The sequence below is a fragment of the Fuscovulum sp. genome (assembly GCA_035192965.1).
GTDB lineage: Bacteria > Pseudomonadota > Alphaproteobacteria > Rhodobacterales > Rhodobacteraceae > Paragemmobacter.
The window spans coordinates 1,840,396-2,068,824 of sequence record CP136571.1 but is presented as its reverse complement, the minus strand read 5'-3'; the positions used below and the strand labels follow the sequence as shown (position 1 = coordinate 2,068,824).

At 63.7% G+C, this 228,429-nt stretch carries 217 protein-coding genes and 1 pseudogene (2 of these 218 cut by a window edge); 94 read left to right on the top strand and 124 right to left on the bottom strand.

The features are described from left to right. From glmS to RSE12_10135, 5 genes are all read left to right on the top strand, one after another. Nucleotides 1-1,524 carry the 3' portion of a glutamine--fructose-6-phosphate transaminase (isomerizing) gene (gene glmS, locus RSE12_10155; protein ID WRH64657.1) on the top strand. 300 nt of this gene lie to the left of the window's left edge, so 1,524 of the gene's 1,824 nt are visible here — the last part of the coding sequence; the start codon falls outside the window, past its left edge; the stop codon is at nt 1,522-1,524. After that, nucleotides 1,521-2,192: a DNA alkylation repair protein gene (locus tag RSE12_10150; protein WRH64656.1), complete on the top strand. Its 672-nt coding sequence runs from the start codon at nt 1,521-1,523 to the stop codon at nt 2,190-2,192. Before glmS ends, RSE12_10150 begins: the two co-directional genes overlap by 4 nt. A gap of 295 nt (nt 2,193-2,487) precedes the next feature. Beyond that, entirely contained in the window at nt 2,488-3,501 is a 1,014-nt protein-coding gene (moaA, locus tag RSE12_10145; protein ID WRH64655.1) for a GTP 3',8-cyclase MoaA, read from the top strand. 237 nt (nt 3,502-3,738) lie between these two features. Next, nucleotides 3,739-5,097, top strand: a complete 1,359-nt coding sequence (locus RSE12_10140; protein ID WRH64654.1) for a cytochrome ubiquinol oxidase subunit I — start codon at nt 3,739-3,741, stop codon at nt 5,095-5,097. Beyond that, nucleotides 5,097-6,101, top strand: coding sequence for a cytochrome d ubiquinol oxidase subunit II (locus tag RSE12_10135; GenBank protein WRH64783.1), 1,005 nt, complete (start codon nt 5,097-5,099; stop codon nt 6,099-6,101). Before RSE12_10140 ends, RSE12_10135 begins: the two co-directional genes overlap by 1 nt. On the opposite strand, the gene RSE12_10130 is transcribed toward RSE12_10135, so the two are convergent. The 5 genes from RSE12_10130 to argE all read right to left on the bottom strand — a co-directional run bounded on the left by RSE12_10130 (nt 6,098) and on the right by argE (nt 11,635). Continuing rightward, a complete protein-coding gene (locus RSE12_10130; protein ID WRH64653.1) occupies nt 6,098-6,457 on the bottom strand; it encodes a DUF1304 domain-containing protein in 360 nt (119 codons plus the stop codon). The two genes, RSE12_10135 and RSE12_10130, sit on opposite strands and share 4 nt — an antisense overlap. Then, nucleotides 6,454-7,620 (bottom strand): M20 aminoacylase family protein, encoded by a 1,167-nt coding sequence (locus RSE12_10125; protein WRH64652.1) that lies wholly within the window; start codon nt 7,618-7,620, stop codon nt 6,454-6,456. Before RSE12_10125 ends, RSE12_10130 begins: the two co-directional genes overlap by 4 nt. A gap of 54 nt (nt 7,621-7,674) precedes the next feature. Further along, entirely contained in the window at nt 7,675-8,928 is a 1,254-nt protein-coding gene (locus RSE12_10120) for an Hsp70 family protein (protein WRH64651.1), read from the bottom strand. Between the two features lie 194 nt (nt 8,929-9,122). Next, nucleotides 9,123-10,466: an FAD-binding oxidoreductase gene (locus RSE12_10115; GenBank protein ID WRH64782.1), complete on the bottom strand. Its 1,344-nt coding sequence runs from the start codon at nt 10,464-10,466 to the stop codon at nt 9,123-9,125. Beyond that, on the bottom strand, nt 10,466-11,635 hold the full coding sequence (gene argE, locus RSE12_10110) for an acetylornithine deacetylase (protein WRH64650.1): 1,170 nt from the start codon (nt 11,633-11,635) through the stop codon (nt 10,466-10,468). The genes RSE12_10115 and argE overlap by 1 nt, the downstream gene beginning before the upstream one ends. Before the next feature lie 201 nt (nt 11,636-11,836). On the opposite strand from argE, the gene RSE12_10105 reads away from it, so the two are divergent. From RSE12_10105 to RSE12_10085, 5 genes are all read left to right on the top strand, one after another. Then, complete coding sequence (locus tag RSE12_10105) at nt 11,837-12,847, top strand: ABC transporter ATP-binding protein (protein ID WRH64649.1); 1,011 nt, start codon at nt 11,837-11,839, stop codon at nt 12,845-12,847. Further along, nucleotides 12,840-13,910: a dipeptide ABC transporter ATP-binding protein gene (locus RSE12_10100; GenBank protein ID WRH64648.1), complete on the top strand. Its 1,071-nt coding sequence runs from the start codon at nt 12,840-12,842 to the stop codon at nt 13,908-13,910. The genes RSE12_10105 and RSE12_10100 overlap by 8 nt, the downstream gene beginning before the upstream one ends. Next, on the top strand, nt 13,907-15,610 hold the full coding sequence (locus RSE12_10095) for a peptide ABC transporter substrate-binding protein (protein WRH64647.1): 1,704 nt from the start codon (nt 13,907-13,909) through the stop codon (nt 15,608-15,610). The genes RSE12_10100 and RSE12_10095 overlap by 4 nt, the downstream gene beginning before the upstream one ends. A 105-nt stretch (nt 15,611-15,715) precedes the next feature. Further along, complete coding sequence (locus RSE12_10090; GenBank protein ID WRH64646.1) at nt 15,716-16,723, top strand: ABC transporter permease; 1,008 nt, start codon at nt 15,716-15,718, stop codon at nt 16,721-16,723. Next, nucleotides 16,716-17,663 (top strand): ABC transporter permease, encoded by a 948-nt coding sequence (locus tag RSE12_10085; protein ID WRH64645.1) that lies wholly within the window; start codon nt 16,716-16,718, stop codon nt 17,661-17,663. The genes RSE12_10090 and RSE12_10085 overlap by 8 nt, the downstream gene beginning before the upstream one ends. 3 nt (nt 17,664-17,666) lie before the next feature. Here the strand turns inward: RSE12_10085 and RSE12_10080 are convergent, their stop codons facing one another. The 5 genes from RSE12_10080 to RSE12_10060 form a co-directional block, all read right to left on the bottom strand. Then, a complete protein-coding gene (locus tag RSE12_10080; GenBank protein ID WRH64644.1) occupies nt 17,667-18,518 on the bottom strand; it encodes a DUF6544 family protein in 852 nt (283 codons plus the stop codon). A gap of 81 nt (nt 18,519-18,599) precedes the next feature. Then, on the bottom strand, nt 18,600-19,883 hold the full coding sequence (locus tag RSE12_10075) for a DUF3422 domain-containing protein (protein ID WRH64643.1): 1,284 nt from the start codon (nt 19,881-19,883) through the stop codon (nt 18,600-18,602). A gap of 270 nt (nt 19,884-20,153) precedes the next feature. Beyond that, nucleotides 20,154-21,599, bottom strand: a complete 1,446-nt coding sequence (locus RSE12_10070; protein WRH64642.1) for an NAD(P)(+) transhydrogenase (Re/Si-specific) subunit beta — start codon at nt 21,597-21,599, stop codon at nt 20,154-20,156. 13 nt (nt 21,600-21,612) lie between these two features. Beyond that, nucleotides 21,613-23,190 (bottom strand): Re/Si-specific NAD(P)(+) transhydrogenase subunit alpha, encoded by a 1,578-nt coding sequence (locus RSE12_10065; GenBank protein WRH64641.1) that lies wholly within the window; start codon nt 23,188-23,190, stop codon nt 21,613-21,615. Nucleotides 23,191-23,323: 133 nt separating this feature from the next. After that, entirely contained in the window at nt 23,324-23,887 is a 564-nt protein-coding gene (locus tag RSE12_10060; GenBank protein ID WRH64640.1) for an isoprenylcysteine carboxylmethyltransferase family protein, read from the bottom strand. Nucleotides 23,888-23,949: 62 nt separating this feature from the next. On the opposite strand from RSE12_10060, the gene kynU reads away from it, so the two are divergent. The 5 genes from kynU (at nt 23,950) to RSE12_10035 (ending at nt 28,720) form a co-directional block, all read left to right on the top strand. Further along, the gene (gene kynU / locus RSE12_10055; GenBank protein ID WRH64639.1) at nt 23,950-25,146 is read left to right on the top strand and encodes a kynureninase; all 1,197 of its coding nucleotides are present in this window, start codon (nt 23,950-23,952) and stop codon (nt 25,144-25,146) included. Between the two features lie 43 nt (nt 25,147-25,189). After that, on the top strand, nt 25,190-25,588 hold the full coding sequence (locus RSE12_10050) for a RidA family protein (protein WRH64638.1): 399 nt from the start codon (nt 25,190-25,192) through the stop codon (nt 25,586-25,588). Continuing rightward, a complete protein-coding gene (locus tag RSE12_10045; protein WRH64637.1) occupies nt 25,575-26,819 on the top strand; it encodes a cellulase family glycosylhydrolase in 1,245 nt (414 codons plus the stop codon). Before RSE12_10050 ends, RSE12_10045 begins: the two co-directional genes overlap by 14 nt. Nucleotides 26,820-26,963: 144 nt before the next feature. Beyond that, nucleotides 26,964-27,803, top strand: a complete 840-nt coding sequence (kynA, locus tag RSE12_10040) for a tryptophan 2,3-dioxygenase (protein ID WRH64636.1) — start codon at nt 26,964-26,966, stop codon at nt 27,801-27,803. 95 nt (nt 27,804-27,898) lie between these two features. Beyond that, nucleotides 27,899-28,720 carry a L,D-transpeptidase gene (locus RSE12_10035; GenBank protein ID WRH64635.1) on the top strand — a complete coding sequence of 274 codons (822 nt, stop codon included), beginning with the start codon at nt 27,899-27,901 and terminating at the stop codon, nt 28,718-28,720. A gap of 75 nt (nt 28,721-28,795) precedes the next feature. On the opposite strand, the gene RSE12_10030 is transcribed toward RSE12_10035, so the two are convergent. Further along, nucleotides 28,796-29,485: a D-lyxose/D-mannose family sugar isomerase gene (locus RSE12_10030; protein WRH64634.1), complete on the bottom strand. Its 690-nt coding sequence runs from the start codon at nt 29,483-29,485 to the stop codon at nt 28,796-28,798. Between the two features lie 34 nt (nt 29,486-29,519). Then, nucleotides 29,520-30,899 (bottom strand): MATE family efflux transporter, encoded by a 1,380-nt coding sequence (locus tag RSE12_10025; GenBank protein ID WRH64633.1) that lies wholly within the window; start codon nt 30,897-30,899, stop codon nt 29,520-29,522. 11 nt (nt 30,900-30,910) lie between these two features. Here RSE12_10025 and RSE12_10020 point away from each other — a divergent pair, with 11 nt between their 5' ends. Continuing rightward, nucleotides 30,911-31,567 carry a TetR/AcrR family transcriptional regulator gene (locus RSE12_10020; protein WRH64632.1) on the top strand — a complete coding sequence of 219 codons (657 nt, stop codon included), beginning with the start codon at nt 30,911-30,913 and terminating at the stop codon, nt 31,565-31,567. Between the two features lie 5 nt (nt 31,568-31,572). Here the strand turns inward: RSE12_10020 and RSE12_10015 are convergent, their stop codons facing one another. Beyond that, nucleotides 31,573-32,382: a gamma-glutamyl-gamma-aminobutyrate hydrolase family protein gene (locus RSE12_10015; GenBank protein ID WRH64631.1), complete on the bottom strand. Its 810-nt coding sequence runs from the start codon at nt 32,380-32,382 to the stop codon at nt 31,573-31,575. Between the two features lie 231 nt (nt 32,383-32,613). Here RSE12_10015 and RSE12_10010 point away from each other — a divergent pair, with 231 nt between their 5' ends. Further along, nucleotides 32,614-32,985: a DUF305 domain-containing protein gene (locus RSE12_10010; protein WRH64630.1), complete on the top strand. Its 372-nt coding sequence runs from the start codon at nt 32,614-32,616 to the stop codon at nt 32,983-32,985. Here RSE12_10010 and RSE12_10005 read toward each other — a convergent pair. Further along, nucleotides 32,982-34,190, bottom strand: coding sequence for an aminotransferase class V-fold PLP-dependent enzyme (locus RSE12_10005; protein WRH64781.1), 1,209 nt, complete (start codon nt 34,188-34,190; stop codon nt 32,982-32,984). The two genes, RSE12_10010 and RSE12_10005, sit on opposite strands and share 4 nt — an antisense overlap. Nucleotides 34,191-34,507: 317 nt before the next feature. Here RSE12_10005 and RSE12_10000 point away from each other — a divergent pair, with 317 nt between their 5' ends. Next, nucleotides 34,508-36,175, top strand: a complete 1,668-nt coding sequence (locus RSE12_10000; protein WRH64780.1) for an ABC transporter ATP-binding protein — start codon at nt 34,508-34,510, stop codon at nt 36,173-36,175. 29 nt (nt 36,176-36,204) lie between these two features. Further along, complete coding sequence (locus RSE12_09995; protein WRH64629.1) at nt 36,205-36,993, top strand: folate-binding protein; 789 nt, start codon at nt 36,205-36,207, stop codon at nt 36,991-36,993. Nucleotides 36,994-37,003: 10 nt separating this feature from the next. Here the strand turns inward: RSE12_09995 and RSE12_09990 are convergent, their stop codons facing one another. Further along, nucleotides 37,004-37,768, bottom strand: coding sequence for a glycosyltransferase family A protein (locus tag RSE12_09990; protein WRH64628.1), 765 nt, complete (start codon nt 37,766-37,768; stop codon nt 37,004-37,006). A gap of 99 nt (nt 37,769-37,867) precedes the next feature. Continuing rightward, a complete protein-coding gene (gene efp, locus RSE12_09985; GenBank protein ID WRH64627.1) occupies nt 37,868-38,431 on the bottom strand; it encodes an elongation factor P in 564 nt (187 codons plus the stop codon). Nucleotides 38,432-38,654: 223 nt separating this feature from the next. Between efp and RSE12_09980 the strand changes: the two genes are divergently transcribed. Continuing rightward, on the top strand, nt 38,655-38,981 hold the full coding sequence (locus tag RSE12_09980) for a DUF6280 family protein (GenBank protein ID WRH64626.1): 327 nt from the start codon (nt 38,655-38,657) through the stop codon (nt 38,979-38,981). Nucleotides 38,982-39,081: 100 nt separating this feature from the next. On the opposite strand, the gene RSE12_09975 is transcribed toward RSE12_09980, so the two are convergent. The 3 genes from RSE12_09975 to RSE12_09965 form a co-directional block, all read right to left on the bottom strand. After that, nucleotides 39,082-40,356: a hypothetical protein gene (locus RSE12_09975; protein ID WRH64625.1), complete on the bottom strand. Its 1,275-nt coding sequence runs from the start codon at nt 40,354-40,356 to the stop codon at nt 39,082-39,084. A gap of 129 nt (nt 40,357-40,485) precedes the next feature. Beyond that, nucleotides 40,486-41,805, bottom strand: a complete 1,320-nt coding sequence (locus RSE12_09970; protein WRH64624.1) for a TolC family outer membrane protein — start codon at nt 41,803-41,805, stop codon at nt 40,486-40,488. A gap of 139 nt (nt 41,806-41,944) precedes the next feature. Beyond that, nucleotides 41,945-42,598: a protein-L-isoaspartate O-methyltransferase gene (locus tag RSE12_09965; protein WRH64623.1), complete on the bottom strand. Its 654-nt coding sequence runs from the start codon at nt 42,596-42,598 to the stop codon at nt 41,945-41,947. Between the two features lie 219 nt (nt 42,599-42,817). Here RSE12_09965 and RSE12_09960 point away from each other — a divergent pair, with 219 nt between their 5' ends. Continuing rightward, nucleotides 42,818-43,663: a fumarylacetoacetate hydrolase family protein gene (locus tag RSE12_09960; protein WRH64622.1), complete on the top strand. Its 846-nt coding sequence runs from the start codon at nt 42,818-42,820 to the stop codon at nt 43,661-43,663. Nucleotides 43,664-43,742: 79 nt separating this feature from the next. On the opposite strand, the gene dxs is transcribed toward RSE12_09960, so the two are convergent. The 13 genes from dxs to RSE12_09895 all read right to left on the bottom strand — a co-directional run bounded on the left by dxs (nt 43,743) and on the right by RSE12_09895 (nt 55,865). Beyond that, nucleotides 43,743-45,662 (bottom strand): 1-deoxy-D-xylulose-5-phosphate synthase, encoded by a 1,920-nt coding sequence (gene dxs, locus RSE12_09955; GenBank protein ID WRH64621.1) that lies wholly within the window; start codon nt 45,660-45,662, stop codon nt 43,743-43,745. A gap of 173 nt (nt 45,663-45,835) precedes the next feature. Then, entirely contained in the window at nt 45,836-46,060 is a 225-nt protein-coding gene (pufX, locus tag RSE12_09950; protein ID WRH64620.1) for an RC-LH1 core complex protein PufX, read from the bottom strand. A 10-nt stretch (nt 46,061-46,070) separates the two neighbouring features. Next, nucleotides 46,071-46,994, bottom strand: coding sequence for a photosynthetic reaction center subunit M (gene pufM / locus RSE12_09945; protein ID WRH64619.1), 924 nt, complete (start codon nt 46,992-46,994; stop codon nt 46,071-46,073). After that, on the bottom strand, nt 46,987-47,835 hold the full coding sequence (pufL, locus tag RSE12_09940; GenBank protein WRH64618.1) for a photosynthetic reaction center subunit L: 849 nt from the start codon (nt 47,833-47,835) through the stop codon (nt 46,987-46,989). The genes pufM and pufL overlap by 8 nt, the downstream gene beginning before the upstream one ends. Nucleotides 47,836-47,956: 121 nt before the next feature. Continuing rightward, on the bottom strand, nt 47,957-48,133 hold the full coding sequence (gene pufA, locus RSE12_09935; GenBank protein ID WRH64617.1) for a light-harvesting antenna LH1, alpha subunit: 177 nt from the start codon (nt 48,131-48,133) through the stop codon (nt 47,957-47,959). Nucleotides 48,134-48,146: 13 nt separating this feature from the next. Continuing rightward, nucleotides 48,147-48,296 carry a light-harvesting antenna LH1, beta subunit gene (gene pufB / locus RSE12_09930; protein WRH64616.1) on the bottom strand — a complete coding sequence of 50 codons (150 nt, stop codon included), beginning with the start codon at nt 48,294-48,296 and terminating at the stop codon, nt 48,147-48,149. Between the two features lie 155 nt (nt 48,297-48,451). Beyond that, entirely contained in the window at nt 48,452-48,673 is a 222-nt protein-coding gene (pufQ, locus tag RSE12_09925) for a cytochrome PufQ (protein ID WRH64615.1), read from the bottom strand. Continuing rightward, nucleotides 48,670-50,145 carry a chlorophyllide a reductase subunit Z gene (gene bchZ, locus RSE12_09920; GenBank protein WRH64614.1) on the bottom strand — a complete coding sequence of 492 codons (1,476 nt, stop codon included), beginning with the start codon at nt 50,143-50,145 and terminating at the stop codon, nt 48,670-48,672. Before bchZ ends, pufQ begins: the two co-directional genes overlap by 4 nt. Then, on the bottom strand, nt 50,145-51,716 hold the full coding sequence (gene bchY / locus RSE12_09915; GenBank protein WRH64613.1) for a chlorophyllide a reductase subunit Y: 1,572 nt from the start codon (nt 51,714-51,716) through the stop codon (nt 50,145-50,147). Before bchY ends, bchZ begins: the two co-directional genes overlap by 1 nt. Nucleotides 51,717-51,779: 63 nt before the next feature. After that, nucleotides 51,780-52,781 (bottom strand): chlorophyllide a reductase iron protein subunit X, encoded by a 1,002-nt coding sequence (locus tag RSE12_09910; protein ID WRH64612.1) that lies wholly within the window; start codon nt 52,779-52,781, stop codon nt 51,780-51,782. After that, nucleotides 52,778-53,722, bottom strand: a complete 945-nt coding sequence (gene bchC / locus RSE12_09905) for a chlorophyll synthesis pathway protein BchC (GenBank protein WRH64779.1) — start codon at nt 53,720-53,722, stop codon at nt 52,778-52,780. Before bchC ends, RSE12_09910 begins: the two co-directional genes overlap by 4 nt. Nucleotides 53,723-53,835: 113 nt before the next feature. After that, nucleotides 53,836-54,975, bottom strand: coding sequence for a methyltransferase (locus tag RSE12_09900; protein ID WRH64611.1), 1,140 nt, complete (start codon nt 54,973-54,975; stop codon nt 53,836-53,838). Then, the gene (locus RSE12_09895; GenBank protein ID WRH64610.1) at nt 54,972-55,865 is read right to left on the bottom strand and encodes a polyprenyl synthetase family protein; all 894 of its coding nucleotides are present in this window, start codon (nt 55,863-55,865) and stop codon (nt 54,972-54,974) included. Before RSE12_09895 ends, RSE12_09900 begins: the two co-directional genes overlap by 4 nt. 124 nt (nt 55,866-55,989) lie before the next feature. On the opposite strand from RSE12_09895, the gene crtI reads away from it, so the two are divergent. After that, on the top strand, nt 55,990-57,588 hold the full coding sequence (gene crtI, locus RSE12_09890; GenBank protein ID WRH64609.1) for a phytoene desaturase family protein: 1,599 nt from the start codon (nt 55,990-55,992) through the stop codon (nt 57,586-57,588). A 14-nt stretch (nt 57,589-57,602) separates the two neighbouring features. After that, nucleotides 57,603-58,412, top strand: a complete 810-nt coding sequence (locus tag RSE12_09885; GenBank protein ID WRH64608.1) for a carotenoid 1,2-hydratase — start codon at nt 57,603-57,605, stop codon at nt 58,410-58,412. A 184-nt stretch (nt 58,413-58,596) separates the two neighbouring features. Here the strand turns inward: RSE12_09885 and RSE12_09880 are convergent, their stop codons facing one another. The 3 genes from RSE12_09880 to RSE12_09870 form a co-directional block, all read right to left on the bottom strand. Further along, the gene (locus RSE12_09880) at nt 58,597-59,058 is read right to left on the bottom strand and encodes a TspO/MBR family protein (protein WRH64607.1); all 462 of its coding nucleotides are present in this window, start codon (nt 59,056-59,058) and stop codon (nt 58,597-58,599) included. A 107-nt stretch (nt 59,059-59,165) separates the two neighbouring features. Next, entirely contained in the window at nt 59,166-60,170 is a 1,005-nt protein-coding gene (locus tag RSE12_09875) for a phytoene/squalene synthase family protein (GenBank protein ID WRH64606.1), read from the bottom strand. Next, nucleotides 60,167-61,741, bottom strand: coding sequence for a phytoene desaturase (locus RSE12_09870; protein WRH64605.1), 1,575 nt, complete (start codon nt 61,739-61,741; stop codon nt 60,167-60,169). The genes RSE12_09875 and RSE12_09870 overlap by 4 nt, the downstream gene beginning before the upstream one ends. A gap of 100 nt (nt 61,742-61,841) precedes the next feature. Between RSE12_09870 and RSE12_09865 the strand changes: the two genes are divergently transcribed. The 4 genes from RSE12_09865 to RSE12_09850 all read left to right on the top strand — a co-directional run bounded on the left by RSE12_09865 (nt 61,842) and on the right by RSE12_09850 (nt 66,237). After that, the gene (locus RSE12_09865) at nt 61,842-62,594 is read left to right on the top strand and encodes a spheroidene monooxygenase (GenBank protein WRH64604.1); all 753 of its coding nucleotides are present in this window, start codon (nt 61,842-61,844) and stop codon (nt 62,592-62,594) included. 94 nt (nt 62,595-62,688) lie between these two features. Continuing rightward, complete coding sequence (gene bchI / locus RSE12_09860) at nt 62,689-63,693, top strand: magnesium chelatase ATPase subunit I (protein ID WRH64603.1); 1,005 nt, start codon at nt 62,689-62,691, stop codon at nt 63,691-63,693. Next, the gene (locus tag RSE12_09855) at nt 63,690-65,372 is read left to right on the top strand and encodes a magnesium chelatase subunit D (protein ID WRH64778.1); all 1,683 of its coding nucleotides are present in this window, start codon (nt 63,690-63,692) and stop codon (nt 65,370-65,372) included. Before bchI ends, RSE12_09855 begins: the two co-directional genes overlap by 4 nt. 1 nt (nt 65,373) lies before the next feature. Further along, on the top strand, nt 65,374-66,237 hold the full coding sequence (locus tag RSE12_09850; protein ID WRH64602.1) for an alpha/beta fold hydrolase: 864 nt from the start codon (nt 65,374-65,376) through the stop codon (nt 66,235-66,237). 128 nt (nt 66,238-66,365) lie between these two features. Here RSE12_09850 and idi read toward each other — a convergent pair whose 3' ends face one another. The 8 genes from idi to RSE12_09810 form a co-directional block, all read right to left on the bottom strand. Beyond that, on the bottom strand, nt 66,366-66,929 hold the full coding sequence (idi, locus tag RSE12_09845; protein WRH64601.1) for an isopentenyl-diphosphate Delta-isomerase: 564 nt from the start codon (nt 66,927-66,929) through the stop codon (nt 66,366-66,368). A 7-nt stretch (nt 66,930-66,936) separates the two neighbouring features. Then, nucleotides 66,937-68,118 (bottom strand): geranylgeranyl diphosphate reductase, encoded by a 1,182-nt coding sequence (locus tag RSE12_09840; protein ID WRH64600.1) that lies wholly within the window; start codon nt 68,116-68,118, stop codon nt 66,937-66,939. Between the two features lie 3 nt (nt 68,119-68,121). Then, entirely contained in the window at nt 68,122-69,411 is a 1,290-nt protein-coding gene (locus RSE12_09835; GenBank protein WRH64599.1) for a BCD family MFS transporter, read from the bottom strand. Next, nucleotides 69,408-70,307, bottom strand: coding sequence for a chlorophyll synthase ChlG (gene chlG / locus RSE12_09830; GenBank protein ID WRH64598.1), 900 nt, complete (start codon nt 70,305-70,307; stop codon nt 69,408-69,410). The genes RSE12_09835 and chlG overlap by 4 nt, the downstream gene beginning before the upstream one ends. Nucleotides 70,308-70,437: 130 nt before the next feature. Continuing rightward, a complete protein-coding gene (bchJ, locus tag RSE12_09825) occupies nt 70,438-71,043 on the bottom strand; it encodes a bacteriochlorophyll 4-vinyl reductase (protein ID WRH64597.1) in 606 nt (201 codons plus the stop codon). A 3-nt stretch (nt 71,044-71,046) separates the two neighbouring features. Then, complete coding sequence (gene bchE, locus RSE12_09820) at nt 71,047-72,705, bottom strand: magnesium-protoporphyrin IX monomethyl ester anaerobic oxidative cyclase (GenBank protein ID WRH64596.1); 1,659 nt, start codon at nt 72,703-72,705, stop codon at nt 71,047-71,049. 177 nt (nt 72,706-72,882) lie between these two features. Further along, nucleotides 72,883-74,277 (bottom strand): transcriptional regulator PpsR, encoded by a 1,395-nt coding sequence (gene ppsR / locus RSE12_09815; protein ID WRH64595.1) that lies wholly within the window; start codon nt 74,275-74,277, stop codon nt 72,883-72,885. Between the two features lie 71 nt (nt 74,278-74,348). Further along, on the bottom strand, nt 74,349-75,140 hold the full coding sequence (locus RSE12_09810) for a cobalamin-dependent protein (GenBank protein ID WRH64594.1): 792 nt from the start codon (nt 75,138-75,140) through the stop codon (nt 74,349-74,351). A 315-nt stretch (nt 75,141-75,455) separates the two neighbouring features. On the opposite strand from RSE12_09810, the gene bchF reads away from it, so the two are divergent. The 15 genes from bchF to RSE12_09735 all read left to right on the top strand — a co-directional run bounded on the left by bchF (nt 75,456) and on the right by RSE12_09735 (nt 91,598). Next, entirely contained in the window at nt 75,456-75,977 is a 522-nt protein-coding gene (bchF, locus tag RSE12_09805; protein WRH64593.1) for a 2-vinyl bacteriochlorophyllide hydratase, read from the top strand. Then, nucleotides 75,974-77,251 carry a ferredoxin:protochlorophyllide reductase (ATP-dependent) subunit N gene (locus RSE12_09800; protein ID WRH64592.1) on the top strand — a complete coding sequence of 426 codons (1,278 nt, stop codon included), beginning with the start codon at nt 75,974-75,976 and terminating at the stop codon, nt 77,249-77,251. The genes bchF and RSE12_09800 overlap by 4 nt, the downstream gene beginning before the upstream one ends. Then, nucleotides 77,248-78,816 carry a ferredoxin:protochlorophyllide reductase (ATP-dependent) subunit B gene (bchB, locus tag RSE12_09795; GenBank protein ID WRH64591.1) on the top strand — a complete coding sequence of 523 codons (1,569 nt, stop codon included), beginning with the start codon at nt 77,248-77,250 and terminating at the stop codon, nt 78,814-78,816. The genes RSE12_09800 and bchB overlap by 4 nt, the downstream gene beginning before the upstream one ends. Before the next feature lie 22 nt (nt 78,817-78,838). Then, nucleotides 78,839-82,402, top strand: coding sequence for a magnesium chelatase subunit H (locus RSE12_09790; protein WRH64777.1), 3,564 nt, complete (start codon nt 78,839-78,841; stop codon nt 82,400-82,402). 67 nt (nt 82,403-82,469) lie between these two features. Beyond that, nucleotides 82,470-83,372, top strand: a complete 903-nt coding sequence (gene bchL, locus RSE12_09785; protein WRH64590.1) for a ferredoxin:protochlorophyllide reductase (ATP-dependent) iron-sulfur ATP-binding protein — start codon at nt 82,470-82,472, stop codon at nt 83,370-83,372. 2 nt (nt 83,373-83,374) lie between these two features. After that, nucleotides 83,375-84,043 (top strand): magnesium protoporphyrin IX methyltransferase, encoded by a 669-nt coding sequence (gene bchM / locus RSE12_09780; protein WRH64589.1) that lies wholly within the window; start codon nt 83,375-83,377, stop codon nt 84,041-84,043. Further along, nucleotides 84,040-85,488: a PucC family protein gene (locus tag RSE12_09775; GenBank protein ID WRH64588.1), complete on the top strand. Its 1,449-nt coding sequence runs from the start codon at nt 84,040-84,042 to the stop codon at nt 85,486-85,488. The genes bchM and RSE12_09775 overlap by 4 nt, the downstream gene beginning before the upstream one ends. A gap of 16 nt (nt 85,489-85,504) precedes the next feature. Next, nucleotides 85,505-86,275: a photosynthetic reaction center subunit H gene (gene puhA / locus RSE12_09770; protein WRH64587.1), complete on the top strand. Its 771-nt coding sequence runs from the start codon at nt 85,505-85,507 to the stop codon at nt 86,273-86,275. Nucleotides 86,276-86,339: 64 nt separating this feature from the next. Then, nucleotides 86,340-86,987, top strand: coding sequence for a photosynthetic complex putative assembly protein PuhB (puhB, locus tag RSE12_09765; GenBank protein ID WRH64586.1), 648 nt, complete (start codon nt 86,340-86,342; stop codon nt 86,985-86,987). 13 nt (nt 86,988-87,000) lie between these two features. Beyond that, nucleotides 87,001-87,459 (top strand): photosynthetic complex assembly protein PuhC, encoded by a 459-nt coding sequence (gene puhC, locus RSE12_09760; protein ID WRH64585.1) that lies wholly within the window; start codon nt 87,001-87,003, stop codon nt 87,457-87,459. A gap of 12 nt (nt 87,460-87,471) precedes the next feature. Next, complete coding sequence (locus RSE12_09755; protein ID WRH64584.1) at nt 87,472-87,768, top strand: hypothetical protein; 297 nt, start codon at nt 87,472-87,474, stop codon at nt 87,766-87,768. A gap of 53 nt (nt 87,769-87,821) precedes the next feature. After that, a complete protein-coding gene (acsF, locus tag RSE12_09750) occupies nt 87,822-88,874 on the top strand; it encodes a magnesium-protoporphyrin IX monomethyl ester (oxidative) cyclase (GenBank protein WRH64776.1) in 1,053 nt (350 codons plus the stop codon). Between the two features lie 99 nt (nt 88,875-88,973). Continuing rightward, a complete protein-coding gene (gene puhE, locus RSE12_09745) occupies nt 88,974-89,810 on the top strand; it encodes a putative photosynthetic complex assembly protein PuhE (GenBank protein ID WRH64583.1) in 837 nt (278 codons plus the stop codon). A gap of 4 nt (nt 89,811-89,814) precedes the next feature. Then, nucleotides 89,815-91,026, top strand: a complete 1,212-nt coding sequence (gene hemA, locus RSE12_09740) for a 5-aminolevulinate synthase (GenBank protein ID WRH64582.1) — start codon at nt 89,815-89,817, stop codon at nt 91,024-91,026. 92 nt (nt 91,027-91,118) lie between these two features. After that, entirely contained in the window at nt 91,119-91,598 is a 480-nt protein-coding gene (locus RSE12_09735; protein ID WRH64581.1) for a c-type cytochrome, read from the top strand. Between the two features lie 67 nt (nt 91,599-91,665). On the opposite strand, the gene urtE is transcribed toward RSE12_09735, so the two are convergent. From urtE to urtA, 5 genes are all read right to left on the bottom strand, one after another. After that, nucleotides 91,666-92,361, bottom strand: coding sequence for an urea ABC transporter ATP-binding subunit UrtE (gene urtE, locus RSE12_09730; GenBank protein WRH64580.1), 696 nt, complete (start codon nt 92,359-92,361; stop codon nt 91,666-91,668). Between the two features lies 1 nt (nt 92,362). Then, entirely contained in the window at nt 92,363-93,106 is a 744-nt protein-coding gene (gene urtD, locus RSE12_09725) for an urea ABC transporter ATP-binding protein UrtD (GenBank protein WRH64579.1), read from the bottom strand. Then, on the bottom strand, nt 93,103-94,335 hold the full coding sequence (urtC, locus tag RSE12_09720; GenBank protein WRH64578.1) for an urea ABC transporter permease subunit UrtC: 1,233 nt from the start codon (nt 94,333-94,335) through the stop codon (nt 93,103-93,105). Before urtC ends, urtD begins: the two co-directional genes overlap by 4 nt. 109 nt (nt 94,336-94,444) lie before the next feature. Next, nucleotides 94,445-96,391, bottom strand: a complete 1,947-nt coding sequence (gene urtB / locus RSE12_09715) for an urea ABC transporter permease subunit UrtB (protein WRH64577.1) — start codon at nt 96,389-96,391, stop codon at nt 94,445-94,447. A gap of 60 nt (nt 96,392-96,451) precedes the next feature. Then, nucleotides 96,452-97,732 (bottom strand): urea ABC transporter substrate-binding protein, encoded by a 1,281-nt coding sequence (urtA, locus tag RSE12_09710; protein WRH64576.1) that lies wholly within the window; start codon nt 97,730-97,732, stop codon nt 96,452-96,454. 460 nt (nt 97,733-98,192) lie between these two features. Between urtA and RSE12_09705 the strand changes: the two genes are divergently transcribed. Further along, a complete protein-coding gene (locus RSE12_09705) occupies nt 98,193-98,513 on the top strand; it encodes a hypothetical protein (GenBank protein WRH64575.1) in 321 nt (106 codons plus the stop codon). 15 nt (nt 98,514-98,528) lie between these two features. On the opposite strand, the gene ureG is transcribed toward RSE12_09705, so the two are convergent. From ureG to RSE12_09690, 3 genes are read right to left on the bottom strand one after another with little or no spacing between them, the layout of a single operon-like run. Beyond that, nucleotides 98,529-99,149, bottom strand: coding sequence for an urease accessory protein UreG (gene ureG, locus RSE12_09700; GenBank protein WRH64574.1), 621 nt, complete (start codon nt 99,147-99,149; stop codon nt 98,529-98,531). Then, nucleotides 99,146-99,784 (bottom strand): urease accessory UreF family protein, encoded by a 639-nt coding sequence (locus tag RSE12_09695; protein ID WRH64573.1) that lies wholly within the window; start codon nt 99,782-99,784, stop codon nt 99,146-99,148. The genes ureG and RSE12_09695 overlap by 4 nt, the downstream gene beginning before the upstream one ends. Beyond that, nucleotides 99,781-100,356, bottom strand: a complete 576-nt coding sequence (locus RSE12_09690; protein ID WRH64572.1) for an urease accessory protein UreE — start codon at nt 100,354-100,356, stop codon at nt 99,781-99,783. Before RSE12_09690 ends, RSE12_09695 begins: the two co-directional genes overlap by 4 nt. A gap of 121 nt (nt 100,357-100,477) precedes the next feature. Here RSE12_09690 and RSE12_09685 point away from each other — a divergent pair, with 121 nt between their 5' ends. Continuing rightward, nucleotides 100,478-100,798, top strand: a complete 321-nt coding sequence (locus RSE12_09685) for a hypothetical protein (GenBank protein WRH64571.1) — start codon at nt 100,478-100,480, stop codon at nt 100,796-100,798. A 36-nt stretch (nt 100,799-100,834) separates the two neighbouring features. Here the strand turns inward: RSE12_09685 and ureC are convergent, their stop codons facing one another. The 7 genes from ureC to RSE12_09650 form a co-directional block, all read right to left on the bottom strand. Then, nucleotides 100,835-102,577: an urease subunit alpha gene (ureC, locus tag RSE12_09680; GenBank protein WRH64570.1), complete on the bottom strand. Its 1,743-nt coding sequence runs from the start codon at nt 102,575-102,577 to the stop codon at nt 100,835-100,837. A gap of 21 nt (nt 102,578-102,598) precedes the next feature. Further along, a complete protein-coding gene (locus tag RSE12_09675; GenBank protein ID WRH64569.1) occupies nt 102,599-103,024 on the bottom strand; it encodes a carboxymuconolactone decarboxylase family protein in 426 nt (141 codons plus the stop codon). Continuing rightward, complete coding sequence (locus RSE12_09670; GenBank protein WRH64568.1) at nt 103,024-103,839, bottom strand: cyclase family protein; 816 nt, start codon at nt 103,837-103,839, stop codon at nt 103,024-103,026. The genes RSE12_09675 and RSE12_09670 overlap by 1 nt, the downstream gene beginning before the upstream one ends. 112 nt (nt 103,840-103,951) lie before the next feature. Next, nucleotides 103,952-104,257: an urease subunit beta gene (locus RSE12_09665; GenBank protein WRH64567.1), complete on the bottom strand. Its 306-nt coding sequence runs from the start codon at nt 104,255-104,257 to the stop codon at nt 103,952-103,954. Continuing rightward, on the bottom strand, nt 104,254-104,418 hold the full coding sequence (locus tag RSE12_09660) for a hypothetical protein (GenBank protein ID WRH64566.1): 165 nt from the start codon (nt 104,416-104,418) through the stop codon (nt 104,254-104,256). Before RSE12_09660 ends, RSE12_09665 begins: the two co-directional genes overlap by 4 nt. 10 nt (nt 104,419-104,428) lie before the next feature. Beyond that, entirely contained in the window at nt 104,429-104,731 is a 303-nt protein-coding gene (locus RSE12_09655) for an urease subunit gamma (protein WRH64565.1), read from the bottom strand. Then, entirely contained in the window at nt 104,728-105,561 is an 834-nt protein-coding gene (locus RSE12_09650; GenBank protein WRH64564.1) for an urease accessory protein UreD, read from the bottom strand. The genes RSE12_09655 and RSE12_09650 overlap by 4 nt, the downstream gene beginning before the upstream one ends. A 298-nt stretch (nt 105,562-105,859) precedes the next feature. Here RSE12_09650 and RSE12_09645 point away from each other — a divergent pair, with 298 nt between their 5' ends. Then, a complete protein-coding gene (locus tag RSE12_09645; protein ID WRH64563.1) occupies nt 105,860-106,072 on the top strand; it encodes a hypothetical protein in 213 nt (70 codons plus the stop codon). A gap of 32 nt (nt 106,073-106,104) precedes the next feature. Here the strand turns inward: RSE12_09645 and RSE12_09640 are convergent, their stop codons facing one another. The 11 genes from RSE12_09640 to ugpC all read right to left on the bottom strand — a co-directional run bounded on the left by RSE12_09640 (nt 106,105) and on the right by ugpC (nt 117,399). Next, nucleotides 106,105-107,550: a mannitol dehydrogenase family protein gene (locus RSE12_09640; GenBank protein ID WRH64562.1), complete on the bottom strand. Its 1,446-nt coding sequence runs from the start codon at nt 107,548-107,550 to the stop codon at nt 106,105-106,107. Between the two features lie 70 nt (nt 107,551-107,620). Continuing rightward, nucleotides 107,621-108,391: an L-iditol 2-dehydrogenase gene (locus RSE12_09635; GenBank protein ID WRH64561.1), complete on the bottom strand. Its 771-nt coding sequence runs from the start codon at nt 108,389-108,391 to the stop codon at nt 107,621-107,623. Next, nucleotides 108,388-109,386 carry an ABC transporter ATP-binding protein gene (locus tag RSE12_09630; GenBank protein WRH64560.1) on the bottom strand — a complete coding sequence of 333 codons (999 nt, stop codon included), beginning with the start codon at nt 109,384-109,386 and terminating at the stop codon, nt 108,388-108,390. The genes RSE12_09635 and RSE12_09630 overlap by 4 nt, the downstream gene beginning before the upstream one ends. A gap of 7 nt (nt 109,387-109,393) precedes the next feature. After that, nucleotides 109,394-110,224 (bottom strand): carbohydrate ABC transporter permease, encoded by an 831-nt coding sequence (locus RSE12_09625; protein ID WRH64559.1) that lies wholly within the window; start codon nt 110,222-110,224, stop codon nt 109,394-109,396. 8 nt (nt 110,225-110,232) lie between these two features. Beyond that, nucleotides 110,233-111,105, bottom strand: a complete 873-nt coding sequence (locus tag RSE12_09620) for a sugar ABC transporter permease (GenBank protein WRH64558.1) — start codon at nt 111,103-111,105, stop codon at nt 110,233-110,235. A gap of 136 nt (nt 111,106-111,241) precedes the next feature. Further along, nucleotides 111,242-112,552: a sugar ABC transporter substrate-binding protein gene (locus RSE12_09615; GenBank protein ID WRH64557.1), complete on the bottom strand. Its 1,311-nt coding sequence runs from the start codon at nt 112,550-112,552 to the stop codon at nt 111,242-111,244. Nucleotides 112,553-112,775: 223 nt separating this feature from the next. Next, nucleotides 112,776-113,735: a sugar-binding transcriptional regulator gene (locus RSE12_09610; protein ID WRH64556.1), complete on the bottom strand. Its 960-nt coding sequence runs from the start codon at nt 113,733-113,735 to the stop codon at nt 112,776-112,778. A 1-nt stretch (nt 113,736) separates the two neighbouring features. Beyond that, nucleotides 113,737-114,420, bottom strand: coding sequence for an HAD family hydrolase (locus RSE12_09605; GenBank protein ID WRH64555.1), 684 nt, complete (start codon nt 114,418-114,420; stop codon nt 113,737-113,739). A gap of 405 nt (nt 114,421-114,825) precedes the next feature. After that, nucleotides 114,826-115,749, bottom strand: coding sequence for a ribokinase (gene rbsK / locus RSE12_09600; protein WRH64554.1), 924 nt, complete (start codon nt 115,747-115,749; stop codon nt 114,826-114,828). Between the two features lie 55 nt (nt 115,750-115,804). Beyond that, nucleotides 115,805-116,257, bottom strand: a complete 453-nt coding sequence (locus RSE12_09595) for an RbsD/FucU family protein (protein ID WRH64553.1) — start codon at nt 116,255-116,257, stop codon at nt 115,805-115,807. Between the two features lie 89 nt (nt 116,258-116,346). Then, complete coding sequence (gene ugpC / locus RSE12_09590) at nt 116,347-117,399, bottom strand: sn-glycerol-3-phosphate ABC transporter ATP-binding protein UgpC (protein ID WRH64552.1); 1,053 nt, start codon at nt 117,397-117,399, stop codon at nt 116,347-116,349. A 265-nt stretch (nt 117,400-117,664) separates the two neighbouring features. On the opposite strand from ugpC, the gene RSE12_09585 reads away from it, so the two are divergent. Further along, nucleotides 117,665-119,299: an extracellular solute-binding protein gene (locus tag RSE12_09585; GenBank protein ID WRH64551.1), complete on the top strand. Its 1,635-nt coding sequence runs from the start codon at nt 117,665-117,667 to the stop codon at nt 119,297-119,299. Between the two features lie 97 nt (nt 119,300-119,396). Here the strand turns inward: RSE12_09585 and RSE12_09580 are convergent, their stop codons facing one another. The 4 genes from RSE12_09580 to pufB (RSE12_09565) all read right to left on the bottom strand — a co-directional run bounded on the left by RSE12_09580 (nt 119,397) and on the right by pufB (RSE12_09565) (nt 122,167). Further along, the gene (locus tag RSE12_09580; protein WRH64550.1) at nt 119,397-120,026 is read right to left on the bottom strand and encodes a hypothetical protein; all 630 of its coding nucleotides are present in this window, start codon (nt 120,024-120,026) and stop codon (nt 119,397-119,399) included. A gap of 41 nt (nt 120,027-120,067) precedes the next feature. Then, nucleotides 120,068-121,546 carry a PucC family protein gene (locus RSE12_09575; GenBank protein WRH64549.1) on the bottom strand — a complete coding sequence of 493 codons (1,479 nt, stop codon included), beginning with the start codon at nt 121,544-121,546 and terminating at the stop codon, nt 120,068-120,070. A 143-nt stretch (nt 121,547-121,689) separates the two neighbouring features. Further along, nucleotides 121,690-122,001, bottom strand: a complete 312-nt coding sequence (locus RSE12_09570; GenBank protein ID WRH64548.1) for a light-harvesting protein — start codon at nt 121,999-122,001, stop codon at nt 121,690-121,692. Nucleotides 122,002-122,011: 10 nt separating this feature from the next. Further along, complete coding sequence (pufB, locus tag RSE12_09565; protein WRH64547.1) at nt 122,012-122,167, bottom strand: light-harvesting antenna LH1, beta subunit; 156 nt, start codon at nt 122,165-122,167, stop codon at nt 122,012-122,014. A 442-nt stretch (nt 122,168-122,609) separates the two neighbouring features. Between pufB (RSE12_09565) and RSE12_09560 the strand changes: the two genes are divergently transcribed. The 3 genes from RSE12_09560 (at nt 122,610) to RSE12_09550 (ending at nt 125,182) form a co-directional block, all read left to right on the top strand. Further along, nucleotides 122,610-123,713, top strand: a complete 1,104-nt coding sequence (locus RSE12_09560; protein WRH64546.1) for a sugar ABC transporter permease — start codon at nt 122,610-122,612, stop codon at nt 123,711-123,713. Further along, nucleotides 123,710-124,633, top strand: a complete 924-nt coding sequence (locus tag RSE12_09555) for a carbohydrate ABC transporter permease (GenBank protein ID WRH64545.1) — start codon at nt 123,710-123,712, stop codon at nt 124,631-124,633. The genes RSE12_09560 and RSE12_09555 overlap by 4 nt, the downstream gene beginning before the upstream one ends. A gap of 90 nt (nt 124,634-124,723) precedes the next feature. Beyond that, nucleotides 124,724-125,182 (top strand): RbsD/FucU domain-containing protein, encoded by a 459-nt coding sequence (locus tag RSE12_09550; GenBank protein ID WRH64544.1) that lies wholly within the window; start codon nt 124,724-124,726, stop codon nt 125,180-125,182. Nucleotides 125,183-125,184: 2 nt separating this feature from the next. Here the strand turns inward: RSE12_09550 and RSE12_09545 are convergent, their stop codons facing one another. The 4 genes from RSE12_09545 to RSE12_09530 all read right to left on the bottom strand — a co-directional run bounded on the left by RSE12_09545 (nt 125,185) and on the right by RSE12_09530 (nt 129,508). After that, a complete protein-coding gene (locus RSE12_09545) occupies nt 125,185-125,919 on the bottom strand; it encodes a creatininase family protein (protein ID WRH64543.1) in 735 nt (244 codons plus the stop codon). Further along, nucleotides 125,919-127,424, bottom strand: coding sequence for an FGGY-family carbohydrate kinase (locus RSE12_09540; protein WRH64542.1), 1,506 nt, complete (start codon nt 127,422-127,424; stop codon nt 125,919-125,921). The genes RSE12_09545 and RSE12_09540 overlap by 1 nt, the downstream gene beginning before the upstream one ends. A gap of 7 nt (nt 127,425-127,431) precedes the next feature. Next, nucleotides 127,432-128,514: a M42 family metallopeptidase gene (locus tag RSE12_09535; protein ID WRH64541.1), complete on the bottom strand. Its 1,083-nt coding sequence runs from the start codon at nt 128,512-128,514 to the stop codon at nt 127,432-127,434. A gap of 181 nt (nt 128,515-128,695) precedes the next feature. Then, nucleotides 128,696-129,508, bottom strand: coding sequence for a BtpA/SgcQ family protein (locus RSE12_09530; protein WRH64540.1), 813 nt, complete (start codon nt 129,506-129,508; stop codon nt 128,696-128,698). A gap of 106 nt (nt 129,509-129,614) precedes the next feature. On the opposite strand from RSE12_09530, the gene RSE12_09525 reads away from it, so the two are divergent. Both RSE12_09525 and RSE12_09520 read left to right on the top strand, forming a co-directional pair. After that, the gene (locus RSE12_09525; protein ID WRH64539.1) at nt 129,615-130,637 is read left to right on the top strand and encodes an aldo/keto reductase; all 1,023 of its coding nucleotides are present in this window, start codon (nt 129,615-129,617) and stop codon (nt 130,635-130,637) included. A 12-nt stretch (nt 130,638-130,649) separates the two neighbouring features. Next, a complete protein-coding gene (locus tag RSE12_09520; GenBank protein ID WRH64538.1) occupies nt 130,650-131,483 on the top strand; it encodes an amidohydrolase family protein in 834 nt (277 codons plus the stop codon). Between the two features lie 148 nt (nt 131,484-131,631). Here RSE12_09520 and RSE12_09515 read toward each other — a convergent pair whose 3' ends face one another. Next, nucleotides 131,632-132,597 carry a sugar phosphate isomerase/epimerase family protein gene (locus RSE12_09515; GenBank protein ID WRH64537.1) on the bottom strand — a complete coding sequence of 322 codons (966 nt, stop codon included), beginning with the start codon at nt 132,595-132,597 and terminating at the stop codon, nt 131,632-131,634. Between the two features lie 14 nt (nt 132,598-132,611). Beyond that, the gene (locus tag RSE12_09510) at nt 132,612-133,340 is read right to left on the bottom strand and encodes a GntR family transcriptional regulator (protein WRH64536.1); all 729 of its coding nucleotides are present in this window, start codon (nt 133,338-133,340) and stop codon (nt 132,612-132,614) included. A 65-nt stretch (nt 133,341-133,405) separates the two neighbouring features. Here RSE12_09510 and RSE12_09505 point away from each other — a divergent pair, with 65 nt between their 5' ends. Further along, complete coding sequence (locus tag RSE12_09505; protein WRH64535.1) at nt 133,406-134,923, top strand: altronate dehydratase family protein; 1,518 nt, start codon at nt 133,406-133,408, stop codon at nt 134,921-134,923. Between the two features lie 130 nt (nt 134,924-135,053). Here the strand turns inward: RSE12_09505 and RSE12_09500 are convergent, their stop codons facing one another. Next, nucleotides 135,054-136,424 carry a phosphomannomutase gene (locus tag RSE12_09500; protein WRH64534.1) on the bottom strand — a complete coding sequence of 457 codons (1,371 nt, stop codon included), beginning with the start codon at nt 136,422-136,424 and terminating at the stop codon, nt 135,054-135,056. Between the two features lie 198 nt (nt 136,425-136,622). On the opposite strand from RSE12_09500, the gene RSE12_09495 reads away from it, so the two are divergent. The 3 genes from RSE12_09495 to RSE12_09485 are packed head-to-tail and all read left to right on the top strand — an operon-like array spanning nt 136,623 to nt 138,367. After that, nucleotides 136,623-136,784, top strand: a complete 162-nt coding sequence (locus tag RSE12_09495) for a hypothetical protein (GenBank protein WRH64533.1) — start codon at nt 136,623-136,625, stop codon at nt 136,782-136,784. Continuing rightward, nucleotides 136,781-136,987, top strand: a complete 207-nt coding sequence (locus tag RSE12_09490) for a hemin uptake protein HemP (GenBank protein WRH64532.1) — start codon at nt 136,781-136,783, stop codon at nt 136,985-136,987. Before RSE12_09495 ends, RSE12_09490 begins: the two co-directional genes overlap by 4 nt. A 54-nt stretch (nt 136,988-137,041) precedes the next feature. Continuing rightward, nucleotides 137,042-138,367, top strand: a complete 1,326-nt coding sequence (locus RSE12_09485; GenBank protein WRH64531.1) for a 3-deoxy-D-manno-octulosonic acid transferase — start codon at nt 137,042-137,044, stop codon at nt 138,365-138,367. 4 nt (nt 138,368-138,371) lie between these two features. On the opposite strand, the gene RSE12_09480 is transcribed toward RSE12_09485, so the two are convergent. Continuing rightward, nucleotides 138,372-139,262 (bottom strand): lysophospholipid acyltransferase family protein, encoded by an 891-nt coding sequence (locus RSE12_09480; protein WRH64530.1) that lies wholly within the window; start codon nt 139,260-139,262, stop codon nt 138,372-138,374. A gap of 172 nt (nt 139,263-139,434) precedes the next feature. On the opposite strand from RSE12_09480, the gene RSE12_09475 reads away from it, so the two are divergent. Then, nucleotides 139,435-140,517, top strand: coding sequence for a glycosyltransferase family 4 protein (locus RSE12_09475; protein ID WRH64529.1), 1,083 nt, complete (start codon nt 139,435-139,437; stop codon nt 140,515-140,517). A gap of 72 nt (nt 140,518-140,589) precedes the next feature. Here RSE12_09475 and RSE12_09470 read toward each other — a convergent pair whose 3' ends face one another. From RSE12_09470 to RSE12_09445, 6 genes are all read right to left on the bottom strand, one after another. Next, nucleotides 140,590-142,020, bottom strand: coding sequence for a mannose-1-phosphate guanylyltransferase/mannose-6-phosphate isomerase (locus RSE12_09470; GenBank protein WRH64528.1), 1,431 nt, complete (start codon nt 142,018-142,020; stop codon nt 140,590-140,592). Between the two features lie 174 nt (nt 142,021-142,194). Continuing rightward, a complete protein-coding gene (locus RSE12_09465) occupies nt 142,195-142,806 on the bottom strand; it encodes an ABC-type transport auxiliary lipoprotein family protein (protein WRH64527.1) in 612 nt (203 codons plus the stop codon). A gap of 5 nt (nt 142,807-142,811) precedes the next feature. Continuing rightward, nucleotides 142,812-143,717: an MlaD family protein gene (locus RSE12_09460; GenBank protein ID WRH64526.1), complete on the bottom strand. Its 906-nt coding sequence runs from the start codon at nt 143,715-143,717 to the stop codon at nt 142,812-142,814. Then, complete coding sequence (locus RSE12_09455) at nt 143,717-144,502, bottom strand: ABC transporter ATP-binding protein (GenBank protein WRH64525.1); 786 nt, start codon at nt 144,500-144,502, stop codon at nt 143,717-143,719. Before RSE12_09455 ends, RSE12_09460 begins: the two co-directional genes overlap by 1 nt. Beyond that, nucleotides 144,502-145,614, bottom strand: a complete 1,113-nt coding sequence (locus RSE12_09450) for an ABC transporter permease (GenBank protein ID WRH64524.1) — start codon at nt 145,612-145,614, stop codon at nt 144,502-144,504. Before RSE12_09450 ends, RSE12_09455 begins: the two co-directional genes overlap by 1 nt. Beyond that, nucleotides 145,592-145,783 carry a Thivi_2564 family membrane protein gene (locus RSE12_09445; GenBank protein WRH64523.1) on the bottom strand — a complete coding sequence of 64 codons (192 nt, stop codon included), beginning with the start codon at nt 145,781-145,783 and terminating at the stop codon, nt 145,592-145,594. The genes RSE12_09450 and RSE12_09445 overlap by 23 nt, the downstream gene beginning before the upstream one ends. A 69-nt stretch (nt 145,784-145,852) precedes the next feature. Here RSE12_09445 and RSE12_09440 point away from each other — a divergent pair, with 69 nt between their 5' ends. Then, nucleotides 145,853-145,996 carry a hypothetical protein gene (locus tag RSE12_09440; GenBank protein ID WRH64522.1) on the top strand — a complete coding sequence of 48 codons (144 nt, stop codon included), beginning with the start codon at nt 145,853-145,855 and terminating at the stop codon, nt 145,994-145,996. Nucleotides 145,997-146,080: 84 nt separating this feature from the next. On the opposite strand, the gene RSE12_09435 is transcribed toward RSE12_09440, so the two are convergent. Then, nucleotides 146,081-146,710, bottom strand: coding sequence for an RNA polymerase sigma factor (locus tag RSE12_09435; GenBank protein ID WRH64521.1), 630 nt, complete (start codon nt 146,708-146,710; stop codon nt 146,081-146,083). A 622-nt stretch (nt 146,711-147,332) separates the two neighbouring features. Here RSE12_09435 and RSE12_09430 point away from each other — a divergent pair. Further along, complete coding sequence (locus RSE12_09430; GenBank protein WRH64520.1) at nt 147,333-148,073, top strand: Crp/Fnr family transcriptional regulator; 741 nt, start codon at nt 147,333-147,335, stop codon at nt 148,071-148,073. 64 nt (nt 148,074-148,137) lie between these two features. Here the strand turns inward: RSE12_09430 and RSE12_09425 are convergent, their stop codons facing one another. The 3 genes from RSE12_09425 to RSE12_09415 all read right to left on the bottom strand — a co-directional run bounded on the left by RSE12_09425 (nt 148,138) and on the right by RSE12_09415 (nt 157,473). Continuing rightward, nucleotides 148,138-148,602: a pyridoxamine 5'-phosphate oxidase family protein gene (locus RSE12_09425; GenBank protein WRH64519.1), complete on the bottom strand. Its 465-nt coding sequence runs from the start codon at nt 148,600-148,602 to the stop codon at nt 148,138-148,140. A gap of 268 nt (nt 148,603-148,870) precedes the next feature. After that, entirely contained in the window at nt 148,871-157,261 is an 8,391-nt protein-coding gene (locus RSE12_09420; GenBank protein WRH64518.1) for a glucoamylase family protein, read from the bottom strand. Then, a complete protein-coding gene (locus RSE12_09415; protein WRH64517.1) occupies nt 157,258-157,473 on the bottom strand; it encodes a hypothetical protein in 216 nt (71 codons plus the stop codon). Before RSE12_09415 ends, RSE12_09420 begins: the two co-directional genes overlap by 4 nt. 307 nt (nt 157,474-157,780) lie before the next feature. On the opposite strand from RSE12_09415, the gene RSE12_09410 reads away from it, so the two are divergent. Together RSE12_09410 and RSE12_09405 are read left to right on the top strand one after the other, a co-directional pair. Continuing rightward, nucleotides 157,781-158,668: a sugar phosphate nucleotidyltransferase gene (locus RSE12_09410; protein ID WRH64516.1), complete on the top strand. Its 888-nt coding sequence runs from the start codon at nt 157,781-157,783 to the stop codon at nt 158,666-158,668. A 234-nt stretch (nt 158,669-158,902) separates the two neighbouring features. Then, the gene (locus RSE12_09405; GenBank protein WRH64515.1) at nt 158,903-159,922 is read left to right on the top strand and encodes a hypothetical protein; all 1,020 of its coding nucleotides are present in this window, start codon (nt 158,903-158,905) and stop codon (nt 159,920-159,922) included. 168 nt (nt 159,923-160,090) lie between these two features. Here the strand turns inward: RSE12_09405 and RSE12_09400 are convergent, their stop codons facing one another. Continuing rightward, nucleotides 160,091-160,288 (bottom strand): CsbD family protein, encoded by a 198-nt coding sequence (locus tag RSE12_09400; protein ID WRH64514.1) that lies wholly within the window; start codon nt 160,286-160,288, stop codon nt 160,091-160,093. 483 nt (nt 160,289-160,771) lie between these two features. On the opposite strand from RSE12_09400, the gene RSE12_09395 reads away from it, so the two are divergent. The 6 genes from RSE12_09395 to RSE12_09370 all read left to right on the top strand — a co-directional run bounded on the left by RSE12_09395 (nt 160,772) and on the right by RSE12_09370 (nt 165,076). After that, complete coding sequence (locus tag RSE12_09395) at nt 160,772-161,863, top strand: AI-2E family transporter (protein WRH64513.1); 1,092 nt, start codon at nt 160,772-160,774, stop codon at nt 161,861-161,863. A gap of 62 nt (nt 161,864-161,925) precedes the next feature. Then, nucleotides 161,926-162,354 (top strand): CopG family transcriptional regulator, encoded by a 429-nt coding sequence (locus RSE12_09390; GenBank protein ID WRH64512.1) that lies wholly within the window; start codon nt 161,926-161,928, stop codon nt 162,352-162,354. Between the two features lie 62 nt (nt 162,355-162,416). Continuing rightward, nucleotides 162,417-163,610, top strand: coding sequence for a PHB depolymerase family esterase (locus RSE12_09385; GenBank protein WRH64511.1), 1,194 nt, complete (start codon nt 162,417-162,419; stop codon nt 163,608-163,610). 154 nt (nt 163,611-163,764) lie between these two features. Then, nucleotides 163,765-164,016, top strand: a complete 252-nt coding sequence (locus RSE12_09380; protein ID WRH64510.1) for a GlsB/YeaQ/YmgE family stress response membrane protein — start codon at nt 163,765-163,767, stop codon at nt 164,014-164,016. 35 nt (nt 164,017-164,051) lie between these two features. Beyond that, complete coding sequence (locus RSE12_09375) at nt 164,052-164,558, top strand: YidB family protein (protein ID WRH64509.1); 507 nt, start codon at nt 164,052-164,054, stop codon at nt 164,556-164,558. Nucleotides 164,559-164,590: 32 nt separating this feature from the next. Further along, complete coding sequence (locus RSE12_09370) at nt 164,591-165,076, top strand: ferritin-like domain-containing protein (GenBank protein ID WRH64508.1); 486 nt, start codon at nt 164,591-164,593, stop codon at nt 165,074-165,076. 56 nt (nt 165,077-165,132) lie between these two features. Here RSE12_09370 and RSE12_09365 read toward each other — a convergent pair whose 3' ends face one another. The 6 genes from RSE12_09365 to RSE12_09340 all read right to left on the bottom strand — a co-directional run bounded on the left by RSE12_09365 (nt 165,133) and on the right by RSE12_09340 (nt 171,676). Further along, a complete protein-coding gene (locus RSE12_09365; protein ID WRH64507.1) occupies nt 165,133-166,026 on the bottom strand; it encodes a transglutaminase family protein in 894 nt (297 codons plus the stop codon). Nucleotides 166,027-166,213: 187 nt separating this feature from the next. Next, a complete protein-coding gene (locus RSE12_09360) occupies nt 166,214-166,684 on the bottom strand; it encodes a hypothetical protein (GenBank protein WRH64506.1) in 471 nt (156 codons plus the stop codon). 59 nt (nt 166,685-166,743) lie between these two features. Beyond that, on the bottom strand, nt 166,744-167,964 hold the full coding sequence (locus tag RSE12_09355; protein ID WRH64505.1) for a glycosyltransferase: 1,221 nt from the start codon (nt 167,962-167,964) through the stop codon (nt 166,744-166,746). Beyond that, nucleotides 167,961-169,088, bottom strand: coding sequence for a glycosyltransferase (locus RSE12_09350; protein WRH64504.1), 1,128 nt, complete (start codon nt 169,086-169,088; stop codon nt 167,961-167,963). Before RSE12_09350 ends, RSE12_09355 begins: the two co-directional genes overlap by 4 nt. After that, on the bottom strand, nt 169,085-170,062 hold the full coding sequence (locus RSE12_09345) for a glycosyltransferase family 2 protein (GenBank protein ID WRH64503.1): 978 nt from the start codon (nt 170,060-170,062) through the stop codon (nt 169,085-169,087). Before RSE12_09345 ends, RSE12_09350 begins: the two co-directional genes overlap by 4 nt. Before the next feature lie 249 nt (nt 170,063-170,311). Continuing rightward, complete coding sequence (locus tag RSE12_09340) at nt 170,312-171,676, bottom strand: four-carbon acid sugar kinase family protein (GenBank protein ID WRH64502.1); 1,365 nt, start codon at nt 171,674-171,676, stop codon at nt 170,312-170,314. 102 nt (nt 171,677-171,778) lie between these two features. Between RSE12_09340 and RSE12_09335 the strand changes: the two genes are divergently transcribed. The 3 genes from RSE12_09335 to RSE12_09325 are packed head-to-tail and all read left to right on the top strand — an operon-like array spanning nt 171,779 to nt 175,513. Continuing rightward, on the top strand, nt 171,779-172,609 hold the full coding sequence (locus tag RSE12_09335; protein ID WRH64501.1) for a phosphogluconate dehydrogenase C-terminal domain-containing protein: 831 nt from the start codon (nt 171,779-171,781) through the stop codon (nt 172,607-172,609). A 13-nt stretch (nt 172,610-172,622) separates the two neighbouring features. After that, nucleotides 172,623-174,269: a hypothetical protein gene (locus RSE12_09330; protein ID WRH64500.1), complete on the top strand. Its 1,647-nt coding sequence runs from the start codon at nt 172,623-172,625 to the stop codon at nt 174,267-174,269. Continuing rightward, complete coding sequence (locus RSE12_09325) at nt 174,266-175,513, top strand: ribulose-bisphosphate carboxylase large subunit family protein (protein WRH64499.1); 1,248 nt, start codon at nt 174,266-174,268, stop codon at nt 175,511-175,513. Before RSE12_09330 ends, RSE12_09325 begins: the two co-directional genes overlap by 4 nt. Nucleotides 175,514-175,573: 60 nt before the next feature. On the opposite strand, the gene nanR is transcribed toward RSE12_09325, so the two are convergent. The 3 genes from nanR to RSE12_09310 all read right to left on the bottom strand — a co-directional run bounded on the left by nanR (nt 175,574) and on the right by RSE12_09310 (nt 180,093). After that, nucleotides 175,574-176,305 carry a transcriptional regulator NanR gene (gene nanR, locus RSE12_09320; GenBank protein WRH64498.1) on the bottom strand — a complete coding sequence of 244 codons (732 nt, stop codon included), beginning with the start codon at nt 176,303-176,305 and terminating at the stop codon, nt 175,574-175,576. 155 nt (nt 176,306-176,460) lie between these two features. Then, nucleotides 176,461-178,440: an ATP-binding protein gene (locus RSE12_09315; GenBank protein ID WRH64497.1), complete on the bottom strand. Its 1,980-nt coding sequence runs from the start codon at nt 178,438-178,440 to the stop codon at nt 176,461-176,463. A gap of 660 nt (nt 178,441-179,100) precedes the next feature. Then, complete coding sequence (locus tag RSE12_09310) at nt 179,101-180,093, bottom strand: AraC family transcriptional regulator (protein WRH64496.1); 993 nt, start codon at nt 180,091-180,093, stop codon at nt 179,101-179,103. A 102-nt stretch (nt 180,094-180,195) separates the two neighbouring features. Here RSE12_09310 and RSE12_09305 point away from each other — a divergent pair, with 102 nt between their 5' ends. Further along, nucleotides 180,196-180,798 (top strand): nuclear transport factor 2 family protein, encoded by a 603-nt coding sequence (locus RSE12_09305; protein ID WRH64495.1) that lies wholly within the window; start codon nt 180,196-180,198, stop codon nt 180,796-180,798. A gap of 38 nt (nt 180,799-180,836) precedes the next feature. After that, the gene (locus RSE12_09300) at nt 180,837-181,709 is read left to right on the top strand and encodes an NAD(P)H-binding protein (GenBank protein WRH64494.1); all 873 of its coding nucleotides are present in this window, start codon (nt 180,837-180,839) and stop codon (nt 181,707-181,709) included. 171 nt (nt 181,710-181,880) lie between these two features. On the opposite strand, the gene RSE12_09295 is transcribed toward RSE12_09300, so the two are convergent. Both RSE12_09295 and RSE12_09290 read right to left on the bottom strand, forming a co-directional pair. Then, a complete protein-coding gene (locus RSE12_09295) occupies nt 181,881-182,279 on the bottom strand; it encodes a RidA family protein (protein WRH64493.1) in 399 nt (132 codons plus the stop codon). A gap of 68 nt (nt 182,280-182,347) precedes the next feature. Continuing rightward, on the bottom strand, nt 182,348-183,334 hold the full coding sequence (locus RSE12_09290) for an alpha/beta hydrolase (GenBank protein ID WRH64492.1): 987 nt from the start codon (nt 183,332-183,334) through the stop codon (nt 182,348-182,350). Nucleotides 183,335-183,539: 205 nt separating this feature from the next. Between RSE12_09290 and RSE12_09285 the strand changes: the two genes are divergently transcribed. Continuing rightward, nucleotides 183,540-184,499, top strand: a complete 960-nt coding sequence (locus RSE12_09285; protein WRH64491.1) for a LysR family transcriptional regulator — start codon at nt 183,540-183,542, stop codon at nt 184,497-184,499. Between the two features lie 59 nt (nt 184,500-184,558). On the opposite strand, the gene RSE12_09280 is transcribed toward RSE12_09285, so the two are convergent. Then, the gene (locus RSE12_09280) at nt 184,559-185,488 is read right to left on the bottom strand and encodes a LysR family transcriptional regulator (protein ID WRH64490.1); all 930 of its coding nucleotides are present in this window, start codon (nt 185,486-185,488) and stop codon (nt 184,559-184,561) included. 91 nt (nt 185,489-185,579) lie between these two features. Between RSE12_09280 and RSE12_09275 the strand changes: the two genes are divergently transcribed. The 4 genes from RSE12_09275 (at nt 185,580) to RSE12_09260 (ending at nt 188,749) form a co-directional block, all read left to right on the top strand. Further along, complete coding sequence (locus RSE12_09275) at nt 185,580-186,158, top strand: NAD(P)H-dependent oxidoreductase (GenBank protein WRH64489.1); 579 nt, start codon at nt 185,580-185,582, stop codon at nt 186,156-186,158. A gap of 3 nt (nt 186,159-186,161) precedes the next feature. Next, on the top strand, nt 186,162-186,569 hold the full coding sequence (locus RSE12_09270) for a DUF6220 domain-containing protein (protein ID WRH64488.1): 408 nt from the start codon (nt 186,162-186,164) through the stop codon (nt 186,567-186,569). 192 nt (nt 186,570-186,761) lie between these two features. Then, entirely contained in the window at nt 186,762-187,436 is a 675-nt protein-coding gene (locus RSE12_09265) for a response regulator transcription factor (protein WRH64487.1), read from the top strand. After that, on the top strand, nt 187,436-188,749 hold the full coding sequence (locus RSE12_09260; protein ID WRH64486.1) for a HAMP domain-containing sensor histidine kinase: 1,314 nt from the start codon (nt 187,436-187,438) through the stop codon (nt 188,747-188,749). Before RSE12_09265 ends, RSE12_09260 begins: the two co-directional genes overlap by 1 nt. Before the next feature lie 633 nt (nt 188,750-189,382). Here the strand turns inward: RSE12_09260 and RSE12_09255 are convergent. Then, nucleotides 189,383-190,315, bottom strand: a complete 933-nt coding sequence (locus tag RSE12_09255) for an AraC family transcriptional regulator (GenBank protein WRH64485.1) — start codon at nt 190,313-190,315, stop codon at nt 189,383-189,385. Between the two features lie 96 nt (nt 190,316-190,411). On the opposite strand from RSE12_09255, the gene RSE12_09250 reads away from it, so the two are divergent. Then, nucleotides 190,412-191,170, top strand: a complete 759-nt coding sequence (locus tag RSE12_09250; GenBank protein WRH64484.1) for an SDR family oxidoreductase — start codon at nt 190,412-190,414, stop codon at nt 191,168-191,170. 67 nt (nt 191,171-191,237) lie between these two features. Then, a complete protein-coding gene (locus tag RSE12_09245; protein ID WRH64483.1) occupies nt 191,238-192,194 on the top strand; it encodes a dienelactone hydrolase in 957 nt (318 codons plus the stop codon). A 135-nt stretch (nt 192,195-192,329) separates the two neighbouring features. Here the strand turns inward: RSE12_09245 and RSE12_09240 are convergent, their stop codons facing one another. Then, nucleotides 192,330-192,536, bottom strand: coding sequence for a ParD-like family protein (locus RSE12_09240; protein WRH64482.1), 207 nt, complete (start codon nt 192,534-192,536; stop codon nt 192,330-192,332). 209 nt (nt 192,537-192,745) lie between these two features. Between RSE12_09240 and map the strand changes: the two genes are divergently transcribed. Both map and RSE12_09230 read left to right on the top strand, forming a co-directional pair. Further along, nucleotides 192,746-193,504 (top strand): type I methionyl aminopeptidase, encoded by a 759-nt coding sequence (gene map / locus RSE12_09235; GenBank protein ID WRH64775.1) that lies wholly within the window; start codon nt 192,746-192,748, stop codon nt 193,502-193,504. Beyond that, a complete protein-coding gene (locus RSE12_09230) occupies nt 193,467-194,510 on the top strand; it encodes an alpha/beta fold hydrolase (GenBank protein ID WRH64481.1) in 1,044 nt (347 codons plus the stop codon). Before map ends, RSE12_09230 begins: the two co-directional genes overlap by 38 nt. Before the next feature lie 9 nt (nt 194,511-194,519). Here the strand turns inward: RSE12_09230 and RSE12_09225 are convergent, their stop codons facing one another. Beyond that, nucleotides 194,520-195,089, bottom strand: coding sequence for a TetR-like C-terminal domain-containing protein (locus tag RSE12_09225; GenBank protein ID WRH64480.1), 570 nt, complete (start codon nt 195,087-195,089; stop codon nt 194,520-194,522). A gap of 110 nt (nt 195,090-195,199) precedes the next feature. Here RSE12_09225 and RSE12_09220 point away from each other — a divergent pair, with 110 nt between their 5' ends. Both RSE12_09220 and RSE12_09215 read left to right on the top strand, forming a co-directional pair. Beyond that, the gene (locus tag RSE12_09220) at nt 195,200-195,640 is read left to right on the top strand and encodes a nuclear transport factor 2 family protein (GenBank protein WRH64479.1); all 441 of its coding nucleotides are present in this window, start codon (nt 195,200-195,202) and stop codon (nt 195,638-195,640) included. Next, entirely contained in the window at nt 195,637-196,470 is an 834-nt protein-coding gene (locus RSE12_09215) for an NAD(P)H-binding protein (GenBank protein WRH64478.1), read from the top strand. The genes RSE12_09220 and RSE12_09215 overlap by 4 nt, the downstream gene beginning before the upstream one ends. 249 nt (nt 196,471-196,719) lie before the next feature. On the opposite strand, the gene RSE12_09210 is transcribed toward RSE12_09215, so the two are convergent. After that, nucleotides 196,720-197,709 carry an aldo/keto reductase gene (locus RSE12_09210; GenBank protein WRH64477.1) on the bottom strand — a complete coding sequence of 330 codons (990 nt, stop codon included), beginning with the start codon at nt 197,707-197,709 and terminating at the stop codon, nt 196,720-196,722. An 83-nt stretch (nt 197,710-197,792) separates the two neighbouring features. Between RSE12_09210 and RSE12_09205 the strand changes: the two genes are divergently transcribed. Further along, on the top strand, nt 197,793-198,401 hold the full coding sequence (locus RSE12_09205) for a TetR family transcriptional regulator (protein WRH64476.1): 609 nt from the start codon (nt 197,793-197,795) through the stop codon (nt 198,399-198,401). A gap of 38 nt (nt 198,402-198,439) precedes the next feature. On the opposite strand, the gene RSE12_09200 is transcribed toward RSE12_09205, so the two are convergent. The 4 genes from RSE12_09200 to RSE12_09185 all read right to left on the bottom strand — a co-directional run bounded on the left by RSE12_09200 (nt 198,440) and on the right by RSE12_09185 (nt 203,024). Further along, nucleotides 198,440-199,342, bottom strand: a complete 903-nt coding sequence (locus RSE12_09200; protein WRH64475.1) for a CPBP family intramembrane glutamic endopeptidase — start codon at nt 199,340-199,342, stop codon at nt 198,440-198,442. Nucleotides 199,343-199,432: 90 nt separating this feature from the next. Continuing rightward, nucleotides 199,433-199,852 (bottom strand): GNAT family N-acetyltransferase, encoded by a 420-nt coding sequence (locus RSE12_09195; protein WRH64474.1) that lies wholly within the window; start codon nt 199,850-199,852, stop codon nt 199,433-199,435. Nucleotides 199,853-200,111: 259 nt separating this feature from the next. Then, complete coding sequence (locus RSE12_09190; GenBank protein ID WRH64473.1) at nt 200,112-202,256, bottom strand: prolyl oligopeptidase family serine peptidase; 2,145 nt, start codon at nt 202,254-202,256, stop codon at nt 200,112-200,114. 150 nt (nt 202,257-202,406) lie between these two features. Beyond that, the gene (locus tag RSE12_09185; protein ID WRH64472.1) at nt 202,407-203,024 is read right to left on the bottom strand and encodes a TetR family transcriptional regulator; all 618 of its coding nucleotides are present in this window, start codon (nt 203,022-203,024) and stop codon (nt 202,407-202,409) included. Nucleotides 203,025-203,461: 437 nt separating this feature from the next. Here RSE12_09185 and RSE12_09180 point away from each other — a divergent pair, with 437 nt between their 5' ends. Next, nucleotides 203,462-204,010, top strand: coding sequence for a hypothetical protein (locus tag RSE12_09180; GenBank protein ID WRH64471.1), 549 nt, complete (start codon nt 203,462-203,464; stop codon nt 204,008-204,010). Nucleotides 204,011-204,237: 227 nt separating this feature from the next. Here RSE12_09180 and RSE12_09175 read toward each other — a convergent pair whose 3' ends face one another. Next, on the bottom strand, nt 204,238-205,128 hold the full coding sequence (locus RSE12_09175; protein WRH64470.1) for a LysR family transcriptional regulator: 891 nt from the start codon (nt 205,126-205,128) through the stop codon (nt 204,238-204,240). A gap of 192 nt (nt 205,129-205,320) precedes the next feature. Between RSE12_09175 and bla the strand changes: the two genes are divergently transcribed. Then, complete coding sequence (bla, locus tag RSE12_09170) at nt 205,321-206,205, top strand: class A beta-lactamase (protein WRH64469.1); 885 nt, start codon at nt 205,321-205,323, stop codon at nt 206,203-206,205. Between the two features lie 151 nt (nt 206,206-206,356). On the opposite strand, the gene RSE12_09165 is transcribed toward bla, so the two are convergent. Next, nucleotides 206,357-207,295, bottom strand: coding sequence for a LysR substrate-binding domain-containing protein (locus tag RSE12_09165; protein WRH64468.1), 939 nt, complete (start codon nt 207,293-207,295; stop codon nt 206,357-206,359). Nucleotides 207,296-207,355: 60 nt separating this feature from the next. On the opposite strand from RSE12_09165, the gene RSE12_09160 reads away from it, so the two are divergent. Beyond that, nucleotides 207,356-208,078 (top strand): SDR family oxidoreductase, encoded by a 723-nt coding sequence (locus tag RSE12_09160; protein ID WRH64467.1) that lies wholly within the window; start codon nt 207,356-207,358, stop codon nt 208,076-208,078. An 8-nt stretch (nt 208,079-208,086) separates the two neighbouring features. Beyond that, entirely contained in the window at nt 208,087-208,392 is a 306-nt protein-coding gene (locus tag RSE12_09155) for an Atu4866 domain-containing protein (protein WRH64466.1), read from the top strand. An 84-nt stretch (nt 208,393-208,476) separates the two neighbouring features. Here RSE12_09155 and RSE12_09150 read toward each other — a convergent pair whose 3' ends face one another. Next, the gene (locus RSE12_09150; protein ID WRH64465.1) at nt 208,477-209,376 is read right to left on the bottom strand and encodes a LysR family transcriptional regulator; all 900 of its coding nucleotides are present in this window, start codon (nt 209,374-209,376) and stop codon (nt 208,477-208,479) included. 131 nt (nt 209,377-209,507) lie between these two features. Here RSE12_09150 and RSE12_09145 point away from each other — a divergent pair, with 131 nt between their 5' ends. The 3 genes and pseudogenes from RSE12_09145 to RSE12_09135 all read left to right on the top strand — a co-directional run bounded on the left by RSE12_09145 (nt 209,508) and on the right by RSE12_09135 (nt 211,998). Further along, nucleotides 209,508-210,134, top strand: a complete 627-nt coding sequence (locus tag RSE12_09145; protein WRH64464.1) for a glutathione S-transferase — start codon at nt 209,508-209,510, stop codon at nt 210,132-210,134. A gap of 58 nt (nt 210,135-210,192) precedes the next feature. After that, nucleotides 210,193-211,824 carry a pyridoxamine 5'-phosphate oxidase family protein gene (locus tag RSE12_09140; GenBank protein WRH64463.1) on the top strand — a complete coding sequence of 544 codons (1,632 nt, stop codon included), beginning with the start codon at nt 210,193-210,195 and terminating at the stop codon, nt 211,822-211,824. Nucleotides 211,825-211,866: 42 nt separating this feature from the next. After that, nucleotides 211,867-211,998: pseudogene (locus tag RSE12_09135) on the top strand (transposase). 268 nt (nt 211,999-212,266) lie between these two features. Here RSE12_09135 and RSE12_09130 read toward each other — a convergent pair. The 7 genes from RSE12_09130 to RSE12_09100 all read right to left on the bottom strand — a co-directional run bounded on the left by RSE12_09130 (nt 212,267) and on the right by RSE12_09100 (nt 219,995). Then, nucleotides 212,267-213,616, bottom strand: coding sequence for an autotransporter domain-containing protein (locus RSE12_09130; GenBank protein WRH64462.1), 1,350 nt, complete (start codon nt 213,614-213,616; stop codon nt 212,267-212,269). Nucleotides 213,617-214,972: 1,356 nt separating this feature from the next. Next, the gene (locus RSE12_09125) at nt 214,973-215,662 is read right to left on the bottom strand and encodes a GntR family transcriptional regulator (GenBank protein ID WRH64461.1); all 690 of its coding nucleotides are present in this window, start codon (nt 215,660-215,662) and stop codon (nt 214,973-214,975) included. Between the two features lie 474 nt (nt 215,663-216,136). Further along, complete coding sequence (locus RSE12_09120; GenBank protein WRH64460.1) at nt 216,137-217,030, bottom strand: dihydrodipicolinate synthase family protein; 894 nt, start codon at nt 217,028-217,030, stop codon at nt 216,137-216,139. 44 nt (nt 217,031-217,074) lie between these two features. Next, nucleotides 217,075-217,800, bottom strand: coding sequence for an amino acid ABC transporter ATP-binding protein (locus RSE12_09115; protein WRH64459.1), 726 nt, complete (start codon nt 217,798-217,800; stop codon nt 217,075-217,077). Beyond that, nucleotides 217,793-218,452, bottom strand: coding sequence for an amino acid ABC transporter permease (locus RSE12_09110; GenBank protein ID WRH64458.1), 660 nt, complete (start codon nt 218,450-218,452; stop codon nt 217,793-217,795). The genes RSE12_09115 and RSE12_09110 overlap by 8 nt, the downstream gene beginning before the upstream one ends. Nucleotides 218,453-218,455: 3 nt before the next feature. Next, complete coding sequence (locus RSE12_09105; protein ID WRH64457.1) at nt 218,456-219,115, bottom strand: amino acid ABC transporter permease; 660 nt, start codon at nt 219,113-219,115, stop codon at nt 218,456-218,458. A 58-nt stretch (nt 219,116-219,173) separates the two neighbouring features. Continuing rightward, nucleotides 219,174-219,995 carry a transporter substrate-binding domain-containing protein gene (locus RSE12_09100; GenBank protein ID WRH64456.1) on the bottom strand — a complete coding sequence of 274 codons (822 nt, stop codon included), beginning with the start codon at nt 219,993-219,995 and terminating at the stop codon, nt 219,174-219,176. 135 nt (nt 219,996-220,130) lie between these two features. Here RSE12_09100 and RSE12_09095 point away from each other — a divergent pair, with 135 nt between their 5' ends. Continuing rightward, nucleotides 220,131-221,372, top strand: coding sequence for an FAD-binding oxidoreductase (locus tag RSE12_09095; GenBank protein WRH64455.1), 1,242 nt, complete (start codon nt 220,131-220,133; stop codon nt 221,370-221,372). 15 nt (nt 221,373-221,387) lie between these two features. Continuing rightward, nucleotides 221,388-222,386: a 4-hydroxyproline epimerase gene (locus tag RSE12_09090; protein ID WRH64454.1), complete on the top strand. Its 999-nt coding sequence runs from the start codon at nt 221,388-221,390 to the stop codon at nt 222,384-222,386. A 901-nt stretch (nt 222,387-223,287) separates the two neighbouring features. Here RSE12_09090 and RSE12_09085 read toward each other — a convergent pair. Continuing rightward, nucleotides 223,288-224,157 (bottom strand): LysR substrate-binding domain-containing protein, encoded by an 870-nt coding sequence (locus RSE12_09085; GenBank protein ID WRH64453.1) that lies wholly within the window; start codon nt 224,155-224,157, stop codon nt 223,288-223,290. Between the two features lie 140 nt (nt 224,158-224,297). Here RSE12_09085 and RSE12_09080 point away from each other — a divergent pair, with 140 nt between their 5' ends. Next, nucleotides 224,298-225,824, top strand: a complete 1,527-nt coding sequence (locus tag RSE12_09080; GenBank protein ID WRH64452.1) for a trimethylamine methyltransferase family protein — start codon at nt 224,298-224,300, stop codon at nt 225,822-225,824. A gap of 7 nt (nt 225,825-225,831) precedes the next feature. Beyond that, a complete protein-coding gene (locus RSE12_09075) occupies nt 225,832-228,246 on the top strand; it encodes an FAD-dependent oxidoreductase (protein ID WRH64774.1) in 2,415 nt (804 codons plus the stop codon). Between the two features lie 93 nt (nt 228,247-228,339). Here the strand turns inward: RSE12_09075 and RSE12_09070 are convergent, their stop codons facing one another. Next, nucleotides 228,340-228,429: the end of an MmgE/PrpD family protein gene (locus tag RSE12_09070; protein ID WRH64451.1), read on the bottom strand. 1,299 nt of this gene lie beyond the right edge of the window; 90 of the gene's 1,389 nt are visible here — the last part of the coding sequence; its start codon lies off the right edge, out of view; it ends in the stop codon at nt 228,340-228,342.

The window sequence follows — 228,429 nt, the reverse complement described above, 5'->3', positions numbered from 1 at the left end:
ATCGAGAACTTTCGCGAATTGCGCGAGGAGTTGGCGACCGCCGGCTATGTGCAGGAAAGCCAGACCGATACAGAGACCATCGCCCTGCTGGCGCAGATGCACATGGCGCGGGGGATGACGCCGGTCGAGGCCGCGCGCGCGACGCTGCACCGGCTGCATGGGGCCTTTGCGCTGTGCTTCCTGTTCGATGGCGAGGATGATCTGATGATCGCTGCCCGCAAGGGCAGCCCCTTGGCCATCGGCCATGGCACGGGCGAGATGTTCGTGGGATCGGACGCCATTGCGCTGGCGCCGATGACGGACCGGATCACCTATCTGGAAGAGGGCGACTGGGCGGTGATCACCCGCAAGGGGGCTGAGATCTTTGACTCCGCCGACCGCCGGGCGAACCGGTCCGAAACGCGGATCCAGATTGATCAGACGCGCGTCGAGAAGGCGGGCTACAAACATTTCATGGCCAAGGAGATTGCCGAGCAGCCGGTGGTGATCGCGGATGCGCTGAAGCACTATACCGGCGGCAAAGCAGTGCCCGCGCTGAACCTGCCTGAAGGGGTGGATTTCACCGGGGTGGACCGGGTGGTGATGGTGGCCTGCGGGACGGCGTCCTTTGCCTGTCATGTGGCGAAATATTGGTTCGAACAGATCGCCGGACTGCCCGCCGAAATCGACATCGCGTCGGAGTTCCGCTATCGCGAACCTCCCTTGTCGGACAAGGGTTGGGCGATCTTCGTCAGCCAGTCGGGCGAGACGGCGGATACGCTAGCCGCGTTGCGCTATGCCAAGGAAAAGGTGGCGAAGGTCGTTTCGGTGGTGAATGTGCCGACATCTTCGATCGCGCGCGAAAGCGATCTGAGCCTGCCGATCATGGCGGGGGTGGAGGTGGGCGTGGCGTCCACCAAGGCCTTTACCTGCCAGCTGACGGTGTTGGCGTTGCTGGCGATCAAGGCCGGGCTGGACCGGGGGCGGCTGGATGCGGCGGGGGCGGCGGAACTGCTGTCGGGCCTGCGCAATCTGCCGGGGTTGATGAACCACGCGCTGGCCTTGTCGGCCCCGATTGCCGCGATTGCCGAAGAACTGGCCGAGGCGCAGGATGTGCTGTTCCTGGGGCGCGGCGCGATGTATCCGCTGGCGCTGGAAGGGGCGCTGAAACTTAAGGAAATCAGCTATATACATGCCGAAGGTTATGCATCGGGCGAATTGAAGCATGGGCCTATCGCGCTGATTGATGCCCGCGTTCCGGTGATCGTTCTTGCCCCGCGTGACGCGCTGTTCGACAAGACGGTGTCGAACATGCAGGAGGTGATGGCCCGGCATGGCAAGGTGCTGCTGATTTCCGATGCGGCCGGGGTGGCCGAGGCGGGCGCGGGCACCTGGCGGACGCTGACCATGCCTGAGGTGCCGGCGGCCTTTGCGCCAATCCTTTACGCGATTCCGGCGCAGTTGCTGGCCTATCACACGGCGATTGCGAAGGGCACGGATGTGGACCAGCCGCGCAATCTGGCGAAATCGGTGACGGTGGAATGATCCCCGAGGCACTGGCGCAACTGGAGGCTTTGGCCGATGCGGGCAAGGCCGCCGAGATGGCGGCCTATCACAAGGTTTCCCGGCGATATCTGGGGGTTACGGTGCCTCAGGTCGAGGAACTGGTCGCAGAATGGCGGGCAGAGTTGGATGTCGAGGCGCGGGTCGCACTGGCGGCAGGGCTGTGGGAGAGCGGCATCCATGAGGCGATGGTGGCGGCGGCAAAGCTGCTGGCGCAGGCGCGCATCCGGCCCGACGGGGCGGTGTGGGACCTGATCTGCACATGGGTGCCGGGGTTCGAGGGATGGGCCGTGGCCGATCATGCCACGATTGCCGCGCAGAAGCGGCTGGTCGCAGACCCCGCGCGGATCGAGACAGTGGCGGGTTGGACGGCGAGCGAAAACATGTGGACCCGGCGCGCGGCGCTGGTGGTCACCCTGCCCTTTGCCAAGATGAATTTCCTGAAAGAACAAGAGCTTGTCATCCGCGAGCGTGCCTTGGGATGGGCGGCGGACTATGTGGCGGATCGCGATTGGTTCATCCAGAAGGCGGTGGCCTGGTGGGTGCGTGACCTGTCGAAGCACGATGCCGCGCGGGCGCGGGTGTTTCTGGACGGGCCTGGCGCCGGGTTGAAGTCCTTTGCCCGGAAGGAAGCGGCGCGGTACCTGTAACGGTGGTCTTGGTGGGTGGCCCCGGGGGCTTGCCCCCGGACCCCCAGGGTATTTTGGCCAAGATGAATAAGCTTATTTTCCCGGCGCGCGTTAACCTTAACGGCAGGTTAGGGCTGCGTGCGGTCACGGTGTGTTTGGCGGGCGATACCAAGGTCTTGCGGGCGATCCTCCCGGTAGAATGGCTTTTTTACCTGACGCGCATGAGCGTGACCCGCGACGAAGGTCTGACGCGGGCGGGGGGGAAAGCGGCGCTTCGTGACTTGCGAGGGTGGGGGATAGTTCTTAACCTTGTGTCATGGATGCGCGCCCTGCCCCGCTGATTGACCCGTTTGCCCGACCGATTTCCTATTTGCGGGTGTCGGTGACGGATCGCTGCGATTTCCGCTGTGTCTATTGCATGGCGGAGAACATGACTTTTCTGCCCAAGGCGGACCTCTTGTCGCTGGAGGAGCTGGACCGGCTTTGTTCGGCCTTCGTCCGGCTGGGGGTGGAAAAGCTGCGGATCACCGGGGGGGAGCCCTTGGTGCGCAAGGGGATCATGACCTTCTTTCGTGCCATGTCGAGGCATCTGGAGAGCGGCGCGCTGAAGGAATTGACGCTGACGACCAATGGGTCGCAATTGCGCAAACATGCCGCCGAGTTGGCCGAATGTGGGGTGCGGCGGATCAATGTGTCGCTGGACACGCTGGACGCGGACAAGTTCGCCAAGATCACCCGCTGGGGGCGGTTGGCGCAGGTTCTGGACGGGATCGAGGCCGCGAAAGAGGCCGGGCTGCGGGTGAAGATCAACACCGTGGCGCTGAAAGGGTTCAACGAAGATGAGCTTTTTCAACTGGTTGACTGGTGCGCAGCAGAAGGCCACGATCTGACCTTCATCGAGGTCATGCCGATGGGCGATCTGGGCAATGAGGACCGGCTTGATCAGTATTGGTCGTTGAAAGACCTGCGGGCGCGGTTGGCGGAGCGGTTTGCGCTGACCGATCTGGCCGAGCGGTCGGGGGGGCCTGCGCGCTATGTCCGGTTGGGGGAGACGGGGCAGAAGGTGGGCTTCATCACGCCCCTGACGCATAACTTCTGTGAAAGCTGCAACCGGGTGCGGCTGACCTGCACGGGCGAATTGTACATGTGCCTGGGCCAAGAGGATATGGCCGATCTGCGCGGGCCGCTGCGGGCGAGCCCGGAGGATGCGGTGGTGGAGGCGGCGATCCGTGCCGCGATTGCGAAAAAGCCCAAGGGGCATGATTTCGACTATTCCCGCGCCGGGGTGCAGGGGAAGATGTCGCGGCATATGAGCCATACCGGCGGTTAAGGCCGGATCGACGATCTAACCCCCTGAGAACGCTGGGTTTACCTCTGCCTTTTTGCCAGAATTGCGATGCAGCGCCCGGTGCAGATGGCGGTGCAGACAGCTGTGCATACGCGCGGTGCGGAATTTCTTTGTTAACCACGATTCGATCTGACAGGCTGTCGCATGGGGCAGCCCGTCGCAGACCCCTCGTATCCGCCTTTATCGCCCCTAGATCACGGGCAATCAGAAAGGTGAGTCATGGATACCCTGATACTTTCGCGCATGCAGTTTGCAGCCAACATTTCGTTCCACATTCTGTTTCCCACGATCACCATCGCGCTGGGATGGGTGCTCTTGTTCTTCAAGCTGCGCTTTGCCCGGACGGGGGACCGGAAATGGATGAACTTGTACATGTTCTGGGTGAAGGTTTTTGCTTTGTCCTTTGCCCTTGGGGTGGTGTCGGGGATCACCATGTCGTTCCAGTTCGGCACCAACTGGCCGGGCTTCATGGAGACGGTGGGGAATGTGGCGGGGCCGTTGCTGGCCTACGAGGTGCTGACAGCCTTCTTCCTTGAGGCGGTGTTCCTGGGGATCATGCTGTTTGGTGCAAGCCGGGTGCCGGGATGGCTGCACACGTTGGCGACGTTCCTTGTGGCCTTTGGCACCACGATGAGCGCGTTCTGGATTCTGGTGCTGAACAGCTGGATGCATACGCCGGCGGGGTATGAGCTGCGCGACGGGATCGTGTTTGCCACCGACTGGTGGGCGATCATCTTCAACCCGTCGATGCCGTACCGGTTGGTGCATATGCTGTTGGCGAGCGGGTTGACCGTGGCCTTCCTGATTGCCGGTCTGTCGGCCTATCGCATGTTGCGCCATGACCGCGATCCGGCGGTGGCAACGGGGCTGCGCGTGGGGTTGATGATTGGTGCGGTACTGATGCCCATTCAGATTTTGGCGGGCGACATGCACGGGCTGAACACGCTGGAGCATCAGCCGCAGAAAGTGGCGGCGATGGAGGGCAACTGGGAGACGCAGGGCAATGTGCCGTTGCTGCTCTTCGCCCTGCCGGATGAGGCGGCGCGCGAAAACCGGTTCGAGATTGGGATTCCGTCGATGGCATCTGTGATCCTGAAGCATGACCCTGCGGGGGTGGTGCCGGGGCTGAATGATTTCGTGGCCGAGGATGGCACCGTGATGCACCCGCCGGTGGCGCCTGTGTTCTGGTCGTTCCGGGTGATGGTGGCAACGGGCATGGCGATGCTGGTGGTGGCCTGGGCGGGGATGTTCCTGATCTGGCGCCGTGGGGTTGAGGCGCTGCCCCGGCCCTATCTGATGGGGGTGACGGCCATGACCTTTGCCGGGTGGCTGGCGACGCTGGCCGGGTGGTACACGACCGAGATCGGCCGTCAGCCCTGGCTGGTGCAGGGGGTGCTGACGACGAAACAGGCGGTGGGTGACATCGCAGCCGGAATGGTACTGTCGACGCTGCTGGCCTATCTTGCGATCTATGTGGCGCTGCTGGCGGCCTATGTCGGCGTGATCTTTCATCTGGCGCGCAAAGGCGGGGTGCTTTCGGCCCCCGTCACAAGCCCCGGCATGCAGCCTGCGGAGTGATGGGGATGTTTGATCCGGAAGTCCTGCCGTTGATCTTTGCCGCGCTGATGGGGGTGTCCATCCTGCTTTATGTGGTGCTGGACGGGTTCGATCTGGGGGTGGGCCTGTTGTTCCCCTTTGCCGATGAGGCCGAGCGGGATCGCATGGTCGCCTCGATCGGGCCGTTCTGGGATGCGAATGAAACATGGCTGGTGCTGGCCATCGGGTTGCTTTTGGTGGCGTTCCCGGTGGCGCATGGCGATATCCTGACGGCGCTGTATCTGCCGGTGGCGGTGATGCTGATCGGGCTGATCCTGCGCGGGGTGGCGTTCGAGTTCCGCGCCAAGGCGCCGCTGGGGCACAAGCGGCCCTGGGATGTGGCGTTCTGGTCGGGGTCGTTGATGACGGCGCTGTCACAGGGGTTCATGCTGGGCATGTATGTGATGGGGCTGGAATGGACCTGGGCCAAGGTGGGCTTTGCCGCGCTGACGGCGGGGGCGCTGGCGGTGGCCTATTCCTTCATCGGGGCGGCCTGGGTGATCCTGAAAACCGACGGGGTGTTGCAGCGCAAGGCGGTGGATTGGGCCAAGGGCGGCATCTGGGGCGTGGTGCTGGGAATGGGGGCGGTATCTGCTGCGACGCCGCTGGTATCGCAGCGCATCTTTGACAAATGGTTCAGCTTTCCCGAAGTGGTGGCGCTGGCACCGCTGCCGTTGATGTCAGGCCTGCTGGTGGCGCTGTTGTGGCTGGCGTTGCGGCGGTTGCCGACGGCGAATGACAGTTTCGCCTGGTTTCCCTTTGCAGGGGCGACGGTGCTGATGGTGCTGGGGTTCTTCGGGATGGCCTACAGCTTTTACCCCTATATCGTGCCGGAACGGTTGACGATCTGGGAGGCGGCAGCCTCGACCGAGAGCCTGTCGATCATCCTTGTCGGCACGCTGTTCGTGCTGCCCGTGATCATGGGCTACACGGTGCTTGCCTATTTCATCTTCCGCGGCAAGGCCACGAAGCTGAGCTATGACTAGATGCCCGCAAGAACCGCCGCGATGGCCAGCGCGGCGGGGACTGCCTGGATGAACAGGATCCGGCGCGAGGCGGTGGCGGCGCCGTAAAGCCCCGCCACCAGCACGCAGCCAAGAAAGAACAGCGCAAGGGGGCGGCCTGCGCCCCCTGCCCCTTCGATCACGGCCCAGAACAGGCCTGCGGCGAGAAAGCCGTTATAGAGCCCCTGATTGGCGGCAAGAACTTTGGTCGCGCGGGCAAACTCCTCTGTCGTGCCAAAGGCGCGGCGGGTGCGGGGATGTTCCCAGCGGAACATCTCCAGCACGAGGATATAGACATGCAGCGCGGCGATAGCCGCCGTGAGGCCCGCCCCGATCATGCGGCGGGCATCCGGGATTCGACCATGCCGGCATACCAACTGCTGCCAAAGGGGATGACGTTGTCATCAAAGTTGTAGGCCGGGTGATGCACCATCGCCGTGTCGCCGTTGCCCACAAAGATATAGGCTCCGGGGCGTTCGTTCAGCATGAAGCTGAAATCCTCGGCCCCCATCAGGGGGGCGGTGTCGGGATCGACCTGACCGGACACCTGACGCGCCACCTCGACCGCGTAATCGGTGTTTTCCGGCGCATTGACGGTGACGGGATAGCCGCGCGCATAATGCACCTCGGCCCGTGCGCCCAGCGCCATGGCAGTGCCATTGGCAATCTCGGCCAGCCGCTTTTCGACAAAATCCTGCACGCCATGATCCATGGTGCGGACGGTGCCCTTCATCTTTACCACCTGTGGGATGACGTTATGCGCGGTCGAGTCCGTCTCGACCGTGCAGACGGAAACGACGACCTGTTTCAGCGGATCGACATTGCGCGAGGCGATGGTTTGCAGCGCCACGACGATATGGGCGGCAACGACGGTGGTATCGACGCAATCATGCGGTTTGGCGGCATGGCCGCCCTTGCCGGTGACCACGATTTCAAACTGGTCAGCTGCCGCCATCAGCGCGCCCTTGCGGATGGCGAAATGGCCCACGGGGATGCCGGGCATGTTGTGCATGCCGTAAACCTCTTGGATCCCCCAGCGGTCCATCATGCCGTCGGCCACCATTTCGCGCCCGCCACCACCGCCCTCTTCGGCGGGCTGAAAGATCACCACGGTGGTGCCGTCGAAATTGCGTGTCTCGGCCAGGTATTTGGCAGCCCCAAGCAGCATGGCGGTGTGGCCGTCATGGCCGCAGGCATGCATCTTGCCGGGGGTCTTGGAGGCATAGGGGACGCCGGTCTGTTCGATGATGGGCAGCGCGTCCATATCGGCGCGCAGGCCCACGACGCGGCCTGTCGTATCTGTCTTGCCCTTGATCACGCCCACCACGCCGGTGCGACCGATACCTTCGACCACCTCATCACAGCCGAAACCGCGCAGCAGATCGGCCACGCGGGCGGCGGTGCGATGCACGTCGAACAGCAGTTCGGGATGTTCGTGGAAATCGCGCCGCCAGGCGGTGATCTCGGGCAGCAATTCGGCGAAGCGGTTCTTGACGGGCATGGGAGTCTCCTTTGCCAGCAAGCCTAGCGCAGCCGTCCCCCGGCGCAAGTCCTGTCAGGCAAAGCGGCGGCGGGCGTCCAGCGCAAGGCCGGTGCCGACCGATCCCAGCATATCGCCCGTGGCCAGCCGCGCCCGTGGAAGCGCGGCGGCTACCGTGGCGCGCAGCAGCGGAAGTTGTGATGACCCGCCGGTGAGGAAGACCGTGGCGATGCGGTCTGCCGTAAGGCCGGCATCGGCGATGGTGGCGTCGATCAGCGCGCGGATGCGGGCGACGGGGGCGGCGACGGCCTCTTCGAACCGGTCGCGCCGGGCCATGGGGTTGGGGCCGCCGGTCAGCGCCGACAGCGCAAGGCGCGTCGCCTCCAGATCCGACAGGGCGATCTTGGCGCGCTCCACCTCCATCGCAAGGGCGTGGCCGTGGCGATGATCGACCACCTGCATCATGCGGGCGATCAGATCGGGCTGGTCGGCATCGTGCCAGAGCGCCTTGAGATCGGCCATGGTGCGCTGCGAATAAAGCGTGTTGATACGGTGCCACGTCGCCAGATCCAGCCAGTAATGGCGCGGCATGATCCCCTGCCCGCCCCGGCTTGGCGACAGATACCCCAGATGCGGCATCACCTCGGCCAGCGACAGCAGGCGGTCGAAATCTGTCCCGCCCACCCGGATGCCGCCATTGGCAAGGATATCGCCCATGCGATGAGGGGCGCGGGCGCGATCTGGCGACAGGCGCAGGACCGACAGGTCGGACGTGCCGCCGCCAATGTCGAAGACCAGAACGATCTCCTCCTCCGTCAGCCGCTGTTCGTAATCCAGCGCGGCGGCGACGGGTTCGAATTGAAATTCCACCTCGCGAAAGCCGCAGGCGCGGGCGATCTCTTCAAGCACGCCTTGGGCGGCGGCATCGCCTTCGGGATCGTCGTCCACGAAATGCACGGGGCGGCCGAACACCGCCTGCGTCAGGCCGGGCTGGGCCGCATCCAGACGCGCGCGCAGATGGGTGATGAAGCGCTGCACGATGTCGCGAAAGGTGATCGCCCGGTTGCCCACCACAGTGCGGTCATTGACCAGCCCCGATCCCAGCGTGGATTTCAGCCCGCGCATCAGGCGGCCTTCATCGCCTTCCAGATAGGCGCTCAGCGCGGCGCGGCCAAAGGTGGGGGGAAGACCATCGGCATGAAAGAACACGGCCGAGGGAAGCGTGACCTGATCCCCTTCAAGCGCGATCAGCCGCGCGCCCGTCGCATCGGCCAGTCCCACAGTGGAATTGGAGGTGCCAAAGTCGATGCCCGCAAATGCCACGCCCATATCCACTGCCCCCTGATCAAGCCGCGCGGCCTAGCCTGCGCCTACGGGGAAGTAAAGCGCCTAAAGCCCCCTTCAGCTTGGCCCAAATACCCCGGGTGTTTGGGGGCAGCGCCCCCATCAGCCGAGCCAAGCGCGAAGGCGCGCAGGCGAGACAAAAGGAATGCGCGGCCCCCTTGGGGGCGCGCTCATCCAGATTACAGCGAGGGGCCGGGAGTCAGCACCGATCCGTCGGTGAAGCGCGACAGGCGGAAGCGGGACAGGTCATGGCCGGGGTCGTTGCCTGCCACCAGATCGGCCACCACGCGGCCCATGCCCGGGCCGATGCCAAAGCCATGGCCGCTCATCCCCGTGGCGATGGTCAGGCCCGGCAGGGCCGCCACCCGGTCGACCACCGGCACGACATCGGGCATGGTGTCGATCATGCCGCCCCAGGCCGCGCGCAGGCGGGGGCGGCCCATGGCGGGGAAGGCTGCGGCAAAGGCGGATTGCACCTTGGCGATCCGGTCCATGTTCGGGGTGGGATTGAGCACGCGGACGGCTTCGAAGGGCGAGGCTTCATCCCCGCCCCAGCGGCGTTTCGTGCCCCAGGCATCGGGGTAGCCTTTAGGGGCCATGGGGCGGAAACTGGTAGAGCGGAAATCCTTTTTCAGCACCGGCAGATAGGTGCGCAGGTCGCGGAATGCGTCGGGGCCGATATAGAAATCATGCCCCGATCCCGGCGCAATGGAATAGCCGCCGTCCTGTCGGCGGCGGAAAGCGAAGTCGTCGTCGCAGGCATTGCCGGGAAAGATTTCGGCCATCGGTTCGGTCGCGGCGACCGAGGCAAGGACGGAAAGCTGCGGGATATTCACCCCTTCGCTGCGCAGGAACAACGCCGACCATGCCCCGCCCGCCACCACGACCTGATCACAGGCGATGCGGCCCTGTTCGGTATGCACGCCCGTCACCCGGCCCGCCTGCACATCCAGCCGCCGCACGGCACAGTGTTCCACCACCACTGCGCCGCGCGCGATGGCCCCTTCGACAAGGCGCGGCACGGCCTGCCACGGCTCGCCCCGCGCATCGGACGGGGTGTAAAGGCCCGCGACCCAGGTCTTCGCGCTGCCCTTCAGTTTTTCCGCAACGGCGCCTGCGGTAATCATATGGGTGTCGACGCCATGGGGTTTGGCGTCTGACAGCCAGGCTTCGAACCGCCCGACTTCGGCCTCGGTCTTGGCGAGGTAGAGGACGCCTTCCTGTCGGAAGCCAAGGGTTTCGCCAAACTCCTGCGCCAGCGATTTCCACAGGCGCAGGCTTTCCATCATGATGGGCAATTCGCCCATGTCGCGGCCCTGTTGGCGGATCCAGCCCCAGTTGCGGCTGGATTGTTCGCCCGCGATGCGGCCCTTTTCGCAAAGCGTGACCTTGAGGCCCCGTTCGGCAAGAAACCACGCTGTCATCACCCCGATGACCCCGCCACCCAGAACCACCACATCGCAGGCCGCCGGGGGCGGGCCAGGAAAGCGGATCGGAGAGGCATCAGAGATCGGGAAGCGCATCATCGGGCGAGTTCATCCAGCAGGCGGTGCATGAAGCGGTGGCCGGCCTGAAATTCCGACAGGGCCAGCCATTCATCGGCCTGATGCGCCTGTGCGATATCGCCGGGGCCGCAGATGGCGGCAGAGTAGCCCGCCTCTTGGAACTGGCCGGCCTCAGTCCCGTAGGACACGACGCCCGATGCGTTATCACCGGTCAGGCGGCGGGCCAGCGCCTCGGCTGCGCCGCCCTGTTCAGGGGTCAGGGCGGGGACGCCGAAGAAACGGTCCAGGTGGATGGCGGCCTCTGGCCGGATGGCCCGCATCGCGGCTTCAAGCCGTGCCACTTCGGCGATGAAGGTCTGGGCGTGGGCCTCGACCTCTTCGCCCGGGACGACGCGCATTTCCAGCGCGAAGCGGCAATCGGCGGCGGTGATGTTATGGGCGGTGCCGCCCTGAATCATGCCGACATGCAGCGTTGTGAAGGGCGGGTCAAAAGGCAGCGCCTCGGCGGTGCGGGGCTGTGATTGGATCCAGGCGTTGCGGTCATTGGCCCATTGGATGAGACGCGCGCCTTCCATGATGGCCGACACGCCATAGGGCAGCAGCGAGGAATGGACCTCGAACCCTTTGACATGCACATGAAAGCCCGTGCCGCCCTTGTGGCCGTTGATGACCTTCATCAGGGACGGCTCGCCGATGATGGCGGCGGCGCCTTTGGGCAGCACGCCCTGCATGGCGGCGATCATCGGGGGGGCACCGGTGCAGCCGATTTCCTCATCATAGGAGAGCGCGATCTGAAGCGGGCGCTTGACGCCGCGCTGATGCGCCTCGACCAAGGCCCAGATGGACAGGGCATCGAATCCCTTCATGTCGCAGGTGCCGCGCCCGTACAGGCGGCCGTCACGTTCGGTGACCGTCCAAGGGTCAGACGTCCAGCTTTGGCCATCCACGGGGACGACGTCGGTATGGCCCGACAGCACCACCGCCCCCTCCTCCCACGGGCCGACATGGGCGAAAAGCGCGGCCTTGCTGCGGTCTTCATTCCAGTGGCGATGCGAGTCGATTCCCTGCAGGGCGAGGTAATCCTGCACCCAGTCGATGAGCGGAAGGTTGGTGTCGCGGCTGACAGTTGGGAATTTGACCAACTGATCAAGGATTTCGCGGGGCGAAAGAGTCGAGACGGCGGGCATGCGATGCTTTCCTGTGCGGTGCGCGCAGACTGGCGGGGGATTGCCGGGTGGTCAAGGCGTCACCGGGTGACGCAAGGTAAGGGCGAACAAGCGGCTTGCGGCATTGCAAAAAATCTCTAACACTCCCCCCCACACGCCGGGTGACAGCGCAAAGCTGCATCTGAGAAAAACAATAATCCTGTGACCTTGGGGGGTCTACATATGCCCGATGGGGCGGAACCTGTCCTCGATGTGCGGGGGCTCAAGACCGTTTTCAAAACGCGCGGCGGCGAAATCCATGCCGTGAATTCCGTGAGCTTTCACCTGCGGCCCGGCGAATTGCTGGGCGTTGTGGGGGAAAGCGGGTCGGGCAAATCGGTGACCATGATGTCGCTGATCGGACTGCTGCCGTCGCCCCCTGCCGAGGTGCGGGCGGGAGAGGTGCTGCTGGGCGGGCGTGATCTGCTGAAGCTCAGCCCGCGCGATTTGCAGGCGGTGCGGGGCGCGAAGGTGGGGTTCGTGTTTCAGGACCCGATGACGAGCCTGAACCCGGTTTTCACCGTGGGCAACCAGATCATGGAACCGCTGATCAAGCATATGGGCATGACCAAGGCCCAGGCCGAGGATCGGGCGGCAGAGTTGCTGGCGCTGGTGGGCATTCCGGATGCGAAGAAGCGGCTGAAAAGCTATCCGCATCAGTTTTCGGGCGGGATGCGGCAGCGGGTGATGATCGCCATCGCGCTGGCCTGTGACCCGGACGTGCTGATCGCGGATGAACCGACGACGGCGCTGGATGTGACAATTCAGGCGCAGATCATTGAACTGGTCAAAGAGTTGCGCCAGAAGCTTGGCATGGCGATTGTCTGGATCACGCATGATCTGGGCGTGATCGCAGGTATCGCGGACCGTGTGATGGTGATGTATGGTGGACAGGTTGTGGAGCAGGCCCCGGTACGGGAATTGTTCGCCAATCCGCAGCATCCCTATACCCGCGCGTTGCTGAAGACCGTGCCGTCGCTGACCGGGGAACGCGCGGCGCGGCTGGAGGTGATTCAGGGCCAGCCGCCGATCCTGTCGGGGGCGCCTGTGGCCTGCCCCTTCCGTGCGCGCTGCGCCTATAAGCATGACCGCTGCGAGGCGGAAAATCCCCTGCGCCGGGCGGTGGATGGCAAGCCTGTGGGCCAAGGCCATGACGTCGCCTGCCATTGGAGCCCGGAGGTGACCCATGGCTGACGGGGGGCGCGTGACGCAGGGTGAGCCGCTGGTTCGGGTGCGCGATCTGAAGATGCATTTCCCCATCTATGCGGGCATCCTGCGCCGCAGGGTCGGCGCGGTAAAAGCCGTGGACGGTGTCAGCTTTGACATCATGGCGGGCGAGACGCTGGGGCTGGTGGGGGAATCCGGCTGCGGAAAATCCACCGTGGGCCGGGCGCTGCTGCGGCTATATGAGCTGACGGGCGGGTCGGTGGTGATCGACGGCGAGGATGTTGCGACGCTGTCGCCCGATGCGCTGCGCCGCAAGCGGCCCACGATGCAGATGGTGTTCCAAGACCCGCAGGCGAGCCTGAACCCGCGCATGACGCTGGCCGCGATCATCGGCGAGCCGCTGGATGAGCATACCGATTGGTCGGCCGAGAAAAAGACCGCCCGGGTGCATGAGTTGATGGATCAGGTCGGGCTGAACCGCCGCTTTGCCAACCGTTACCCGCATGAGTTTTCCGGCGGGCAGCGGCAGCGCATCGGGATTGCCCGCGCGCTGGCGCTGAACCCGAAATTCATCGTTTGCGATGAACCCATAGCCGCGCTGGACGTGTCGATTCAGGCGCAGGTGGTGAACCTGCTGGAGGATTTGCAGGACAGGCTGGGGCTGACCTATCTGTTCATCAGCCATGACCTTTCCATGGTGCGCCATATCGCGGACCGGGTGGCGGTGATGTATCTGGGCCAGATCGCGGAACTGTCGCCGCGCGAGGCGCTGTATGCGCGCCCGCTGCACCCCTATGCCAAGGCGCTGCTGTCAGCGGTGCCCGAGGCCGACCCCACGCTGGAGGCGACGCGCCAGCGCATCATCCTGACGGGGGATGTGCCATCGCCGGCCAACCCGCCCAAAGGATGCAATTTCTGCACGCGCTGCCCGGTCGTGATGCCGGTCTGCCGCGATGTCGAACCGAAGCTGATCGAGGTGGAAGCCGGGCGCTTTGTCGCCTGCCATCTGGTCAGCCCGAACAATGCCGGGGGGCACGCATCCCCCGGTGCCGAGGTGCGTGAGCACAACCAACAAGGAGAAGTGAAATGAAATTCAGAACCGCCCTTCTGGGCGCTGCGGCGGCCTTTGCGCTGGCCCCGGCGGCCCATGCCGAACGGGGCGCCGATGGCGAGGTCAAGGTATTCTATTACCAGGCCGTCTCGGTGCTGAATGCCTATCTGTCGTCCGGGACCAAGGACGTCGAGGCCGGGTCGCTGGTGCTGGAGCCGCTGGCCGGTTTCGATCAGGACGGCAAGATGTTCCCGCGCCTTGCGGCGGATATTCCGACGGTCGAGAATGGCGGCGTTTCGGCTGACCTGACCTCGATCACCTGGAAGCTGAAGGAAGGCCTGGTTTGGTCGGATGGCACGCCCGTCACCTCGGCTGACGTGAAATTCACCTGGGAATATTGCACCCATCCCGAAGGCGGCTGCGCGCAGGGCGCGAAGTACGAAGGCATCGCGTCGATCGACACGCCCGATGACCTGACCGTCGTCGTCAAATTCGAAGGGCCGAAGCCCTATCCCTATCAGCCGTTCACGGGCGGCACCGCGCCGATCCTGCAAAAGGCGCAGTTCGAGGCCTGCCTTGGCGCTGCGGCGGCATCCTGCACCGAGCAGAATTCCAAGCCCATCGGCACCGGCCCCTTCATCGTCACCGATTTCAAGGTGAATGACGTGGTCACGCTGGAAGCCAACCCGAATTACCGCGATCCGGCGAAGCCTGCCTTTGCCAAGGTCACGCTGAAAGGCGGCGGCGATGCGCTGGCGGCGGCCTCGGCCGTGATGGAAACCGGCGAATTCGATTACGCCTGGAACACCCAGATCAACCCCGAGCAGCAGGCCCAGATGGAAGCCGGCGGCAAGGGCACCTTTGTCAACGCTTTCGGCACGCTGGTGGAGCGGATCGAGATCAACATGACCAACCCCGATCCGGCCCTGCCGGAAGGCGAGCGGTCCACGGTCAAGCATCCGCACCCGATCCTGAGCGATGCGAATGTCCGCAAGGCGCTGTCGATGGCGATTGACCGCCAGACGCTGGTGGATGTGGGCTATGGCGGCGCGGGCCGCCCGACCTGCAACCTGGTGCCGGCCCCGGCGTTCCAGGCATCGGACAACACCGAATGCCTGACCCAGGACATGGAAGGTGCCAAGGCCCTGCTGGAAGGCGCGGGCTGGACCGACAGCGATGGCGACGGCATCCGCGACAAGGACGGCAAGAAGCTGTCTCTCGTGTACCAGACCACCGTCAACCCCGTGCGTCAGGATTTCCAGGCGCTGGTCAAGGGCTGGTGGAATGAGCTGGGCGTGGAAGTCGAGCTGAAGGCGATTGACCCGTCGGTGTTCTTTGGTGGGGATGCGGCGTCGCCCGACACCTTCCAGAAGTTCTACGCGGACGTGGAAATGTACGCCAACAACTTCGATGGCACCGATGCCGAGCCCTACATGGCGCAGTATCTGTGCGACAAGATCCCGGGTCCGGACAACCAGTGGCAGGGCGAGAACATCAACCGCTTCTGCGACCCGGCCTATGACGTGCTGCTGAAGGAACTGTCGGGCACGTCCGGGATCGAGGCACGCGGTGCGTTGGTCATGAAAATGAACGACATGCTGACCAAGGACACGAATGTGATCATCCCGCTGGTGGATCGCGGCCGCTTCTCGGCCAAGTCCAACACGCTGGACGGGTTCATCATGAATTCGTGGGATACCGAACTGTGGAACGCGCAGGACTGGACCCGCGTGAAATAAGCGGATCATGAGTTGGGGCGCGGTGGGGGTCTTCCCTGCCGCGCCCTTCGCTTACCTTGCGTTCCCTCGGGCACATCCCTTGCGTTCATTGCGGACAGGACGTTCATGCTTTCATTCACCATCCGGCGATTGCTTGCGGCGATACCCACGCTGCTGTTGATCAGCCTTGTGATCTTTCTGCTGGTCGATCTGGCCCCGGGGAGCCCGCTTTCCGAGATACCGCTGACGGTTCCCCCTGAGGTGCGGCAGAAGATGCTGGCCGCAATGGGCGCGGATCAGCCGGTGATGGTGCGCTATGTGCTGTGGTTGAAGCAGTTCTTCTGGATCGAGCCGCTTTATGGCATCGACGCGCTGTTCGGCACCGATTTCGCCCAAGGCGCGCAGCGGATCATCAGTTGGCAATCCAAGGTGCCGGTGTTCCAGATCATCGGGGAACGCCTGCCCCAGACGCTGACGGTGGTGGGTACCGCCTATCTGATCGGGGTGCTGATCGCGCTGCCCATCGGCATCTATTCGGCCTATCGCCAGTATTCCTGGTTCGATCAGGCCGGCACTTTCTTTGCCATGGCGGGGTTTTCCGTCCCCACCTTCTTTACCGGCAATATCCTGATCCTGATTTTCGCGGTGAACCTTGGCTGGTTCCCGACGATCTATGACACCAATCTTGAGGTGGTCGACTGGGCCACGTTCAAGACGATGATGTTGCAGATGGCGCTGCCGGTCACCGTGCTGGCGCTGTTCAACGCGGCCGAGATCAGCCGCTATACCCGGTCTTCGGTGCTGGAAAACCTTGGGCAGGATTATGTGCGCACGGCACGGGCCAAGGGGATGGGCGAAGGCAAGGTCGTGATGAAGCACGTGCTGCGCAATTCGCTAATCCCGGTGGTGACGGTGATTGCGCTGGGTCTGCCCACGGTGTTTGGCGGGGCCATCGTGACCGAGCAGATCTTCAAGATCAACGGCATCGGGGCGGCACTGATCAATGCCATCCATGTATCCGACTTGCCCACCGTGCAAACCGTGACCTTCATCTTTGCGGTGCTGATCGTGATGTTCAACCTGATTGCCGATATCCTGTACGGCATCCTTGATCCGAGGATCCGCTATGACTGAGTCGGCCCCCGAAACGGCGAGCGCCACAGTGACACAGGCCGAGCGCGTGCGCGGCCCCTGGGCCGATGTCTGGGCGCAGTTCCGCAAGCACAAGGGCGCCATGACGGCGCTGGTCATGCTGGGCGCGCTGACGCTGTTCTGCCTTGTCGGGCCGCTGATCTGGCGGATCGATCCTAACTTCATCGAAAGCGACACGGTGAAGATGTTCAAGATGCGCAATCAGGGGCCATCCTTGGCGCATCCCTTGGGCACCGATCAGCTGGGCCGCGACATGCTGGCGCGGATGATGTTCGGGGGGCGCATATCCTTGGCCGTGGGGATGGTCGCGATGCTGGTCGCCATTTTCATCGGCACGGCGGTGGGGGTGATCGCGGGGTATTTCCGGCGGCTTGACGGGCTTTTGATGCGGTTGACGGACCTGTTTCTGGCGCTGCCGCTGCTGCCTTTGCTGCTGGTGATGATCTTTCTGTTCCGCGATCCCATCGCGGGTGTGCTGGGGCCGCGGCTGGGCACGTTCCTGCTGATCGTGATGGCGATTGGCCTGACAAGCTGGATGCAGGCGGCGCGCGTTGTGCGGGGCGAGGTGCTGGCGCTGAAGGAGCGGGAGTTCGTGCTGGCGGCGCGGTCCATCGGCACGCCGTCGCGCCGGATCATCACACGCCATATCCTGCCCAACGTCCTGTCGCCTGTGCTGGTGGCGGCGACGCTGGGGATTGCGGCGGCGATCATCACGGAGTCGGTGCTGTCCTTCCTTGGGCTTGGCTTTCCGCCGGATTTCCCGACCTGGGGGCGGCTGCTGTTTGACGGGATCGCCGAGATCCGCACCTATCCGGAACGGGTGATGTGGCCGGGGCTGGCGATTTCGCTGACGGTGCTGAGCGTGAACTATATCGGGGACGGTCTGCGCGATGCGCTGGACCCGCGCATTCGCGGGCGGTGATCATCACTCTGCGTGCAGGGCCGTGACGCGGCCCTGCCAATAGGGTTTGCGCCCTTGTGGCAGGATCCAGCTGACCTCGCCAGATGTCGGGACGACAAATCCGTTGCGGCGTTCATAGCCCCACCAACGCCCTTCCCAAGGCGTAGGGATCATGGCCCCCGCAACGGTACGACTGCGCGCCTCGGCCCGGATGGTGGTGATCAGATCATCAGGGCCGAAGGTGAAGGTCAGTTCAACTTTTACCGCCCCGTCGGTGACCATTGCCCGCGCGCTGTGATCATCGATCGCGGCCCAGGACACTGCACCACCCGGCAGCAGCGCCGTGGGGTACCACGGGGTTTCGGCAAGCCAACGCAACAACTCGCCTTCGGCAATCGCGCCGCCGCCTTCCAGCCGGGTAAGCGGGATCATCCCAAGGATGGCGGGAAGAAGCATGCCTTCGCCCGCCACATAGGCATCGATCACCCGCACTGGCAGGCCGGGAGCCATGGCAATGCGGCCATCCCAGACAAACCCGGGCCGCGCCACGGTAACACTTTGGGTGGAGGTGAAGGGTTTCCAGTTATCGGCCCCCTCGCCCATGTTGAAAAGCCCCTCATGCGCCATTTCAGCCCGGCGGATGCGTGGCTGGCCGGGGGTCAGCACCGCATGCAGATAGCGGGCGACGGGGGCAGGCAGGCCGTCAAGCTGCGCCGGATCATAGGCGGCGTCGGGAAGGTTCTGTTCTGCTGCCGCCAGCCTGCGCTGCATCTCGGCCATGCGTTGCGGCCAGAGCCATGCGCCCAGCAGGGCCAGACTGCCCCAGAGAAGCAGGACAGAGGCCAGACCAATTCCGATGAGTTTCACCCAGATCATGCGCGCGCCCCGGTTTCCAAGTGCGGCCATACTGGCGCAGCGGGTGGGGGCTGTCCTTGATCCTGAGCAAGCCTTGGGTGGTCAGTCGAAATGGTTGCGGATGCGGCGGACCATCAGCCAGACGCCGACAAGGACGATGGGCGTCAGGATGGCGAGCAGCGCGCCGTGGGACAGATGGACCTGATGCGCGAGCGGTTCCAGCGCATAGGCGGCGAGGTTCACGGCATAGTAGCTGATGGCCACCGTTGACAGGCCTTCGACCGTGCGTTGCAGGCGCAGTTGCAGATCGGCGCGTTTGTCCATGCTTTCCAGCAGCTTCTGGTTCTGCGCGCTGCGTTCCACATCGACGCGGGTGCGCAAGAGTTCCGCCGCACGTTGCGCCCGTTCGGCCATGCTTTTGAGCCGCGCCTCGGCGGATTTCACCGTGCGCATGGCGGGATCGTAGCGGCGCATCATGAATTCGCCAAAGGTCTGGCGGCCAAGGATGCGTTGTTCGCGCATCACCTCGATCCGCTGGTTGACGATGGCCTCATAGGCCGCGGTGGCGCCGAAACGGAAGGAAAACTGCACGGCGAGGCTTTCCAGTTCCGAAGAAATGGTCAGCAGTTCGTGCAAGGCCGCCTCGGGCGAGCGCTCAGACGTATCGAGGGCCGAAACGAGTTCCATCAGCTGCGGGTCAAGCGCGTTCAGGCGGCCTGTCAGTTGGCGCGCGCGCATCAGGCCCAGCATGGACATGGAGCGGTAGGTTTCCACCTCGCACAGGCGTTGCACGATGCGGCCCACGCGGCGCGAGCCGGTGCCGGGGCGGACGAAGACGGCAAAGCGCATGTGACCGGCGGGGTCGATGCGGAAATCGCCCGCGACGATGGCCGCGCCATCCACCACGCGGCTGACGGCGAGGCTTTCGGGAACGAACCAGTCTTCGAGCTTGGCCATGACGGCCTCGTCGTCTTCGGGCAGTTCCTCGACCCGGATCAGGACGGAACAGATGCGCTTGCCCGGCGCGGTGGCGAGCCAGTCATCGGGGAAGACCTCGGCCTCGGCCGGATCGAAGGGGCGGGTGGAAAGGCCGGGGCCGAAGGCGGAATAGGTGACGAACTCGGTATGGCTTTCCCATTTCAGATCGGAGCGCCCGATGGGGCCAGAGAAATGGGTGGCATCGGGCTGCGGATGGGCCGAGGCGTGGCGATCCAGCAGGGCCAGAAGGTGCGCGCGGTCGAGGCTGCGGTCACGGTTGGCGGCGTCGAGCGGTTCCTTGAAGGCCATGTAGACGGCGTGACAGGGCACCTCGAGCGCGGGGAAAGGCCGCGCGTGCAATTCATTCACAAGGGAATAGCGAAGCGGGTGGTCCGATACGGTGGGCATGTGTGTCCTGTCAGGCTTTCCAGCGAGGTAGGATGGCGGGGGCGACGCTTCCAGAGAATTGAAGGAATACCGGGGTATGCAAGGCGGATGTTGCAGAAAAGCCCGAAGGTTGTGCGCGGTTGCGCGGGATTGGGGCAGATGAAAACCGGTTTCGGGCTTGATCCGGGGCTTTTTGCCGGGCCGGGCCTCTGGCGGTGATGGCCTTGAAAGGCAAAAGGCCCCGGTCCTGCGACCGGGGCCTTTGGGTGGTTCGTTGAAGCGCAGCGCCTGTTAGTCGATCATCGGCAGCAGCGCGTCGATGCTCTTTTTGGCGTCGCCGTAGAACATCCGCGTGTTTTCCTTGAAGAACAGCGGGTTCTCGATCCCGGAATAGCCGGTGCCCTGCCCGCGCTTGGAGACAAACACCTGCTTCGCCTTCCAGCATTCGAGCACCGGCATCCCGGCGATGGGGCTGTTGGGGTCTTCCTGCGCGGCGGGGTTCACGATGTCATTCGAGCCGATGACGATGGCGACATCGGTTTCGGGGAAGTCATCGTTGATCTCGTCCATTTCCAGAACGATGTCATAGGGAACCTTCGCCTCGGCCAGCAGCACGTTCATGTGGCCCGGCAGACGGCCCGCCACCGGGTGGATGGCGAAGCGGACGTTCTTGCCCTTGGCGCGGAGCTTGCGGGTCAGTTCCGACACCGATTGCTGTGCCTGTGCCACGGCCATGCCATAGCCCGGGATGATGATGACGGAGTCGGCATCGTTCAGCGCTGCGGCCACACCTTCGGCATCAATGGCGATCTGTTCGCCCGTCACCTCCATCGCGGGGCCGGTGGTGCCACCGAAACCGCCGAGGATGACGCTGATGAACGACCGGTTCATCGCCTTGCACATAATGTAAGACAGGATCGCACCCGAAGAGCCGACCAGCGCGCCCACAACGATGAGCAAGTCATTGGAAAGCGAGAAGCCGATCGCCGCCGCTGCCCAGCCGGAATAGCTGTTGAGCATCGACACCACGACGGGCATGTCCGCGCCGCCGATGCCCATGATCAGGTGATAGCCGATGAAGAAGGCGGCCAGCGTCATCAGGATCAGCGCCCAAGTGCCGGCACCTTGCATGTAAAGCACAAGGAGCAGCACCGACAGGATCGCCGCGCCCGCGTTCAGCGCGTGGCCACCTGGCAGTTTCTTGGCCTTGCCATCCACTTTGCCGGCCAGTTTGCCATAGGCGATGACCGACCCGGTGAAGGTGACCGCGCCGATGAAGACGCCGAGGAAAACCTCGATCTTCAGGATGTTGATTTCAGTCGCCGATTTTTCGGCCACTTTCTGGGCAAAGCCGGTCAGGGCGTTCAGGCCATCGGCATCACCTGCGGCGATGAGCGAGGCGATGCGGACCATTTCAATTTCGGCGTTGAAGCCGATGAAAACGGCGGCAAGACCGACGAGGGAGTGCATGGCCGCCACAAGTTGCGGCATTTCGGTCATCTGCACGCGCTGTGCGACGACCCAGCCGATGGCGCCGCCTGCCGCGATCATCACGACAGAGATCAGCCAGTTGCCTGCACCGGGGCCCATGAGCGTGGCGACGACCGCCAGACCCATGCCAAAGATGCCATACCAGACGGCGCGCTTGGCGCTTTCCTGACCCGACAACCCGCCCAGGGATTGGATGATGAGAACAGCCGCAACAACATAGGCGGCGGTGGTGAATCCGTATTCCATCGCGCGCTACTCCTTACGACTTCTGGAACATGGCGAGCATGCGCCGGGTGACCATGAAGCCACCGAAAATGTTGATCCCCGCCATAAAGACCGACAGCGCGGCAAGGATGACGACAAGCCAGTTGCCCGACCCGATCTGCATCAGCGCGCCAAGGATGATGATGGAAGAGATCGCGTTGGTGATCGCCATCAGCGGCGTGTGCAGCGAATGCGAGACGTTCCAGATCACCTGAACACCGACATAGACCGACAGCACGAAGACGATGAAATGCGACATGAAGCTGGCGGGGGTGTAGATGCCCGCGAGCAGGATCAGCGCGCCGCCGCCCAGAAGCATGCCCACCTGATTGCGGGTCTGGGTCTTGAAGGCAGCAACTTCTTTGGCCCGCTTTTCCTCGGGCGTGAGTTCCTTGACCTTTTCCTTGGGCTTGGCTGCCGCGATGGCCGCAATCTTGGGCGGCGGTGGCGGGTAAGTGACTGCGCCGTCATGCGCCACGGTCGCGCCACGGATCACGTCGTCTTCCATGTTGTGGAAGATCACGCCGTCCTTTTTGGGTGTCAGGTCCGTCAGCATGTGGCGGATGTTGGTGGCGTAAAGCGTCGAGGACTGGGTCGCCATCCGGCTGGGGAAATCGGTGTAACCCACGATGGTGACGCCGTTTTCCGTGACGATCTTCTGATCGGCCACCGTCAGGTCGCAGTTGCCGCCGCGTTCGGCCGCAAGGTCGATGATGACAGAGCCGGGCTTCATCATCGCGACCATGTCCGCCGTCCAGAGCTTGGGCGCGGGGCGGCCCGGGATCAGGGCGGTGGTGATGACGATGTCCATTTCCGGCGCAAGTTCGCGGAATTTGGCCAGCTGTTTGGCGGCAAAGGCCGGGCTGGAGGGCGCGGCATAGCCGCCCGTCGCGGCCCCGTCAGGCAGTTCAGAGGCATCAAATTCCAGATAGACGAAGCTGGCGCCCATCGATTCGATCTGTTCGGCCACTTCGGGGCGCACGTCGAAGGCGTTGACGATGGCACCGAGCGAAACTGAGGTGCCGATGGCGGCAAGTCCCGCAACGCCTGCACCAACGATCAGAACCTTGGCCGGGGGCACCTTGCCCGCTGCCGTGACCTGACCGGTGAAGAAGCGGCCAAAGTTGTTCCCGGCCTCGATCACCGCGCGGTAGCCCGCGATATTGGCCATCGACGACAGGGCATCCATCTTTTGCGCGCGGGAAATGCGCGGCACCATGTCCATCGCGACGACCGTGGCGCCTGCGTCGGCAACCTGCTTCAGAAGCGCCTCATTCTGGGCGGGCCAGAAGAAGCTGATCAGGGTCTGGCCGCGCTTGAGCAGCGCCGCCTCTGAAGGTTCGGGACCGCGCACCTTGACCACCACATCGGCAGCGTCAAAGACGGCCTTGGCGTCGGGCAGAACCTCGGCCCCGGCGGCCGCATAGGCGGCGTCGGAAAAGCCGGCCTTGGCCCCTGCCCCGGATTGAACCACGGATGTATGGCCCAGCTTGGCCAGTGCGATCACGGAATCGGGGGTCATTGCCACCCGGTTCTCGCCCTCAAAAATCTCTCTCGGTGCCCCGATCTTCACGCTTTTTCCCCCGTCTGTCGCTGCCAATGCAGCATCCGGTTGCTCAACCTTGCGCCATCTATCACCGCGCAAGAATATTTCAAAGCCCCCGCTGCAACTTTTCCGACTGTTGCCGGAAATTCCATCGGGGGCCTTACAGCCAGCGCCGCACGCGGGCGGACCAATCGTCGAACGCCGCGCCAAAGCCGGCGCGGAGGCGCGCTTCTTCCTGCCTTATGAACCGGTTGCGGATCAGAAGCATGAAGGCGGGCACCAGCGGCAGCGCCTGCGGGACATCCCACCACAGGATCGCCGCCAAGAGAAAGGCCGCATCGCCCAGATAGATCGGGTTGCGGCTGAGGCGGAAGACGCCTGATGTGACAAGCGCCTGCGGGATGCGGTGCGGGATCACGGTCGTCTTGGCCCGCGCCATGGCCCTGATCGCGCCACCGAACAGCCCCGCGCCGACCAGTGCCAGCCCCGCTGCCAGCATATCGCCCAGCGCGCCGAAGAGGTTGAACGGCAGGAGCCGGTCAATCCCCCAGACCGCCGCCAGAAAGGCGGCAAGCCAGATCGGTGGCAGGTCGATCAGTTTCGACACGGGCGGTTCGCCTTTCACGGTGTTGCGCGATTTGTTCCGTTCCGCGCCGGGAATGGCAAGCCCCCAAGGGCCGGTTTTCGACGCATGGCCGCGTGAATGCGGCACTGTGGCCGCCATGGGGGCGGGTTGTGCCTAAGGCTTGGACAGGTCATTCTGCGCGCAATGAGAGGGAGAGTTCCATGACCACCGATTTCGCCGCCACGCGGGCGGCTTTTGTGCTGCCTGAGGGGATCATTTATCTGGACGGTAATTCGCTGGGGCCGTTGCCCAGGGCCGCCGCTGCGCGTGTGACGCAGGCGGTAGAGGCGGAATGGGGCCAGATGCTGATCACCGGGTGGAACAAGGCCGGGTGGATGGAACAGCCCGCCCGCGTGGGCGACCGGATTGCGCGGCTGATCGGGGCAGAACCCGGCACGGTGGTGATGGGGGATACGCTGTCGATCAAGGTGTATCAGGCACTGGCCTCGGCGCTTGAGATGAACCCGACGCGGCGGGTGATCCTGTCGGATACCGGGAACTTCCCGTCTGATCTGTATATGGCCGATGGGTTGGTGCGGACTTTGGGCGATGGGTATTCGTTGCGGACGGTTGCGCCGGAAGAGGTGCTGGATGCGATTGATGAGACTGTCGCCGTCACGTTGATCACCGAGGTGGATTACCGCACGGGCCGCAAGCATGACATGGCGGCGATCACGGCGCGTGCCCATGCGATGGGGGCGTTGACGATCTGGGATCTGGCGCATTCGGCGGGCGCGCTGCCTGTGGATCTGGCCGGGGTGGGCGCGGATTTCGCGGTGGGCTGCACATACAAGTATCTGAATTCCGGCCCCGGTGGCCCGGCTTTCATCTATGTGGCCCCGCGTCATGCCGAAGTGGCGCGACCGGCGCTTTCGGGTTGGTTGGGGCATGAATCCCCCTTTGCCTTTGACCTTGGCTATCGCCCCGGTCGCGGGGTGGAGCGGATGCGCGTCGGCACGCCGCCCGTACTGCAACTGGCCGCGCTGGAAGCGGCGCTCGATGTCTGGGACATGACCAGCATGGCCGACGTGCGCGCGCGGTCGATCGAATTGACCGAAGCCTTCATCAAAGGGGTAGAGGCCGCCTGCCCCACCCTGACATTGGCCAGCCCGCGCGATCCGGCCTTGCGCGGATCGCAGGTCAGTTTCCGCCACTCGGAGGGCTATGCCATCATGCAGGCACTGATTGCGCGCGGTGTGATCGGTGATTTCCGCGCGCCTGATATCCTGCGGTTCGGCTTCACGCCGCTTTACACCACGTTTGACGATGTCAGCGCCGCCGTTCGGATACTGGCCGAAGTGATGGACAAGGCGCTTTGGGACAGGACAGATTACAAGACCAAGGCCCGCGTCACCTGACGCATAACAACGGGCCGCGTCACTGACGCTTGGGAGGACCGCCATGACCACCATTCGCCGCTGGAACCCCGAAGGCATTGCCGCGCCTGCGTCGCGCTATGCCCATGCTGTACTGGTCGAGGGGGCGGCGCGCTGGCTGCATCTGGCAGGTCAGATCGGCACCCTTCCCGATGGGCGGGTGGCCGAAGGGTTGGCGGCGCAGTTGGATGCCTGTTTTGCCAATGTCGATGCGGGGCTGGCGTCGGCCGGAATGACACGGGAGCATCTGGTGAAAGTGACGGTCTATCTGACCCAGAACACGCCCGAGGCCGTGGCCACCTATCGCGCCCGCCGGGATGCCTGGATCGGAGATGGCCCATTGCCTGCGGCGACGCTGTTGATCGTGGCAGGCCTTGCCTCACCGGCGCTGCTGGCCGAGGTGGATATCCATGCGGCCAGCTAGGCGCGGCGCGGCGCTTGCGGCATTGCTGCTGCTGGGCGCGATGCGCCCGGTGGCGGCAGAGACGCCCGATCTGGCGCGGGGGCTGAACCTTGAGATCTGGGTGGAGTGGCTGGCTGTTGATGACATGCTGGCGCGTGAGGGGTTTCTGACGCCCTTTCCCGACTGGCGCCGCTTTGTCGGGAAGGAAGAGTTTGAACGCTATCGCGCCGACGGGTTCGATTTCCTGCGGATGCCGTTTGACCCCGGCCCGATGCTGGCGCTTGGTCCCGGTCCGGCGCAGGACGCGCTGATCGCGGACATCCGCGCGGCGGCCGAGATGGGGCATGAGGCGGGGCTGACGGTGATCGTGGACCTGCATTCCATCCCCCGCCCGGATGAGGTTTGGGGCACCGATGATGTGGTGGGCCGCCTGTGGCCGGACTATCTGCCGCTGGTGGGGCGGGTTGCGGCGGCGCTGGACGGATTGCCGCCCGAGCGGACATTGTTCGAGCCGCTGAACGAACCCACGCTGGATTGCGATGCCATCTGGGATGACAGCGCCGATGCGCCGCCCGAACGCTGGCCCGACATGCTGGCGCAGATGCATGCCGTGGCGCGGGCGGGGGCGCCGGACCTGCCGCTGGTTCTGTCTGGGGCGTGCTGGGGCGGGATTGACGGGTTGGAGCGCGTCGATCCGGAGCGGATCGGCGATGAGAACGTCATCTGGTCCTATCACAGCTATGACCCGTTTCCCTTTACCCATCAGTCGGCGAACTGGACAGGATCACCGCTGAAATACATCTCGCGCCTGCCCTATCCGCCGTCATCGCTGGATGATGTGACGGCGATGGAGCGGGCGGCGGCGGCGGCGCTGCGGATGCAGGCGGCAGAGGGGGCGGCGGACCCAGCAGCGATTGCCGCCGAGATTGCCGCCTATCGCGCGATGCCCGATGACATCGGCCCTGCGGTCAGCGCCCGCGCGGCGGAGTGGGCGGCACGGCATGGTATCCCGGCGCGGCGGCTGATCCTCGGGGAGTTCGGGGCGATCCATACCGATCAGGAGGGCCGTTTTCCGGGCGATGACGCCCTGCGCTATATCGCCGATCAGCGGGCCGGGGCCGAGCAGCAGGGCATTGCCTGGGCGGTCTGGTCGCTGACCGGCGAGATGGCGGTCACCCTGCCCGATGATCCTGCGCGCGTGATGGACCCGGCGGTTTGCGACGCCCTTGGCCTTGCGGGCTGCGCGCCATGACGCCCCCGCTGCACTGCCCCTTGCCACCCGTCTGCCGCCCGCAGGGATGGGCCGCGCTGTGGCGGCGCATGGGCAATCTTTCGGTTCTGAATTGCAGAAAGGCCTTCTCGTCCTGAACCCTTTTCCCGAACAGGAGACCGAGACATGACCACCTGCCCTTTCAACCCATCCGACGACGGCGCGCAAATGTCCTTTGACGGGCGCATGTCCTATGGCGACTACCTTCAGATCGACAAGATCCTGAACGCACAGAATTGCCTGACAGAGGCGCATGACGAGATGCTGTTCATCATCCAGCACCAGACATCCGAGTTGTGGATGCGGCTGGCGCTGCATGAGTTGGACGCCGCGCGGCGGATGATCAGCGCCGACCGGGCGCGGGAGGCCTTCAAGATGCTGGCGCGGGTGTCGCGCATCTTTGAACAGCTCAATTCCGCGTGGGATGTGCTGCGCACCATGACGCCGTCGGACTATTCCACGTTCCGTGATGATCTTGGGCAATCATCGGGGTTTCAAAGCTGGCAATACCGGCTGATCGAATATGCGGTGGGCAATCGCAATGGGGCCATGCTGCGGCCCCATGCGCACCGGCCCGATCTGATGGCGAAGTTGCAGGCCGAACTGGCGCGGCCGTCGCTCTATGATGCCGCGCTGGCCCATGTGGCGCGGCTGGGGCTGCCAGTGCCGGAGGCGGTGCTGACGCGCGACATTGCCGCGCCGTGGGTGGCCGATGATGGCGTGCGGGCGATGTGGGAAATGGTCTATCGCGACCCGGAGCAGCATTGGCAGGCCTATGAGCTTGCCGAAAAGCTGGTGGATTTCGAGGATTACTTCCGCCGTTGGCGATTCAACCATGTGACCACGGTGGAACGGGTGATCGGGTTCAAGCGCGGCACCGGGGGCACATCAGGTGTGGCCTATCTGCGACGCATGCTGGAGGTTCAGCTGTTCCCCGAGCTTTGGCAGGTGCGGACGACGCTTTGATTCTTTGACGCAAGCAACTGCAGCGGATAGATTAACGGGCGGAAACACGCGCAGGCGCTGCTCGCCCTTCGCGAAACATATGGACCGATAGATTGATGCGCCTTCGATTTCACAGCCTTGTCCGCGTTCTGATTGTCGGCGCTTTTGCCGGGTTGATGTCTGCCTGCGTGCCGCATGGCGAAGGCATGTCCACATCGGGCGCGGCCAAGCCCGGCGTCGCGAAAGAGATCGAGGGGGCCTATCTGGCCACCAAAGATGCCAATATCGACATCCCTGCCCTGCCGGTTGAAGAAATCCCGCAGCAATTCCGCCGCCAGTCTGTCTATTTCGAGACAAACGAAGCGCCGGGGACGATCATCGTCAACCCGTCGCAGCGCGTGTTGCACTATGTGACGGGCAAGAACCAGGCGATCCGCTATGGCATCTCTGTGGGCCGCGCCGGGTTTGAATGGGCGGGCACCGCGATTGTCAGCGAAAAGAAGCCCTGGCCGACCTGGACCCCGCCCGCCGAAATGATCGCCCGCGATCCGAAGCTGGCGAAGTGGAAGGACGGGCAGCCGGGCGGACCGTCGAACCCGCTGGGCGCGCGCGCGATCTATCTGACGACGAATGGTGTGGATTACGGCTATCGTATCCACGGCACGCCGGAATGGCGGTCGATCGGGCGGAATGCCTCATCTGGGTGTATCCGCATGATCAATCAGGATGTGATGGATCTGTATAACCGCCTGAAGGGCGGCGAAAAGGTCGTCGTGCTGACGCGGGACGGGCAATACCCCACCCGTCTGGTCCTGCCGCCGCCCGCGCCGAAGCCCAAGGCCGCTGCCGCGCCTGCGGTGGTGCCAGAGCCGGTGATGCCGGCCCTGCCGGCCCCGGTTCCGCTGGACCCCGAGTTGATTGCGCCTTTGCCAGTCTGACAGGACACCTTTGACAGATTGAGAAAGGGGCGCGACGGGTAACCGTCGCGCCCCTTCTCAATTTTCAGCCCGTGATCAGGCGAGCCAGCGGTCGTAATCCGCGACCAGCAGATGGGTGGGAGCGACGTCTTCTTCAATCTGCGAGAAGCGGCCGATCTTTTGCGACACAAAGACATTGTCGGTGACGTCGTCATTCACGGTCGACACTTCGCCGATCAGCACATCGCCGCCTTCGCCCCAGAAGGCGTGCCAGTCGCCCGGCAGGAGCGTGACGCTTTCCCCCGGTGACAGCAGGATCACCTCGCCGCCCGTGAAGGGGCGCGGGACGCCATCACAATAGACCACCCCGCCCTGGGTTTCGGAAAAGCTGCCATCGGGGTTTGATCCGTTCAGCCGTACGGCCAGTTTTGCGCCGCCCCGGTTGATGATGTCTTCGGCCTTGATCACATGGGTGTGGCAGGGCGAATGCTGATCCTTGCGCGAGATCAACAGCTTTTCGGCATAGCACATGCCGCCGCCGCGTTGCAGATCGGCCAGTTTGCCGTTGCGCAGGGTGAACAGGAACAGGCCCAGTTCATCAAACGCGCCCTGCCCGTAATCGGTGATGTCCCAGCCCATGCGCGCAGTGATGATCGCCTGCGCGTCGGCCTTGCGCGCCTTGAACTGGTCCGGGCTCCAATAGGCGAAGGGTGGCAGGACAAAGCCGTAATGGCGGATCATGTCATCCGCTGCTGCCATGATGTCGTTGATGCGCGACCGTTTCATCCGCCCCTCCCCCGTTGCGTGACCGTGGGCGTATCTAGTCTGATGGTGTTTGCGCCAACAAGTGCGTTTTGCGCTGGAAGCGCCATGTCAGTGCCGCACCTGCCCCCGCCAGCGCCACAATGAACCCCGCCCAGATGCCCGCCGGGCCAAGGCCCAGATGATGCGCAAAGACATAGCCCAGCGGCAGCGACACCGCCCAATAGGCGATGGCTGACACGGCGGCGGGCCACATCGTATCGGACAGGCCGCGCAGTGCGCCCAGCATCGCCGATTGCACCCCGTCAGAGATTTGCATCGGCGCGAAGGCGAGGAAGATTGCCGCCGCGACGGTGACCACCTCAGGATCATCGGTGATGAGCCGCGCGATGGCCGTGCCTTGCGTGGCCAGCACCAGCGCCGCGCCCACCAGCCAGATCATCGCCACCGACAGCGCGGCATAGGCGATGGGGCGCAGGGCGGTGACATTGCCCGCGCCACGTTCCTGCGCGACACGGATCGCCACTGCCCCCGCAACGCCCAAAGGCAGCATGTAGAGCAGGCCGCCCACGGATTGCGCCACCTGATTGCCCGCCAGCGCGACCGTGCCGAAGGCCCCGATCATCAGCGTGGCCACCCCCACCGCGGCGGTTTCCACCACATACATCATGCCAAGCGGCGCACCTTCGCGGGCGGTGGCCTGCATATCGGCCAGCGCCACCTTGCGGCGCAACCGCAGCCGCCGCATAGACGGCGCATAGCGCCACCACATAAAGGCCGCGACCAGTGCGAGGGATTCGGCCAGGAACGAGGCCAGCCCTGCCCCGGTCAGCCCCAACATCGGCAAGGGGCCGATGCCCCAGATCAGCGCATAGTTCAGCGGCACGTTGATGAGCACCGCCAGAAAGGCAAAGGCGGTGCCGAGCCAGGGTTTTTCCACTGCCTCGAATGCGGATTTGAAGGCGGTCAGGATCGAGAAGGGAACCATGAAGGCCGCCATGAAACCCCAATAGGCGGGCATGGCCTCTAGCACCTCGGCGGGTTGGCCCAGCATGGGAAGAAGCGGCCAGATCGCCACCATGATCACGGCAGCACAGACCCCAACCACCGCGCCTAGCGCGAGACCCGACCGCAGGATCACCGGGATATCGCGCCCCGCGCCCGCCCCGTGGGCGGCGCCGATGCGCACCGAAAGGGCCGACAGAAGGCCATAGATCGCGGCATAGAACAGCACCGCCACTGCCCCCGTCAGCCCGACCGCCGCCAGCGGCACTGCGCCCAGCGGTGCCAGCATCAGCGAATCCGTCACCCCGATCAGCGTTGATGCGGCCAGCCCGATGACGATGGGCAGCGCCAGCCCCACCAGGGCCGGCACCTGATGCCAGATCGCGCTGATCCTGTCCCGCCGCAGCACTTGCCACCTGTTCGAATTTGACATACGGTTCGTATGTGGAAATCCTTAACTCGGATACGGGTCGTATGTCAACCGGATCGCAGACTGTCAGTCCCCAACCGCGCCCCATCCCACGCGCCGAAGCGGCGGAGCTGACCGCCGCGCGGCTGATCGCCACCGCGCGGCGTGCCTTTGCCGAACAGGGCTTTGCGCAGGTGTCGCTGGATGCGCTGGCGGCCGAGGCGGGGGTGACGCGCGGCGCACTGCATCACCATTTCACCAACAAATCCGGGCTGTTCGAGGCTGTCTTTCGCGCGGTGGACGCGGAGATCGGGCTTGAACTGGACCTAATCTATGATGCCGAACCTGACCCGTGGCGTGCTTTGCGCGCCTGCTATCATGCCTATCTTGACCTAGCGCTGCGCCCGGATCGGGCGCGCATCCTGCTGCGCGACGCGCCGGCTGTGATGGGGGCGCGCGCGATGGAGATTCTGATGGCGTCGGGCTTTGCGACGATTGTCGAAGATCTGGATCACCTGATCTCGGCGGGCAGGATTTCGACCCTGAACCCTGAATCGGTGGCCCATATGCTGAACGGGGCGGTGATGGCGCAGGTGCTGTGGCTGGCGGATGGGGATCGCCCCGATCCGGCACGGTTGCGCGCGGCCCATGCTGTGCTGGACGCGGTGTTTGACGGGTTGAGCGCGGGTTAGGCCGATCAGGCCCGGCGGGCCACGGCAACCGGGGCGCCGCGACGGGCAGCGGCAAAACCGGCCACGGCATCGCCAAAGGCTGTGAACAGCGGGCGCGAGACGGGATCACCCGCCGCGTTCCATTCCGGGTGCCATTGCACCGAAAGGGTGAATCCGGGCGCGTCCTTGACATAGATCGCCTCGGGCGTGCCATCGGGGGCTTCGCCATCAATCACGATGCGCGGGCCGGGGCGTGCGATGCCCTGACCGTGCAGGGTGTTGGTCATCACCTCATCCGCGCCCATCAGGCGATGGAACACGCCGCCCTTGGCAAATCGGACGGGATGGCGCAGGGCGAACTTCTCTTCGATCGTGCCGTCGGGGGGCATGCGGTGGTTCATCCGCCCGGGAAGATCGCGAATCTCTGGGTAGAGTGTGCCACCCATGGCGACGTTGACCTCTTGAAACCCGCGGCAGATGCCAAGGAAGGGCTGGCCACGTTCGACGCAGGCACGGATCAGGGGCAGCACGATGGCATCACGGCAGCGGTCAAAGCAGCCATGGGCAGGGGTTTCATCTTCGCCATATTCGCTGGGGTGGACATTGGGGCGGCCCCCGGTCAGCAGAAAGCCATCGCACAGATCCAGAAGTTCATCGACCGTCACGAAGCGCGGGTCAGAAGGGATGATGAGCGGCAGGCATCCGGCGACACCGGCCACAGCTTCGGAATTCATCGTGCCGCCGGCATGGACCGGGTATTCCTGATTGATCAGGTTCATGTTGCCGATGATCCCGACCACCGGTCGGCGGGGGGCGCATGTTGGGGCGCGTGTCATGGGTCCGTCATTCCTTGGTTACGATAAGGATAGGCGGCCTTGCTGCACAAGCAAAGGGGATAAGCACGCAATCGCTGTGCAGAGGTGCAGGCTTTGGGTGCCGTTCGGGCAGAGCCGGGCCTGTTTGCCTGCAAATGATCCATCCAGAAACTCGCGCGACCGTGACTTGCCTTCCGGCAGCCGGAAGGTTGGACAGTGCGATCAAACAGCCTGTCCGGAACGGAGAATCTTATGAAATACCCCGCCCTTGCCGCCAGCCTTGCCCTGATGCTGGCCCTGCCCCTAACCGCCATGGCGCAAGAGACCGGCCATGATGCCCATGCCGGACATGCCATGTCGGGCAGCGAATCCGCGGCCACGATGGCCTATATGGAGGCCAACGCGAAGATGCATGCCGGGATGGACATCCCCTTTTCCGGCGATGCCGATGTGGATTTCATCCGCGGCATGATCGCCCATCATCAGGGCGCCATCGACATGGCCCGGGTCGTGCTGGAACATGGCAAGGATGCCGAGGTGAAGAAACTCGCCGAAGAAATCATCGCCGCGCAGGAAAGCGAGATCGCCTGGATGACCGACTGGCTGGCCAAGAACGGCGGTTAAGCCGCGCCTTTGCCCACCACAGCGGCGGCGGCGGCAAGGCCGCCCGCGCCAAAGGGTATGGACAGCGCGACCATCCCCGCCTCCATCACCGCCAGCGCGCCCAGCGTCATATGGGCATTCACATGCCCCATATGCGCCACGCGCAGAAAACCGTGATAGGCCGGATCACCGGGCGGGGCCATGCCAAGGCCGATGCCCAGCGTGACCCCTGCCTTGTGTTCGGTCCAATCGCGCAAGCGGGTCGCATGAGGCGCGCCAAAGCGCGCTGCCGTCACCGACCTGCCGCGATGGGCGGGATCGGCGACATTCAGCGCGATGTCGGGGTTGCCGGCTGACCAGCAGTCGAAAGCTGCCCAGACGGCCTGTGCCAGCACCTCATGCCGGGCCCAGACGGCGGGCAGACCCTCCTCATCCAGCAGCATGGTCAGGCTTTCGCGCAGGCCGAACAGGTGGTGGGTGGGCGCGGTGCCGTTCCAGTATTGCCAGAATTCGGTGCCATCCGCGCGCGGCGTCCAATCCCAGTACGGGGTGCGCAGGTCCGAGGGGCGGCACCGTTCGCGCGCTTTTTCCGAGAACCAGACAAAGCCCACGCCGGGCGGCACCATCAGCCCCTTCTGGCTGGCGGCCACCATCACATCGACGCCCCAGGCATCCATGTGAAATTCGTCACACCCGAGCGAGGCGATGCAATCCACCGCCAGAAGCGCGGGATGACCCACGGCATCCATCACCGCGCGCAGGGCGGGCACATCGGTGCGGATCGTGCTGGCCGTATCGACATGGGTGGTCAGCACGGCTTTGTAGGTATGGGCCTTGTCGGCGCGCAGCGCCGCATCGACCCGCGCGAAATCGACGGGAGTGGAGCGGCCAAAATCCAGCACCTCTACCTCAACCCCCAAAGCGCGCACGCTTTCGGCCCAGGACAGGCCGAAACGCCCAGTAGCCAGAACCAGCGCGCGGTCCCCGCGTGAAAACAGGTTCATGTTGGCCGCTTCCCAGACGCCATGCCCGTTGGCGATGTAAAGCGCCACATTCTGCGTCGTGCCCGCCACCCGGCGCAGATCGGGCCAGAGCGTTTCCACCATTGCCGGAAGCGCGCCGTCATAGATGTTCGGCGCGGCCCGGTGCATGGCCGACAGGACCCTGTCGGGCATGACCGACGGGCCGGGGATGGCAAGGTAAGGGCGGCCATTGGCAAGCGTCATCGTCATCTCCGCTGGGGTTCGCCCCAATGGCTATGCCTGCCCGACGGCAAGGTCAACCAGACGACCGGGCGGGCGGGTCGCTTGCCCATGGGGCGCAATCGCGCTAGTCAACAGGTGTAACTGGCCCTGCTGCGGGGCCCGCCAAGCAAAGGCCGCCCTGCCCCGTGCCCGATCCGCACCCCGATCCGCAGATTGCAACCGCCAAGGCGCATGTCAGCCAACCGATCGACCGCACGGGCGATGGGGATGCGGCCTATGCCTCGCGCCCGCTGTTCGGGCGGCTGTGGTCGGGCTATTTGCGCCCGCATGTCTGGCTGATGGCGGCGGCCTTTGTCGTGATGTCCATCGAGGGCAGCACGCTGGGCTTGCTTTCGTGGATGATAAAGCCGCTGTTCGATTCCGTCTTTGCCGCCGGGGGCGAGGCGTCGCTGATCTGGGTCGGCGTGGCGATCCTGAGCCTGTTCCTGTTGCGGGCGGTGACTACGGTCGTGTCGCGGTCGCTGCTGACGATCATCTCGATCCGCATCGCATCGGCTATGCAGGTGGATATGCTGCGCCATATCCTGAAACAGGATGGCGGCTTCTTTCAGCGCAACCCGCCCGGAGCCTTGATGGACCGGGTGCAGGGCGATACCGGCGCGGTTCAGGGCATCTGGCAGACGGTGATCGTGGCGGCGGGGCGCGATATGGTGGCGCTGATCGGGTTGTTCGCAGTGGCGCTGTCAATCGACTGGCGCTGGACGCTGGCCGCGCTGGTGGGGGCGCCGCTGCTGATCGTGCCATCGGTGATCTTGCAGCGCTATCTGCGGCGGAAGTCGGCGCAGATGCGCGATGCGGCGGCGGCGCGATCCACCCGGCTGGACGAAATCTTTCACGGCGTGAACGCGATCAAGCTGAACCGGCAAGAGGCCTATCAGACCGGCCGTTTCATGCAGATCGTGCGGCTGCTGAACCGCACCTATACCAAGGCCGTGGTCGCGGCGCAGACCATGCCCGCGATGATCGACATCGTCACCGGGGTGGGCTTTTTCGCCGTGCTGATGCTGGGCGGGCGTGAGGTGGCGTCGGGCGAGCGGACGGTGGGGGAGTTCATGTCGTTCTTCACCGCCATGACGCTGACCTTTCAGCCGATCCGCCGTCTGGGTGAATTGGCAGGGACTTGGCAGATCGCGGCGGCGAGCCTTGAGCGGATTTTCCGCCTGCTGGACACCGACACCTCCGAGGATCGGCCTGTCGTGGGTGCGTCACTGCCCGAGGGCGTGCCGGGGATCGAGTTGTCGGATGTGCAATTCGCCTATCCAGGTGTGCCGGTTCTGAACGGGCTGAGCTTTTCCGCCGAGGCGGGCAAGATGACCGCCATCGTTGGCCCGTCGGGCGCGGGGAAAAGCACGGTGTTCCATCTGCTGACAGGGCTGGCGGAACCCGATGCCGGGGTTATCCGCATCGGCGGGCAGGATGTGCGGGGCTTTACCCTGCCCGATCAGCGCGCGCTGTTTGCCACCGTATCGCAGGATACGGCGCTGTTTGACGAGTCCCTGCGCGAAAACATCGTGATGGGCCGCGACGGTGTGTCGGCGGATCACCTGTCCGATGTGGTGCGGGCGGCGCATTTGTCGGATGTGGTGGCAGCGATGCCGGGCGGGTTGGATAGCCCCGCCGGACCGCGCGGATCGGCCTTGTCGGGCGGCCAGCGGCAGCGCGTGGCGATTGCGCGCGCGCTGATCGCCGATGCGCCGGTGCTGCTGCTGGATGAGGCGACATCGGCGCTGGATGCCCAATCCGAGGCGGCGGTGGCGGCGGCTTTGGCGACGCTGGCCAAGGGGCGTACGACACTGGTCATCGCGCATCGCCTGTCGACCGTGCGCGAGGCGGACAAGATCGTGGTCATGGACCGGGGTCGCGTGGTGGAACAGGGCCGGCATGAGGAATTGATCGCGCGCGGCGGGCTCTATGCGGGGCTGCACGCGTTGCAGTTCAAGGATTGACGCCTATCTTGGGGCGGCAGGAGGCGGCGATGACAGGCAAGATGGCGACAGGCGAGGCGGCATTAGATCGGCGGGTGATGGCGGTGACCGGCGCGGATGCGCTGCCGTTCTTGCAGGGGCTGGTGTCGAATGATGTGCTGCCGCTTGGCAAGGGGCCGGGGATTGTCTGGGCCGCACTGCTGACGCCGCAGGGCAAGTATCTGGCGGATTTCTTTCTGGTGCGCAGGGGCGATGCTTTGCTGCTAGACCTGCCCGAGGTGCTGGCAGATGCCACCTTGCGGCGGCTGGGCATGTATCGCCTGCGCGCCGATGTGCAATGGGCCCACGCCGCCCTGCATGTGCAGCGCGGGCTGGGCGAGCTACCTGCGGATGCTCTGGCCGATCCGCGCCATCCGGCGCTGGGATGGCGGGCCTATCGGGCCGAGCCGGGGCTGACACCAGTGATCGACTGGGATGCGATCCGTGTGGCGCATGTGATCCCCGAGACGGCGCGGGAACTGGTGGTCGATGACAGCTATATCCTTGAATCGGGGTTCGAGCGCTTGCATGGCGTGGATTTCCGCAAGGGTTGCTATGTCGGGCAAGAGGTCACCGCGCGGATGAAGCACAAGACAGAGCTTCGCAAGGGGCTGGTCCGGGTGCAGGTGACAGGCAGCGCGGGCTTTGGGGATGAGATCACGGCGGGCGGCAAGCCTGCGGGGACGCTGTTCACCCGATCAGGGGACCACGCGATTGCCTATCTGCGGCTGGACCGGGCGACGGGGCCGATGCAGGCGGGTGACGCGGTGGTGACGCTGGACGCGGATCAGCCGGGTTAAGAGCGGCGCTTCAGGCCTTGGCCATCGTCCAGCCGTAGGTTTCGGCGAAATGCGCCTCAAGCGCGGCGACGACGGCACCATTGCCGCCTTCGCGGTTGAAGGCCCGCCAAAGGCTGGGGCCGCCCTTGGCCACTTCGGGCAGGGCCTCCCCCTGCCCCACCACCTGCGCCAGAACGCCCGCCCGGGCCATGTGCCAGCGCAGCCAGAGGTCATCTGCCGTGGGGGCGATGGTTTGTGCGGTGGCGATATCCAGCAGATCGGGCGGAAAATCGCGCCCGGAATAGAGCACCCCATCCTTGCCGATGGGCAGCAGATGCAGCGCGGGGCCGTCCGGCAGGGGCGCGCCGAACCAGCGGCCATAGCCCGCCACACGCGCGCCTTTCAGAACGATTGCGTGCCCGCTCCAGGCCGTGACGGCGCCTGTGGCTTGCCGCGCCGATACGAGCCGCGCCAGCCAATCGGGGGGATAGAGCGTGTCGTCATCCGCCGTGATGACCCAGCGATCGGTGCCCGCATGTTGCGCCGCCCAAGGCAGGATCTTGCGATAGGGGCCGGTGTTTTCAACCCAGACCACCTGCACGCGCGTGCCATCGACCAGTGCGGCCAGATCGGCGGGCAGGTCGGTGATGCCCTGATCCAGCAGATAAGGCGTGCGCGACAGGTGGATCAGCACCCGCGCGGGCGGCATGTCCTGCGCGAGGATTGACCGGATCACGGGGGCCAGGCGGGCGATGCGGGGGCTGATCGTGGTCAGGCTGACGTCGATATCCGGCACCACAGGCATACCCCTTCACTTGCCCGCCGATCATGCCAAAGGCGGCACCAAAGGAAAAGGCCGGTCACGAGAACCGGCCTTGCCACCTACCACAGCCGTTCAGGCGCGTTCGGAATATTCCATCAGTTCGGTATGAACGATGATTTCCTCATCCTGACCGATGAAGGGCGGGATCATGATGCGCACGCCGTTATCGAGGATCGCGGGCTTGAAGCTGTTCGCTGCCGTCTGCCCCTTGACCACCGGTTCGGTTTCCACGATCCGGCAGCGCACCTTTTGCGGCAGGGTGACGGCCAGCGCCTCATCGCCATAATAGCGGATGGTCGCGGTCATGCCGTCCTGCAGGAAAGGGCGGCGGTCGCCCAGCAGTTCGGCATCCAGTTCGATCTGTTCATAGGTTTCCGAATCCATGAACACGAGGCGGCCATCGGTTTCGTACAGAAACTGCTGGTCCTTGTTTTCGAGTTTAACCTCTTCGACCTTGTCTTCAGACCGGAAGCGTTCGTTCAGTTTGCGGCCGTCACGCAGGTTCTTCAGTTCCACCTGCGCGAAGGCCCCGCCCTTGCCGGGTTTGACATGGTTCGCCTTGACTGCCGCCCAGAGGCCACCGTCATGTTCCAGCACCATGCCGGGTTTGATTTCGTTACCGTTGATCTTGGGCATGTCGGTGGGTGTCCGGATTATGGCGGAAATGGTTGAAGAATTCTGAACGTGGCCTATATCTTGCAGGCACATCCAAGGCAAGCCGACGATATATTGTACCGATACAGGAAAGACATGCGGCAAATGCATGGCAGTCCTGTTAAAAGAACAATACCGAATCGTGACCAAATGGTCATATTCGCCGGACGCCAGAAAAGACAAGACAAGAACAGGAAACGACGAGATGCTCGATTTCGTTGATGGCACCGCCTTCAATTACGAACAAGGCCAGCGGGCGCGCAAGCTTTTCGCTGCCGTGGTCCTTGCTGCGCTCGATGATGCGATTGCAGATGACAAGAAGTACGGCAACGGGCCGGAACAGATCGCCCGTTGGGCGCGGTCGCGTGACGGGCGTGAAGTGCTGTCCTGCGCCGGGATCGACCCGAATGAGCGGGTGGTGAAGGGCCTTATGGATTTCGTCGCCAAGGGCGTGCGTACGTCGGTCGCGCTGTCGCGCGAAGAATCCGAACGCCGCCACGCGCTTGAGGCGGATCAGGCCGAAGCCGCCTGATCACTGCCCCGTCGGCAGAATAGAAAACGCGCCCCAAGGGGCGCGTTTTTCGTTGCGGTGTTCCGTGAAGGTCGGGGCGCAAAGGCCCCGCAGGCCGCGCTTATTCGAAATCGCGCACAGCCAGCGCGCGGGCGATTTCGGCCCGGACCAACTTGCGCACATTGCGGGTGATCCGTTCGCCCAAGGCACCCTGCAATTCTTCGCGGATGATGTCGCGCACCAGATCGCGCAGCATATCCTCGTCAAAGGCGCGGTCATCCAGATCATCATCGGCAAAGCGGGCGAAGGCGGAGGCTGTCACCTCATCCTCAAGCTCGCGCCGGATTTCCGCTTCGGCAGCATCTGCCCAGCGGGGATCGGTGCTGCCTTGATGCGCGGCGGCGGCCGGGGTGACGGGCGGTCCGATTTCAACAGGGTCGGCATCGACCGGCTCTGTCTCCATGCGGGCCCAATCCGGCAGATCGGCGGGATCGTCCTTGTCTGTCATCGCGGGCTCCTCGGCCATGGCGACGGGCTGACTGTCGATGGTCGCGGCCTCGGGTTCGGGCCAGCCTGCATCATCGGGCGCGTCTTGCGCGTCCACGTCAAGCAGGATGTCCGGCTCACCCGCTGCGGCCCAATCCTGAACGGGCCAGGCATCGGCAAGGGCATCGCTGGTCATGTCACTGGTTACATCACGGGGGTCGTCGATCACCTGATCCAGCGCATCCATTGCCGGGATCGGATCTGCTTCAAACGGCGCAACGTCAGCGATATCGGCGATCGGATCGGTGCCGAGCACGGCCTCGACCTCGAAATCGCTGTCGAGATCGACAAAGGGCGCTTCGCTTTCGGACACGGTCCAGATGTCTTCGGCCAGCTGCGGATCGCGCAGCGTCAGCGGTTCTGGCATCAGCGGCTCTGGCGCATCGGCCACCGCGTCATCATTTGCGGGCGCCTGCGCAGGCTCTGCCTCTGCCCAATCGGATTCGAACCGCGCGGGCGGCTCTGCCGCCGTTTCCCAATCGCCCGGTCCGGATTCCAGCCCGCGCGCGACCTGCCCCATCACCGCGTCCAGCCGGGCCGCGCCGCGTTCGAGGCGGATGGAATGGAAGGACATGACAGGTTCAGAGGGCGCAGCCTCTTGCATGGGGGGCTGAACGGTGGGCTGAACCGGGGCCGGCGCGGCCTCGGGCTCTGCCATGGGCGCGGGTTCGTCCGGTTCGGGCGCGATGCGCAGGGCGGGGGTCAGGATCAGCTTGTCCGCCTGTGGTGGTTCCACCGGTGCGGCAGGCGGCACGGTGCCCTTTGCGGCAGGGCGCAGATCGTCAGACACCAGACGGCGGATGGATGACAGCACGTCTTCGATATCGACGGAATTCAACCGCTCGGACATTTCGGGTCGAACCTCCTCGGCAATTGGCCGTTTCCAGACGAATCTATTGCCCACAACCAAGGCGAGATCAAGGAACACGCAGCATCAGACAACGCTTCGCGCCCTGCCGTTGCCCGGCTGCACGCCGGATCAATCGTCGATGCGGTCAAGGATGCGTTGCAGTTTCTTGCCCTGCGGGCTGGTCACAGGCGCATTCTTGACCGCGTTATAGTACAGCGCGGGGTCATAGGTCGGCACGCCAAGGTTCAGGTGTTCGACCGACAACAGCCCCATCGCCGCCAGCAGGTTGTAGACACCGACATAACGCTGCGCTTCGGCCTGAAGCTTTGTCGCGCGGGCATCCAGCAGTTCCTGTTCAGCGTTCAGCACATCCAGTGTGGTCCGCGCGCCCAAGGTTGCCTCTTCACGCACCCCGTCAAAGGCCGTTTGCGCCGCCTGCACCTGCAGGCTGCTTGCCTGAATGGAGGCCGCCGCAACTTCGAGTGCGGTCCAGGCGTTGCCGACATTTTCGCCAACCGTGATGGTGGTATTCAGCAGATTCGCCTCGAACGCCTCTTTGTTGGCCAGCGCCGCACGATGTGCCGAGGACAAGCGGCCCCCGGCATAGAGCGTCTGGTTGAAAGACAGGGACAGGCTGTCGCGGCGGACGTCCTGATCAAGGCCCTGCGCGATACTGGCGTTCAGGTCGATTGACGGGCGCATCCCGGCCTTGGCCGCCTCTACCCCGAGTTGGGCGACGGTAACCTGACGCTGGGCCTGCAAGATATCGGGATTGCTGCGCAGACCGATCATCCGCGCCTCTTCCATCGACCGCGCGGTCTTGGGCAGCGGGGGAAGTCCGGCCAGATTGCCCGGATAGGCCCCGGTCACGGCACGATAGCGTTCGCGGGCCACCTGAAAATCACCCTGCGCGGCGGCAAGACCCGACCGGGCAGCCGCTTGCCGCGCTTCGGCGATGGCCACATCGGTGCGCGTCACCTCGCCCACTTCGAACCGGTCCTGCGCGGCGCGCAGTTCCTGCGTGATGAGCCGGACGTTGGATTGGCGCAGGGCCACAATCTCGGCCTGAAGGCGCACCTCGACATAGGCACTGACGGCGGACTGCAGAACCTGCGCCTCAATATCCTTCAGCGCCTCGCGCGTGGCGAGGACGGTTTCCTTGGCAATTTCGACACCCAGCCGCCCGCGCCCGAAATCAAACACCGTCCATTCTGCGGCCAGCGACAGGGTGGATTGCAGGCTGTCATTGCCGGCGACATCGGGGGTGTTGTTGGTGTTCTCCGACTGCGCCACGAAATTGACCACAGGCCGCAGCTTTGCCACGGCATCCGCCACGTCTTCATCGGCGGCGCGCAGCAAGGCCTCGTTCTGATCGAGGAGTTTTGAGTTCTTGTAGGCCGAGGCCAGCGCATCGGCGAGCGTTTCGGCCTGCACCGCCGGGGCGGACATGCCCAGAACGGAGACCGCAACTGCTGCAAGGAAACCACGCATCATAATCCTGCCTATCCGACTTGGGCGATCCGGCCGCCTTTATTGCCTTGCATCCGCGCGCGCCAGAACAGGGCCGGCGCAGATCCCATCCGTCATGTCAGAGCACGAAACCGCGCGCTGCCGAAAACCCCGGCAGCACAGGGGCCGCCGCGTTGAAAACCTGCCGCCAGGACACAACGCCATCAATCTTGTAGCCGATGCGGGCCGTGCCAAGGGCACCTTCCATGAAAACGGCGCCGATGCGACCGCCTTCCTTGAGCTGCGCCAGCAATGCCTCTGGCACCACCTCGACCCCGCCCTGAATGGTAATCACGTCGAACGGCGCATGGCGGGCATCGCCTGCGGCGAGCGGTCCGACAACAACGGCGGCGTTGTCCACACCTTCGGCAGACAGCGTGCGCTGCGCCTCGGCGGCCAGAGATTCGTCTTCTTCAACGGCCACCACGGCATCAGCCAGCCGCGCGATGACGGCGGTCGAATAGCCCAGCCCGCAGCCCAGATCGAGCACCAGTTCCCCAGGCTGCACATCCAGCGCATCGAGCAGTTTTGCCAGCGTGCGGGGCTCCAGAACCACCCGCCCCGGCGCGATGTCGAGGTTTTCGCCAACATAGGCCGCTTCGCGCCGTGCGGAGGGGACAAACACCTCACGCGGGACGGCGAGCATGGCTTCGATGATCGGGAACTTGGTCACGTCTGACGGACGCACCTGCGTGTCTACCATCATCACCCGCCGGGTTGCGAAGTCGCTCATCATCCGAACTCATCTGTATGGTCGCGTTCAATAACTCTCTGCCACACTTCCCGCAGAGGGGCAACGGCCCATGGGCAGACGCGCCGCAAAGTGAAGGCCCTTGTCGTGGCGATGCAACGCTTTGCGAGGGATCCCAGAGGCCGCGGTGAAGCGCCAGTCGGGGGGTTGCAAATGCCCCGGCTTCGGGGTTCCCTGCCCCGGCTGAAACGGGAGGATGGCATGAAACTGTTGCGCGTGGGGAATGCGGGGGCCGAGGTTCCGGCGATGGTCGATGCAGGCGGCGCGATCCGCAGTCTGGCCGGGATCGTTCCCGATATCGCGGGCGATGTGCTGACGCCCGAAGGTCTGGCCCGCATCCGCGCGATCGACCCGGCCACCCTGCCCGTACTGGATGCCGCATCGCGCATCGGCCCCTGCGTCGGGCAGGTGGGCAAGTTCATCTGCATCGGCCTGAACTATGCCGATCACGCGGCAGAATCGGGCCTGCCCGTGCCGAAAGAGCCGGTGATCTTTCTGAAAGCCAATTCCGCCATCGTCGGCCCGAATGACGAGGTGCTGATCCCGCGCGGATCGGTCAAGACGGATTGGGAGGTGGAGCTTGGCGTGGTGATCGGCAAGCGCGCGTCTTATGTCAGCGAGGCAGAGGCAATGGATCATGTCGCGGGCTATTGCGTGATCAATGACGTGTCCGAGCGCGAGTTTCAGATCGAACGCGGCGGCACCTGGGACAAGGGCAAGGGCTGCGATACCTTTGGCCCGCTTGGCCCCTGGCTGGTGACGGCGGATGAGGTGGCTGATCCGCAGGATCTGGGTATGTGGCTGGAGGTGGACGGGCACCGCTATCAGAACGGATCGACCCGGACGATGGTCTTTGGCGTGCGCCATCTGGTGCATTACGTGAGCCAGTTCATGACCCTGCATCCCGGTGATGTGATTTCCACCGGTACCCCGCCCGGCGTGGGCATGGGGCAGAAACCTGCGCCGGTCTATCTGAAAGGTGGCGAGGTGATGCGGCTGGGGATCGACGGGCTGGGCGTGCAGACCCAGCGCGTCGGGCGGGCCTGAGACGCCGCCAACAATTTTTCTGCGAAAAATCAGGCGCCGGACGCCCCTGAATTTTCGCAGGAAATTCGTTGGGGCGGGATCAGACGATCCGCAGACCCGGTCTTGCGACGGTTTCCGCACGGCCAAGGGCTGCGCGCACGGTCATTGCGATATCTGCCGCCGACAATCCGGCCCATTGATACATTTGCGCGGGGCTGGCCTGATCGATGAAGCGATCCGGCAAGGTCATGGTGCGGATCGCGCGGCCCTTTTCCAGCCCACCGGTATTGGCCAGATGGTGCAGGACCAGCGCGCCAAAGCCGCCTGTGGCCCCCGTTTCCAGCGTGATCAATGCCCGGTGATCTTCGACCAGCATGTCGATCAGCCGGGTATCCAGTGGCTTGGCAAAGCGGGCATCGGCCACGGTGATGGAAATCCCCTCGGCCTCGAGCAGTTCCGCCGCGGCCAGGGCTTCGGACAGATGTGCGCCATAGGACAGGATGGCGGCATCCGACCCCACCTTCATCACCCGACCCTTGCCGATCTCCAGCGGCACGCCGCGGACGGGCATGTCGACGCCCATCCCTTCGCCGCGCGGATAGCGGAAGGCGATGGGGCCTTCGTCATGCGCAATGGCGGTGGCGACCATGTGGACAAGCTCTGCCTCATCCCCCGCCGCCATGACGGTAAAGCCCGGCAGATTGGCGAGGAAGCCGATGTCGAAGGCCCCGGCATGGGTGGCCCCGTCCTGCCCCACCAGACCGGCGCGGTCGATGGCAAAGCGCACCGGCAGGCCTTGGAGCGCCACGTCATGGACGATCTGGTCATAGCCGCGCTGCAGGAAGGTGGAGTAGATGGCGCAGACGGGTTTCAGCCCTGCCGCCGCCATGCCGGCGGCAAATGTCACGCCGTGCTGTTCGGCAATGCCCACATCGAAAACGCGGCTCGCAAAGCGTTTCGCCATGATATCTAGCCCGGTGCCCGACGGCATGGCCGCCGTGATCGCCACCACCTTGGGATCGCGCGCGGCCTCGTCCGTCAGGGCATTGCCGAAGACGGTGGTATAGGCAGGGGCGTTGGATTTGGCCTTGGCCTGTTCGCCGGTGACCCGGTCGAATTTCGACACGCCGTGGTATTTGTCGGCCGCGCTTTCCGCCGGGGCAAAGCCCTTGCCCTTGACGGTGACAGCGTGGATCAGCACCGGCCCTGTGGCCCGCGCCCGCGCGGCGCGCAGGGTTTGCAGAACCTGCCCCATGTCATGGCCATCGATCGGGCCGATATAGGAGAAGCCCAGTTCCTCGAACAATGTGCCGCCGCCGGGCATCCCGGTGACGAGTTGCCGCGCGCGGCGCGCGCCGTCGCGCATGGGGCCGGGCAGATGGGATTCGAACTCTTCCGCCGCCGCCTTGAACAGCGCAAGCGGCCCCTTGGCCGCGATTTCATTGAGGTATTTCGACAAGGCCCCCACCGGAGGCGCGATGCTCATGTCATTGTCGTTCAGGATCACGAACAGCCGCTTGCCCAGATGGCCTGCGTGGTTCATCGCCTCATAGGCCATGCCGGCTGTGATGGCCCCGTCGCCGATCACGGCGATGGTATCACCCACGGGCATGCCCATCTCGCGCCCCATGGCATAGCCCAGCGCGGCAGAGATGGAGGTGGAGCTGTGCGCCGCCCCGAACGGATCGAATTCGGATTCCGCGCGTTTGGTAAAGCCTGAAAGGCCGCCGCTTTGGCGCAGGGTGGACATGCGTTCCCGCCGCCCGGTCAGGATCTTGTGCGGATAGCATTGATGGCCCACGTCCCAGATCAGTTTGTCGCGCGGGGTGTCAAAGACGGCATGAATGGCGACGGTCAGTTCCACCACGCCCAGCGATGATCCCAGATGCCCCCCGGTCTGCGAGACGGTGTTGATCACCTCGCGCCGCACCTCATGGGCCAGACGCGCCAGATCGGTATCTGTCAGCGCCTTCATGTCGGCGGGGCCGGAGACACGGTCGAGAAGCGGGGTATCGGTCATCGTCATGCTCCGTGTGAAAAAAAGATGCCGTGTGAGCAAACCCACACGGCACCAGGTCCCTGTCGCCAACAGGAAGGGAACCGGGCAGTGGTTGCGCCCCGGATCCGGGCCGGCGTATGGCCCGAATGTAATGGCCCGGGCGGAGCGTTGGTCCCGCCCGGGCAAAGATTGTGTCAGGCCGTCTGCGTTTCCGCCGGGGCCGTGATCAGAAAGGCGTTGGGATCAGGGGCCTGCTTGCTTTCCTCGGGCAGCAGGAGGCCGATGCCCCAGACTGCCAGAAGGATCGCGCCTACCGAGAGGAGGAACAAAGCCGCCCATCCCGCACCCGCCAGCATCTGATAGAGCGCCCAGGAACGCAGGGCAGTGCCGGGTTTCTGTTCAAAGAAATTGTCTGACATGGTTATCCCCTCAATCCAGCGGCGCGTAGCCGTGGTCTTGCGCCCACACGAACCAGTTGTCGACGACTGTACCGGTCAGAAGGATACCGATACCGCCTGTCAGCGTGACCAGCACCGCAAACCACCAGGCCCAACGGTGAATGCCTTCCATCGTGGCATTGAAGCCCATGGTCCAGCGCCAGAAGAGCGCTGCACGTTCGGACGCGGTGCCACGATCGGCGATCTGTTCCAGTTCACGGTCGCCACCGAAGCGCGACACCGCAAGAATGGTGGCCCCGTGCATCGCAAACAAGAGGGCCGACCCGTAAAGGAAGACGATCGAGAGTGCGTGGAAGGGGTTGTAGAACAAGTTGCCGTAGGTCAGCGAGAAGTTGTTGGTCCAGTCGAGGTGGCTGAAGATGCCGTAGGGCACGGCTTCCGACCACGATCCCATCAGGATCGGGCGGAACAGGCCCAGCACGAGGAACAACCAGATGGCGCTGGCAAAGGCCCAGCTCACATGTTTGCCCATGCCCAGCGCTTCGGCGCGCAGATAGGTGCGCACCCACCAAGCCAGAACCGAGACCAGCAGGAAGAAGGACGCGATCAGCCACAGCCCGCCTTCGGCGATGGGCGCGAAGCCCAGGCCATAGTCGGACGACGGCGGTTCGAGCGAGAACCAGAACAGATCCCGCATGAAGACCGCCGGGTTGAAGCCGGCCTGATACCAGTACCAAGCCCCCACCAACATGAACCAGACCGCGCCGGACATCAGCGAGATCACCCCCATCGTGCCCAGATAGACGGGCCCGAGTTGGGCGTTTCCGAACCAGCCGGCCAGGGTGGAGAAACTTGCCCCCTTGGTCCGGTTGGAGAGTTCGACCGCTTCGACCATCCCCATTTCGGGGGAAGCCTGTACCTGCACTTGCGTGAAGATGTTCTGATACTCAGCCATTTACGCCTCCTGCGATATCAGCCCACCACGGCAGCTGCAGCCACCAATCCCACCAGACAACCCACTGGTCGAACCAGATGGTGCCAGAGATGATGATGCAGACCGCGCTCCAGAAGCCCGCATTCAGCGCCAAGAGAAGGCCAAGACGGTGGATCCCGAGGGTGCCAACGGAGTAACCGATCAGATCGCGGAAATAGGTGTCTTCATGGTCCGGCGTCCGCATTTCCTTGCCCTTTTCGGGGTTCGCTGCGGACAGGATCAAGGCGCCGTGCAGGGAAAGCGCGAGCGCGTTCGTGAAAAAGAACGACACGGCAATCATGTGGGCGGGGTTGTAGTGGAAGTTGCCGTATTGATAGCCCGTGTTCGACACCCAATCGAGGTGCGTCCAGATGCCATAGGGGAACGCATATCCCCAGGCACCCATCATCAGCGGGCGAAAGACGACAAGTGTGGAATAGGCAAGAATGGCCACGGCAAAGGCAAAGGGCACATGAAAGCCCATACCCAGCTTGCGGCAGATCTCTACCTCGCGCAGCGCCCATGAGATGAAGGCACCATGCGCGCAGATCGTGATGAGCTGCCACAGGCCCCCCTCCATCAGGGGTGCAAATCCCAGCCCATATTCGACGGGCGGCGGATCAATCGAAATGAGCCACGGGTTCCAGACGCCTTCCATGGCGGTGCCATAGAAAATCAGGATCGTGCCCAGCGCCGCGAAAAAGAACGTCGTGACGCCAAAGAAACCGACGAAGAAAGGCCCGACCCAGAAGTCGAACAAGTTCCCGCCGATCAGCGTGCCACCTGGCACGCGGTATTTTCGTTCGAAGCTGAGCAGTGCCATGCTTCCCTCTCCGCTGTGTTGCGCCCGGCGGTCGTCGCTGGTGCCGTCGGAATAACCCGTTCAGGGTCGCCGCGGGCGAAGGAGTATTGCCTCCGCCCGCAGCCAGTGCCTTGCGGCATCGTTACTCGGTCGCAACCACAGATGCGCCACCGGCGCTTGCTGCGGTTTGGAACCAGTTCAGCCCGTTGCTCAGAACCACGAGGTGGATCATCGCAGCGAGAAGGAACAGGAAGACGCCCTGAGCCACGAACACGCGGCGGGGGTCGAAGATCAGCCAGATTTTGTAGAATTTCGACATGGTATGATCCTCCTCAGAACCAGGGGCGCCAGATGTACGTGGCGATATGCGCGACAACGGCGATGGCAACGAAGAGCCAAAGCCCGCTCATATACACCGAGTGCAGTTCCTGCGCCTGCTCGTCGGTCAGACCTGTGAAACTCAGGTCGCTCTTATCAGCCATAACAATCCTCCGGATGGATTAGCTGAGCCGCAATCCCTGCGGCGGGGTTACGGTCGGGCGGAATGCCGTTCCGTTTTTTTCACCGCCCCACGATGGTCTGCGGGGCGGCGAAGCGGTGACGGGCTGGGCGCAACCCGGTGAAGTCGTCCGCCGTGTTACGGGCGGAAGATATTGGGCGTGATCGACCCCGCCTCGCGCCAAGCGCGGGCCAGGGGGCCATTCACGGGCAGCCGCCGTTCGGTGATCGTCTGCACGATCCAGGCGACGGCGGCGAAGGGGATCACCACCAGGAAGATGACGGCGAAGTAGGCGTAAAACTCGACGCGCGGCGCACGGTGGGCGTGATGGCCCTGTCCGTCTGCGGAATGATCGCTCATGCAGTTCCTCCCTTGGTGATTGTGCCGAACGCGCCACGCAGCGCTTCGACGGTTTCCTTGACCACCCGTTCGTCCCCTTGGTCGAGCGCGGCCTTTTCGGCTGCGTCGCGCAGAGAACGTGCCGCAGAAATGCGGGTCAGGATCGGATGTTCGGAAACGATCCGGTCCAGTTCTGCCTGTGCGTCGACATCCCAAGGGAAGTCACGGCGCAGGGTCGTGGGGGTGGCAGCGGCGCTGTCCATGTCCGTGCCAAGCGGCAGGATGTGGAAGAGCGCTTCGAACAGACCGTTGCAGACTTCCTGCAACAGCCAGACACAGCCGGCATAGCCCATGAAGGGCGTGCCGGTATGGCGGCGGATGGCGGCGCCGGGGAACGAGGCCGCGATGAAATGCGGCTGCGGTCCGTGGCCTGCCTTCAATTCGGCGAGGTACATCTTTTCGTTGATCGACCCCATCACCACCAGCGGGCGGTGTTGGCGGATCAGGGCGCGCACCTGTTCGTTGTTCGTCTTGGTCCCCGCCGTGCGTGCCACGGCAAAGGCGCAGGGCAGGCCCAGATCGGTTTCCAGATAGTTGCGGATGCCACGGGCATAGGTTTCATTCGCCACGATGGCAAAGTTCGCCGTGCCGAAGAAATCCTGCGTCACCGACCGCCACAGATCCCAGACGGGCTTGAGCGTGGAATGCTTTTCCTGGGCGATGAACGGTTCCGGGTCCAGACCCAGCAATTCACCCAGCTTGCGCAGGAATTTCGTCGTGCTGTCCAGCCCGACGGGGGCCTGAAGGTAGGGTTTGCCCAGCACCTCGGCCAGACCGCGGCCGAATTCGCGGTACATGACGATGTTGACATCGGCATTCACCAGATTGCGCATCTCGGCCAGATGGGCGCCCAGCGGCATAACCATGTTGACCGCGCCACCGATGCCTTCGACAAGGCGGCGGATTTCGTGCAGGTCCGACGCCATGTTGAAGACGCCGTACATCGGTCCAAGGATGTTCACGCGCGGCTTATCACCCGGTTCACGCTTTTTCTCGACCGGCATCCGGCCCTTGGTCTGGCCAAACTCGGTGAAGATCCACGTCATCGCGCGATCTGCGCATTGCCATTGATCCTCGTCGATGGTGCGGGGAAGGAAGCGCTGGATGTTGGTGCCCTGCGGCGTCACGCCGCCACCGATCATTTCCGAGATGGACCCCGTGACCACCACCGCGGGCAGCGCAGGATCCAGCGTTTTCCAGGCCCGCGCCATCGAGGCTTCGGTGCCGGATGTCATCTCATCCTCGCCCAGCCCGGTGACCACGATGGGCAATTCATGCGGCGGCAGCGCGTCGGTGTAATGCAGCACCGACGTTACCGGCAGGTTTTCACAGCCTACCGGGCCGTCGATGACAACCTGCAAACCCTTGACGGCGCAGAAGGCATAGATCGCCCCCCAATAGCCGCCTGCCCGATCATGATCCTGCACCAGCATCAGATCATCTCCTCGGCCTTGGCAGCTTTCGCCAGCTTGTCGAGCTTCTTCTGATGGGTGGCGCGGAAATCGGGGCGCAGGTTCGGGGCGCCTTCCCAGATGCCTGCGGTATCGCCGGTGCCGACACCTTCGAAGAATTCCTTCATGCCTTCCATGCGGCCCTTGTTGGCCATGGCGGCATTGACGACCTGCCCCAGGCTCCCTGCCCCGGCCGGCCCCATCAGCGGGCGCGCGGAAATCAGGTTGGTGAAATACAGCGCCGGGATCGCCAGTTCCTTGGCCTTTTGCACAACGGGCGTGGTGCCGATGGCCAGATCGGGGCGGAAGGCCTCCATCGCGGCGCAGTCATCTTCCAGGCTGGCGCGGTATTTCACCGCGACACCCTTGGATTCCAGCCAGGCGCGGTCGGGTTCGCTCCATTCATTTCTGGCGCAGGCGGTGCCGACATAGGCCACATCCGCGCCGCTTTCGATCAGCAGGCGCGCGACCAGCAGTTCCGAGCCTTCATAGCCCGACAGCGTGATCCGGCCCTTGATCGGATTGTCGGCCAAAGCCGCCTTGATTGCCGCGCCAAAGCCGTTCTGTGCAGCGGCGATGCGGTCTGCAGGAACGCCATAGGCCGCGCCAATGGCCGCCAGCCATTCCATTGTGCCGTCATGGCCCACAGGGGCGGAGCCCACGATCTTGCGGCCTGCCGCCTGAAACTCGCGGATTGCGGCGGTGTAGAAGGGATGGATCGCCGCCACCACACCGCAATCCAGCGCGGCATAGAGCTCGCGCCATTCGCGGCAAGGCACGACAGGCCCGGCAGCCAGCCCAAGCGGGGCCAGCATCGCGCCAATCATCATCGGATCGGCGGGGAACATCTCGCCCAGCAGGGCGACAGTCGGCCGGTCGGACCGCCCGCGTTCGGGGGCGGCGACGGGGCCTGCCTCGATCTCGGTGCGGGCATATTTCAGCATTGCACCCGCCAATACATCCTTGGCCTCGGCATGGGTCGGCACGCCAAAGCCCGGAACGTCGATGCCCACGATGCGCACACCGTTGATTTCATTGGGCAAGAGCTTCAGCGGAACGCCGCTGGCGGTGGGAACACAAAGGTTGGTCACCACAACCGCATCATAGCGGTCGGGATCGGCCAGTTCATGCACCGCGTCGCGGATATCTTCGAACAGCTTGCCGGTGACCAGCGATTCCGAATTGAAGGGCACATAACCCACCGACCGCCGCGCGCCATAGAAATGCGACACGAAGGTCAGGCCATAGACGCAGCAGGCAGAGCCCGACAGAACTGTCGCCACCCGCCGCATCCGCAGACCAACGCGCAGCGACCCGAAGGCGGGGCACATGCTTTGCGGTTTGTCATGCGGGCCTTGCGGATAGTCGGCGGCATATTGATCAAGGATTTCCGAATTGCCCGCCGCCCGTGCGGCGGCTTCCATCTCGGCAGCACCGGCATGGCACCCCATGCCGTCAACCGGCGCACCCGCCATGGCAGGCGCAGCCGCATCCCGGACCCCTTCGGTCACCGGGGTTTGGTCAGCCATGTCATAACGGGTTTCGCTGGTCATTACTTGGTGCCTTTCCGGGCGATGGCGCGCAGGGCTTCTTCCAGTTTTTCAAGAAGATGCAGGTCAAACATTGTCGTAGACCACTTCCAGTGACTTCACCTCGGCCGAGTATTTGCCGCGCATGTCGGCATCGGTTGCCGGGCTCAGTACGAAATCTGCACCGGTGGTTTCGGCATCGAACAGGCCCAGCAGGCCATCCTGCGTCAGCGGCTTGGGCCGCAGCGGCGGGGCTTCGGCGACGTTTTCGGCCAGCTCGGTGAACAGGCCACCCCATTGCGTGGCATGGGTGCCGACGATCTGGTAATTGGCCGATTTGCGGCGCAGGTCGTCATCCGCCGGGATGCTGGCCAGGATCGGGATATTGACCGCTGCGGCAAAGGCCGCAGCCTCGCCCGTGCCGTCATCCTTGTTGATGACCATGCCCGCCACGCCGACATTGCCGCCCAGCTTGCGGAAGTATTCCACCGCCGAGCAGACGTTGTTGGCGACATAGAGCGATTGCAGGTCGTTCGAGGCGACCACGATCACCTTTTGCGCCATGTCGCGGGCGATCGGCAGGCCAAAGCCGCCGCAGACCACATCGCCAAGGAAATCCAAGAGGACATAGTCAAAGTCCCAGTCGTGGAAGCCCAGCTTTTCGAGCAGTTCAAAGCCGTGGATGATCCCGCGACCCCCGCAGCCGCGGCCCACTTCCGGCCCGCCCAGTTCCATCGCGAAGACACCGCCGCGCTTGAAGCAGACATCGCCGATCTTGACCTCTTCACCCGCCAGTTTCTTGCGGGTCGAGGTCTCGATGATCGTGGGGCAGGCCTTGCCGCCGAACAGCAGGCTGGTCGTATCCGATTTCGGATCGCAGCCGATCAGCAGCACGCGCTTGCCGTTTTCGGCCATCATGTGGCTCAGGTTGGCCAGCGTGAAGGATTTGCCGATGCCGCCCTTGCCATAAATCGCGATGATCTGCGTTTTCTTGGTCGGCTCGCCCTGCGGCACTTCCAATGTGGGTTCTTCGTGGGCCTCGTCCCGAAGACGGGCGTCGAAGTCCTTCAGATTCGGAACGTCGTTCATGCGTGGCCCTTCCAGTCGAGAATCATTTTCAGGCAAGCCGCATCGTCGAATGCGGTTGCATAGGCTTCCGGGGCCGCTGACGCGGGCCGGGTGTGGGTGATCAGACCGGCCAGCGACAGCGCACCGCTTTCGATCAGCGCGCGGGTGGCGGTCAGGTCTTCGGCATTCCATTCCGAGGCGATGCGAATGCGCGCCTCTTTCATGAAGGCCGGGGGAAACACGAAGGAGACGGGTTCGGTATAGAACCCCGCCAGCACGACCTCGCCGCCCTTGGCCAGACGCATGATCAGCTGGTCTAGCAGGCCCTTGGCGCCGCTGGCATCGTAGATGGCTTTGTAATCGCGGCGCGGGTCGTCTTCCGGCGCGATGCAGGCATAGCCCGCCGCGCCGTCGCGCCGCGCCGCATTGGTTTCCCACACGGTCGGCGCAGGGGCACCAGCGGCCACGGTCAGGCGGGCCAGAAGACGGCCCAGCGTGCCATGACCCACGATCAGATCGGGCAGCGCGGTGTTGAAGCCAGCCAGCGCATGACGCGCGGTTGCGGCCAGCGCCAGAAGTGCGCCTTCGGCCCCCATGCCCCGGTCGATCCGGGCCACGCGATGCGCGGGCGTCACCAAATGGCGCGAGGCGCCACCGAAGAGGCCCTTCACATCACCGGTAAAGCAATTGGCGCCCGGCACGAACACATGATCGCCAACCTTGAAACCGCTGCCTGCGCCCGCCTCGACCACCTCGCCCGCAGCTTCATAGCCGGGGACAAGCGGGTAACCCATGCCAGGAAAGGGCGGCATGGTGCCGGAATAAAAAAGCTTTTCGGTGCCGGTGGAAATGCCGGAATGGGCGATCTCGACCACCAGATCCCCGTCGCCGGGGGCTGTCAGTCCCAGCACCTCAAGGGACAGATCCCTGGGTCCGGAAAGGATGACGGCGGTGGTTTGCAACTTGATCTCTCCCTGCGCCATCCTGCCCCGCTCTTTCGGGTCCATCACGGCTTGGTGTAAGTGTAGACTGACAGCGCGTAGTGTCAACTTAATTAGACACTTTTTGGAACAACTTAGGCAGCAGGCACCGTGGCTGTCACCACGGAGGTGACAAAAGGTCGGAAACCCTGAAGGATTATTGGGTCCGAAAAGCCTGCATTCCGCAGCATACGCGCAATCTCAGCCCCGGACCGGGTGCGCCCCGTCTGCATGGCCAGAGTGTAAACAGAAAAGTACACATCGGTTGCCCGGTCCGGAGAATCCCCCCCGGACATCGGCTCGGACACCACGACTCGGCCCCCTGGCGGGAGCGATGTGAACACGGCCCGTAACAGCGCCGTGATCGTGTCGTCGGCATGGTCGTAAAGCACCCGCACCAGCGAGATGGCATCGGCCCCTTGCGGCAGCGGATCATCGCGGAAAGACCCCGGCACGATGGTCACCCGATCCGACACCCCCGCCGACGCAAAGCGCGCGACGGCACCCGGCACCACGGCAGGCAGATCGAAAAGCGTCATGCGCAGGGCCGGATGTGCGGCCCCCACGGCGGCCAGAAAGGCCCCCGTCCCGCCGCCCACATCCATCAGATGCTGAACGCCCCGAAAATCCACCAGCCGCAGCGTATCGGCCGCCACCAGACCCTGGCTGTCGGCCATCAGATCGGAATAGCGCTGCGCCAGCGCCGGATCGGCCGCACCGCCCGCACCAAAGACATAGGGCCAGAACTGCGCCAGTTCGGGCTGTGTCTCGCCCCGGAAGAAGGCCACCGGATCGGCCAGATCGCGGTAGAGCACGGGGTGATGGCGCACCATCGCCTCCAGCCCCGGCACTGTCAGGAACGCCGCGCCGCGCACGGTCAGCCGCCAAATTCCGCGCCTCTGCGCAAGCAGGCCAAGCCCCGCCCCCGCCTGCAACAGCACCGCCATCCGCGCCGGCGGCACACCTGCCGGCCCCGCCAGTGCAGCCAGCGGTGCAGGCCCTTCGGCCAGCCGGTGCAGCACGCGCAATTCCACGAGCGCCAGCAGTGCCTGCGATTGCACGAAGCCGGAGACGACATCGAACAGCGCCTCGCCCTCGCGCCGCGCGATCAGACGCAGGCCGGGAACGCGGGCGCAAATGGCATGGAACCGCGCCGAAAGGCCCAGCCGCACCGCCAATGGCTGCCGCGCAGCCCGCACGGGGCGCAGACCCGGCCCGCTGGCCGCGTCTGTCATCCCCGCACCGGGTGCAGATCGACCGGGGTCATCCGTTCGGCATAGGCGCGCACCATGGCGGCCAGCATCGCTTCGCCGGGGCAGGATGGGATAGAGGCAATTGCCCCGCCCAGAATATCCTTCAGATGGCGCACCGCGCCTGCAACCCCCAGTTCCTGCACCGCCGAAGGCCGCGCATGGGCCGCATCCTGCCCCGCAGGCTTGCCCATTTCGGCCTCGGTCAGGAGCGCGTCTTTCAGGTCATCAGCCACCTGGAACGCCTCACCAATACGCGCGCCCAGTTCTTCCCACGGCTCGGGCTCTTGCCCTGCCGCGATGGCGCCCATCTGCGTGGCCGCGATGAACAGCGCCCCGGTCTTGGCACGGTGATAGGCCGACAGGTTCACCACAGGCTCGCTTTCCCAACCCTGCCCGGCGCAGATGCCACCGGGCATGCCGGTGCGCTGTGCCAGAACACGGATCAGGTCCACTGCCCGGCGCGGATGATCACCCGCCGCCCGCGCCAGCACCTCGAAGGCCAGCACGATCAGCGAATCCCCCGCCAGCACGGCCAGCGGCTCGCCATAGGCGCGGTGCACCGTGGCCTTGCCGCGCCGCGTATCGGCATCGTCGAAACAGGGCAGATCATCATGCACAAGGCTGGCGCAATGGATCAGTTCCAGCGCCGCCGCCGCTGCATCAGTGATCTGCGGGCGATCATCGCCGCAGGCCCGGGCAACCGACACAAGGATGGTGGGCCGGATCCGCGCACCACCCGGCAGCACGGCATGATCCAGCGCGCCGCGCAACCTGGCCGGGGCTTCGCCATGGGACGCAGGCCCCATGCCCAGCGACAGGGCCGCGGTGACAGCCGCCTCGATCCGCACGTCCATCCCGGCATTCAGACCCATGATGGCCCCTTTCGCATCCTGATTTCGATCAGTCTTGCACTGACGGCTTAAAGTGTAAACTAAATCTTACACCTTGATGTAATTCCGGATGGACATATCGCCGGACGCGTCTAAGACTTCCGCCATGGAACAGCCGCAGGCAAAAGACGCGCGCGACCGCGTCATCGTCATCGGTGCCGGGATGGGCGGCCTTGCCTCGGCCATCCGTCTGGCGGCGGCGGGGCTTGCGGTCACGGTGCTGGAACGGGCCGATGCGCCGGGTGGCAAGGCGCGCGCCCTGCCCTCAGCCGCCGGTCCGGTGGATACGGGGCCAACGGTCCTGACCATGCGGCATGTGTTTGACGCGCTGTTCGCGTTGAATGGCGAACGGATCGACGATCACCTGACGCTGATCCCCCAGCCCATCCTTGCGCGGCACTGGTGGCCGGGGTCTGATGCGCTGGACCTGACGCCGGACCGTGCGGCCAATGCCGATGCGATCCGCGCCTTTGCGGGCCCGCGCGAGGCAGAGGCCTTTTTGCGATTCGATGCGCTGACCGAATCCCTGTTCCGGGCCTTTGACGTGCCGGTGATGCAGGCCGCCCGTCCCGACCTGCCCGCCATCGCCCGCGCCGCGCTGAGCCAGCCGCGCCTGTGGCCTGCCCTGCGCCCCGGTCTGACGGTGGAAGGGCTGCTGCGGAAGCATTTCCGCGACCCGCGCCTGATCCAGCTTTTCGCGCGCTATGCAACCTATGTCGGCGGCAGGCCCGCCCATTCCCCGGCTGTCCTGTCGCTCATCTGGCGGGCCGAGGCGCGGGGGGTCTGGGCGGTTGAGGGGGGGATGCACCACCTTGCCGCTGCGCTGGCCGCACTGGCCGAACGCATGGGGGTGCAGTTCCGCTATGGCACATCCGCCACCCGCATCACCCGGCAAAGCGGGCGGGTGACGGGGGTGCAGATAGATGGCGGGCGCACCCTGCCCTGCGGTGCCTGCGTCTTCAACGGTGACCCTGCCGCGCTGACCACGGGGCTGTTGGGGGATGCCGCGCAATCCGCCCTGCCGGCCCGCGCGGCCGGCCCGCCCAGCCTGTCGGCGCTGGTCTGGGCCTTTGCCGCAACGCCGCAGGGGGAACGGGCGGCGGATCTGATCCATCACAACCTGTTCTTCACCGATGATCCTGCGGGTGAATTCGGCCCCATCGGCAAGGGGCAGATGCCGGAAGCCCCCACCCTTTACCTGTGCGCCGAGGACCGCGCCCGCGGTCCCGCCCCCGCCCACTCTTTCGCAAACACGCTCGAACGATTCGAGATCATCCTGAACGCCCCCGCTGGCCTGCCCGCGCGACCCGAGGATTTCACCCGATGCCGCCACATGACCTTCGATCACCTGTCCCGCATGGGGCTGACCTTTTCCCCGTTGCCCGACAGCGCGGGGTTGACCACGCCCGCACAGTTGAACCGTCTGTTTCCGGCGTCACAGGGGGCGATCTACGGGCGCTCGCCCGAAGGGATGATGGCGGCCTTCCAGCGCCCGCCCGCGCGAACAGCCTTGCCGGGCCTGTATCTGGCGGGGGGCGGGGCGCATCCGGGGGCGGGGGTGCCGATGGCAGCCCTCTCCGCGATGCACGCGGCCGCGGCGATCATGCAGGACCGGATTTCCGGGTCGAAGTCGGCCCCGATGGCTATGCCTGGTGGTATCTCGACGGTGTCTCGGATGACGGGCGGCGCGCGGTCTCGGTCATAGGGTTCATCGGATCGGTGTTTTCGCCTTGGTATGCCTGGTCCGGGCGGCGCGAGCCGCAGAACCATGTCTGCCTGAATGTCGCCACCTATGGCCCGGGCGGGCGCTTTACCATGACGGACCGGGGCCGCAGCGCCTTGCGCCAAAGCGCGGATACCCTGACGCTTGGCCCCAGCCGGATGCACTGGACAGGGCGGGAATTGGTGATTGATGTGGACGAGGTGTCATCCCCGCCCCTCATCAGCGCGGTGAAGGGCCGGATCGTGCTGACGCCCAGCGCGGTGACCGGGGTGGAACTGGCGCTGCATCCGCGCCATGTCTGGCGCCCGTTTGCGCCGCTGGCCCATATCTCGGTGAACCTGACGCAGGGCCATGTCTGGGAAGGCCATGGCTACTTCGACGCAAACTTCGGCACCGCTGCGCTGGAGGCGGATTTCGATTTCTGGACCTGGGGCCGGTTCCCGATGCAGGACCGGGCGCTGTGCATCTATGACGCGATCCGCCGCGACGGATCGCGCCTTGATTTCGGGCTGGAGGTTACTGCAGGGGGCGAGGCGCGCGAAGTGGCGCCGCCGCCCCGCACGGCCTTTGCCCGGTCGCGCTGGCAGGTCCGCCGCGAAACCCGTGCCGATGTGGGCACCACCCCGCGCGAGGTGATGTCGATGCTGGATGCACCTTTCTACAGCCGCAGCGTGGTGGAAACCCGGCTGGAGGGTGAGGTGACGCAAGGCGTGCATGAGGCGCTGGATCTGACCCGGTTCCGGTCTCCGCTGCTGAAACCGATGCTGGCCGTGCGCGTGCCACGGCGCAGCGGGTGGAGCTTCTGACCCAAATTCCTTGGAAGGAATTTGCAAAATTCTTCGAAGAATTTTGTCTGGCGTTTCTGTATGCCGTTGCGCGCGGCGGCCCTGGACCGTTCGCTCCGTGCATACGGCTTGCTGCACAGGTGTCTGCACCGCGCGCTGCACAGCCCGTTTCGGCATGTTCCGGCGATTTCCGTCGCTTTGAAGCTTACGCCGTCACTGGATTGCGCACCCAGACCGACCGGTTCAACGCCCCGGCAATCGACACCCAAAGCAGGTAGGGCGCGAACAACAGCCCAGCGATCCAGTCCACCTGCCAGAAGGCAAGCATCGTGGCGGCCACGGCCAGCCAGAGCAGGAAGATGATCACCAGCCCAGCGCCGAGCCTGCGAAGGCCGAAAAAGACGGGCGTCCACAAGGCGTTAAGGGCAATCTGTACCGACCACAGCGCCAGCGCCTGCCCTGTGCCGTCGATCATCGCGACCCGCGCCGCTGCCGTGGACATGCACAGATAAAGCACCGTCCAGGCCACCGGAAACAGCCAATCCGGCGGGGTCCAGCGCGGTTTGTTCAGGCTGCGATACCAGTCGCCGGGCTGAAACAGCGCTCCCGTGGCCGCCGCCGCCCCGCAGGCAGCGAGATAGGTCAGAAACAGGGTGAAGAATTCCATGACATCGCTCCCGGTTTCACCAGACACAGCGATGTAGCCCGTCTGGGCCTTGCGTCCAAGCGGAAACGGACAGAGGTGAAATTCACGGCTTTACAGGGGCTTGGCCATCAGGCCATGCCGCGGTCGCGCGCCTCGAGCTGGGCCAGCACGGACAAGAGCGTGTCACTGCGCGCGGGCCGGGTCGCGCCGCGTGTGGCGGCCTGCACCAGAAAGGCCACCTCCGGCGCGGGGGCGGCGTGCAGCACTGCAGGCCCCGGCTTCACCGTCGACACCGCCGCCCGCGCCGTCGCTGCCACCAGACAGGCCAGCTTTTGACCCCGGCCCGTCCGTGCCCGCGTCGTGACGCTGTCGCCGCGCACGCGGCGCAGATTGCCGCCGATCCCGTCATAGATCAGCCGCGCGGCGTAGATGCCGGGGCGACAGGCCAGTGGCAGGGAGGGCACCCCGGCCTCGGCCCGGCGATAGAGCCGATCCGCCGCATCCAGCAGGCGCAGGGTGGCGCGCGCGACGCCAGGATAGGCGCGCGGGTTGCGCAAAAAGGCATCGGGATCAATGCCTTCGTCCGAAAGCCAGGCTGTGGGCAGATAAAGCCTTCCGGCGCGGGCATCTTCGCCCACATCGCGGGCGATGTTCGTCAATTGCATCGCAAGGCCCAGATCGCAGGCCCGCGCCAACGCATCGCCATCGCGTACCCGCATCAGAACGCACATCATCGCGCCCACCGCCGCCGCAACGCGGGCGGAGTAGTCCAGCACGCCGGACAGATCGGCATAGCGCCGTTCGGTCGCATCCCAGGCAAAACCTTCCAGCAGCGCCTCGGGCAAGGCGCGGGGCATGTCGAACGCCTCGACCACGCCGGCAAAGGCCCGGTCGGCGGGCTGGTTCGCGGGCGTGCCGCGATAGACCATGTCCAGCCTGTCGCGCAACGACAGAACAGCGGCGGCCTTGTCACCGCCTTCATCCACCGCATCATCGGACATGCGGCAAAAGGCATAAAGCGCCAGTGCCGGATCGCGCACCCGTGTGGGCAACAGGCGCGACGCTGCGTGGAAGGACAGCGATCCGGTACGGATCGCCTCGCGGCAGTGGTCCATGTCGCGTGGGTCGATCATTCGGCGGCCATCCTCAGCTCGCGGATCTCGGCGAGGCGCCGCGGGGCATCGGGGACAAGCTTGCCCAGCACCTCGGCCGTGCCGACCACCCCCGGCAGCCCTGCCCCCGGATGGGTGCCTGCGCCCGCCAGATAGAGGCCAGGCAGTTCTTCGGATACGTTATGCGGCCGGAACCACGCCGATTGCAGGATGCGTGGCTCGATCGAGAAACCGGCGCCGAGCGGGGACAGATAACGGTCGCGAAAGGTTTCAGGCGTGAAGGTGATTTCTTCGGTGATCCGGTCCTGAAAACCGGGGATCAGCCGATCTTCCAGCATTTTCGCCATTTTGGCGCGGTAGAGCGGTTCTTCCTCGGCCCAGTTGACCCCGTTGGAAAAGCCCAGATGCGGCACGGGCGATAGGACGTAGAAGGTATCGTCGCCAGCAGGCGCGCAGGTGGGATCGGTCACGCTGGGGCGGTGGACGTAAAGGCTCATGTCATCGGCGAGCTTGCCGCGAATGAAGATGTCCTTGATATGGTCGCGATAGCGCGGCCCCACGACGATGGAATGGTGGCCCACGTCGCGCCACATGTCGCGCGTGCCTTTGGTGCCGAAATACCAGACATAAAGGCCCATCGACCAGCGCGAGCGTTTCAGTTTCGCATCGGTCCAGCGCTTGCGTGGCAGGTTGCGCAAAAGCCGGGTATAGGTATGCCCCGCATCGGCGTTGGACACGACCAGCCCCGCGCGGATCACCTCGCCCGATACAAGCCGCACACCTGCGGCGCGACCATCTTCGACGACGATCTCATCAACCTCGGTCTGCGAGACGACCTCGCCGCCCTGCGCGGCGACGACCTGCGCCATGCCTTCGGCAATCGCCTGCACGCCGCCCATGGCGTAATGCACGCCAAAGGCTTTTTCGAGGTGACTGACAAGGATATACATGGACGTCACGTTGAACGGATCGCCGCCGATAAACAGCGGATGGAAGGATAGCGCAAAGCGCAGGCGCGGATCAGAGACGCGCCCCGCCGCATGGGCATAGACGGACCGGTCCGCCCGCATGCGCACGAATGTCGGCAGCACCTTGATGAGATCCATCAGCTTGTTCATCGGGCGGCGGCCGAGGTCTTCGAACCCGAACCAATAGCGTTTTTCGCTGTCGTTCAGGAACTTCTGATACCCCTTCAGGTCGCCCGGAGAGAGACGCGCGACCTCGGCCTTCATGGCGGCCTCGTCCTGGCGCATGGTGAAGGTTGAACCGTCTTCCCAGCGGATTTCATAGAACGGGTCCATCGGCACAAGCCGAACATCCCGGTCAAAATCGCGCCCGCAGACAGCCCAGAGGTCGCGCAATCCTTGCGGCACGGTCACGATGGTGGGACCGAGGTCAAAGCGGTGGCCGCCCTGGGTGATCGACGATCCGCGCCCGCCCACGCGATCGAGCCGGTCGATCACTGTCACGCGCCAGCCTTTGGCACCCAACCGCATGGCCGAAGCCAGCCCCCCCAACCCGGCACCAATGACAATGGCATGGTTTGAGTCAGGCAGGTCCGGGACAGGGCGGGGTGGCGGTGTGTGCTTCATGGGAGGGATGATAGAGTGTCTAGTTTAATTTACAATATCTCTGTGAGCCGCGCATAAATCAGCGTTTTTTCTTTCCCTCTTCCGCAGATACTGTCAGAGTATGTTTACACTCTCTGCGCCGGAGGTTCGCGCCATTTCCGTTACCAGCCTCAGCCTTTTCCGGTTTGACGGGATCGGGTCACGCCTGTGGGTGATTGGCCAGATGGGGGCTGCACGGCTGTCGCTTCGACGGGAAACGCGGGCGAAGTTCTGGAAACTCTGCGGTTCCGGCACGGGTGAAGGGTTCACCCCCCGGCCCAACTGGGGCGTCTGGGCCATCCTTGCCGTCTGGCCGGATGAGGCGACGGCGCGCAGCGCCACGCGCGACAGCCCGGTCTGGCAACGCTGGCGATCCCGCGCCGATGAAAGCTGGACGGTGTTTCTGAATCCCTTGTCGGCGCGTGGCCGCTGGGCTGGCGAGAACCCGTTCATGCCGGATACAAACGCCACCGATTCGACAGGCCCGCTTGCCGCGCTGACCCGCGCCACGGTGCGGCCGGCCAAGGCCCTTCGCTTTTGGGATCGTGTGCCGTCGATTTCCGCCATGATCGGCAGCGACCCGAATGTCGCCTTCAAGATTGGCATCGGCGAACTGCCCCTGCTGCATCAGGTGACCTTCTCGATCTGGCCCGATACCGCCAGCATGGCGGCTTTTGCCCGTGGTGATGGCCCGCATGGCCGCGCCATCCGCGCCGTGCGCGAGGGCAACTGGTTCAACGAAGAGCTTTATGCCCGTTTTCACCTGCTGGGCAGTGTCGGCAGCTGGAACGGCACCGACCCGCTGACGGCCTTGCACCGGGCGGAGGCAGCATGAGACAGGAATTTTCTGCGAAAGTTCCTGTGAACGATCCAACTGCGAAGGATCGGACTGAATTCTCGCAGAAATTCCGCACTCTTACGGTGACCGCATGAAACACCCTTTCCCCTTCTCTGCCATCGTCGGCCAAGAGGCCATGAAGCAGGCCATGATCCTGACGGCGGTCGATCCCGGCATTGGCGGCGTCCTTGTCTTTGGCGACCGGGGCACCGGCAAATCCACCGCGGTGCGCGCGCTGGCTGCACTGCTGCCTGAGATCGACGCGGTCGAGGGTTGCCCTGTCAACGCCGCCACGCCGGAACAGGTGCCCGATTGGGCCGAAGGGGCGACGGGGCGGATGATCCGCAAACCCACGCCCGTGGTCGATCTGCCGCTGGGCGTGACCGAGGATCGTGTCGTTGGCGCGCTGGATATCGAGCGTGCGTTGACGCGTGGGGAAAAGGCGTTTGAACCCGGCCTGCTTGCGCGCGCCAATCGTGGCTACCTTTACATCGACGAGGTCAACCTTCTGGAAGATCATATCGTCGATCTGCTCTTGGACGTCGCCCAATCGGGCGAAAACGTGGTGGAACGCGAAGGCCTGTCGATCCGGCATCCGGCGCGCTTCGTGCTGGTCGGCTCGGGCAACCCGGAAGAAGGGGAACTGCGCCCGCAGCTTCTGGATCGATTCGGCCTGTCGGTCGAGGTGACATCGCCCCGCGATGTGGAAACGCGGGTAGAGGTGATCCGCAGGCGTGACGGATACGAATCCAACTATGGCGCTTTCATGGAGATGTGGCGGATGCAGGACGCGCTGCTGCGCGACCGCATCCTGCTGGCACGTGCGGCCCTGCCGCAGATGAAGACGCCGAACACCGTGCTGCATGACTGCGCCGAATTGTGCATCGCCATCGGATCGGACGGATTGCGCGGTGAACTGACGCTGCTGCGCGCGGCCCGTGCGCTTGCGGCTTTTGAAGGGGATGAGGCCGTGGGTCGCATCCACCTCAAGGCCGTGGCGCCGATGTGCCTTTCGCACCGCCTGCGGCGTGACCCGCTGGATGAGGCCGGATCGACCAGCCGCGTCATCCGCGCTGTGGCCGAGGTTCTGCCCTGACCCAGCTTGATGATCCCTGGGGCCGGGTTCAAGCCGCGCTCGCCTGTCTTGCCATTGATCCGGCGGGGTTAAGGGGGCTGTGGCTGCGCGCCCGCGCGGGCCCGGTGCGTGATCTGGTGACGGCGGGGCTTGCCGCCTTACCCCTGCCGCAGCGCCGGTTGCACCCGACCATCGCGGATGACGTTCTGTTCGGAGGGCTGGATCTGACCGCCACGCTGGCCACCGGCCAGCCAGTGATGACGGCGGGGCTGCTGGCCACGCCATCCGCGCTGATCCTGACCATGGCCGAACGCTGCCCGCCCGGCCTTGCGGCACGGCTGGCCCATGCGTTGGATACCAGCCATCACAGCCTGATCGCGCTGGATGAGGCGGCAGAACCGGATGAAGGCCTGCCCTCTGCCCTGACAGACAGGGTGGGACTGTTCCTTGACCTGAGCGACATGCCGCTGTCACAGACCGGGCCATTGGCGCTTGATCCGGCGTCACTTGCCGCTGCCCGCGCCCGCCTTGCGACGCTGACCCTGACCGCGGACGCGCTGGATGCCCTGACACGGGCCGCCGCCGAACTGGGCATCGGCTCGCTTCGTGCGCCGCTGTTGGCCGCCGCCTGTGCCCGGGCCCATGCGGCTTGGGCAGGGCGTGAGAGCGTGACTGATGATGACCTGACCGCTTCTACCGCGCTGGTCTATGGCCATCGCGCCGCGCCGGTGGCGGAAAGCGCCCCACCGCCCGAAGCAGACCCGCCCCCGCCGGAGGATAGCTCCGACACGGGCGAACACGAGGCTGAGGATCACCCACAGGGTATCCCGGATGAATTGCTGGTCGCAGCGGCGCTGGCCGCCCTGCCCCGTGATCTGCTTGAGGCGCTGGCAAAGGGCCGCGCTAGCCGCGCCGCGAAATCTGCCAGCGGATCGGGCGCGGAACGCGGCGGCAACCGCCGCGGGCGGCCCCTGCCCTCGCGCCCCGGTCGCCTTTGCCCCGGCGCACGGATCGACCTTGTGGCCACGCTGCGCGCTGCTGCCCCATGGCAACCCCTGCGCCGCGCCCAGACCGCGCGCCCCGACGCCGTGTTGCTTGTGCGCGCCGCCGATATCCGGCTGAAACGGTTCCGCGAAACATCGGACCGGGTTCTGATCTTTGCCGTCGACGCCTCTGGTTCCGCCGCCTTCGCCCGACTGGCCGAGGCGAAGGGCGCGATCGAGCTGCTGCTCGCGCAGGCCTATGCGCGGCGCGACCATGTTTCGCTGCTGACTTTCAAGGGCTTTCATGCCGAATTGATCCTGCCCCCCACCCGGTCGCTGGTGCAGACCAAGCGGCGGTTGGCGGGCGTGCCGGGGGGTGGGGGCACACCGCTTGCCTCGGGCCTGCAACTGGCGCTGGCCACGGCCGCGCAGGCGCGCGCGCGGGGGTTGACCCCCACCATCGCCTTGCTGACGGACGGGCGGGGCAATATCGCGCTGGATGGCACCCCCGACCGCCCCCGCGCCGAGGATGAGGCGTTTCGCCTTGCCCGCCAGATCCGCGCCTCGGGCACGCCCGCGCTGGTGATCGACGTGGCCAACCGGCCGCAACCTTCGCTGCGGACCTTGGCACAGCTGATGGATGCGCCCTACCTCGCCCTGCCGCGCGCGGATGCACGTCGCCTGTCTTCGGTTCTGGGCGAGGCGCTGGAAAGCTGACATGGCCGTCGATCGCATGCCCCCAGACTGGCCCCATCGCGACCGGGCCCGCCGCGTGGCCAGCCGCCCGCACAATTGGTGCGTGGTGGACGCGGGCGATGGCCCGGTCGTGCTGCTGCTGCATGGCGCGGGTGGATCCGGGCATAGCTTTCGCCATCTGATACCGCTCCTGAGCCCGCATTTCCGGGTGGTGGTCCCCGACCTCCCCGGTCAGGGATTTACCCGATCTGGCGCGCGCAGCCGCTATGGCATTGATCACATGGCCGAAGATCTGGCCCAGCTTTGCGCCACGATGGCCATCGCGCCGGTGGCGGTGATCGGCCATTCCGCCGGGGCAGCGCTGGCGCTGCGGCTCGCGGAATTGCTGCCGTTGCGCGCGGTTGTCGGGATCAATGCGGCGCTTGGGGCCTTTGACGGCGCGGCGGGCGTGATGTTTCCCATATTGGCCAAGGTGTTGGCCGTTACGCCCTTTATTCCGCATGTCGTCTCACGGCTTTGGGGCAATGCGGCAACGGTGGGCAAGCTGCTGGCGACCACCGGTTCCCCTCTGGATGCGGCAGGTCAGGCGCAGTACCTGACGCTCGTGAAGGACCCCGCGCATGTGGACGGCACGCTGGGGATGATGGCGCAGTGGCGTCTGGAATCCGTGATGCCCCGGCTGATTGCGCAGCACCTTCCGGTGCTGCTGATCGCCTCGACCGGTGACAAGGCCGTTCCCCCCCGCATCTCGCGCGATGCGGCGAAACAGATGCCGGACGGGCATTATGCCGAAATCGCGTCGCTCGGCCATCTGGTGCATGAAGAGGCGGCAGAACAGGTCGCCGCGCTGATCCTGCCTTGGCTCATGGCCCGCGTGCAGGCCTGACACCACCCAAAGCAGCTTCATCTTGGCCCAAATACCCAAACCCTGAGCCGAAGCGCGCCAGCGCGCAGGCGAGGCAAAAACAATGCGCGTCGGGCGACTGCCCGGCGCGCGCAATCGGATTGCCCCGATTAGCGCCCCGCGACGAGGCTGCCGAAGATGCGGTCCATATGCTCGGCCAGATAGATTCGCAGCCAGGGGGTAAATGTCTCGGGGCTGCGCAGCACCTCGGCGGACAGGTCATAAAGATCGACCCAGCGCACGGCGGCCACCTCGGCGGGGTTTGGGACCACGCTCAGCCCCTTGCCCGCCTCGGCCACGAAGATATCGACCAGTTCATGTTCCGTCAGCCCGCTGCCCACATCGGCGCGGTATTCCACCCGGTCGGCAAAGGCCGGGAACAGGTTGGTGATCCCCAGTTCTTCGCGCAGGCGGCGCACAGCGCAGGCGGCGGGGTCTTCGTCCCAGCGGGGATGTGTGCAGCAGGTGTTCGCCCAAAGCCCAGGGGTGTGATACTTGGTCAGCGCGCGCTGCTGGATCAGCACCTTTGTGCCATCCACCACAAAGACCGACACCGCCTTGTGGCGCAGCCCTTTGACATGCACCTCCAGCTTGCGCACCGGGCAAAGCCGCCCGTCGACCCAGGCGGGGATCATCTCTTCGAGCATGGCATCAGGGGCGAGTTGGGTGGTCATTGCAGCCTCAGGTCCAGACGGGAGAGACAAGACGCAAAAGATGCGCCATGTTCTTGATGCCGATCTTCACATGGGCCATGGGGCGTTTGGTGACCAGCTTCTTGTTCATATAGGCCTCGAAGGTCAGCTTCTGTACGTCGACATCGTGGCACAGGCTGACAAAGCGTTCGCGACGTTCGTCACTGCGATAATAGGCATCCTGCATCGACCGCAAGACCCGGAACACGGTGCCATGTTCGCGCATGAACAGCTTGCGCGCGATGCGCAGATCGGACGCGCGGCCCGAGGCCAGCGCCGCCTGTGCGGCTGTTGCCGCTGCCCGGCCCCCGGCCATGGCGTAGAAGATACCTTCGCCCGAGGAAGGAGCGACCACGCCTGCAGCATCGCCGGCCAGAACCACATCGCGGCCATTGTCCCAGCGGTCCATCGGGCGCAGCGGGATCGGTGCGCCTTCCTTGCGGATCGTTTCACATTCCGTCAGACCGGCCGCTGCGCGCAGATCGGCAGTGGCCTTCTTCAGATCCACCCCGTCCAGCCCGGTGCCCATGCCGACGCTGGCCTGTGCCCCATGCGGGAAGATCCAGCCATAGAAATCGGGGCTGATCTTGCCGTCATAGATCACGTCACAGCGCAGCGGGTCATAGTCGGGCGAAGGTTCGGGGGCGGCAATGATTTCATGGTAGGCAATGACATAGGGGATGCGGTCGCCACCCGGCACCTCGGCCCGCGCCACGTTGGAGCGCGCGCCATCCGCGCCGATGATCAACTTTGTCGCGCTACGCTTTTCTTCGCCCGTGGCCTTATCGCGCCAGACGACATGGCTGCCCGCGCTGTCGCGTTCGATCCGCAGGAAGGTGCCGGTCAAGGGCGCAGCACCGGCCTTTACGGCCCGATCGCGCAGATAGGCGTCGAAATGTTCGCGGTCGACCATGCCGACATAACCGTTCTCGATCGGGATATCGACCATGCGGCCCGTGGGGGAAATCATCCGGGCGGTGGTGATCTTGGCCACAATCTGCGAGTCCGGGATTGCGAAATCCTTGATGGCGCGCGGCGGTATGGCCCCGCCGCAGGGTTTGATCCGGCCGTCGCGGTCCAGCAGAGCCACACGCCTGCCCGCGCGGGCCAGATCCTCGGCCGCGGTAGCGCCCGACGGCCCGCCGCCCACAACAAAGACATCATAGGTCATGTGTCATTCCCCCGGTAAGAGTTGCGGGCCGGTAGCGCGGATTGCGCCACCCCGCCCTTCGATCACTTTTGCGGCGATCATGGCTGCGACGCAGAACAGCGCCGCTTCAAGCGCGAAGACCGCGCCAAAGGCATCGGGTGCATCGGTGAACAGCCGCAGCGCATCTGCCGCTGCTGCCCCAACCAGCCCGCCGAAGCCTGCGGCGACAGCCTGCGCTGCGCCCCACAGGCCCATGCGTGTGCCTTCACGCGCCGCACGCCCCTGCCCCGCCAGCGCCATCATCGACCCGATGGCCGCCACGGCGAACATGCCGTTGAAAAAGCCAAGCGCCACCACTGCGGGCAGCAGCCTGCCGCCCACTTGACCCAGCGCCGCGATCACCAAAAGTGCCGCCGCTGACCCGAGGCAACCGGCCATAACCCACATGCGCAGCGTACCAATTCGGAACCCCGTGGCCGCAATACCGACCAGCAGCATCCCCACGAAGACGCCACCATTCTGGGCACCCGAAAGCTGCGTGCTTTGACCCGGCGAAAAGCCGAAGACCAGCCCGGCATAGGGTTCCAAGATCAGTTCCTGCATGAAATAGGCGGTCATCGACAGAAAGATGAACAGGGTGAAGGCGCGCGCGCGGGGTTCGGACCAGACCTCGGCCATGCCTGCGCGGAAGGGAAGCGCCTCGGGCGCGCGGGTGGCGGTGACGCGCTTTTCGATGCCCCATATGGCGATGATGGTCAGCAGCACCGCGCTGCCCGTCACCACCGCGACGATTTCGAGCAACAGCACGGGCGTGTAGGGATCAAGAACCGCGCCGACGGTGCCTGCGGTGACGGCGATGCCAAGGATCATCATCAGCCAGGTGATGGTTGCCGCCGCCGCGCGCCGCGACGGATGAGTGGCCGTGGCAAGCAGCGCGAGCAGCGAGGTGCCCGAAGCCCCGACGCCCACGCCGATCAGCGCATAGGCCAGAACAGACAGGGCCAGACCGCCCGCAAAACCGGAAGGGAACAGCACCACGGCGACGGCGGCAAGGAACGCCCCCAGCGCCAGCGCGACCATGCCGCCGATTACGAAGACCGTGCGATTGCCTTTGGTATCTGACCGAAAGCCCCAATTGGGCCGGGTGATCTGAATCCCGTAGTGCAGCGCCACGAGCAGACCCGGCAGCACGGCAGGCAGCGCCAGTTCCACCACCATCAGGCGGTTCAGGGTGGAGGTCGTCAGCACCACCACCGCGCCAAGGCACATCTGCACCAGACCCAGCCGGAAGATCTGGACCCAGTTCAGCGTCATGCCAGACCCCGCAGGGCAAAGGCGGAAATCATCATCCCGGTGACATAAAGCACCACGCCGGTGCCGTTATACCAAGGCGCCTTGCCTTTGGGATCGCGGAACAGGACGCGCATCGCGGCGATTTGCAACAGAAGGACGGCAAAGACACCCAGCGCGTGCCACGGCTTGCCCCACAGGGCCAAGAGCGGGATCACCAGCGCCTGCGCCATGCCCATCACCGTGCAGGCGATCTTGGCCGCGACTTCGGGGCCAAGCATCACGGGCAAAGAGCGGACGCCATGCTGACGGTCGCCTTCCAGCGCCTTGAAGTCATTCAGCGTCATGATGCCATGTGCGCCGATGGAATAGAGAAGCGCGATGATCACGATTTCAAACCGTGGCGCGGCTTGCAGCAGGACCGCCGCCCCGGTGAACCAGGGCAGCCCTTCATAAGACAGGCCAACAAGCCCCGGCCCCCACCAGCCCGACCGTTTCAGCCGCACAGGTTCGGCGCTGTAGGCCCAGGCGGCGATGACGCCCACCACGGTGGCCCAGAACCCCCAGGTGCCGAGGAGCGAGCCAACCCAAAGGCTGAGCGCGGTCATGGCAAGGGCGATGTAAAGGCCCCAGCGGCCCGGAATGCGGCCTGACGGAATCGGGCGGTCAGGTTCGTTAACCGCATCGACATGGCGGTCGCACCAATCGTTGGCGGCCTGGCTCATGCCACAGACGATCGGCCCGGCAAGCACCATGCCCAAAAGGACCATCCCCCAGTTGCCGCCGAGCGGCACCCCGGCGGACACCGATCCGCAGAGATAGGCCCAGATCGGCGGGAACCACGTAATGGGCTTGATCAGCCGCAACATGGCGGCTGGTTCGGGGTAGCGGCGCGACTGTATCGAAATGCTGACACTCATTCGTCAACTACACCTTACATTGAGGAGTCGAGCAAGAGTTCAGTCGCCAATGTGTCAACTTTTTCTGACAGTCGGTGCTGAATTTTGGCGTCCACACCATGATCTGGCATTTGGATCGGGCGGAGCGGGCCTAGCCACGCGGCAAAATCTGAAACTGGCAGGCGGGATGGCCCATGGCGCAGCAGCCCACTTCGCGCACGGTGCATCCCGGCCAGACCAAGTCTGAGAACAGCTGTTCGAACACTGCGGCGTGCCAGTGGCAGATGGGATGTGCGGCGCGTTCATGGGCAACCAGTGGATTGGCCGCCACCTCGAAGGTCAGGGGATGCCAGCCTGTCACCCGGAAGCGGCCCGATCCGGCGAAAGTCCAGGCGTGACGCGAGATGGCGGCGGTCAAGACCCGCGCGCCAAGGGCGGCTGGCAACGCCCGGATGAGCGTCCGCGCCAAAGGTGGGATGCGATGGCGCAGGATGTAGCGGCCCGTTGCCAGACCTGCGAGGCGCAGAAGTGCCTCGGCCCGGTCGGGTGCGACCCGGCGCAGGGCGAGGTGAACAGCAGCGGCCTCAGTTTCGGGGATCATGCCCTTGGCGGGGTCGGGCACGGAGACCGCCGCCAGTGCCATCACCGCATCGCGCAGGCTGCGCCCTTCGGCCCGGTCCAGAATGGCAACCAGCTGAGTGATCGCGTTGGGCCCGATCCGCGCCTCTGGCGGGGCGGGTGAATAGCCCCCGTCCATTTCTTAGACCTCTTGCTCCATCTGCTGTTTGCCACCACCGCAGGCCGAAACCTCGGCGGGCATCCGGAAGGCGTTCCGCTCTTGCGCGCGCTCGGCCATCTGCTCCTTGACGGCGGCGCGGCGTTCGGCGGCCTTGGCGGCGCGGTCGGCACTCGCCTCCCAATCAGCCATCTGGGCGTCGGCGATCTTGCGGGTTTCATCAAAGTGGAAATCGACCTTGCCCTTGGTTTGCGGCCCCCAATAGCCCGCCTTGCCAAGATCATAGAAGGTGCGCCCTACCCCGGCCTTGAGGAAGGCCTTCAGGCAGCCCAGCAAATAGCGCCGCCGGAAGCCGGTTCCGCGCCATGGGTAATGGAACAGAGCCTTGCGCATATAGAAGCGGCGATAGTTCTTCATCACGCCATCCAGCAGTTCCCCGCGCGTCAAGGCCGCGGGTTTCATGATGGGGGTGACGAAATTGTATTTCGAATAATCAAAGACTTCGACCTGATCCCGGATTTCCTGAAACAGCGGCGTAAAGGGCCAGGGCGTATACATCGCCCAATTGGCCAGATCGGGCTGCCAGTCCCAGGCCATCTGGAAGGTTTCCTCCAGCGTTTCCTTGGTTTCATTGTCGAGACCCACGATGAACTGGGCTTCGACAAAGATATCAGCCTCACGCAGAAGGCGGATCGCCTCTTTGTTTTCGGCGACGGTGGTTTCCTTGTTGAACATGTCCAGCTTCAACTGGGCCGCTGCTTCAGTTCCAAGGCTGACATGGACAAGCCCGGCTTCGCGGTAGAATTTCAGCAGGTCACGGTCACGGTAGATGTCGGTGACGCGGGTGTTGATGCCCCATTTGATCCGCTTGTTCAGGCCGCGATCGATCAGTTCCTGACAGAATTCGACGAATTTCTTCTTGTTGATGGTTGGTTCTTCGTCGGCGAGGATGAAGAAGCCTACGCCATGATCGTTCACCAGCCTTTCGATTTCATCCGCAACCTTCTTGGGGTCGCGCACGCGGTAATCGCGCCAGAATTTCCATTGGCTGCAGAAGGAACAGGTAAAGGGGCATCCCCGCGCCATGTTGGGGATCGCCACTTTCACGCCCAGAGGCACGTAAATGTATTTGTCCCATTCCAGGATCGACCAATCGGGATCAATGGCGTCGAGATCCTTCACCGTGCTGGCGGCGGGGGTGGTCACGATCTGATCGCCGTCAAGGAAGGCGATGCCCTTGATCTTACGCCGCTCGGACGGCCATTTGCCATCGCGCAGGGCTTCCATGAGGGCCGTCATGATCTCTTCGCCCTCACCCCGGACGATGACATCGATCCAGGGCGCCTCATCCAGCACCTGACGGAACATGAAGGTGCCGTGGATTCCGCCCAGCACACGCAGGGCGTTGGGGGCGACCTCTTGCGCGATGCGCAGAACCTCTTCGGCCTCATAGATGGCGGGGGTGATTGCGGTGGTGCCGACCACATCGGGTTTGAGGGCGATCAGGCGTTTGCGCAGGTCATCGGGGCCGATGTGATGCGTCATCGCGTCAATGAAATGGATGTCGTCAAATCCCGCGCGGCGCAGGTGACCTGTCAGATAGGCCACCCAAGCGGGGGGCCAATTGCCTGCGATTTCGGCCCCGCCAGAGTGATAATTCGGGTGGATAAAGACGATCCGCATCACGGCCCCCTGATCAGTGTAAATCAGGGTTGACAGTTTTTAAGGGTGGCAGCCTTGACGTATGTCAAATCCACCAAATGCCGTGCGGGATTTCAGAAGATCATCCGGGGAAACCGGGGCGGAAAGGTGATCAATTCCGGTGCGCCAGAGACCCTGCGCAGGCCGGAAATGACGGGATTATTCGCCATCCTTGTTCAGCAAGCCGTATTTGCGCAGCTTCACGTAAAGCGACTGGCGGCTGAGGCTGAGCATTTCGGCAGCGGCAACACGGTTGTTGCGGGTGAGTTCCAACGCCGTTTCGATACACATCTTTTCGATCACGTCGGTCGTTTCCGACACGATATCCTTGAGCGTGCTGGACCCCACCAGTTCCATCACATTGCGCACGCCGTCATCGGGTTGGCCAAAGGCCGGGCGGCGCAGGGTTTCCACCCGGCTGGCATCGCGCACGACAAGCACCAGCACAGGGCTGGGCCGATCGTTGAGCCAAGTGGCCGAGATTTCCACGGCGATCTGGCCCATGAAATCGGTGGTCAGCCGCGTGGCATAAAGCCGAAGCTGGCCCGTGCGTTTGACGTTGTCGAGCAGGACGCGCAGGTCCACCGCGCCGCGCGCCAGAAAATCGGTCAGCGACCGGCCCCGCACAGCGGCAATGTTGGCGGTGTCGGTCAGATTGAGGAAGGCCTCGTTCGCGGCGCGGATGTTGCCATCGGCATCGGCGAAAACGATCCCGTCCACGCCTTCATGATACAAGCGGGCCAGATTGTCGCCCAGCTCATCGCCGCCAAGCGTGCCGCGTTCATTCGTATCCAGTTGGCACAGCAGAATGCGTTCACCGGCCGCACGAAACACGGTGGGGGTGACGAACATGCGTTTCTGCGAGCGGCGCGCCGTCAGTTCGATGGGGACAGAGCTTTCCGCAACCGCAAGATTTGCGAGGCTTTCCAGAAACTCGCCACGACGACGGCCTTCGAATTCCTGCGCGACGGCCGTGCCGATCAGATCGGCGCGCACGCCCCCCAGAAGCAGCGCCGCTGCCGGGTTGATATCGGTGATCCGCCCCGAAGACATGGACACCATGAGCACCGGATCGCGCGATACTTCCATGAGCACGCGATAGCGCGTGTCCATCTCGCGCTGGGTTTCGTAATCCCGCTCCAGCGCCAGTTGCGCCTGCACCAGTTGCTGCTGCACCTCGGCGATCGGGCGCAGGTCGCGCCCCATCATCAGGATCGAGTCATCCGACCCGATTCTGTGCAGCGAATAGCGAACCGGGAATTCCCAGTTCGCCTCATCCACATGGTTCAGCTCAACCGCTGTGCCGCCGTGGCGCGCGCCCTGCATTTCGTTCAGGCGGGCATCCAGCTTGCGCAGGCTTTCGGCTGTCAGCACATCGCGAAGCTGGCTCCCTTCCCAATCGGTGAGTTGGCCAAAGCTGCGGTGTTGCGGGTTCACGATGACGGAAATGATGCGCCGCGACGGAGCAATCAACAACGCAAGGTCGGAAGCGGTCGCGATGATCTCGCTCAGGAGATCGGGCGCGATCAGCGGCAACTTCCCGCCATTGAGCAAATGTCTACCGTCCGTCGTCACACTCTTTCCGATCCCGAGCCGAGCCCCGAGGGGCGAAGGCCTCGTCAGGGTTAACTCAGTTCCAAGACCGGTGACCGACCGACAGAGATACCCAGTGCCTCGAGAGCATGAGAAATATCGTTTGTCACCACATCGGCACCTGTCAACCGTACTACATCTTCGGCTTCATCAAGGATGGCACCGCCAATTGCCACCATCAATCTGCCCCTAGTGGCATCTTTAAGCGATTTTATCAGCTTACGGCAAGTTTCAAGCCTGCTTTGGCAGGTTACCGAGATCATCGCCCCATCGAATGAGCGATCTGCGACAAATTTCGACAACTGTGAAAGCTCGGGCGCGATCTGAAGGGAAACTGATACCCCCATGCGACGCAAACGCCCCGCAAGCACCATGGTTCCCAGCGAATGCTGTTCACCTTGCGGCAACAGGACAAGGACGGTCGGCCCGTCCGTCTGCCCCAACGCATCTGCCGACCAAGCGGCACCCAGTTCACGCAGGATGGCTTGAAGGCGCGCAACGCCCATCGTGACCCCTGCAAAGCTAAGTTGATCATCTTCCCATGCGGTGCCCAGGCGCCGCGCCACTTCGGGGATGTAATGATCCGCCATGGCCGAGGCCGAGATTCGGGCGCGCTTGAATTCCGGCTTGATCACATCCAGCGCGTTGAGGTTGGCAGTCGTCACCGCATCGAACAGACGCTGGATGAGGATTTCGCGAAGGCCCGCCTCATCCGCGCCATCGCGCGCGACGAGTTTTGCGACGACCTGAGCGGCGAATTTCGTCACGCCGCATACTGGGCTTGCCGTATCGTGCGCCGACCCGTGATGCGCTTCATGGTACATATCCGGCTCCAAAGGCCCCCCGCAGGCCGCCGCGACAAGAGGCTACCCGCCCCTCAAAAACATTGCAAATCCAGTGTCGACCTTTGATTTCGGATTGTCAAAGCAAATTGACACATTCGGCGGAAAGAAAAATCTCACCCCTGATCCAGATCAGTGTTTACGCGAAAATGCCAATAAAATAAGCGGTTTCTCGGTGGCGACCACCACCCTAGCCCAAGATTGACACCCCCGCAAAATGTGTAAGTTTTGGTTGACACTTCGGCCCTCGTCGCTAACCTTCAAACAGCGAGGAGCCGAAAGGAGAGGCGTCTGCCGATGTACGAGAGACAGAGCCCGAACCCGCGCAGGCGGCTTTACACCGGAGAGGAACGCGCCCGGCGCGACGCCACGAAATGGACCCTGGTTCAGGGTCTTTTGGCGCCGGCGCAGTTCGTTGCCTTTGCCGTGTCGCTGGTTCTGGTGCTGCGGTTTCTCTGGACGGGCGATGGCTATGGGGCGGCGACCGTATCGATCATCATCAAGACCCTGTTCCTGTATGTGATCATGGTGACCGGAGCGATCTGGGAGAAGGTCGTCTTCGGGCAGTATCTGTTTGCCCCCGCCTTCTTTTGGGAAGACGTGTTCAGCTTTGCCGTGATTGCGCTGCATTCTCTTTATCTTTGGGCGCTTTACACCGGTTCGTTGACCCCGACTGAGCTGATGCTTCTCGCGCTGGCGGCGTATGCGACCTATGTCGTCAACGCCGGTCAGTTCCTGTGGAAACTCCGCATGGCCCGGCTTGATGCCGAGGCTGAGGCGCTGGAAGAAAACCGCACCATGGCCGAGGTGATTGCATGAGCCTTGACCTGCCCACCAGCGGCTGCCGCAGCACCCCGGTTCTGAAAGAGCGCGGACAGCGCGAAGTGTTCTGCGGGCTGACAGGAATCATCTGGCTGCATCGAAAGATGCAGGATGCTTTCTTTCTGGTCGTAGGTAGCCGGACCTGCGCGCATCTGCTGCAAGCGGCGGCGGGCGTGATGATCTTTGCCGAGCCGCGGTTTGGCACGGCGATTCTCGAGGAAAAGGATCTGGCCGGTTTGGCAGATGCCAATGCCGAGTTGGACCGTGAAGTTGCACGCCTGCTGGCCCGCCGCCCGGACATCCGGCAACTGTTCCTTGTGGGGTCCTGCCCTTCGGAGGTGATCAAGCTGGATCTGGCACGTGCGGCGGAACGGTTGAACGTGCAGCACGCGCCGCATGTGCGGGTTTACAATTATTCCGGGTCAGGGATCGAGACAACCTTCACGCAGGGCGAAGATGCCTGCCTTGCCGCGATGGTACCGACACTGGCCCCTACGACAAAGCGCGAGTTGCTGATTGTCGGCGCGATGCCGGACGTGGTGGAAGACCAGTGCCTTGCGCTGCTGTCGGCCATGGGGATCGGGCCGGTGCGGATGCTGCCTGCCCATCGTGCGGGCGAATTGCCGGGTGTGGGGGCGGATACGGTCTTTGCGCTGGTCCAGCCATTCCTTGGGGATACCCATGCGGCGCTGCTGCGGCGCGGGGCGCGCCATATCGCGGCCCCCTTCCCCTTTGGCGAAGAAGGCACCACTGCCTGGCTGCGCGCCATTGCGGAAGAGTTTGGCGTGCCGCGCGATCTGTTCGAAGCGGTGACGGCTGCACCGCGTGCGCGTGCGCTGAAGGCGATTGCCACGCAATCGGCGGAACTGCGCGGCAAGCGCGTGTTCTTCTTCCCCGACAGCCAGTTGGAAATTCCCCTTGCCCGTTTCCTTGTCCGCGAATGCGGGATGACGGCGGTCGAGGTGGGCACCCCCTATCTGCACGAAACCATCGTCGGCCCCGATCTGGACCTGCTGCCGGCAGGCCCGATCATCAGCGAAGGTCAGGATGTGGAAAAGCAGCTGGATCGCCAGCGCGCCGCCGCGCCGGACCTGACGGTCTGCGGGCTTGGCCTTGCCAACCCGTTGGAGGCGCAGGGCTTTACCACGAAATGGGCGATCGAACTGGTGTTCACGCCGGTACATTTCTATGAACAGGCAGGCGACCTTGCCGGGCTGTTCTCGCGCCCGCTGCGCCGCAAGGCGGTTCTTCGCAAGGAGGCCGCCGAATGAAGCTGACGCTGTGGACATATGAAGGCCCGCCCCATGTGGGCGCGATGCGCGTGGCCACCTGCATGACCGGGCTGCATTATGTGCTGCACGCGCCGCAGGGCGACACTTATGCCGACCTGCTGTTCACCATGATCGAACGGCGCAACCATCGCCCGCCGGTGACCTATACGACCTTTCAGGCGCGCGATCTGGGCGGCGACACGGCCAATCTGTTCAAGGATGCGGCGCGCGATGCCTATGCCCGGTTCAAGCCGCAGGCGATGATCGTGGGCGCGTCTTGCACTGCCGAACTGATCCAGGATGATCCGGGTGGTTTGGCCGAGGCGCTGGAACTGCCGATCCCGGTGATCCCGCTGGAATTGCCGTCTTATCAGCGCAAGGAAAACTTTGGCGCGGATGAGACGTTCTTCCAGATCGTCAAGGCATTGGCCAAACCTATGCCTCGGACCGAGGCGATAACCTGCAATATCCTTGGCGCTACCGCGCTGGGGTTCCGCCACCGCGATGACGTGACCGAGGTGACGCGGCTGCTGGGCCTGATGGGCATTTCGGTGAACGTCGCGGCCCCGATGGGTTCTTGCCCGGCCGACATTGCCCGCATGGGACAGGCGCATTTCAATGTGCTGCTTTACCCCGAAACCGGCGAGACAGCGGCGCGGCATCTGGAGCGCGCGTGCGGCCAGCCTTATACCAAAGTGGTGCCGATCGGCGTCGGTGCCACGCGCGATTTCCTACATGAAGTCAGCGCCTTGACCGGTCTTTCTGCCAAGGTGGATGAAAGCGCGCTGCGGGCGCCGTGGTGGTCTGCCTCGGTCGATTCCACCTATCTGACGGGCAAGCGTGTCTTTGTCTTTGGGGATGCGACCCATGTGATGGCCGCCGCCCGGATTGCCGCCACCGAGATCGGCTTCGAAGTCGTGGGCATGGGCTGTTTCAACCGCGAATACGCCCGCCCGATGCGCGCTGCGGCCAAGGCTTATGGTGTCGAGGCGCTGATCACCGATGACTATCTTGAGGTCGAGGCCGAGATTGCCCGCCTGCAGCCGGAACTGATCCTTGGCACGCAGATGGAACGCCATATCGGCAAGCGGCTGGGCATTCCCTGTGCTGTCATCTCAAGCCCCGTGCATGTGCAGGATTTCCCCGCGCGCTACAGCCCGCAGATGGGGTTCGAAGGCGCGAATGTGATCTTTGATACCTGGATCCATCCGCTTGTGATGGGGCTGGAGGAACATCTGCTGACGATGTTCCGCGAGGATTTCGAATTCCATGACGAAGCCGGGCCAAGCCATCACGGCGCCAAGGCCATGGCGCGGACCGAGGAAGAGGTTGCAGAACCGTCTGAGGCCGTTGCGGCAGAGGATACGGGTGGCCATGCCATCCCGGTCGTCACACCGTCGGGCGAGATCGTCTGGATGCCGGATGCAGAACGCGAGTTGAAGAAGATCCCCTTCTTCGTGCGCGGCAAGGCCAAGCGCAACACCGAGAAATACGCCGCCGACCGTGGCGTTGTTCAGATCACTGTCGACACTCTCTATGAGGCAAAAGCCCATTATGCGCGATGAACGCTTTGCATCGCCGGAAGAGATGACTGCGCCCGTCAAGGGCGATGGGGTCTATCGTTTCGTGATCGTCACGCTTGACGCGCACGCGGCCGGCCCTGCTGCACGTGTTGCCCCTGCCCTTGTGAAGGATTTCCCCGGGATTCAGGTTTCTGTCCACGCCGCCGCAGAATGGGCCGAAAACCCTGCGGCACTGGCGCGGGCCAAGGCCGATGTCCGGGCCGCGGATTTCGTGGTCGCGAACCTGCTTTTCATTGAGGAACATATCACCGCCATCATCGACGACCTGCGCTTTGCACGGGAAAATGCCGATGCCTTTGTCGGCGTGATCGCGGATCCGGCAGTGGTGAAGCTGACGAAGATGGGCGACTTGGACATGTCCAAGCCTGCCTCGGCCGCGATGCAGCTTTTGAAGAAATTGCGTGGATCGGGGCCGCCGTCGGGCGGTTCGGGCGAAAAGCAGATGAAGATGCTGCGCCGCCTGCCGAAGATCCTGCGCTTCCTGCCCGGCAAGGCGCAGGACTTGCGTGCCTGGTTTCTGTCGATGCAGTACTGGCTGGGCGGGTCTGACGACAATATCGAACAGATGATCCGTTATCTGGTGTCTCGTTACTCGGCCAACCGCAACTGGAATGCGGTTTCGGCCAAACCCCCGGTCGACTATCCGGATGTGGGCTTGTACCACCCGGATTTGAAAACGCGCATCACGACGAACCCGGCGGACCTCCCCCGCCCCGAGGGTGCGACGGCGACCGTGGGGCTTCTAATGTTGCGGTCCTATGTTCTGGCGTCAGATACGGCTCATTATGACACGGTCATCCGGTCGTTCGAGGCGAAGGGCATTGCCGTGCGTGCGGCCTTTGCCGGTGGGCTGGACGGACGGCCCGCGATTGACGCCTATTTCAAGGGCCAGATCGACACGATGGTATCGCTGACCGGGTTCAGCCTGGTGGGTGGCCCGGCCTATAATGACAGCCCCGCAGCAGTGGCCGCGCTGGAAGAGTTGGACGTGCCCTATATCGCGGCGCATCCGCTGGAGTTTCAGACGCTGGGGCAATGGGGGGCATCCGGTGGCGGGCTTGGCCCGGTAGAAACCACCATGCTGATCGCCCTGCCGGAGATTGACGGCGCGACCAATCCCACGGTCTTTGCCGGGCGGCATGATCTGAACGGCTGTTCGGGCTGCGCCCGGAATTGCCAGCCGTCCAGCGCGGAATCGCTGACAACGCGCGCCATGGCCCCCTGCTTTGAACGGATCGCGGCGCTGGTCGACAAGACTGCGCGCCTTGCGCATCTGCGCCGGTCGGAAGTGGCCAAGCGCAAGGTAGCGGTGATCCTGTATGGCTTTCCGCCCAATGCCGGGGCAGCCGGAACGGCGGCCTATCTGGGCGTGTTCGAAAGCCTTTTCAATACGTTGCACGCCATGGCGGATGAGGGTTATGACCTGACTCCCCCCGCCACGGTGGATGATCTGCGCGAGGCGGTGATGGGCGGGTCGGCGCGCATGTATGGCCAGCCGGCCAATGTGCATTGCATCGTGCCTGCGGCGGAGATCGTGGCGCGGTCGCGCTGGCTGTCGGATGTGGAAAAGGCCTGGGGGCCTGCGCCGGGGCGCCTGCAATCGGATGGGCGCGGCGTGATGGTGCTGGGCCGGCAGTTCGGCAATGTGTTCGTCGGCCTGCAACCCGTGTTCGGCTATGAGGGCGACCCGATGCGGTTGCTTTTTGAAAACGGTTTTGCTCCAACCCATGCCTTCACCACCTTTTACCGCTGGCTGCGCGAAGATTTCGGGGCGGATGCCTTGCTGCATTTCGGGATGCATGGCGCGCTGGAATTCATGCCGGGCAAGCAGGCGGGCGCGTCGGAAACCTGCTGGCCTGACCGGTTGATTGGCAATTTGCCGAATATCTATCTTTACGCGTCGAATAACCCGTCTGAGGCGACGCTGGCCAAGCGCCGGTCGAATGCGGTGACGATCACACACCTGACCCCGCCCTTGGCGCAATCGGGCCTGTACAAGGGCCTGCTGGATTTGAAGGATACGCTGACGCGCTGGCGGCAGGCCGATCCGGACAGCCCGGAACAGGATGACCTGCTGCTGCTGATCCGCGAACAGGCGGCGGTGGTCGATCTGGATGCGACCGATCCTGAGACGCTTTGGGTCAAGCTTCTGGAAACCGAAGGGGCGCTGATCCCGGACGGCCTGCATGTGCTGGGCCGCCCGATGGGGGCCAATGAGCGGCGGGATTACATCAACCTCATCGGCGCGACCGGGGCCGAGGCCGAGGCGCTGGATGCCAAACTGCAGGCGATGACCGAAATTCCTGCGCTGCTGCGTGCACTTGGCGGGCATTTCATCAGCCCTGTTCCAGGTGGCGATCTGCTGCGCAGCACGGCTGTGCTGCCAACCGGGCGCAATATCCATGCCTTTGATCCGTTCCGGATGCCCACTGCATTTGCGCTGCGCGACGGTGCGGCACAGGCCCAGCGTCTGCTGGATACTCACCCCACCCTGCCGCGCACGGTTGCGCTGGTGTTGTGGGGATCGGACAATATCAAATCCGATGGCGGGCCGCTGGCGCAGGCGCTGGCCCTGATGGGGACGCGCCCGCGCTTTGACCATTACGGCAGGCTGTGTGGCGCGGACCTGATCCCGCTGGCGGAACTTGGCCGCCCGCGCATCGACGTGGTGATGACGTTGTCGGGCATCTTCCGCGACCTGCTGCCGCTGCAAACGCGAATGCTGGCCGAGGCCGCATGGAAATGCGCCACAGCCGAGGATGAGCCGCTGTCGCAGAACTTCATCCGCGCCCATGCGCTGGCTTATGCCGAAGAGATGGGCGTCGACATGGAAACCGCGGCACTGCGCGTGTTTTCCAATGCCGAGGGGGCCTATGGATCGAACGTCAACATCCTCGTGGGCAGCAGTGCCTTTGGGGAAGAGGACGAATTGGCCGACGCCTATGAGAACCGGAAATCCTTTGCCTATAGCCGCAATGGCAAGCCTGTGCAGAACGCCGCCCTGCTGCAAAAGGCACTTAAGGATGTCGATCTGGCCTATCAGAACCTGGAAAGCGTCGAACTGGGTGTGACCACGGTCGACCAGTATTTCGACACGCTGGGTGGCATCGCCCGCGCCGTGAAGCGCGCGCGCGGCGGGCAGGAAACGCCGGTCTATATCGGGGATCAGACTCGCGGTGGCGGCACTGTGCGGACGCTGAAGGATCAGATCGCGCTGGAAACCCGGTCGCGCAGCCTGAACCCCAAATATTTCGAGGGCCTGCTGCGGCATGGCGCGGAAGGTGTGCGCCAGATCGAGGCGCAGGTGACCAACACGCTGGGCTGGTCGGCCACCACATCACAGGTCGACCCATGGGTCTATCAGCGCCTGTCGGAAACCTTTGTGCTGGACGAGGTGATGCGCCGCCGTCTGGCCGCGCTGAACCCCGAAGCATCCAACCGCATGGCGCAACGCCTGCTGGAAGCATCCGACCGGAACTACTGGCAACCCGATGCCGAAACGCTCGCCGCGTTGCAACGCGCTGCGGATGAGCTTGAGGATCGTCTCGAAGGGATCGCAGCGGAATGACCCATGCGCATGCCCGTGGATTTGAACAGAACAGGAAGGGGCGCCCCCCTTTCGACAAGGAGGCCGCATGAGCCCGAGAGATGAAATTCCCCTGCTGAGGGGGCAAGACGGCGACGGATCGGTGCAGGTGCATCAGGATGCATCGCTGAAGATCGAAGGGGCCAAAGTCTTTTCGGTTTACGGCAAGGGCGGGATCGGCAAGTCGACGACAAGTTCAAACCTGTCGGCCGCCTTTTCGATGATGGGCAAGCGCGTGCTGCAGATCGGTTGCGATCCCAAGCATGACAGCACCTTCACCCTGACAGGCCGGTTGCAGGCGACCGTCATCGACATCCTGAAGGATGTGGATTTTCACGCCGAGGAACTGCGCCCCGAGGATTATGTCGCGACCGGCTTCAACGGCGTGAAATGCGTCGAAGCGGGCGGTCCCCCGGCGGGAACAGGCTGCGGTGGCTATGTGGTGGGGCAGACGGTGAAGCTTTTGAAGCAGCACCATCTGTTGGAAGACACCGACGTGGTGATCTTTGACGTGCTGGGCGATGTGGTCTGTGGTGGCTTTGCCGCGCCGCTGCAACATGCTGACCGCGCGGTGATCGTGACCGCCAATGACTTTGACAGCATCTATGCGATGAACCGCATCATTGCGGCGGTGCAGGCCAAGGCCGGGAACTACAAGGTGCGCCTTGCAGGCTGCGTCGCCAACCGGTCGCGCGAGACAAACGAAGTGGACCGCTACTGCGAACGGGTGGGCTTCAACCGCATCGCGCATATGCCCGATATCGACGCCATCCGCCGGTCGCGCCTGAAGAAGAAGACGCTGTTCGAGATGGACGACTCTGAGGACATCGTGATGGCCCGGGCCGAATACATGCGGCTGGCCGATGTGCTGTGGCGGTCGGTCAATGGCGAAGGATCATCCCCCGCCCCGCTGCCTGACCGCGAAATCTTTGAACTGCTGGGTTTTGATTGATCATGAGCGACTATTCCGCCACCCGCGACCGGGTCGAAGACTATTTCGACCGCAGCGCCACCACCGTGTGGGAGCGACTGACTTCGGACGCGCCGGTCAGTCGCATCCGCCAGACGGTGCGTGAAGGGCGTGATCGCATGCGTGCGATCATGCTGTCGCGCCTGCCCGACGATCTGCGCGGCTGCCGGGTGCTGGATGCGGGGTGCGGCACGGGGCTGATGACGGCGGACCTCGCGGCGCGCGGGGCAGATGTGGTGGCGGTGGATATCTCGCCGCAGCTGATCACCATAGCCGAGGCGCGGCTGTCCGAGGGGTTGAAACCCCGCGTCACCTTTGCCGCAGGCGATATGACCTGCGCCAGCCATGGCCGGTTCGATTTCGTGATGGCGATGGACAGCCTGATATATTACCGCACCGCCGACATTGCCGCAGCGCTGGCCAAGGTCGGCGCTCGGACGGCGGACCGCGTGGTGTTCACCGTGGCCCCGCGCACGCCGTTCCTCATGACCTTCTTCACGCTGGGCAAGGCCTTCCCGCGCGCAGACCGGTCCCCCACCATGATCCCGCAAGATTGGCGGCATCTGGCCCGCGAAACGGCTGGCAAGGTGAGCCGGGTGGAGCGGGTCAGCCGTGGTTTCTATATCTCGGAATGTCTGGAGTATCGGCCGTGATAATCCGGAAGAAAGACCTGCAGAAGTTTTCGGCCGCCTGGCTGCCCTTTGCGGATGTGGCATCCGACGGGCTGCCGATGGCGCAGCTTTTGCGGCTGTCGCTGTTTCAGGTGTCGGTCGGGATGGCGCAGGTGCTGCTTTTGGGCACGCTGAACCGGGTGATGATCTTGGAACTGTCGGTTCCGGCGATGATCGTGGCGGCGATGATCGCCATTCCCGTGCTGGTTGCCCCGTTCCGCGCCTTTTTGGGCCATCGTTCGGATACCTATCGTTCTGCGCTTGGCTGGAAGCGGGTTCCCTACCTGTGGTTCGGTTCGCTGTGGCAGATGGGCGGGCTGGCCGTGATGCCAACCGCACTGCTGGTGCTGTCAGGTGACGTCACGTTTGAGGTGCCGTTTGCGGGCGAAGTGCTGGCCGCTGTCGCCTTTTTGATGACCGGTCTTGGGATGCACATGACGCAAACCGCAGGGCTTGCACTTGCGTGTGACAGGGCCAGCGATGCGACACGGCCCCGCGTCGTGGCCTTGCTTTATGTGGCGAACCTGCTGGGCATGGGGGTTTCGGCGCTGGCCATCGGCTGGCTGTTGCAGAACTTCCAACCGCTGTTGCTGGTTCAGGTCGTGCAGGGCTGCGCGCTTGCAACGTTGGTTCTGAACCTGATCGCGCTGTGGAAACAGGAACGCGTCCGCCCAATGACCAAGGCCGAGCGTGATGCACCGCGCCCGCGCTTTGCCGATGCCTGGACCGATTTGATGGCGGGCGGCACGGCCGGGCGGTTGCTGGTGGTGGTGATGCTGGGAACGCTCGGCTTCAACATGCAGGACGTGCTGCTGGAACCCTATGGCGGCGAAATCCTTGGGCTGAGCGTATCGCAGACCACGATGTTGACCGCGATGTCGGCAGCCGGGGCGTTGTGCGGGTTCGTGCTGGCGGCGCGCTGGCTGGCCCGTGGGACAGATCCGATCCGCATGGCGGCAGCAGGGATCCTGGCCGGGGTGTTGGCCTTTTCCTGCGTGATCTTTGCGGCCCCGCTCGGATCGACGGCGCTGTTCTTTGCGGGTGCCGGGCTGATCGGTTTTGGCGGCGGGCTGTTTGCCATCGCCACGCTGACGGTTGCGATGACCATGCCCGTCGGCGGCCTTGCCGGAGCGGGGATCGCCTTGGGTGCCTGGGGCGCCGCGCAGGCCACGGCTTATGGCGTATCGATCTTCATGGGGGGCACGATCCGCGATGTGGTCGGCCATCTGGCAAGCTCGGGACGTCTGGGCCCCGCGCTGAGCGATCCGTCGCTTGGTTACTCTTTCGTTTACCACCTCGAAATCGGGCTGCTCTTTGCAACCCTTGCCGTGCTCGGACCGATGGTCCGGTTGCGGCCTCTTGCCGACCAGAACCAACCGCAGACTTCCGGCGATGGGCGCCTGCGTATTGCCGAATTCCCCACCTGACCCGGAGGACCATCACATGGTAGGTGTCAACTTTTTTGGAAACTTCGATCTAGCCAGCCTTTCCATCTGGCTGTTCTGGGGCTTCTTCGCCCTGCTGATCTTCTATCTGCAAACCGAAAACATGCGTGAAGGCTATCCGCTGGAGATGGAGGACGGCTCGCCCGCTCCGAACCAGGGCCCCTTCCCCGTGCCCAAGCCGAAAACGTTCCACCTGCCGCATGGCAAGGGTGACGTGACGGTGCCGTCCTCGGCCAATGAGGCCGCGCATCGCCGCGCCGATCTGGCACTGGCACGCACGGCGGTTTCGGAAGGCTTCCCCCATGCGCCGACCGGTAATGCACTGGTCGATGGTGTCGGCCCTGCATCCTGGGTGCCGCGGCGCGACGAGCCGGAACTGGATGGCCATGGCCACGCCAAGATCGTGCCGATGGGCCATGCCAAGGGCTTTGTCGTCAGCGCCGGGCGCGATCCGCGCGGACTGCCGGTGCAGGCTGCCGATAACGAAGTGGTCGGCCGCGTGTCGGACATGTGGGTGGATGCCCCGGAACAGCTGGTTCGGTATCTGGAGATCGAGCTGAATTCGGGTGGCAAGCGCCTTGTCCCGATGACGCTTGCCCGCATCTGGGCTGACCGCGTGCGTGTCCGCGCCCTTGCGTCGGACAGCTTTGATGCCATCCCGCAGACCAAATCCATGACCACCGTGACCAAGCTCGAGGAAGACAAGATCTCGGGCTATGTCGGCGGCGGTTGGATGTATGATGCCGACAAACGCGTGTTCGGCCTCTGAATCAAGAAGGGGGGCGGCCTGCGCCCGGGCCGCCCCGTCTTACCCCAACACGGAGGGTCTGAAGATGTCAGACCATGATGATTTCGCTTTCGACGTGGCGCCGGGCATTCCCGCGCCGCTCCCCAAGGGGGAAGAAGTTCTCTGGCAAGGCCGTCCCGATACAGGCGCGCTTGCCCGTGAGGCGTTTAAGATCCGCTGGATCGCCGGCTACATGGCGCTGATCGTGCTGTGGAAAGCGGGGCTGGGTCTGGCCGAGGGGGGTGTCCTGCTCTCGCTCGCGCGCGGTCTGCCCTATCTGGTGCTGGCCTTTGCGGCTGTAGGCGTGGTCTGGCTACTGGCCTGGGCACAGGCCCGTGCCACGGTTTACACCATCACCTCGTCGCGGGTGCTGATGAAGATCGGGGCGGCGCTGTCTGTCACTTACAATATCCCGCTGACGCAGGTTGCCACCGCGCGGGCCGAGATCGGCCCCAAGGGCACCGGCACCATCGCGATGGAAACGCTGGGCGAAACCCGGCTGGCCTATGTCGCACTGTGGCCGCATCTGCGGCCCGGCCATGTGAAGAAGACCCAACCCGCCCTGCGCTGTGTGCCAGATGCCGCCAAGGTGGCGCGCATCCTGGCCGAAGCCGCCGAAAGCCGGCTGGCAATGCCGGTCATCTCGCGCAGCAGCCCTGCCCATCTGGGCGCGGATGCCGTGGCTGCGGAATGAGGGGGAGAACAGCATGAACACCCCTCGTCAACCCGCGCTTCACAACCAGAAGCCCGAAATGATCCCCACGGTTCTGCTGCGCGGTATGTTTGCGCTGGCCGTGACATCGCTTGTCATCACGGCGGCGGCCGTGGTGTCAGACCGCCCGACCGTGGGGCAACCCAAAGTTTCCGAGGTGGTCGCATCACGTGCGATCATCCTGGAAGGGCTGGATGCCCAATCCGTGGTCGTGCGCAATGTCGATGGCACCCTGCTGGCGGACCTGCCGCATGGTGGCTTCATCACGGTGATCCAGAACGCCATGGCGCGCGAGCGGCTGGTGCACCGGATCGAAGGCAATCCGCCCATGAACATCGTCCGCTATGCCAATGGTCGCCTTGTCGCAGAAGACCCCGCCACAGGATGGAGCGCAGAGCTTTATGCCTTTGGTGGAGAAAACAAAGCCGCATTTGAACGGCTGCTAGAGCAATAAGGGAATCGAAAAATGGGAATCTTCACGAAAGCAAAGGAACAGGTGCCCTGCACCGTCGAGGTGAGTCATCGCTTCGAAAGCCTGCATGCACATGTGCGTTTCAACAACGGCGCCGTGGTCCATCCCGGTGATGAGGTTCTTGTCCATGGCACGCCTGTGATGGCGGCCTATGGCGAGGTCGTCATCGAGGACCGCACCGCCACGATCACCCGCGCAACCTGGCTTGAACGCCAATGGACCCGCCTGACCGGCGATCTGGAGTTCATGGAGCTGTGCGAATTCTCCTTCTCGGACGAGGTGACGCTATGAACGCCCATGCACAACCGCAGCACGACACCACCCATGGCGAGTTGCACGCCGAAATGTCGGATGCATTCGACACCACCGCCATGGCCACGGAAACCACGCTGCTCAACCCGCGCTTCTACACCACCGACTTTGACGAGATGGACCGCATCGACGTCACCCCGGTCCGCGCGGAGTGGGACAAGCTGATCGCCCAGATGAAAAGCGACCCGAACCGCGGGCATTTCAAGAAGAACGCGGAATGGGACGCGATCGACTGGAAGGCGATGGACCCTGCCCTGCGGGCCGAGTTGATCGACTTTCTGGTATCGTCCTGCACGGCCGAGTTTTCGGGTTGCGTGCTCTACAAGGAAATGAAGCGGCGCGGCAACAACCCCGATATCTGCGAGCTGTTCAACTACATGGCCCGCGACGAGGCCCGCCATGCCGGCTTCATCAACGATGCCCTGCGCGAAGCGGGTGTTGCAGTGAACCTTGGCTTTCTGACCAAGGCGAAGAAGTACACCTATTTCCGCCCGAAGTTCATCTACTACGCGACCTACCTTTCGGAAAAGATCGGCTACGCGCGGTACATCACCATTTATCGCCACCTTGAGGCGCATCCCGAGCATCGGATCCATCCGATTTTCAAATGGTTCCGGGAATGGTGCAATGACGAGTTCAGCCATGGCGAAGCCTTTGCCCTGCTGATGCGCACCGATCCCAAGCTGACTCAGTCCTTCGCCAACAAGCTGTGGATCCGGTTCTTCCTGACGGCGGTCTATTCGACCATGTGGGTGCGCGATCACGCGCGGGTGGAGTTCCACAACGCGCTGGGGATCGACATCGACTGGTACGACCAAGAGGTCTATCGCAAGACCTCGGCCATCGCGCGGCAGGTCTTTCCGGTAGAGCTGGACATCGACCATCCGCACTGGCTGCCCGGTCTGCGCAAGATGGACAGCGCGATGCGCGACATGGACAAGGCCAAGCGCAAAGGCGGCCTGTCGGGCTGGGTTGCGCATAAGGCCGCGACGTTGCGGGCCATGACAGCCTTTGCCGGACTTTATCTGATCCCGGTCAAGAACCTGACTCCCCCGGCGCAGGTCCGGATGGAGCCGTCGTATTGATCGAGGATCAACATATCGCCGCGAAAGCGGTGGTTGCGGCAGTGGGATGGGCGCGTCCCACGGCCCGGTGCGGCACCCCTTTTACCGGGGGTGCCGCGCATGACTAATCCATGGGTGGCTGCGGTCACGGCGCTGTTTCTTTGGTGGTTTTCGACCGGTATCATCATCTGGCGCGTCAAGCGGGCCGATCTGGAGGGGCGCGATGCGCATCTTTGGTCGGTCATGCTTGGCCTGCCGCTGTTGTTTTTCGGCTTTGGCGCCCTGCATCACTCGCTTGGGGATGGCAGCGCGACCGGGGCCTTTACCGGCTTTGTCGCGGCGCTGGCGATCTGGGGCTGGATCGAACTGGCCTTTCTGTCCGGCATCATCGCCGGGCCAAACACCCGCCCTTGCCCGCCATTTGCGCCGACATGGGAACGCTTCCTGCGCGCCTGCGGCACGATCGCCTGGCATGAACTGGTGTTGATGGGCACGCTGGGCGTGCTGGCGCTGATCAGCGAAGGGGCTGACAACCGCTTTGGCCTGTGGACCTTTGCGATCCTGTTCTTCGCCCGCATCTCGGCCAAGCTGAACCTGTTCTTCGGCGTGCCGCGCATCCATACCGAGTTTCTGCCGCGCCCGCTGGCGCATCTGCCCAGCCATTTCCGGATCGCGCCGATGAACGCCTTTTTCCCGGTCTCGATCACCGCCTTGTCCTTTGCCGTGGCCTGCTTTCTGGAGCGGCTCTGGGCTGCGACGACTGATGGCCAGATCATCGGCTTTACCCTGCTTTCCGCCCTGACCCTGCTCGCGCTTCTGGAGCATTGGTTCATGGTTTTGCCGCTCCCCGACCAGAAGCTCTGGCGCTGGATGATGCCATCCAACCGCGCCGCCCTGACACCAGCAAATGCATCGGGCAAACCGAGACCCGAAAAGCCACTGACAGTGAGGAAGTGACAACATGGACTTCGACGCAATCTTCAAGGGCCAGCTTGAAACGCTCAAGACGGAAGGCAATTACCGTGTCTTCGCCGATCTTGAGCGCCGCTGCGGTTCCTTCCCGCGCGCCGACAACCACAAGGACGGCGCGGTGCGCGAGGTCACTGTCTGGTGCTCGAACGATTATCTGGGGATGGGACAGAACCAGACCGTGGTGAACGCCATGGTCGATGCGGTCCTGACCTGCGGCACTGGGGCGGGTGGCACCCGCAACATTTCGGGCACCAATCACCATCACCTGATCCTGGAGCGCGATCTTGCGCAGCTGCATGGCAAAGAGGCGGCGCTTCTGTTCACCTCGGGCTATGTATCGAACTGGGCCGCGCTGTCGACGCTGGGGTCGCGCATCCCGAATGCGGTGATCCTGTCGGATGAAAAGAACCATGCCAGCATGATCGAAGGCATCCGCCATTCCCGCGCCGACAAGGTGTTGTGGAAGCATAATGACTGGCGCGATCTGGACCGCAAACTGCATGCCGTGGGCGACAGGCCCAAGATTGTGGCGTTTGAATCCGTCTACAGCATGGATGGCGACATCGCCCCGATCCGCGAGATCGTCGAGGTTTGCGAAGCGCATGGCGCGCTGTCCTATATCGACGAAGTACATGCGGTGGGCATGTATGGCCCCCATGGCGGTGGCGTGACGGAAGAACTGGGTCTGGCCCATCGCATCAGCCTGATAGAAGGCACGCTGGGCAAGGCCTTTGGCTGTGTCGGCGGATATATCACCGGATCGGCCGCGCTATGCGATTTCATCCGCAGTTTTGCGTCGGGCTTCATCTTCACCACTGCCCTGCCCCCGGCGGTTGCGGCGGCGGCCTCGGCCTCGATCCGGCACCTGCGGCAGTCGGACGCAGAGCGCAGCGCCCAGCGGGCCAATGTCGCCAAGCTGCGCGCGCGTCTGACGCGGGCGGGCATTCCGCATATGCACAATGAAAGCCACATCATTCCGGTGATGATCGGCGATCCGGTCAAATGCCGAATGATTTCCAACATCCTGATGGATGACTGGGGCATCTATGTGCAGCCGATCAATTATCCCACCGTCCCCAAGGGGACCGAGAGGCTGCGGATCACCCCCGGGCCGCTGCATTCGGATGCCGATATCGACCATCTGGTGACGGCGCTTGCCTCGCTCTGGCAACGCTGCGCCGTGGCGCATGCGGTGGCTTAGGCAAAAATATTCACTGCCTTGTAACGAAGACTTGCCTGACAAAGCCTTCGGACCACATTAAGGTGTGCCAAGAAAACTGGAGGAAGCCCTCGATGAAGACCAAACTCACTGCCCTTGCCGTTCTGTCGTCGGTTCTTGCTGCACCCGCGTTTGCCGCCGGCGATGCCGAAGCGGGCGCCAAGGTGTTCAACAAGTGCCAGACCTGCCACGTCGTGCAGAACGAAGCTGGCGAAACCCTGGCGGGCAAGAACGCCAAGACCGGCCCGAACCTTTACGGCATCGTCGGCCGTGCTGCGGGCACCTACCCGGAATTCAAGTACGGCGAGTCGATCGTCGCACTTGGCGCGTCGGGCTTTACCTGGACCGAAGCCGATCTGGTGACCTATGTCGCCGATCCGGCCAAGTTCCTGAAGGAAAAGTCGGGCGACAGCAAAGCCAAATCGAAGATGGTCTTCAAGCTGACCAACGAAACCGAAGCGGCGAACGTCGCGGCCTTCCTCGCCACCTTCTCGGCCGCACCGGCCGCTGCCGAGGGTGAAGCCGCCCCGGCTGAGGGTGAAGCGACCAACTGATCCGGCATCTGCCGAACCGACGAAGGGCCGTCCCATGGGGGCGGCCCTTTCGTTTTGTTAAACGGATTCAGACAGATACGGTCGCACGTAAGGTATCTTGCGACAGATCGGTCTTGCTGCCCTGCAGGGCGACGGCCCCGCGTTTGAGCACATAGAACTGATCCGCCAGCCCATAGGCGAAATCGAAATACTGCTCGACCAAAATGATGGCCATGTCGCCTTTGCCGCGCAGATAGCTGATCACGCGTCCGATCTGCTGGATGATGTTGGGCTGGATGCCTTCGGTCGGTTCGTCCAGAAGCAGGACCTTGGGCTTCATGATCATGGCCCGCGCGATGGCGAGTTGTTGCTGCTGCCCGCCTGACAGATCCCCCCCGCGGCGGTGACCCATATCCTTGAGCACCGGGAAGAGATCATAAATCTCCTCCGGGATGCGGTGTTCCGATTTTGGCAGCAGGGCAAAGGCGGTTTCCATGTTTTCGGTCACCGTCAGCAGGGGAAAGATCATCCGCCCCTGCGGCACCACGGCCAGCCCGCGCTTGGCCATGCCCTGCGGCGGCACGCGTGGCACATCCTCGCCATCCAGAATCACCTTGCCGCCCGACCGGGGATGCGTGCCCGCCAGCGCCTTCAGCAGGCTTGTCTTGCCTACGCCATTGGTGCCCATGATGCAGGTGACCTCGCCCGCCCGCGCCTCCATGTCGATGCCATAGAGGATCTGCGATCCGCCATAATGCAGGGTCAGCCCTTCGGTTTTCAGCATCTCAGCCCCGCCCCAGATAGACTTCGATGACTTGCTGGTTCTTGGTGACGTGATCCAGCGATCCTTCGGCCAGCACTGCACCTTCGTGCAGCACGGTCACCTTGCAGTTCAGCCGACGGACGAATTCCATGTCATGCTCCACCACCACCACGGCGCGCGTCTTGGCCATTTCCACCAGCAGTGCGGTTGTGTGTTCGCGTTCGGCCAGTGTCATGCCTGCGGCAGGTTCATCCACCAGCAGCAGGCGCGGTTCCTGCGCGAGCAGCATCCCGATTTCGAGCCATTGCTTTTGCCCATGGCTCAATTCGCCAGACTTGCGTTCAAGGTGATCGGCAAGGCCCACTTCGGCAGCGAGGTCCTGCACCCGTGCACGGTCGGCAGGCCCTTCTTTCCAGAACAGAACCCGCCAGGGCGCGCGCGCTGCTTTCAGCGCCATGGTCAGGTTATCGGCCACTGACTGATCTTCGAACACGGTGGGGCGCTGGAACTTGCGGCCGACGCCGGCCCGCGCAATCTCGGCTTCGGAGAGTGACAGAAGCGATATGGAGCGTTCGCCGAAGGTCACCGAACCACTGTCGGGCCGCGTTTTTCCGGTGACAATATCCATGAAGGTGGTCTTGCCCGCCCCGTTCGGCCCGATGATTGCGCGCAGTTCCTGTGCGTCGATGGAAAAGGACAGGTTGTTGATGGCGCGGAACCCGTCAAAGGTGACCGACACGCCCGACACTTCCAGAAGCGCGGTCATTTCAAAGCCTCCTTTTCTTGAAGCGAACTGTCATCCGGGCCCAGCGCCGCGCCCTTGCGATCCGGACTGCGCAGGCCCTGCCAGAGGTCGAACAGACCGCCGATCCCCTTGGGCGCAAAGAGCGTGACGGCCACGAAAGACAGGCCCAGCAGCACCAGCCACCAATCCACCCAGTTGATCGTGTAAAAGCCCAGCGGGATAGAGGGCGCGCGGCCCCCGGTGAACCAAGACGACAGCAGCGAGACAAAGGCCGCGCCGATCACCGCCCCGTAAAGCCGCCCGCGCCCGCCAATGGCAACCCAGACCGCCAGATAGATGCTGGCGATGGGGGCGAGTTCCGCCGGGTTGATAATGCCCGCCTGCGGATAGTACAGCGCCCCAGCAATGGCGGCGATCACCGCCGTCAGGGTGAAAACGAAAAGCTTGTAACCTTCGACCGAGTAGCCAAGGAAGCGGACGCGCTGTTCATCATCGCGGATGGCGCGGATCACCGATCCGAACTTACCCGACACCACCCATGTCAGCAGCACATAGGTCACCCCCAGCGCGAAGGCCGAGGCCCAAAAGAACCAGATTGACAGCGCATCCTGCGACGCATCGCCAAGACCGGGGATGTTCTGCAACCCAGACAGGCCGTTATTGCCGCGCAGGCCGGAATCGTTCTGGAACAGATAGAGCGCCAGGGCGAGCGTCATGGCCTGTGTCAGGATCGACAGATAGACCCCCGTGACGCGGCTGCGGAAGGCGAGCCAGCCGAAGACCAGCGCCAGCACACCCGGAACGGCCACCACCAGAAGCAGTTGGCCCCAGAAGGAATGGGCGAGGAACCAGATCGGCGGGAACTCAGACGCGCCGACCACGCCGAAGATCTGCGTGGCGATGCCTTGTCGCACTTCTTCCGGCGTTGCAGGCAAACCGCCCTGTGCGAGGGCCGCGACGACGATCTCTTCGGTCCGGGCATACATCAGCCACATTCCCAGCATGTAGCCGCCGATGGCGAAGAACGCCATGTGGCCAAGCGAGAGGATGCCCGCATAGCCCCAGATCAGATCCATCGCCAGCGCAACGAGGCAGAGGCAAAGCGTCTTGCCCAGCGTCTTGACGAAGGAGGTGGAGATGAAGGCCACGCCATACGCCTCGGACAGGATCGTCACGCCGAGGGTGAAGATCGCGAGGATCAGGATGAACCAGAGGACGGAGGGGTTCTTGGCAAGGAAACTGCGGCTCATGCTGCGGCCTGTCGCTTTAGGAAACGAACGGACCGGGGGCCAGCCCCCGGACCGCCGGGATATTTTTCCAGAGAAGATGTACAGAGACGGTAGGCATTGCTGCGCATCCTCAATCCCCCGCCGCGCGGCCCTTGAGGGCGATGATCCCCCGCGGGCGGAACTGGATGAAGAGGATGATGAAAAGGATCATGTAGGTCTGCGCCGCCAGCGTGTTGGACGGGTTGAGCCATTCGATCCCCTTCTGCAGCGAACCGATGAGGAAGGCCCCGGCCAGTGTGCCCCAGATGTTGCCCACGCCGCCCACAACCACCGTCATGAAGCTTTGCACGATATAATCAGACCCAAGCTCGGACGTGACCTTAGCGAACAGGCCAATGGCCACACCCGCGATACCCGCAATGCCCGAGCCGAGGCCGAAAGTGAGCATGTTGATCCGGTCCGGGTTGATGCCCATCGAGGCTGCCATGGAGGGGTTCTGCGTAACCGCCCGCACCTCAAGCCCCAGCCGCGTGCGTTTCATCAGCCAGAGGAAGAACAGCAGAAACACCATGGCCAGCACGAAAATGGCGATGCGGATATAGCTGATCGACACCACATCGTTGAAGGTCAACGCGCCATCAAGCCAGCCCGGCGCTGTCAGTGGGCGAGCCTGCGTGCCGAAGATGTTCTTGGCAATCTGTTGGAGGGCGATCGAGATGCCGAAAGTGGCAAGCAGCGTTTCCAGCGGGCGCTTGTAGAGGTGGCGGATCACCAACCGCTCCATCGCCACACCGGCGGCGAAAGTGACGGCAAAGGCCAAAGGCAACGCCACGATGATCGACAGGGTGTAATTGGTGATGAACAGCTGCACCACATACCCCGTATAGGCCCCCATCATGATGAATTCGCCATGGGCCATATTGATCACCCGCATGACACCGAAGGTGATCGCGAGGCCGATGGCCGCCAGGAAGTAGATCGAAGCAAGCGAGATGGCATCCAGCGCAAGGTCTGCCGTCTGCATCGCACCGACGGTCCTGCCGATCCGGTCCAGCGCCGCGCGGGCGGCGGAAGTGACTGCCGGGTCGGGTTCGGCGTAAACTTCGGCGAAGCGGTGTTCTGCGATAGCGGCGGCGACCTCGGCATCGGTTGCGGCGGGGGGCACGGTTCCGGCGGCCTCCAACGCAGTATAGGCTTGGTCGCGGGCGGCTTGCGTGCCCAGGTCAGCCACAGGAATTCCTGCCACTGCACCATCCACGATATTGGCCAGAAGCGCAGCACGCGATTCCTCGACCGTCAGGCGGGCGGGTGCCATATCGGCGGCGACCAGCAGATCGTAAGCCTCCACCGCTGTAAGATCGCTGCCCGGTTCAAGTTCGCGGGCAAGGTTCATGTCTGCAGGCAGGTCGCCGACAAAGGCAATTTGCCGCGTGGCGACCAAGGGGTTAAGCGCGCCGCGCAGATCAAGCCCGAGATCGGAGCCGAAGCTTTCGATGGCGGCCACGCGGGCGGCGCTGTCGGGATCAAAGCGCAGGGTCAGCAGCCGTTCGAGCCGCTCTTTCTGGGCCTTCAGCGCAGGGTCAGCCTCTGAAGCCAGCGAGGCGCGCAGCGGTTCAAGATGGGCGGCTTCGGGATCGCGGGCAATGGATTGCAGCGCGTCAGCACGCTTGGCAGGATCCGGGTCTGACAGGGTGAATTGCACCAGCGCGGTGGAAATCATCCCGCGCACCCCGGCATTGGGACGCAGTTCAGTGATATCGGATTTCGCGGCAGTCCCGGCATCGGCCCCTGCAAGATCGCGCAGTGCCCAACCCTCGGACGTGGTTTCGATCAGGAAGAAGGCACCGTCAGCCTTGCGCACACCCAAGCCACGGTTCACCCAGGCCCCCAGCACCGTTGCCGCCAACGGGTCGCCACTTTCGGCGAGGGCGGCGATCACCGGGGTGATCGTGGCCCGTGTGGGCTTTTCGATCAGCGCGCGGTTCGCGGTCAGGATGTCGGTGGCCGACTGCTCCTGCGCAAGGCCGGGTAAGGCCAGCAGCAAGACGGCGGCAAGGGAAAGGAGGATGCGGCGCATGGGATCCTGCATACAAGAAAGGGGGGCCAGGACATCCGGCCCCCCGATACTTCGGTCAGATCAGTAGTTCGATTTGATCTGCACGCAGGTCTTGGTTTCGGTGTTGTACATGCCGCAGTCCAGTTCGGCCCAGTCGGATTCCAGCACCGCCGATTCTGGCAGGAAGTCGGTCCAGGCATCACCGGCAACCGGTTCAGTCTGACTGATGATGTCGAACTGGCCATCCGCCCGGATTTCGCCGATCAGAACCGGCTTGGTCAGGTGGTGGTTCGGCAGCATCTTAGCAACGCCGCCCGTCAGGTTCGGCACTTCAAGGCCATACATCGCCTCGCGCACGGCATCGACATCAGTCGTGCCTGCCTTTTCAACGGCCTGCACCCACATGTTGAAGCCGATGACATGGGCTTCCATCGGGTCATTCGTCACACGCTCGGGGCCAGCGAAGGCCTTCCACTTTTCAATGAACGCGGCGTTTTCGGGGGTGTCAGCGGTTTGGAAATAGTTCCACGCCGCGAGGTGACCCACGAGGTTCGACGTATCCAGACCCGACAGTTCCTCTTCGCCAACCGAGAAGGCGACGACGGGGATTTCATCGGCAGAGACGCCAGCGGCGGCGAGTTCCTTGTAGAAGCCGATATTGGCATCACCGTTGATGGTGGAGATCACGCCAACCTTTTTGCCGTCAGCACCCAGTGCGACGACATCGGCAACGATCTTGGACCAGTCCGAATGGCCGAAGGGGGTGTAGTTCACGAAGATGTCTTCCTTCGCGATGCCCTTGGAGACCAGATAGGATTCCAGGATGTTGTTCGTGGTGCGCGGATAGACATAGTCCGTGCCGAGCAGGGCGAATTTCTCGACCCCCAGTTCTTCGAGGAAGTAATCCGTGGCCGGGATCGCCTGCTGGTTCGGGGCGGCGCCGGTGTAGAAGACGTTCTTGGACGATTCCTCGCCTTCATACTGCACCGGGTAGAACAGCAAGCCGTTCAGTTCCTCGATCACCGGCAGAACCGATTTGCGCGACACCGACGTCCAGCAGCCGAACATTACGTCGACATTCGAAACGGTCAGCAGTTCGCGGGCCTTTTCGGCAAACAGCGGCCAGTCAGAGGCCGGATCTACGACCACCGCCTCAAGCTGCTTGCCCAGCAGGCCGCCCTTGGCGTTCTGCTCTTCAATCAGCATCAGCATGGTGTCTTTCAGCGTCGTTTCCGAGATCGCCATCGTTCCCGACAGCGAGTGCAGGACGCCGACCTTGATCGTTTCCTCCTGCGCCAGCGCGGCACCGGCGAAGGCCATGCCCATCGCGCCGCCCAGCATCATCCCCTTGATCTTGTTCATTAGGTAATCCTCTTTCGAGACCGCCCGAAGCCTGCCCTTCCCTTTCCAGGATGGGGTCACTATCTTCGAGAGGCAACTCAGGTTGCACCCCGTGCGGTGGGGGCGGACTTCCACATCGAAACCCCTGCCGCACATCTTTTCTTTCGCGGCGGCCGCAGCGGCCCCGCCAGAGGCAGAAGACCGCCATCGCCGCAGCGCGGCAACTTTCACCGACGAAAGTCTCAAAGTGGTATGCCAAACTCGTGATATACGCTTAAAACTTCCGCAGCAGCGCGGCATACGCTGATTTTTTCATCGCGCGCAAAGCCGGAATCAGGCGACTCAGGGCGATTTCTGGCAGCGAAACGTCGCAAACTGCCGGGAATGGAAACAGTCCGTTCGCCCGGCGGAGAAGGGGGCTGGACGCCGCGCAGAGCGCGCAGATACCGTTGGCAGCGGCGTAGTGAAAGGTGAACCCGTGTTGAAAACCGCCCTTGGCCTGAGTGCCGCCCTGTTCCTGACCGCTTGCTATCCAAGCGTTCCCATCAACCCAGACGGCAGCCGCCAATATGGCGCGACGCGACAGTTCATTCTGCCCACGGGCATGGGCCTGAACGTGACGCGCGAAGGCAATATGGCAGAGGTCGCCTTCCCGGTGGAATACCCGCTGACCGATGCCGAGGCAGCAGATTACATCATTCGCGGCACGGGCTGCCGTCCTGTGGCAATCGTTTCCAGCCAGTCCACGCTGTATAATGGCGCGATCAACCGCACCTATGCACTGGACTGCGGCAGCGTTTGAGATGGGCGCGTGCGGCTAGTTCGCCAGTGCCAGACCGCCCTCGCGTTCCAGAAAGGCCACGATCGCCTCGATCCCCACGCCCTGCCGCAGCCGCGCCATCACATAGGGGCGGCTGCCGCGGGCGCGTTGCGTGTCTGATTCAAGCAAGGCGATATCCACCCCGACATGGGGGGCGAGGTCGGTCTTGTTGACCACCAGAAGATCGGACCGCGTCACCCCTGGCCCGCGTTTGCGCGGAATGTCCTGCCCGGCAGCGGTGTCGATCACATAAATGGTGATGTCAGCCAGTTCCGGGCTGTAGGTCGCGGCCAGATTGTCGCCTCCGCTTTCGATAAGGATCAGGTCGAGGTCGGGGAAGGCCCCGCGGAGATCAGCCACCGCCGCCAGATTGATCGATGCATCCTCACGGATCGCGGTATGGGGGCAGCCGCCGGTTTCCACGCCCCGGATACGTTCCACCGGTAGAACCTGCGCACGCATCAGGTATTCGGCATCCTCGCGGGTATAGATGTCGTTGGTGATGACGGCCATCGAACAGCGATGCGCAAGTGCACGGCAGAGCTGTTCTGTCAGCGTCGTCTTGCCCACGCCCACCGGCCCGCCGATCCCGACGCGCAAAGGTCCATGTCCCGTCATGTCTTGAAAATCCTTACGTCCATTCCTTCATGCCGCATGGCGGCCAGATCGGCCCCGAAGGCCGCGCTTTCGATGGCGTCCACCCCCTGCCCCGCCGCCGTATCCGCAATTGACTGGATCAGCGGGTGCAGCGCAGCCAGCGCCGCCTGCCCCTCATTCTGGCCCAGCGGCACAAAGCGGACGGCCACCGAGATGAGGTTGGATGTGAAGGCATGCAGATACAGCGCAATCACCTGCGATTTCTCGAGCCCCAGCCCCTGCGCAGCCGAACCGACGGCCACTGGCAACGGATACGATGCCATCTCTTGCCCGGTCAGCGCAGAAACGGCGCGGGCAAAGGCCGCTCCCTGATCCGCCGTTTCCCGCAACCGTTCGGCGGAGGGTTGAAGTGCGACGGCAAGTGCGCCCAGCGCGGCATGATCCGCCCCGGGTTCCAGCGCAGCGGATAACAGGATTGCGTCCTGCTTGCCCGCGCCGAACCGCAGTACATCGGCCAGCCATGCCTCCAGATCAGCGCCCGAGGCGATGCCGCCGTCGTGGATGACCTGTTCCATCCCGTGCGAATAGGCAAAGCCGCCCGTTGGAAAGGCGGGCGAGAGCCACTGGACGAGGGTCATCAATCCGGCGGCGGTCATTCGTCGGGCTGATCCGGTTCATCGGCATCCACCCGGTGCGACGCACGGTGCTGCACCTGCATCGCGCCATGGGGATGGGACAGGGTAAAGACATGGGGCACATGGCCCTGTGCGTGGCCGTGATCGTGGCCCATCGTGCGGCCATGACCATAGGCCCCGCCTTCGGGCGTGAAGGGTTCCATCGCGTGGGTCACGGTGCCGCCCAACTGCACCAGCATTGCCTTGAGCACATGGTCATCGCGGATGACCAGCCGGTCATCTTCGATCTGGCAGGGGGTGTGGCGGTTGCCGATATGCCAGGCAAGACGCGGAAGATCGCCCTTGATGATCAGCACCGGTTCCGCCGCCGCGACCACGGCGATCAGGCGGCCATCCATCAGTTCAAAGCAATCTCCCGCTTCGGCGCTGGTGGTTTCGGGCAGGTCGATCATCACGCCGCGATCCGCTGCCGTCATCAGACGTTTGCGGCGCAGGAACCGTTCGTCATAGCCCAGCACGACCTGATCAACCGGGTCGCGCCCCCCGACGGCGGCCCGGCGGATCAATGCATGGGCAAGCGGATAGTCAGTCATCGGTCAGCGCCCCTTTGCCGTTTGGTCACCCGGATTGCAGTTTATCATCTCAGCCCCGTCGCGTCGTCATGGCTTGTTAATCCCTCAACCCCATCCTTGGCCTGCACAGAGGGAGAAGACCATGCATCACCTGTCCCCCGTCGATGAACTTGCCGAAATCCGGGCGGAAATCGCCCGCTTGAAACAGCGCGAAGCGGCATTGCGCGACGTGATCCTGACTGCGCCATCCACAAGCCTGACCGGGCGTTGGCACCGGGTCGAGGTGACCGAACATCGCGTCCGCATGTTCGATCCGGCGCTTTTGCCCGATGTTATCCGCGAAAACCCGGCCTACTGGCGAGAACGCGTGCAAACCCGCGTCAGCACGCTTGCGCTGCAAACCCGCCTTCCGCGCCCGGGTTGGCCCATCCGGCGGGGCGATGATCATGCGGCCATGCATTGACCAGGACTGACTGTCGCGCATGGCAGTTTTGCCCGGTCAGAACAGGAAATACCGTTGGGCCAGCGGCAGTTCGGTCGCCGGCTCGCAGGTCAGCAACACACCATCGGCGCGCACTTCGTAGGTTTCAGGATCAACCTCGATCTGCGGGGTGGCATCGTTCAGGCGCATGTCGCGCTTGCCAATGCCACGGCATCCTTCCACCGCCAGCGTTTCCTTGGCGAGTCCGTATTGCCCCCGAACATCGGCCTCTTGCCCCGCCTGGCTGACAAAAACCACCGCGTTGCGCTCCACGCTGCGGCCAAAGGCCCCGAACATGGGCCGCGTATGCACCGGCTGCGGCGTGGGAATGGATGCGTTGGGATCGCCCATCTGTGCCACGACGATACAGCCGCCGATCAGCACCATTTCCGGCTTGGCCCCGAAAAACGCGGGCGACCAGAGAACCAGATCGGCGCGCTTCCCTTCTTCCACGCTGCCGATATGGCGCGACAGGCCATGCGCCACGGCAGGGTTGATCGTGTATTTGGCGATGTAGCGGCGGACACGCAGATTGTCATTCGCGCCCATCTCACCCTCTAGTCGGCCGCGTTGCACCTTCATCTTGTGCGCGGTCTGCCATGTGCGGGTGATCACCTCGCCCACCCGGCCCATCGCCTGACTGTCCGACGATATCACCGAAAACGCCCCCAGATCGTGCAGGATATCCTCGGCCGCGATGGTTTCGCGCCGGATGCGGCTTTCGGCAAAGGCCACATCTTCCGGCACCTTGCGATCAAGGTGGTGGCACACCATCAGCATGTCGAGGTGTTCCTCGATCGTGTTCACGGTGTAGGGCATCGTGGGGTTGGTGGAGGAAGGCAGCACATTCTGGCTGCTGACCACCTTGATGATGTCGGGCGCATGGCCGCCGCCCGCGCCTTCGGTGTGGAAGGCGTGGATCGTCCGGCCCCGGATGGCGGCGAGGGTGTTTTCCACGAAACCGGATTCGTTGAGCGTATCGGTGTGGATCATCACCTGCACGTCCATCGCATCGGCCACAGTCAGGCAGCAATCAATGGCGGCGGGGGTCGTTCCCCAATCCTCGTGCAGTTTCAACGCGCAGGCACCGGCGCGGATCTGTTCCTCCAACGCGGCAGGAAGTGAGGCGTTGCCCTTGCCTGCAAAGGCCAGGTTCATCGGAAAGGCATCCGCCGCCTGCATCATCCGCGCGATATGCCACGGCCCCGGCGTGCAGGTTGTGGCAAGTGTGCCATGGGCGGGGCCGGTGCCGCCGCCTAGCATGGTGGTGATCCCGGAATGGAGCGCATCGTCGATCTGCTGCGGCGCGATGAAATGGATATGCGCGTCCATCGCGCCCGCCGTCAGGATGCGGCCTTCGCCGGCGATGATCTCGGTCCCTGGCCCGATGATCACATCCACCCCCGGCTGGGTGTCGGGGTTGCCTGCCTTGCCGATCTTGGCGATCCGGCCATCCCGCAGGCCGACATCGGCCTTGTAGATGCCCGTCCAATCCACGATCAGCGCATTGGTGATGACGGTATCCATCGCGCCCGCTGCACGGGTGATCTGGCTTTGTCCCATCCCGTCGCGGATGACCTTGCCGCCGCCGAACTTGACCTCTTCGCCGTAGCGCAGCGCGTTGGCCCCTTGCGAGGAGCGCTCGGCGATCAGATCACGCTCTACCTCGATGATCAGGTCGGTGTCGCCAAGGCGGACCTTGTCGCCCACAGTGGGGCCGTACATGTCGGCATAGGCGGCGCGGGTCATCGCATAGGGCATCGGGTCACTCCTCGGATCGGGTCATGCTGGCGCCGCGTCCTGCGTCTGCGTGTCGACCATGAAACGATCATCGACAGGCACTTGCAGCGCAGTGGCCAGCGCATTGGTCTGGGCGGCCATGGCGATAACGGCCATCAACTCGCCATGCTGGGCATCAGTCATGCCCTTGGCGCGGGCCGCCGCCGTGTGGGAATGGATGCAATAGCTGCACCCATTGGTCACCGACACGGCCACATAGATCATCTCTTTCACCAGCGGGTCGAGATGGCCGGGCCCCATCACGACCTGCAACCTTTCCCAGGTTGCACGCAAAAGGGCCGGGTCGGCGGCCAGCGCGCGCCAGAAGTTGTTGACGTAGTCGGTGTTCCGCTTGGCCCGGATGTCATCGAACACGGCGAGGGCTTCTGCCCCCGCCGCCTTGTCCGAAAGGATCGGCGCAACCGCCATCAGACCACCGCCATCACGCGTGCCGGGCCGCCTGTGCCCGTCTTGTGTTTGGGCGCACCGATGAAGACTGTCGCCCCGGCGGCGGGAAGCCCGTCCAACCCGGCGAGGTTTTCGATCCCGAAGCGCCCGCCCGGCAGCCAGCTGAAATGCACGGCGAAATCGGCGGAATTGCCGGGGTCGAGCGACAGGGTATCCACCCCGATGCAAGCCGCATCAAGGCCAGCCAGCATGTCGGTCGCTGCTTTGGAGAAGCCGGGGAAAGCGAACTTGCCCTCCGGATCGTTGCGATAGGAAGGATCACCCACCTTGGCAGCCCAGCCCGAATTCATCGCGACGCAGGCCCCGGCGGGAATGTCACCATTTGCGCTGACCCAAGCCTCAATATCGGCAGGTTCGACCATGGCGTTGGGGTCTTCCGCCGCTTTCGCCTTTATGTCGATGATACAGAGCGGGCACATCAGCCGTTCCGGTGCAAGATCGGCGACCGACGTGCCATCTTCGGTGAAGTGCAGCGGTGCGTCGATATGCGTGCCGGTATGTTCAAAGATCGTCAGCTTCCACAGTTGATAACCGGAATCGGCGAACTTGACGGCCGGTTCGTAAATGATGCCGGGATTGCCATCGAATGTCGGGAAAGCCCCGTCATAGGCGTGGGTCAGATCGACCACGCGCCCCGCAGCCTGCGCCAATGCCGGGCGGGCCGTCGTCAGGCCAGATGCCATGACCGCTGCCGTCGTTGCGGCGGCGCCGGTGAAAAGAGCGCGGCGCGACAGCATGGATTGCTTGACCGACTCGATAAGGCAGGTGTCACACATGGTAGCCTCCTTGTTTTCCTGGTCTTTCCCCGCAGCCCCGGCTGCATGGGCAGGCCGGTATCCGGCACAGGGGTTCAGCCTTTCATCCGGCTTGCCCCTGCGTCAAGCGCGGTCAAAGCGGCCCCATCACCTTGCCGTTGAAACCATAGACGGTGCGCCCGCCGCTGAGCGGAACAAGACCCACTTCGCGGCTTTGCCCCGGTTCAAACCGCACGGCGGTGCCCGCGGGAATATCCAGCCGCATCCCACGCGCGGCGGCGCGGTCAAAGGACAGGCCGGGATTGGTTTCGGCGAAATGGTAATGGCTTCCCACCTGAACCGGGCGGTCGCCGGTATTGGCGACCATCAGGGTGATCTGGGCCGCTTCGGCGTTGAGGATGATCTCACCCTCTGCCGGGAAGATTTCACCGGGGATCATTTCCGCCCCCGCAGCCAGGCAAGGGCAAAGCCGCCTGCCGCCGCCGCAACAACCGCGATGATCCAGCCATACTGGATGCCGTGCGGGTGGGGATGAAAGCCGTCATGCGCCAAGGCGGGCAAGGCGAGGGTCGTCAGAACGGGGGCCAACATGCGAACCATGGGATACCTTTCAGCGGATGGGGTGGTGAACGGTGACAAGCTTGGTGCCGTCGGGGAAGGTCGCCTCAACCTGCACGGAATGGATCATCTCGGGGATGCCATCCATGCATTGCTCGCGCGTGATGACATGGGCGCCCGCCTCCATCAGATCGGCAACGGAACGGCCGTCGCGAGCGCCTTCCACCACGAAATCGGTGATCAAGGCGATGGCTTCGGGGTGGTTCAGCTTTACGCCGCGCGCCAGCCTGCCGCGCGCCACCATGGCGGCGAGGCTGACCAGCAGCTTGTCCTTTTCACGCGGGGTCAGGTTCATGCCGTCTTCTCCTGAAACTGCCAGACGCGCGGCAGCACCGCCCCGCGCCGCAAAACCGATAGTGCGCGCACGATCTGGCGGCGCAGGGGCCAGCCGTCCTGTGCCACGGCGCGCAGCGTCAACCGCCCGTCAAATGCCGAGGCGGCAGCAACGACCCCTGGCTCATCCAGCACGCGGCGCAGCGGGCCGATCGCATCCTCCAGCCCCGGCGCGACCATCACAAGGCTGGCAAAGGCCCGCGCGCCGCCCAGCACCGCTTGCCCGGCGTCCAGCGCCGCATCGGTCAAGGCCAGTGGTTCAATGTGGATCGGGCGGTCACCGTCCCAGATTTCGCGGCGGTCGCGGAACCTTAAACTGGCCACGTGCTCCCCCATGGCGGCCCGGCCCAGCACCACGGTTTCCAGTGCGAGGCAACCCGCACCAGGGGCAAGGTCGATGCGGGTGCGACGGTCCAGCGCGGCAGCGTCGAAAAGGATGGTTTCCTGTGGCAGCCAGTCCAGCCAGCCGCCTGCCCCGACCCGCAGGTCAACCTCTACCCGCGCTACACCGGTACCCGCGCGATAGGCGCGCTCGGCGGTCTGGGTGGTGGCGGTGGCGCAAAGGGCGCCGTCCAGCGTGACGGCATAGGACAGCCTGTCGCCGCCCGTGAGCCCGCCGGAGGTGTTTAGGAAAACGATCTCGGGGACAGCCCCGACCCGTGGCAGGATCGCCTTGGCCGATCCGATCTGGCGCAGGTTGACCAACCGCGCGCGCGCGCCATCAAGGCGCAGACAAACGGAAGCCTCGCCACGGCTGCGCTGATGAATGTGAAGGGGGGTTTGGTCTGTCATGCGCGCTCCTCGCCCTATCCAATGGGCGCGGCTGGCGCGGCTTCAACGCGGCTTTGTCGTGCCGCGTGGCGGCCCGTGGCGAAGCGCCTAGTGATGCACAAGATTTGTGCGGTTCGCCCAAGGAACCGCCGACCCAAGAAACGTCCGCCTATTCATCCGGTCATTGGATATTTGTGGATCACGGGGCAAACGCGGGGGATAAATCCGCCGCGCTGGCATCTGGGTTATCGCAGCGACCCGGCATTCACATACATTAACGAGATTGCAAAGACATTGTTCTGAAATCGGAGACAGTTGGATGACGGCCCGCTTGAGCATGAAGGAATTTCCCAAGACTGCGATGAACCGCAAGGCGAGCGAGGTTTATGAGGCTGCCGCCACCAAGCCGGTCAGCCTGTCAGAACATGGAAAATCCCGCTTTGTGATCATGTCGCGCCGGTTCTTTGACGAACATTTCGACACGAGCGTATCGTTAGCCGATCAAGCGGCTGCAAAGGCAGATCGCCTTTAGATCGCTGCCCACGATCAGGGCGGGGCCTGTTGTCAGCCCCGCAGATAATCGGCCAGCACAGCCCGCGCGCCGCGCGCGCCCAGATCGGATAGGAACCCGGCAAAGCAGGCGATGACCTGCGGGTCGCGGCCCAGCGCGCCGTAGATATCTTCCATCGCCAGCCATGCCGCTGGATCGGTGGCTGCGCTACGGGCCGTGGCTTGCAGCCTGTCCCAGTTGGGATCGTTGGGTTCGATCACCCGGCCCTGATCCGAAATGCCCATGCAATAACGGCACCACAGCGCGCTTTCCAGGATCAGCCCGCGCGGCAGATGCCCCCGCGCCAGATTATCGGCGATCGAGGGGATGATGAACTTTGGCTGGCGGTTTGATCCATCCAGACAGAGGCGGCGTTCGGTATCGGCCACTTCCGGGTTGGAGAACCGGGCGCGGATCAGGTCGAAATAGGCGTTCAGATCGGTGCCGGGAACGGGGGGAACGATGGGGATGATTTCTTCGCGTTCGACCTTGTTCAGAAAGCCCGCGATCAGGGGTTCGGCCATCGCCTCATGCACATATTCGATATCCATCAGCCCGCCGGGATAGGCAATGATGGCGTGGCCGCCGTTCAGGATGCGGATCTTCATCGCCTCATAGGCGTGGACATGGGGGGTGAAGGTGACGCCCACCTTTTCCAGCGGCGGGCGTCCGGCGGGGAAGTGATCCTCCAGCACCCATTGGCGAAAAGGTTCGCAGGTGACGGGGACAGGATCATCAGCCAGACCGAAAGACGCTGCCATCGCGCGTTCGCGCGGGCCGGTGGCGGGGGTGATGCGGTCCACCATGCCGTTGGGAAAGGCGACGTTGGCGGCAATCCAATCGGCCAGCGCCAGATCGGACAGTTGCGCAAGGCCGATGACGGCGGCACGGGTCACTTCGCCATTTCCGGGAAGGTTGTCGCAGGACATCACGGTGAAGGGCACCACGCCTGCCGCGCGCCGGGACCGCAGCGCCGCCACGATGGCCCCGAAGGCGGTGGCGGGGCGGTCGGGGGTGCGGGCGTCTGCCACGATATCGGCATGGCTCGGGTCAAAGCGGCCGGTGGCAGGATCGACATAATACCCCCCCTCGGTCACCGTAAGGGACACGATGCGGATTTCCGGCCGCGACATGGCGGCGATCAGGGGGGCGTTGTCGGGCGAAACGGGCAGGAAATCCACCATCGCGCCGATGCGGCGGGCGGTCTTTCCAGCGGGGTCAAGTTCGATGACCGATGACAGGCAATCCTGCGCCATCAAGGCGTCGCGCATCCGGGCATCCGGTGCCCGCACCCCGGCCCCAATGATGGCCCAATCCATCCCCTCGCCCAGCGCGAACAGGTCATCCAGATAGACGGCCATATGCGCCCGGTGAAAATTGCCAAGGCCGATATGCACGATGCCGGGGGTCAGGCGGCTGCGGTCATAGGCGGGAAGGCTGGCACGGGGATGGTGGGTCATCTTTGGCCTCAAAGGGAGAGAGGGAACACAGTATCGGCACGGTCGCAGAATGGGTCAGGGGGCCATGATGTCAGGCCATCCAATTGCCGCCATCGACGCCAAAGCATTGGGCGACGATGTAGCGGGCCTCGGGCGTGGCGAGAAAGATCGCCATACCCGTCAGATCGGCGGCGGTGCCCATGCGACCAAAGGGGACCGCCGCCCCGACTTCGCGCTTTTTCTGGCCCGGAGCCTTGCCTTCGTATTTGGCGAAGAAGGCATCGACACCATCCCAGTGTTCGCCATCCACCACTCCCGGCGCGATGGCATTGACGTTGATGCCGTGCTGGATGAGGTTGAGCCCAGCGGATTGCGTCAGGCTGATCACAGCGGCCTTGGTGGCGCAGTAGACGGCGACAAGCCCCTCGCCCCGGCGACCCGCTTGCGAGGCCATGTTGATGATCGTGCCCCCCTGCCCCCGTGCGATCATGTGGCGGGCGGCGGCTTGCAGGCAGAACAGGGTGCCCGCGACATTGACGGCAAAGAGCTTGTCATAATCGGCGCGGGTGATTTCGGCGATGGGGGCGGCGGTGAAGAGGGCCGCGTTGTTGATCAGGATATCCAGATGGCCCATCTGCGCCACCGCCGCATCAAAGCCCGCATCGATGCTGTCTTGCCGTGTCACATCCATCTGCACGGCCATCGCCTGCGGGCCAAGGCTGGCTGCGGCCTTGGCAACCGCATCAGCATTGATATCGGCCAGTGCCACCCGCGCGCCTTCGGCGATGTAGGCGCGGGCGAATTCCAGCCCGATGCCCCGCGCGGCCCCTGTGACAAGGGCGGTTTTTCCCTGCAACCTCATGCCAGTGCCTTTCCGTCAGCGCCGAAGCGGTGGATCTTTCCTGCCTGCGGGGACAGGGCGATGCGGTCGCCGTGGCGCAGCGCGACCTCGCCGCTGGCGCGGACGGTGATGGTTTCGCCACTGTCCAACACCACCTTGAGGAAGGTGTCCGATCCCAGATGTTCGGTCAGGCCCACGACCCCGCGCCATGGCCCGCCATCGCCGATATCGAGATGTTCGGGGCGGACGCCGATGGTCGTGGCGCCGTGCTTTTCGGCCTCGGCCCCCGCGATCAGGTTCATCTTGGGGCTGCCGATGAAACCTGCGACGAACAGGTTTGCGGGGCGGTGGTACAACTCCAGCGGGGAGCCCACTTGTTCAATATTGCCCGCGTTCAGGACGACGATCTTGTCGGCCATTGTCATGGCCTCTACCTGGTCATGGGTGACATAGATCATCGTGGTCTTCAGCGTCTGGTGCAGTTCCGTGATTTCCTGCCGCATGGTCACGCGAAGCGCGGCATCAAGGTTTGACAGCGGTTCATCAAACAGAAAGGCCGCCGGTTCGCGCACGATGGCACGTCCGATGGCGACGCGCTGGCGCTGGCCGCCGGACAATTGGCCCGGGCGGCGATCAAGATAGTTGGTCAGGTTCAGGATGCGCGCGGCGTTCTGAACCTTTTTCTCCTGCTCATCCTCTGACAATCCCGCCATTTTCAGCGGGAAGGCGATGTTCTTTCGCACGGTCATGTGGGGGTAAAGCGCATAGCTTTGGAACACCATGGCCAGTCCGCGCTTGGCGGGTGGAAGATAGGTGGCATCCGTGCCGTCAATGTCGATCTGGCCCGAGGTTACATCTTCCAACCCAGCGATCAGGCGGAGCAGAGTGGATTTGCCACAGCCCGAGGGGCCGACGAAGACCACGAATTCCCCATCCTCGATGGTGAGGTTGATATCGGGGATGACCGCGACCTCGCCAAAGGATTTGTTGACGTGTTTGAGTGTTATCTTGCCCATGGGGTCCTCACTTCACCGCGCCGAAGGTCAGGCCCCGGACGAGTTGTTTCTGGCTGAACCAGCCAAGGATCAGGATCGGCGCGATGGCCATGGTGCTGGCGGCGCTGAGTTTTGCGTAGAACAGGCCTTGGGGTGCCGAAAAGCTGGCGATGAAGGCCGACAGGGGGGCCGCTTTGGTGGTGGTCAGGACAATGGTCCAGAACGCCTCATTCCAGGCAAGGATCACGTTCAGCAGCAGGGTCGAGGCAATGCCGGGCAACGCGATGGGCGTCAGGACATAAAGGATTTCCTTCATCAGCCCTGCCCCGTCCATCCGGGCGGCTTCAAGGATTTCGCCGGGGATTTCCTTGAAATAGGTGTAGAGCATCCAAACGATGATCGGCAGATTCATCAGCATCAGCGCAAGGACAAGGCCGATGCGGGTGTCGATCAGGCCCAACTGCAAAAACAGCAGATAAAGCGGGATCATCACGGCGACGGCGGGCATCATCTTGGTAGACAACATCCACATCAGCAGATCCTTGGTCCGCCGACCGGGGACAAATGCCATGGCCCAGGCTGCAGGGATGGCAATGGCAAGGCCAAGAAGCGTGGAGCCGAGCGAGATCACCACCGAATTCCAGAAAAAGCGCGGGTAATCAGACCGCGACCAGACCTCGACGTAATTCTCCATCGTCCAATCCGCGCCGAGCAATTCGGGCGGGGAGGCGACGGCCGAGGCTTCGGTTTTGAAGCTGGTCAGGATCATCCACAACACGGGGAAGAAGATGATCAGCGCAACCGACCATGCGGCGATGGTGGTGAGCGTCTTGCGGCGGGGGGAAACGGCGCGGGCCATGGGATACCTCAGGCGTCGAGATGGCGGCCAATGCCGCGCATCAGGAAATAAGCGACGATATTGGCAAGGATCACGGCGATGATCCCCCCGGCGGCGGCGCGGCCTATGTCTTTGGCGGCAATGGCTTGCTTGAAGATCATGTAGGGCAGCGTGGTGGAGGCCGATCCAGGACCGCCCTGCGTTGTGGTGAAAATCTCGCCGAAGATGCCCAGAAGGAAGATGGTCTGGATCAGGATCACCACGGTGATCGCGCGGGTCATGTGCGGCAGGATGATGAAGCGCAGGCGATTGAGGGCCGAGGCACCGTCCATCTCGGCCGCTTCCAACTGTTCGGAGGACAGCGATTGCAGGGATGTCAGCAGGATCAGCGCGGCGAAGGGCAGCCATTCCCAGGACACGATCCCGATGACAGACAGAAGCGGGTATTCCTCAAGGAACAGAATGGGTTGGGTGCCAAAGCCCCGCGCGACGGCGGCGAACAGGCCGTTTTGCGGGTGCATGAACAGGTTTTCCCAGATGGAGGCGGCGACCGGCGGCATCACGAAGAAGGGCGCGATCACAAGGATGCGCAGCATCCCCTGCCCCTTCACCGGCTGGTCGATCAGCAGCGCAATCAGGATACCCAGCACCACCGTGATGATCAGCACGCCCCCCACCAGCGCCAGTGTGTTCCACAGGGCCAGCCAGAAATCGGGGGAGTTGAAGAACCAAAGATAGTTGGTGAAACCGACCCAACCCGTCCGGTCGGGTGACAGCAGGCGATAGAGACGGAACGAATAATATAACGTCATGGCCAGCGGAACGGCCATCCAGATGAACAAAAGCACCACCGACGGGGCCACCATCACACGTGCGGCAAGACGGCTGGACTGTGTGGACATGGGGGATCGCCTTCGGATCGGGGCCGGGATGCGGCGCGACAGTTCGGAAGAAGGAAGGAAAGGCCGCCTGCGCAGAAAGGTTGCGCAGGCAGGCCGATTGCAGGGCCGGTGGGAGGCCGGCCCCGCAAGGGTGTGGTTACTGGATGTAGCCTGCGGCCTTCATCTCGTCGGCGACGGCGGTCTGGGCCTCGGCCAGCGCTTCATCCGCGGTTTTCTGCCCGGCCAATGCCGCCGAGAAGATTTCGCCCACGGTCGTACCCAGCCCCTGGAATTCCGGGATGGCCACGAATTGCACGCCGACATAGGGCACCGGCTTCACAGTCGGGGCGTTCGGATCGGCCGAGTTGATGCTGTCCAGCGTCATCTTGGCGAACGGCACCTTCTGGTATTCCGGGTTTTCATAGAGCGAGGTCCGCGTTCCCGGAGGCACGTTTGCCCAGCCTTCCTTGGAGGCGACGAGTTCCAGATATTCCTTGCTGGTCGCCCAGTTCACGAAGGTCTTCGCTGCATCCTGTGCGTCCGAAGACGACGGAATTGCCAGCGACCAAGCCCAGAGCCAGTTGCCGCGCTTGCCCAGGCCATTGTCGGGGGCGAGTGCAAAACCGACCTTGTCGGCAACGGTGCTGTCCTTGCCGGTCACGAAGGAGGCCGCAACCGTGGCGTCGATCCACATGCCGCACTTGCCCTGATTGAACAGCGTCAGGTTTTCGTTGAAGCCGTTGTTCGAGGCACCCGGAGGGCCGTACTGGTTCATCAGGTTCAGGTAGAAATCGAGCGTCGCCTTCCATTCCGGCTGGTCGAACTGGGGGTTCCAGTTTTCATCGAACCAGCGCGCGCCGAAGGAGTTGGACATGGCGGTCAGGAAGGCCATGTTTTCGCCCCAGCCGGCCTTGCCGCGCAGGCAGACGCCGTTGATTTCGGCATCACGGTTGGTCATCGCGGCGGCGGCCTTTTCGATATCGGCCCAGGTCGGCGCGTCAGGCATGGTGAGGCCTGCGGCTTCCATCAGGTCCTTGCGATACATGACCATCGAGGATTCGCCGTAGAAGGGCGCGGCGAAAAGGTTGCCGTCAACGGTCAGACCGCCGCGGATGGCGGGGAGCAGGTCGTCCACGTCATATTCGGCAGGTAGGTCGTTGAGCGAAACAAGCCAGCCCTGCTTGCCCCAGATCGGAACCTCATAGGTGCCGATGGTGAGCACGTCATACTGACCGCCGCCGGTGGCGATGTCGGTGGTGACGTTCTGGCGCAGGACGTTTTCTTCCAGCGTCACCCATTCGACCTTGATGTCGGGATGCTTGGCATAGAAGTCGTCCATCAGACCCTGCATGCGGATCATGTCGCCATTGTTCACGGTGGCCACGGTGATGGTGGTTTCGGCCATCGCAGCCCCGGTCAGGGCAAGCGCAGCCGTCGCGCCAAGAAGCGCGCGCAGCGAGATGTTCATTGGTATCCTCCCATAGAAGCGACTGAGCATTTTATCGCTTAGTGAGCAATTACCCATAAATTGACCTGATCCGTCAAGCCTGATGTTGCGCAGTTATTCGCCGCATGAGCAAAAACTCTGCTCAAACATTCATCTTTCGGTAAACAAAGGAGAACCGCCGCCCGTCGATCCGCCCCGTGGGTTTGGGGGCGGGAAAACCCGGCCCCGATGCTGCGCCGCGGCATTAACCGAGGGCGAGAATCGCGCGCGCGGATGATTCGTCGGTGACGATTCCATTCAGGATCCCGGCCTTCAGCGCGGCATGAATGGCGGGCAGTTTCGATGGCCCTGCCGCCACGCCGATGGCCGGGCGGGCGAGGCGCGGCTCCACCCGGACGCCGCCGTGGCGGGTGGTTTCGGGCTTTTCCAGAAAGCGGCCTTCGGCATCGAAGACCCAACCCGCCACCTCGCCCACCGCGCCGCGCTTTTGCAGGGCGGCCAGTTCGGCGCGGGTGATGAACCCGTCGGCCAGCAGGGGGGCGTCATCGCCCATCTGGCCCACGCCCACGAAGATGACATCCGCGCGTTCGGCCAGTTCGCGCACCCGGCGCACCGGGCCCAGCGATTTGAAGGCAGCGAATTCCTCGACCGTGGCGGAAATCACCGGCATGGCCATCGGATAATGCGGGGCGCGGACCTTGTCGGCGATGCGCATGATGACATCGAAGAATGAGGCCGAGCCGTCGGGGGCGATGTTGCCGATCATCGACACGAGGCGGTGCTGGGGGGCATCCATCGTGGTCATCGCATCCACCATGCCGCGCAGCGCGCGACCGGTACCAAGGGCGATCACCAGCGGATCGGGCATGGCGAGGAAGCGTTCAAGCTCTTGCGCGGCGGCGGGGGCGATGGCGCGGATGGGGTCTGCCCCTGCCCCCAATCCCGGCGCGACGCGACAGCGGGTTAGGGAGAAACGGTCAGTAAGTGCTTGTTCCAGTTCAAGACAAGCGGCGATGGGGTGTTCGATGCGGACATGGACCAAGCCCTCCGTCATGGCGCGGCTGACAAGTCGTTGGGCGCGTTGGCGGCTGACGCCGAGTTCGCGGGCGATCTGATCCTGCGTCATGCCTGCCACGTAATAGAGCCACCCTGCCCGCGCGGCATCGTCGCTTTGGCTCGGTTCGGGATCGGGCGGGAGGGACATGTCAGGTTACGCTTTCGGACAGGAACAGGGCAGGATGGGCAGCGCGCAGGGCTGGAAAATCGTGATAGGTTGCCTCTGGAATGGCATCGTCAGGCGGGGTCAGGTCAAGCCCTTTCAGATGGCTGCCCCCAGCAAAGCGCCAGACGCGCATGCCTGCGGCAAGGCCCGCGCGGACACCGTTCAGGCTGTCTTCGATCACCACGCAGGCGGCAGGATCGACGCCCATCCTTGCGGCGGCGTGAAGGAAGAGATCGGGCGCGGGCTTGCCGCGCGCCACCTCGGATGCGGTGAAGCAACGATCTGAAAACACGGAGGAAAGCCCGGTGATCTGAAGCGAGCGGCGCATCCGTTCCGGGCTGGAGGAGGTGGCCAGGCAATAGGGCAGACGCAGGGCAGTGATGAGAGATTGCACCCCCGGCATCACCTGAAGATCGCGTTCAAAGGCGGCCAGAAGGCGGGCGCGATAATCGGCTTCGAACCGGTCGGGCAGTTGCACGCCCCAGCGATCGCGCACCTCTTGCAGCACAACTGGGTAGGACCGGCCAAGGAAATGGCGGCTGACGAAGGCCATGTCCATGTCGACGCCATAGCCACTGAGTTCATGGATGAGCTGGCGGGCGCTGATCACCTCGGAATCGATCAGCACGCCATCGCAATCGAAGATGATGAGTTGAGGGTCGGTCATGGGGGGCGAGAGTGCGGTGGCGGGGGATGGCTGTCAACTGGGGGGCGGAGTTGGTTAGATCGGGGCGTAAGTCATTGCGGGCGCTTGCTTAATCTTCGAAGGGAGGTGCTTTTGGCGATGCAGCGCCCGGTGCAGATGGCGGTGCAGACGGCTGTGCATACGCACGGTGGGGTATGGGCGCGTTAACCATGCGGGTGAGCGGTGAGTCGCAAAGGCCGCAAGGCCAAGGCGACGGGGCGGCAGGCCAGGATGGGCTGTCGGGGGGCGGGTCTTGGGGGAGGCGGAATTTGACGCAAATTCCGCGACGGTTTTTGCACGCAAAAACCGGGGATATAGGGGGGAACGCGGCGGGACGCCGCGCGGAATTTGCGTCAAATTCCGGCGCGGTTTTTGCGTCAAAAACCGCTACCGCTGCGCGGCGAGAAGGGCATCGATCTCGGCCCGGGCGGGCATGGCGGGGGCGGTGCCGGGGCGGGTGACAGAGATGCCTGCGGTGGCGCAGCCAAAACGGACGGCCTCGGTCATCGAGCGGCCCTCGGTCAGGGCGACGGCGAAGCCGCCGTTAAAGGCATCCCCTGCCCCGGTGGTATCCACCACCTTGCCCGCGCTGATCACCGGGACATGCACCGATTGCGTCCGGTCGCGGTAAAGCGCGCCGCGTTCGCCCAGCGTGATGATGCAGGCCCCGACCCCGCGCGCGAGCAGCGCATCAGCGGCGACCTCGGCCTCGGCCAGGGTGGTGACGGGCAGGCCCGTCAGGCTTTCGGTTTCAGATTCGTTGGGGGTGATGAAATCGCACAGCGCGAGAAGGTCATCGTCCAAGGGTGCCGCGGGTGCGGGGTTGAGGATGGTTTTCACCCCGGCAGCACGGGCGATTTGCAGCGCGCGGCGGGCGGCGGGGATCGGCTGTTCCAGTTGGGTGATGAAAACCTTGGCGCCTTCGATCAGGGCGCGGTTGGACTCGACATCCGAGACGTCGATCCGGCCTGCGGCCCCGGCGGCGACGATGATCGCGTTATTGCCGGTGGCGTTTTCAAGGAAGATGTAGGCCGCACCCGTGTAGCTTTCGGCGTCTTCGGTCACATGGGGATGGACGCCCGCCTTGGCCCAAGTGGCGCGTGCGATATCGGCAAAGGCATCCTTGCCCAGACGGGTGATGATGCTGGTCTTGCCCCCGGCCATCGCAGCGGCGACGGATTGGTTGGACCCCTTCCCCCCCGGCCCCAAGGCGAAAGAGGTGCCGAGGATGGTTTCGCCCATCTTCGGCTGGCGGTCGGCGCGATAGGCGGTGTCGGCGACGAAAATGCCGAGGATGACGATATCGGACATGGGATGAACCTTTGGATCAGGCGTCGGGATCAGGCGTCAGACTCTGGCCGCAGGATCAGGCATCCGGCGGGATGACGCCCTTGCGGAACATGAAGCAGCCGTAGAAGCGACGCTCGCCCGTCTGGATGACGGCATAGGATTGGCGGGCCATGTCGTAGAAGGCGAAGCGTTCGATGGAGGTCATCGGACGCGGGCGGCCCTCGGCGCGGTCAATCTCGGCCTGGACTTCCTGCTGCACGGGCGGGATTTCGGAGGGGTTGCCCACGACCTCCATCCGGCCGGCGAAATCATCGACGAAGGTGTCGAGCGGCAGGACCGACAGGATGGCGTTCACCGCTTCGGCGCAGGTGAGGTTTTCCATTCGGAGAAGCTCGCCGGTCACCGTGTCGCGGGCGACCGAGTCCGACGGGAAATTGGTGTCGGCCACGATCAGCACGTCGCCGTGACCCATGGCGCGCAAGACGCGCAGCACATCGGCGTTCAGCCGGTTGTCGATCCCTTTGAGCATCAGATCCTCCCTTGCGGGCTGCGCCCGCGATCCTTTGGGCCAAGCTGCCGTGCCGAAGCGGCAGGGTCAAGCGGTGGTCAGAAGCGCGATCAGAAACGGGCGCCGCTGGCTTTGTCGAAGATGTGCACCTCGGATGCTTCCAGCGGGGCCAGCGTGATGGCATCGCCGGGGCGGTGGGTCACGCGGTCGCGGAAGACGGCGACGAGTTCGCGGCCCGCGATGCGGATGACGACATGGGTTTCCGACCCCGTGGGTTCCACCACGGCGATGGTGCCGGAAATGCCGTTAGGCGTGACAGCCAGATTTTCGGGGCGGACACCATAGATCACTTCGCGCCCGTCGGAGACTTTCATCCCCGGCGGCAGGGGCAGCGTTGCGCCCCCGGCCAGAACGGCACCTTTCTGAACCACGCCGTCGATCATGTTCATCGAGGGCGAGCCGATGAAGGAGGCGACAAAGATGTTGGCGGGGCGGTCGTAAAGTTCCAGCGGGGCGCCGATCTGTTCGATGCGGCCGCCCTGCATGACGACGATCTTGTCGGCCATGGTCATGGCTTCGATCTGGTCATGCGTCACGTAGACGGTGGTGGTCTTCAGGCGCTGATGCAGTTCGCGGATTTCGGTCCGCATCTGGACGCGAAGTTTGGCGTCGAGGTTCGACAGCGGTTCATCAAAGAGAAACACCTGCGGGTCGCGCACGATGGCGCGGCCCATGGCGACGCGCTGGCGCTGCCCGCCCGACAGGGCGCGTGGGTAGCGGTCAAGATAGGGGGTGAGACCGAGGACTTCAGCGGCGCGGTTGACACGGCTGTCAATCTCGGCCTTGTCCATGCCGCGCATTTTCAGGGCAAAGCCCATGTTGGCGGCCACGGTCTTGTGGGGGTAGAGCGCGTAGTTCTGAAACACCATCGCGATGTCGCGTTCCGAGGGCGGCAGGTTGTTCACCCGCCGCTCGCCGATGCGGATATCGCCGGAGGTCACTTCTTCCAGCCCTGCGATCATGCGCAGGAGCGTGGACTTGCCGCAGCCCGAGGGACCGACCAGCACGACGAATTCGCCATCGGCGATGTCGATATCCAGACCGTGGACGACCTGAAGCCCGCCATAGTTCTTTTTCAGCGCGCGGATCGTGACTTCGGCCATGCCACCCCTCCCAAGGATTTCCCTTTTGGTAGCGGGTGAGACCGGGGCTGTCCACGCACTAATCATACTAACATGTTAGAATCTTGACAGGTGGCCTCCCCCGCGCCAAGGTTCCCGTTAGGGAGTGCTGCTGCATGGGGTTGGGAGGCCCCTTCTGCGCGGGTGAGGGTCGTGTCGCACGGCCTTGGGCATTCCAGACGCCACAGGACATCATAAGGGCCGGGGTCTGCGGGGCCACCGGTCCCATCTCAGGGAGGAGACCCAAGTGAAAGTTGGAACGTACGAAGTGATGCAGGCGCGGATGAGCCGCCGCCGCATGTTGCAGGGTGCAACCGCGCTGGGCGCGATGACGGCGGTGACGGGCGGGATGGGCTTTCGCCCGGCCATGGCGCAAGAGGGCAATGTCCGCGCCGAGATCCTGAAGATCCCCGGCGTGGGGATGGGCAGCCCGACCGATGCTGATTGGCAGAAGGTGGGCGAGCTGTGCCTCGGCGCAACCAAGGCCAATGTGGCCGAGGGCGAGTTTGCGGGCGTGGAGCTGACGTTCCTGGGCCTGAACAACCAGAACCTGCACAATTTCCTGTTCCGTGGCTTCCTGAAGCCGTGGGAGGCCTATACCGGGGCCAAGATCAACTGGATCGACCTTGCGCAGGCCGATTACAACTCGCGTCTGCAGCAATCCATCGCGACGGGGACGGTCGATTTCGACATCATCGAAATGGGCGCACCGTTCGAGGGCGACACGGCCGGCCGTGGCCTGCTGGACGAGATGCCCGATTGGGTGAAGACGCAGATCGAGGCGGATGACCTTGTGGGTTACCTTCAGGCACCCGTCGGCACCTGGGATGGCAAGACTTATCGCATCACCATTGATGGCGACTGCCACACCTTTGCCTATCGGACCGACTATTTCGGCGAAGGCGCCATTGGCGGCGCGAGCGTGCCGACGACCTGGCAGCAGGTCAACGAAGTGTCGAAGGCGCTGGTCGGGCAGACCGATCCGCTGACCGGGCAATCGGCGCATGGCTATCTGGACCCGCTGAAGGGCTGGGGCGGGTTCGGCTTCTACTTCATCGAGAACCGCGCTGCGGCCTATGTGAAGCATCCCGACGATCCGGCATGGCTGTTCGACCCCGACACGATGAAGCCGCGCGTCAACAATCCGGGCTGGGTGCAGGCCATCCAGGACGTGATGGATCTGATCGCGGTCGAGGGTGCCTACCCTGCCGACCAGATCAACGCCGATCCGGGCACCACCGGGTTCAGCCAGTTCCTCGCTGGCACGGGTTCGATGCTGATGTGGTGGGGTGATATCGGGTCTTCGGCCCGCACCTCGGACACGTCGGTTGTCGGCGATGTGGTGGGCTTTGGCATCAACCCCGGATCGTCGCGCCGCTACAACTCGGCGGCCGGTGCCTGGGAAGAAACCGCCAACGAGGCGCCTGTCATGGCCTATATCGGCTGGGGCATCTATGTGACCAGCCGCGTGTCGGGCGATGAGAAGAAGCGCAAGGCAGCCTGGTCGGCGGCGGCCCATCTGGGCGGCAAGGACCTGTCGCTGTGGACGGCGGCCTATCCTTCGGGCTTCCAGCCCTATCGTAACTCGCACTTCCAGTACGAAGAGTGGGAAGCGGCAGGCTATGACCGGGCCTATATCGAGGATTACCTCGGGTCGAACCTCGACAGCTACAACCACCCGAACGCCGCCATCGAGCCGCGTATTCCCGGCATCTTCCAGTACTACTCGGTCGCCGAGGATGAACTGGCCAAGGGCTTTGCCGGACAATACGCAAGCGCGCAGGAAACGGCAGACGCGATTGCAGCCGCCTGGGAGAAGATCACCGACCAGATCGGCCGCGACAGCCAGATCGCGCTGTACAAGGCGTCGCTGGGGATGTGAGGCAAGGGCGGCGCGCGACGGTGTTGCGCGCCGCACCCCCACGAAAAGCAAAAGGCGCGCGGGTGGCCGCGCGCCTTTTGGTTTGGGGAAGCGGAGCTCAGATCTTGGTGAAGAGGTCGCGTGAGGGCCAGTCGCGGATGATTGTGGGCAGGCCGAAGAGGGATGAGAGCTGCCAGTCGCCGCGGATTGCCGAGGTCCGTTCCTTGGGGGCCGAGAGCAGTTTGCCGGGCCAGAACTTTGTCGACATATAGGCCCCGCCCCGGATGGCCGAGGTGCGGGGTTTGCTGGGCAGGACCGGGTTGGAGCCGAACACATGGCCGTGGCCGGTCGCGCGGTAGGGGTTGGACATGAAGAAGACCTTGCCCTGCAGGATCTTGCCCGAGGTTTCGACCTTCGGATCCTCGCGCAGGTAGACATCTTCCTTGGCCAGTCCGACCGAAATCCCCGGATAGCGGTTGACCACCATGATCGCGTGGCGCGCCGTGCCGATCGGGGCGAAGGGCGCGGTGACCACGAGAAGGGAGCAGCCCTCGGCGATGGAGGGTGCATAGGCCATGGCCGAAGCCGCCGGCACACGGGCCGCGCGCATCCGGTCTGTGGCCGGGAGGGGGCCGTCGCGCGTGATGACGTCAATGGTGGCGGGTCTGTGCCCGCTGTTGACAAGTGCCGTGACGACAGCCTGCGCCGCGGTCACGTCCGCGTAAAGTCTGGTGATGATCGTTGTCATGTCCTACCCTTTTGCTGAACGGCCCTTGGGCGTTTTTTACGTCATGGTCTGGTTTCGGCAACGCTGTCCTGTCGGGTTGCGATGCCTGTCGGAGGGGAAGTAGCAGTGCTTTGCCGCGTGTCGATATCTTGCCGCCGCAGAGGCCATGCCACGATGAGGGCCAGAAGCAGCAGCCCCGCCTCCAACCCGAAAACGGGCAGATAGGGGGCCGCGGCGGCGGGCCCGGCAAGGGCGGTTGCGCCTTGCCCGGCATCGGGGGAAAGAAGCAGGATGTCGCGGATCACGCCGCCCGTGGCGACAGCGATGCCCGCCGCCGTGGTCTGGAGCGCGCCCCATGCGCCGAGGGACAGGCCGATATGTTCGCGCGGGGCGGCGCGCATCGTGGCGGTCAGGGTGCCATGGCCGAACAGGCCCGCGCCAAAGCCAGCGCTGAGCGTGGCGGCGATCAGCAGCGGCACGGTGAGGAAGGCCGCCGAGATCATGAGGATCAGGAAGGCCGGCACGCCGATCAGGGTGCCGAGGCAGGCCACCGTCATCGGCTGCCATCCATCGCGGCCCAGCAGGCGCGAGGCGAGCGCGAAGCCCACAAGGCTGCCGCAGGCCAGAACCACCGTGAGCCGGGTGGTTTGCGCCACGGTCATCGCAAGCACCTGCGCGCCGAAGGGTTCGAGCAGAACATCGGCCATGCCAAACCCGGCCGTGCCCAGCGCTATGACCGCCAGAAGGCGCAGCATGCCGGGCTGTGCCGACAGGTGCCGCAGGGCGGTTGTGAAGGCGATCTCAACCCGGGGGGCAAGGGCGCGGCTGCGGTTGCGCGCCTCTTGTTTCCACATCGCAAGGCCGTTGAGGAAGATGGTGACGACGGCGGTGCCCTGGATCACCTGGATCAGGCGTCCGGGGGTGTACGTCGTCAGGAGCGCGCCATAGACGAGAGCGCTGAGGATCATGCCGAGAAGGAGCATGACATACATCAGGCCCACGACCTTTGGCTGATCTTCGGGCGGGACCAGATCGGTGGCGAGGGCAAGGCCGACGGTCTGCACGATGTGCATTCCGGCCCCCACCAGCAGGAAGGACAACGCCGCCGCCGACAGGCCGATCCAACGGGGGGCATCGACCGCCTCGCCATAGCCGGACAGCACCAAGAGGGCGAAGGGCATGATGGCGAAGCCGCCGAATTGGTACATCGTGCCTTTGAAGATCCAAGGCAGGCGGCGCAGGCCGAGGGCCGATTTGAACGTATCCGATTTGAAGCCGATCAGGGCGCGGAAGGGTGCAAAGACCAAAGGCAGGGCCAGCATGAGCGCCACCAGCGTGGCCGGAACATGAAGTTCAACGATCATGACGCGGTTCAGCGTGCCCACCATCAGCACGAGCGCCATCCCGACCGTCATCTGAAAGAGCGACAGGCGCAAAAGGCGCGACAGCGGCACCTCGGCCGAGGCGGCATCGGCAAAGGGCAGGTATTGCGGCGCGATGGCCGCAAGGCGCCCGAGTGCGAAACGTCTGTAGTCGAACATCGTCGACACACCCATATTCTGATCCGGCCACCTTCTACAGGCCGGTTGCGGGGGCAGGATGAGGCCCACCTGCCGGAGGACAGGGGGCCTCATGCCCGATCATTCGCAGCGCGCAAGTCACGCCCGACCTGCACGCGCTTAGGCTATTCGAGCGCTGCCATCGTTTCGGATGTCTGCAACACGGCGCGGGCCGTGGTGCCATCCGGCATGGTGATCAGCACCTCTTGCGCTCCGCCGGGGATATAGGCCGCTTTCGCGACCCCATCTTCCGGCAGCACGAGCGCGGCGGCAGCCGTGCCCGTTCCAAGGGATTTGCCCGAGAGGAAATCCGCCACCCATGACGTGTTGCTGAGCACGGCGACATGGACGGCGAAAGACCCGACGGCAACGGCCGAAAGGAACAGCGGAACCCCAACGGTCGGCTTGACGACAAGCCACATCTTTGCGTTGTTCATGCTTTTCCCCTCAGCCGAGCCAGGGCGTGGTGACGGCGACAAGAATATGCGCGAGAAGGGCGATGACCCCGAACACGCGCGTGCCGTCGATGAGGTAACTGTGGACTTCTTCGGCTTCTCTCAAGGTCAGACCAGTCGGCCATACCTTGTCAGGATCGTTGGACATTTCTGCTCCTCCGTGCCCTCGTCGTCGTGGGTACTTGGGTGAGTTGACGACATTCCGCTCACCTTTCCGTGCTTCCAGTGGAAAAAACTTCCAACAGACATTGGGTCCCGTGAGGAATTTGTCATCTTTTGTTGACATTTTCAACTGTAACAAAAAGTTTACACCTGGATAGTGAAAGTCCGGGCGGCGGCCACAGGCACCGCCAAATAACAAATTCAAATGTTTAATATTTTTGCCATCCGGCGCTGAATGGGCCGGTCGGGCCGACTGGCGGGGTTCGGAAATCGAGCGTGCAGTTTTCGGTGAGAATTGCGCGCCCGGGCCTTTCGGGTTGACCCATTTCCCCGCTGATTCCAGCGCAGATTCGCGCCCTGGAATCTCGTCCTGTGCTGGGCGGGGAAAGGTACTTTCCAGACGGGTTGCGGCAAGCTAACATGCTAGCATGAGCAATGGTGATCTTCTTCATGTCGTCACGAACGACAACATCTCGGACCGGCGCAAGCTGTTCGGGCGCGCGCTGATCTGGGGTACGGCGGGGCTTACGCTTGTCGTCGCCATGTTGCAGGTGATGCAGGTCACGGGGCGGGGCGATTTCGGCTTTACCAACTGGCGACCGACGCTTTACGCCTTTTGTACCTGGGCGGTGGCCCTGTGCTGGGGGCAGGTGCTGATCCGGGGCGAGCATGGCAAGCGGACGCTGTTCGTGCTGCCGGCGGCGATCTTCGTGGCGGCGCTGACGATCTTTCCGCTGCTGTTCGGCCTGATCATCGCGTTTTCGGACTGGAACCTGTCCAGCCCCACGGGGCGGCAGTTCAACGGGCTGGATAACCTGCGGCAGATGTGGACCGACCCGTTCTATTGGAACGCGCTATGGAACATGGTGCTGTATTCGCTGGCGATCCTTGTGGAATATGCCATCGCCTTTGGCCTTGCGCTGTTGCTGAACGCGCAGATCCGGGCGCGGAAGTTCTTTCGTGTGGCGTTCCTGCTGCCGCTGATGCTGTCGCCTGTGGCCGTATCCTGGATGATCGGCAAGTCGATGCTGGAGGCGCGCTATGGCCCGCTGTCGCGGCTGGCGAAGTTCTTTGGGGTAGAGAACCCGTCCTTCTTTGGCTCGCCTGAAATTGCGCGGGCGACGATCATGGTGATGGATGCCTGGACCTATATCCCCTTCATGATGATCATGATTCTGGCGGGCTTGCAGGCGATCCCGAAGGAGTTGAACGAGGCGGCCAAGGTGGATGGCGCGAACGGGTGGCGCAATTTCTGGGAAGTGACTTTCCCCCTGATGCTGCCCGTGTCGATCACCGCGATCCTGATCCGGATCATCTTCAAGCTGAAGCTGGCCGATATCGTGATCAACGTCACCTCGGGTGGTCCCGGGGGCGCGACCGATACGGTCACGAGTTTCATCTTCCGTGAGTATCGAGAGCGGTCGAATGTGGGCTATGGCACGCTGTTGGCCTTTGTCTATCTGGTGATCATCGTCATCGCGATGACCTTGCTCATGAAACTCGCTGATCGCTGGACGAGGCCCCGGACATGACCGCATCTACCCAGATTTTCCGGGATTCCGAGGCGGATCGCCGCCACCGCGCGAAGTGGTGGACAAGCCGGATCGCGATTTACGGCGTGTTGATCCTGTGGACCATCATCTGCCTGTTCCCGATCTATTGGACCATCACCACCAGCTTCAAGATGGCGCCCAATGTGATGAAGGGGAACATGATCCCTTGGGTGGATTATCAGCCCGCATGGCTGGGCTGGCGGTCGCTGGGCCTGTCGCCGGATACGATCGGCGAGGAAAGCACCGTGCGGTCTGAATTCATGAAGCGGTTCATGAATTCGGCGATCATTTCGGTGACGTCTTCAGCGCTGGCGGTGGCTTTGGGCAGTCTGGCGGCCTATGGCCTGTCGCGGTTCAGCTATCGCTTTGGCTATATGAAGAACTCGGACATCAGCTTTTTCTTCCTGTCGCAGCTGATCCTGCCGCCGGTGGTTTTGGCCCTGCCCTTTCTGGTGCTGTACCGGGAATTGGCGCTCTTGGACACGCGGGTGGGGTTGATCCTGCTCTATACGCTGTCGGTGCTGCCCATCGTGATCTGGATCATGCGCGATCAGTTCGGATCGATCCCGACGGAGCTGGAGGAGGCGGCGCTGGTGGACGGGCTGTCGATCTGGGGCGCGTTTGCGACGATCATCCTGCCCATCGCCCTGCCGGGAATGGTGGCGGCGTTTATCCTGTCGCTGGTTCTGACATGGAACGAGTATTTCTTTGCGGCGCTGCTGACATCCACCTATGCCAATACGCTGCCGGTGATGGTGGCAAGCCAGACGGGTTCGCAGGGGATATCGTGGTGGTCCATGGCGGCGCTGTCCTTTGCGGCGATCCTGCCTTTGATCGTGATCGGGGTGGTGTTGGAGAAGTACATCATCAAGGGGATGGCTGCGGGGGCGGTGAAGTGAGCGCCTGCGGGGCAACGATTTTTCTGCGAAAAATCAGCCCCGCTTGGCCTGAATTTTCGCAGAAAATTTGTTGGCCATAGGGGGGCGGCGATGCTGAAGGGGATCGATCCGCGCCTGTCGGCGGAGATCGTGCAGGTGCTGATGCTCATGGGGCACGGTGATGATCTGGTGATCTGCGATGTGAACCATCCTGCGGCGACCATTGCGGCGGAAACCACCTATGGGCGGCTGATCGACATGGCGGGATGCGACATTCCCACGGCGGCGCGGGCGATCCTGTCGCTGATGCCGCTGGATACGTTTGTGCCCGCCCCGGTGGCGCGGATGCAGGTGGTGGGGGATGCTGGCGCGCAGATGCCAGTCTTTGGCCGGATGCAGGCGGTGATAGACGCCGCCGAGGGGCGGGCGGTTCAGATGCAGGCCTTGGAGCGGTTCGCCTTCTACGAGGCCGCCAAGCGGGCCTTTGCCATCATCCGCACGGCCGATAGCGGGCCTTACGGGTGTTTCATCTTGAAAAAGGGTGTGGTGAACCTGCCGGAACTGGTCTGATCCTAGGCCAGCCCGAGCACCCGGCGCAGATGGGTGAGGGCGAGTTGGACGCCCGCCTCTCCCTTTTCCACGGTGGCGCGGGGCGCGGTTTCGGTCCACCAGGGGGCGCCCTCCGCCACCCGGTTCATATCCACCGTATCGGGGGCGAGGGCCAGCATGAGCGAGGTTTCGCCCTCGCCTGCATGATCGAAGGGAAAGACCTCGTTCTTTGGGAACAAGGGATGCAGGCGGATCCAGTTGAAGGGATCGGTGCCCGCGTCATGGCTGGCATAGTAATCCTGCATGTCGCGGCTGCCCCACCAGCCGGGGCCGCGTTCGGCTTCAAGATACCGGAAGATCGCGTTGCGCGCGGCAAGGCGGAAGGCGAGGTCAGTGGGCATGCCTTGGGCGATATTCTCCGACTGGTGGTGAATGATGGCGTGCAGGTTGCGAAAGCCCGCGCGCAGGAGGGAGGTGCACAGCGCCTCGAACAGTGGGACGAGGGCGGAGGCGTCGATATGCAGCGTGGTGCCGTGTTCCGGGCCCGCCACGGCATGGCTGGCCGCGCCATAGGCGAAGGGGGGCAGCGTGACGATCTGATCCCCCAGCCGGTTCAGGATTTCCGTCACCACCAGCAGGTCCACCCCGGCGGGGAGGTGGCCGCCGTGATGTTCCATCACCCCCAAGGGCAGCACAACGGGGGTGTTCGCGGCGATGGCCGCCTGCACCTGCTGCGGGCGCATGCGATCATAGCGCATCAGGCGGACCCTGCCTCTTGGCCCAGTTCATGGGCAATATCGCGGGTCTGCGTGTAGAGGCGTTTGAACAACGGGTATTGGCGCGCATAGGCGGGAACAGCCTCGGCCCGCACGGTGCGGGCGACGGGGTTCCATTCGACGATTTCATCCGGCATCGCCTTGCCCACCGCAGTGGCGGCCAGGAAGGCATCGCCATAGCTGGCCCCCACCGTTTTCTCGCACACGATCTGGCCTGCGCCGGAAATATCGGATGTGGCCTGCAGCCAGACGGCATTCTTGGTGCCACCGCCCACGGCGAGGATGCGGTGGGGAAAGGCATCCAGCTCGCGATAGGTGTCAAGCACATGGGCGGTGCCGCTGGCGATGCCTTCCAGCACGGCACGAAACAGGTCACCACGCGTATGGGTCAGGTCGAGGCCGAAGAACGCGCCCTTGGCCTGCGCATCATGGATCGGCGTGCGTTCACCGCTGAAATACGGCAGGCAGAGCAGGCCCTTGGCGCCCTTGGGCGAGGCCGCCGCCTCGGCCGCCAGGTCGCCGAAGCTTGCGTCGCGGGCGAACTGGTCACGGAACCAATGGGTCAGCGTGCCGGATGTGGCCAGCCCCGCCATGGAGGCATGCATACCGGGCCAGAGCCAGGGCGCGTACCACAGGCGCGGGTCGCGGACGGGGTCGGACGTGACCTGAATGATGAAGATGGTGGAGCCATACATCATCATCATCTCGCCCGGGCGCTGCACACCGACGGACACGGCCTCGGCGGCGGCGTCGATGGTGCCGCAGGTGACGGGGGTTCCCTCTGCCAGCCCCGTCTCGGCGGCGGCGGCGGCGGTGACATGGCCGGCGATGTCGGTGGACCACAGCAGTTTGGGCAGCTTGTCCAGGGCCAGGATGTCGGGGGCAAGCGCGTCGGTCCAGGCCAGTGCGTTGACATCATAGAGGGGCGAGAAATTGGCCGCGGTGTAATGGTCGATCACATAGGCGCCGGTCAGTTTCCAGGTGATGTAGCTGGTGGAGTTCAGCACCTTGGCCGTGCGGGCATAAAGATCGGGGTGGTTGTTTTTCAGCCAGAGGATCTTTGGCCCCACCGATTGCGAGGTCAGCGCATTGCCGCAGGTGGCCATGATGCGATCTGCGCCGATGCGGGCGGTTAGATCGTCGATCTCAACCGCCGCGCGGGTGTCGACGCCGTAAAGGACGCCGTTCATCAGGGGTTTGCCATCCGCATCGACGGGCTGCATGCAGGGGCCGATGGCCGAGGCGGCGATGGCGGCAATGGCCTTGGGATCGATGCCCGACTCCGCCAGCAGGGCGCGGGTGATATGGACGAAATCGCCCCACCAATCCTCATCCGCGCGGTGTTCGGCCCAGCCGGGGCGCGGGACCAGCATCTTGTGCGGGCGGCTGGCCTGCGCCACGATCCGCCCTGCCCCATCGACCAGAACGCCCTTGGATTCAAAGGTGCCGATGTCAATGCCCAGCGTGTAATGCGGTGTTTGGGTCATGGCGGCCCTAGCGGATCAGGTTGAAGCCGGGGGTGATGCGGGCCAGCGCGGCCTGCAAAAGGGTAACCATCTGCGCCACATCGGCGGGATCGACCACCTCCAGCGCGGAATGGGTGTAACGCATGGGAAAACCCACATCGAGGCAGGCGACACCCTCTTCGCCCATGAACTGGATATAGGACAGATCAGTCAGTGCGCCGGTATGGGCGGAGCGTTGCAGCGGCAGGCCTTCTGCCTCGGCCACCTCTTCCATCAGCGTCACCAGCGCGGGATGCGGGATGACCCCGTTCAGCGTGCCGCGCCCGTGGAAGGAATACAGGCTGATGCCGGGGCCACCACCCAGCGTCACCTCGCCGCGCGCGGTCATGTCGGGTGTGTCGCAGGCCAGAAGCAGGTCGATCTGAAAGGCGATGTCGGGTTTGGCGGCAGTGGCGGCGGGCAGGACGCCGCGCAGATTGTATTCCTCCTGTACCGACCAGACGAGGTGGACGGTGGGGCCAGTCGTGCGATCCTTCAGCCGCGCGGCAAGATCGATCAGCGCGGCGCATCCGGCGCGGTCATCGGCGCTGGTCCCGGCCATACGGCCATTGGCAAGATCCATCACATGCGGGCGATAAACCACCGGGTCGCCAATGCGCAGACCCGCGGCATGGGCCTGTTCCTTGGAGGTGAAGCCCGCGTCGACGTAAAGCTCGGCATAGGGGACGACGCGGTACTTCTCCTCGGGCGTGGTGGCATGGTGGCTCTTGTTGGCGATCAGCGCGGGGATATCGCCCTTGCGGGTGCAGATCAGCACCGCCTGCGCGGCCAGCGCGCGTTCCGGTACGCCGCCCAACCGTTCCAGCCGGATCAGGCCGTTGGGTTCGATCTTGCGCAGGATGAAACCCAGCTGGTCCATATGGGTAAAGACCAGAACCGAGGGCGCGGCGGGGTCGCCTTCCAGCGTGGCCGACAGATTGCCAAGGCGGTCGGTGCGATTGGGAATTCCAAGCCGGTCCAGATCGGCGGCAATGCGGGCGCGGATGCGGTCTTCATGGCCCGCAAGGCCCGGGATCAGCATGTAGTCGCGGATCAGATCACGCAGGTTCATGTCCAACTTCCCTTGCACTGCCCTGTCCCATTCTTCTCTGCCCAAATATCCACAGGGGGTGAATTGGCACGCCGCAGGCGGGACAAGAGGGGGCGCGTGCGCCCCCTGAACGCAGAGCCGGAGCGCGCAGGCGCGGAGGCGACGAAAGAGGCTTGCGCGTCAGCGCTCCGGTTGGCTGGCATCAATAGCCCCTCGCGGCGCGGGCCTTGTCCATGAAATCCTTGGCGCGGTCGGGGTCGACGGCGGCCCAGGTGTCGCCGCCCAGCTTGAGCGCGGAGCCGACGATGCAGCCATCGGCCACGCGCAGCACATCGGCGATGGTGGCATGTTTCACGCCGGTATTGGCAAGGACGGGGGTTTTCGGCAGCACGCGCTTGACCGCCTCCAGATCGCGCATCTCCGCCGCCTCGCCGGTGATGGCGCCCGAGACGAGGACCGCGTCAGGGATGGAGGAAAACACCGCCGAGCGGGCACGGTCCGGCAATGAGCGGGGATCGAGGCTGCCCGCAAATTCCGCCGAGACGTTGTAGAGGAGTGCGCAGCCTGTATTGCCAAGGCGGTGCTGATAGCGCTGTGCCGCGCCTGCGTCGGGGGCCCAGATGCCCATGTCGCTGGCATAGGTGCCCGTGAAAATCTCACGCAGGAAGGCCGCGCCCGTGGCGGCGGCAAGCGCGATGGAGGCCATGGGATCCCATAGCACGTTCACGCCGAAGGGCAGGGTGATGCGGTCGCGCAGGCGGCCGATGACATAGGCCATGGTGGCAGTGGAGGCGGTATCGACCTTCAGCTCATAGGGGCGGTCGTTTTCATTGCCGAACATCACGGCGTCAACGCCTGCGGCCTGCAGCGCGGCAAGGTCTTTTGCGGCGCCCGCGATTATGCCCTCTACCCCGCCGGCCGCATCATGCAGCGGCGTGCCGGGCAGCGCGCCCAGATGGACCATGGCGATGACGGGCTTCTTCCCCGCACCGAAGACCTTTTCGAACCGTGACATGCTGTTTTCCCAGACGGGCCTCCCAAGATGGGGGAAGGCTAGACGGAAAGGGATTGGACCGGAAGGGGGAACATACTAGCATGTCAGTTAAGACGGGGGGACGGACATGCAGGAAAAGCGGCATTGGGACAGGCTCGGCAACGGGGGGCTGGATTTTACCACGCTGGGCTTTGGGTCGGCCCCGATCGGCAACCTGTTCCGCGCGATTTCCGACGATGACGCCCATGCGGTGCTGGAGGCGGCCTGGGCGGGAGGTGTCCGCTATTTCGACACCGCGCCGCTTTATGGGCTGGGCCTGTCGGAGACGCGGCTGAACCGGTTTCTGCGGGGCAAGCCGCGCGGCGAATACGTGATTTCATCCAAGATCGGGCGGTTGTTCCGGGTGACGACACCGGACAGGCGGGACGGGTTCGGCAAGTGGTTCGACGTTCCGTCGCGCAATGAGGTTTATGATTACGGATATGATGCGGTGTTCCGGTCGGTGGAATTTTCGTTGGAGCGGTTGGGTCTGGACCGGATCGACATTCTGTATGCCCATGATCTGGACATCTTCAACCACGGCTCGCAGGCGGCGCTGGATGCGCGGCTGGCAGAGTTCATGGCGGGCGGATACCGCGCCTTGGTGCAGTTGCGCGACGAGGGCGTGATCCGGGCCTTTGGCGCGGGGGTGAATGAATGGGAGCCCTGCGCCTGGATGATGGCGCGGGGGGATTTCGACATTTTCCTGATGGCGGGGGAATATTCGCTGCTGCGGACCGAGGCGCTGGAGGGGTTCATGAACCCCGCAGCCGCGCGGGGTGTGGGGGTGGTGGTGGGCGGCCCCTACAATTCCGGCATTCTGGCCACCGGGCCGCGACCGGGGGCGCAGTATCGCTATGAGGATGCGCCGGATTGGGCGATGGCGAAGGCCGGGCAATTGCAAGAGCTCTGCACCGCGCATGGCGTGCGGCTGGTGGATGCGGCGTTCCAGTTCTGCGCGCGGCATCCCGCTGTGGTGTCGGTGATCCCAGGCGGGCAGAGCCTGTTCGAGATGGAAAGCAATCTGGCGGCGGCGCGGGCGGTGATCCCGGCGGCGCTGTGGGCAGAGATGAAGGCCGAGGGGTTGATCCACCCCGACGCGCCCGTTTGAGCGGAGAACCCCATGCAGATCGACGCGCATCAGCATTTCTGGCACCCCGGACGGGGCGATTACGGCTGGATGCCAGCGGATGACCCGGTGCTGTCGCGCCCCTATGGGCCGGCGGACCTTTGGCCGCAATTGCAGGCGGCCGGGGTGGAGGGGACGATCCTTGTCCAGGCCGCACCCACGGTGGCCGAGACCGAATACATGTTGGGGATCGCGGATGCCGTGCCTTGGGTGTTGGGTGTGGTGGGCTGGGTGGATTTCGAGACGCCTGCCGATCTGGCGCAGATGAAGCGGCTGGCGGGGCATCCGAAGTTCAAGGGCGTGCGTCCGATGATCCAGGACCTTCCCGATGATGGCTGGATGCTGCGCGATGATGTGCAATGGGCGTTTCGGGCGCTGTGCGACCTTGGCCTGCGCTTTGACGCGCTGGGATTTCCGCGCCATCTGGGGAATTTCCTGACGATCCTGAAGCGATACCCGACACTGCCGGTGGTGGTGGACCATTGCATGAAGCCGCAGATACGCGAGAAATCCGACGCGCATTTCCGGCTTTGGGCGGATGGAATGGCGCGGATCGCCGATGAGACGGCGGCGGTGGTGAAATTTTCCGCCCTGATTACTGAGGCCGATGCGGATTGGACGGTCGAGGACTTGCGGCCCTATGTGGACCATGTGTTCCGGGTGTTCGGGCCGGAGCGGGTGATGTGGGGATCGGATTGGCCGGTCTGCCGGTTGCGCGGCGAATATGCCGATTGGCGAGCGGCGGCGCTGAGCCTGACCGAAGGGTTGGACGATGTGGACCGGGCGCTGATCTATGGCGGCACGGCGGCGGGGTTCTACGGCATATGAAATGGAGCGCCGCCCTGACGGGCGACGCAATCCTTTTGCCTCGCCTGCGCGCCTGCGCGCTTCGGCTCAGGAGTGGGGGCGCTTCGCCCCCCACACCCCCCGAGGATATTTGGGCAGAGAAGAATGAGGGAACCCGTCGCGGAGCGTGTCAGGCCCCGTAGAGGGCGCGGGCGATGATCCGGGTGGAGGCGGCGGCGTCTTGCCGTGCCATGGCGGCGGTGAGGTGTGAGTCACCGCGCAGGCCAGCCGCGACCGAGCGCAGACGTTCGGTAAGGGCGAGGTTGGCGCGGGATTCCTCGACCGGGTCCATCCCGCCATGGTCGGGGAAGGTGTCGAAATAGATCACGCCGTCATAGCCCATCTGATCCAGCACCCAGAAGAGTTCCACCGTCTGGATCGGGTGGACGGTGCCGGCAATCAGGCCATCGTCGCGCTTGGCGTATCCGTCATTCAGATGCACGCCCATGATACGGCAGTAGCGGGCGGCAAGCAGGGCGGATTTGGCGGGCATTTCCCCTGCGAAAAGCATGTGGCAGAAATCGAGCGTGACACCGAGATTGGGGCGCGCGACATCGCGGATGGCGTGCAGGGTGGTGGCCATGTCAGGCAGGACCGACCAGGAGCGCGGTTCGTTGGGTTTGTATTCGATGGAGATGTCGAGCGCGGGGTTGTGATCGCAAACCTCGGCCAGACCGGCGAGCGTGTCCTCCCATATCCGGGCATAGTCGCCCTGAAAGCTGTAATCAAAGCCGTCTTGCCCCAGCCAGACCGTCATCACCGTGCCACCCATCTGGGCCAGCGCATCGAGGCCGCGCTTGGTGATGTCGATGGCGGCGCGGCGGACCGCGGCGTCTGGATGGGTAAAGGCCCCCAGACGGAAGCCGGGATCGGTGTAATAGCGCATGGCGAGGCCGTTCAGCGCCATACCGCTTTGTTGCAAGATTTTGGTCAGTTCTGCCGGGGTGTGATGGTCGAAATGATCGGGAAAGTTCAAATCGGCGGCGTTCAGACCGCCCACAGTTCCGGCGCGGGCGATCATGTCGGCCACGGTGTCGCCCTTGCGTTTGAAGGCATTCAGGCGCGTGGCATAGCGCGGGCGGTTCGGGATGGTCATGGGGGGAAGGCCTTTCAGGCGGGATCAAAGAGATCGGGCCGCTCACGTTCCAGCGGTTCGAGATAGGTGAGCAACTGGCGCAGATGATGGCGCGTTGCAAGGCGCGCGGCGGCGGGATCGCGCGCCTCGAGCGCGGCGAGGATGGCGCGATGTTCGTCGAGCGTGGCGCTGATGCGGCCCGGTACGGGCAGGATCAACTGACGCGCGCGGTTCACATGCAGCCAGGCCGTTTCGCTGACCTGCGCGAGGCGGCGAAAGCCGGTATAGGACAGGATAAGCTCATGCATCGCGGCATCCATCTGGTAAAAGCCCGGCACATCGCCATCGGCGATCAATGCGGCCTGTACCGTGAGGTTGCGGCGAAGTTGGGTGAGCTGCTCTTCGGTGATCGTCTCGGTCACGCGTTCGATGGCGGCGACCTCGATCGCCTCACGCAGGAAGGCGCCTTCGCGAATCTCTTCCATCGAGAAGCGGGCGACGAAGGTGCCGGCCTGCGGGACCACATCGACCAACCCTTCGGTTGCAAGCCGGGCCACGGCATCGGCGACGGGGCTGCGCGAGACGCCCAGCGCCTCGCATATCTCGGGCTTACGCAGAATCTCACCGGGGCGATAGGCGAGCGACAGGATCGCCTCGCGCAGGGTTTGATAGACGCGCTGACCGAGCGAGCCGGAAAACCGCTCCAGCGGGGTGAGCCGGGCTTCGGAAGGCTCTTGTGGGGAGGGTTCGGGCGGCTGTAACATGCTAACATGTTAGACACGCGCGGCGGCCTGTCAAGGAATCCGCGCAAAGTGCGGGGAGAGCGGGAATGGCAGGGCAGAACGGCGGGGTGATCCGGCTGCATGGTGCGGATAATGTGGTGATCGCGCTGGAGGACCTGCCGAAAGGGGCCGAGGTGGCAGGGCTGGCCCTGCCACAACCCGTGCCGCGCGGCCACAAGATCGCGGCCGGGGCGATTGTGCAGGGGCAGAACGTACTGCGCTATGGCCAGATCATCGGACAGGCGACAGCGGACATCGCGGCAGGCGCGCATGTGCATTCGCACAATCTGGGCATGGCGCCGCACAGCGACGACTATGCCATCGGCAGCGAAAGCCGCCCCCTGCCCGCACTGCCGCCGCGCGAGTTCATGGGCTATCACCGTGCCGATGGGCAGGTCGGAACGCGGAATTACATCGGGATCCTGACATCGGTGAACTGCTCGGGCTCTGTCGCGCGCTTCATCGCCGAGGCGGCGGAAAAGGACCCGGTGCTGAGTTCCCTGCCCAATGTCGACGGCTTCGTTCCCATCGTGCATCAGACGGGTTGCGGCATGTCTGGTACGAATGAAGGGTACCAGACCCTGATGCGCACGCTGAAAGGCTATGCCCGCAATGCCAATTTCGGGGGTATCCTGCTGGTGGGGCTGGGATGCGAGGTGATGCAGGTGCCCGATCTGGTGGGTCAGGGGCGGCTGCGGCCGGATGGCAATTTCCGCTATATGACGATTCAGGGCACGGGCGGCACGCGGGCGACGATTGCCAAGGCGCTGGAGGTGTTGCGCGGGATGGCCGAGGTGGCGTCACAGGTGGAGCGCCGCCCTGCCCCGGTGTCGAAGCTGATCATCGGGCTGCAATGCGGGGGGTCGGACGGCTATTCCGGGATCACCGCCAACCCGGCGCTGGGCCATGCGAGCGATCTGCTGGTGCGGATGGGGGGGACGACGATCCTGTCGGAAACGCCCGAGATTTACGGCGCCGAACATCTGCTCACCCGCCGCGCGGTATCGGCCGAGGTGGGGGAGCGGCTGATCGAACGAATCCGCTGGTGGGAGGATTACACCGCGCGGAACGAGGGGGAGATGGACAACAACCCCAGCCCCGGCAACAAGAAGGGCGGGTTGACCACGATCCTTGAGAAATCGCTGGGCGCGGTGGCCAAGGGCGGCACGGCGCCGCTGGCGGGGGTCTACAAATTCGCCGAACCCATCACGACGCCCGGTTTCACCTATATGGACAGCCCCGGCTATGACCCTTGTTCGGTGACAGGGCAGATCGCATCGGGGGCGACGATGATCGTCTTCACCACCGGGCGCGGGTCGGTTTCGGGATACAAGCCAAGCCCCTGCATCAAGCTGGCGACCAATTCGGAAATGTATGCCCGCATGGCCGAGGACATGGACATCAACTGCGGTGACATCCTGACCGAAGGGGTGAGCATCGAGGCAAAGGGGGAGGAGATTTTGGACAAGATCATCGCCGTCGCCTCGGGCCAACAGACATTGTCCGAGGAGCTGGGCTTTGGCGGCGCGGAGTTCGTGCCCTGGCAGATCGGCGCTGTGATGTAAGGATCCGGCTGCCCTGCCCCTTTCTTCTCTGTGAAAATATCCTCGGGGGTTGGCCATCGCGCCCGCCATCGGTTCAAGGGCCTATGGCTGACGGGGCAGACAGCCCCCGGGAGCTGTGCCGGGTGTGGCGTCAGGAGAACAGCGCGCTGATCTCGGCCACGGCCTGATCCACAAGATCGGGACGGGCGCGGGATTCGACGTTCAGGCGCAAAAGCGGTTCGGTGTTTGAACCGCGCAGATTCATCCGCCAGGTACCGAAATCGAGCGACAGGCCATCGGTATCGTCGCGGCTGATGGCTTTTGGCGCATAGGCGGCCTCGGCCTGCGCGATGGCGGCTTTCACGTCGGGGACGCGAAAGTTGATCTCGCCCGAGGAGGGGAAGGCGGCGCGGCGGTCGGCAAGAAGGGTGGCAAGCGGTTGGCCGGTACGGCCCATAAGTTCGGCCACCAGAAGCCAGGGGATCATGCCGCTGTCGCAGGCAAAGAAATCGCGGAAATAGTGATGGGCAGACATTTCGCCGCCATAGACCGCGCCCGTATCGCGCAGGGCCTGTTTGAGGAAAGCATGTCCCGTGCGGGCCATGACCGCCCTGCCCCCGGCGGCGGCAACCGCGGCCTGGGTGGCAAGGATCACCCGTGGATCGTGGACGATGGCGGCACCGGGTTCCTTGGCGAGGAAGGTTTCGGCCAGCAGGCCAACGACATATTCGCCGGGAACGAAGGCGCCTTGATGATCGAAAAAGAAGCAACGGTCGAAATCGCCGTCGAAGGCCACGGCCATATCGGCCCCAGCGGCCACCACGGCCTGCGCGGTGACGGGCTGGTTCTCGGGCAGCAGCGGGTTCGGGATGCCATTGGGGAAGGTGCCATCGGGATCGTGGTGCAGGCGGGTGAAGCGCAAGGGCGCGCCACGGGCGGAGAGGGCGGCGGCGATGGCATCGAACGTCGGCCCTGCTGCGCCGTTGCCCGCATTGATCAGGATATGCAGCGGGCGCAGGGCGGACAGGTCGACAAAGGACAGCACGCGATCGACATAGGCGGCGCGGGTGGCCGAGGCATCGGTGATGCGCCCGCCGGGTTTGGGCGCTGCGAAAGCCTGCGATTCCGCCAATGCCTTGATCGCGGCAAGGCCGGTGGCGGCATCCAGCGGCGCAGAACCTGCGCGGACCATCTTCATCCCGTTGTAATCCATCGGGTTGTGCGAGGCGGTGACGCAGATACCGCCATCCGCGCCCAGATGGCCGGTGGCGAAATAGACTTCCTCGGTCCCGCAAAGGCCCAGATCGAGCACCTCTGCCCCGGCCGCCATCAAACCGTCGGCCACGGCATCGGCCAGTTCTTGCGATGAGGCGCGAATGTCGCGGCCCAGAACGACGCGGCGGGTGCCCAGCACCTCGGCAAAGGCGCGGCCGACGCGGGTGGCGATGCCTGTATCCAGATCATGGCCAAGGCGGCCGCGGATATCATAGGCCTTGAAACAGGTGAGGCTGGCGTTGGTCATGATGTCGTCCCTACTCGCATCATGCTTGGTTAGCAGGGGTCGGCCCGCGCGAAAAGGGTTTGGGGCATCGCTTTGGCCGGGAAAAAGCGACAGGGCAGAATCAGCTTTACATTTCCGACTGTTTTGCTAGGTTTCTTTCACACCCCCAGCCAACCCCTGCGGTCAGCCCGGCGCCCCCCTGAATTGAGAGATGGCGAGATGACCCGGATGATTTGGAATTTTCTTCTATCGGACCCGCTTCCCCTGTCGCCCGCGACAGAAACTGCGGATCTGTTCCGGCTGGCCTTGACGGGCTGGACCCCGGCCAGTGCGGGAACCGGGCTTGAGGCCCTGTTCGACCGGATGGAGGCAGGACGATGAACATGCGCCCCGATCCGATGCGGCTGGATATCCCCGTGGCACGGCCCGCGACGACCCGGACCGTGATTGCCCCGGCCGAGGGCGCACCGCTGCATGATGCGCGGGCGCTGACCAAGGGCGGCGTGCAGGCGCGCATCGCGCTGGATGGGCAGGTCTATGCGCTGCGCATCACACGTGCAGGCAAGTTGATCCTGACAAAGTGACCCGTCGCGGGCGGTGAAGTGACAGCACCCGCGTGGCGGTGTATGGGGACGGGCATGACAGAACCCGGACTTCCCCAGACACCGCTGGCACCGCCGCAGATGCCGCCTGACTCGGCTCTGCTGGGCGTCTGGCTGGCCGTGACGCAGATCATCTCGCCTTTTGGGCCTGCGATCCTGCGCAAACGTCTGGCGCGGGGGAAGGAAGACCCGGCGCGCTGGACGGAAAAGCTGGGCCAGATCAGCACGGCGCGGCCAGAAGGGCGGGTGATCTGGCTGCATGCCGTGAGCGTGGGGGAAGGGCTGTCCGTGCTGACCCTGCTGAAGGCGCTGACCGCGCAGACGGGGGTGACAGTCCTGCTGACCTGCACCACCGTCACGGCGATGGGGTTGATGCAGGCGCGGGTACCGGAGCGGGTGATCGTGCAGTTCCTGCCGCTGGATCTGCCCGGCCCGGTGGCGCGGTTTCTGGATCATTGGCGGCCCGATGTGGCGGTGATGGTGGAAAGCGAGTTCTGGCCACGCCTGATCCATGCCACCCACGCGCGGGGGATTCCGCTGATTTTGGCCAATGCGCGCATGTCGGACCGGTCTGCCCGGCGTTGGGGGCGGATGGGCGGTCTGGCACGGGCGATTCTGGGGCGGTTCACGTTGCTGGCGGCCCCTGATGCGGCGATGGGCGAGAGGCTGGTCTTACTCGGGGCCGAGAGCGCGCGCGTGCAGGTCACGGGCAGCCTGAAACGGGCGGCAGAGCGGTTGCCGGTGGATCCCGGCGCGCTGGCGCAGCTTAAGGGACTGATCGCGGGACGTCCTGTGTGGCTGGCGGCATCAACCCATGCCGGGGAAGAGGCGGCGGTCGCTGACGCGCACCGCCTCTTGTGCCAGACACACCCGGATGCGCTTTTGATCCTTGCGCCGCGTCATCCGGCGCGGGCGGAGGAAATCGGGGAGATATTGGCGGCGCAGGGACTGAGCCAAGGGTGGCGCAGCCGGGGAGACGCGCCGGGGGCGCAGGTCTATCTGGCCGACACGTTGGGCGAGATGGGGCTGTGGTTCGATCTGTGCCCGGTGAGCTTTGTCGGCGGGTCGCTGGTGCCGGGGATCGGGGGGCACAATGCCTATGAACCCGCGCTGCACGGATCGGCCATTCTGCATGGCCCGCATGTGGGCAATTTCGCCGATCTTTATGCCCGGCTGGATGCGGCTGGCGCGGCGCAGCCGGTGACGGATGCGGCGTCGATGGCGGCAGTGCTGGGCCGGGTGCTGGGCGATGCGGGCGGACGGCGGGCACTGACCGAGGCGGCAAGCGGGGTGCTGGCGGCAGAGGCGGACGGGGTGGCGGCAACGGCGGCGCTTATTCTGGCGCAATTGCCCCAAGGGTGACGGGTCAGGCGGTACGGCTGCCCATCTTCCAACGGCGGTGTGTCCAAAGCCATTGATCCATATGGGCGCGGACCTGGACCTCGAGGCTGTCATTCAGGGCCTGGGTCATCTGTTCGGCGGTCGTATGCGGGATCGGCGCTTCGACGATCATGTCGAAGCCACCATCGGGGCGGCGGATGCCATAGGTGGGCAGGATCAATGCGTCGTAACGAAGGGCCATTTCGGCGGGCGAGAGGGATGTCAGCGCAGGCTGACCGAAGAAGCGCAGCATCGCGCCGTCGCCCATCGCCTGATCCAGCACGACGCCCACCATGCCGCCGCTTTTGAGAAAGCGCAGCATGTCGGCCAGACCCTTGCGTCCGCGCGGGAACAGGGGCGTGCCGATGCGCGAGATGGCGGCGACGTAGTGTTGGTTGAAAAAGGCGTTGTCCATCGGGCGGTAGAGGCCGCCCACACGGTAACCGCGCGCGATCAGCCCGCCACGGATGGCATCGTAATTGCCCAGATGCCCCGTCACCAAGAGGACGGGGCGGCCGGTGCGATGCGCCTGTTCCAGTGCGGCGACGCCTGCGCCTTGCAGCGGTTCACGGGCGACGCGGGCGATCAGGTCGGGGCCGGAGTAAAGCTCGGCCAGCGTGCGGCCGATGCTGCGGGGGACGGCGAGTTCCATCTGCCGGATTTCGGCCGCGGTCAGATCGGGGCGGATCAGGGCGAGGTTTTCGCGGATGCGGGCGCGATAGCCGCCCAAGGGGGCGACGACACGCGTCATCAGGAAGGCGCCGAGCTTGCGCCGTGCATCGAAGGGCAGGCGCAGCATCAGCCAGATCGCCCCCCGGATGAGGCAATCCGTCAGCCAATGGCCGAGCCGCGTGGTTCTGCTTTCTCTGGTGGCCATGCCTGCCTGCAGCATCGGGGACAAACCCCTGAGAGGGAGGGATATATCCCGCCGCGCGCAGGGGAACAAGGATGGGCCGGTGGCGGGTGTGACGGGGGGACGCAACGGCACGGCCACGTTGACAGGGCCGCATCGGGCGGGGTCTATGGGGCGCGCAGCAGAGGGACGCCGCATGGCCGATAACCGCAGGGATGATGGGGCCGCCGAGGTTTACGTCACCAACCTCAATCCCCGGTTCACCGGGGTATCGGCCACCGCTGCCGCTGTGCTGGCCGCGCAAGGGCGCGATCTGAGGGCAGTGTTGGTGGGCCATCCCCTGCCCGGCTGCCCTGCGCCGGTGACCCGTCGGCAGGCGCTGGCCTTGGCGCGGGTGCCGCCTGCGGGGCGGGCGTTTTCCATCTGGCATGTGCGGCGCAACCCGGAAATGCAGCTGGCGCTGTTTGCGCGGGATGTGCTGCGGTTGCCGGTGCGGATTGTGTTTACATCCGCCGCGCAAAGGCGGCATTCGGCTTGGCCGCGCTGGTTGATTTCCCGGATGGATGCGGTGATCGCCACGACCGAGGCGGCGGCGGGGTTTGTGCCGGGGGTGCGCGCGGTGGTGCCCCATGGGGTGGATGTGGCGCGGTTTGTGCCGGCTGCTGACCGCGCGGCCGCATGGGCGGCGACGGGATATCCGGGGGAATACGGTATCCTGACGGTGGGGCGGGTCCGCAGCGAAAAGGGGACGGACCTGTTCGTGCAGGCGATGATCCGCGCCCTGCCCCGGTTGCCGGGGGCCGTGGCGGTGGTGGTGGGGTTGGCCAAAGGCGGGGATGAGGCATTTCTGGCGCGGCTGAAGGGCGAGGTGGCCGCGGCGGGATTGGAACGCCGCATCCTGTTTCCGGGCGAGGTGGCAGCAGAGCGGATGCCCGCGCTGATGCAGGGATCCCGGCTGCTGATGGCCCTGCCCCGCTATGAAGGCTATGGCGTGACGCCGATTGAGGCGATGGCCTGCGGCGTGCCGATCATTGCAAGCCAGACCGGGCATTTCGCCGAGTTTGCAGGCCGGGCGGAGGGAAATGATCAGGCGGGGATCATCGTGCCGCTGGAGGATGCCGAATGCGCGGCAGAGGCGGCGGTAGCCCTGCTGTCCGATCCGGTGCGGCATGCGGCCTTTTCCTTGGCGGCGCGGGAGCGCGCCGTGCGCCTGTTCAGCGTGGAGCGCGAAGTGGCGGGCATCCGCGCCGTCTATGACGCGCTATGGGCGGAGCGCTGAGGGTGGGGACCGGGTCCCGGGCTTTACCCGGGACCGATGTTTGCTGTGGGCGGGGTTCCCCTTCGCAGGGTGTCAGCCCTTTGCCCCCTGGCCACGGGCGTAGACGTCTTCGTAGCGGATGATGTCATCCTCGCCCAGATAAGTGCCGGTTTGCACCTCGATCAGTACCATGGGCACCTTGCCGGGGTTTTCCATCCGGTGCTTTGCGCCCAGCGGGATGTAGACCGACTGGTTTTCACCCACCAGTTTGACCATGTCATCCACTGTCACGCGGGCGGTACCAGAGACGACGATCCAATGCTCGGACCGGTGCATGTGCGATTGCAGCGACAGGGCTGCGCCGGGTTTGACGACGATGCGCTTGACCTGGAACCGGTCCGACAGGGCCAGCGTTTCGAACCAGCCCCAGGGGCGGTGGTCGCGGGCGAAGGCTTCGGCCTGTTTGGCGCCTTTGGCTTGCAGCACCTCGACCGCGCGTTTGACATCCTGCGCGCGGGATTTGTCGGCCACCAGCACGGCATCGCCGGTGGCGATGGCGATGATGTTGTTCAGGCCGATGCCGACCAGTTCGACGCCCGGTTCTTCGGCGCGCAGAAGCGTGTTGTCGCAATCAATCGCCACGGCATTGCCGCCCAGCGCATTGCCGCGCGGATCAGCCCCCATCTCAGTTGCGACGGCATCCCAGCCGCCCAGATCGGACCAGCCTGCGCCAAAGGGGACGGCCACCAGATTGCCGGCGCGTTCCATCACGGCATAGTCGATCGAAATCGCCTCGGCCCCTTTCCAGGCGGCTTCGTCCAGCCGCAGGAAGCCAAGATCGGCGCGGGCGGCATCCACCGCGGCCCCGACGGGGGTAAGAAGGCCCGGCGCATGGGCGCGGAAGGCGTCGATCATCGTGGCGGCGGTGAAAAGGAAAATGCCCGCGTTCCACAGGAAGTTGCCCGAAGCGAGCATGGTTTCTGCCGCGTCGCGTTTGGGTTTTTCCACGAAGCGGGCCAGATCGACCGGCACGCCATCGGCGGCGGGGCCGGTAAGTTCCAGCCAGCCATAGCCGGTTTCCGCGCGGGTGGGGCGGATGCCGAACGTGACGATGCGCCCGGCGCGGGCGGCGGCTTCGCCGGCCTTTACGGCGGCGCGGAAGGCGGCGGCATCGGGGACAACGTGATCGGAGGGCGCGACGAGCATGAGCGCCTGCGGGTCGGATTTGGCCAGATGCAGGGCGGCGGCCAGCACGGCGGGCGCGGTGTTGCGGCCTTCGGGTTCGATCAGAACCGGGCCGGGGTCGATGCCCACGGCCTGCAATTGTTCGGTCACGATGAAGCGGTAATCCGATCCGGTGATGACCACGGGCGCGGCAAAGCCTTCGCCAGCAAGGCGGCGGGCAGAGGCCTGAAACAGGCTTTCATCCCCGATGAGCCGAGTGAACTGTTTGGGAAAGCTTTTGCGCGACAGGGGCCAAAGGCGGGTTCCCGATCCACCGCACAACAGAACCGGATTGATCATATACTCTCTCCCTGACACGGAATTTACCTGCACGGCGGCATCGTTGCCGGATTCTCTGCGCCGGGGCAAGCCTGCCGCTGTTGCCAGCACTGTTGGATAAGACAGTGGCGTGATGGGGGCGTTACAGGGGCGCGACCGGGGTAAGAAGGGGGCAGCGGGCAGCGCTGGACCGGATCAGCGCGCCGCACCGCCGGTCCATTGAACGGCGTCGCGCAGCACGGATTGCAGGGCGAGGTCAAAGCCTGCGACCACGGCGGCGCTGTCATCCGAGGCGACATTGGCCGTTGCGGCGAAGGGGCGTGCCGCGATGATCTGGCGGTCAGATTCGCGGATGACGGTCATCATCACGCCGATCCGGACGATCAGCGGTTCGGGCGTGGGGCCTGCGGGTTCGGCCTGAAAGGACTGAATTTCGGTCATCAGGGTGTAATCGGGCATCAGGCCCGCCCCGGTGCGCCCGACAAGGCGAAAGCCGCCCGCGTTCTGGAACGAGGCGACGAGCAGCGATTGCAGCAGCGCAGGTGTCGGTTCGGACCAGCGGGCATCGGGCAGGTATTGCGCCTGATACGGAAGGGGTTTGATGAGGATGCGGTCGGTCGCCAATGCGCCGCCAGAGGTGGGCAGTTCCACCACCAGATGCCGCCTGCCCCCGGCCGGGATCTGCCCCGGCGCATAGGGCGACAGCGTGTAGGCATCCAACGGGGTGCTGGCATCCGAGACGGCGCCAAGGGCACCGCAGCCCGACAGCAGGGCAAGCGACAGAAGGGCTGCGCGAAAGGGGGCCATGGTCATCAATTCCTGTATGCCGGGGTCTGGTTGCCAAGAAGAAAGCGGGCGGGGTCGCTACTGATGCGGTCGGACAGGGCGCGGATGCTGCCCACCATGGTGCGCGCCTCTTGCGCGAGGGTGCTGAACCTTGGCAGGCCGGTACGGGAGAATTCGGCCAGTCCGGCGGCAGAGCGGCGGACATCGGCCAGCGTTGCCTTGAGCGCGGCCATCAGGTCGGGGATATCCGCCCCGATGACGGTGTTGGCGCTGGCGAAGGCCTTTTCCGCCTGCACCAGCGCGGCATCGGCGCGGGTCAGGGTCGCCTCAGCCTTGGCCATGACGGTGTCGGTCTGGGCGGCCATGCTGTCGATGCGGGCGGTGGCGGTTTCTACGTTCTTTAGGATTTCCGCGATGGCGGCGCTGTTTTCCGGGGTGGTGAAGTTGCGGATGTCTTCCATCAGGGCGATGGCTTCGGCCAGCAGATCGGGGGCATCGGTGATCAGGCCTTGAACGACCGAAGGCTCAGAGGGGATGACTGGCACATCGGCGGGGGGGTCGGCCTGAAGGCGGTCTGAGTCTGCCCGCCCGCCTTCGAGCGCGACGAAGGAGACACCCGTTACGCCCTGCGAGGCGAGGGTTGCCATCGTGTCAGTGCGGATGGGGGTGGAGGCGAACACTTCGATCCGGACGCGGACAAGGGCGGGGTTGGCGCGGTCAAGCTCGATGGTCAGCACCTTGCCGACATCTACCCCGTTGTAGCGCACGGCGCTGGCCTGACCGAGCCCCGCCACGGTATCGAAGAGGATGTCGTATTGCGCGAAGGTGCGGTCAATCTCGACCTTGGCCAGCCAAAGGATAAAGCCCAGCGCGGCGAGCAAGCTGAACAGGGTGAAGGTGCCCACAAGAATGTAGCGTGCGCGTGTTTCCATCAGATCGCCCCCTGCGCCTGCAGCGCGGCATGGGCGCGGGGCCCGTGAAAATAGGAATGGACCCAAGGGTCATCGACCTGCAGCATTTCGGCCATGGTTCCGGTCACGAGCACCTTTTTTTCGGACAGCACGGCGATGCGGTCGCAGGTGGCGTGCAGCGTGTCGAGGTCATGGGTGACAAGAAACACCGTCAGGCCCAGCGCCTTTTGCAGGGCGATGATGAGGGCGTCGAATTCTGAGGCGCCAATGGGATCGAGGCCGGCAGTGGGTTCATCCAGAAACAGGATCTCCGGATCGAGCGCGAGGGCGCGGGCCAGCCCTGCCCGTTTGCGCATGCCACCCGACAGATCAGAGGGGTAGAGGTCGCCCGCCTGCGGTTTGAGCCCCACCATGGCGATGCGCAGATCGGCCAGTGCGGTGCGGGTGTCTTCGTCGATCCCCAGCAGTTCGCGCATGGGGGCGGCGACATTCTCGCGCACGGTGAGCGAGGAGAAGAGCGCGCCATCCTGAAACATCACGCCCCAGCGGTTCTGCACCGCGCGCAGGTCGCGGCCCTGTGCGGTAAGGACATCGGTGCCAAGGACGGTGATCTTGCCATCAGTCGGGGTTTGCAGGCCGACGATGGTGCGCAAGAGCACCGATTTGCCGCTGCCGGAGGCACCGACGACGCCCAGCACCTCGCCCCGGCGGACATCAAGGTCTAGGCCCTTGTGCACGACCGTCTTGCCGAAGCGGTTGGTCAGGTTGCGGACGGTGATGATCGGGGCGGGGTCCGGGTCGGCCATCACACCCCCCAGATCGCGAAGAAGATGGAAAAGAGGGCATCCACCACGATCACCAGAAAGATCGCGATGACGACCGAGCTTGAGGTGCGGCTGCCCAGCGATTCCGTGTCGCCCTTGACCTGCATCCCCTGATGGCAACCCACGACACCGATGATCAGCGCGAAGACCGGGGCCTTGGACAGGCCCACCAGCAAGTGAGAGACGTCGGTATCCATCAAAAGCTGCGTGCGGAACATGCCCGGTGAAATGCCAAGGTCCACCCAAGCCATCAGCCCGCCGCCGACCAGCCCGGCCATATTGGCGACAAAGCCCAGCAGCGGCAGCATCAGGACCAGCGCCAGAACGCGCGGCAGGACCAAGAGTTCGATCGGATCAAGGCCGAGGACGCGCATGGCATCAATCTCTTCGCGCATCTTCATTGATCCGATGGCGGCAGTGAAGGCCGAGGCGGAGCGGCCTGCGACGATGATCGCGGTCAGAAGAATGCCCAGTTCGCGTAGGATGGAGACGGCGATGAGGTTGACGACAAAGACCTCGGCCCCGAATTGCTTGAGCTGTGTCGCGCCCTGGAAGGCCAGCACGATGCCGATGAGGAAGCCCATCAGCGCCACAATGGGCAGGGCGTTCAGACCGGCCTGCTGCATGTGATGGACCAGCGCGGTCAACCGCAGGCGCGAAGGGTGCAGGATCGTGTTGCCGAGGCGCGCGATGACAAGGCCCAGAAAGCCCAGACTGCCGCCGATGACCGCGCCATAACCGCTGACAGCGGCCCCGATCCAGGCCAGTTCGTCGCCCGCACGGTGATGCACAGGGCGGCGGCGGCGCTTTTGCGGCGCGGGCAGCGCATCGGTAACGGTTTGCAGCAACAGGCCATGCGCGGCGCTGGCCCCGGTGACAGGGACCTGCGTGCCCTTGGCCGCGGTACGGGTGGCGATGAGCCAAGCCCCAGCGGTATCCAGCGCGGTCACGGCGGACAGGTCCAACGCGGAAAAGCCGGGCCTTTCATCAAGAAAGGCCCGGACTTCGGGAAGGGTTGCCAAAGTGACCGGCCCGGTCAGCGCGGCGGTGCCGCGCGGCGCGGGCGGGGTGTCAGCCGCCGACGGTGATGCCATTCAGCCCGCCAAGAAGACCGGTTCCGTTCAGGATCCAGAGGATGACGAAGATCACCACGACGACGTTGAGGATCGTTTTGATCTTTCGGTCCATCGGCAGATAGGTGTTCACGAGCCAGAGAAGAATGCCGACGACGATCAGTGTGACGACAAGGGAAACAAGGGACATGGTGGAAATCCTGTTCGGTTTGGGGTGAAGCCCGGTCCAGCGCTGTGCTGTTCTAGGGGCCGGCTGGGAATGCGGGCGGACGGCCTGCATCCGGGGGTGATCTTGCGTCCCGGTGCATGGCTTGGCGGGCAACAGGTCGTGCGGAAGGCCAGCCTGTACCGGCTGTCCTTTCCTGACCTGTCGCGCATTGCCCCGGAACGTTCATCGGCCTGATAACGCAGAGCGGCCGTCCCGGTTCCCTGACAGGGTGGATTATTCACGACGCCATGCCCCGCCCTTTTCCGGGCGGGGATCAGGTCAGGCGAGGCGGGCCAGCGATCCGCCCATGACGGCACGGGTGACCGGATCGGCGAGCGGGGCGAAGGGTTCGGCATCCTCCAGCCCCATCAGTTCGGCCAGCCGTCTGCGCGCGCGGCTGGTGCGGCTTTTCACCGTGCCGATGGCCGTGCCGATCATTTCGGCAGTTTCTTCAGTCGAGTAACCCGATGCGCCCACCAGCAGCAGCACTTCGCGGTGTTCGGCGGACAGTTGGGCAAAGGCGCGGTGGAAATCGCGGAAGGCGAGCCGTCCATCATGGGCGGGCAGTTCGAACAGGGTGGCGGCGTGCAGACCCTCGGGATCGGGCACCTCGCGGCGGTGCTTGCGGCGGCCGGAATAGAATGTGTTGCGCAGGATGGTGAAGAGCCAGGCCTGCATGTTGGTGCCGGGCTGGAACTTGTCGATGTTGCTCCAGGCTTTGAGGATGGTGTCCTGCACCAGATCATCGGCGGCCGCGCGGTTGCCTGTCAGGCTGATGCCGAAGGCGCGCAGGGGGGTAAGGTAGGCCGTCACCTCATCGCGAGGGTCAAGCTGGCCATTGGGGGCGAGGGTCGGCTTTTCGCTGGCGTCGCGGACGTAGCGGGTGCCTTGCAGCGTGACAACGTTCATGTGCCGGACTCCTTGTTTTGCAGGCGAAGGGAGAGGCGATTTCCGGGAGTGCCGATCTGGCGGACCAGACGGATGGGCAGCAGCCCGTTCTGCGACATTCTGGCAGGGACGGCCTGGGCCGCGCTTTGGAACCAATGGCGCAGCCGCCGCGTTTGGTTCCGTAGGGACAACAGGCAGGGGGAGCGTGTGAATGACAGGGTCAATTATGTCTCCTTTCTTTGGCGCAGGGAGGCACGGGTCGGACCGGGGAAGGTCTGACGGGCGTGGCTCTGGCGGATGGCGACGGCGCGCCGGGAAATGCCGTGATGAAAAAGGGGCTGGTACAAAATGCGGGTCACCCGTTCGTCGGGATCACCGCGCGTCTGAAACAAGGCGTCTTCGGGCGGGGCGCAGCGCCCGCCTGTGTGTTTTGGCGTGTGATCCCTTGGCTGTTTGCGAAGGACTGTGTGATCGCGGTGGTCAGATCGACTGGACAGGTGGTGTCAGGTCAGTGGTCTGCAGTGGGGTGGCCGGTGGCAGTTGGCGGGAATCGGGCAGGGCATGTGTTCTCCACTTCTCCCCGACCATGCGCTGTGTCAGCGTGGCCCGCATTAATCTGTGACATAGGAAGGGATGTTTTCTGATGACCATTGCCTGCGATAAATGCCCACTGCGCAAACAACCGCTGTTCGTTCCCTTCACCGAGGACGAAATCCAATTCATGATGCAGTTCAAATCGGGCGAGCTGAGCGTGGATGCGGGCACGACAGTTCTGATGGAAGGGTCGAACAGCCCGCAGATTTATACGGTCTTCAGCGGGATGGGCACGCGATACACCACTCTGGAAAACGGCCGCAGGCAGGTGATCAACTTCCTTTTCCCCGGTGATTTCATCGGCTTGCAGGCCAGCCTGATGGGCGAGATGAAGCATTCGGTTGAGGCGAGCACGCCCATGGTGCTCTGTGCCTTTCGTCGGAGCGATTTGTGGAACCTGTTCCGCGCGCAGCCCAACCGGGCCTATGACCTGACATGGATCGCGGCGGTGGAGGAGCATTTTCTGGGGGAAACCATCGCGACTTTGGGTCAGCGGGATGCCGCTCAGCGGATCGCCTGGGCGTTTTTGCGGGTGGAAAAGCGGCTGCGGGCGGTGGGACTTGGCAGTTCGGGGGCGAATACGGCCACGGTTCCCCTGCCCTTTCGGCAGCAGGATCTGGCCGATGCGCTGGGTTTGTCGCTGGTGCATACCAACAAGACGCTGGCGCGGCTGCGGTCGCTCAAGGTGGCGACGTGGAATGACGGGATGCTTTCGGTGATGGATCGCGCCGGGCTGGCCGCAATCGCGATGGTTGAGCCGGAGAAGGAAGAGAAGCGCCCGATTTTGTGAGTTGCTATGGGCCGCCGCCGGTGCACCCCGGGGGGCAGAGCGGCGGCGGGTCGATTATGAGGCTTCAGAGGGTGAAGTGATCGCCCATGTCGGGATCATCGCCGGTCAAACGCGCTTTGGCGATGTTGAACATGAAGCGGATGCCCGAGGTGGGGGTGACCCAGACTTCGCCGCCCGTCACCTGCATCGACAGAAGGCGGACATCGGGATCGTTGATCCCGCCTTCGAACCAGGTTTCAACGATGACACCCCAAAGCTCTTCGAGTTTCACACGGTCCTGCGAGATGGACAGCGTGCCCGTGACCTGCGCGAAAAGGCCTTTGCCGTTATCGGCCAGCAGATAGGTGCAGGGGGCGGGGCCGGTTTCCAGCCTGTCGGTGATATCGGTGCCCTTGGCGGTGATGAACCACAAACGGCTATCGGCGCGGTCGGCGTGATGTGACATCGGCACCCAGCGGGCGCTGCCCTCGGGTGCCAGCATCCCGGCATTGACCGTTTCGATGCGGTCCCAGAATTCGGTCTTGCTCATTGGTGTGTTCCCTTTTCGCCGGACATCTGGCCCGGACTGCCCTTGTCAACGCGACGGGCGGGTGGGGGTTCCGAAAGGGATCGTCAAAGCGGGGGAAAGTCGGCCGGGATGGCGCCAAGGCCATCCCGGCCACGATATCTGGCACCCAAGCACCAATATCCGAACGGAGGTGGGACAGGGAATTGCCTCCGTTGCCGAACCAACCCGGAGGCGGGGATTCGGTTCCCTGAATTTGCGCATTCCCTGGATGAAATCGGCGCTGGCGCTGTCAGCCTGCGGGCGGGCCCAATGTCAGGCGCAGATGCGTGACACCGGGTTTCAGGCGCAGGTGGAAGGGGCCGCCTGCATGAGGGAGCGGGCGGCGGTCCAGCGTGGCGAGCGCGATGCCGTGTCCGCCGTGGACGGGATTGATCACCTCTACCTCCACCCGCGATTGGGCGTGGCGGAGGGTCAGTGTGACGCCGGGCCAATCGGGGGGAAGGCAGGGATCGAAGATCAGCGTGTCGCCTGCCCGCGTGAGGCCGAGGATGCCTTCGATCCCGGCGCGATACATCCAGCCGGCCGAGCCGGTATACCATGACCAGCCCGCCCGCCCCGCATGTGGGGCGACGGAATAGACATCTGCGGAAATGACATAGGGTTCGGCCTTGTAGCGCAGGGCATCGGCGGGGGTGCGGCTGTGGTTGATCGGGTTGAGGAGCGCGAATAGCGCCGCCGCCTTGTCACCCTGCCCCAGTTTGGCATGGGCGAGAATGGCCCACATGGCCGCGTGGCTGTACTGGCCGCCGTTTTCGCGCAGACCCGGCGGGTAGCCTTTGATGTAGCCCGGATCGCGCGGGGTGCGGTCGAAGGGCGGGGTGAAGAGGAGCGCCAACCCCGGATCAGGGCGGATCAGGTGGTGATCGACGGATGCCATGGCCTGCGCTGCGCGGGCCGGATCGGCAGCGCCCGACAACACCGCCCAGGATTGGGCGATGGAATCGATCCGGCATTCATCGGACTGGTCGGATCCCAGCCATGATCCATCATCAAAGGTGCCGCGCCGGTACCATGCGCCGTCCCAACCCACGGCCTCGATCGCGGCGCGCAGGTCTTCGGCATGGGCGCGCCAGCGGGCGGCGCGGGCGGGGTCGCGGGTATCGGCCAGCGGGGCCATCATGCGCAGGGTGGCAATCAGCAGCCAGCCCAGCCAGAGGCTGGTGCCCCTGCCCTGTTCGCCCACGCGGTTCATCCCATCGTTCCAGTCGCCGGTGCCGATCAATGGCAGGCCATTCTCGCCCGTCAACGCGATGGCCTGATCCAGCCCGCGCGCGCAATGTTCGAACAACGTGGCAGTCTGATCCGACAGGTCGGGTTGATAGAAGGCGTCATGCTGGCCGGGGGGGACAGGCGGGCCTTCGAGGAAGGGAAGCGGTTCGTTCAGGATGCCTGCATCCCCCGTCACGGCCACATAGCGCGCAACGCCAAAGCCCAGCCAGACCCTGTCATCCGAGATATGGGTGCGCACGCCCTGCCCGGAATGGGGCAGCCACCAGTGCTGCACGTCGCCTTCGGGGAATTGGCGGGCCGCGGCGCGCAAAAGGTGTTCGCGCGTCATGTCGGGGCGGGTGAAGGTCAGCGCCATGCCATCCTGCAACTGATCGCGGAAGCCATAGGCGCCGCTGGCCTGATAAAAGCCCGCGCGCGCCCAGATGCGGCAGGCCAGCGTCTGATAGAGCAGCCAGCCGTTGAGCAGGATATCCATCGCACGGTCAGGCGTTTTCACCTGCACCGCGCCGAGGATGCCGTCCCAATGGGCGGCGATGTCGGCCTGCATCGCATCAAGGTCCGAGCTGCGGTGGCGGTGGATCAGGTCGCGGGCGGACTCGATCGTGTCGGCCTGTCCCAGAAGCAGGCGCAGTTCCACGCTCTGCCCCGGCGCAAGGGTGACCACGCATTGCTGCGCGGCACAGGGGTCAATCCCCGCCCCCAACCGCCCGGAGAGCGGCTGCCCGCGCAGGCCGCGCGGATCGGCCATGCTGCCGCCCGGGCCCATAACCTCGGCCCGGTCGCAGGTGAAGCCGGTCGCCTGCGCGCCGATATCGGCAAAGGCGACACGGCCGGGAAAAGCCATGCCATAGGGATTGCGCGCCATGAGCGCGCCTGTGTCCGGGTCGCGTTCGGTGGTGATATGGGGCGCGGTGGTGCTGCGCGCGGGGCCGAGAACCCATTCGGCGTAGGTGGTGACGGACAAGCGGCGGGGGCGGTTGCTGCGATTGTGCAGGGTGAGCCGCGTGATGCGGAGCGGGTCTTGCAGCGGAACGGTCTGCACCATCCGCGCCGCGATGCCCTGCGCGGTGTGGTCAAAGCGGGAATAGCCAAAGCCGTGACGCGCGGTATAGGTGCCGCCCCCGCGCATCGGCAGGGCGGTCGGTGTCCAGAGTGCGCCACTGTCGAGATCGCGGAGATAGACCGCCTCGCCCGGGGCATCGGTGACGGGGTCGTTGGACCAGGGGGTCAGCTGGTTCTCACGGCTGTTTTCGGCCCAGACCGGGCCGCTGCCTTCGGCCGAGGTGAGAAAGCCAAAGGCGGGGTTGGCCACCACGTTGATCCAGGGCGCGGGGGTTGTCGCGCCGTCTTTCAGGATGGTGACATATTCCCGGCCATCGGCGGCAAAGCCGCCCGTGCCGTTGAAGAATTCGAGCGCCGGGGTTGGATCACCTGCGACCTCATCCACCATCACGGCGCGCAGCGGGATCGGGGCGGGCAGCAAGGGCGGCAGCGCCTCGATCTGATGGCCGATATCGCCGCGGCCTGCCACCAGAACCACCCGCGCCACGGCAAGGAGCAGCGCCCGCGCCTCGGGTGTGATGAGATCGGTGCGCAGGGCGTGGACGGCACCCTGTGCCGAGCCAGCAGCGCGCGGACGGCTTTGCGCCATGCGCACCGCCGCCTCGATCCCGGTCTGAAGATCCTGCACGTATGAGGAAGACCGGTCATTGAGAACCACCAGATCCACCGTCAACTGACGCGCGCGCCAATATTCATGTGCGGCAAGGATTTGATGGACCTGCGCCAGATCGGCGGCATCGTCGATCAGCATCAGCACGATGGGCAGATCGCCAGATATGCCAAAGGGCCAAAGACCGGATTGCGGGCCAGCCCCTGCGATGATGCGCGAGGACCGGCTGCGCAGGCGCGGATCGGCCCGCAGCAGGAAGCCGGCGAGGGTTTGCAGATCGGCAGCCTGCGCATTCGAAATGCCAAGGTGGCGCAGTTGGACCTGCGCCTGCGTCCAGGCCAGGGTGATGGCACGGCCAAAGGCCGACGGGTCGCGGTGGCGGTCGACCATATCCAAAAGCGCGGTCGGGCTGTCTGCGACCATGGTCCAGAATGCCACGCGCACCCGCCCGCCCGGCGGCACCAGAACACGACGGCGGATGGCGAAGATCGGGTCCAGCACCGTTCCGGTGGTGCCCGACAAGGGGGCATCAGCCATGGCCGGGCGGGCCAGCGTTTGCCCCCGCCCGATGAAACGGGCGCGGTCGGTTTCCACCTGCATCGGGGCCGTCTCCTCGCCTTCGACCACGGCGATATGGGCGGCCCAGACTTCGGCCTCTGACGGGCTGCGACGGCGGCGGGTGGCGATCAGGACGCCCAGTTCGGGCATGTATTCGGAGACGACAAACAGCTTGGAAAAGGCGGGATGCGCCAGATCGGACGCCTGCGGGGCCAGCGCCAGTTCAATGTAGGAGGTCAGGTCGATCTCTCGCGCGCGGCGGCCTGTATTGGTCAGGGTGACGCGCCGCGCCTCGGCATCGTCTTCGGCGGAGACGACGATTTCGGTGGTGGTGGTGAGTGTCCGGGCGCGGCAGGTGAAGGTGGCCTGATGTTCGCTGAAGACCGTCATGTGCTGGCCGCTGCCGGCACCCAGCGGCTGAGCGCCGGAGGACCAGCTTTCCCCGGCCTGCACGTCGCGCAGATAGACGAAGGAGCCAAGCGCATCGACCGAAGGGTCGGCCCGCCAGCGGGTGATGGCCAGATCGTGCCAGCGGCTGTAGCCTGCGCCCGTCGGCGTGAGCATCACGCCATAGCGGCCGTTCGACAGCAGATGCCCGGTCGGCGTGGCCAATTGGGGCGTATCGAAGCGGCGCACCTTGGGGGCGTCGGTCGGATCGGCGGCGGTGACGCGCACCTCGCTCGCGCGGGGGCGGGCAGTGGCCACATCGCGCGGCACGCGTTCTTGTAGCAGCAGGTCAACCGCCTGCACCATGGGCACGGCGTGAAAGCGGGCGCGCAGGCGGCCTGATTGCACGGTGTTGGCGATGGCGGTGATGGTCATGCCCTGATGATGGGCCATGAAGCTGCGCACGATCACGGCGGTTGCGCCCTGCGGCACGCGGTCGGGGGTGAAATCGACCGCCTCGTAGAACCCGTAACGGCCTTCGGCCCCCATTGCGGCAAGGCGGGTGAAGTTCGCCACGGCAGCGGCAGGGTCGACCATGGCGGCAAGCCCGGTGGCATAGGGGGCAATCACGCGGTTCTGGCCCAGCCCGCGTTTGAGCCCCAACCCCGGCACGCCGAAGTTGGAATATTGGTAAGTCATCTCCAGATCGCGGGCATTGTAGGCAGATTCCGATATGCCCCAGGGAATGCCCAGCACGCGGCCATGGTCCTGTTGGCGGGCGACGATCAGCGCGTTGGTCTGGGCCAGCACCGATCCTTCAGGCGCGCGCATCACGAGCGAGGGCATCAGATATTCGAACATCGACCCCGACCATGAGATCAGTGCTGCACCGTGCCCCATCGGCGTGGCGCTGCGGCCCAGACGGAACCAGTGTTTGGTGGGCACGTCCTGTTTTGCGATGGCAAAGAGGCTGGCCAGCCGGGCCTCAGACGCGAGAAGGTCATAGCAATTCGGGTCGCGCATGTTGGTGGCAACGGAAAAGCCGATGGAGAGCAGTTCCTTTTCCGGGTCGAGCAGGAAGGCGAAGTCCATGTCCTGTGCGAAACGATCGGCCAGATCGGCCACGGCCAAAAGCCGTGCGCGACGGTCTTCGGCCATGGGTGGTGCAGCGAGACGTGCGAGAATGGCGGCGGTCCAGAGGGCGGCATCGTTTGCACCATCGGCGGACAGGCTTTCGGCATGGGCGGATTGGGCCAAGGCGGGAAGCAGTGCCTCGTCCCCCGCATCAAGCGCGGCTTGCAGGGCGATGAGGGCGGGACAGGGTTGACCTGTGCCATTCCATACGGCGCGGGCGACGGCGGCGGTGTCGCGCAGACCGTCAAGCCGGGCGGCATCGTCCGGGCCGCTTTGCGCCCAGTCGCGGCAGGCGCGCGCGACGCAGATCAGATGGCCTGCCAGATTGCCGCTGTCGACCGATGATACATAGGCCGGGTCCAGCACGCGCAGATCGGTGGTGTCGTACCAGTTGTAGAAATGGCCCCGAAAGCGCGGCATCCGGCCCATGCGTTCCAGCGTCTGTTCAAGCCTTTGCAAGGTATCTGGTTCCGATATCCAGCCCATATCGCGCGCGGCAACGGTGGAGAGGAGATAGAGTCCCATATTGGTGGGCGAGGTGCGGTGCGCCACGGCGGGGATCGGGATTTCCTGAAAGTTGTCTGGGGGAAGGAAGTTTTCCGCCTCGGTCACGAAATGCTCGAAAAAGCCCCATGTCCGGCGGGCGATGCGGCGCAGGGCCTGCGCCTCGGTCCCGGTCATGGGGGCGATGGCGCGGGGGGCGGCGGGTTGGCTGATGCGGGCGGCGATGGCCGGGGCGGCGGCCCAGAGCAGCGCAAAGAGCAGCAGGATAGGCCCTACGGCGGGGTTGATCCAGAACGCGAGGGCAAGGGTGCCAAGGCCCAGCGCGACCCCACCCGCCATGCTGCGGAACCAGCCTGTCAGGCTATGGCGGCGGGTGGCCCCGGCCTCGGCCGCCGTCATCCATTCGAGCAGGTGCCGGTGTGAAAGCGTGATGCGGAACAGGCTGCGCAGGATCGCATCGCCCATCAGCCAGGCCTGATCGGCCAGAAAGACCACGTTCAGCGCGATCTGCATGCCCGCCGTCGCCGCATCGCGGCCGAGGGCGCGGAAGTGCATAGGAAGGCTGATCCCGGTGCGGTGGGGCAAGATGGCATGGGGCAGGCCCAGCAGACGCGGCATGGCCATGATCACCAGCAGGGCCAGTGTCCAGACCGCCGCGACGGGCAGAGGCATCAGCCATCCGGCAAAGAAGGCGGCCAAAGTCAGCGGGGCCAGCAGCGAACGGCGCAGGTTGTCAATCATCTTCCAGCGCCCGATGGCGGGAATGGTCTTGTCGCGGGCAATCCAGGGCAGCAATTGCCAGTCGCCGCGCACCCAGCGGTGCTGCCGCTTGGACGCGACATCAAGCCGGGCGGGGAAATCCTCGATCACCTCGATGTCGGACACCAGCGCCGCGCGGGCAAAGATGCCTTCGAACAGGTCATGGCTGAGCATGGTGTTGTCGGGAACTCGGCCTTCCAGCGCGGCGGTGAAGGCGTCGATGTCATAGATGCCTTTGCCGGTGAAGGAGCCTTCGGCAAAGAGGTCCTGATACACGTCGGACATCGCGGCGGCATAGGGTTCGATGCCGCCGATGCTGGCATAGGTGCGGCGGTAGATGGACGCCTCATCCCCGATGGGCAGGGCGGGTGTCACGCGGGGTTGCAGGATGCCGTGGCCCTCGACCACCCGCTGGGCGGCAGGGTCAAGACGGGGGCGGTTCATCGGATGGGCCATCTTGCCGATCAGGGCGCGCAGAGTGTCGCGCGGCAGGCGGGTATCGGCATCGAGCGTGACGACAAAGCGCACGTCGCGCGGCACATCGGCGGTGCCGGTGACAAAGCCAGTGTCGGTGGCCCCGCGCAAAAGGCGGTTAAGTTCCACCAGCTTGCCGCGTTTGCGTTCCCATCCCATCCATTTGCCTTCGGACGGGTTCCAGAGGCGGCGGCGGTGCAGGAGCAGAAAGCGCGGGCCATCCTCCATCGGATAACGGCTGTTCAGATCGGCAATGGCGGATTGGGCGAGTGCGATCAGCCCGTCATCCTGTTCGGTGCGTTCGGTTTCGGCATCCGGCCCGTCGGAGAGCAGGGCGAAATGGACCGCGCCGCTGATGCTGGAGAGGTGATGGACTTCAAGCTGTTCGATCTGGTCCAGCAGGACGGATTCTTCGCTGAGCAGCACCGGAACCGCGACGAGGGTGCGCAGATCGGCGGGCACGCCACCCGCAAGCTGCATCCCCGGTAGGGGCCGCGGCGCGACAGAGCGGGTGACCACGTCATTCACGAGGGCAGTGGCAAGTTCGCTGGCCGGCCAGAGTGCAAGCAGCGCGGCGGGCAGCATGGCCCAGCCCGGCAATCCGGCGGCGAGCAGGAGGGCTGTGACCACGGCCCCGGTCAGGGCCGCGATGGCGGCGAGATAGGCGGGCAATCCCCCCTGCCCCACCAGGCGCATCAGCCGTTGGCGCAGCTTTGGCCGATAGCCCAGCGCCTGTTCCAGCGCACGACGCCCACCGCCGATGAGGGCGTGGCCGGGATCGCGCGCGCGGTCGGTGCGGCCCTCGTCAGCCATACGCAGGGCGGCGTCGGTGACGGCAAGTTCATCACCGGACGAGCCGCGCGCCAGATCCTCGATCGCGGTGCGATAGGCGTTGCGGGTGGAGAAATCCATCGCGCCGAAATCGCCGGCTTTGTTGAGGCGCGCATCGACGGGGCTGACATCTTCGAAGAAATCGGCCCAGTCGAGTTCAGAGATGATCCGCATCGATGTGACGATGTTGCGCATCGTGACGTTGGACGCCCCTTGCCGGTGCAGGACGCGTGCGACCACATCTTCGACGGATGTTTCCTGACGGCGGAGGCGATCTTCGAGCCAGCCGTGCAGCGGGGTATCCACGGGATCGAGCCCGCGCAGGCGACGCGCCACCTGTGCGGCGAAGATTTCGTCAAGCGGTGCGCTGTCATGGCCCACTACGGCCAGATGCAGCGGAACGGCAGGCCCACCGATGCCAGACACGCTGTCGACCAGCGCATCCGCCATGCTGCGCTGATGCTGGGCACCGACGATCTGCACGGCAAGGCGGCGCATGTTTTCCACCAGCACGATGCGCAGGGTGATGGCCACGGCCCAAAGCTCGCCGATCTGAAGGGGGACGACGCGCTGATAGGCCTGCACGAAACGGCGCAGGACAGGGCCAGCGATCAGGCTGTCGGTATGGGCGACATAGGCCCAGGCGAGGCCAAAGACGCGGGGGTATCCGGCGAGATGGCCTTCGGCCAGTTTCGGCAGTTGGCGGTAGTAGCCTGGGGGTAGATCTTCGGTGATCTGGCGCAGTTGCAGTTCCACGAGGTGGAAGTTGTCCAGCAGCCATTCGGCGGCCGGCGGCACGGCCTTGCCACGGCGTACCACCTCGGCGCTGTCGAGATAGACATCGAGCAACACACGGACGTTGTCGCGCAGCCGGCGATGCAGGCTGGGGACACGGAGGCCCGGCTTGCCCAACCGCTGCGCGGCGGCCAACGTTTCGGCGTGGTGTTCCAGCCGTTCGGTGCCAAAGAGATCCGACCGGATCGGGGTGGGATCGTTCCAGTCGGCTTCGGCCCAGTCCGCTTGGGACCGGTCAGACCAGTGGCCGAAGGTCAGGGCCTGCGGCCACCTCACCCTGCGACACGCGCGGCGGTTTCATCCGGCGCGCGGCCTGTGGGGATATCGGGCCGATCCTGCGGGGCGCTGTCCGGGCCGATGGTTGGGCCGATGGTTGGGCCGGGATCAAGTTGCGAACCGTCGCCGCCTGAGGGCGCGCGCGTGGTACCGCCCTGTTGCAGGCGGCGGGCCATTTCGTGCCATTTGGTTTCAATCCGGTTCCAATTCATCGACCGCTCCTGTTCTGAACTATGGGCGCAATCGCCGGGTGAATGCAGGCACGCCGCCGGACGCCCGGGCCGTGGGGCAAGGTGCGTTCGGGGCGGGTTCGGTGCATGCAGCGGGATGGGAACGCAGGCAGGGGCGGTCTGGTTCCCGCAGATCGCGCGCGGCGCGTGCGTTTGTCACATGCGGGTGATCTGGCCGCGACGCGCGGAACGATCCGGCGCATCGGACGTTGACCGGTCTCTGCACCCACCCTTGCCGGACCCCAGACCGGCCCCGCCGCAAGGCGGCCCAACTGACCGGAGCTCTGCCATGCCCATATCCATCCGCACCGTGATCATTCCCGCCGCAGGAAAAGGCAGCCGCCTGTTCCCGCTGACCAAGGTGGTGCCCAAGGAACTGTTGCCGGTGCATGACCGGCCCGTGCTGCAATTCGCGCTGGATGAGGCGGTGGCAGTTGGGGCAGAGCGGATTGTCATCGTGATCCACCCCGACAAGATGATGATCCGCGATTATGTGATGCGCGCAGAGGATACGCTGCGGGCCTTGCGCGGCGAGGGGCAGCCTGCCCCGGTGCAGGCGCGTGTTGCGGTTGGCGTGCCGGATGGGATCGAGGTGATCTTTGCCATGCAGGATGAGGCGCTGGGGCTGGGCCATGCGGTGCTGTGCGCGGCACCATTTGTTCTGCCGGGACGTGTGGGCGTGATCCTGCCCGATGACGTGATCCTTGGGGCACCCGCGCTGGCGGAAATGGCAATGGCCTATGTGGGGGGCCACATGATCGCGGCCATGAGCGTGCCTGTGGCCGAGACGCCGAAATACGGCATCTTTGTTCCTCAAGGGCCGACCGAGGGCCGATTGGTGCGCGCCTTGGGGATGGTGGAGAAGCCGGCGCTTGGACATGCGCCCTCCACGCTTGCGGCGGTGGGGCGTTATATCCTTGATCCGGCCATTCTGGCGGGGTTACGCGACACGCCCGCCGGGCGCGGGGGCGAGATCCAACTGACCGATGCCATTGCCAGCGACGCGCGCCATGTGCCGCTGATGGCCTGTCGGTTTTCAGGCGAGCGGCATGATTGCGGGTCATTCGAAGGGCTGGTCGGGGCCGGGGTGGCACAGATGCGCGCCAATGCACAGCACAGCGCACGGGGCGTGTCCGATGCCGGGCTGGCGCTGCGCCAGCGCGAAACGGCCGCCTGAAAGGGCGGCGTTGCCCCGGGCGCGGCTGGGTTGGCGATCAATCGCGCCAGCCCACCGCCGGGAACCCATCGGGACATGGTGCGTTATCCCGGCATGAACTGCGCCCGGAGGCGGCGCAGGATGTGAAGGGATTTCAAGATGAACAGCATCATTTATCTGGTCGGCCTTGTGGTCGTCGTCATGGCGGTTCTGTCGCTTATCGGCCTGCGCTGAGCAGCGGGAGAGGGACGGATCATGGAACGGACAGAGGCAATGACGCAGGCTTCGGGGCCTGCTGTGGCGATTGACGGGGCCTATATTGATTGGGCGGCCGTTCTTGGCGGTGGCGTGGTCGCAGTGGCGGTGGGGTCGGTCTTTACCGGCTTTGGCGCGGCGCTGGGACTGTCGACGATTTCGGCCGAACCGGGCGAGGGCAGTTTCAACGTGATGGTCATCGTCAGCGCGTTGTGGATCGTGCTGTCGCTGGTGGCCAGCTATGCGACGGGCGGCTACATCGCCGGGCGGATGCGGCGGCGGCTGGAGAAAGCCAGCGCCGATGAAGTGACCGCGCGGGACGGGATCAACGGGCTGGTGGTTTGGGGTCTGGGAATCGTGGCGTCGGTCTTTCTGCTGGGCGCGGCGGTATCGGCCACGGCGACGGCGGTCGGATCAGCGGCAGGTGCGGCCGGATCGGTCGTTGGCGCGGTGGCAACGACGGCCGGTTCGGTTGTGGGCGGCGTGGCCGAAGGGGCCATGGCGGCAGCCGGAGCGATGATGCCCGAGGAGATGACGCAGAACCCGGTGGATTACCTGAGCGATGCGCTGCTGCGCCCTGCACAGGTGGCGACGGGGACCGGCGATCCGGCTGATGCAGCGCGGGCGAGTGCCGCGATCCTGGGCAATGTGGCGGTGACCGGCGAAGTGACCGATGCCGAACGCGCCTATCTGATCAGCGCCGTGGTGGCCACAGCGGGCATTCCGCAGGCCGAGGCCACGACGCGGGTCGATGAGGCGATCACAGCGGCGCAGACGACGCGGACCGAGGCGATGCAGCTTGCCACCGATGCCAAGGCTGAGGCAGACCGACTGGCGCAGGAAGCCACCGATGCCGCTATTGCGGCAGCCGAGGTGGCGCGTGTTAGCACGATCCTGACCGCGTTCATCCTTGCGGCGGCGGCGCTGGTGGCCGGGGCGGCATCCTATGTCGGCGCGGTGCGCGGCGGGCGTCACCGGGATGAAGGCCGCATCTTCGGCGGCTTTGCCTATCGCGGCTAAGGCGGGCGGCACTATCTGACAAGCAAGGCGGGCCGCTGGGAACAGCGGCCCGCCTTTTCTTTTGTCCGGGATCATAAGCCCGGACATGAAAAAGGGCCGCCCCGGCAAGGGGGCGGCCCGATCCGGGGGATCGGCCGGGGAGAGCCGATCAAACCCCGATCGTCGCGCTTAGTTGCGCGCGCTCCATTCGTCGACCTGACGCTCGGCCTCTTCCTTGGCGATGCCGTACTTTTCCTGAACCTTGCCAACCAGCTGGTCCCGCTTGCCGGCCATCGTGTCCAGCTCGTCATCCGTCAGCTTGCCCCACTGCTCTTTGGCCTTGCCGCTGAGCTGCTTCCACTTGCCTTCGATCTGATCCCAATTCATGCGTCGTCTCCTTTTTCCGGCGCGGGCCGTTGTGGCCGCGCTTGATGCCCGACCATCGGCCGGGCGGAAGAGAACGGAACGCGACTGCCTGACCATTCCCTGCCGGGCATCGCGCCGTTCCCTGTTGGATATAAGGACTGGGCGCGGCCTTGGTTCCATTCGGGCGGAAATTCGCCGCACCGTCGCGGGTGCTTGCCGATTGGGAGGTTTGCATTGGCAAAGCCTTGCCGGTCGCACAGGCATGCGGTCGATATGGACGGCGGGGCGGAACCTGATCATAGTGAGGGCGTTCTTGTCTGTGTTGTTTGCGGTTTCGCCCGACACGCCCTGCCCCGCCGCGCCGTGATGCGCGCCTTCCCCGACCCGACACCTTTCCGCCTTCTCATGGCACCTGCGCCCAGCCGGGACCTGCGTTCATTGGAACGATCCGGCGCGGGCGGTGCGATGGATTTCGATCTCTCTGCCTCAGACAGGACCCTTGCCATGACCGATGATCTGCCAGCCATACGCCGAACCCTTGGTCTGATCCTGCTGGTTCTCCTGACGATGGGTTTGTATTTCGCCAAGGATGTGATCCTGCCCCTGCTGATGGGCACGCTGCTGGCGCTGACGCTGAGCCCACTGGTGCGGTACATGAACCGGTTCGGGCTGGCCCCGGTGGTGACGGCCTCGGCCCTGATCGCGCTGGTAGGGCTGATCATCGCGGGGGCGGCGCTTTTGTTCAGCGGCCCGGTGTCGGCATGGATCAGCGATGCCCCGGCGTTAGGGGCGGAGTTGAAGGCCAAGTTGCAGGGTTTTGCCAATTCGCTGGCCATCGTGCAGCAGGCCTCGAACCAGGTGGAGCAGTTCACCAATGGTGTCGCCGATCCGAATGTGCAGCGCGTGGCGATGGAATCGCCGGGGTTGCTGACCATGGCGGTCAGCAACGTGGCGTCGGTGATGGCGACGACCGTGGTTACGCTGGTGCTGGCGCTGTTCCTGCTGGCGTCGGGTGATCTGTTCTATGTGAAGCTGATCGAGGCCTTTCCCCGCTTTGGTGACAAGAAGCGGGCGCTGCGGATCGTTTACGGGATCGAGCGGAGCGTGTCGCGCTATCTGGCGGTGGTGACGGTGATCAACATGGGGTTGGGCGCTGTGGTCGGGTTGGGGATGTGGGCCATCGGGATGCCACAGCCCTTGGTCTGGGCCGTGATGACGTTTCTGGTGAACTACCTGCCCTATATCGGCCCGCTGTTCGGCGCCGGGCTGGTAACGGCAGTGGCAATTGTCAGTTTCGATCATCTGGGACAGGCGGCGCTGGCCCCGCTGGTGTTTCTGACCGCCACCACGATCGAGGGGCAGTTCGTGACGCCCGTCATCCTTGGGCGGCGGCTGGAGTTGAATACCGTTTCGGTCTTTGTGACGGTGGTGTTCTGGGCTTGGCTTTGGGGGATTGCCGGGGCGCTGATGGCGGTGCCGTTCCTCGTTTGTCTGAAGGTGATCTGCGACAATGTGGAGGCGATGAGCACGCTGGGGAACTTTCTGGGGGCCGAGGCTGTGGCACCGGTGGAGAATGGGGCGGGCAGTCAGGTCTGACGGGTTGCAATCTGGGCCAATTCATCCATATAACATCCAAGTGGATGGTATATGGAACGCAAATGCCGAAATCAGCCCTGCCCTCCCTGCCGCAGGCAGGAAAACTGCCCGAGTCGGAAAAGATCACCATCAACCTTGGTTTTGTCGATCTTGGGCAGATCGATTTGCTGGTGCGCGAGGGTTTCTATTCCAACCGCAGCGATTTCATCCGAACCGCGATCCGCAACCAGATCGACCGCCATGCCGAGACGGTGCGGCAGGTGGTGACGCGCAAGAGCGTACATCTTGGCCTGCGCCAGATCACGCGGGCAGAGCTGGAGGCGGCGCAGGCGGCGGGAGAGAGGCTTGAACTGCGCGTGCTGGGGCTGGCCGTGATGGATACGGATGTGACGGCAGAACTGGCGCGGGCGACCATTCAAGGATTGACGATCCTTGGCGCGTTTCATGCCAGCGAGGCCGTGAAGGCGGCGCTGGCCGACAGGATCGGCTGATCCCGGCAAGACCTGACACGATGCCCGGGCACCGGGATCGACCCATTCAAGGAATGCACCACATGACCACCCCCTTTCAGCGCGACATGGCCCGTGCCACCGAACTGACCCGCAGCGGAAAGTTGCAGGAGGCGACCGCCCTGATCCGCCGCTTGTTGCAGGGTGAGGGTGCATCGCCGGAGGGCACACATGCCGCGCAGATTGCGCCGGATGATGTGATCGAGGGCGCGTTCACCCGGCTGGAAGACGCGCCAGCCCCTGCGGATGCGCCAGTGACTGAAGCCGCAAAGGCCAAGCCTGCCAGGGCCAAGCGCGCCGCGCCGGTCAAGACGGGGTTGGCCGAGACGCTGCGCAAGATTGCGGCGGGCGGGATGCCTGCGCATGGGCCGCTTGCCTCTGCCCCGCCGGTGGCTGACGGCGCGGCGTTTCTGTCGCTTTCCTATCGGTCGCCGCAGGGGAGCCGTGAGTATCGGCTTTATTTGCCTGCCCATCGGCCTGCAGGCCTGATGCCGCTGGTGGTGATGCTGCATGGCTGCACGCAATCGCCCGAGGATTTTGCGCGGGGCACGGGGATGAATGCATTGGCCGAGGAATTCGGGTGCCTGATCGCCTATCCGGCGCAGCCTGCGGGGGCCAACGCGCAGAAATGCTGGAACTGGTTCCGGCCCGAGGATCAGGCACGCGGACGCGGCGAGACGGCGCTGATTGCAGGCCTGACGCGGGAGATACAGGCCAATTACCCGGCCGATCCGGCGCGGACCTATATCGCAGGACTGTCGGCGGGGGGTGCGGCGGCAGCGCTGGTGGCGGCGGCCTATCCCGATGTCTTTGCCGCCGTGGGTGTGCATTCCGGCCTGCCCGCGCAGGGTGCGCGCGACATTCCGTCGGCCTTTGCGGCGATGCGCAGCGGCACAACGGGGGCGCCCCATGCGACGGCCTTGCCGACCATCGTTTTTCACGGGCTGGCCGATGCCACGGTGCATCCCGCCAATGGCGCGGCCAGCCTTGCGCAGGCGCTGCCTGCCATGCCCGCCCTGCGCCGCAGCACGCGCAAGGGCACCTCGCCCGGCGGGCGGGCGCATCGGGTGACGGAGCACCGCCATGCCGATGGCCGCAGCTTTGCCGAACATTGGGAGATCGAGGGCGCAGGCCATGCCTGGGCGGGCGGGGACGCGGGCGGCAGCTATACCGATCCGGCAGGACCGGATGCATCGGCCCAGATGCTGCGGTTCTTCTTGCAGCACAAACGGGCCTGAGGGCGGGTTTCCCTGTCCCCTCTGGACCGCTGCCGCCATAGGCGGTTCGCCGCCCGTTGAGGGCCTTCTGTCAGAAATCCGCATCTGCGGGGGAACGTCTGCACCGGGCGGGCGTTTCCCTTGCACATGCGGAAACGACCGACAGGAGCCCATCATGGGAATTATCTGGACCATCATCATCGGCTTTGTGGCCGGGGTCATCGCCAAGTTCATCACGCCGGGCGACAATGAACCGTCGGGCTTTATCCTGACCACGTTGCTGGGTGTGATCGGGGCCTTTGTGGCCACCTATCTGGGCCAATCGCTGGGCTGGTACATGCCGGGCCAAGGCGCGGGCCTGATCGGGGCCGCTGTCGGCGCGATCATCGTGCTGTTGGTTTGGGGAATGGTGCGCAAGCGCGCCTGACCCTTTCCGAAGCCTGAGGAAAAAGGAACATCGACATGTCGAAATCAACACCATCCCTGATGGCCTTGCTGGGGCTTGTAGCCTTTGCCGGATACCAGAACCGCGCGCGCATCGCCGATATGCTGGCTGATGCGCGCCAGAACCGCGCCGGCGCCGATGGCACTACGCCCGAGCAGGGGGGCTTTCTGGCGGAGATCGGGCAGATATTCCAACCCGGCCCGTCCGGTGTAGCCACGGCTGGCACGGGTTTTTCCAGCACGGGCCTTTCTTCGGCGCTGCGCGATCTGAAGGACCGCTTCACGGCAACCGGTCAGGGCGAGGCGGCGGAAAGCTGGATCTCGACCGAGGCGAACCGTCCGCTGAATGTGGAGGCGCTGGAGGCCGCGCTTGGGCCAGAAACGCTGGACGATCTCGCCCGCAAGACCGGCATTTCGCGCGCGGAGCTGCTGCTGCGGTTGAATGTGGCCCTGCCCGAGGTCGTGGACAGCATGACACCTGAAGGCCGCCTTCCCACCGACGGCGGCACGCAATTCAACCTCTGATCCCATCAATTCCGTCCAGAAAGGACATTCCGATGAAAACCCTAGCCGAAGCGTTCCACCACACCCTGCAAGACATCTATTATGCCGAACAAGCGCTGACCAAGGCCCTGCCGAAAGTGGCAAGCGCGGCCAAGAACACCGAGTTCAAGGCGCTTGTCACCGAGCATCTGGCGGAGACCAAGGAGCAGATCAAGCTGCTGGACAAGGTCTTTGCCGCGATCGGCGAAAAGGCCGCTGGCGTGAAATGCGATGCCATGGACGGTCTGATCAAGGAAACCGATGGCATCATCAAGGACGCGTCTGGCGTGGCGCTGGATGCCAGCCTGATCGCCGCCGCGCAGGCGGTCGAGCATTACGAGATCGCCCGTTACGGCACGCTGCGCGAATGGGCAAAGGTGTTGGGTCATACCGAGGCGCATGATCTGCTGAGCCAGATCCTTGATATGGAAAAGGCCGCCAATTCAAAGCTGACGGGTCTTGCCGTGACGGCTGTGAACGTATCCAGCAAGGCGGCGTGATCGCCTGACAACGGACCGGAAAGAAGGCCGCATCCCATGGGTGCGGCCTTTTTCGTTCAGGCCGCGCGGGCAGAAGAGGGAAAGACCAAGGGTTCGGCCACCGGGCGGGTTTGCAACAGGTCGACGATCTGCGCGTCGGTCAGGTCATCGGCAAGTTTGTCGGACCAGACGCGGAACAGCGTCAGCTTATGCAGGCCAAAGGAGGTGATCATCGCCACATCCGAAGCATCCGATCCGCGCACCATCAACACGCGGCCCATGCGGGGCGTGTTGTAGCGCGCATCGAACGTGTGCCAGCGATGATCAAGATAGACCTCGAACCAGGCGCAGAAATCGCCTGGGCCGGAATAGGGGATGCCAATATCACCCAAGTATCCGCTGGCATAGCGGGCGGGGATATTCATGGCGCGGCAGAGCGCGATGGCCAGATGGGCGAAATCGCGGCAGACGCCGGTCTTTTCGCGAAACACCTCGGACGCGGTCTTGCTGGCGCGGCCGAACTGGTAGCCAAAGGTGACGTGGCGATGCACGAAATCGGTGATCGCCTGCACCCTGCCCCAGCCTTCCGGAAAGCCCGCGAACAAGGCCCAGGCCTGTTGCAAAAGGTTATCGCTGTCGCAATAGCGGCTGGGGATGAGGTGTTGCAGCACGTCATCGGGCAGGTCCGGGATCGGGTGCTGGCGCGCCTGCGGCCATTGCGGATCGGGCAGACCGTCCACCTCGATCGCGAAATCGGTCCAGAGCCGGGATTGCCCGGCGGGGGCGACGATGCGGGTGATGGCATTGCCGAACCTGTCGAGATAGCGGTGCGTGGCCGTATCGGGGGCCACGCGGACATGGTCCTGCCCGATGATGCGCCCTGCCCCATCGCCATGGCTGGACAGGGCCAGAAGCATGGGCACCGGGACGGGGCTTTCCAGTTCGATCTCGAATCCGCAGCGGATCAGCATGTCAGCAGCCCTGTCTTCATTTGTCCGGCGTGCGGCCAGTCTAACCGCATCTGCAAACGCGCGACCAGCAGGTTGCGTTCCAGCCTGCCCCTTTGCCGGGGGTGAGGGTGGGTGGCCTGCCTGCAAATGAGGCGAAAAGGGCCGGGATGGGATGCGGTAGGGCTACTGAGGTGGAAAGCGCAACCAGTCAGGTTGCATCCGCCACATCGCCAAAGCCTTGCGGGATGCGCCGGGCGGGATCGCCGGACAGGCCCGCCTCTGCCATCAGATCGCTGGCCATCAGGTCGGTGTTGGGGCCTGCGGCCATGATATGCGCCCAGATATCGCGCGCCGCCGGGGCGATGCGGGGCTGCGTCACAGCGCGGGCAGTGTGCAGCCAGACGGTCAGGCCATCGCTGCTGTCATAGGCGCGGGCTTTGCGCAGGTCGGCGATGCGCGTCTGGGCAGCAGCGATGAACCGAGTGATGGCAGCGGGTTTCCACGATGCCAGATGATGCAGGTCCTGCCCTTCGGCGAGATAGGACACCTCCCAGAACCGGGCGGTGGCAGCATAGCTGTCGCGGATATGCGGCTTGGCACCGTCCAACCGGTCGGCCATGGCGCGTGCATCATCCACCAAGGCGGCGATGGCCTTTTCCTGCTTCCAGTCGCTGAACATCGGGGCTCCTTCTGTGCGGGGCCAAGCTAGCAGGTGGTGGGGGGCAAGGCCACAGGGGGCTAATGCCGCCCGGGCGCGGGGGTGGGCGGGCCCAGCGATGCAAGTGCGGTGGCGTAGCTGGCGACGGCGCCTGCGACGGAATACTCGCGCAGGCCGATGGCGTGGCAGGTCTGGCGCAGCGCCGCGCGGGCGGGAAGGACAGTGTCGACGATCCAGGTGAGGGTCTGATCCAGTTCCCCCGGCTCGGCGGATCGGAAAACACCTTCCGCAGCAAGATCGGCCGTGTTGCCAACGCCGGGCGTGCCAATGACGGGCAAGCCCGCCAACAGGTATTCGCCCATCTTGATGGGCAGCACGGCGCGGGTGGAAAAGGCGGGCAGCCGCAGGGCAAGGCCCAGATCGCAACCGGCCAGTTCGGCGGGAACGTCTTCGGGGCGCGGCGCGCGCAGGTCGATCCAATCGGCCTGAAGCAGGCCGCGGTGGGCAAGCTCGGCCTGCACGGCATCGGTGGCCTGCGAGATCACGCGAAAGCGCAGGTCGGGGACGCGGGCGCGCAGGCGTTGGGCCACATCCAGCATGTCGGGCAGGCGGTATTGCGCGCCGATGGAGCCGCAATAGCACAGCACGGGTGCGGCATCGGGCCGGGGTGCAGCCAAGGCGTGGATGAAGGGGGCGGGGTCGACACCGTTCGACACCAGATGGCAGCGATCCGCCGTCAACCTGCCCCCGGCCCGGGCAAGCAGGATGTCGCGCGAGGCTGCGGTGCGGGTCAGAACCGTGTCTGCACGCAGCAGCATCTGCATCTCGATATCGCGCAGGAAGCGATAGGTCAGGCTGGTGGGCGAGAGGCCGGTGAAATCCACCCGCTCATCGGCATGAAGGCCATCGGCATCGAAAACGACGTTCAGCGCCGCCTGTTCTGCCGCCCGCAGCCGCAGGACGGCCAGCGCGGGTAGCAGGCTGCGCGGCATGAGCGTGTCGATCTGCCAATCTGCCACCGCGCGGCGGATTGCGCGCGATCCGAGGATGGCCGTCAAGGATGGCCCCAGCGGCCCACCCCGCCGCAGGATGATCTGCGCGCGGTAAGGCACGCCCGCCGCATGGCAGAGATCGGCCCGGTGCTGGATCAGGGCGGGTTCGCCCCAGCAGAATTGCAGGACATGCGCGCGGTAGCCCCGGTCGGCCAGACCGGCGAGAATGGGCAGAAACAGGCGTTCGAGATAGTTGGTCTGGGGACCGTCCCAGGTGATGAACAGGATGTTGCGGACCGCCGGTTTCATCGCGCCCCCTGCTTCTGTTCGCGTGCCTGAGAAAGCGCGCCATACAGCCGGTCGCAGGTCTGCATGTAGATGGCGGGGCTGAAACGCGCGCGCACGCTTTGCGATGCCGTCTCGGCAATGCGGGACAGCGCGGCTTCGCCTAAGGCGAGGGCGGATTGCACCGCCGCCGCCAGATGCGGCGCATCGGGGTGCGCCAGCAGCCAGCCGGTTTCGCCATGGTCGATGATTTCGGGGGTTCCGCCTACCGACGTGGCGATCACGGGGATGCCCGCGGACATTGCCTCGCAGATCGCAAGGCCAAAGCCTTCGGTCAGCGAAGGTTGCAGGAACAGGTGGCATCCCGCCAGCAGATCAAAGGGCTGGGGGTGGAAGCCTTCAAGAAACACACAATCCGACAGGTGCAGGTTGGCGATGCGGGCGGCCAGCGCGGGGCGCAGGCTGCCATCGCCCACCAGACGCAGGCGAAAGGCAAGACCCCGGTCGCGCAGAAGGGCCGCCGCCTCGACCACGGCCATGGGGTTCTTGACCGGCTCCAGCCGCCCGACAAAACCCAGTTCCACCCGGCCTTGCAGGGGGGGAAAGGGACGGAAGGACTGCGGCTCGAACGGGTTGTGGATCACGGTGATCGCGTCGGCGGGGGCTTCGCCCTGTTCCTGAATGGCGGCCTTGACCGCGTGCGAGATGGCGACCACCCGGTCGGCGTGGCGATAGATCGCGGCAAAGACGCGGCGCGCCTTGGGGGAATGGCGGGGGATGCCGATTTCTTCGCTGATCACGACCGGCACAGCGGCAAGGCGGGCGGCAGGGATGCCGTGGAAATTCGCCTCGGCCCCGTGCAGATGCACGATCTGCGGGCGGGTGCGGCGCAGGTGCCGCCAAAGCGCAAGCACCGCGCGGGGCGATGGGATGACCACCGGAACGCCCAGAGCATCGGCCCGGCCCGACAACGCGCGGATATCCTGCTGCACTGCCCCCCCTGCCCCGATAGCCAGAAAATCATGCGCCCATTCCGACGCAGCGGCATGGGCCGCGATCAACCGCATCTGGGATTCGACACCGCCGAAATCAAGCGCGGTCAGCACATGCAGAACGCGGCCTTTGGGATGTGGCGCGGGCTGGGTCACGGGCGGATCATGTCCTTGACCGCGCTTTGCCAGCCGGAAAAGGGCGCATAGCCCCCCTTGATCCAGAAGCGCAGGATATGGAACCAGCGGGTGCTGCGTGAGGTGGCCAGCAGGTGCAGCCTGCCGCGATAGCTGTTTTCCTCGGCCGTGATGAAATCGCCTGCCGCCTTGATGCGGGGGCCCATCCCGATGGCGCGCAGCCGGGGTTCCGTATCCGTCAGCCAGCGGCGCAGGATCGACAAGCGGATGAGGTGGGCCTCCCACGCCACAACCGGTGAGGCGAGGCCGGATTTCAGCACAAGCTGCGTGCGGCTGACGCCGTTGGGATCACTGAGCAGCCATTGGGATTCATTCGATCCGTGGCGGCGGTAGAGTTGCAGCGGTTCCGACAGGATCCGCCGCGCGCCCAGCACTTCGCAGGTGTCCCCGATCCAGCCGTCATGGGTGAACACGTCCGCCGGGAAGGGAAACAAGGTTTCCAGCATGTCACGCCGGATGGCGGCGCAGCATCCGGCGATGAAGCGCTTTTCACCAAAGCCGGTGGCGCGGATCGTGCCAAGCTGCGTCACGCCGCTGTGGTTCAGATCGCCGTCAGTGATGATCATGTCGTTGATCGTGCCCATGAGCGCGGGGTCGGCCAGAAATTCAGCCTCGACCCGGCCCAGTTTGGCGGGCAGCCAGACATCATCCTGATCGCTGAGAAAGACCACATCGCCCGAACAGAGCGACAACGCCTTTTCGAAATTGCGCACGAAGCCGAGGTTGGTTGTGTTGCGTTCGATCCGCACGGCAAAGGGGGCGGTGGCGGCGAAGGCGTGCAGGATATCCATGGTGGCATCTGACGAGCCGTCATCGCAGACCACCAGCTCATCCGGCAGCCGGTCCTGTGCGGCGAAGCTGTCCAGTTGCTGCGGCAGGAAGCGGGCGCCGTTATAGGTGGCCATCGCGATCGACAGGCGCAGGGATTGGGCCATGGTCATGCCCTTTTGCAGCGCAGCACGGGGCGAGAGCCGCCGGCAAAACGAACAGGCGCGGCGCGGTGCGGGATGCGCGAAGACGGCCTGACGGGACGAAGGGTCAGCGCGAACCTCGACACAATAACCGACACTTCCTAATAGGTGTTAACAACGCCGCACCGTTGCGGGAATCCACCAGAAAATCAAGGGCAATGTCTGGCTGTCACCATCTGGTCTAGTCGCGGTGCGGGCGAATGGGGGATGGCGTCAGGCGCGGGGGCCGCCCCCGGCGCGGATCCAGCCGAAGTAATCCTCTGTCCCCATCTGGCCGCCTTTCAGCGCAATCTCCAGCCCGTCATGCGGGCCGGTGCCATGGGCCGCACAAAGCGCCGCGCCGGGGATGGTGGGCGCGCGGGCGACAAGGGCCTGAAGGCCAAGTTGCCGCATCCCGTGGCCGGACGTATCACCGCCCGAGATCACCGCGCGGCGCAGGGCGGACTGCCGCAGGACGCGGTCAAGGATGCGACCCAGCGCCTCGCCTATGCTGCGATTGGCGGCCTCAGTGGACAGGTGGCTGGCTGAGAGGGCGGCACGGAAACGGGCGACGGCGGGATCGTCCTGCCCGGCGGCAGAGTGGATGAGCGGGCTTTGCCCGCCCGCCGCCGCCTGTAGGGCAAGGGCTGTGACACGGGTTTCTTCGGCCGCGAGGGTGGCGGAATCGGCGCAGACCGCCGCCGCATCAAAGGGGATCAGGGCAAAGCCGTTCGCCCCCGCCCAAGCCAGTTGCCGGGCAGTGACCGGCGAGACGGAGCCGGACACGGCGGCAATCTGCGCCACTGCCCCGGCAGTGGGGGCCGGGGGCGGCGCGGCGATCATCCCCGTCTCTTGCCAGTGGCGGACCAGCGCGTATTCGATGCCCTGGCTGCCCACGACCAGCCCCATCCGCTGCCGGTTCTGCCAGATCAGGCGGCCTATCGTGGCGTCGCTTTTGGCATCGACACTGTCGATCGACAGGATGCGCGCGCCTGCGGCAAGGGCAGCCTCCAGCCGCGCATCGGCATCGCCTGCCAGCGATTCAAGGTCGATCAGCGCCGAGGGCAGGTCTGTCTGCGCCGCAAGATGGCGCAAAAGATCGGCTTCTGCCATTGGCGTGACCGGGTGATGCGCCATGACAGGGTGCCGGTCGAGGCGAAAGACCCCCTCTGCCGTGCCTGCGAAAAGGTGGCCGAAGGACTGATAGCGGCGCATGGCGGGGGCGGCAGTCACCATCGGCACGGCGGCCGAGGGGCGGACGGTCAGCGCCACCTCGATCGCGCGGCCGATGCTCCCCACATGCGGTGCGGAATCGAAGGTGGAGCAGATCTTGTAATGCAGCAGCGGCGCGCCGAGGGCGTGCAGCCAGCGCAGCGGTGCGGGCAGATGGGTGGCCATCCAATCCGGCCCATGGCTGCGGGCGGTGGTGGCAATGCCAATGCCCGCCACGCCCGCAAAGCGCGCCGCAAGCGCGGGATCAGGGATATCGGTGAACAGGACAGCGGGCAGGCCGGCAAAGGCCAGCACCTCCATCACTGCTGCGGAGCCGGTGAAATCATCGCCCAGCCATGCCAGCAGAGGCGTGTTCGTGTCTGCCAAGGGCCACCTCCTGCGTGTCGACGTCGTCCTTGACTTGACCCGTATCTTATTATGAGGTCATACCAGTTGACCATCAACCCACTGCATTAGGAAAGTGCTGCGATGACAAGAATTGCGTTGTTCGGTGCGGGGGGAAAGATGGGGATGCGGCTGTCGCTTAACCTGGCGAAGACGGATTTCCATGTGTCCTATGTCGAGGTGAACCCGGCGGGGCAGCAGCGCGTGAAAGAAGCCTGGGGGGCGGATTGCGTGCCGGCCGAGGCGGCGGTGGCCGATGCGGATGCGGTGATCCTTGCGGTGCCGGACACCCATATCGGGCGTGTCGCGGCCGAGGTCGTGCCAATGCTGCGCCCGGGCACCATGGTGGTGGTTCTGGATGCGGCGGCACCCTTTGTGGGGCATCTGCCGGAGCGGGCCGATATCAGCTATTTCATCACCCATCCCTGCCACCCGCCGATCTATAACGACGAGGTGACGCCAGAAGGAAAGGCCGACCATTTCGGCGGCATCGCGGCCAAACAGGCCATCGTCAACGCCCTGATGCAGGGCCCGCGCGAGCATTACGACTTGGGTGACCGGATCGCGCGGGCGATCTATGCGCCCGTGATGCGCAGCCATGAGGTGACGGTGGCGCAAATGGCGATGCTGGAGCCGGGGCTGTCGGAGACGGTCGCGGCGTCGCTGATGACGATCATGCGCGAGGCGATGGATGAATGTGTGCGCAGGTCCGGTGTCAGCCATGACTGCGCACGCGATTTTCTGCTGGGGCATATGAACATTCTGGGCGCGGTGATCTTTGAGGAACGCGTGGGGGTGTTTTCAGACGCCTGCAACAAGGCGATCCAGTTCGGGATTCCGGTGCTGATGAAGGACGACTGGAAGCGCGTGTTTGACTGGGACGAGATTACCGAAAGCATCAAGCGCATCACCTGACGGCGGGGACAAAATGACAGTCGCGCAGCATCTGACGGCCGGGCCGATCAGCGCGGAATTGCGCGAGGGCGGGTTGGGCGCGGTGACCTTTGGCGGGGTCGAGGTGCTGCGCGGGCTGACCTATCCGGTGCGCAATGCCGATTGGGGCACGCATCTGACAACGCCCTTGTTCGAGGAAATTGGCCAAGACCACCTGACCCGCCATTTCGCCTGCCGGGAAGGGGTGTTCACGGGCAGGTTCCATGTCACGCTGACGCCTGATGCGCTGATGGCCGAGGTGGAGATTACCTTTCCCAAAGCGGCGCGCATCAACCGGGCGGGGTTCACGCTGTTGCATCCAATCCGGGGGGTGGCCGGATCGGCGCTGCATCTGCGCCATCCGGGTGGCGCGGTGACGGACACGGTCTTTCCCGCGCTGATCAGCCCCGGGCAACCGGCCCGCGACATTGCGGGGATGCGGCATGTGGTGGATGGGGTCGAAGTGGACATCGCCTTTGACGGCGAGGTGTTCGAGATGGAGGATCAACGCAACTGGTCGGATGCGTCGTTCAAGACCTATTGCCGCCCGCTGTCGCTGCCCCGGCCCTATGACGTCGCGGCAGGCGCGGTGGTTCGGCAACGGGTGACGCTGGCGCTGCGGGGCATGGGCAGCGTGCCGGTCGTAGCGGAGGCTGCGCCTGCGGTTGAGGTGCGGATGCCGCAGGTGATGCTGGCACATGAGCCGGGGCTGTCAGACAGCGCGGCGCTGGCCGCGTTTGCCGGGGTGCCGGTGCAGTTCCGGATGGAGCGGGCCACGCCTGAGGGCGACCTTCGGGCCATGGCAACGCCAGGGTTGGCGGCGCTGGAGATCGTGTTCGATGACCTGCCCGATCTTGCCGCGTTGATCGCCGCCGCGCAGGCGGCGGGTCTGCAGCCCGACCGGGTTACCGCCCTGCCCCGCCCCTATCTGAAAAGCCATCAGCCCGAGGGGCCTTGGCCCGCCGGGGCGCAGCCGCAAGACGCCCTGCCCCTTCTGCGCGCGGGGTTTCCGGGCGCGTTGGTGGGGGGTGGCAGCCTGACGAATTTCACCGAACTGAACCGGTGTAGGCCCGATCCGGCGGCGATGGATTTCGTGACATTCGGCAACACGGCCATTGTCCATGCCGCCGATGACCTGTCGGTCTGGCAGACGATCGAAGCGCTGCCCGACATCCTTGCCACGGCGCGGGCGATTGCAGGGGAGAAGCCGCTGCATCTGGGGCTGGTCTCCATCGGGATGCGCTGCAACCCCTATGGTGATGCAGTGGCACTGAACCCGGATGGTCTGCGCCTGCCCATGGCAATAGACGATCCCCGCCAGCCCACAGGATTTGCCGCTGCCTATGCCGTGGCGGCGCTGGCCGCAGCGGCGCAAGCGGGGGTGGCAAGCCTTGCGCTGGCCATGCCGGACGGGCCGCTGGGGGCGAAGGGACCGCTGGCCGATGTGATCCGGCAGGCGGCGGCTATGGCGGGTCGGATGGTGCGCATCCGCGCTATGGGCGGGGTTGTGGTGATCGAGGCGGGCGATATGGGGCTTGCCGCCAATTGTACCTCCCGGCCCGTCGCAGCAGTGCCGGGGCTTTCCCCAATACCTGCCGAAAGCGCAGTTCTGCTTGATACGCAAAGGGACGCAAGGCCATGACCGACAGATTCGAAGCCGACTACATCCTTGAGACGGCGATCCCTGTCGAAGCCGCAGCTGCGACGATTGCGGGAGAGCAGTCTTCGGGCACCTTCATGGCGGTGCCGGGTGAGACAGAGGCGCTGAAGGCGCGATCCGCCGCACGGGTGGAGCGGATCGTCGACATGGGCGATGTGGCGGGCCCCGCCCTGCCGGGGGCCGCACGGCCGGAGGCACCGCATCGGCGGGCGCGCATCACGCTGTCCTGGCCGCTGGCCAATACGGGCATGAGTTTGCCCAACATACTGGCCACAGCCGCAGGCAACCTGTTCGAGTTGAACTGCGTGGCGGGATTGCGGCTGACGGATCTACGCTTTCCGGCATCGCTTGTCGCGGCCAGCCCGCGCCCGGCCTTTGGCATCGACGGGACGCGGGAACTGTCCGGTGTGCGGGGGCGGCCGCTGATCGGGACGATCATCAAGCCGTCCATCGGGCTGACGGCGACGGAAACGGCGGCTATGGTCGATATGCTTTGTGCCGCAGGTATCGACTTCATCAAGGATGACGAGTTGCAGGCCGATGGCTCTGTGTGCCCCTTTGACGACCGGGTGCGTGCGGTGATGGCGGTCATCAACGCCCATGCCGAGCGGACGGGAAAGAAGGTGATGTATGCCTTCAACCTGACCGGTGAAGTAGACGAGATGCGGGCGCGGCATGATCTGGTGCTGCAGCACGGCGGCACCTGCGTGATGGCCAGCGCCAATTCGGTGGGGCTGACGGGGATGCTGGCGCTACGTCGGCATGCGCAACTGCCCATTCACCTGCACCGCAACGGATGGGGATACCTGTCGCGTCATCCCGCGCTGGGGTTCGACTATCCGGCCTGGTCCAAGCTGTGGCGTCTGGCGGGGGCGGACCACATGCATGTGAACGGCTTGCGCAACAAGTTCTGCGAGGGGGATGACAGCGTGCTGGCTTCGGCCCGGTCGCTGATATCGCCGCTGTCGGCGGACAATCCGGGGATCACCATGCCGGTGTTTTCATCGGGGCAGACGGCCTTGCAGGCCTTTGACACTTGGGCGGCTTTGCAAAGCCCGGATTTGATCTTTGCCGCCGGGGGCGGGATCATGGCGCATGCGGATGGGCCAGCCGGGGGCGTGCGGTCATTGCAGGATGCTTGGGCAGCGGCGATGGCGGGGCTTACACTGGCGCAGGCGGCGAAGGACAGCCCGGCACTGGCGGCGGCGCTGCGGACCTATGGCTGAACCGGGGACCTGACCGCAAGGGAACGGCGGGGCGCGCCGGGGTCAGGGCCAGGGTCAAGGTCAGGAGTCGTTGGCGATCATGTTGCGCGACCGATCCAGATGGGCGCGCATCATCTCAACCGCGCGGTCGGGGGCATTGGCGGCGATCTGGTCGACGATGCTGGCATGTTCGGCCAGCGTGATTTCTTCATTGCCGGACCAGTGCAGCAAAGCGGTGTGATATTCGAACAGCCAGCGCAGCATGGCCTGACTGGTGGCGCTGATGATCGGGTTCGCGCAGATGGCCGCGATGCGGACGTGAAAGCGGATATCGGCTTCGATGAAAGGCATCGGATCGCCCCCAAGCCGGGCTTTCTGCAGGTCCAATGCGGCGCGCAAGTCGGTGACGTCGGCAGGGGTGGCACGTTCGGCGGCGACACGGACGATCCCCAGTTCGAACATGGTCCGCACCTCTTTCAGGTGCTGGAGGTTCGACGGCGCGACGTTCAGAAGAAGCCGCGCGATATCGTTGCTTTGCTCGAAAAAAGTTCCGGCGTCGATGACATTCACCCGCGTGCGTTCACCCTGCGTGATCGACACAAGGCCCGCGTGGTTGAGCGATTGCAACGCTTCGCGGATCGCCGGGCGACCGACCTGGAACCGCTCCATCAGCACACGTTCAGAGGGCATGGCATCACCGGGCTTCAACTCGCCGCTGCGGATCATTTCGCGCAGCCGTTCCAGCACCTGATCCGAAAGCTTGCGCCGGACGATCCTGTCCGAATGTTCCCCGGACCCGCGCAGGAAGGGCATGGATGCCTCCAGTTCAACTTGTCATGTACCTAGTATAACGCCCCTGCCCCCGCAACGGTGCATCGGCAGCGGTGCGGACAGATGGGGCGCGGCGGGGCTTGAAGAAACGGCACAGGGGAGCGTTGATCCATGTTCGCAGACCAGTTGCGGCGGGATCACCGGGCACTGTCCAGCAACGATGTCAGCGCATGCAAAAGGTCCCGCTGTTTGAACGGTTTGGCGAGATGGGTGTCGAACCCGCCCATGATGTAGTCGGCAACCTGATTTGGCATCGCATTCGCCGTGACCGCAATCGCCGGGACGGGCCGACGATGTTTTTCCTCTTCCTTACCCCGGATCATCGCAAGTGCGCCCAGACCATCCAAAACAGGCATGGTGATATCCAGCAAGAGCAGATCGAAGGGCTGTTCGTCCTCAATTGCCTTGAGCCAGGTGGAAACGGCGTCTTGCCCGTTTTCCACCATGGTCAGCTTCACGCCCGTCTGAGCAAGCATCTCTGACACAACAAGGCGGTTCGTCTGGTTGTCATCGGCCACGAGAAGCCGTTTGCCCATCAGGATTGCAGCGTCAAGAACGGCTTCGGATTTCGCGACCAGCATGGAACCATCCGGTGCCTCGGGCAGCGGAATGACGACGCGAACCTCTGTGCCTTCGCCCGGGCGGCTTTTGATCGTGATCATTCCGCCCATCAGGACAACGAGTTGCCTCACGATGGAAAGGCCCAAACCCGTCCCGCCAAATCGGCGCGCCATCGAGCCGTCGGCTTGTTCAAAGCTCTCAAAAACACGCGACAGTTGCGCCTCGGTCATGCCAACGCCGGTGTCGCTGATATCGATGATGACGGGTTTTCCCGGACGGCAGGAGAGTTTCACACGGACATGGCCATGGTCCGTGAACTTGATCGCGTTGCTCAGAAGGTTGTTCAGGATCTGGACCAGCCGGTGCGGGTCACCCAAGCGCGCGTTGTCAGCGCCAGCCCTGGTGAACACCTGAAGATCCAGCCCCTTCTCTTCGGCCTTTACACGATGAAGCGCTTCCACCTGAGCCAAGATATCGGAAGGCACGAGGGGGACCGTTTCAAGTTCCATCTTTCCGGCCTCAATCTTCGACATGTCGAGGATCGAGTTCAGCACCGTCAGCAGCGTTTCCCCCGACTGTCGGATGGTCGAGACCATACGCAGCGTTTCGGGCGTGGACATATAGCCCTGCAGGATTTCGGCCATGCCCAGAACACCGTTCAAGGGCGTGCGAATTTCGTGGCTCATATTGGCAAGAAAGATCGACTTCGTCTTGCTCATCTCTTCGGCCTTTACCCGGGCCTCTTCGAGCTGTGACGAAATGCGGACGAGCCGGTGCGCCGCAAGATAAAGAAGGGTGCAGATGATGGCGAACCAGATAAGCAAGATCGGAAACAGGTGGCTGATCAGTGTCCGCCCCGGCGTATAGCCCTGCCAACTGAACCAAGTCACTGTCGCCCCGCCGGAATCCACCAGAGGCACCCCGTAGAGTTGCCCTTGGGGCGGGGTGTCCGAAAAGCCGGATTCGGATAACTCCATGGGCGCGGCAACGCGTTTTGCGAAGGACTCGTCCAGATATTGCACTGCGACATGCAAATATTCTGTCCCGGGCTCTTGAGCCAGATCGCCGGTGTCTGAAAGGATGGGGACGATGCTGATGAACGCAGGCTGGCCGCGAAGCCGACCGATTTCGGAAACGTAAAGCGCCTCTGGCCCCTCTGCCTCTTCGGTCCGATGGACGTTCGCATCAGCCAAGGCCGAATGAAGGCGGCCGATCATGGCAGGGATCGGAGAATTCGCGTCCGCCAGGACGGCAGGATCGACGGTCATCCCATTCATCGCGGCGTATATCGGCTGACCTTCAGACGTGAGAACATAGCTCTCGTCATGGCCGAAGTAGTCATGCATCCAGACGCCAAGGTTGTCTTCGATAAAGCGGATGTCGCGTGACGCCACTGCTTCAATAGCGTCATCCCAGATCGTTGCGCTTTGTTGATCGACGGCAATCTGCGTGCGTTCTGCCTCAAGCGCTTGCAACGCCAGCCGTCCCTCGCGTGCTGCCGCCTCGCTGTCGATGAGCGTCATGGCGCGGACGGCGACCCCAATACTGCCCAACATGGCAAGTATGGAAAGCCCAAACAGCACCAAGACAAGCTGAGTGGAAAAGGATGGAACTTTCCAAGCGGGTAACAATCGGGCCTCCAGTTGAGTTCGGTGCTCGCGACTAGATCGTCGATTGACCCGGCAGCTACGGGCTAGCGTCCTTCTTCACTAAAACGGCAAAGATATGACAACTTTACTGAACATGCGTGACGCCACAGGGCCCTGGCCATGCGCGCCCATGAATGACGGTACAGCGGTCGAGCCGTTCGGAACGGTCACGCGAGAGCAGACCCTAGTCTATATGGCACACCCATCGTTGACATAAGTCAACGCAGAGACTGCCGCACCGTGTTCGAGCGGCGGCGAGAATGGCCTTGCGATGGTCTTGTGACGTGAGCGTGCGCTTTAGGTCGAAATGGTTGCATGCAAAAGCGTAGACCAGAAAGGCTCCGCGCCAGCCCCCGTTGCCCAACCCGCCCAGACAGGCAAAACTCACACCCGGAGTCTCGCTCACGCTGGATAGAAGTCGGGGGCAACGTCACTTGGGGCACCCTTCTACGGGCTTCTTCCTTCATTCCTGCAACAGCGTAACGTGCTCGGAAAACTAGGGATCCTGGTGGATCCTGTCCGGCACCTCAAGCGCGTGAAAGACAATCCGGCCTTGGTTGGCGAAGGTTACGCCCCCATCGTGAAATCGCGATGCGCTGCCGGGATGTGGGGCGGTGCCGCAGTCATGGACTCGTCCACGAACCGTCTCGGCGTCTTTCCCAGAGTGCGTTTGAATGCTGCTGTGAACGCACTCTCAGACGCGTATCCGACCTCGGCCGCGGCCGCAGCCACCGTTGTACCGTCCCGATCAAGGCGCTTGGCGGCCCAAAGCATCCGCCACATCGTCATGTAGTTCATCGGGGTTTGGCCGACGCGTCGCGCGAAGCGGACAGCGAAGGCAGTGCGCGAAAGGCCCGCCTGCTTGGCCAGCGTCGCCACCGTCCACGGGTTGGAAAGGTCCTGGTGCATCGCAGTGAGGGCGCGGCGAATGAATGGGTCGGCAAGCGCTGCGCTCCATCCGATCTGGTTCTCTTGCCCTTCTTCGAGGTGAAGGCGCATCAGCTCGATAAGCAAGACATGTGACAGATGCTCAATAGAGCTGGCACAGCCGGGACGACGCTGGCGAAGCTCGGCGGCGATTCGGGTGATTGCCCAACGCACGCACTCACTGCTGGCGGCGCGGTCGTTGGCCGCGACCCGGACCACGATGGCATCGGGGAGCGTCGCCATTAGCATCTCGGCCGCCTGGCCTGACAACAGGAACCGCGCCCCTGTCATGAAGAAGTCGCCCCCGCCGCCGAGTTGCGCCGTATCCCCGTGCAACGGCGCGGAATGCACCGTCTCGGCCGCATCCCCCAGACGGGCACCGCGCGCAGAGAGGACAAAGGCCTTGCCGCGCGGCAGGATCACGCAGTCGCCCTCACACAACCAAAGCGGCGCAGGCAGGCTTTCTAGGTTCAGCCAACAGCCGCCCTTGTCGATACCAATGCATTTGAGGCCGGCGTGCGGGGCATAGCGAATGGCCCAATCGCCCCCGGCATCAAGGCCCGCAGCAACACAGTCGTGCGGCCTGAGCAAGGCCAGCACATCAGAGAGGGGATCGACGACTGAGGTGGTCATGGGCATATCCTGAACGAATGCGATATATAAGAGTATTATCTCACATAGTTCGTTCAGCAAACCCCGTCTAACTTCGGCTGGCACACAGAAGGAGTTGCAGAAATGATCAAACCCACCATCCCGAGCAATAGCGCCAAGTTAGGTATCGCCCTGCTTGTAGCATCCGTCTTCAGCGCCCAGTCCCTGCCGGCACAAGAGATCGCACCCGAGCTGCCTTTCGAGGTGATCGTGCCCGCCGCGACCGAAGATCGCGCCGCCGCCTATGAGGTCGCCGCCGCCCGTGCTGCCTGGCTGGAGGCCTTTGCGTCGCAAGACCTCGACCAGATGATGTCCTTCTACGTCGATGACATCTTCTCTTACGACCTGATGGCCGCACCGACAGACGCCGGTCTGGAAATGGCCTTCGACGGTGAAGCGATCTGGCGGCGGAACTGGGTCACCTTCTTCGGCATGTTCGCGGATGATCTGGTCATCAGCATCGAAGACCTGACTGTCTACCAGAAAGGCGATCTAGCCACAGTCTACGGCCTGACCCGTCTGGAGGGGACGATTGAGGGCGGGCCTTACGTCGACATGTGGGTCCGGGAAACCAACCTTCTGCAGCGCGTCGACGACCGCTGGCTGGTGCTTCACGACCATGTCTCGGTCCCGTTCGATTTCGCCACGGGAATGGCAATGACGGACCTCGGTCCGGTCAGCAACTGACCCGCGCTGTTCCCATACTTGTTCAAACGGAGACCGACATGATCCTTGTGACAACCCCCACTGGCGATATTGGTCGCCGCGTCCTTTCCCACCTGCGCGCGGCCGACGTGGCCGTGCGCGTCATCGCCCGCGATGCGCACAAGCTGCCGCAGGACGCAGAGCTTGACGTGATCGAAGGGTCGATGGCCGACAGCGAAACCATCAGCCGGGCGCTGCCCGGTGTGACCCGCGTATTTTGGCTGCCGCCGGGCGATCCCACGCTGCCATCGGCCACAGCGGCCTATGTAGGTGTCTCACGGGCATTCTGTGACGCCCTGCCGAAATCTGATGTCACGCATGTAGTCGGCATTTCCGCATTGGGCCGCGGATGGACCAAGCCCGCCGGGCACGTCACGGCAACGTTGGCAGTCGATGACATGATCGCGGCGACGGGCGTGCACTACCGCGCGCTCGCCTGCGCCTCGCTGATGGACAACATCGCCCGTCAGGCGGAGCCGATCAAAGCCCTTGGACAGTTTTTTCAGCCCACACCGGGTGACCTCAAGCTGCCGCATGTCGCCAAGGCGGACGTGGCCCGGATCGCCGCGGATTTGCTGATTGATCCCGCTTGGTCAGGTGTTGAGGCGCTGCCTCTTCTTGGTCCAGAAGATCTGTCTTTCAACGAGATGTCGGCGATCCTGTCGGCGGTTCTGGGCCGCGAGATCGCGGCAAAAGAACTGCCGATGGAGCATTTCCGCCGGATGATGCGCGATCTCGGCGCGAGTGACGGCATGGCGCAAGCCTATGTTGAGATGCTGACGGCCAAGAATGAAGGTATGGATCACCTTGTCACGCTGGCATCGCGGGATGATACCCCGACCAACTTCCGGATGTGGTGCAAAGACGAGTTGCTCCCGCTGGTTTCCAGGTAATCGCGCCGTCGATCTCGATGTCTGACGCGGGTGCCGAGATCACCCAGAGGGTGTTCGCGCCTCTGCATTGGGTCAGGGACTACACCACGGCCATGGCCAGAGCGACCGGAACCTTGCGATGTCCCGGTCGCGCTTTTCGCGATGCTAAGATCCAAGGATCCTTGGATTGGCCTAGACCCCGCCAGAAATGCGCGCGATCACCTTGATCTCGAAATCGAACCCAGCAAGCCAGTTTACACCGACAGCCGTCCACGTCGGGTGCGGTGCCGCTGGGAAGAACCGGTCCTTCAACGGCATGATCGTTCCGAATTGTGCCTCGGGGTCGGTGTGGAAGGTGGTCACGTCGATGATGTCATCAAAGCTCGCCCCAGCCGCCGTGAGCACGGCCTCGAGGTTCTGAAAAGCCAAGGTGACTTGTTGCGCGAAGTCCGGCTCCGGCGAGCCGTCTTCGCGGCTTCCGACCTGCCCGGAGACGAACAGAAGATCGCCAGAGCGGACGGCGGCGGAGTATCCATGCGCTTCATAAAGCGCATGTCGGTTGGCGGGGAAGATCGCAATTCGTTTTGACATGGGACGTGTCCTTTGTTGGTGCGAGGCATGAGTTTTGATTGAGTGAGTGACGGCGCGCTGCGGCGTCCTTAGCTGGTGACAAACGCCAGCAGATCGGCGTTCAGCACGTCGGCGTTCACCGTCAGCATTCCGTGCGAGAAACCGCGATAGGTCTTGAGCGTACCATTCGGCAGAAGCTTGACTGCCTTCAGGGCCGACGCGGCGATCGGGACCACCTGATCGTCCTCGCCATGCAGCACCAGGGTCGGGACGGTTATCGCCCTCAGGTCCTCCGTCTGATCGGTCTCCGAGAAGGCCTTGATGCCGTCATAGTGCGCCTTCGCACTACCCATCATGCCCTGGCGCCACCAGTTCTGGATGACGCCCTCATGCACTTGCGCGCCCTCCCGGTTGAAACCGTAGAATGGACCGGCGGGAACGTCCCGGAAGAACTGCGCGCGGTTTCCTGCAAGCGCTGCGCGGAAGCCATCAAAGACCTCCAGTGGCGTGCCCTCGGGGTTTGCGTCGGTCTGCAGCATCAGCGGCGGGATGGCGGCGACTAGGACCGCTTTGGCTACACGGCCTGCCGGTGCACCGTATCGAGCAACATAGCGCGCCACTTCGCCGCCACCAGTTGAATGGCCGATATGGACAGCGTTCCTAAGGTCCAGCGTCTCTGCCACGGCGAAAGCATCAGCGGCGTAATGGTCGATGTCATGCCCGTCGGCCACCTGGCTAGAGCGTCCGTGCCCGCGTCGGTCATGGGCGACGACGCGGTACCCCTTTTCCAGGAAAAATAGCATCTGCGCGTCCCAGTCATCCGAGCTGAGCGGCCAGCCGTGATGAAAGACTATGGGCTGGGCGTTCCTTGGGCCCCAGTCCTTGTAGAAGATCTGCACGTTATCCTCGGTGGTGATGTAACCCATGGAAGGCACTCCTTTCTGCAGGTCGAGAGTTGTCGGTTCATTGGCTTGTGAGGGGCCCAACGGAAGGCCGGCGGTCAACGCCAGCGCCGATGCCGCGACCAGTGCGTTACGACGGCTGAGCAGCAGGCTCGGTTTGGGAATGGAAGACATGATTCTGCTCCATTGGTTTTCGAAAGGGGCGGCATTACAAACTTGGGATATCGAGACCCTGGTCTTGTCGTGCCGAACACATTCGAGCAGGTTCGGTTCTCGCGGCTCAATGTGTCGCGATTGGCGTGAATGTGCTCGACGCGGGCCATTGGAGTTAGTCCAGATCGGCTTGCATTTCCTTCAACGATCCATTGAAGGTGGTGTTATGGAGACACTTTCGAACCTTGAAGCCTTCGTGCGGAGCGCCGAGTGCGGGAGTTTTTCCGAGGCTGCCCGCCGGTTGGGACTGACGCCAGCAGCGGTCAGCCGCAACGTCGCCATTCTGGAGCGCAATCTGGGTGTCCGGCTGTTCTACCGGTCGACGCGGGGGCTGACGCTTACCGAGGCAGGGGAGAGCTTCCTCGCGTCGGTCGGGGATCCACTCGACCGGCTGCAGGGCGCTATTGCGGCTGTCACCGCACACGGACCCGAACCTGCCGGTACTCTAAAGCTCAGCATGCCGCCCTCCTTCGGAGTGGCGCATGTGCTTCCGCTCCTGCCTGGGTTCCTCGCACGCTATCCTCTGATCCGGGCGGAATGGCACTTTGAGAACCGCGTCGTCGATTTGGTCGCAGAAGGCTACGATGCCGCCATCAGCGGCGCGGTCGAGCTTTCGCCAGGGATCGTCGCCCGCAAGCTCGCGCCGCTGCATGGCATTGCTGTTGCTTCGCCTGGGTACATGGCGGGCCGAAGCGCTCCGATCGATCCGGCTGGACTTTCCGATTTCGACGGTATCGCGAGGCGCGTGCTTCGAACTGGTCGCATCCGGCACTGGACCATGCGCAACGGAGCGGGTTACGAGATGGCGGCAACGCTCCCTGAGACAGTAGTGCTGAACGAGCCGAGCGCGATCCGCGAGGCCGCGCGCCTCGGGCTCGGCGTCGCCCTCCTCGCTGTGGCCGAGGTCCTGTCGGATCTTGAAGATGGCCGTCTGATCCGCCTCCTGCCGGACTGGTACGCCGACGTTGGCGAGGTCTCGGTGTACTACGCCTCGCGGAGCCTTCTTCCCGCTAAGACACGGGCGTTCATCGACTGGATTGATGCGGCGTTTCGGGAAAACCGCTACCCCGAGCGCTTCAGCGCCCATCCGCCTCACATACCTTCAGGCGACGTCCAGCGACTCTGAGGCGGAGAAGGACAAGGCTGAACGGGCCCGCCGGCCTGCTCCGCTGTTTCCAGCCAGAGCTATCCTTGCCGCGTCGCGACAGACTGCATGCGGGCTGGATTAAAGATCTCGCTCACGATCCCGCAGACGTGCTTCACGGCCCTATCAAGGCTCTGCCGGGCGTGCCATGCGACCTGTAATGTGAAGCCCTCGACCGCGACCGGAGGCGGAAAGACAACGAGATCCAGATGCGCATGCGTAGCGAGGCTCTGTCGCGGCAGCATCGCCATCATATCGGTCGCCGCCAGCACGGCCGGAACAAGCTGGAATGATGGCACGACAAGCCCGACGCGTCGCCGGTACCCCATGTTGGCGAGGTTGGAATCGAGGGGAGTGCGCAGATCACCACGGCCGGAAACGACGACATGCGGGCACGCAAGCCACGCATCAAGGCAAAAGTCTGCGACCGCGGGGTGGTCCTTGCGCATCGCGACGACATATTCGGCATCGAACAGCGATCGGATTTCGACGTTCTCAATCTCGCGATCAAACACCGCAATCGCAAGGTCCGTGTCTCCGTCCAGAAGCTCCCGCGCGACTGCATCCTGACCAAGCCAGGGTCGGACCACCACAGTAATGCCCGGCGCGGTGCGCGCAAGACACTCGACCAGCGGAGAAGTCAGCTGGGCAGCGGGATCGTCCGCCGTGGTAATGCGAACCACGCGCTCGATCCGGTCCAGCGGCAGTTCCTTTGGATCAAGCAGGGTCTCCACCTCGGCCAAAATAGACCGCAACGGCGCACGCATCGCCTCGGCAAGTGGCGTGCGGGTCATGCCCCCTCGTCCGCGTTCCAGCAAGCGATCACCAAGAAGGTCGCGGCACCGCTGCAGGGCGCTGGACACGGCGGGTTGCGACAGGTTCAGCCGATGGGCCGCTCGGCTAACATGTGCCTCGTCAAGAAGTGCGTCGAGAACGACGAGGAGGTTGAGGTCGATACCGCGTAAATTCATGGCATGGATAATTAACTATATTTTATATCCATTGGAAGAATTTTGAACACCAAGCCATCTTCGGATCATCCCAACGCCGAAGGAGGCAACTATGACCCGAACCCTTATCCTGCTCTTTCATCCCGACATCGATAATTCCAAGGCGAATGCGGCCTTGCTGTCTGCAGCACGGACCGTCCCCGATACGCTGGTGGTGGATATGCAGACCCGTTATCGCGGCGGCGTCATCGACATGCATACGGACGGTGCGTCAGAAGCACGCGCGCTTCTGGAAGCTGATAGGATCGTCCTGCAGTTCCCGGTTCAGTGGTATTCGACGCCACCTCTGCTGAAGTCTTGGCAGGACGCAGTCCTGACGCGAATGTGCTACATCCATGCCGATACAGAAGGTGACAAGCTCGTCGGCACACCCCTGATGATCGCCGCGACCGCGGGCAACACCCCAGCTGCCTATGGCCGCGGCGGTGCCAACCACTTCACCATGGATGAACTCCTGGCGCCGCTGAAGGCGACAGCTCTGCGCTGCGGTCTGCCTTGGCACCCTCCGCACCTGGTCTTCCGGGCCGACAAGCTGGAGCCTGTGGAACTGGCAGCCGCCAAGGACAGCTATGTTAAAGCCCTGAGGGCATTCATTGCGGCAACGCCCGCCCACAACCAGAAGGCGGCCTGAGCCATGACGAAACCGACCCACGACACGCTCCATGATCTTGGCCACGGAACGCCCGCCCCGTTTATTGCTGCGGCATACAGCCTGCCGGCGCTTCTCGCACTTCAGTTCCTGCTGGCTGGGCAGGCGCTCTTCGGCGGGCTTTCCTGGGATTTTCACGGCGCGCTTGGAGGCGCCGTAGCGGTCCCGGTCTTCACACTTCTCTGCTATTCCCTTGCCGTACCTAGGCTGCGGGGGTTCAGATGGTGGGCCGGGGTGCTTGCGATCCTCTACGCAGTCCAACTTGCGCTGGCATCGTCTGGCCCGGGCGCCCTTGCCATCCATCCCTTTAATGCGGCGCTTCTGCTGTCGGCCTCAATGGTCTTCCTGTTCAAGGTCAAGCGGCGGAGTTCTGCACAAACCGAAAAGGGCTGACCAGCGCACAATCTGTGGTGGAATTCCGGCCCGCAGCCAGCTCAGCTCGACACGTCGGAGAAAATCCGCACGCTTTCTCGATCTTAGCGGGTTGTTTCTTGCCGGAAGGTGCGACGCTGGCCTACTCCGCATCCGAAAAGGCCGGACAGGTCATGTACTGCCAAGCATGAATCCATCCTGTGAGGGAGCACAATGCGTATTCTTCTGGTCGAAGACGAACCTCGGCTTGCGGAATCGCTGCGCGCCGTCCTCGAACGCGAGCGGTTCATTGTGGACCATGCAGACGGTCTGGAGGCCGCACAGGAAGCAAGCCTGTCGGGATCTTTTGATCTCGTGCTCCTTGACAGGTCTCTGCCCGACGGCGAAGGGCTGTCGTTGCTTCCTTCCCTGCGGGCTGGCAGCCCCGGGATCCATGTCATCGTGCTCAGCGCTCGCAACGGGATAGATGACCGTGTCGCCGGCCTTGACGGTGGGGCGGACGACTACCTAACCAAGCCGTTTTCCGTCGACGAGATGCTCGCGCGCATCCGGGCGGTCCGTCGCCGTCCGGTCGAACTGGTTGGCGAGAAAATCCATGCCGGAACGCTCGTCTTCGACCTCGCCCATGAGGAAGTGGATGTTGGCGGTGTGCGGATCGACCTGCCCAGGCGGGAACTGCGAGTGCTGGCGGCACTGATCAAGCGGCGCGGTCGCACCGTACAGCGCGAAGCACTCGAAAACGCGGTGTTTGGGTTCGACGACGAAATCCAGTCCAACACGCTCGACTCTCATGTCTCCCGGCTGCGTCGAAGATTGAATGCTGCAGGGGCGAGGATCGAAATTCACGCGATACGAGGGGTCGGCTACCTGCTGCGCGAAGTGCCTTGATGATGTCGCCGTCGCTAAAACGACCACTGATCATCTATCCGCTGATCTTCCACTTCGTCACCCTTCTTGCCTCCTTCGCCATCCTCATCGCGGTTGCGATCCGCATCGACAGCGGTGGCCCCTACACCGACGAACGGATCGTCCCGGTTATGGCGCAGGCGGTGCAGCGCGACGCCACGGGGCATCTCTCCGTGGTCATGACGCCGGAACTGGCCGACCTGAGCGCAAACGCGCCCGACCTGTGGTTCGTGGCCGAGGACGATACCGGGGCGAGTGTGGTTTTCGGAACGGTTCCCCAACATTATGCTTCCCTCGTAGGCCGCCTGAGCGACCTCTCCTACGCGCAACTGCGCGACCGTGCTGCACCCTACAATCTGGCAGCAGTGATCCGAAGGGAGACCACGGAGATCGGCACTCTGACCATTCTCGGCCACGGCGCACTGTCGGAACTGAGCTTCATAGTGGTGTTCGCAACAAATACCATCATCCTGCCAATCTTCGCCCTGCTGACGCTGACCTCACTAGTCGTCACGCCCTGGATCGTCCGGCGGTCCCTCTCGGGCCTTTCGCGCATTGCAAGGGAGGCGGAGGAAATTGAGGCAGACAGCCGAGAGCGCCGTCTGAGCGAGGCCTACGTCCCCCGCGAGATCGCGCCGCTCGTGCGGGCGGTGAACGAGGCCTTGCGCCGCCTTGACGACGGATACGAACGCCAGCAGCGGTTCATCGCGTCCGCCTCACACGAACTGCGCACGCCCATCGCCGTTCTTGCGAGCAAGGTGGAGGCAGCCGACAACGAGGCCGTCCGTGCCCTGGCGCTGGACGTCCAACGGCTCGCGACGATGACCGAACAACTTCTCGACCTGCAACGCTTGGAAAGCAATCGCCACGACTCGGCATTCGACCTCGCGATCGTTCTTCGGCAGGCTGTCGGAGACCTCGCACCTCTCGTTATCGCGAACGATTGTTCCATTTCGCTTGAGGTCACCGGGAGCGAAATCTGCATCGGCGACGCCGCAGCCTTGCAGCGCGTCCTCATGAACCTCGTGCAAAACGCGATGGACCACGGCGGCACCAATGTTACCGTCCGCGTATCTGGGGCGGCCTTTGAGGTTGAGGACGATGGCCCGGGAATACCGCCCGAGGAGCGTGAGCGCGTGTTCGAGCCGTTTCACCGGCTTCGGCCACGCGCCACGGGAAGTGGCCTCGGACTCAACCTTGTGCGAGAGGTCATAGACCGACACGGCGGCCAAGTGGAGATCCTGGATACGACTAGGGGCGGCACCGTGGTACGCGTTGACTTGGGCACCCAGTGAGTTACGCGACGGCGTGTCCGTCAAGCGACTGAACAGCCTTTGCCCGTTCCACTGGCTCTTTTGTCGCGATTTATCCTACTCTTGTGCCGACCGCGCTCCCGCCGACTTTTGGACTGTCAGCAGGCGGCAGGAACGCGGTCAGCGATGTGGATCACGCCAAAAAGTTTACACCGTCAGCATTCTCTCCGGCTCGGGTCGCGGTCGCAGCGTTGCGCGCGCGCTCGATCGGATATGATCTGGGCATTGAGCGCGGTCTCGCTAGTAAGGTTTTGCAGTTGGGCTCTTTCGAGTGAACTGCGGTCGTCTGTCACGCAACCGGCCACCAATATTGTTAGCCCTGCCATAAAGCTGAGGCGCATCATCGTTCGATGGCATCGTGAGAAGGGGAAGTTTTGCATCTTGTTTTCCTTTCGGCGTCCTGTTTGCCTGATTGCGGCGGCGGTCCGCATCGCTGCAGACCTCCGTCGCGGTGCAAGATGCCGACGAAGATTGCGTGAACATGGCGCTGTTCCAAAAATCTCAATTGGCCAAACGCCTGCCTTGCTAATAGCAGGTCGGCGCGTGGTCTCGGCCTGCCGGGAAGTGAGTGAATCCTTGGGATCGTCGGAGCGGACTCGTCCAGAGGGTACAGCTTCAGAGAATGCCAGCGCGTTGCCGTTCGGCCTGACGTTGGGCCCACAGACCAGGTGCTACCCCCTCATGCCGAACGAAAGCCAATGTAAACGCGCTGGCCGAGCCATAGCCTACTTGGTGCGCGATTTCGGCGTTGGTCAGGTCACCGCGTAGAAGGAGGTCACGCGCAACTGCCATTCGCCAAGCCCTCGCATATTCCATGGGCGCACACCCGAGCGCTGATCTGAATCGTTCAAAGAAAGACGAGCGTGACATGCCCGCCTCTCGGGCCAGCCCTGTCACGGTCAAGGCGCTACCATTGGCATCTTGAATCCGCTGCAGCGCGGCACTAAGCCCTGGGTCTGACAATCCACGCAACAGTCCCGGCGGACGCGCGTGACCGGGGCTTGACCGCAACGCCTCAATCATCAGCACCTCTAGCAAGCGCTCCAGGATCATGGCGCGGGCCGGACGGTCGGCACGAGTCTCATCGTGAATTATAGGCACGAGGGCCATCAGCCGGTCGTGTCCAGAGACATGGATCATCTGCGGAAGCAGTGAAAGCAGCAGGGTCTTGTCCGGCGCGTCGAACCGGCAGTGACCTACCAGAGCCTGCAGTTCGACCGGGCTATCAGCCGGGCCAAGACGGAATATGCCCGGTCCGGTCTCGAGCGGGAGCCGCGTCGCGCCAGGTTTCGGAGGGAGTTCGCTCGTCATCGTGAAACTGTCCAGCGCCGGGACCATCACGAAATCCCCTGCCACCAGCATGACCGGCGCATGGCCGTTTACCTCCAGACGTGCGCGCCCCTGGACAATGGCGGCATAGAACGGGCTCGCCATGTCGGTACGGTCGACTTGCCACCGCCCGCCAGCCACGACCAACTTCGAGATGTCCGGACGGGGTTTGAGAAGCGCGACAACGCTGGACAACGGATCTGGTGCGAGTTCTGGCATGTCTTCGGACTTCTGATTAAGTATAGCGGACTTTCAAATATAGATTGTCCGTCCACGCGCGTCTATCTCCCAGTCACACAGACAAGGAGAGACCCTATGCCCCGTATTCTTATCACCGGCTGCTCCTCGGGCTTCGGACAAGCCATCGCCGCACGCTTTCTTGACGAAGGCTGGGAGGTTGTTGCAACGATGCGCACACCCGCAGCAGAGGGATTGCCAATCTCTGAACTCCTCCGGATCCTGCCGCTTGACGTGACACAGCCCTTGACCATCGAGGCGGCGCTGGCCGAAGCCGGCCCGATCGATGCGCTCGTCAACAATGCTGGTGTCGGGATGCTGAACGTCCTCGAAGGCGCGGCGATCGACAAGGCGCGCGAGCTTTTCGAAATCAATGTGCTCGGTACGATGGCAATGACGCAGGCGGTGATGCCGGCAATGCGCCAGCGTCGAACCGGTGTGATCGTCAACATCAGTTCCAGCGTCACGCTGCGCCCGTTGCCGGCACTGTCCATCTACTCTGCCAGCAAGGCGGCGGTTAATGCCTTTACGGAGAGCTTCGCGCTCGAAGCCGCCGAGTTTGGCGTACGGGCCCGGCTTGTCCTACCCGGTAGCGCGCCGGAAACGTCTTTCGGCAAGAACGCCGTGCAGCGAATGGGCATGGACGTGCCCGATGTCTACGGCCCCTTTGTCCAAGCCTACTTCCAGTCCCTGCGGAACGCGACCGAGAAGACGTCAGCCCTCGACGTTGCGAACGCGGTTTGGCGCGCCGTCGCCGATGTGGACGCTCCGATGCTGCTGCCCGCAGGGCCCGATGCCGAGGCCTTGTTCCGGAACAAAGACAGCTTAGCGGCGTGAGGCGCACTTCTCCAAATGGTAGCGGCGCCCGCTGCGACCTTCCCTGACCTTCCTAGAGACCACAAGAATGAACCGTTTGATTGATCTTGCCCGGCACCTGCCGACGGCTGAGGCCGGAATGACCGTTGCCTATACACCGATCCGGCTGACCCTGCCGAACCGTCCCGCGCTGGAATTGCGGCTGACCGCGCCAGCCGCGGGCCGTGACCTTCCCATCGTGCTGTTCTCGCACGGGTATGGTCCGTCGCACTACATTCCCTCCAAGGATGGCTACGCCCGTCTTGTCCAGTTCTGGGCGGAAAGCGGCCTTGCTGTCATTCAACCGACCCACGCAAGCTCTCGCGTCGGCGGGCTGGGGGATGGTCGGCCGGAGGCACCCTTCTACTGGCGCGCGAGGGTGGCTGAAATGCGCGCGATCCTCGACCAGCTTGACGAGGTGGAGCGACAGGCTCCCGCAGTGGCTGGGCGCCTGGACCATGACCGGATTGCGGTCGCCGGACATTCCTTCGGCGGCCACACGTCGGCGCTTCTCCTTGGCGCGCGGCTTCATGGGGAGGATTTCTCGGACCCGCGGATCGGCGCGGGGGTCCTGTTGGCGGCCCCCGGTCGGGGTGGCGACAACCTCAGCCCGGAAAGTGCCGCGCGATTTCCCTTCTTCGATGTGGACTACGGCGCGATCCGCAAGCCGACCCTCGTGGTTTGCGGAGCTGATGACAATCCGCACTTCACGCCACGTGGCCCCGACTGGCATGCCGACGCCTTCTACGACGCCCCGGGCGCGAACGCCCTGCTGACTATCGCGGGCGTGGGGCACGGCCTCGGAGGTATCGCCGGCCTAGACGCAAAGGAAACCGACGCCGAAGTGCCCGACGCGCTCGAAGCGACACTACGCCTGTCCTTGGCCTGGCTTTCTAGGAGTTTCGGCATCAGTGCAGAAATATGGGACACCGGGCGCGCCGCCCTGAGTGGCGCAGCTGCGGACCTCGCAGTTCTTTCTGAAAAGGAAGCAGGGTCCCCGGGATGATGCCTCCTGAGGGTCGGGGACGACCGGCTTTCCGGCCAGGCGTGATCCCTGACCTTCATACAGGCGAGCGGGGGCGGACGCGGCTCGGTCGGCTTCCAACGGACCCGCTCGCGCTACTTGGCCGCCTGCGCGAGCTCAGGCGGCGTCAATCTCGGGCACCCCGACAGCGGCAAGCTTCCGTTGCTGGGCCATGATTTCAGTAAACGACAGGCCCGGATTCGCCTCGGCCAGCATGCCGACCTTCATCCAGAACTCGGCCTGGGCATTGATTGAGCGGCACATGACGACGCTCGCCTTGCGCAGCTCCTCATGCATGTGGTCGGCAATCTTCACGATGCCCATTCGGATCAGTCCTTTTCGTTAATATACGAATCATATATGTATCGTATATTCGGTGCCCTCGTCCGTCAATCGGCCAACACCGACATGACAATCCCAAAACGAAAGGACATCGGGTGGCAACCTATATCAACGTGCCTGTCGCTCCGCCTGCACAAAGCGCCCGAAGGACAGAAAGCATCAAGCTCTACGGGCCGGACGCATTCGAGGGCATGCGTCGCGCCGGGGCACTGACCGCCAGATGTCTGGATGGCGTCGCCGCGCTGGTCCGAGACGGCACGCCCTTGGCCGAGATCAACACGTTCGTTCTCGACTTCGCCGCAACGCAGGGCGCCAGACCTGCGACGCTGGGTTACAAAGGCTATGCCTACGCCTGCTGCACATCGAAGAATCATGTCGTGTGCCACGGTTTCCCGACTGAAAGGAAGCTGCGTGACGGCGACATCGTGAACGTTGACGTGACGCTGGTCGTTGACGGATGGTACGGCGACTCCAGCCGCATGTACGCCGTCGGACGTCCGAAGAGAGCCGCCGAGCGCCTGATCCGCATCGCGCACGAGGCAATGATGGAAGGCATCCGTGCGGTCCGTCCGGGTGCGCGTCTGGGCGACATCGGCCATGCTATCCAAAGTTACGCGTCCTCCGAGCGATGTTCGGTAGTCCGCGACTTCTGCGGTCACGGGATCGGTCAAGTCTTTCACGACTCGCCAAACATCTTAAATTTCGGCAGGCCGAACACAGGGCTGGAGCTGCGTGAAGGGATGATCTTCACGGTTGAACCGATGATCAATCTGGGACGACCAGACGTGAAGATGCTCCGCGACGACTGGACCGCCGTTACGCGGGACAGGTCATTGTCGGCCCAGTTCGAGCATTCGATCGGCGTGACCGCAGACGGGTTCGAGATCTTTACCCTCTCGCCTGAGGAACAACATGCTCCGGGCGTCGACCTCGCAGCCGTTCATGCCTGAAGGGGTAGCCGTCTGGTTGGCTTCGCGCGCAAGCGCCGCGACCGATACCTTTGATAAAGCAGGAAAGAAGATGATACATCAGGAAGAACTGAGCGCTCCGGGTCCCATGGGCGCGCTCAAGGGAACCTTGACCCTTCCCTCCCAACATGGGCCGCTTCCGAATTGGACGCCGGTGTTTTTGATCGTGCCCGGCTCCGGGCCGACCGACCGCGACGGCAATTCGCCTCTAGGCATCTCGGCAGCGCCTTACAGGTTGCTCGCCGAAGCGTTGGCCGAGCGAGGCTATCCTTCGGTGCGCATCGACAAGCGCGGCATGTTCGGTTCCGCAGACGCGGTTTCGAACCCGAATGATGCGACGATCGCAAGCTATGCCGAGGACCTGCTTGCCTGGACGAACGCCATCCGAAAGCTGCTGCCCGCAGAGGGCGGCGCGCGCTGCGTCATCCCCATCGGCCACAGCGAGGGCGGACTTGTCGCCCTGGCGGCCATGGCCCGCATGCCAGACGCGCGTGCCTTGATCCTCATCGCCAGCATAGGCAGGCCCTTGAATGAGGTGATACGCGAACAGCTGCGCGCCAACCCCGCGAATGCACCTTTCTTGAGGGAAGCCGAAACGACCCTTGCGGCGCTGAAGCGCGGAGAGCGGGTCGATGCGGGCGCGATGCATGCCGCATTACGCCCCCTTTTCGCGCCAGACGTTCAGGGCTTCCTGATCGACGCCATGTCCTACGACCCGGTTGCACTGGCAGCGTGGGTCAAGGTGCCAGTGCTCGTGGTCCAAGGCACACGCGACCTGCAGGTCAACGTCGCGGACGCACGCAATCTGGCCAACGCAGCACCTGATGCCACCCTCGCACTGGTTCCCGGCGTAAATCACGTCCTCAAGTTTGTGGCATCCGATGATCCTTCGGCGAACCTTGCGACTTACGCAAACCCGGATCTTCCGATTGCGTCCGAGGTCGTGGATGCAGTCACGACGTTCGTAGAAGGCATCGCCACGGCATAGACGTCGCGATCAATGCTGGCCAACGGAACCCTTGATTGCCGCAACAATCGCGACGGCTTCAGTCGCAAGCTGGCCGCGCCTAGGGGTGACGCCCAAGACCACCATGCGCCAGTAAAGCGGTGCAGGAAGCAGATCGAGGGCGAGATCGCGGTCAACGTCCCGGTCCAGCTCGCCCCTCGCAATCGCACGGTCCAAGATGACCTGCGCCTGCTCCCGGCGCGCTTGGGCCACCTGAGTGTTCAGATCCCGCATCGACGCAGACCGCGCAGCCTCGGCGTGAAGATCGGGTAGGATGCGACGGATCATGGGGTGACGAAGGACCGCTCGCAGGCGGGTCAGAAAGGCCAGGACATCGGCCTTTAGGCTTCCATGATCTTCGGGCATGGCCATCGTCAGTCCAAGCGCGGTCACCGCCGCCACCGCGAATTCTTGGTGCGAGGCGAAGCGACGGTAGATCGCGGCCTTGCCCGCCCCGGCCCTGGCGGCAACCCGTTCGAGGCTGATCGCCGCAAAGCCGCGTTCGGCCCATTCCTCGAAGAATGCGCGATAGAGCGCCTCGGTCAGCTCCGCGCTTTGCACGGCTGCCCCGGACGGCTTTCGTCCAGATTTTTGGACGGAACGGTTGCGTTCCAACGATCACTTCCCTATATCGTCGATACGTTACCGTTCCATCCATAGGAGGTTTCTTCATGTCTGACAAGTTCGATAGCTTTTCTGCCCTGCTTCGCGCTGCACTCGGTGATCGGCTGGTCCCTGCGGACAGTTTGCTCGGCATGTTTGCCGATGATGTCATCTTTGAGTTCCCCTACGCGCCTGACGGGCTGCCCAAGAGGCTGGATGGGACCGCTGCCCTTGCTGCCCACCTGGAAACACTTGGCCCGTTGCTCAGCTTCGGGCCGATGGAACTGGGCAATGTGTATGCCGCAGGCTCAACGGTGATCCTTGAGTTTTCCTGCAGTGGCGAAGGCGTGGCCACAGGCGCACCCTACAATCAGTTATATGTTTCCGTAGTCACGTTGCGGGAAGGGCGCATTGCGCACTACCGCGACTACTGGAACCCGCTCGTGGTGCTGACGGCCTTGGGCGGCACCGACGCCGCAGCCGCCGCGTTTGCGGGGGCAGCCCGATGAGTGTCGGGCGGGTTCTCATCACAGGAGGCAAGGGTAAGACAGGCCGTCGCGTGGCGTCCCGCTTGATTGCCTTAGGCATCGACGTCACGATCGGTACACGCACGCCCGATGGCCCTCGGGACAGCCGCTTCGATTGGGCCGATCCATCTTCTGCATCGGCCTTCGATGGGTGCGATGCGGTCTACCTTGTCGCGCCGACCGACCGCACCGACCACCTGGCGGTCATGCAGCCGCTTCTGGAAGAGGCCATGGGTCGCGGCGTCCGGCGTTTCGTTCTGCTCAGCTCGTCGCTAATTGAGCCCGGCGGCCCAATGATGGGCGAAGTTCACGCCTGGTTGGCCCAGAGCGCCCCGGAATGGGCCGTGCTTCGTCCCTCCTGGTTCATGCAGAACTTTTCCGAAGGGCCCCACGCCACCACAATACGAGAAGAACGGATCATCTATAGCGCCACTGGCGCCGGTCGTGTCGGTTTCATCGACGCCGAGGATATCGCCGCCACAGCCGCCGCGTGCTTGACGGCGAAAACGCCTCTCAATTCGGACGTCGTGCTGACGGGGCCGCAGGCGTTAAGTTACGACGATATCGCCGCGATCATCACTGCCGCTCTTGGCCGGCCCGTGCGCCACGTGTCGCTTGACCCGGCCGCACTGACAGCACGCTTCGTGTCGCAGGGCATGCCGCCTGACTATGCCAACACGCTCGCGGGCATGGACGTGGACATCGCGACAGGCGCCGAAGATTATGCAACGCTGGGCGTAGCGCAGGTTACGGGGCAGCGGCCTTCGTCATTTCTTGCCTTTGCCAATCGCGTCCTTGAGAGATGGAAGTGACCCGCTGGGCAGTGGCGACCGTTTGCTCTTTAAGAAATGGAATTGACCTCCCAGCGATGCAATCCAGAACTCGGTGCGGGCTTTAAAGCATTGGCTGAAAAAGCGCTTCCGGCCATCACGCCCGCCCGCACCTCAAATCATATCGCGCGAGCCCGGCCTAGTGCGGTCAGGGAAGCGCTTCTGGTCCAGAACGCGCTCAGCGGCTTTAAGCTTTCTGTGGAAATCGCATACATATCCGGGCCAAGCCGATCATGTCCATTCGGGCATGACCGCATCGAGGTACCGCGCGCCGAATCCGCCAGTCGGCAGGATCTCAGCGATCCGGTGCAGGTCCTCGTCGGAGAGATCTAGGTGGACAGCGCCGACATTCTCCTCCAGCCGCGCGATATTGCGCGTGCCCGGAATGGGAACGATATCGTCGCCCTGGGCCAGCAGCCACGCCAAAGCCAACTGAGAGACCTTCGCGCCCCGCTCATTGGCGAAGGCTTCGAGTTGGCGCACCGCCTCGATGTTCTTTTCGAACGCGCCGGGCTGCCAGCGCGGATCAAAACTGCGCATGTCGCTCGCATCATACTGGTTCGCGGGCTTTGCCGTCCCGGTCAGGAAGCCGCGGCCAAGCGGCGCGTATGGCACGAAGCCGATGCCAAGTTCCCTTAGCACGGGAAACAGTTGCTCGACATCGCGCTCGAAGAGCGAATACTCGGTCTGCAGCATCGCCACTGGCTGAACTGCATGGGCGCGGCGGATGGTCTCGGGCCCCGCCTCGCTAAGCCCGAAATGGCCGACCTTGCCCGCTTCGATCAGGTCCTTCACCGTTCCCGCCACGTCCTCGATCGGCACCCCGGGATCGACGCGGTGTTGGTAGAGCACGTCGACATGGTCCACGCCGAGAAAGCGCAAACTGTTGTCGAGAACCTCGCGGATATGGTCCGGCCGGCTGTCGTAGCCATAATCGCGGGTCCAACCGAATTTGGTGGCGATCACGACGTCGTCCCGCACGGGTGCCAGCGCTTCCCCAACCACGCGTTCGTTATGGCCCCAGCCATACATCTCGGCGGTGTCGAAGAACGTCACGCCGATCTCGTGGGCATGCCGGATTGTCCTGACGGCGTCGTTTGTACTGTCTGGCCCGTAAAACTCGGTGATCCCCATGGCACCGTAGCCGATGGCTGATACCTCCGGGCCGTCCCGGCCAAGTTTGCGGCGGGGCAGGATGTTCTCTTGAAGAGCGTTGACCACGATTGTCTCCTTCACGTGATGTGCCTAATCTGGCATCTGCGATTTATTTTGGCACTAAGTGCCACATTTAGCATGGAGTGTCAATGCAAGCGCCGTCTTCTGGTTCAGGCAACTCACTCAGGAAGATCAAAGCAGACGCGGTCGCGGCATCCATTGCCGGGACCGCGCTGGCCTTGTTCGACAAAAAGGGGTTCGATGGCGTGACGGTCGACGAGATCGCTTCTGCGTCCGGCATCTCGAGGCGAAGTTTTTTCCGCTACTTCGCGACAAAAGAGGACATCGTGGTCGCGGGGCATGCCGCGTTCGGAGAGCGGATCGTCGAAATTGTGAAGGCCCGGCCGCGGGACGAAGGTGTCTGGGTTTCGCTGCGGCGGGGTTACGATATTCTGGTCGAAAACGTCGATCGCGACCCTGAAGGTGCGGCCAGGACCATGCGTATCATTAACAGCACTTCGAGCCTGCGCGCCCATACCATCGAGAAGCACAGCGTTTGGGCGGTTGGTCTTGTCCCCGAAATCGCGGATCGCCTTGGCGACGCCAATGCCCGGCGCCTGGAGGCAGATGCGCTGGTTCACGCATCACTTGCCTGCCTCGATGTCGCGCTGGCTCACTTTACGCCCGGGCGAGACGCTTCCCTGAGCATAAATCTAGATGCTGCGTTTGCTGCGGTATGCCCGCATTGTACGCGCTGAAGTCGCCGGGGGGTTCAATGCTCTTGCTCCTGCAGCAATCAGTCGCCTGATATCGTCGGGGTCCGCGCTGGTCCGGACTTCCGCGTTGTCCACCAGACAATCACGGTGATGACGGCGAGCCCAGCGCTCGGGACGAGGTTCGCGGGCGTCCCGGCGATCTCATCACGGTTGCTCAGGTCGCCACCCAGGTCGAGGTGGAGCGTCGTCGCAAGGGCAAGAGCACTGACGTTGTATACCGCGTGCAGCACGATAGCGACCTCAAGGCCTCCCGTCCTCCAGGTAACAATCGCCATCGCCGCGAAAAGCACGAGATACGACGCCAAGATATACGGGTCGAGAGTGCCGTGGAGCAGCGAGAAAGCCACGGTCGTGACGATGATGCCAAGGATCGCGCCAGCTTGGGACCCACGTGTCCAGCTGCCTACTACACGGAACATCAAGCCACGCAGTCCGTATTCCTCACCCGCGGCCGCAAGCGGAGTGAGCGTCATCCCGATAATGAAGAAAGCGACCAGATCGGCCGCGCTCCATGGGATCGTATCACCAGGTGTCAGAAGAATCCCGATGGACATGATGAGGAGGAGGAAAGGACCGAAAGCCAGCAAGGCGCGACCGAACACACCAAACCGGAAGCGTCCGGCGACCGAATGCAGCGAACGGGCTGGAATGCCATAGAGCCAGCGCTGAAGCATCATGCTGTAAGGAATGAGGAGTGCGAGTGCGAACGCACCGGCAGCGTGCTGCAAAGGCGTAAACCCGGTCCTACCAAGGAGCTGGGTGTCGATTGTCGAGGCGACGGCGAGGCACAGTTGCGCTAGGCCAATGAGGCCGGCAAAGAGCAGGATGATTGTGACGAGGCCTCGGACAATCTGCCGCTCATCGCCCGCGTACACACGATGATATTCGGTTTCTGCCGGCACCCGAGATGTTGCTGTTGTCATGTCGGGTTGCAGGAACCAACTCAGAGCCTTACTCCGCATTTTCTTCCTTTCTTTCAGACCGCCGGGGTCGTCATGTCGCGTCCCAAGAACTCAGAGCCGCTTCAGGAAAAACTGCCTTGCCGCGTTCTCAGGATAGCAGTCGATACGGCCAAACTCGCGGTAGCCGAGGCGTTTGTAGAAGTCGGGCGCCTGAAACGAGAATGTGTCGAGCCATATGCCGTCCATCCCACGCAAGCGCGCTTCTTCCTCGAGACGCGCCATCAGCTGGCCACCGATCCCCTTGCCGCGACCTTCCTCGGCCACCGCCAGAAGCTCGACGAACACCCATTTCAGGTCCGGCGAAAACCGGGCGGAAAGACCACCGAGGTAGACACCTTCTTCATGCGCCTCGAAGGCCACCACTTCGGATCTGAATGACTTCCCGATTGCCTTGGAGTGACGATCAAGCAGCGCCAGAATGCGCGCGCGCGCCTCATCCTCGGAACCTTCGGCTGGACGGATTTCGGTCATGCTTGCATCCTCCGGCAAGTTTGATCCCGGCCGTCCGGCATTCCGCGACGGTTGGCAGGATGATCGTTTGGCAGGGACATACGGGCAGGCTCATCAAGACATACGCCGGTCTTGGGTTCGTTGTTCTCCGGTTCTTTCATGGCAGACTAACTCCTTTCCTCTTGGAAGTTCTGAAACCTCCGATGAAGTCCGATCGGCCGCCTTCGCCGATCGGGCTGATGCGCACGTTGAGCTGAAGCGTGCCTCCATTCCGAAGCTCTCAGTCTGCTTTCGTGACCTCAAGCCCGGTCCAGTGGGCAGCAAACGCCCACATGTCTGCGAACTCTTCGATGACCATGTCCGTCGGCTTTCCCGCCCCGTGACCGGCGCGGGTTTCCACGCGCAGAAGGTGGGGGTGGGTCCCGATGTCGGCAGCCTGCAAGGCGGCCGCATATTTGAACGAATGGGCCGGAACGACCCGGTTGTCCGTGTCCGCCGTGGTGACGAGAATTGCCGGGTAGAGCGCGCCCGTGCGGATTGTGTGCAGCGGCGAATAGGACAGCAGGGTCTGGAACTCTTCCTTTACGGACGGGCTGCCAAACTCCTGAACCCACCCGGCTCCGCCCGTGAAGCGATCAAATCGCAGCATGTCGAGCACCCCCACCCCGGGCAGGGCCGCAGCGAACAGTTCGGGCCGTTGATTTATGACCGCGCCGATCAGCAACCCGCCGTTGGACTCTCCATGGATCGCGAGCCCATTCGAAGGCGTGATGCCTTGGCTGATCAGATACTCACCTGCGGCGATGAAGTCGTCGAACACGTTCTGCTTGTTTGCGCGCCGGCCGGCATGATGCCAGACTTGGCCGTACTCGCCCCCGCCGCGAATGTTCGCGACAGCATAGACGCCGCCCTGCTCGACCCAGGCCATGGCGGCGGGCGAGAAATGCGGCACCATACTGATCCCGAAACCGCCATAGGCATGCAGCATCGTCGGTGCCGGACCATCGACGTCCTTGCGCCGGACGATAAACAGCGGCACCCGCGTGCCGTCCTTCGAGGTGTAGAAATCCGGCTCGACACTTACCGTGTCGAGATCGACTGCGATGTCCGGCTCGGCCCAAACAGTCGTGCGGTTCGCCGCCACGTCAAGGCGCAGAACTGTCAGCGGCGCATCATAACTGGTGAAGGCGAAGAAGGCCTCGTTCGCACCGGGACGGCCGTGGACGATCCCGGTGCTGCCGGGCCCCGGCAGGGGGACGGTGTCCTCGAACGTGCCATCCAGCCGGTAAAGCTCGACCTGCGACTGGACATCCACCGTGTAGGATAAGAGGATCCGGTCGCCCAGCAGCGCCGATCCGCCTTCGCGCAAGACCGCATCGGACCGTTGCGGGATCAGCTCGGAAAACCCGCGCTGCGCCTCCGCCAGGTCCAGCGTCACGATCCGACCTTGTGGCGCATCCATCTGTGTCGCGAAGTAGAGTTTCGTGTCGATGTTGCCCAGCAGGACCCAACGGTCATCGTAGCTTTCGACAATGGTTTCAGGCGCGGCGCTAGCCGAAGAAAGGTCCGTCACTGTGACCGCGACGCCCCCGGTCAAGGCCGAGGTGTAGACCACCAGATAGCGGCCATCCGTCGTGACATCGACCGTATGCAACAGCGCTTGCCCAAGCGTCGGGGCATGGATCAGCCGATCTTCGGACTGGCTCGAGCCAAGCCGATGGAAATAGACGGCATGGCCTTCGATGCTGGCACCGAAAGCGGCACCCGCCTTGGGTTCAGGAAACCGGGAATAGTAGAACCCCGAACCATCCGGATGCCAGGCAATGGTGGTGAACCGGGCCCATGCCACCTTGTCGTCAAGTATCTCGCCCGTCGATGTGTTCATGACCCGAATGGTCCGCCAGTCCGACCCGCCTTCCTGCATGGCAAAAGCCACGAACGCGCCATCGGCGGAGGCAGCCCATTCGGCAAGCGCCACGGTGCCGTCGTCCGACCATGTGTTCGGGTCGATCAGGATGCGGTTCGCGCCATTGACACCTTCACGCATCAAGAGCTGCGCCTGGTTGTCGAGCCCGCCAGTGCGGGTGAAGAAGTAGAGGCCGTCACGCTCGGCAGGTGGGGTCAGGGTCTCGTGGTCGAACATGGCCGTAAGTCGGCGATGGAAGACGTCCCGACCGGGAAGCCCCTTTAGGTAGGGCGCGGAAAGCGCGTTCTGCGCCTCGATCCAACGTGCCACCTCGGCATCCTGGCGTGGATCGTTTTCCAGCCAGCGGAACGGGTCGGTGACCGTGACGCCGAAATGCACCTCCGCTGTGTCGCCCTGACGTGTGTCCGGATAGGTCATCGGCAAGGTTTCCTCTGCAACGGCTGGGGCGATGGCGACGAGCAGCGCAGTTGCGGCACATCGAAAGAGGCGCTTCGTCATGTAGAGCCGCCCCTTTGGTTCAGGCATCTTTCGACACAACGTGCGCGTGGAATTTCGTCCGGCGGTCCGGGCTGGTTCTACTGTCATATTATCTTTTCCTTGTTTTGCGGAGGCGCTCCGGTCGGGGCCGCCCCAAGTTGGACGCCGCCGTCAGGCGACGGCGTCGCAGATGGGGAGTGTCGCACCGGCCCGGATCGCCAAGATAATTCGGGCCGTCACTTCTTCTGAACTCACACGCAGACCGTCATTGATGACGGCCGAACTGATCTCTTCGTCCACCAGCCGCATGGCCGCGGTGATGGACGCGGCGCAGAGCCTGACGTGAAAATCATCCGCTGATCGCGATGCACGGTCGGCGACCACGCCGACAATCTCCATCTCGGCCTCGTGGCACGCCATGAGCCAGGCTGAGCGGAGGGCAGGCTCGCGGTGCAGGACGGCAAGGATGCGGACGGCGGCGATGCTGTCCAGAACAACGGCGTCGTCAGACACGAATGCCGCCATGGACCGGGTCAGGAACTGGTCGATGCTCTCTTTCCCGGGCCATTGCTTCAGGAGCGCTGCAAAGCGCAGTTCGCTGACTTTCAGCACCGGCTCGACGCAGGCTTCCTTGGACCGGAAATAGCGCCAGACCGTTCGTGTAGAGATGCCCGCCGCAGCAGCGATGTCATCCCCGCTTGTTGCATCGAAACCCTTCTCCCAGAACAGCCGTGCCGCATGACGGGAGACGTCGAGCCGCGCGTCATTCAGTCTCGATCCATCTATCAAACTCTAGCCTCCGTTCACTCCGCGCCAGCACCTGTGTCACTAAGTGACACTCACCTGATATGTCACTTAGTGACAGAAAGCGCAAGAGGATGGCCCGCATTTCGGTTTGATCGGGTCCAAACCCATTGAAATCCCCAGCCAGGACATGTTGTCAGCGGCGCGGGCTACAGCGCTCGGGAAGGCCTTTTGCCGACTGCAGTCGTTGCTGGCGGCCAAGCGAGTGAAGCCAAAACCTGTCGCCCCCCGGTCAAAGGATGTTCCTGTCGGCAGTTGCAAGGAAGGGGGCTAGAAAGCTGAACTCGGGTTTTTGTTGGTTAGCCAAGCTGTACAAAACGTCCAAGCTTGGGTGGATACCGGCGCCAATACATCAAGTCCATTTTCCTCTCGGCCGTCTGGGCAGGTGCCCAGGCCGCATGAACCGCATGAAAGGAAAGCCCATGATGACCTTGATGATGACCGCCGCGCTGGCGCTGACCGCCACCGGACTTGCCGCACAGACCTGCCCCGCCACCGGCCCCGAAGCCCCTGGCGCCCTCCATGCGGACTGGATGATGGAGGGATGGGAGCGCCGAGAAGGCGATCCGGATTTCGTCTTTGCCACCAAGATGGCGCGTTACTACGACCTCAAGGATACGAAAGGCGTGTTCTACAACAATTTCGCTCCCGGCGAGTCGCAACTGTTCCGCGATGCCGCGGTCTATGGCGCGAACTGGGAAGGACTGCAGAACGCGGCGCGGTCGTTGCTGCACGGCCTAACCGGTGTGAACGAGGAACTGGTGGGCTCGGATGTCGCTTCGACCACTTTGGGCTTTGTCGGCCGTATCGACCGGCTGGACGGGCAGGTGATCGCGTTCGACGGCCGGTCGCAACTCGGTTGGGCCTGCGTCGAGGGGGCTTGGAAGATCAAGCATGAGCTGAACTATGCATGGATAGTCGAGCCAGAGGCGATCGCCGCCACTTTGGGAAATCGAGTCGCGGATCAGTGACCCTCTCCAATATCGTGCACTGGAAGCACGTCGGCTGTACCGCCGACGGCCATTTCGCAGACGGAGTTGCCGCTTACGCGGGACTGGTTCTGCGTGGCCGATGACACCCAGGGGGCACGGCGTCATGCCGTGCCCTTCGACTTTAGAGGATGCCGGGATAGCTGCCCTCATAGTGTTCCCCCTGCTTGAACATGATTGGCATGGGCGGCTTGACGTCCTGACAAATGCTAGTCGCTAGCGCGGGAAGCTGACTCGGAAGATACGGCTAGCAGCCAGCTTCGGAAATCCTTCATGGCGGGTGTAAGCGGTCGGTCTGCAGGCCATGTCAGGAAGTAGCTGCCCGCTGACAACACGGTCGAGAACGGCTGAACCAGCCGCCCGTCGGCAATCTGGCGGGTGAACATGCCCACGGGAAGCAGGGCAACGCCGCCGCCTTCCCTGGCGATGTCGGCCATCGCCAGAGACGAATCGAAAATGGGGCCGGTCAGGGGTGGACAGAATGATCCCACTTCTGCGAACCAGCGGGGCCATTCATCGCTACGATAGCTTCGCAGCAGGACTTCACGGCCAAGGTGCTTCGGGTCGGTCAGATAATCGGCAATCGACGGCGCACACAGGGGCGCTAGCGGTGCTTCGACCAGAAGGTCGGACTCAAGCCCGGTCCAGGAGCCCGCGCCGTATCGGATGGCCATGTCGAGCCCTTCGCGAAGGATCTCGACGCGGTTGTTGTTGGTCGAGATGCGGAGATCGACCATCGGATGGGTCCGCCGGAACTCGGGCAGGCGCGGCAGCAGCCATCCCACGGCAAAGGTCGTGACGACGCCGATCTTCAACGTTTCAATGTCGCGGTGTCCGGTGATCCGATCCAGCGTCCGCGCCATCGCGTCGAATCCGTGCTCCAGGACGGGGTAGAGCGCTCTTGCTTCATCGGTCGGCACCAATCCGCCGGACGCGCGCACGAACAGGCCTACGCCCAACCGATCCTCTAACCTTGCCACCTGATGGCTGACCGCGGCTTGGGTGATGCGCAACTCTATGGCAGCGCGTGTAAAACTGCCTTGCCTGTAGGCGGTTTCGAACACGCGGAGCCCGTTCAGAGGTAGGTCTGGACGATCCATGGGTATTACTCCAGCTAATGCTGAGGGTGATATTTTGTCGTTTGATGGCGGTAAAGCAGCAAATTAAAGGAAGCGGCGATACATCCACTGATGTCTCATACGTTCCAACCTTTGATAGCCGCTCGTCATGCATCGTCTCAAGCGGGCGACGGAGCGGAGTATTGCGCAATCGATCCAGACAAGGATGATCCCATGAATTCCCTCTCATCTATGCTGCCTTTTCTGGCTGCCGGGCTTTCGCTTGGACTGCTTGCCCCCGCGCCTGCCCTTGCGAATGACCCAGAGCAGCACCTTGCGGCAACCATCGACCGCATCGAGCGCGACCTTGACGCGCGCATAGGCCTTGTAATCCACGATAGCGGTTCGGACTGGTCGATCAGCCATCGCGCCGACGAACGGTTCCTGATGGCCAGCACCTTCAAGACGATGTTGTGCGGCGCGGTTCTGAACCTTGTGGATGCGGGCGACATCGACTTGGCGGAACCGCTTGTCATCAGAGCTGAGGATATCCTCGACTACGCGCCTGTCACCGAAACGATGGTCGGCAACACGATGACCGTGGGCGCGCTGTGTCATGCCGCGCTCGATATGAGCGACAACACAGCTACGAACCTGCTCATCGATCGGATTGGCGGACCACCAAGCGTGACCACGTTCCTGCGCGAGATCGGCGACCCGATTAGCCGAGTAGACCGTCGCGAGCCCGAGTTGAACACTTTCATTCCGGGCGATCCGCGGGATACCACCAGTCCGGATGCGATGGTCTCGACCATGGCGGCATTGTTGATTGGTGACGCCCTATCGCCCACGTCGCGTGCGCAACTGGTCGACTGGATGAGCGCCGGCAGCGTCACCGGCACCTTGATCCGTGCAAGCACGCCGGAAGGCTGGCATGTCGCGGACCGGTCGGGCAGCGCCGACTTCAACCGCAACATCGTGGCGATGGTCACGCCGCCAGATCGGAAGCCCTACTTCATCGCAATCTTCCTGTCTGATGCCGAAGCCGACTTCGACACCCGCAACGCTGCGGTGATCGCGCTATCCGAAGCCGTGATGCAGGTCGTGACAAGCCAGTAAGGTCGCTTTGGCCGCGCCACGTGCGGCGCGGCCATCCCTGCCACGTAGTTCATGGGTCCAGCGATCTCAAATCACGACCAAACGCACCGATACGCGCACAGTCGTTGATCCGCGCCTCCGCGCTTTCTTGAGACGCCGCACGGCAGACTTCTCAACTGGAAAAGCGCCATCGCCGCACGTGTTCGATAAGGGCCCGCAGCTTTGGCGCCATGTGCTTGCGCTGCGGGAAGTAAAGCTGAAAACCGGAAAACGGCGGCAAGTATTCTGTGAGAAGCGGGACCAGCGCACCACTTTCAAGGTACTCTCGCATGCAGTCCCGCGTGGCGAAGGTGATGCCGCCTCCCGCCAGCGCCAAACGCAACATCAGACGCAGATCGTTGGTCGTGACTTGCGGATCGACCATGACGTCGAAGGGCCTGCCGTCCTGCACGAATTCCCAGTGCCACGGTGCAGTATTGGGATGCGGGCGCCACCCAATGCAGCGATGCTGAAGAAGATCCCTTGGATGATCGGGTGCGCCATGGCGCGCAATGTAGGCAGGTGACGCTGCCGCCACTTCGCTTTGGGGGCCGCCGACGGGCACGGCGATCATGTCCTGCTCGATCACTTCGCCCAGACGGACTCCAGCATCGTAGCCATGTTCGACAATGTCCAGCTCGTCATCCGTCACCGTCACGTCAACCGTGACCTTGGGGTGCGCTTCTGCAAAGCGCGCCAGCAACGGCCCCGACAGGAAGTCTTCGGCGATTGAGGTGACGGCAAGCCGCAGCCTTCCGCTTGGGGCGTCGGCGTTCACCTCTAGGGCCTGTTGCACTGCTCCTATCGGCGCGCGCAGGCTTTCTACCAGCCTCTCCCCGGCCTCGGTAAGGCGAACGGCGCGGGTCGTGCGCATGACCAGCTGCAACCCCACGGTATCCTCAAGCCTGCGGATGCCCTGGCTGACAGCGGATCGCGTCACGCCAAGGCGATCGGCGGCAGCGCGAAAGTTCCGCTCATCGGCAACGGCAAGTAGAAGCGGCAGCAGATTTAGGTCCACTTCACACCTCCATTGTCGCGCGCTGCTAACCACCCAGTCCAGTGACGGAGCCATACCCTTTACAGCGGCAGAAGTCCATCTAGCCCCTGGCAACTGGCAGGAAAAGGAAAAGCCATGAACAAGGTCATATTGATCACCGGAGCCTCAAGCGGAATCGGCGAAGGCATCGCCCGCGAAGTTGGGGCGCGCGGAGCGAAGGTTCTGATGGGCGCACGCCGGACGGACCGGCTGGATGCCGTCGCAAGCGACCTGCGCGACTCGGGCGCCGATGTCGCGACCGCATTCCTTGACGTCACCGACCTGCGCTCGATGCAGGATTTCGCGCGGACGGCGCTTAACCTCTGGGGCCGGATCGACGTGCTTGTGAACAACGCGGGCGTCATGCCCCTGTCCCCGCTGTCCGCTCTCAAGGTCGAGGAATGGGACCGGATGGTGGACGTGAACATCAAGGGTGTCCTGTGGGGGATCGGCGCGGTGCTGCCGGTCATGGAACGGCAAGGCGAGGGCCAGATCATCAACATCGGCTCGATCGGCGCCCTCCAGGTCGTGCCGACGGCGGCAGTCTACTGCGCCACCAAGTTCGCGGTCCGCGCGATATCGGACGGCCTTCGCCAGGAAAGCAGCGCGGTCCGTGTCACCTGCGTCAATCCCGGCGTGGTCGAAAGCGAGCTCGCTTCCACCATCACGCATGAGGAGACGCAGGCGATGATCGGATCCTACCGTGCCGTGGCTCTGCAACCCGCCGACATCGCCCGCGCCGTACGTCAGTTGATCGAGGCCCCGGCGACCGTTGACACCACCGAAATCACCATCCGTCCCACCGCATCCGCAAATTGAGGTTCATCATGAAGAAATCGACCATTCTCACCGCCGCTTTGTTGGCCAGCAGCGCCGTGTTCGCCGAAGAGGCTGCCCCGCCGCATCCTTACGTCGGGATGTGGGTCACGGCAGACAAGCACATCCGTCACGAACTCTTGCCAAATGGCCGCTACGTCGAAGCCCGGGGCAATCGCGAACGAGCCTATGAAGGCCACTACAAGGTGACCGGCAATTACATCGAATACTGGGATGACACTGGCTTTACCGCTGACGGCACCTTCGTCGAGCCCGATGTGCTGCATCATGCCGGCATGATCCTTTACCGGAAGTAAGTTCCGCATCATCGGAACGCCTATCCTACGTTCCCTCCTCACTGGTCGGCCCTCCGCTCCGTCGGGGGGGCCGACGCGGGCGCCTTAGCTATTCAGAACTGGCAAATCGCGCAACCTGTCGCGGGCAAAGTCAAGAAAGCTGCGCAGTTTCGCGGTCACGCGCCGGCCCTCGTGGTGAACAAGATGAACCGGAAGGCGCTCCGCTTCGAACGGCTCCAGTATCGTTAGCAGACCTCCATCCCGCAGATCGTGGTCGACCTGATAGGACAGAACGCGCGTCACCCCCCAGCCTCTTCTCGCCAGTTCCAAGGCTGCGCCGACGTTCGACACAAAGAGCCGCGGTTTCAACCGGACGATCTCGCTCCGGTCTTTGCCAAACCGCCATTCGGTGTTCGGTGTGGTGCCGCCGATCGCGATGATCCTGTGATGTGTCAGGTTTGCCGGTGTCTGCGGAACCCCGTAGTTTTGAAGGTAGTCCGGTGCCGCACAGATGACCCGGCGCACATGACCGACACGCACCGCCGTCAATCCAGAGGGCGGCAGATCACCAATCCGCAGGGCGACATCAATCCCTTCCTCGGCCAGGTTGACGATACGGTCAACCGTCAGCAGGTCGGCCGACACAGCCGGATAGGCATCCAGGAAATCGGCAAGGATCGGGGCTACGTGGATATGTCCGAACTCGACCGGGGCGGTAACCCGCAGATGGCCAGTTGGGCGCGCCGCCATGCCCGACGCAAGGTCATCGGCCGCCCGCAGATCGGACAGGATGCCGCGCACCTCTTCCAGATAATCCCGGCCCACGTCCGTCAGTCGGACCACCCGCGTCGTGCGCAGGAAAAGTCGCGCGCCAAGGCGTTCCTCCAAGTCGTTTACGCCGCGCGTCACGGATGGCGGGCTCAGGCCCGTCGCCCGTGCGCCGCCAGCAAAACTTCCTGCCTCGGCGACAGCCACGAACACCTCCAGCATCTGTATCCGGTCCATCTTATCATTCCAAATATCAGAATAGTGACTTCCAACAATGGCTCATTCTTTCGCATTAGAAAAGGAATTAGAAATGTTTCAACGCTTGGGACAGCCCCGCGCCTGGAATGTCGATCAGAAGGACCGAACCAATGACCACCCCGATCAAGCTTTACCGCACCCCCAAATCGGGCCACTGCCACCGGGTCGAACTGATGATGGCCTTTCTTGGGCTGCGCTATGAGAAAATCGACCTCGACATGGCGAACGGTGCTCACAAGGCGCCTGCCTATCTGCGGATCAGCCCTTTCGGTCTGGTCCCCGCGATTGACGATGGCGGCTACACGCTTTCTGACAGCAACGCGATTTTGATCTACCTCGTGCAGACTTATGCCCGGGGCGCGCACTGGCTGCCGCAGGACGCGAGGCAGGCCGCCGAGGTCCAGAGATGGCTGACCGTGGCCGCCGACAACATCTATGCCGGTCCCTGCGCTGCGCGTCTGGTCAAGGTCTTCGGCACCGAACACGATCATGCCGCCGCAGTTGCAAAGGCGCACGACCTTTTCAAGGTAATGGACGCACATCTGGCGGGCCGTGACTGGCTGGCCGCAGGCAACATTACCATCGCCGACGTTGCAGGCTACAGCTACATCGCGCACGCGCCGGAGGGCGGAGTCGACTTGGCACCTTACCCGAATCTACGCGCCTGGTTGGTCCGCATCGAGGCGCAGCCGAACTTCGTGCCGATGGCTTCCTCCCAAATCCCGGACCTAGCCTGACGACCGAACCGCCCCGGGGCGCTGATCGCCGCCGCGACATCTTTGAGCGAACCACGCCATGACACAAACAGAAATCCCCAATCCCTTTCACGACGGCGAGCGCGCCGCGCAGGCCCGCGCAGGTGTGGGCGACATGGCAGCGCGTGTCGGCGGCTTCATCCGTGACCACCTCCCCGAACAGCACCGCGCGTTCTACACATCGCTGCCGTTCCTTGTGGTCTCGGGCATGGATGCTGCAGGCCAGACTTGGGTCACGCTGGTCGAAGGGGTGAACGGCTTTGCCACCTCGCCCGACCCGTATCACGTCACCCTCGAGAACTTGCTTGCGGCGGACGATCCGCTTTCAGCAGCTTTCGCTTCGGGTGCCGAGATCGGCGTTCTGGGTATCGAACTGGCCACGCGTCGCCGCAACCGCTTCAGCGGCCATGTCCGCCCTTACAGGAGTGGCTATAAAATAGACATCCGCCAGAGCTTCGGGAATTGCCCGCAGTATATCCAACAACGTGCCGTCACCCGGGTTACGACAGTGCCCGGCAAGGCCCGGCGGTCAGACGCCCTGAACCAGGACCAGATCGCCCGCATAGCCGCGGCCGACACGCTGTTCATCGGTTCGGGCCATCCCAACGCTGAGGGCAATGCCCGTGGTTACGACGCCAGCCACCGGGGCGGCGAGCCCGGCTTCGTCCGCGTGGGCGGCCCCCGCCGTCTTCTGATACCGGACTATGCGGGCAACAACTTTTTCAATACCATCGGCAACCTGGTCGCGGATCCGCGAGTAGGCTTGCTGTTCATAGACTTCGCAACGGGCGGGCTTCTGCACGTCACTGGCCGCGCAAAGATCGACTGGTCACCCGACGGTGCCAATGACCCAGACGCCCGGCGCATGATCGCGGTTGACATCGAGGCCATCATCGAGCGCCCCAGTGCCGTGTCGCTGCGGTGGGCTAGTCTGGATCACTTGGCGCGGCAGCTGAGGGTCGCCAACAAAGTCCGCGAAAGCGAAGACATCACGTCGTTCTACCTGACGCCACTCGATGATCGCCCGCTCGACCCGTTCAAGGCCGGACAGCATCTTCAGGTCGAGGTGCAAATTCCCGGCCTTCGTGGCACCTCCAGGCGCTCGTACTCTCTTTCCGGGCCGCCGCAAGACCGCCGGTTCTACCGCATCAGCGTGAAGCGCGAGGACAATGGACTCGTGTCGCGGTTCCTGCATGACGATTGCCTTAAGGGCAGCGTTATCGCGGCGCAAAAGCCCTCCGGCGATTTCGTTGTGCCCTGCTCAGACTGCCCGTTGGTGCTGGTCAGCGCTGGCGTGGGCCTGACCCCGATGCTGTCTGCACTCTGGGCAAATGTCAGCCAACAGAACCGAACGGTCTGGTATATTCACGCTACGCGGAACGGTTCGACCCACGCCTTTCGCGATGAGGTGAATGGCCTTGTGCAAGCCAACTCCAATCTGCGCAGAATTGTGGCATACAGTCGGCCCAGGCGCACCGACCGACCCGGCGTTGACTACAACATACAGGGCCGGATCACCGCCGAAAATCTGCTAGCCCTTGGGGCGGGTTCACGGGCCCACTACATGCTTTGTGGTCAAGCGGAGTTCCAATCCAGCATCCGGCTCGGCCTCGAAGCATCTGGTGTCTCGGTAAACCGGATCCATCAAGAAACCTTTGGACCGGAAAGCTGAAACACCACGACAGAGCTTGATCCATGACTTGGAGCCCTCGAGAGCAGTCGCCGCCGGAAGAAAGTGGAGATGCTCTTCGCCCGCCTCAAGCGCATCTTGGGCCATGGTCGCTTGCGACTGCGCGGCCCAAACGGAGCCAAAGACGAAATCCACCTCGCCGCAACCGAACAGTAGCTCCGCAAACTCATGAAAGTGACGGCGGCCCCGCCCGGAGCGGCACTACGCAGACCTGCAGGCATCTACAGCCGAACGCTGGGCGCGGAGAGCGGGTCAGGATTTTCAACACCACCGGCCGGAAGCGCTCTCCAATACGCAAGGGGCGGAGAGCCGCCTGTGAGGTTGCCGCGATGCACCCGCGGCACCTTGCGAAAACGGACGGCTAGGTTTCAAAGAAAACGCCCGACCAAATGGCCGGGCGCAAAATCTCTTTCAGACAATTTTGTCAGAACCGCATGCCGTAGTTCAGGCCGACACCAATCGACGGCGTGCTGCCATAGACCGCTTGCCCGACGCGCAGCGTGCCGCTCAGGCTTTGGGCATTGCCGAAGTCATGGGTATAGCCCGCCGTCACGAAACTGCGCGTTCTGTTGGTTTCGAACGTGCTGCCGATGTCGAACGTCGCCAGCCCCGGAATATCCGAGGTTCCGGTCAAGCGCGGGGCGGTGACCGACCGGTCATGCTCCACCCCCGCGCCCAGCGACAGGCGCACCCGCTCGCCCAGCTTCATATCGCCCGACAGCGCCAGCGTGGCCACCGTGCGGCTAGTCGTCATCGCGTCATAGCTGGCGTTGAAGGCAGCGCCGCTTTCTGTATAGGCCGCGCGTGTCGTGTAGTAATGCGCAAAGCCAAGGCTGGGAGTCACCAGCCAGGCACCCTGCGTCAGGCCATAACCGAGGGTCGCCTGCACGGCGCGTGTCTCGACGTTCGATTGGCCAGTCGCCAGCGCGACATCGGTCAACAACCGCCCGCGCGCAATGTCGCCGGAGTTGCGCGCAAATCCAAGGCTTCCGCTGGCCTGCAGCCCCGTCCGATCCGCGCCGCCCGCGCTGTACCTACCCCAAATCGCCCCGGCAAATCCGGTGTCCAGGTTGAAGGCGTTGTTTTGCAGGCTGGAGCCCTGCGCGCTGATCGTCGCGCCAAGGGTGAAGGTATCGCTGATCCCCCGCCCAAAGTTGAGCGCGGCCAGCGAGGTCGCGCGCGCGCCCACGGTGGTAGGGTTGCGCGCGGTCGATTGCGCGCCAATCTGGGTCGATAATGACCATCCCCCTGCCTGCGCCAACCCGCCCGGGCCCATCAGCGCGCCAAGAGCAAACTGTTGTTCTCCCTGCATCACCGCGCTGTCATTGCCCAATACAGGGAAAGAGGTGATTAGATTTTCGTGGTCCTCCATCTCGCCGCCGTCATCGGTCGCACGCCAGATAAACGCGCGGGACCCTTCACTGCCGACACTAGCTCCCACCACGACCGATCCATCGGCATTGACGCCAACGGCACCGCTTGAGCTGTCTCCTGTCAGGGTGCCGAGGCTTTCCATACCTCTGCCCTCCACCCAGCGGAACGCACGGCTGCTGCTGTCGCCGACTACGACCGACCCATCGGCGCTAACGCCATAGGCGATGCTTGCAAAGCCTTCAACAAGAGTGCCGAGGCTTTCCATACCTCTGCCCTCCACCCAGCGGAACGCCAGCTCCTCGCCACTGCTGCCGCTATCGCCGACCACGACCGATCCATCGGCGTTTACGCCCCAGGCGATGCTACTGTTGTCGCCCGCGAGGGTGCCGAGGCTTTCCATCCCGCGGCCCTCCACCCAACGGAATGCGCGCAGCCCGGCACTGCTAGCGCTCCAGCCAACCACAACCGACCCATCAGCATTTACGCCAAAGGCAATGCTAGAGTGAGACCTGCTTCCCTCAATGTTGCCGAGGCTTTCCATGCCCCTGCCCGCAACCCAACGGAACGCGCGGGAGACACTTTGGCCGACCACGACCGACCCATCGGCGCTGACGCCAGTCGGTGAGCTAGAGAAGCCAGGACTAAGAGAACCGAGGAATTCCATACCGTTGCCTTCAACCTAACGGAACCCGCCCAGCGGGGCACTGCCACGGCTACGGCCCACCACAACCTATCCGTCGGCGCTAACGCCGCTGGTGCTGCTACCGGTGCCGCCCGCAAGGGTGTCGAGGTCGCAAATCTCGCTGTTCTCACGACCGCCGACAGGAGCCGCGCAATCCAGCGACTGTGCAACAGCACCGCCCGCGCCGACAAACCCCATCACTGCCGCCAAACTCACCACGCCCCGGGCGGTTTTCACCAGACGGCCACCCCGAGAACTGCTCTGCCCAGTCGAGACCATGGCCACCTACTACGCCTAGAACTGCAATCTTTACCACTTAAAGTGACTGCCTCCCCAAGTTGCCTAAAGTGAATCAAAACATGTACCCTTGCATGTCTTGCAATTAAGCCGTGTCTTGGGCTGTCACGCTGCTACCACATGGGTGCAGCCCTGCGCGCCGGACTTACCTGCGCTACCGGGCTTGGGTGTGAACGCGCTAGCCACAGCACTGGCGCACTCGCGCACGGGCAAACCACCAAATGGGCATAGTGAAGTTGTCCGCATCTGGCTGTGGCGCAGAAGCTTGCCGATCATCTCCACCACGGTCGGGGCATGAAAGACCACTTTCAGGAAGTTCCATCTTTGGCTTGAAGGTCAGTTAAGGGCCTGGTGCGACGTGCATGGCGCGATGGGCGGAAAGCGGACGTTTGCTGCGGTCAGCATCAATGGCTGCTCGGCGTCTGGTTGGTGTTCGGCGTGGCCGGCGGAAAGTGACTTTCCGCAGATCGCGTGATGCGCTCAGCGTCGGCATCTCGATCATCGAGCAGGAGTTGCCCCAAGTTCCGGCGATATCCGTTGCCGAGAACATCGTCTTCGGACGCGAGCCGCTGGGCGGGTTTAGCCGGATCAACTCTAGCCGCATTATTCTAGGGCAGAAGTGCGCACGAAAACGTTGGCCCGCGCCGCCCTTCTAGCCCATTAGAGAGAACCATTCGCCACCTGATTGATGGCAGGGTTCAGGAGAACGTAGGCTGGATCGAATTGGTCAGATAGCACTTCCGCGCGACAGTTTGCGCCAGCAAAGGTATGACTTTTTTAAAATTTTCGCTTGGACTTCATAGCTGCTACAAGTTCACGCCCTGCAGTCAGAATGTGATCACGAAGATATGGGATGGCATGTTCCACATCCCGGGCACGGCACAGTAGCAGCAACTGCTGATGTTCAAGGGCAGCTGTTTCAAAGGCTTCGGTCAGCAAGAGCTGCAAGCGTACGAAACGTTCGACCTGAAGGTTTATCCCGCCAAGAATCAAAATGGACTGGCCTCTTTCTGCGGGGCTCAGCAGGCGCCGGTGGAAAGCGGCGTTTAGGGAACCCCACCTTGCCATTTCCCGTTCAGCATAGACCCTCTCCAGTTCGCCCAAGATTTCTTCACAGGCGATGAAGTCCGCCTCTGTCATTTTCGGAATCGCGTGGAGCAGCAAGTCACACTCGATCAAGGCGCGAAGCTCGAACAGTTCCATCACCTCGTCCGGAGAAATTGACGAGACAAAAGCCCCTTTGTGAACCTTCGTTTCGATCAAGCCCTCGGCCTCCAACTGGCGAAAGGCCTCGCGAACTGGCATCCGGCTACATTCATATTCGGCGGCAAGCGCCTCTTGCACCAGCGCTTCCCCGGGCTGGAACTCGCCGTTCAAGATGCGTTCGCGCAGCGATGCGGCCAGGGCCTCTGGCAGGCTGAGGCGCTGCAGCTTGTGCTTTTCAGAGGGATTTCCGACTGTTGTCATTTCGCGCCGCATTGGATCCAATCAACATTTTCACCATAGCTTTCATTGGCTGGCGGGGGCAAGGCGTGCGACAGCGGATCATCCACTTTGTTACGGTCAGTTTTGTCACGGGCCTTCATGACTTCGCGCGAAGCTGGTTTGGAAGCAGCGCCAAAGACATATCCTGACAACAGACCGGCCGTAAAAATCGCTGGATCGCAAGGCTACCAACCGAAGTGCTGCGGCCGTCCGACATAGCCGGGAACGGACCGCGATGAACGATTGCATGGGCCACTTCAACACTTGTGCCGAATCCGTTCACAATCAGCCTGCCCGCTTTGTCTTCGAGATAGGGCACGAGCCGAGTTGCCGCGTCGTGATCGAGGGGAGCAATGTGAAGTGAGGCGTTAAGCTGTCATTCAAATGCCTGAGAAATCTGGGCGCCTTGCGGTCGTGCGGCAGGGCCACCAGTGACCCCGCCACCACCGTTCGACTTCAGAGCGTTTTCAAGTCTGCAACTGCCTTTGTGATCGTGGCAATGACGTGCTGGCGTTCAGCGCCGACAAGGGGAAGGCGCGGTGCGCGTGTCCACTCGGGGGCGCCATAGACGAGGCTCTCCCCCATTTTGATGTACTGGACGAGTTTGACATGCGTATCGAGATGGAACGACGGCGTCAGAACCCGATAGATCTTGCGCGCTTCCGGATACTTGTTTGCCTGGCAGAGAGCGAACAGGTTGACGCATTCCTTTGGCCAGACGTTGGTCATGCCCGACACCCAGCCGGTCACGCCAAGAGCACAGCTTTCGACAATAAGATCATCGACGCCGCAAAAGATGCTGAAGCGGTCGCCGAACGCCACATACATGTCTGTCACGCGGCGGATGTCGCCGGTTTCTTCCTTGATGCAGACGATCTCCGGCGTGTCGACCAGTTCCTTCAGCACCTCTACCGTGCAGTCGACCCCGTATGCGATCGGATTGTTGTAGATCATGATGGGAAGCGATGAGGCCGATGCGATGCCCTTATACCATTCAACCGTTTCGCGCGGGTCTGTCTTGTATCCAAGGCTTGGGAACACCATAAGACCTTGGGCCCCAAAGGACTCGTAAGCCTTGGCGTTTGCCTTGGCGCGATCAAGGGTGATCTCGGCCAGACCCGATAGGACAGGCACGCGGCCCTTGGCCGTCTTGACTGCCGCCCGAATGATCATTTCCCGTTCGACCATGTCCATTGAGGCATTCTCGCCCAGCATCGGCAGAACGATAACGCCATCGACGCCCGCCTCGATCAGTCGCTCGATGCTGGCCGTGGTGGCAGCCAGATCGACGCTGCCGTCCTGGTGCAGCTTGGTGGTAACGGCGGGAAAAACGCCCTTCCAGATTGCCATTGTGGTGTCCTTTCTTGATTGCAGATGTTTCTTGGGGTGTTTTCTCAGTGCAGCACGCGTTGCAGAAACTGCTGCGTGCGCTCTTTGTTTGGGGCTGTGATGACCTGTCGCGCATCGCCGATTTCACAGATCCCACCGCCATCAAAAAAGGCGACCCGGTCAGCACTTTCGCGGGCGAATGCAATGTCGTGGGTGACCATGATCATGGTCATGCCATTGGTCCGAAGCTTGCGGATCGTGTCGAGCACTTCACCCACCAGTTCCGGGTCGAGCGCGGAAGTTACCTCGTCGAACAACATGTAGTCTGGCCTCATCGCCAGAGCCCGCGCTATGGCCAATCGTTGCTGCTGCCCCCCCGACAGGCTTGTCGGATATTGCTCCGCCTGAGCTGAAAGGCCGACATAATCGAGGTGTTCCCTGGCAATCTCCAACGCGTCTTTCGGGCGCATTTTTCTCACGATGCGCGGCGCAAGCGCGACGTTTTCCAGCGCATTGAGATGCGGAAACGCGTTGTACTGCTGAAAGACGATCCCAAGCTTCTGACGCAACAGATTGAGGTCGGTGCTTTTCGCATGAACGGAGGTGCCGTCTACAAGGATCTCTCCTGCTTGGATGGGCTCCAACCCGTTGATGCATTGCAGCATCGTTGATTTTCCTGAACCACTGGCTCCGATAAGGCACAGCACTTCGCCTTTCTTCACCTCCAGCGAGACACCCTTGATGACTTCATGGTTCCCAAAGGATTTCCGGACGTTGCGGATTTCAATCATGGTTCATGGCCTTTTCCAGACGGCGGCAATAGCGCGAGATCGGGTAGCAAATGAGAAAGTAGAACAGGCCCGCTCCGGTAAGGATCAGAAGGGCCTCATTGGTGCGATTGATCAGGATTTGTGTGGCGCGCATCAGTTCGACATAGCCAAGCACGCCAACAAGCGCGGTATCCTTGGTCAGCGCAATCAACGTACCGACCCAGCCTGGAAACACGGCTCGCAGTGCAAGCGGGGCCGAAACATGCCGCAACTCTTGCCAATAGCTCATGCCAAGGGACCGCGCCGCGCGCCGAAGTGTAATGTGAACTGACGCCAGCCCCGCGCGCACCAGCTCGGACGTTAGGACGCCCATGTAGAGGCTGAGCACGACGCAACCCGCCACAAGCGGAGAAGCCTCCCCCCCGGCCATGGCGAAAAAGCTGCTGGCCAGAATAAGCTGAATGATCAGGGGAACACTGCGGACCACATCGATGATCGGTGCAAACGCCCAGCGGGCCGTTTTACTTTCGCCCCGCGCCCAACCCAAGGCGAGCCCGATGATTGTTCCTATCGTTGCGGCGATGACCGTCAGCAAAACGGTATTGCCGATGCCCTCCAGGACGAACCAGAGATCGGACCACTGCAGACCCGAATAGGGGAGTGTGATTTTCATGGGTCACGTCCGGGAAAGGCGCCGGAAAATAAGCCGGGCCGACACTTCGACGATTTTTGACAGGAGAAAATAGATGGCTGCGGCGACCAGAAAGAACTCAAAGGTGCGGAATGATTCAGATTGGGCCGCCTGAGTCGCACCAGTCAGTTCCCGCAAACCGATGATCATGCCAAGCGAACTGTTCAGAAGGGCCCAGTTCAATTGGTTGACGTAGGGAAAGAACACTGTCTTGAACACCTGCGGAAAGACCACCCGCGTGTAGCTTTGGCCGACGGTCATGCCCAGCGAACGCGCCGCCGACATCTGGGTCTTGGGGACTGAGTTCAAGCCGCCGCGAAAGACCTCGGCCAGATAGCCCGCGTTGTTGAAGGTCAGCGCAGCCACCATCGCAACGTAACTGCTCAGATGGATGCCAAAGGCCCCCAGACCAAAATAGACCATGTAGATCTGGAAGAGGGCCGGTGTGTTTCGCGCCAGTTCGACCCATGCCGTCGAAAGCCGCAAGCCAAGACCACGACCCTGCCGGCCGATCGCCAATGCAACCCCAAAGGCGGTGCCCAGGATCATGGAAAGCACCGTGATCTGCAGGGTCAGGGCTGCACCTGCCGCAAGTTCGGGCAGTCTCTGCCAGACGATCGACCAGTAGAACGTGTAGCCGAACATGACCAGTTCACCTTCTAGGTTTGGGCGAAGACTGAACCGCCTTCGCCCCTGTTCTTGTTCAGTATTCGACCAACGGGGTGGCAAGCGCCGGAGGTTCACCTGCCCCGAAGTAGATGGCGTAGAGCTCGGCATAGCGGCCGGACGTCACCTGCGACCAAACGAATGTCCTGACAAACTGAAGCAAGTCCTGATCGGCTTTGCGCACCGCAATCCCAGCCAGATCCGGCGGTGTCGGCGCATCGCCTGCAACCTTGAGGTTCGCGAACTGCCCGCTCTGGATTAGGGCCGCGGCGGCCGCATTGCCCACGATGAGGCCATCAATCTTGCCTTGGCTAAGCGCAAGATAGCTTTCGGCCTCGCTGCCGTAGCCGGTATAGCTGCCAGCCGGATCAGCCCATTGGCCGAAGGCGGCCTTCAGATCCTTCTCGGTCGTCGTGCCGGTCACGCCACCAATCGCGCGGCCCTTCATCTCGTCAAAAGAAGTGATGTTCGTGTCGTCCCGGGTCAGAACAACATTGATGTAGTTGACGTAGGGCTGCGAGAACGCAACCGACAGGGCGCGTGCTGGCGTGATCGAAGTTGATGCAATCAACACATCGATCCGATTGGATTGCAGCGCCGGGATCCGCTCTGCCGACGGGGTTTCCACGATCTCGGCCTCGACGCCCAAAGCTGCTGCCATGTCCTTGCAGTAAGCGACGTCGTAGCCTTCAGGTTCGTTCTGTTCGTTGCGGAAACCGGCGGGCGGGTAGTCGAGTTGGACGCCGCAGCGCAGTTTTCCTGACGCAATGATGTTGTCAATCGACGGGTCCGCCGTTGCAGTCCCCGCCAGGCAAAGCGCCATCGGCACGGCAATCGCTGCCGCGAGTAGCTTCTTCATTATGACCTCCAGTGTTGGACGACCGCGAATCCAGCGGGTCGGCGCTATTGTTTAACTGGATCCAATCGACAGTTGTCAATTAAAAGATTCTGCCCTAGAGAGATCTGCAGAAGCATCAGGCGGAAAGGTCCGGGAATGGCTGGCAGGACTGTTTTGATTGTTGGGGGCGGCATCATCGGACTCGCCGTCGCGCATAATCTGCTTGGTCGTGGCCACACGGTCACCATTCTTGACCGGGATCCCGAAGGCGATCGTGCCTCTTATGGCAATGCCGGCGGGATTGCCGTGTCCGAAGTTATTCCTGCCTCAGCCCCGGGCGTCTTTCTCAAGGTGCCGGGATGGTTGCTCGACCCATTGGGTCCTTTGGCCGTTCGATGGCGTCATCTACCATCATTGATCCCTTGGCTGCTCAGGTTCTCTCATGCATCGAGCCGGACCGAAATGCTCCGAGGGGCAAAGGCGCTCGCCAGCCTGAACAACCGCACCTATGACGACCTCCTGCCGATGTTGGCTGCAAACGGGTTGCAGAACGAATTGCACTGCAAGGGTGCGCTTTCGGTCTATGAAACCGAACGGGCTTTTCAGGCCGATGCCGGAACGTGGGATCTGAGGCGGCTTCACGGTATCACTTGTGATGAACTCAGTGGAGATCAGGCGCGGGAGATGGAGCCGGCCCTTGGCCCCATTGTCCGGCGGGCTGTCGCAACCCCGCAATGGTCCCATGTCTCTGACCCACGGACCCTGCATTCGGCGCTCTTGACCTCACTCCGCCAGCGCGGCCTGACGGTGATCCGCGGTTCTGCCGTGGGCCTGACGCCAATGGAAAGTGCAGTCACGGTGGACACCTCGGATGCCGGGCCTCTGGCGGCGGAAGACGTGGTGATCGCAGCCGGTGCCTGGTCGGGCTCTCTGGCTGCGACCATCGGCGATCGGGTTCTCTTGGAAAGCGAACGGGGGTATAACACGACCATCGCGGCGCCGGGCATTCAGCTCGGGCGCGAAATCATTTTCGCTGAACGACAGTTCGTGGCAACACCGCTGTCTTGTGGTTTGCGCATCGGCGGTGCCGCTGAATTTGGTGGGCTTGACGCCAAACCCAACTTCAAAAGATCGAATGCGCTGGTCAGCCTTGCCCGCCGGTACTTCCCCGATCTGGTCGAAACCCACGGCACAATGTGGTCGGGTCATCGACCGGCAACCCCGGACAGCCTTCCCGTCATTGGTCGGTCAAGCCGGAACCGGCGGGTTATTCATGCCTTCGGACACGGGCATCTGGGGCTGACCCAAGCGGCAACCACGGGCCGGCTGGTGGCTGATCTGATTGACGGTGCCACGCCTGTCGTCGACCTTTCGCCTTTTTCTGTAGATCGCTTCTGAACCTGGAGTTCCCAAATGCGCCACACCTTCTTTTGCATCGACGCCCATACCTGTGGAAACCCTGTCCGCGTCGTGGCCGCGGGTGCGCCGCAATTGCCGAATGTGTCGATGGCCGAAAAGCGGGTTCTATTCCAAAGGGATCATGATTGGGTCAGAACGGCCCTTATGTTCGAACCCCGTGGCCATGATGTCATGTCAGGAACGATCCTCTACCCGTCTTCGCGGACGGATTGCGACATTGGCGTTCTTTTCATCGAAGTCAGCGGCTGTCTGCCGATGTGCGGGCATGGCACAATCGGCACTGTGACGGCTGCTCTGGAAGCAGGGCTCGTTACTCCCCGCGTTCCGGGGTGCCTCTCCATCGAGGCTCCTGCGGGCCGCATAAATGTTGAATACCAGATGGAGGGCCCTCACGTCCGTCATGTAAGGCTCTTCAACGTTGCCAGCTATCTTCACGCCCGCGACGTTGCCATCGTTGTGCCAGGTTTGGGCGAGATCACCGTCGACTTGTCATATGGTGGTAACTTCTATGCGATCATCGAACCACAGGTGAACTGGCCCGGGCTTGATCGCATGTCGGCGAGCGACATCGTCCGACTGAGCCCGATTGTTCGCGCTGCGGTTCAAGAGGCAGTCGCACCCGTCCACCCTGAGGACACGCGCATTGCAGGGGTCAGTCACGTCATGTGGTGCGACGAACCCCGGCACCCTGAGGCGACGGCGAGAAATGCAGTTTTCTACGGTGCGAAGGCAATTGATCGGTCCCCGTGTGGAACGGGATCGTCAGCACGGATGGCTCAGTTACACGCCAGGGGTCGGCTGAAGGTCGGTGACAACTTCATCCATGAAAGCATCATCGGGACTCTTTTTGATTGCCGCATTGAAAGCGAAACAGACGTTGGCGTAAACCCTGCGATCCGACCGAGCGTGGCCGGTTGGGCACAGATCATCGGGCACAATACAATCTTCGTCGATGATCGTGATCCCCTGATGAAGGGCTTCCAGATAGCTTGAAGATCAGACAACGGCATCGTTCGAAAACAGGGTGAGCCTCTTGAACGAAGTACCTACCAAAGGTTCAGCTTTGTTCGGGAGTTGTGGTGTTGTCAGAAGCATTGGGCTTTAAACGACCTCGCAGCCCGGCCAGCCTTTCGGGATGACCGGACGCTCCCCTTTCCTTCATTTCAAGAGCGCCCGAAGGTCTTCCACCTTGCGACGCTGATGGACATCCGGGATCCGTAGTAGCGACGAAATCTCGATGACTTGCAGTGCGAGCGGGGTATCTCTCCCAACCATGAAGTAGAGGCACATTTCGCTGGAATTGATGCCTTTTGATGAGTTACCAAATGGAGAAGGTTGGATCGCAGCAGCTTTGCCTTCTGCATTCTACCCGGTGTCTCAACTGTATCGTCAGCGCGTTGGGGTTGGAAAGCTGCCCTTCGCGGGGGCACTTTGGAATGGCAGCTATGGGCCGGTTGCGACATGCATGGCGCGATGGGCGGAAAGCGGCCATTCGCTGCGGTGTGTGCCGAGGTCCGAGTTTCGGACGAAGCGGATGTTTGCAGCTGCAGCAAGAATGGTCACTGTTATAGAGGAGAGGCAGTGCACCCGGCTTTAACCGCACGGAAGTGTCAAGGTACCCATAGCGAAGCCCTCTTGTGAGAAGACCCTCGAGCATCCACCTTACTCCCGGCCACCGATTGATCGCCTCCGCGGCGAGCAACCTATGACGGCTGTATTCTTGCGGCGCTGCGCGACCATCTTTCCACAACGTTCACACAAGGCTTGCATGGCCAGAAGCATTGAACGAAGGCAAGCGATCTGGAAGGGGCACTATGTGCGCATTCAGCCTGTGCCTTCTTGACGGCCTTGGTTGTCTTGTCCTCATGCGCCCGGAGCGCGTTCGACGGGTTGCCTAAACCTGTTTCAACAGGAACTGCATGAGCTTTTCGCTTGCTCTTGTAGGGCTCAATTCGCCGGGTCGCAGATCATAGCCCCATCCGCTCGCGATCCTGCCGGGGAACGGCTCCACAAGCGACCCACGCCGCACGTGAACCTCGGCCAGCGAAGCCAGTGTGACCGCGCAGCCCAACCCAGCGATGGCCATTTCCAAGGCCACGTTGGAACTGTCTGTCTTCAGACCCTGCACAAGTGGCAGGTCGGGGATTCCGTGATGGTGCGCAAAGGCCTCCCACAACTCCTGTCGGCCAAGGATATGGATCAGGCCCTTCTTCAGGACGTCGGCAGGCACGTGCATGGGATCCGGCCCGGTCAAGAAATCAGGCCGACAGACCATGACCAATCGCTCTTCTCCCAAGCTCTCGCCTACAAGTGGTTGGCTGACATGGCGGGGAATGATCCGTAGATCGACAATCTGTTCGGTGGATTCCGCCCATATCGTCGCGTGAACAGTGACTTCGACCTCCGGGTTCTCGGCCCGATAAGCGCTCAGACGCTCGGGAAGCCAATTGGTGGCAAGGCTTGCCGGACAGGCAATCGTGACCTCCTTTCGGTGCCGGACGGTCTGCACTTGCCCCGTGGCCACATCGATCTGCGCCAAGGCGCGTTGCAATGCCGGAAGGTAGGCCGATGCGACTTCGGTCAGCGTCAGGCTGCGCGGCGCGCGGTAGAAAAGGGGGCGTCCAATGAACTGCTCCAGCGCCCGCACATGGCCGGAGACGGCCGCTTGGGTCATGCGCAACTCCTCGGCCGCCTTTGTAAAGCTCAGGTGGCGGGCAGAGGCCTCGAACGACCGGATGTAATTCAAGGGTGGCAGATACTTCATCGCGTCTCTCCTGCCGGCAGATTAGTCGATCCCGGCTGGTCCGGCCACCGACTATGCCCCAGAATAACTTGGGTTCAGGCCCCCGTTTCGGTTTCGTGACTCTTTCTGCCAAGGTTTTAGGCTGTGAAAAAGGACGAGGGATGGCGATGCGGGAAGCAAGACGAGGGCGGCGCGAAAAGGCCGGGGCCAGCATCGCCCAACTCCCATGGGAAAGCGTCCGGAACGCCTACGCGCCGATGGAGATTCTGTCCGGCGATCAGATGCAGGACTTGCACGACACCTCGATCCGCATCCTGAAGGAACTCGGGGTGAAGGTGATGGGTGCAAATGTCCGTGCCCTCTTCGCGACCGCAGGGGCCAGGATCGACGACGATGGCCTCGTGCGGATCGACGAAACCCTCGTCGAAGCCGCGTTATCCACCGTACCACGGGAATTCACGCTCACCCCGCGCAACCCCGCAAAGCGTGTGAACCTTGGCGGCAATCATCTGGCCTTTGGCTTGGTGGCGGGACCGCCGAATGTGCATGATCGGGTGAACGGACGCAGATCCGGGAACCTTGACGACTATCGCAACTTCATCCGGTTGGCGCATCATTTCAACGCCATCCATATGATCGGCAACCAGGTGACCGCGCCGCAGGAACTGCCCGCCAACAACCGGCATCTGGACACCTATTTCGCCAACCTCACGCTCTCGGACCTGACCTTCCATTGCACCGCCATCGGCAGGGGCCGGGCGATGGACGGGATCCGCATGATGGCCATTTCGCGGGGCATCAGCCTTGAGGATATGGCCCGCGACCCCGGCGTCACAACCATCATCTCGATCAACTCGCCACGGCTTCTGGATGACGCGATGGGCGATGGCCTCATCGCCATGGCCGAGCATGGCCAGCCTGTCACCATCACCCCCTTCACATTGATGGGAGCGATGACCCCGGTCTCCCTGCCCGCCGCCATGGCCCAACAGAATGCCGAGGCGCTGTTCGGTGTCGTCCTGACGCAGCTTGTCCGTGCCGGCACGCCGGTGATGTACGGCGCCTTCACCAGCAATGTCGACATGCGCTCGGGCGCGCCAGCCTTTGGCACGCCAGAGAACACCAAAGCCAACGTGATCGCGGGCCAGCTGGCGCGGCGATACGGATTGCCCTACCGAACCTCGAATGCCAATGCCTCGAACGCCGTCGATCTGCAGGCGGCCTATGAAACGTCGATGGCGACGTGGGGTGCGGTGATAGGCGGTGCGAACCTGATCTATCACGCGGCGGGGTGGCTCGAGGGTGGCTTGACCGCCAGCTACGAGAAGCTGATCCTGGATGTGGAAATCCTTCAGAACATCGTGGAATTCCTGCGGCCGCTGAAATGGGATGCTGATGAACTCGGCTTCGAGGCGATCCGCGATGTGCCCGCAGGCGGCCATTTCTTCGGTGCGGCGCATACCATGGCGCGCTATGAAAATGCCTTCTACCAGCCGATGCTGTCGGACTGGCGGGGGTACGAGAACTGGGCGCTTGCGGGTGCGAAAGAGGCAGACGCCCGCGCGACCGACCTCTGGCAACAGGCGTTGGCTGAATATGAAGAGCCGCCGATGGACCCTGCCATCCGCGAAGAACTGGAAGCCTATGTCGCAAAGCGGCGGGAAGAGATCGGCGATGACGAGCCCTGAGACAAAGCTGAAATCCCATGCCCAAGCTGTTGTGATCGGCGGCGGGCTGGTGGGCTGTTCGATCCTGTACCACCTGACCAAGCTCGGTTGGACGGATGTGGTCCTGTTGGAACGTTCGGAATTGACCAGCGGTTCTACCTGGCATGCGGCGGCCAATATCCACGGGCTGCACGACCAGACCAACATCAGTCGTCTGCAGCACTACACGATGGGCCTCTACAAGGAATTGGAGGCTGAGACGGGTCAAGGCTGCGGCATCTTCCAGCCCGGTTCGCTCTATCTGGCCCAGACCGAGGCGCGCGAACATCAGCTTCGCCTGCAGGCTGCAAAGGCGCGCTACTACGGGATGGATTTCCACGAAGTGCGCCGGGACGAGGCCGAGCGTCTGCATCCGCTGGTGAACTTCGACGGCATCCGCTGCATCATGTATGAACCGCAAGGCGGCAATGTCGACCCGTCAGGCGTGACGATGGCCTATGCTGCAGGCGCCCGGGCACGGGGCGCGCAGATTCACCGCAACTGCCCCGTGACGGCGACGCGGGCTCAGCCGGACGGCTCATGGATCGTGGAAACGCCTTTGGGAGAGGTGCACACTCAATGGGTGGTGAACGCTGCTGGCCTCTGGGCACGGGAAGTGGCGGCGCTGGCGGGGATCGCTCTCCCCCTGATTCCGACCGAACACCAGTATTTCGTTACCGAAACCATCCCCGAGATTGCCGCGATGGACCGCCGCCTGCCATCGGTCGCTGACCGGGATGGCGAGTATTACCTGCGGCAGGAGGGCAAAGGCCTTCTGGTCGGTGCTTACGAGCGCGACATGAAGTTCTGGGCTGAAGACGGCACACCCAGTGGGTTTGGCCACGAACTCTTTGCCGATGATCTCGAACGGATCGAACCCAACATGCTGCGTGCCATCGACCGTGTCCCCGTGGTGGGAACGGCGGGGATCAAGCGCGTCATTAACGGGCCAATGATTTGGTCTCCGGATTCCAGCGCACTTTTCGGCCCGGTACCCGAATTGCGTAATTTCTTCTGCTGCAACGGGATAATCCCGGGGTTCTCGCAGTCCGGGGGCCTCGGGCTGCTTTCGGCAGAGTGGATTGTCGAGGGGGAGCCGAAGCTGGACATGTTCGGCTGGGACCTCGCGCGGTTCGGTGCTTGGGCGGGCAAGGATTTCACAAAGGCCCGTGTCCGCGACCAATACGCCAACCGCTTCAAGATCCATTTCCCGAACGAGGAACGTGCAGCGGGTCGTCCGGTGCGCACCCGCCCGATCTTTGAAACCCAAAAGGCGATGGGCGGGGTATTCGGCCTCAACTATGGCTGGGAACACCCCCTCTGGTTCGCCGCCGACGGCGAACCGAAAGAGGAAAGCATCGGGTTTGACCGGCAGAACTGGTGGGCACCCGTAGGCCGCGAGGCACGGATGCTGCGCGACCGCGCCGGGATCATCGACATCTCGAACTTCGCCCGCTACCGGATCACGGGGCCCGCGGCCAAGGACTGGCTGGAGGCACTGCTGGCCAACCGGATACCGGGCATTCCGGGCCGGTCCTGCCTTGCCCCCCTGATCGGCAAGCGCGGCGGGATTGCCGGGGATTTCACCGTCACATGTCTCGGCCCGGACGACTATTTCATGGTCGGGTCGGGCATGGCCGAACGCTATCATAGGCGCTTCTTCGATGCGGTGCCATTGCCTGCGGGCACGGTTTGGGAAAGCGCAACCGAAGCGATGGCTGGGTTCAACGTGGCCGGACCGCTCGCTCGTGATCTGCTCACGCGTTTGACGAATGCCGATCTCTCGAACAACGCCTTCCCCTTCATGCGGTCAGCCCGGATCGATGTGGCGGGCGTGCCCTGCATCGCCTTGCGGGTCAGCTTTACCGGCGATCTCGGTTGGGAACTGCATTGTGCCGAGGCCGATCAGCCAAGGCTTTACGCGGCCCTTTTGCAAACAGGTCAAGAAATTGGCGCGGGTCCGGTCGGTTCCCGTGCGCTGATGAGCCTTCGGGTCGAAAAGGGCTACGGGTCATGGGGCCGTGATTATTCGCCGGAATACTGGCCACAGGAAACGGGGTTGGTGGGGCTCATAAAGGCCGACAAGGAGTTTCTGAACAAGGCAGCTTGGCAGACCATTGCGTCCCGTCCCCCGCGTGAGGTGCTGCGGACACTGGTGGTCGAGACGACCACAGCGGATGCGACGGGGGGAGAGCCGATATTTGACCTGCAGGGCAAACCCGCCGGAAAGGTCTCGTCCGGAGCCTATGGCTACCATGTCGGGCAGTCCTTGGCGCTCGCCTATCTGCGGCCCGACATCGCCGCCGGGTCGGAGTTGCAGGTGATGGTTCTGGGTCGCCCGCATCCCGCACGGGTGTTGGAAGGGGCCGCCTTCGATCCAGACGGCAAGCGGTTGCGAGCTTAGCCAGCCACTCTGGTCGCTTCGCTTGCCCTGCCCGATCCGGCAAAAGGTACAGTCCGGCGCGCTCTGGATGGAGCGATCCGGCCGACGCCCCACTCAGACCGGGGTCACGGCCAGATCGAGCAGGCTTTCGATGGACTGCCCATGCCCAAGCCCCTCTGCCGCCTTGCGCAAGGCAATGGCCTT

Bases quoted from the DNA above. Each gene is read 5' to 3' on its own strand.
- RSE12_10150 (WRH64656.1), top strand. From the start codon at position 1,521: ATGATCCCCGAGGCACTGGCGCAACTGGAGGCTTTGGCCGATGCGGGC.
- moaA (WRH64655.1), top strand. From the start codon at position 2,488: ATGGATGCGCGCCCTGCCCCGCTGATTGACCCGTTTGCCCGACCGATT.
- RSE12_10140 (WRH64654.1), top strand. From the start codon at position 3,739: ATGGATACCCTGATACTTTCGCGCATGCAGTTTGCAGCCAACATTTCG.
- RSE12_10135 (WRH64783.1), top strand. From the start codon at position 5,097: ATGGGGATGTTTGATCCGGAAGTCCTGCCGTTGATCTTTGCCGCGCTG.
- RSE12_10130 (WRH64653.1), bottom strand. From the start codon at position 6,457: ATGATCGGGGCGGGCCTCACGGCGGCTATCGCCGCGCTGCATGTCTAT.
- RSE12_10125 (WRH64652.1), bottom strand. From the start codon at position 7,620: ATGCCCGTCAAGAACCGCTTCGCCGAATTGCTGCCCGAGATCACCGCC.
- RSE12_10120 (WRH64651.1), bottom strand. From the start codon at position 8,928: ATGGGCGTGGCATTTGCGGGCATCGACTTTGGCACCTCCAATTCCACT.
- RSE12_10115 (WRH64782.1), bottom strand. From the start codon at position 10,466: ATGCGCTTCCCGATCTCTGATGCCTCTCCGATCCGCTTTCCTGGCCCG.
- argE (WRH64650.1), bottom strand. From the start codon at position 11,635: ATGCCCGCCGTCTCGACTCTTTCGCCCCGCGAAATCCTTGATCAGTTG.
- RSE12_10105 (WRH64649.1), top strand. From the start codon at position 11,837: ATGCCCGATGGGGCGGAACCTGTCCTCGATGTGCGGGGGCTCAAGACC.
- RSE12_10100 (WRH64648.1), top strand. From the start codon at position 12,840: ATGGCTGACGGGGGGCGCGTGACGCAGGGTGAGCCGCTGGTTCGGGTG.
- RSE12_10095 (WRH64647.1), top strand. From the start codon at position 13,907: ATGAAATTCAGAACCGCCCTTCTGGGCGCTGCGGCGGCCTTTGCGCTG.
- RSE12_10090 (WRH64646.1), top strand. From the start codon at position 15,716: ATGCTTTCATTCACCATCCGGCGATTGCTTGCGGCGATACCCACGCTG.
- RSE12_10085 (WRH64645.1), top strand. From the start codon at position 16,716: ATGACTGAGTCGGCCCCCGAAACGGCGAGCGCCACAGTGACACAGGCC.
- RSE12_10080 (WRH64644.1), bottom strand. From the start codon at position 18,518: ATGATCTGGGTGAAACTCATCGGAATTGGTCTGGCCTCTGTCCTGCTT.
- RSE12_10075 (WRH64643.1), bottom strand. From the start codon at position 19,883: ATGCCCACCGTATCGGACCACCCGCTTCGCTATTCCCTTGTGAATGAA.
- RSE12_10070 (WRH64642.1), bottom strand. From the start codon at position 21,599: ATGGAATACGGATTCACCACCGCCGCCTATGTTGTTGCGGCTGTTCTC.
- RSE12_10060 (WRH64640.1), bottom strand. From the start codon at position 23,887: ATGGCGGCCACAGTGCCGCATTCACGCGGCCATGCGTCGAAAACCGGC.
- kynU (WRH64639.1), top strand. From the start codon at position 23,950: ATGACCACCGATTTCGCCGCCACGCGGGCGGCTTTTGTGCTGCCTGAG.
- RSE12_10050 (WRH64638.1), top strand. From the start codon at position 25,190: ATGACCACCATTCGCCGCTGGAACCCCGAAGGCATTGCCGCGCCTGCG.
- RSE12_10045 (WRH64637.1), top strand. From the start codon at position 25,575: ATGCGGCCAGCTAGGCGCGGCGCGGCGCTTGCGGCATTGCTGCTGCTG.
- kynA (WRH64636.1), top strand. From the start codon at position 26,964: ATGACCACCTGCCCTTTCAACCCATCCGACGACGGCGCGCAAATGTCC.
- RSE12_10035 (WRH64635.1), top strand. From the start codon at position 27,899: ATGCGCCTTCGATTTCACAGCCTTGTCCGCGTTCTGATTGTCGGCGCT.
- RSE12_10030 (WRH64634.1), bottom strand. From the start codon at position 29,485: ATGAAACGGTCGCGCATCAACGACATCATGGCAGCAGCGGATGACATG.
- RSE12_10025 (WRH64633.1), bottom strand. From the start codon at position 30,899: ATGTCAAATTCGAACAGGTGGCAAGTGCTGCGGCGGGACAGGATCAGC.
- RSE12_10015 (WRH64631.1), bottom strand. From the start codon at position 32,382: ATGACACGCGCCCCAACATGCGCCCCCCGCCGACCGGTGGTCGGGATC.
- RSE12_10010 (WRH64630.1), top strand. From the start codon at position 32,614: ATGAAATACCCCGCCCTTGCCGCCAGCCTTGCCCTGATGCTGGCCCTG.
- RSE12_10005 (WRH64781.1), bottom strand. From the start codon at position 34,190: ATGACGCTTGCCAATGGCCGCCCTTACCTTGCCATCCCCGGCCCGTCG.
- RSE12_10000 (WRH64780.1), top strand. From the start codon at position 34,508: ATGGCGGCGGCCTTTGTCGTGATGTCCATCGAGGGCAGCACGCTGGGC.
- RSE12_09995 (WRH64629.1), top strand. From the start codon at position 36,205: ATGACAGGCAAGATGGCGACAGGCGAGGCGGCATTAGATCGGCGGGTG.
- efp (WRH64627.1), bottom strand. From the start codon at position 38,431: ATGCCCAAGATCAACGGTAACGAAATCAAACCCGGCATGGTGCTGGAA.
- RSE12_09980 (WRH64626.1), top strand. From the start codon at position 38,655: ATGCTCGATTTCGTTGATGGCACCGCCTTCAATTACGAACAAGGCCAG.
- RSE12_09975 (WRH64625.1), bottom strand. From the start codon at position 40,356: ATGTCCGAGCGGTTGAATTCCGTCGATATCGAAGACGTGCTGTCATCC.
- RSE12_09970 (WRH64624.1), bottom strand. From the start codon at position 41,805: ATGTCCGCCCCGGCGGTGCAGGCCGAAACGCTCGCCGATGCGCTGGCC.
- RSE12_09965 (WRH64623.1), bottom strand. From the start codon at position 42,598: ATGAGCGACTTCGCAACCCGGCGGGTGATGATGGTAGACACGCAGGTG.
- RSE12_09960 (WRH64622.1), top strand. From the start codon at position 42,818: ATGAAACTGTTGCGCGTGGGGAATGCGGGGGCCGAGGTTCCGGCGATG.
- dxs (WRH64621.1), bottom strand. From the start codon at position 45,662: ATGACCGATACCCCGCTTCTCGACCGTGTCTCCGGCCCCGCCGACATG.
- pufX (WRH64620.1), bottom strand. From the start codon at position 46,060: ATGTCAGACAATTTCTTTGAACAGAAACCCGGCACTGCCCTGCGTTCC.
- pufM (WRH64619.1), bottom strand. From the start codon at position 46,994: ATGGCTGAGTATCAGAACATCTTCACGCAAGTGCAGGTACAGGCTTCC.
- pufL (WRH64618.1), bottom strand. From the start codon at position 47,835: ATGGCACTGCTCAGCTTCGAACGAAAATACCGCGTGCCAGGTGGCACG.
- pufA (WRH64617.1), bottom strand. From the start codon at position 48,133: ATGTCGAAATTCTACAAAATCTGGCTGATCTTCGACCCCCGCCGCGTG.
- pufB (WRH64616.1), bottom strand. From the start codon at position 48,296: ATGGCTGATAAGAGCGACCTGAGTTTCACAGGTCTGACCGACGAGCAG.
- pufQ (WRH64615.1), bottom strand. From the start codon at position 48,673: ATGAGCGATCATTCCGCAGACGGACAGGGCCATCACGCCCACCGTGCG.
- bchZ (WRH64614.1), bottom strand. From the start codon at position 50,145: ATGCTGGTGCAGGATCATGATCGGGCAGGCGGCTATTGGGGGGCGATC.
- bchY (WRH64613.1), bottom strand. From the start codon at position 51,716: ATGACCAGCGAAACCCGTTATGACATGGCTGACCAAACCCCGGTGACC.
- RSE12_09910 (WRH64612.1), bottom strand. From the start codon at position 52,781: ATGAACGACGTTCCGAATCTGAAGGACTTCGACGCCCGTCTTCGGGAC.
- RSE12_09900 (WRH64611.1), bottom strand. From the start codon at position 54,975: ATGACAGACGCGGCCAGCGGGCCGGGTCTGCGCCCCGTGCGGGCTGCG.
- RSE12_09895 (WRH64610.1), bottom strand. From the start codon at position 55,865: ATGGGTCTGAATGCCGGGATGGACGTGCGGATCGAGGCGGCTGTCACC.
- crtI (WRH64609.1), top strand. From the start codon at position 55,990: ATGGAACAGCCGCAGGCAAAAGACGCGCGCGACCGCGTCATCGTCATC.
- RSE12_09880 (WRH64607.1), bottom strand. From the start codon at position 59,058: ATGGAATTCTTCACCCTGTTTCTGACCTATCTCGCTGCCTGCGGGGCG.
- RSE12_09875 (WRH64606.1), bottom strand. From the start codon at position 60,170: ATGATCGACCCACGCGACATGGACCACTGCCGCGAGGCGATCCGTACC.
- RSE12_09870 (WRH64605.1), bottom strand. From the start codon at position 61,741: ATGAAGCACACACCGCCACCCCGCCCTGTCCCGGACCTGCCTGACTCA.
- RSE12_09865 (WRH64604.1), top strand. From the start codon at position 61,842: ATGTTTACACTCTCTGCGCCGGAGGTTCGCGCCATTTCCGTTACCAGC.
- bchI (WRH64603.1), top strand. From the start codon at position 62,689: ATGAAACACCCTTTCCCCTTCTCTGCCATCGTCGGCCAAGAGGCCATG.
- RSE12_09850 (WRH64602.1), top strand. From the start codon at position 65,374: ATGGCCGTCGATCGCATGCCCCCAGACTGGCCCCATCGCGACCGGGCC.
- idi (WRH64601.1), bottom strand. From the start codon at position 66,929: ATGACCACCCAACTCGCCCCTGATGCCATGCTCGAAGAGATGATCCCC.
- RSE12_09840 (WRH64600.1), bottom strand. From the start codon at position 68,118: ATGACCTATGATGTCTTTGTTGTGGGCGGCGGGCCGTCGGGCGCTACC.
- RSE12_09835 (WRH64599.1), bottom strand. From the start codon at position 69,411: ATGACGCTGAACTGGGTCCAGATCTTCCGGCTGGGTCTGGTGCAGATG.
- chlG (WRH64598.1), bottom strand. From the start codon at position 70,307: ATGAGTGTCAGCATTTCGATACAGTCGCGCCGCTACCCCGAACCAGCC.
- bchJ (WRH64597.1), bottom strand. From the start codon at position 71,043: ATGGACGGGGGCTATTCACCCGCCCCGCCAGAGGCGCGGATCGGGCCC.
- bchE (WRH64596.1), bottom strand. From the start codon at position 72,705: ATGCGGATCGTCTTTATCCACCCGAATTATCACTCTGGCGGGGCCGAA.
- RSE12_09810 (WRH64594.1), bottom strand. From the start codon at position 75,140: ATGTACCATGAAGCGCATCACGGGTCGGCGCACGATACGGCAAGCCCA.
- bchF (WRH64593.1), top strand. From the start codon at position 75,456: ATGTACGAGAGACAGAGCCCGAACCCGCGCAGGCGGCTTTACACCGGA.
- RSE12_09800 (WRH64592.1), top strand. From the start codon at position 75,974: ATGAGCCTTGACCTGCCCACCAGCGGCTGCCGCAGCACCCCGGTTCTG.
- bchB (WRH64591.1), top strand. From the start codon at position 77,248: ATGAAGCTGACGCTGTGGACATATGAAGGCCCGCCCCATGTGGGCGCG.
- RSE12_09790 (WRH64777.1), top strand. From the start codon at position 78,839: ATGACTGCGCCCGTCAAGGGCGATGGGGTCTATCGTTTCGTGATCGTC.
- bchL (WRH64590.1), top strand. From the start codon at position 82,470: ATGAGCCCGAGAGATGAAATTCCCCTGCTGAGGGGGCAAGACGGCGAC.
- bchM (WRH64589.1), top strand. From the start codon at position 83,375: ATGAGCGACTATTCCGCCACCCGCGACCGGGTCGAAGACTATTTCGAC.
- puhA (WRH64587.1), top strand. From the start codon at position 85,505: ATGGTAGGTGTCAACTTTTTTGGAAACTTCGATCTAGCCAGCCTTTCC.
- puhB (WRH64586.1), top strand. From the start codon at position 86,340: ATGTCAGACCATGATGATTTCGCTTTCGACGTGGCGCCGGGCATTCCC.
- puhC (WRH64585.1), top strand. From the start codon at position 87,001: ATGAACACCCCTCGTCAACCCGCGCTTCACAACCAGAAGCCCGAAATG.
- RSE12_09755 (WRH64584.1), top strand. From the start codon at position 87,472: ATGGGAATCTTCACGAAAGCAAAGGAACAGGTGCCCTGCACCGTCGAG.
- acsF (WRH64776.1), top strand. From the start codon at position 87,822: ATGTCGGATGCATTCGACACCACCGCCATGGCCACGGAAACCACGCTG.
- puhE (WRH64583.1), top strand. From the start codon at position 88,974: ATGACTAATCCATGGGTGGCTGCGGTCACGGCGCTGTTTCTTTGGTGG.
- hemA (WRH64582.1), top strand. From the start codon at position 89,815: ATGGACTTCGACGCAATCTTCAAGGGCCAGCTTGAAACGCTCAAGACG.
- RSE12_09735 (WRH64581.1), top strand. From the start codon at position 91,119: ATGAAGACCAAACTCACTGCCCTTGCCGTTCTGTCGTCGGTTCTTGCT.
- urtE (WRH64580.1), bottom strand. From the start codon at position 92,361: ATGCTGAAAACCGAAGGGCTGACCCTGCATTATGGCGGATCGCAGATC.
- urtD (WRH64579.1), bottom strand. From the start codon at position 93,106: ATGACCGCGCTTCTGGAAGTGTCGGGCGTGTCGGTCACCTTTGACGGG.
- urtC (WRH64578.1), bottom strand. From the start codon at position 94,335: ATGAGCCGCAGTTTCCTTGCCAAGAACCCCTCCGTCCTCTGGTTCATC.
- urtB (WRH64577.1), bottom strand. From the start codon at position 96,391: ATGCGCCGCATCCTCCTTTCCCTTGCCGCCGTCTTGCTGCTGGCCTTA.
- urtA (WRH64576.1), bottom strand. From the start codon at position 97,732: ATGAACAAGATCAAGGGGATGATGCTGGGCGGCGCGATGGGCATGGCC.
- ureG (WRH64574.1), bottom strand. From the start codon at position 99,149: ATGACGGGACATGGACCTTTGCGCGTCGGGATCGGCGGGCCGGTGGGC.
- RSE12_09695 (WRH64573.1), bottom strand. From the start codon at position 99,784: ATGACCGCCGCCGGATTGATGACCCTCGTCCAGTGGCTCTCGCCCGCC.
- RSE12_09690 (WRH64572.1), bottom strand. From the start codon at position 100,356: ATGACTGACTATCCGCTTGCCCATGCATTGATCCGCCGGGCCGCCGTC.
- RSE12_09685 (WRH64571.1), top strand. From the start codon at position 100,478: ATGCATCACCTGTCCCCCGTCGATGAACTTGCCGAAATCCGGGCGGAA.
- ureC (WRH64570.1), bottom strand. From the start codon at position 102,577: ATGCCCTATGCGATGACCCGCGCCGCCTATGCCGACATGTACGGCCCC.
- RSE12_09675 (WRH64569.1), bottom strand. From the start codon at position 103,024: ATGGCGGTTGCGCCGATCCTTTCGGACAAGGCGGCGGGGGCAGAAGCC.
- RSE12_09670 (WRH64568.1), bottom strand. From the start codon at position 103,839: ATGTGTGACACCTGCCTTATCGAGTCGGTCAAGCAATCCATGCTGTCG.
- RSE12_09665 (WRH64567.1), bottom strand. From the start codon at position 104,257: ATGATCCCCGGTGAAATCTTCCCGGCAGAGGGTGAGATCATCCTCAAC.
- RSE12_09660 (WRH64566.1), bottom strand. From the start codon at position 104,418: ATGGTTCGCATGTTGGCCCCCGTTCTGACGACCCTCGCCTTGCCCGCC.
- RSE12_09655 (WRH64565.1), bottom strand. From the start codon at position 104,731: ATGAACCTGACCCCGCGTGAAAAGGACAAGCTGCTGGTCAGCCTCGCC.
- RSE12_09650 (WRH64564.1), bottom strand. From the start codon at position 105,561: ATGACAGACCAAACCCCCCTTCACATTCATCAGCGCAGCCGTGGCGAG.
- RSE12_09645 (WRH64563.1), top strand. From the start codon at position 105,860: ATGACGGCCCGCTTGAGCATGAAGGAATTTCCCAAGACTGCGATGAAC.
- RSE12_09640 (WRH64562.1), bottom strand. From the start codon at position 107,550: ATGACCCACCATCCCCGTGCCAGCCTTCCCGCCTATGACCGCAGCCGC.
- RSE12_09635 (WRH64561.1), bottom strand. From the start codon at position 108,391: ATGAGGTTGCAGGGAAAAACCGCCCTTGTCACAGGGGCCGCGCGGGGC.
- RSE12_09630 (WRH64560.1), bottom strand. From the start codon at position 109,386: ATGGGCAAGATAACACTCAAACACGTCAACAAATCCTTTGGCGAGGTC.
- RSE12_09625 (WRH64559.1), bottom strand. From the start codon at position 110,224: ATGGCCCGCGCCGTTTCCCCCCGCCGCAAGACGCTCACCACCATCGCC.
- RSE12_09620 (WRH64558.1), bottom strand. From the start codon at position 111,105: ATGTCCACACAGTCCAGCCGTCTTGCCGCACGTGTGATGGTGGCCCCG.
- RSE12_09615 (WRH64557.1), bottom strand. From the start codon at position 112,552: ATGAACATCTCGCTGCGCGCGCTTCTTGGCGCGACGGCTGCGCTTGCC.
- RSE12_09610 (WRH64556.1), bottom strand. From the start codon at position 113,735: ATGTCCCTCCCGCCCGATCCCGAACCGAGCCAAAGCGACGATGCCGCG.
- RSE12_09605 (WRH64555.1), bottom strand. From the start codon at position 114,420: ATGACCGACCCTCAACTCATCATCTTCGATTGCGATGGCGTGCTGATC.
- rbsK (WRH64554.1), bottom strand. From the start codon at position 115,749: ATGTCCGATATCGTCATCCTCGGCATTTTCGTCGCCGACACCGCCTAT.
- RSE12_09595 (WRH64553.1), bottom strand. From the start codon at position 116,257: ATGCTCAAAGGGATCGACAACCGGCTGAACGCCGATGTGCTGCGCGTC.
- ugpC (WRH64552.1), bottom strand. From the start codon at position 117,399: ATGGCCGAAGTCACGATCCGCGCGCTGAAAAAGAACTATGGCGGGCTT.
- RSE12_09580 (WRH64550.1), bottom strand. From the start codon at position 120,026: ATGACAACGATCATCACCAGACTTTACGCGGACGTGACCGCGGCGCAG.
- RSE12_09575 (WRH64549.1), bottom strand. From the start codon at position 121,546: ATGTTCGACTACAGACGTTTCGCACTCGGGCGCCTTGCGGCCATCGCG.
- RSE12_09570 (WRH64548.1), bottom strand. From the start codon at position 122,001: ATGAACAACGCAAAGATGTGGCTTGTCGTCAAGCCGACCGTTGGGGTT.
- pufB (WRH64547.1), bottom strand. From the start codon at position 122,167: ATGTCCAACGATCCTGACAAGGTATGGCCGACTGGTCTGACCTTGAGA.
- RSE12_09560 (WRH64546.1), top strand. From the start codon at position 122,610: ATGAGCAATGGTGATCTTCTTCATGTCGTCACGAACGACAACATCTCG.
- RSE12_09555 (WRH64545.1), top strand. From the start codon at position 123,710: ATGACCGCATCTACCCAGATTTTCCGGGATTCCGAGGCGGATCGCCGC.
- RSE12_09550 (WRH64544.1), top strand. From the start codon at position 124,724: ATGCTGAAGGGGATCGATCCGCGCCTGTCGGCGGAGATCGTGCAGGTG.
- RSE12_09545 (WRH64543.1), bottom strand. From the start codon at position 125,919: ATGCGCTATGATCGCATGCGCCCGCAGCAGGTGCAGGCGGCCATCGCC.
- RSE12_09540 (WRH64542.1), bottom strand. From the start codon at position 127,424: ATGACCCAAACACCGCATTACACGCTGGGCATTGACATCGGCACCTTT.
- RSE12_09535 (WRH64541.1), bottom strand. From the start codon at position 128,514: ATGAACCTGCGTGATCTGATCCGCGACTACATGCTGATCCCGGGCCTT.
- RSE12_09530 (WRH64540.1), bottom strand. From the start codon at position 129,508: ATGTCACGGTTCGAAAAGGTCTTCGGTGCGGGGAAGAAGCCCGTCATC.
- RSE12_09525 (WRH64539.1), top strand. From the start codon at position 129,615: ATGCAGGAAAAGCGGCATTGGGACAGGCTCGGCAACGGGGGGCTGGAT.
- RSE12_09520 (WRH64538.1), top strand. From the start codon at position 130,650: ATGCAGATCGACGCGCATCAGCATTTCTGGCACCCCGGACGGGGCGAT.
- RSE12_09515 (WRH64537.1), bottom strand. From the start codon at position 132,597: ATGACCATCCCGAACCGCCCGCGCTATGCCACGCGCCTGAATGCCTTC.
- RSE12_09510 (WRH64536.1), bottom strand. From the start codon at position 133,340: ATGTTACAGCCGCCCGAACCCTCCCCACAAGAGCCTTCCGAAGCCCGG.
- RSE12_09505 (WRH64535.1), top strand. From the start codon at position 133,406: ATGGCAGGGCAGAACGGCGGGGTGATCCGGCTGCATGGTGCGGATAAT.
- RSE12_09500 (WRH64534.1), bottom strand. From the start codon at position 136,424: ATGACCAACGCCAGCCTCACCTGTTTCAAGGCCTATGATATCCGCGGC.
- RSE12_09495 (WRH64533.1), top strand. From the start codon at position 136,623: ATGACCCGGATGATTTGGAATTTTCTTCTATCGGACCCGCTTCCCCTG.
- RSE12_09490 (WRH64532.1), top strand. From the start codon at position 136,781: ATGAACATGCGCCCCGATCCGATGCGGCTGGATATCCCCGTGGCACGG.
- RSE12_09485 (WRH64531.1), top strand. From the start codon at position 137,042: ATGACAGAACCCGGACTTCCCCAGACACCGCTGGCACCGCCGCAGATG.
- RSE12_09480 (WRH64530.1), bottom strand. From the start codon at position 139,262: ATGGCCACCAGAGAAAGCAGAACCACGCGGCTCGGCCATTGGCTGACG.
- RSE12_09475 (WRH64529.1), top strand. From the start codon at position 139,435: ATGGCCGATAACCGCAGGGATGATGGGGCCGCCGAGGTTTACGTCACC.
- RSE12_09470 (WRH64528.1), bottom strand. From the start codon at position 142,020: ATGATCAATCCGGTTCTGTTGTGCGGTGGATCGGGAACCCGCCTTTGG.
- RSE12_09465 (WRH64527.1), bottom strand. From the start codon at position 142,806: ATGGCCCCCTTTCGCGCAGCCCTTCTGTCGCTTGCCCTGCTGTCGGGC.
- RSE12_09460 (WRH64526.1), bottom strand. From the start codon at position 143,717: ATGGAAACACGCGCACGCTACATTCTTGTGGGCACCTTCACCCTGTTC.
- RSE12_09455 (WRH64525.1), bottom strand. From the start codon at position 144,502: ATGGCCGACCCGGACCCCGCCCCGATCATCACCGTCCGCAACCTGACC.
- RSE12_09450 (WRH64524.1), bottom strand. From the start codon at position 145,614: ATGGCATCACCGTCGGCGGCTGACACCCCGCCCGCGCCGCGCGGCACC.
- RSE12_09445 (WRH64523.1), bottom strand. From the start codon at position 145,783: ATGTCCCTTGTTTCCCTTGTCGTCACACTGATCGTCGTCGGCATTCTT.
- RSE12_09440 (WRH64522.1), top strand. From the start codon at position 145,853: ATGCGGGCGGACGGCCTGCATCCGGGGGTGATCTTGCGTCCCGGTGCA.
- RSE12_09435 (WRH64521.1), bottom strand. From the start codon at position 146,710: ATGAACGTTGTCACGCTGCAAGGCACCCGCTACGTCCGCGACGCCAGC.
- RSE12_09430 (WRH64520.1), top strand. From the start codon at position 147,333: ATGACCATTGCCTGCGATAAATGCCCACTGCGCAAACAACCGCTGTTC.
- RSE12_09425 (WRH64519.1), bottom strand. From the start codon at position 148,602: ATGAGCAAGACCGAATTCTGGGACCGCATCGAAACGGTCAATGCCGGG.
- RSE12_09415 (WRH64517.1), bottom strand. From the start codon at position 157,473: ATGAATTGGAACCGGATTGAAACCAAATGGCACGAAATGGCCCGCCGC.
- RSE12_09410 (WRH64516.1), top strand. From the start codon at position 157,781: ATGCCCATATCCATCCGCACCGTGATCATTCCCGCCGCAGGAAAAGGC.
- RSE12_09405 (WRH64515.1), top strand. From the start codon at position 158,903: ATGGAACGGACAGAGGCAATGACGCAGGCTTCGGGGCCTGCTGTGGCG.
- RSE12_09400 (WRH64514.1), bottom strand. From the start codon at position 160,288: ATGAATTGGGATCAGATCGAAGGCAAGTGGAAGCAGCTCAGCGGCAAG.
- RSE12_09395 (WRH64513.1), top strand. From the start codon at position 160,772: ATGACCGATGATCTGCCAGCCATACGCCGAACCCTTGGTCTGATCCTG.
- RSE12_09390 (WRH64512.1), top strand. From the start codon at position 161,926: ATGCCGAAATCAGCCCTGCCCTCCCTGCCGCAGGCAGGAAAACTGCCC.
- RSE12_09385 (WRH64511.1), top strand. From the start codon at position 162,417: ATGACCACCCCCTTTCAGCGCGACATGGCCCGTGCCACCGAACTGACC.
- RSE12_09380 (WRH64510.1), top strand. From the start codon at position 163,765: ATGGGAATTATCTGGACCATCATCATCGGCTTTGTGGCCGGGGTCATC.
- RSE12_09375 (WRH64509.1), top strand. From the start codon at position 164,052: ATGTCGAAATCAACACCATCCCTGATGGCCTTGCTGGGGCTTGTAGCC.
- RSE12_09370 (WRH64508.1), top strand. From the start codon at position 164,591: ATGAAAACCCTAGCCGAAGCGTTCCACCACACCCTGCAAGACATCTAT.
- RSE12_09365 (WRH64507.1), bottom strand. From the start codon at position 166,026: ATGCTGATCCGCTGCGGATTCGAGATCGAACTGGAAAGCCCCGTCCCG.
- RSE12_09360 (WRH64506.1), bottom strand. From the start codon at position 166,684: ATGTTCAGCGACTGGAAGCAGGAAAAGGCCATCGCCGCCTTGGTGGAT.
- RSE12_09355 (WRH64505.1), bottom strand. From the start codon at position 167,964: ATGAAACCGGCGGTCCGCAACATCCTGTTCATCACCTGGGACGGTCCC.
- RSE12_09345 (WRH64503.1), bottom strand. From the start codon at position 170,062: ATGGCCCAATCCCTGCGCCTGTCGATCGCGATGGCCACCTATAACGGC.
- RSE12_09335 (WRH64501.1), top strand. From the start codon at position 171,779: ATGACAAGAATTGCGTTGTTCGGTGCGGGGGGAAAGATGGGGATGCGG.
- RSE12_09330 (WRH64500.1), top strand. From the start codon at position 172,623: ATGACAGTCGCGCAGCATCTGACGGCCGGGCCGATCAGCGCGGAATTG.
- RSE12_09325 (WRH64499.1), top strand. From the start codon at position 174,266: ATGACCGACAGATTCGAAGCCGACTACATCCTTGAGACGGCGATCCCT.
- nanR (WRH64498.1), bottom strand. From the start codon at position 176,305: ATGCCCTTCCTGCGCGGGTCCGGGGAACATTCGGACAGGATCGTCCGG.
- RSE12_09315 (WRH64497.1), bottom strand. From the start codon at position 178,440: ATGTTGGGCAGTATTGGGGTCGCCGTCCGCGCCATGACGCTCATCGAC.
- RSE12_09310 (WRH64496.1), bottom strand. From the start codon at position 180,093: ATGACCACCTCAGTCGTCGATCCCCTCTCTGATGTGCTGGCCTTGCTC.
- RSE12_09305 (WRH64495.1), top strand. From the start codon at position 180,196: ATGATCAAACCCACCATCCCGAGCAATAGCGCCAAGTTAGGTATCGCC.
- RSE12_09300 (WRH64494.1), top strand. From the start codon at position 180,837: ATGATCCTTGTGACAACCCCCACTGGCGATATTGGTCGCCGCGTCCTT.
- RSE12_09295 (WRH64493.1), bottom strand. From the start codon at position 182,279: ATGTCAAAACGAATTGCGATCTTCCCCGCCAACCGACATGCGCTTTAT.
- RSE12_09290 (WRH64492.1), bottom strand. From the start codon at position 183,334: ATGTCTTCCATTCCCAAACCGAGCCTGCTGCTCAGCCGTCGTAACGCA.
- RSE12_09285 (WRH64491.1), top strand. From the start codon at position 183,540: ATGGAGACACTTTCGAACCTTGAAGCCTTCGTGCGGAGCGCCGAGTGC.
- RSE12_09280 (WRH64490.1), bottom strand. From the start codon at position 185,488: ATGAATTTACGCGGTATCGACCTCAACCTCCTCGTCGTTCTCGACGCA.
- RSE12_09275 (WRH64489.1), top strand. From the start codon at position 185,580: ATGACCCGAACCCTTATCCTGCTCTTTCATCCCGACATCGATAATTCC.
- RSE12_09270 (WRH64488.1), top strand. From the start codon at position 186,162: ATGACGAAACCGACCCACGACACGCTCCATGATCTTGGCCACGGAACG.
- RSE12_09265 (WRH64487.1), top strand. From the start codon at position 186,762: ATGCGTATTCTTCTGGTCGAAGACGAACCTCGGCTTGCGGAATCGCTG.
- RSE12_09260 (WRH64486.1), top strand. From the start codon at position 187,436: ATGATGTCGCCGTCGCTAAAACGACCACTGATCATCTATCCGCTGATC.
- RSE12_09255 (WRH64485.1), bottom strand. From the start codon at position 190,315: ATGCCAGAACTCGCACCAGATCCGTTGTCCAGCGTTGTCGCGCTTCTC.
- RSE12_09250 (WRH64484.1), top strand. From the start codon at position 190,412: ATGCCCCGTATTCTTATCACCGGCTGCTCCTCGGGCTTCGGACAAGCC.
- RSE12_09245 (WRH64483.1), top strand. From the start codon at position 191,238: ATGAACCGTTTGATTGATCTTGCCCGGCACCTGCCGACGGCTGAGGCC.
- RSE12_09240 (WRH64482.1), bottom strand. From the start codon at position 192,536: ATGGGCATCGTGAAGATTGCCGACCACATGCATGAGGAGCTGCGCAAG.
- map (WRH64775.1), top strand. From the start codon at position 192,746: ATGCGTCGCGCCGGGGCACTGACCGCCAGATGTCTGGATGGCGTCGCC.
- RSE12_09230 (WRH64481.1), top strand. From the start codon at position 193,467: ATGCTCCGGGCGTCGACCTCGCAGCCGTTCATGCCTGAAGGGGTAGCC.
- RSE12_09220 (WRH64479.1), top strand. From the start codon at position 195,200: ATGTCTGACAAGTTCGATAGCTTTTCTGCCCTGCTTCGCGCTGCACTC.
- RSE12_09215 (WRH64478.1), top strand. From the start codon at position 195,637: ATGAGTGTCGGGCGGGTTCTCATCACAGGAGGCAAGGGTAAGACAGGC.
- RSE12_09205 (WRH64476.1), top strand. From the start codon at position 197,793: ATGCAAGCGCCGTCTTCTGGTTCAGGCAACTCACTCAGGAAGATCAAA.
- RSE12_09200 (WRH64475.1), bottom strand. From the start codon at position 199,342: ATGACAACAGCAACATCTCGGGTGCCGGCAGAAACCGAATATCATCGT.
- RSE12_09195 (WRH64474.1), bottom strand. From the start codon at position 199,852: ATGACCGAAATCCGTCCAGCCGAAGGTTCCGAGGATGAGGCGCGCGCG.
- RSE12_09190 (WRH64473.1), bottom strand. From the start codon at position 202,256: ATGACGAAGCGCCTCTTTCGATGTGCCGCAACTGCGCTGCTCGTCGCC.
- RSE12_09180 (WRH64471.1), top strand. From the start codon at position 203,462: ATGATGACCTTGATGATGACCGCCGCGCTGGCGCTGACCGCCACCGGA.
- RSE12_09175 (WRH64470.1), bottom strand. From the start codon at position 205,128: ATGGATCGTCCAGACCTACCTCTGAACGGGCTCCGCGTGTTCGAAACC.
- bla (WRH64469.1), top strand. From the start codon at position 205,321: ATGAATTCCCTCTCATCTATGCTGCCTTTTCTGGCTGCCGGGCTTTCG.
- RSE12_09165 (WRH64468.1), bottom strand. From the start codon at position 207,295: ATGGCTCCGTCACTGGACTGGGTGGTTAGCAGCGCGCGACAATGGAGG.
- RSE12_09160 (WRH64467.1), top strand. From the start codon at position 207,356: ATGAACAAGGTCATATTGATCACCGGAGCCTCAAGCGGAATCGGCGAA.
- RSE12_09155 (WRH64466.1), top strand. From the start codon at position 208,087: ATGAAGAAATCGACCATTCTCACCGCCGCTTTGTTGGCCAGCAGCGCC.
- RSE12_09150 (WRH64465.1), bottom strand. From the start codon at position 209,376: ATGGACCGGATACAGATGCTGGAGGTGTTCGTGGCTGTCGCCGAGGCA.
- RSE12_09145 (WRH64464.1), top strand. From the start codon at position 209,508: ATGACCACCCCGATCAAGCTTTACCGCACCCCCAAATCGGGCCACTGC.
- RSE12_09140 (WRH64463.1), top strand. From the start codon at position 210,193: ATGACACAAACAGAAATCCCCAATCCCTTTCACGACGGCGAGCGCGCC.
- RSE12_09130 (WRH64462.1), bottom strand. From the start codon at position 213,616: ATGGAAAGCCTCGGCACCCTCGCGGGCGACAACAGTAGCATCGCCTGG.
- RSE12_09125 (WRH64461.1), bottom strand. From the start codon at position 215,662: ATGACAACAGTCGGAAATCCCTCTGAAAAGCACAAGCTGCAGCGCCTC.
- RSE12_09120 (WRH64460.1), bottom strand. From the start codon at position 217,030: ATGGCAATCTGGAAGGGCGTTTTTCCCGCCGTTACCACCAAGCTGCAC.
- RSE12_09115 (WRH64459.1), bottom strand. From the start codon at position 217,800: ATGATTGAAATCCGCAACGTCCGGAAATCCTTTGGGAACCATGAAGTC.
- RSE12_09110 (WRH64458.1), bottom strand. From the start codon at position 218,452: ATGAAAATCACACTCCCCTATTCGGGTCTGCAGTGGTCCGATCTCTGG.
- RSE12_09105 (WRH64457.1), bottom strand. From the start codon at position 219,115: ATGTTCGGCTACACGTTCTACTGGTCGATCGTCTGGCAGAGACTGCCC.
- RSE12_09100 (WRH64456.1), bottom strand. From the start codon at position 219,995: ATGAAGAAGCTACTCGCGGCAGCGATTGCCGTGCCGATGGCGCTTTGC.
- RSE12_09095 (WRH64455.1), top strand. From the start codon at position 220,131: ATGGCTGGCAGGACTGTTTTGATTGTTGGGGGCGGCATCATCGGACTC.
- RSE12_09090 (WRH64454.1), top strand. From the start codon at position 221,388: ATGCGCCACACCTTCTTTTGCATCGACGCCCATACCTGTGGAAACCCT.
- RSE12_09085 (WRH64453.1), bottom strand. From the start codon at position 224,157: ATGAAGTATCTGCCACCCTTGAATTACATCCGGTCGTTCGAGGCCTCT.
- RSE12_09080 (WRH64452.1), top strand. From the start codon at position 224,298: ATGGCGATGCGGGAAGCAAGACGAGGGCGGCGCGAAAAGGCCGGGGCC.